This window comes from Sebaldella termitidis ATCC 33386 (assembly GCF_000024405.1).
GTDB classification, from domain to species: Bacteria; Fusobacteriota; Fusobacteriia; order Fusobacteriales; family Leptotrichiaceae; genus Sebaldella; species Sebaldella termitidis.
Window position 1 is genome coordinate 4,094,672 of record NC_013517.1, and the last position, 230,686, is coordinate 4,325,357.

Annotated in this window: 207 protein-coding genes, 5 tRNA genes and 1 pseudogene (2 of these 213 cut by a window edge); 26 read left to right on the top strand and 187 right to left on the bottom strand. The window is 33.9% G+C overall.

All coding sequences use genetic code 11. From position 1 onward, the window contains the following. From STERM_RS19110 to STERM_RS19165, 11 genes are all read right to left on the bottom strand, one after another. On the bottom strand, window positions 1-613 hold the 5' portion of the coding sequence (locus tag STERM_RS19110; RefSeq protein WP_012863267.1) for an ABC transporter ATP-binding protein. It extends 320 nt beyond the left edge of the window; 613 of the gene's 933 nt are visible here — the first part of the coding sequence; the start codon lies at window positions 611-613; its stop codon lies beyond the left edge, outside the window. After that, window positions 613-1,653, bottom strand: coding sequence for an ABC transporter ATP-binding protein (locus tag STERM_RS19115; RefSeq protein WP_012863268.1), 1,041 nt, complete (start codon window positions 1,651-1,653; stop codon window positions 613-615). The genes STERM_RS19110 and STERM_RS19115 overlap by 1 nt, the downstream gene beginning before the upstream one ends. A gap of 11 nt (window positions 1,654-1,664) precedes the next feature. Continuing rightward, on the bottom strand, window positions 1,665-2,594 hold the full coding sequence (locus tag STERM_RS19120; protein WP_012863269.1) for an ABC transporter permease: 930 nt from the start codon (window positions 2,592-2,594) through the stop codon (window positions 1,665-1,667). Then, window positions 2,594-3,571, bottom strand: a complete 978-nt coding sequence (locus tag STERM_RS19125; RefSeq protein WP_012863270.1) for an ABC transporter permease — start codon at window positions 3,569-3,571, stop codon at window positions 2,594-2,596. The genes STERM_RS19120 and STERM_RS19125 overlap by 1 nt, the downstream gene beginning before the upstream one ends. A 235-nt stretch (window positions 3,572-3,806) precedes the next feature. Next, a tRNA-Leu gene (locus STERM_RS19130) sits at window positions 3,807-3,890 on the bottom strand. Window positions 3,891-3,898: 8 nt separating this feature from the next. Beyond that, window positions 3,899-3,974 (bottom strand) — tRNA-Lys (locus STERM_RS19135). A gap of 27 nt (window positions 3,975-4,001) precedes the next feature. Continuing rightward, window positions 4,002-4,077, bottom strand: a tRNA-His gene (locus STERM_RS19140). A 10-nt stretch (window positions 4,078-4,087) separates the two neighbouring features. Beyond that, window positions 4,088-4,163: transfer RNA gene (locus STERM_RS19145), tRNA-Gly, on the bottom strand. 6 nt (window positions 4,164-4,169) lie between these two features. Next, window positions 4,170-4,246: transfer RNA gene (locus tag STERM_RS19150), tRNA-Pro, on the bottom strand. Window positions 4,247-4,467: 221 nt separating this feature from the next. Next, window positions 4,468-10,884, bottom strand: coding sequence for an autotransporter domain-containing protein (locus STERM_RS19155; protein WP_012863271.1), 6,417 nt, complete (start codon window positions 10,882-10,884; stop codon window positions 4,468-4,470). A gap of 594 nt (window positions 10,885-11,478) precedes the next feature. Next, window positions 11,479-11,865 (bottom strand): hypothetical protein, encoded by a 387-nt coding sequence (locus STERM_RS19165; RefSeq protein ID WP_012863273.1) that lies wholly within the window; start codon window positions 11,863-11,865, stop codon window positions 11,479-11,481. A 219-nt stretch (window positions 11,866-12,084) separates the two neighbouring features. On the opposite strand from STERM_RS19165, the gene STERM_RS21850 reads away from it, so the two are divergent. After that, entirely contained in the window at window positions 12,085-12,708 is a 624-nt protein-coding gene (locus tag STERM_RS21850) for a hypothetical protein (RefSeq protein WP_012863274.1), read from the top strand. Between the two features lie 39 nt (window positions 12,709-12,747). Here STERM_RS21850 and STERM_RS19175 read toward each other — a convergent pair whose 3' ends face one another. From STERM_RS19175 to STERM_RS19200, 6 genes are all read right to left on the bottom strand, one after another. Continuing rightward, entirely contained in the window at window positions 12,748-13,578 is an 831-nt protein-coding gene (locus STERM_RS19175; RefSeq protein ID WP_012863275.1) for a PTS system mannose/fructose/sorbose family transporter subunit IID, read from the bottom strand. Between the two features lie 2 nt (window positions 13,579-13,580). After that, a complete protein-coding gene (locus tag STERM_RS19180; RefSeq protein ID WP_012863276.1) occupies window positions 13,581-14,336 on the bottom strand; it encodes a PTS mannose/fructose/sorbose/N-acetylgalactosamine transporter subunit IIC in 756 nt (251 codons plus the stop codon). A gap of 18 nt (window positions 14,337-14,354) precedes the next feature. Continuing rightward, a complete protein-coding gene (locus STERM_RS19185; protein ID WP_012863277.1) occupies window positions 14,355-14,840 on the bottom strand; it encodes a PTS sugar transporter subunit IIB in 486 nt (161 codons plus the stop codon). Window positions 14,841-14,858: 18 nt separating this feature from the next. After that, window positions 14,859-15,269: a PTS sugar transporter subunit IIA gene (locus tag STERM_RS19190; protein WP_012863278.1), complete on the bottom strand. Its 411-nt coding sequence runs from the start codon at window positions 15,267-15,269 to the stop codon at window positions 14,859-14,861. A 73-nt stretch (window positions 15,270-15,342) separates the two neighbouring features. Next, entirely contained in the window at window positions 15,343-16,095 is a 753-nt protein-coding gene (gene dagF, locus STERM_RS19195; protein ID WP_012863279.1) for a 2-dehydro-3-deoxy-phosphogluconate aldolase, read from the bottom strand. A gap of 136 nt (window positions 16,096-16,231) precedes the next feature. Further along, the gene (locus STERM_RS19200; RefSeq protein WP_012860144.1) at window positions 16,232-17,329 is read right to left on the bottom strand and encodes a DgaE family pyridoxal phosphate-dependent ammonia lyase; all 1,098 of its coding nucleotides are present in this window, start codon (window positions 17,327-17,329) and stop codon (window positions 16,232-16,234) included. A gap of 235 nt (window positions 17,330-17,564) precedes the next feature. On the opposite strand from STERM_RS19200, the gene STERM_RS19205 reads away from it, so the two are divergent. Then, window positions 17,565-18,812 carry a replication initiation protein gene (locus STERM_RS19205; protein WP_012863280.1) on the top strand — a complete coding sequence of 416 codons (1,248 nt, stop codon included), beginning with the start codon at window positions 17,565-17,567 and terminating at the stop codon, window positions 18,810-18,812. A gap of 20 nt (window positions 18,813-18,832) precedes the next feature. On the opposite strand, the gene STERM_RS19210 is transcribed toward STERM_RS19205, so the two are convergent. Together STERM_RS19210 and STERM_RS19215 are read right to left on the bottom strand one after the other, a co-directional pair. Further along, window positions 18,833-19,198, bottom strand: coding sequence for a DUF1634 domain-containing protein (locus tag STERM_RS19210; protein ID WP_012863281.1), 366 nt, complete (start codon window positions 19,196-19,198; stop codon window positions 18,833-18,835). A 1-nt stretch (window position 19,199) separates the two neighbouring features. Further along, the gene (locus STERM_RS19215) at window positions 19,200-20,033 is read right to left on the bottom strand and encodes a sulfite exporter TauE/SafE family protein (protein WP_012863282.1); all 834 of its coding nucleotides are present in this window, start codon (window positions 20,031-20,033) and stop codon (window positions 19,200-19,202) included. A gap of 281 nt (window positions 20,034-20,314) precedes the next feature. Here STERM_RS19215 and STERM_RS19220 point away from each other — a divergent pair, with 281 nt between their 5' ends. From STERM_RS19220 to STERM_RS19230, 3 genes are all read left to right on the top strand, one after another. Beyond that, window positions 20,315-21,577: a PTS sugar transporter subunit IIC gene (locus STERM_RS19220; RefSeq protein WP_012863283.1), complete on the top strand. Its 1,263-nt coding sequence runs from the start codon at window positions 20,315-20,317 to the stop codon at window positions 21,575-21,577. A gap of 21 nt (window positions 21,578-21,598) precedes the next feature. Continuing rightward, window positions 21,599-22,909: a 6-phospho-beta-glucosidase gene (locus STERM_RS19225; RefSeq protein ID WP_012863284.1), complete on the top strand. Its 1,311-nt coding sequence runs from the start codon at window positions 21,599-21,601 to the stop codon at window positions 22,907-22,909. 85 nt (window positions 22,910-22,994) lie between these two features. After that, window positions 22,995-23,717, top strand: a complete 723-nt coding sequence (locus tag STERM_RS19230; RefSeq protein ID WP_012863285.1) for a glucosamine-6-phosphate deaminase — start codon at window positions 22,995-22,997, stop codon at window positions 23,715-23,717. Between the two features lie 78 nt (window positions 23,718-23,795). Here STERM_RS19230 and STERM_RS19235 read toward each other — a convergent pair whose 3' ends face one another. The 50 genes and pseudogenes from STERM_RS19235 to STERM_RS19465 form a co-directional block, all read right to left on the bottom strand. After that, complete coding sequence (locus STERM_RS19235) at window positions 23,796-24,530, bottom strand: GntR family transcriptional regulator (RefSeq protein WP_012863286.1); 735 nt, start codon at window positions 24,528-24,530, stop codon at window positions 23,796-23,798. A 164-nt stretch (window positions 24,531-24,694) separates the two neighbouring features. After that, complete coding sequence (locus STERM_RS19240) at window positions 24,695-25,246, bottom strand: DJ-1 family glyoxalase III (RefSeq protein ID WP_012863287.1); 552 nt, start codon at window positions 25,244-25,246, stop codon at window positions 24,695-24,697. A gap of 169 nt (window positions 25,247-25,415) precedes the next feature. Continuing rightward, window positions 25,416-27,122: a phosphoenolpyruvate--protein phosphotransferase gene (gene ptsP, locus STERM_RS19245; RefSeq protein WP_012863288.1), complete on the bottom strand. Its 1,707-nt coding sequence runs from the start codon at window positions 27,120-27,122 to the stop codon at window positions 25,416-25,418. Between the two features lie 23 nt (window positions 27,123-27,145). Next, complete coding sequence (locus STERM_RS19250) at window positions 27,146-28,354, bottom strand: FprA family A-type flavoprotein (RefSeq protein WP_012863289.1); 1,209 nt, start codon at window positions 28,352-28,354, stop codon at window positions 27,146-27,148. 140 nt (window positions 28,355-28,494) lie between these two features. Continuing rightward, entirely contained in the window at window positions 28,495-29,175 is a 681-nt protein-coding gene (locus tag STERM_RS19255) for an ankyrin repeat domain-containing protein (RefSeq protein ID WP_012863290.1), read from the bottom strand. Window positions 29,176-29,372: 197 nt separating this feature from the next. Beyond that, window positions 29,373-29,858, bottom strand: coding sequence for a nuclease (locus STERM_RS19260; protein WP_012863291.1), 486 nt, complete (start codon window positions 29,856-29,858; stop codon window positions 29,373-29,375). Between the two features lie 326 nt (window positions 29,859-30,184). Further along, a complete protein-coding gene (locus tag STERM_RS19265) occupies window positions 30,185-30,880 on the bottom strand; it encodes a hypothetical protein (RefSeq protein ID WP_012863292.1) in 696 nt (231 codons plus the stop codon). Between the two features lie 8 nt (window positions 30,881-30,888). Then, on the bottom strand, window positions 30,889-38,517 hold the full coding sequence (locus tag STERM_RS19270; protein ID WP_012863293.1) for a hemagglutinin repeat-containing protein: 7,629 nt from the start codon (window positions 38,515-38,517) through the stop codon (window positions 30,889-30,891). A 763-nt stretch (window positions 38,518-39,280) separates the two neighbouring features. Then, a complete protein-coding gene (locus tag STERM_RS19275) occupies window positions 39,281-39,463 on the bottom strand; it encodes a hypothetical protein (protein WP_012863294.1) in 183 nt (60 codons plus the stop codon). 17 nt (window positions 39,464-39,480) lie between these two features. Continuing rightward, window positions 39,481-39,786: a 7(1) septoil knot domain-containing protein gene (locus tag STERM_RS19280; RefSeq protein ID WP_012863295.1), complete on the bottom strand. Its 306-nt coding sequence runs from the start codon at window positions 39,784-39,786 to the stop codon at window positions 39,481-39,483. Window positions 39,787-39,861: 75 nt separating this feature from the next. Then, complete coding sequence (locus STERM_RS19285) at window positions 39,862-40,278, bottom strand: phage holin family protein (RefSeq protein WP_012863296.1); 417 nt, start codon at window positions 40,276-40,278, stop codon at window positions 39,862-39,864. A gap of 13 nt (window positions 40,279-40,291) precedes the next feature. Then, window positions 40,292-40,795 carry a hypothetical protein gene (locus tag STERM_RS19290; protein WP_012863297.1) on the bottom strand — a complete coding sequence of 168 codons (504 nt, stop codon included), beginning with the start codon at window positions 40,793-40,795 and terminating at the stop codon, window positions 40,292-40,294. A gap of 77 nt (window positions 40,796-40,872) precedes the next feature. Beyond that, window positions 40,873-41,619, bottom strand: coding sequence for an N-acetylmuramoyl-L-alanine amidase family protein (locus STERM_RS19295; RefSeq protein WP_012863298.1), 747 nt, complete (start codon window positions 41,617-41,619; stop codon window positions 40,873-40,875). A gap of 10 nt (window positions 41,620-41,629) precedes the next feature. Then, window positions 41,630-42,838, bottom strand: a complete 1,209-nt coding sequence (locus STERM_RS19300) for a hypothetical protein (protein ID WP_012863299.1) — start codon at window positions 42,836-42,838, stop codon at window positions 41,630-41,632. Between the two features lie 10 nt (window positions 42,839-42,848). Beyond that, on the bottom strand, window positions 42,849-43,286 hold the full coding sequence (locus STERM_RS21460) for a hypothetical protein (RefSeq protein ID WP_012863300.1): 438 nt from the start codon (window positions 43,284-43,286) through the stop codon (window positions 42,849-42,851). 14 nt (window positions 43,287-43,300) lie between these two features. Further along, a complete protein-coding gene (locus tag STERM_RS19310; protein ID WP_012863301.1) occupies window positions 43,301-43,762 on the bottom strand; it encodes a BppU family phage baseplate upper protein in 462 nt (153 codons plus the stop codon). Between the two features lie 12 nt (window positions 43,763-43,774). Next, complete coding sequence (locus tag STERM_RS19315; protein WP_012860737.1) at window positions 43,775-45,064, bottom strand: hypothetical protein; 1,290 nt, start codon at window positions 45,062-45,064, stop codon at window positions 43,775-43,777. Then, window positions 45,065-45,661, bottom strand: a complete 597-nt coding sequence (locus STERM_RS19320; protein WP_012860736.1) for a hypothetical protein — start codon at window positions 45,659-45,661, stop codon at window positions 45,065-45,067. 2 nt (window positions 45,662-45,663) lie between these two features. Beyond that, the gene (locus tag STERM_RS19325; protein ID WP_012860735.1) at window positions 45,664-46,275 is read right to left on the bottom strand and encodes a hypothetical protein; all 612 of its coding nucleotides are present in this window, start codon (window positions 46,273-46,275) and stop codon (window positions 45,664-45,666) included. A 10-nt stretch (window positions 46,276-46,285) separates the two neighbouring features. Continuing rightward, entirely contained in the window at window positions 46,286-46,579 is a 294-nt protein-coding gene (locus STERM_RS19330) for a hypothetical protein (RefSeq protein ID WP_012860734.1), read from the bottom strand. Beyond that, the gene (locus STERM_RS19335; RefSeq protein WP_012863302.1) at window positions 46,563-48,851 is read right to left on the bottom strand and encodes a hypothetical protein; all 2,289 of its coding nucleotides are present in this window, start codon (window positions 48,849-48,851) and stop codon (window positions 46,563-46,565) included. Before STERM_RS19335 ends, STERM_RS19330 begins: the two co-directional genes overlap by 17 nt. 2 nt (window positions 48,852-48,853) lie before the next feature. Beyond that, window positions 48,854-54,631: a rhoptry family protein gene (locus STERM_RS19340; protein WP_012863303.1), complete on the bottom strand. Its 5,778-nt coding sequence runs from the start codon at window positions 54,629-54,631 to the stop codon at window positions 48,854-48,856. 12 nt (window positions 54,632-54,643) lie between these two features. Next, window positions 54,644-54,880, bottom strand: coding sequence for a hypothetical protein (locus STERM_RS19345; RefSeq protein ID WP_012863304.1), 237 nt, complete (start codon window positions 54,878-54,880; stop codon window positions 54,644-54,646). Then, complete coding sequence (locus tag STERM_RS19350; RefSeq protein ID WP_012863305.1) at window positions 54,880-55,470, bottom strand: hypothetical protein; 591 nt, start codon at window positions 55,468-55,470, stop codon at window positions 54,880-54,882. The genes STERM_RS19345 and STERM_RS19350 overlap by 1 nt, the downstream gene beginning before the upstream one ends. Before the next feature lie 12 nt (window positions 55,471-55,482). Continuing rightward, window positions 55,483-56,421: a phage tail tube protein gene (locus tag STERM_RS19355; protein WP_012863306.1), complete on the bottom strand. Its 939-nt coding sequence runs from the start codon at window positions 56,419-56,421 to the stop codon at window positions 55,483-55,485. 3 nt (window positions 56,422-56,424) lie between these two features. Next, complete coding sequence (locus STERM_RS19360) at window positions 56,425-56,820, bottom strand: hypothetical protein (protein ID WP_012863307.1); 396 nt, start codon at window positions 56,818-56,820, stop codon at window positions 56,425-56,427. Next, window positions 56,821-57,156, bottom strand: a complete 336-nt coding sequence (locus tag STERM_RS19365) for a hypothetical protein (protein WP_012863308.1) — start codon at window positions 57,154-57,156, stop codon at window positions 56,821-56,823. A gap of 11 nt (window positions 57,157-57,167) precedes the next feature. Then, window positions 57,168-58,166 (bottom strand): major capsid protein, encoded by a 999-nt coding sequence (locus tag STERM_RS19370; RefSeq protein ID WP_012863309.1) that lies wholly within the window; start codon window positions 58,164-58,166, stop codon window positions 57,168-57,170. A 12-nt stretch (window positions 58,167-58,178) separates the two neighbouring features. Beyond that, window positions 58,179-58,556, bottom strand: coding sequence for a hypothetical protein (locus STERM_RS19375; protein ID WP_012863310.1), 378 nt, complete (start codon window positions 58,554-58,556; stop codon window positions 58,179-58,181). A 1-nt stretch (window position 58,557) separates the two neighbouring features. After that, on the bottom strand, window positions 58,558-59,430 hold the full coding sequence (locus tag STERM_RS19380) for a hypothetical protein (RefSeq protein WP_012863311.1): 873 nt from the start codon (window positions 59,428-59,430) through the stop codon (window positions 58,558-58,560). A gap of 16 nt (window positions 59,431-59,446) precedes the next feature. Continuing rightward, the gene (locus STERM_RS19385) at window positions 59,447-60,016 is read right to left on the bottom strand and encodes a phage virion morphogenesis protein (RefSeq protein ID WP_012863312.1); all 570 of its coding nucleotides are present in this window, start codon (window positions 60,014-60,016) and stop codon (window positions 59,447-59,449) included. After that, window positions 60,006-62,192, bottom strand: coding sequence for a phage portal protein family protein (locus STERM_RS19390; protein ID WP_012863313.1), 2,187 nt, complete (start codon window positions 62,190-62,192; stop codon window positions 60,006-60,008). Before STERM_RS19390 ends, STERM_RS19385 begins: the two co-directional genes overlap by 11 nt. 2 nt (window positions 62,193-62,194) lie before the next feature. Continuing rightward, window positions 62,195-63,043 (bottom strand): annotated as a pseudogene (locus STERM_RS19395) (PBSX family phage terminase large subunit); the annotation flags it as partial. A gap of 292 nt (window positions 63,044-63,335) precedes the next feature. After that, on the bottom strand, window positions 63,336-63,791 hold the full coding sequence (locus STERM_RS19400; RefSeq protein ID WP_041310142.1) for a phage terminase large subunit: 456 nt from the start codon (window positions 63,789-63,791) through the stop codon (window positions 63,336-63,338). A gap of 2 nt (window positions 63,792-63,793) precedes the next feature. Then, complete coding sequence (locus STERM_RS19405) at window positions 63,794-64,723, bottom strand: terminase small subunit (RefSeq protein WP_012863314.1); 930 nt, start codon at window positions 64,721-64,723, stop codon at window positions 63,794-63,796. Window positions 64,724-64,898: 175 nt separating this feature from the next. Further along, a complete protein-coding gene (locus tag STERM_RS22335) occupies window positions 64,899-65,048 on the bottom strand; it encodes a hypothetical protein (protein WP_012863315.1) in 150 nt (49 codons plus the stop codon). Between the two features lie 78 nt (window positions 65,049-65,126). Then, window positions 65,127-65,315: a hypothetical protein gene (locus tag STERM_RS19410; RefSeq protein WP_012863316.1), complete on the bottom strand. Its 189-nt coding sequence runs from the start codon at window positions 65,313-65,315 to the stop codon at window positions 65,127-65,129. Between the two features lie 17 nt (window positions 65,316-65,332). Next, a complete protein-coding gene (locus STERM_RS19415) occupies window positions 65,333-66,139 on the bottom strand; it encodes a hypothetical protein (protein WP_012863317.1) in 807 nt (268 codons plus the stop codon). Between the two features lie 12 nt (window positions 66,140-66,151). Further along, window positions 66,152-66,421 (bottom strand): hypothetical protein, encoded by a 270-nt coding sequence (locus STERM_RS19420; RefSeq protein ID WP_012863318.1) that lies wholly within the window; start codon window positions 66,419-66,421, stop codon window positions 66,152-66,154. A gap of 4 nt (window positions 66,422-66,425) precedes the next feature. Continuing rightward, a complete protein-coding gene (locus STERM_RS19425; protein ID WP_169305423.1) occupies window positions 66,426-68,270 on the bottom strand; it encodes a toprim domain-containing protein in 1,845 nt (614 codons plus the stop codon). Continuing rightward, on the bottom strand, window positions 68,267-69,187 hold the full coding sequence (locus STERM_RS19430) for a replication initiator protein A (RefSeq protein ID WP_012863320.1): 921 nt from the start codon (window positions 69,185-69,187) through the stop codon (window positions 68,267-68,269). Before STERM_RS19430 ends, STERM_RS19425 begins: the two co-directional genes overlap by 4 nt. A 291-nt stretch (window positions 69,188-69,478) precedes the next feature. Beyond that, window positions 69,479-70,039 (bottom strand): hypothetical protein, encoded by a 561-nt coding sequence (locus STERM_RS19435; RefSeq protein WP_012863321.1) that lies wholly within the window; start codon window positions 70,037-70,039, stop codon window positions 69,479-69,481. Between the two features lie 143 nt (window positions 70,040-70,182). Beyond that, a complete protein-coding gene (locus STERM_RS22750; RefSeq protein WP_012863323.1) occupies window positions 70,183-70,314 on the bottom strand; it encodes a hypothetical protein in 132 nt (43 codons plus the stop codon). Between the two features lie 3 nt (window positions 70,315-70,317). Continuing rightward, window positions 70,318-70,839, bottom strand: a complete 522-nt coding sequence (locus STERM_RS19440; protein WP_012863324.1) for a hypothetical protein — start codon at window positions 70,837-70,839, stop codon at window positions 70,318-70,320. Window positions 70,840-70,856: 17 nt separating this feature from the next. Continuing rightward, window positions 70,857-71,594, bottom strand: coding sequence for a BRO-N domain-containing protein (locus STERM_RS19445; RefSeq protein WP_012863325.1), 738 nt, complete (start codon window positions 71,592-71,594; stop codon window positions 70,857-70,859). Beyond that, window positions 71,587-71,811, bottom strand: a complete 225-nt coding sequence (locus tag STERM_RS19450) for a hypothetical protein (RefSeq protein WP_012863326.1) — start codon at window positions 71,809-71,811, stop codon at window positions 71,587-71,589. Before STERM_RS19450 ends, STERM_RS19445 begins: the two co-directional genes overlap by 8 nt. Further along, on the bottom strand, window positions 71,780-72,187 hold the full coding sequence (locus STERM_RS19455) for a hypothetical protein (RefSeq protein ID WP_012863327.1): 408 nt from the start codon (window positions 72,185-72,187) through the stop codon (window positions 71,780-71,782). The genes STERM_RS19450 and STERM_RS19455 overlap by 32 nt, the downstream gene beginning before the upstream one ends. 8 nt (window positions 72,188-72,195) lie before the next feature. Further along, window positions 72,196-72,390: a hypothetical protein gene (locus STERM_RS19460; protein ID WP_012863328.1), complete on the bottom strand. Its 195-nt coding sequence runs from the start codon at window positions 72,388-72,390 to the stop codon at window positions 72,196-72,198. A 13-nt stretch (window positions 72,391-72,403) separates the two neighbouring features. After that, on the bottom strand, window positions 72,404-72,562 hold the full coding sequence (locus STERM_RS22340) for a hypothetical protein (RefSeq protein WP_012863329.1): 159 nt from the start codon (window positions 72,560-72,562) through the stop codon (window positions 72,404-72,406). 19 nt (window positions 72,563-72,581) lie between these two features. After that, a complete protein-coding gene (locus STERM_RS19465) occupies window positions 72,582-72,776 on the bottom strand; it encodes a hypothetical protein (protein WP_012863330.1) in 195 nt (64 codons plus the stop codon). Window positions 72,777-72,974: 198 nt separating this feature from the next. On the opposite strand from STERM_RS19465, the gene STERM_RS19470 reads away from it, so the two are divergent. Further along, the gene (locus tag STERM_RS19470; RefSeq protein WP_012863331.1) at window positions 72,975-73,190 is read left to right on the top strand and encodes a hypothetical protein; all 216 of its coding nucleotides are present in this window, start codon (window positions 72,975-72,977) and stop codon (window positions 73,188-73,190) included. An 86-nt stretch (window positions 73,191-73,276) separates the two neighbouring features. Continuing rightward, the gene (locus tag STERM_RS19475) at window positions 73,277-73,765 is read left to right on the top strand and encodes a hypothetical protein (RefSeq protein WP_012863332.1); all 489 of its coding nucleotides are present in this window, start codon (window positions 73,277-73,279) and stop codon (window positions 73,763-73,765) included. Window positions 73,766-74,017: 252 nt separating this feature from the next. On the opposite strand, the gene STERM_RS19480 is transcribed toward STERM_RS19475, so the two are convergent. Next, a complete protein-coding gene (locus tag STERM_RS19480; protein WP_012863333.1) occupies window positions 74,018-74,227 on the bottom strand; it encodes a hypothetical protein in 210 nt (69 codons plus the stop codon). Window positions 74,228-74,384: 157 nt separating this feature from the next. Here STERM_RS19480 and STERM_RS19485 point away from each other — a divergent pair, with 157 nt between their 5' ends. Together STERM_RS19485 and STERM_RS19490 are read left to right on the top strand one after the other, a co-directional pair. Then, window positions 74,385-74,768 carry a helix-turn-helix domain-containing protein gene (locus STERM_RS19485; protein ID WP_012863334.1) on the top strand — a complete coding sequence of 128 codons (384 nt, stop codon included), beginning with the start codon at window positions 74,385-74,387 and terminating at the stop codon, window positions 74,766-74,768. A gap of 21 nt (window positions 74,769-74,789) precedes the next feature. Further along, entirely contained in the window at window positions 74,790-75,200 is a 411-nt protein-coding gene (locus tag STERM_RS19490) for an ImmA/IrrE family metallo-endopeptidase (protein WP_012863335.1), read from the top strand. Between the two features lie 67 nt (window positions 75,201-75,267). On the opposite strand, the gene STERM_RS22345 is transcribed toward STERM_RS19490, so the two are convergent. The 5 genes from STERM_RS22345 to STERM_RS19510 all read right to left on the bottom strand — a co-directional run bounded on the left by STERM_RS22345 (window position 75,268) and on the right by STERM_RS19510 (window position 78,009). Further along, on the bottom strand, window positions 75,268-75,438 hold the full coding sequence (locus STERM_RS22345; RefSeq protein WP_012863336.1) for a hypothetical protein: 171 nt from the start codon (window positions 75,436-75,438) through the stop codon (window positions 75,268-75,270). A 92-nt stretch (window positions 75,439-75,530) separates the two neighbouring features. Then, window positions 75,531-76,085, bottom strand: a complete 555-nt coding sequence (locus STERM_RS19495; RefSeq protein ID WP_012863337.1) for a hypothetical protein — start codon at window positions 76,083-76,085, stop codon at window positions 75,531-75,533. A 1-nt stretch (window position 76,086) separates the two neighbouring features. Beyond that, complete coding sequence (locus STERM_RS19500; protein WP_012863338.1) at window positions 76,087-76,995, bottom strand: hypothetical protein; 909 nt, start codon at window positions 76,993-76,995, stop codon at window positions 76,087-76,089. Window positions 76,996-77,024: 29 nt separating this feature from the next. Continuing rightward, the gene (locus tag STERM_RS19505; protein ID WP_012863339.1) at window positions 77,025-77,258 is read right to left on the bottom strand and encodes an excalibur calcium-binding domain-containing protein; all 234 of its coding nucleotides are present in this window, start codon (window positions 77,256-77,258) and stop codon (window positions 77,025-77,027) included. 52 nt (window positions 77,259-77,310) lie between these two features. Then, window positions 77,311-78,009 carry a S24 family peptidase gene (locus STERM_RS19510; RefSeq protein ID WP_012863340.1) on the bottom strand — a complete coding sequence of 233 codons (699 nt, stop codon included), beginning with the start codon at window positions 78,007-78,009 and terminating at the stop codon, window positions 77,311-77,313. Between the two features lie 340 nt (window positions 78,010-78,349). Between STERM_RS19510 and STERM_RS19515 the strand changes: the two genes are divergently transcribed. Next, window positions 78,350-79,384 (top strand): tyrosine-type recombinase/integrase, encoded by a 1,035-nt coding sequence (locus STERM_RS19515; protein WP_012863341.1) that lies wholly within the window; start codon window positions 78,350-78,352, stop codon window positions 79,382-79,384. Between the two features lie 421 nt (window positions 79,385-79,805). Here the strand turns inward: STERM_RS19515 and STERM_RS19520 are convergent, their stop codons facing one another. The 13 genes from STERM_RS19520 to STERM_RS19580 form a co-directional block, all read right to left on the bottom strand. After that, a complete protein-coding gene (locus STERM_RS19520) occupies window positions 79,806-80,882 on the bottom strand; it encodes an OmpA family protein (protein WP_012863342.1) in 1,077 nt (358 codons plus the stop codon). 97 nt (window positions 80,883-80,979) lie between these two features. Then, on the bottom strand, window positions 80,980-83,022 hold the full coding sequence (gene glyS / locus STERM_RS19525; protein WP_012863343.1) for a glycine--tRNA ligase subunit beta: 2,043 nt from the start codon (window positions 83,020-83,022) through the stop codon (window positions 80,980-80,982). A gap of 74 nt (window positions 83,023-83,096) precedes the next feature. Next, the gene (gene glyQ / locus STERM_RS19530) at window positions 83,097-83,966 is read right to left on the bottom strand and encodes a glycine--tRNA ligase subunit alpha (RefSeq protein WP_012863344.1); all 870 of its coding nucleotides are present in this window, start codon (window positions 83,964-83,966) and stop codon (window positions 83,097-83,099) included. Further along, window positions 83,967-84,467, bottom strand: coding sequence for a signal peptidase II (lspA, locus tag STERM_RS19535; RefSeq protein WP_012863345.1), 501 nt, complete (start codon window positions 84,465-84,467; stop codon window positions 83,967-83,969). It lies immediately after the preceding gene. Beyond that, window positions 84,443-87,223 (bottom strand): isoleucine--tRNA ligase, encoded by a 2,781-nt coding sequence (gene ileS / locus STERM_RS19540; RefSeq protein ID WP_012863346.1) that lies wholly within the window; start codon window positions 87,221-87,223, stop codon window positions 84,443-84,445. The genes lspA and ileS overlap by 25 nt, the downstream gene beginning before the upstream one ends. Before the next feature lie 23 nt (window positions 87,224-87,246). After that, window positions 87,247-88,794, bottom strand: a complete 1,548-nt coding sequence (locus STERM_RS19545) for an L-lactate permease (protein WP_012863347.1) — start codon at window positions 88,792-88,794, stop codon at window positions 87,247-87,249. Between the two features lie 32 nt (window positions 88,795-88,826). After that, on the bottom strand, window positions 88,827-90,992 hold the full coding sequence (locus STERM_RS19550; RefSeq protein WP_012863348.1) for a Tex family protein: 2,166 nt from the start codon (window positions 90,990-90,992) through the stop codon (window positions 88,827-88,829). A 397-nt stretch (window positions 90,993-91,389) separates the two neighbouring features. Further along, window positions 91,390-92,220 (bottom strand): HAD family hydrolase, encoded by an 831-nt coding sequence (locus STERM_RS19555; RefSeq protein WP_012863349.1) that lies wholly within the window; start codon window positions 92,218-92,220, stop codon window positions 91,390-91,392. A gap of 23 nt (window positions 92,221-92,243) precedes the next feature. Next, the gene (locus STERM_RS19560; protein WP_012863350.1) at window positions 92,244-93,080 is read right to left on the bottom strand and encodes an HAD-IIB family hydrolase; all 837 of its coding nucleotides are present in this window, start codon (window positions 93,078-93,080) and stop codon (window positions 92,244-92,246) included. Window positions 93,081-93,261: 181 nt separating this feature from the next. Continuing rightward, complete coding sequence (locus STERM_RS19565; RefSeq protein WP_012863351.1) at window positions 93,262-93,966, bottom strand: hypothetical protein; 705 nt, start codon at window positions 93,964-93,966, stop codon at window positions 93,262-93,264. Window positions 93,967-94,093: 127 nt separating this feature from the next. Beyond that, window positions 94,094-94,738, bottom strand: a complete 645-nt coding sequence (locus tag STERM_RS19570) for a hypothetical protein (RefSeq protein ID WP_012863352.1) — start codon at window positions 94,736-94,738, stop codon at window positions 94,094-94,096. 10 nt (window positions 94,739-94,748) lie between these two features. Continuing rightward, window positions 94,749-95,420, bottom strand: a complete 672-nt coding sequence (locus STERM_RS19575) for a hypothetical protein (RefSeq protein ID WP_012863353.1) — start codon at window positions 95,418-95,420, stop codon at window positions 94,749-94,751. Window positions 95,421-95,436: 16 nt separating this feature from the next. Further along, the gene (locus STERM_RS19580; RefSeq protein ID WP_012863354.1) at window positions 95,437-96,102 is read right to left on the bottom strand and encodes a hypothetical protein; all 666 of its coding nucleotides are present in this window, start codon (window positions 96,100-96,102) and stop codon (window positions 95,437-95,439) included. A 215-nt stretch (window positions 96,103-96,317) separates the two neighbouring features. Here STERM_RS19580 and STERM_RS19585 point away from each other — a divergent pair, with 215 nt between their 5' ends. Further along, the gene (locus tag STERM_RS19585) at window positions 96,318-97,058 is read left to right on the top strand and encodes an MBL fold metallo-hydrolase (RefSeq protein WP_012863355.1); all 741 of its coding nucleotides are present in this window, start codon (window positions 96,318-96,320) and stop codon (window positions 97,056-97,058) included. A 118-nt stretch (window positions 97,059-97,176) separates the two neighbouring features. On the opposite strand, the gene hcp is transcribed toward STERM_RS19585, so the two are convergent. Together hcp and STERM_RS19595 are read right to left on the bottom strand one after the other, a co-directional pair. Beyond that, window positions 97,177-98,832, bottom strand: coding sequence for a hydroxylamine reductase (gene hcp / locus STERM_RS19590; RefSeq protein ID WP_012863356.1), 1,656 nt, complete (start codon window positions 98,830-98,832; stop codon window positions 97,177-97,179). A gap of 70 nt (window positions 98,833-98,902) precedes the next feature. Further along, window positions 98,903-99,358, bottom strand: coding sequence for a hypothetical protein (locus tag STERM_RS19595; protein WP_012863357.1), 456 nt, complete (start codon window positions 99,356-99,358; stop codon window positions 98,903-98,905). Between the two features lie 268 nt (window positions 99,359-99,626). On the opposite strand from STERM_RS19595, the gene STERM_RS19600 reads away from it, so the two are divergent. Next, on the top strand, window positions 99,627-100,289 hold the full coding sequence (locus STERM_RS19600) for a Crp/Fnr family transcriptional regulator (RefSeq protein ID WP_012863358.1): 663 nt from the start codon (window positions 99,627-99,629) through the stop codon (window positions 100,287-100,289). A gap of 23 nt (window positions 100,290-100,312) precedes the next feature. Further along, window positions 100,313-100,738 (top strand): peptide-methionine (R)-S-oxide reductase MsrB, encoded by a 426-nt coding sequence (gene msrB, locus STERM_RS19605; protein WP_012863359.1) that lies wholly within the window; start codon window positions 100,313-100,315, stop codon window positions 100,736-100,738. 64 nt (window positions 100,739-100,802) lie between these two features. Here the strand turns inward: msrB and STERM_RS22445 are convergent, their stop codons facing one another. The 9 genes from STERM_RS22445 to STERM_RS19650 all read right to left on the bottom strand — a co-directional run bounded on the left by STERM_RS22445 (window position 100,803) and on the right by STERM_RS19650 (window position 115,767). Then, window positions 100,803-101,171: a YHYH domain-containing protein gene (locus STERM_RS22445; RefSeq protein ID WP_012863360.1), complete on the bottom strand. Its 369-nt coding sequence runs from the start codon at window positions 101,169-101,171 to the stop codon at window positions 100,803-100,805. Between the two features lie 118 nt (window positions 101,172-101,289). After that, complete coding sequence (locus STERM_RS19615) at window positions 101,290-105,336, bottom strand: autotransporter outer membrane beta-barrel domain-containing protein (protein WP_012863361.1); 4,047 nt, start codon at window positions 105,334-105,336, stop codon at window positions 101,290-101,292. 240 nt (window positions 105,337-105,576) lie between these two features. Beyond that, entirely contained in the window at window positions 105,577-108,267 is a 2,691-nt protein-coding gene (locus STERM_RS19620) for a glycoside hydrolase family 38 N-terminal domain-containing protein (protein ID WP_012863362.1), read from the bottom strand. A gap of 139 nt (window positions 108,268-108,406) precedes the next feature. Further along, a complete protein-coding gene (locus STERM_RS19625) occupies window positions 108,407-109,585 on the bottom strand; it encodes a PTS fructose transporter subunit IIC (protein ID WP_012863363.1) in 1,179 nt (392 codons plus the stop codon). 98 nt (window positions 109,586-109,683) lie between these two features. After that, a complete protein-coding gene (locus STERM_RS19630; protein ID WP_012863364.1) occupies window positions 109,684-109,983 on the bottom strand; it encodes a PTS fructose transporter subunit IIB in 300 nt (99 codons plus the stop codon). A gap of 47 nt (window positions 109,984-110,030) precedes the next feature. Further along, window positions 110,031-110,468: a PTS sugar transporter subunit IIA gene (locus STERM_RS19635; RefSeq protein WP_012863365.1), complete on the bottom strand. Its 438-nt coding sequence runs from the start codon at window positions 110,466-110,468 to the stop codon at window positions 110,031-110,033. Next, window positions 110,465-112,555: a BglG family transcription antiterminator gene (locus STERM_RS19640; RefSeq protein ID WP_012863366.1), complete on the bottom strand. Its 2,091-nt coding sequence runs from the start codon at window positions 112,553-112,555 to the stop codon at window positions 110,465-110,467. The genes STERM_RS19635 and STERM_RS19640 overlap by 4 nt, the downstream gene beginning before the upstream one ends. A 554-nt stretch (window positions 112,556-113,109) precedes the next feature. Continuing rightward, complete coding sequence (locus tag STERM_RS19645; protein WP_012863367.1) at window positions 113,110-114,120, bottom strand: tagatose-bisphosphate aldolase; 1,011 nt, start codon at window positions 114,118-114,120, stop codon at window positions 113,110-113,112. A 147-nt stretch (window positions 114,121-114,267) separates the two neighbouring features. Next, the gene (locus STERM_RS19650) at window positions 114,268-115,767 is read right to left on the bottom strand and encodes a deoxyguanosinetriphosphate triphosphohydrolase (protein WP_012863368.1); all 1,500 of its coding nucleotides are present in this window, start codon (window positions 115,765-115,767) and stop codon (window positions 114,268-114,270) included. Between the two features lie 184 nt (window positions 115,768-115,951). Here STERM_RS19650 and STERM_RS19655 point away from each other — a divergent pair, with 184 nt between their 5' ends. The 4 genes from STERM_RS19655 to STERM_RS19670 all read left to right on the top strand — a co-directional run bounded on the left by STERM_RS19655 (window position 115,952) and on the right by STERM_RS19670 (window position 117,618). Continuing rightward, window positions 115,952-116,314 (top strand): hypothetical protein, encoded by a 363-nt coding sequence (locus tag STERM_RS19655; protein WP_012863369.1) that lies wholly within the window; start codon window positions 115,952-115,954, stop codon window positions 116,312-116,314. Between the two features lie 83 nt (window positions 116,315-116,397). Beyond that, window positions 116,398-116,772, top strand: a complete 375-nt coding sequence (locus STERM_RS19660) for a hypothetical protein (RefSeq protein ID WP_012863370.1) — start codon at window positions 116,398-116,400, stop codon at window positions 116,770-116,772. Between the two features lie 32 nt (window positions 116,773-116,804). Then, a complete protein-coding gene (locus STERM_RS19665; protein ID WP_012863371.1) occupies window positions 116,805-117,188 on the top strand; it encodes a hypothetical protein in 384 nt (127 codons plus the stop codon). A gap of 25 nt (window positions 117,189-117,213) precedes the next feature. Further along, complete coding sequence (locus tag STERM_RS19670) at window positions 117,214-117,618, top strand: hypothetical protein (protein WP_012863372.1); 405 nt, start codon at window positions 117,214-117,216, stop codon at window positions 117,616-117,618. A gap of 265 nt (window positions 117,619-117,883) precedes the next feature. On the opposite strand, the gene rplQ is transcribed toward STERM_RS19670, so the two are convergent. The 39 genes from rplQ to STERM_RS19865 form a co-directional block, all read right to left on the bottom strand. After that, complete coding sequence (rplQ, locus tag STERM_RS19675) at window positions 117,884-118,234, bottom strand: 50S ribosomal protein L17 (RefSeq protein ID WP_012863373.1); 351 nt, start codon at window positions 118,232-118,234, stop codon at window positions 117,884-117,886. A 17-nt stretch (window positions 118,235-118,251) separates the two neighbouring features. Beyond that, complete coding sequence (locus STERM_RS19680) at window positions 118,252-119,217, bottom strand: DNA-directed RNA polymerase subunit alpha (protein ID WP_012863374.1); 966 nt, start codon at window positions 119,215-119,217, stop codon at window positions 118,252-118,254. Between the two features lie 29 nt (window positions 119,218-119,246). After that, window positions 119,247-119,834: a 30S ribosomal protein S4 gene (gene rpsD / locus STERM_RS19685; RefSeq protein WP_012863375.1), complete on the bottom strand. Its 588-nt coding sequence runs from the start codon at window positions 119,832-119,834 to the stop codon at window positions 119,247-119,249. Between the two features lie 28 nt (window positions 119,835-119,862). Beyond that, on the bottom strand, window positions 119,863-120,255 hold the full coding sequence (rpsK, locus tag STERM_RS19690; RefSeq protein WP_012863376.1) for a 30S ribosomal protein S11: 393 nt from the start codon (window positions 120,253-120,255) through the stop codon (window positions 119,863-119,865). Between the two features lie 19 nt (window positions 120,256-120,274). After that, window positions 120,275-120,640 (bottom strand): 30S ribosomal protein S13, encoded by a 366-nt coding sequence (gene rpsM / locus STERM_RS19695; RefSeq protein WP_012863377.1) that lies wholly within the window; start codon window positions 120,638-120,640, stop codon window positions 120,275-120,277. 140 nt (window positions 120,641-120,780) lie between these two features. Then, complete coding sequence (rpmJ, locus tag STERM_RS19700; protein WP_012863378.1) at window positions 120,781-120,894, bottom strand: 50S ribosomal protein L36; 114 nt, start codon at window positions 120,892-120,894, stop codon at window positions 120,781-120,783. Window positions 120,895-120,914: 20 nt separating this feature from the next. Next, window positions 120,915-121,133 carry a translation initiation factor IF-1 gene (gene infA, locus STERM_RS19705; RefSeq protein WP_012863379.1) on the bottom strand — a complete coding sequence of 73 codons (219 nt, stop codon included), beginning with the start codon at window positions 121,131-121,133 and terminating at the stop codon, window positions 120,915-120,917. Window positions 121,134-121,196: 63 nt separating this feature from the next. Then, window positions 121,197-121,970, bottom strand: a complete 774-nt coding sequence (gene map / locus STERM_RS19710; RefSeq protein WP_012863380.1) for a type I methionyl aminopeptidase — start codon at window positions 121,968-121,970, stop codon at window positions 121,197-121,199. Window positions 121,971-121,980: 10 nt separating this feature from the next. Next, entirely contained in the window at window positions 121,981-122,613 is a 633-nt protein-coding gene (locus STERM_RS19715; protein WP_012863381.1) for an adenylate kinase, read from the bottom strand. Window positions 122,614-122,795: 182 nt separating this feature from the next. Continuing rightward, window positions 122,796-124,085 carry a preprotein translocase subunit SecY gene (gene secY / locus STERM_RS19720; protein WP_012863382.1) on the bottom strand — a complete coding sequence of 430 codons (1,290 nt, stop codon included), beginning with the start codon at window positions 124,083-124,085 and terminating at the stop codon, window positions 122,796-122,798. 36 nt (window positions 124,086-124,121) lie between these two features. Beyond that, complete coding sequence (rplO, locus tag STERM_RS19725; RefSeq protein ID WP_012863383.1) at window positions 124,122-124,730, bottom strand: 50S ribosomal protein L15; 609 nt, start codon at window positions 124,728-124,730, stop codon at window positions 124,122-124,124. Window position 124,731: 1 nt separating this feature from the next. Further along, window positions 124,732-124,911 (bottom strand): 50S ribosomal protein L30, encoded by a 180-nt coding sequence (rpmD, locus tag STERM_RS19730; RefSeq protein ID WP_012863384.1) that lies wholly within the window; start codon window positions 124,909-124,911, stop codon window positions 124,732-124,734. 18 nt (window positions 124,912-124,929) lie between these two features. Next, window positions 124,930-125,436 (bottom strand): 30S ribosomal protein S5, encoded by a 507-nt coding sequence (rpsE, locus tag STERM_RS19735; RefSeq protein WP_012863385.1) that lies wholly within the window; start codon window positions 125,434-125,436, stop codon window positions 124,930-124,932. Window positions 125,437-125,454: 18 nt separating this feature from the next. Continuing rightward, on the bottom strand, window positions 125,455-125,823 hold the full coding sequence (gene rplR, locus STERM_RS19740) for a 50S ribosomal protein L18 (protein ID WP_012863386.1): 369 nt from the start codon (window positions 125,821-125,823) through the stop codon (window positions 125,455-125,457). 13 nt (window positions 125,824-125,836) lie between these two features. Next, a complete protein-coding gene (gene rplF / locus STERM_RS19745) occupies window positions 125,837-126,370 on the bottom strand; it encodes a 50S ribosomal protein L6 (RefSeq protein ID WP_012863387.1) in 534 nt (177 codons plus the stop codon). A gap of 33 nt (window positions 126,371-126,403) precedes the next feature. Further along, on the bottom strand, window positions 126,404-126,799 hold the full coding sequence (gene rpsH, locus STERM_RS19750; protein ID WP_012863388.1) for a 30S ribosomal protein S8: 396 nt from the start codon (window positions 126,797-126,799) through the stop codon (window positions 126,404-126,406). 22 nt (window positions 126,800-126,821) lie between these two features. After that, window positions 126,822-127,109 carry a 30S ribosomal protein S14 gene (rpsN, locus tag STERM_RS19755; protein WP_012863389.1) on the bottom strand — a complete coding sequence of 96 codons (288 nt, stop codon included), beginning with the start codon at window positions 127,107-127,109 and terminating at the stop codon, window positions 126,822-126,824. Between the two features lie 17 nt (window positions 127,110-127,126). After that, window positions 127,127-127,681: a 50S ribosomal protein L5 gene (gene rplE, locus STERM_RS19760; RefSeq protein WP_012863390.1), complete on the bottom strand. Its 555-nt coding sequence runs from the start codon at window positions 127,679-127,681 to the stop codon at window positions 127,127-127,129. A gap of 18 nt (window positions 127,682-127,699) precedes the next feature. Further along, window positions 127,700-128,068, bottom strand: a complete 369-nt coding sequence (gene rplX, locus STERM_RS19765; protein WP_012863391.1) for a 50S ribosomal protein L24 — start codon at window positions 128,066-128,068, stop codon at window positions 127,700-127,702. 15 nt (window positions 128,069-128,083) lie between these two features. Continuing rightward, on the bottom strand, window positions 128,084-128,452 hold the full coding sequence (rplN, locus tag STERM_RS19770) for a 50S ribosomal protein L14 (protein ID WP_012863392.1): 369 nt from the start codon (window positions 128,450-128,452) through the stop codon (window positions 128,084-128,086). 14 nt (window positions 128,453-128,466) lie between these two features. Continuing rightward, complete coding sequence (gene rpsQ / locus STERM_RS19775) at window positions 128,467-128,727, bottom strand: 30S ribosomal protein S17 (protein ID WP_012863393.1); 261 nt, start codon at window positions 128,725-128,727, stop codon at window positions 128,467-128,469. A 16-nt stretch (window positions 128,728-128,743) separates the two neighbouring features. Further along, window positions 128,744-128,935 carry a 50S ribosomal protein L29 gene (gene rpmC, locus STERM_RS19780; protein WP_012863394.1) on the bottom strand — a complete coding sequence of 64 codons (192 nt, stop codon included), beginning with the start codon at window positions 128,933-128,935 and terminating at the stop codon, window positions 128,744-128,746. Then, a complete protein-coding gene (gene rplP / locus STERM_RS19785; RefSeq protein ID WP_012863395.1) occupies window positions 128,935-129,360 on the bottom strand; it encodes a 50S ribosomal protein L16 in 426 nt (141 codons plus the stop codon). Before rplP ends, rpmC begins: the two co-directional genes overlap by 1 nt. Beyond that, window positions 129,360-130,016, bottom strand: a complete 657-nt coding sequence (gene rpsC / locus STERM_RS19790; protein ID WP_012863396.1) for a 30S ribosomal protein S3 — start codon at window positions 130,014-130,016, stop codon at window positions 129,360-129,362. Before rpsC ends, rplP begins: the two co-directional genes overlap by 1 nt. A gap of 16 nt (window positions 130,017-130,032) precedes the next feature. Beyond that, entirely contained in the window at window positions 130,033-130,368 is a 336-nt protein-coding gene (gene rplV / locus STERM_RS19795) for a 50S ribosomal protein L22 (protein WP_012863397.1), read from the bottom strand. 24 nt (window positions 130,369-130,392) lie between these two features. After that, a complete protein-coding gene (rpsS, locus tag STERM_RS19800; RefSeq protein WP_012863398.1) occupies window positions 130,393-130,668 on the bottom strand; it encodes a 30S ribosomal protein S19 in 276 nt (91 codons plus the stop codon). Between the two features lie 25 nt (window positions 130,669-130,693). Continuing rightward, window positions 130,694-131,521 carry a 50S ribosomal protein L2 gene (gene rplB, locus STERM_RS19805; RefSeq protein ID WP_012863399.1) on the bottom strand — a complete coding sequence of 276 codons (828 nt, stop codon included), beginning with the start codon at window positions 131,519-131,521 and terminating at the stop codon, window positions 130,694-130,696. A gap of 35 nt (window positions 131,522-131,556) precedes the next feature. Further along, window positions 131,557-131,841 carry a 50S ribosomal protein L23 gene (gene rplW, locus STERM_RS19810; RefSeq protein ID WP_012863400.1) on the bottom strand — a complete coding sequence of 95 codons (285 nt, stop codon included), beginning with the start codon at window positions 131,839-131,841 and terminating at the stop codon, window positions 131,557-131,559. A gap of 1 nt (window position 131,842) precedes the next feature. Beyond that, window positions 131,843-132,481 carry a 50S ribosomal protein L4 gene (rplD, locus tag STERM_RS19815; RefSeq protein WP_012863401.1) on the bottom strand — a complete coding sequence of 213 codons (639 nt, stop codon included), beginning with the start codon at window positions 132,479-132,481 and terminating at the stop codon, window positions 131,843-131,845. 25 nt (window positions 132,482-132,506) lie between these two features. After that, window positions 132,507-133,133 carry a 50S ribosomal protein L3 gene (gene rplC / locus STERM_RS19820; protein ID WP_012863402.1) on the bottom strand — a complete coding sequence of 209 codons (627 nt, stop codon included), beginning with the start codon at window positions 133,131-133,133 and terminating at the stop codon, window positions 132,507-132,509. A 61-nt stretch (window positions 133,134-133,194) separates the two neighbouring features. Further along, a complete protein-coding gene (rpsJ, locus tag STERM_RS19825) occupies window positions 133,195-133,500 on the bottom strand; it encodes a 30S ribosomal protein S10 (protein ID WP_012863403.1) in 306 nt (101 codons plus the stop codon). A 24-nt stretch (window positions 133,501-133,524) separates the two neighbouring features. After that, the gene (tuf, locus tag STERM_RS19830; RefSeq protein ID WP_012863404.1) at window positions 133,525-134,709 is read right to left on the bottom strand and encodes an elongation factor Tu; all 1,185 of its coding nucleotides are present in this window, start codon (window positions 134,707-134,709) and stop codon (window positions 133,525-133,527) included. Between the two features lie 42 nt (window positions 134,710-134,751). Then, on the bottom strand, window positions 134,752-136,827 hold the full coding sequence (gene fusA / locus STERM_RS19835) for an elongation factor G (protein WP_012863405.1): 2,076 nt from the start codon (window positions 136,825-136,827) through the stop codon (window positions 134,752-134,754). Window positions 136,828-136,854: 27 nt separating this feature from the next. Then, entirely contained in the window at window positions 136,855-137,325 is a 471-nt protein-coding gene (gene rpsG, locus STERM_RS19840; protein WP_012863406.1) for a 30S ribosomal protein S7, read from the bottom strand. Window positions 137,326-137,346: 21 nt separating this feature from the next. Beyond that, on the bottom strand, window positions 137,347-137,721 hold the full coding sequence (gene rpsL, locus STERM_RS19845) for a 30S ribosomal protein S12 (protein WP_012863407.1): 375 nt from the start codon (window positions 137,719-137,721) through the stop codon (window positions 137,347-137,349). Between the two features lie 398 nt (window positions 137,722-138,119). Then, window positions 138,120-140,999, bottom strand: a complete 2,880-nt coding sequence (locus tag STERM_RS19850; protein ID WP_012863408.1) for a VIT domain-containing protein — start codon at window positions 140,997-140,999, stop codon at window positions 138,120-138,122. Window positions 141,000-141,167: 168 nt separating this feature from the next. Beyond that, window positions 141,168-141,713, bottom strand: coding sequence for a hypothetical protein (locus tag STERM_RS19855; protein ID WP_012863409.1), 546 nt, complete (start codon window positions 141,711-141,713; stop codon window positions 141,168-141,170). Between the two features lie 18 nt (window positions 141,714-141,731). Beyond that, complete coding sequence (locus STERM_RS19860; RefSeq protein WP_012863410.1) at window positions 141,732-142,427, bottom strand: aspartate/glutamate racemase family protein; 696 nt, start codon at window positions 142,425-142,427, stop codon at window positions 141,732-141,734. A gap of 295 nt (window positions 142,428-142,722) precedes the next feature. Further along, entirely contained in the window at window positions 142,723-143,076 is a 354-nt protein-coding gene (locus STERM_RS19865; RefSeq protein WP_012863411.1) for a hypothetical protein, read from the bottom strand. Window positions 143,077-143,527: 451 nt separating this feature from the next. On the opposite strand from STERM_RS19865, the gene STERM_RS19870 reads away from it, so the two are divergent. Next, on the top strand, window positions 143,528-144,814 hold the full coding sequence (locus tag STERM_RS19870; RefSeq protein ID WP_012863412.1) for a transcriptional regulator: 1,287 nt from the start codon (window positions 143,528-143,530) through the stop codon (window positions 144,812-144,814). Between the two features lie 114 nt (window positions 144,815-144,928). Here STERM_RS19870 and STERM_RS19875 read toward each other — a convergent pair whose 3' ends face one another. The 14 genes from STERM_RS19875 to STERM_RS19940 all read right to left on the bottom strand — a co-directional run bounded on the left by STERM_RS19875 (window position 144,929) and on the right by STERM_RS19940 (window position 163,965). Then, window positions 144,929-145,696, bottom strand: coding sequence for a hypothetical protein (locus STERM_RS19875; protein WP_147289500.1), 768 nt, complete (start codon window positions 145,694-145,696; stop codon window positions 144,929-144,931). Window positions 145,697-145,797: 101 nt separating this feature from the next. Continuing rightward, the gene (locus STERM_RS19880) at window positions 145,798-147,723 is read right to left on the bottom strand and encodes an ABC-F family ATP-binding cassette domain-containing protein (protein WP_012863414.1); all 1,926 of its coding nucleotides are present in this window, start codon (window positions 147,721-147,723) and stop codon (window positions 145,798-145,800) included. A gap of 552 nt (window positions 147,724-148,275) precedes the next feature. After that, a complete protein-coding gene (gene iolG, locus STERM_RS19885) occupies window positions 148,276-149,289 on the bottom strand; it encodes an inositol 2-dehydrogenase (protein WP_012863415.1) in 1,014 nt (337 codons plus the stop codon). A gap of 10 nt (window positions 149,290-149,299) precedes the next feature. Beyond that, a complete protein-coding gene (locus tag STERM_RS19890; protein WP_012863416.1) occupies window positions 149,300-150,310 on the bottom strand; it encodes an ABC transporter permease in 1,011 nt (336 codons plus the stop codon). An 11-nt stretch (window positions 150,311-150,321) separates the two neighbouring features. Beyond that, window positions 150,322-151,800: a sugar ABC transporter ATP-binding protein gene (locus tag STERM_RS19895; protein ID WP_041311100.1), complete on the bottom strand. Its 1,479-nt coding sequence runs from the start codon at window positions 151,798-151,800 to the stop codon at window positions 150,322-150,324. 105 nt (window positions 151,801-151,905) lie between these two features. Further along, window positions 151,906-152,865, bottom strand: coding sequence for a sugar ABC transporter substrate-binding protein (locus STERM_RS19900; protein WP_012863418.1), 960 nt, complete (start codon window positions 152,863-152,865; stop codon window positions 151,906-151,908). Between the two features lie 352 nt (window positions 152,866-153,217). Continuing rightward, a complete protein-coding gene (locus STERM_RS19905) occupies window positions 153,218-155,275 on the bottom strand; it encodes a metallophosphoesterase family protein (protein ID WP_012863419.1) in 2,058 nt (685 codons plus the stop codon). 57 nt (window positions 155,276-155,332) lie between these two features. Next, window positions 155,333-156,226: a myo-inosose-2 dehydratase gene (gene iolE, locus STERM_RS19910; RefSeq protein ID WP_012863420.1), complete on the bottom strand. Its 894-nt coding sequence runs from the start codon at window positions 156,224-156,226 to the stop codon at window positions 155,333-155,335. A gap of 128 nt (window positions 156,227-156,354) precedes the next feature. Further along, the gene (iolG, locus tag STERM_RS19915) at window positions 156,355-157,368 is read right to left on the bottom strand and encodes an inositol 2-dehydrogenase (RefSeq protein WP_012863421.1); all 1,014 of its coding nucleotides are present in this window, start codon (window positions 157,366-157,368) and stop codon (window positions 156,355-156,357) included. Between the two features lie 19 nt (window positions 157,369-157,387). Then, window positions 157,388-159,304: a 3D-(3,5/4)-trihydroxycyclohexane-1,2-dione acylhydrolase (decyclizing) gene (gene iolD / locus STERM_RS19920; protein WP_012863422.1), complete on the bottom strand. Its 1,917-nt coding sequence runs from the start codon at window positions 159,302-159,304 to the stop codon at window positions 157,388-157,390. A 92-nt stretch (window positions 159,305-159,396) separates the two neighbouring features. After that, window positions 159,397-160,902, bottom strand: coding sequence for a CoA-acylating methylmalonate-semialdehyde dehydrogenase (locus tag STERM_RS19925; RefSeq protein WP_012863423.1), 1,506 nt, complete (start codon window positions 160,900-160,902; stop codon window positions 159,397-159,399). A 91-nt stretch (window positions 160,903-160,993) separates the two neighbouring features. Continuing rightward, window positions 160,994-161,782, bottom strand: coding sequence for a 5-deoxy-glucuronate isomerase (locus tag STERM_RS19930; RefSeq protein ID WP_012863424.1), 789 nt, complete (start codon window positions 161,780-161,782; stop codon window positions 160,994-160,996). A 76-nt stretch (window positions 161,783-161,858) separates the two neighbouring features. Continuing rightward, complete coding sequence (iolC, locus tag STERM_RS19935) at window positions 161,859-162,875, bottom strand: 5-dehydro-2-deoxygluconokinase (protein WP_012863425.1); 1,017 nt, start codon at window positions 162,873-162,875, stop codon at window positions 161,859-161,861. 238 nt (window positions 162,876-163,113) lie between these two features. Then, on the bottom strand, window positions 163,114-163,965 hold the full coding sequence (locus STERM_RS19940) for a class II fructose-bisphosphate aldolase (protein ID WP_012863426.1): 852 nt from the start codon (window positions 163,963-163,965) through the stop codon (window positions 163,114-163,116). Between the two features lie 378 nt (window positions 163,966-164,343). Between STERM_RS19940 and STERM_RS19945 the strand changes: the two genes are divergently transcribed. Then, the gene (locus tag STERM_RS19945) at window positions 164,344-165,111 is read left to right on the top strand and encodes a DeoR/GlpR family DNA-binding transcription regulator (RefSeq protein ID WP_012863427.1); all 768 of its coding nucleotides are present in this window, start codon (window positions 164,344-164,346) and stop codon (window positions 165,109-165,111) included. Window positions 165,112-165,294: 183 nt separating this feature from the next. Further along, window positions 165,295-165,879: a YbhB/YbcL family Raf kinase inhibitor-like protein gene (locus STERM_RS19950; protein ID WP_211205116.1), complete on the top strand. Its 585-nt coding sequence runs from the start codon at window positions 165,295-165,297 to the stop codon at window positions 165,877-165,879. A gap of 418 nt (window positions 165,880-166,297) precedes the next feature. On the opposite strand, the gene STERM_RS19955 is transcribed toward STERM_RS19950, so the two are convergent. The 19 genes from STERM_RS19955 to STERM_RS20045 form a co-directional block, all read right to left on the bottom strand. After that, the gene (locus tag STERM_RS19955; RefSeq protein ID WP_012863429.1) at window positions 166,298-166,498 is read right to left on the bottom strand and encodes a hypothetical protein; all 201 of its coding nucleotides are present in this window, start codon (window positions 166,496-166,498) and stop codon (window positions 166,298-166,300) included. A 416-nt stretch (window positions 166,499-166,914) separates the two neighbouring features. After that, window positions 166,915-167,547, bottom strand: coding sequence for an SdpI family protein (locus STERM_RS19960; protein WP_012863430.1), 633 nt, complete (start codon window positions 167,545-167,547; stop codon window positions 166,915-166,917). Next, on the bottom strand, window positions 167,531-167,812 hold the full coding sequence (locus tag STERM_RS19965) for an autorepressor SdpR family transcription factor (RefSeq protein ID WP_012863431.1): 282 nt from the start codon (window positions 167,810-167,812) through the stop codon (window positions 167,531-167,533). The genes STERM_RS19960 and STERM_RS19965 overlap by 17 nt, the downstream gene beginning before the upstream one ends. A 721-nt stretch (window positions 167,813-168,533) precedes the next feature. Further along, window positions 168,534-169,694 carry an ADP-ribosylglycohydrolase family protein gene (locus tag STERM_RS19970; protein ID WP_012863432.1) on the bottom strand — a complete coding sequence of 387 codons (1,161 nt, stop codon included), beginning with the start codon at window positions 169,692-169,694 and terminating at the stop codon, window positions 168,534-168,536. Window positions 169,695-169,857: 163 nt separating this feature from the next. Beyond that, a complete protein-coding gene (locus tag STERM_RS21815) occupies window positions 169,858-170,115 on the bottom strand; it encodes a transposase (RefSeq protein ID WP_012863433.1) in 258 nt (85 codons plus the stop codon). 297 nt (window positions 170,116-170,412) lie between these two features. After that, a complete protein-coding gene (gene cdiI, locus STERM_RS19980; RefSeq protein ID WP_147289501.1) occupies window positions 170,413-170,871 on the bottom strand; it encodes a ribonuclease toxin immunity protein CdiI in 459 nt (152 codons plus the stop codon). 36 nt (window positions 170,872-170,907) lie between these two features. Continuing rightward, a complete protein-coding gene (locus tag STERM_RS19985; RefSeq protein WP_012863435.1) occupies window positions 170,908-179,802 on the bottom strand; it encodes a hemagglutinin repeat-containing protein in 8,895 nt (2,964 codons plus the stop codon). Between the two features lie 18 nt (window positions 179,803-179,820). Then, on the bottom strand, window positions 179,821-181,596 hold the full coding sequence (locus STERM_RS19990; RefSeq protein WP_012863436.1) for a ShlB/FhaC/HecB family hemolysin secretion/activation protein: 1,776 nt from the start codon (window positions 181,594-181,596) through the stop codon (window positions 179,821-179,823). Window positions 181,597-181,967: 371 nt separating this feature from the next. Then, window positions 181,968-183,560: a bifunctional metallophosphatase/5'-nucleotidase gene (locus STERM_RS19995; protein ID WP_012863437.1), complete on the bottom strand. Its 1,593-nt coding sequence runs from the start codon at window positions 183,558-183,560 to the stop codon at window positions 181,968-181,970. Window positions 183,561-183,927: 367 nt separating this feature from the next. After that, window positions 183,928-184,185: a hypothetical protein gene (locus STERM_RS20000; protein WP_012863438.1), complete on the bottom strand. Its 258-nt coding sequence runs from the start codon at window positions 184,183-184,185 to the stop codon at window positions 183,928-183,930. Window positions 184,186-184,237: 52 nt separating this feature from the next. Then, on the bottom strand, window positions 184,238-184,483 hold the full coding sequence (locus STERM_RS20005) for a hypothetical protein (protein WP_012863439.1): 246 nt from the start codon (window positions 184,481-184,483) through the stop codon (window positions 184,238-184,240). Between the two features lie 245 nt (window positions 184,484-184,728). Then, window positions 184,729-185,094: an adhesion protein FadA gene (locus STERM_RS20010; RefSeq protein WP_012863440.1), complete on the bottom strand. Its 366-nt coding sequence runs from the start codon at window positions 185,092-185,094 to the stop codon at window positions 184,729-184,731. 69 nt (window positions 185,095-185,163) lie between these two features. Next, the gene (locus STERM_RS20015; protein ID WP_012863441.1) at window positions 185,164-196,416 is read right to left on the bottom strand and encodes an autotransporter-associated N-terminal domain-containing protein; all 11,253 of its coding nucleotides are present in this window, start codon (window positions 196,414-196,416) and stop codon (window positions 185,164-185,166) included. A gap of 843 nt (window positions 196,417-197,259) precedes the next feature. Continuing rightward, window positions 197,260-198,087, bottom strand: coding sequence for a carbohydrate ABC transporter permease (locus STERM_RS20020; protein WP_012863442.1), 828 nt, complete (start codon window positions 198,085-198,087; stop codon window positions 197,260-197,262). Further along, window positions 198,087-198,962 carry a carbohydrate ABC transporter permease gene (locus STERM_RS20025; RefSeq protein WP_012863443.1) on the bottom strand — a complete coding sequence of 292 codons (876 nt, stop codon included), beginning with the start codon at window positions 198,960-198,962 and terminating at the stop codon, window positions 198,087-198,089. Before STERM_RS20025 ends, STERM_RS20020 begins: the two co-directional genes overlap by 1 nt. A 49-nt stretch (window positions 198,963-199,011) precedes the next feature. Next, complete coding sequence (locus STERM_RS20030; protein ID WP_012863444.1) at window positions 199,012-201,432, bottom strand: hypothetical protein; 2,421 nt, start codon at window positions 201,430-201,432, stop codon at window positions 199,012-199,014. A gap of 90 nt (window positions 201,433-201,522) precedes the next feature. After that, the gene (locus STERM_RS20035; RefSeq protein ID WP_012863445.1) at window positions 201,523-202,740 is read right to left on the bottom strand and encodes an ABC transporter substrate-binding protein; all 1,218 of its coding nucleotides are present in this window, start codon (window positions 202,738-202,740) and stop codon (window positions 201,523-201,525) included. Between the two features lie 129 nt (window positions 202,741-202,869). After that, window positions 202,870-203,910, bottom strand: a complete 1,041-nt coding sequence (locus STERM_RS20040) for a glycoside hydrolase family 88/105 protein (RefSeq protein ID WP_012863446.1) — start codon at window positions 203,908-203,910, stop codon at window positions 202,870-202,872. A 29-nt stretch (window positions 203,911-203,939) separates the two neighbouring features. After that, window positions 203,940-205,244, bottom strand: coding sequence for an ABC transporter substrate-binding protein (locus tag STERM_RS20045; protein WP_012863447.1), 1,305 nt, complete (start codon window positions 205,242-205,244; stop codon window positions 203,940-203,942). A 198-nt stretch (window positions 205,245-205,442) separates the two neighbouring features. Here STERM_RS20045 and STERM_RS20050 point away from each other — a divergent pair, with 198 nt between their 5' ends. Further along, window positions 205,443-206,615 carry an ROK family transcriptional regulator gene (locus STERM_RS20050; protein WP_012863448.1) on the top strand — a complete coding sequence of 391 codons (1,173 nt, stop codon included), beginning with the start codon at window positions 205,443-205,445 and terminating at the stop codon, window positions 206,613-206,615. Window positions 206,616-206,648: 33 nt separating this feature from the next. Next, the gene (locus STERM_RS20055; protein WP_012863449.1) at window positions 206,649-206,993 is read left to right on the top strand and encodes a hypothetical protein; all 345 of its coding nucleotides are present in this window, start codon (window positions 206,649-206,651) and stop codon (window positions 206,991-206,993) included. Between the two features lie 155 nt (window positions 206,994-207,148). Here the strand turns inward: STERM_RS20055 and STERM_RS20060 are convergent, their stop codons facing one another. The 13 genes from STERM_RS20060 to STERM_RS20120 all read right to left on the bottom strand — a co-directional run bounded on the left by STERM_RS20060 (window position 207,149) and on the right by STERM_RS20120 (window position 222,555). Continuing rightward, window positions 207,149-208,912 carry a DKNYY domain-containing protein gene (locus STERM_RS20060; RefSeq protein ID WP_341872151.1) on the bottom strand — a complete coding sequence of 588 codons (1,764 nt, stop codon included), beginning with the start codon at window positions 208,910-208,912 and terminating at the stop codon, window positions 207,149-207,151. Continuing rightward, window positions 208,909-210,219: a DKNYY domain-containing protein gene (locus tag STERM_RS20065; protein ID WP_012863451.1), complete on the bottom strand. Its 1,311-nt coding sequence runs from the start codon at window positions 210,217-210,219 to the stop codon at window positions 208,909-208,911. The genes STERM_RS20060 and STERM_RS20065 overlap by 4 nt, the downstream gene beginning before the upstream one ends. A 254-nt stretch (window positions 210,220-210,473) precedes the next feature. Beyond that, window positions 210,474-211,310, bottom strand: coding sequence for a sugar phosphate isomerase/epimerase family protein (locus tag STERM_RS20070; RefSeq protein WP_012863452.1), 837 nt, complete (start codon window positions 211,308-211,310; stop codon window positions 210,474-210,476). 103 nt (window positions 211,311-211,413) lie between these two features. Beyond that, window positions 211,414-212,265, bottom strand: coding sequence for an SDR family oxidoreductase (locus STERM_RS20075; RefSeq protein ID WP_012863453.1), 852 nt, complete (start codon window positions 212,263-212,265; stop codon window positions 211,414-211,416). Between the two features lie 267 nt (window positions 212,266-212,532). Then, window positions 212,533-213,570: a mannonate dehydratase gene (gene uxuA / locus STERM_RS20080; RefSeq protein ID WP_012863454.1), complete on the bottom strand. Its 1,038-nt coding sequence runs from the start codon at window positions 213,568-213,570 to the stop codon at window positions 212,533-212,535. Window positions 213,571-213,590: 20 nt separating this feature from the next. Then, window positions 213,591-214,454, bottom strand: a complete 864-nt coding sequence (locus tag STERM_RS20085) for a carbohydrate ABC transporter permease (protein ID WP_012863455.1) — start codon at window positions 214,452-214,454, stop codon at window positions 213,591-213,593. Continuing rightward, window positions 214,454-215,332: a carbohydrate ABC transporter permease gene (locus STERM_RS20090; protein ID WP_012863456.1), complete on the bottom strand. Its 879-nt coding sequence runs from the start codon at window positions 215,330-215,332 to the stop codon at window positions 214,454-214,456. The genes STERM_RS20085 and STERM_RS20090 overlap by 1 nt, the downstream gene beginning before the upstream one ends. Window positions 215,333-215,386: 54 nt before the next feature. Further along, window positions 215,387-216,688, bottom strand: coding sequence for an ABC transporter substrate-binding protein (locus STERM_RS20095; protein WP_012863457.1), 1,302 nt, complete (start codon window positions 216,686-216,688; stop codon window positions 215,387-215,389). A 139-nt stretch (window positions 216,689-216,827) separates the two neighbouring features. After that, complete coding sequence (locus STERM_RS20100) at window positions 216,828-218,132, bottom strand: ABC transporter substrate-binding protein (RefSeq protein WP_012863458.1); 1,305 nt, start codon at window positions 218,130-218,132, stop codon at window positions 216,828-216,830. Between the two features lie 57 nt (window positions 218,133-218,189). Next, window positions 218,190-219,341 carry a Gfo/Idh/MocA family protein gene (locus tag STERM_RS20105; RefSeq protein ID WP_012863459.1) on the bottom strand — a complete coding sequence of 384 codons (1,152 nt, stop codon included), beginning with the start codon at window positions 219,339-219,341 and terminating at the stop codon, window positions 218,190-218,192. After that, a complete protein-coding gene (locus tag STERM_RS20110; RefSeq protein WP_012863460.1) occupies window positions 219,335-220,339 on the bottom strand; it encodes a Gfo/Idh/MocA family protein in 1,005 nt (334 codons plus the stop codon). The genes STERM_RS20105 and STERM_RS20110 overlap by 7 nt, the downstream gene beginning before the upstream one ends. 17 nt (window positions 220,340-220,356) lie before the next feature. Then, window positions 220,357-221,430, bottom strand: a complete 1,074-nt coding sequence (locus tag STERM_RS20115; protein ID WP_012863461.1) for a Gfo/Idh/MocA family protein — start codon at window positions 221,428-221,430, stop codon at window positions 220,357-220,359. Between the two features lie 30 nt (window positions 221,431-221,460). Next, a complete protein-coding gene (locus tag STERM_RS20120; protein WP_012863462.1) occupies window positions 221,461-222,555 on the bottom strand; it encodes an ABC transporter ATP-binding protein in 1,095 nt (364 codons plus the stop codon). Window positions 222,556-222,862: 307 nt separating this feature from the next. On the opposite strand from STERM_RS20120, the gene STERM_RS20125 reads away from it, so the two are divergent. After that, a complete protein-coding gene (locus tag STERM_RS20125; protein WP_012863463.1) occupies window positions 222,863-223,558 on the top strand; it encodes a GntR family transcriptional regulator in 696 nt (231 codons plus the stop codon). Window positions 223,559-223,603: 45 nt separating this feature from the next. Here the strand turns inward: STERM_RS20125 and STERM_RS20130 are convergent, their stop codons facing one another. The 3 genes from STERM_RS20130 to STERM_RS20140 all read right to left on the bottom strand — a co-directional run bounded on the left by STERM_RS20130 (window position 223,604) and on the right by STERM_RS20140 (window position 226,095). After that, entirely contained in the window at window positions 223,604-224,287 is a 684-nt protein-coding gene (locus STERM_RS20130; protein WP_012863464.1) for a GntR family transcriptional regulator, read from the bottom strand. Between the two features lie 144 nt (window positions 224,288-224,431). Beyond that, window positions 224,432-225,448 (bottom strand): sugar kinase, encoded by a 1,017-nt coding sequence (locus STERM_RS20135; protein WP_012863465.1) that lies wholly within the window; start codon window positions 225,446-225,448, stop codon window positions 224,432-224,434. A gap of 2 nt (window positions 225,449-225,450) precedes the next feature. Continuing rightward, window positions 225,451-226,095, bottom strand: a complete 645-nt coding sequence (locus STERM_RS20140) for a bifunctional 2-keto-4-hydroxyglutarate aldolase/2-keto-3-deoxy-6-phosphogluconate aldolase (protein ID WP_012863466.1) — start codon at window positions 226,093-226,095, stop codon at window positions 225,451-225,453. An 883-nt stretch (window positions 226,096-226,978) separates the two neighbouring features. Here STERM_RS20140 and STERM_RS20145 point away from each other — a divergent pair. The 3 genes in view from STERM_RS20145 to STERM_RS20155 are tightly spaced (at most 27 nt apart) and all read left to right on the top strand, a layout consistent with a single transcriptional unit that may run on beyond the window. Further along, a complete protein-coding gene (locus STERM_RS20145) occupies window positions 226,979-228,457 on the top strand; it encodes a TolC family protein (RefSeq protein WP_012863467.1) in 1,479 nt (492 codons plus the stop codon). 27 nt (window positions 228,458-228,484) lie between these two features. Next, window positions 228,485-229,549, top strand: coding sequence for an HlyD family secretion protein (locus STERM_RS20150; protein WP_012863468.1), 1,065 nt, complete (start codon window positions 228,485-228,487; stop codon window positions 229,547-229,549). Next, window positions 229,546-230,686, top strand: the 5' portion of a protein-coding gene (locus STERM_RS20155; RefSeq protein ID WP_012863469.1) for an ATP-binding cassette domain-containing protein. 611 nt of this gene lie beyond the right edge of the window; 1,141 of the gene's 1,752 nt are visible here — the first part of the coding sequence; its start codon is at window positions 229,546-229,548; its stop codon lies beyond the right edge, outside the window. The genes STERM_RS20150 and STERM_RS20155 overlap by 4 nt, the downstream gene beginning before the upstream one ends.

A 230,686-nucleotide genomic window follows, 5' to 3' on the forward strand; every position in this document is an offset into this window, starting at 1 on the left:
GAGCTATAAATAAAAGTGTCAGCCCTTTTTCCTGCTGCAGGTCTTTTAAAAGATTTACCACCTGTGCCTGAATGGAAACATCAAGTGCAGATATAGGCTCATCACACACTATCATTTCTGGATCTACTGCAAGTGCTCTTGCTATACCGATTCTCTGTCTCTGCCCTCCGGAAAACTCATGCGGAAATCTGTTTGCATGCTCCTTATTAAGTCCTACTGTCTCAAGAAGATCATAAATCTTAGCTGTTCTTTCTTCTTTAGTAGCACAAAGCTTATGTATGTCCAGTCCCTCTGCAATTATATCTCCGATTGTCATTCTCGGATTTAATGAAGCTTGAGGATCCTGAAATATCATCTGTACTTTTTTTGAAAATTCCATAATAGAATACTCTTCTATAAATTTACCTTTATACTTTACTTCTCCGGCAGTCTTGTTATACAGTCTTGATACCGTACGTCCCATTGTTGTTTTTCCGCTTCCTGATTCACCTACAAGACTTAAGACCTCGCCTTTATATATATCTATCGTTATATTATCTACAGCTTTTAGTACTTTTTTACTTTTCATGGCAAAATATTTTTTCAGATTATTTATTTCCATTATCTTTTCCATTATAAATCCTCCCCGTCTGTCTTATCTTTCCTCTTTAATCTGAAAGGAGGATCTATTTTTGGGGCTCCTTCCACATAGAGCCATGATTTCACAAAGTGATTATTCCCGAGATCCACCAAAGGCGGTTCTTCTTCATAATCTATTACCATTGCATAATCAGATCTCGCTGCAAAGGGGTCTCCCTTAGGAGGATTCAGCAGATCCGGAGGAGTTCCCGGTATTGCTTTCAGTCTTTCATTGCTGTCCATATCCAGTCTTGGCAGTGACTCCAAAAGTCCCCATGTATACGGATGCTTCGGATCATAGAAAAGATCAACTACATTGGCTTCCTCGAGCTTTTCTCCTGCATACATAACTATAACTCTGTCGGCTGTTTCTGCTACGACTCCCAAGTCATGCGTAATCAAAATTACTCCTATATTCATTTCATTTTTCAGCTGGTTGATAAGTTCCAGTATCTGAGCCTGAATCGTAACATCCAGTGCTGTCGTAGGCTCGTCGCAGATTAGAAGATCCGGCTCTGCTGCAAGCGCTATTGCTATTACCACTCTTTGTCTCATTCCGCCTGAAAATTCATGCGGATACTGCTTAAATCTGTCTTTTGGCTTTGGAATTCCCACTTTATCCAGCATTTCAATTGCCAGCTTTTTTGCTTCGGCATTTGAAACTTTTTTATGTAATTTTATAACTTCCATTATTTGTTTTCCGATTTTTATTGTAGGGTTCAGCGAAGTCATCGGATCCTGAAATATCATTCCTATCTTTCCGCCTCTGAGCTGTCTCATGACCTTATCAGAAACCTTCACCAGATCCTGTCCTTCAAACCATATTTCCCCGCTCTTGATTCTTCCCGGAGGCATGGGTATTAATTTCATTATAGTCTGTACGGTAACAGATTTTCCTGATCCTGATTCTCCGACTATTGCCAGTGTTTCCCCTCTTCTTACTTCAAAGCTTAAATCTCTTATTGCCTTTACTTCTCCGGCATAAGTATCAAATGAAACATGTAAATTTTTTACTTCCAGTATTTTGTCGTCCATAATCTCCCCGCCTAACTATTTCTCAGTTTTGGATTTAATGCATCATTCAGAGCATCCCCAACTATGTTAAATGAAAGTGTTATCAGTGATATAACCACTGCAGGGATAAAAAACAAATACGGATAAGAATCTGCATAGCTGAATCCCTCTTTTACCAGATTTCCCAGAGAAGCCTGAGGAATTGGTACCCCAAGACCTATAAAGCTTAGAAAAGCTTCTGTAAAAATAATCTGCGGTATGTCAGTAGTCAGTGATACTATAATAACCCCTAAGGCATTTGGTATCAAATGTTTTTTTATGATCCACCAGAAGTTCGCTCCCAGTGACTGAGAAGCCATTACATATTCACTCTGTTTCAGCTTCAGTACTTCTCCTCTTACCAGCAGGGCATAATTCAGCCATCTTGTAAGAGACATTGCTATTATAATTGTCCAGAGACTGTTACCCATTACCACCATCAATAAGATAATATATATTAATGACGGAATTGCCATAACTATTTCTATTATTCTTGTCATGATAAAATCTACTTTTCCGCCGAAATATGCAGATATAGAACCGTAGATTGTTCCAAAAACGATACAAATCGATACCACAATTAAAGATAACATCAATGATACTCTGATTCCCTGTGATATTCTTGTCAGCTGGTCACGTCCGAAATTATCTGTCCCCAGATAAAATCTGTCTTTTATTCCCTGACCCGGTGAAAGAAAACTCTTGTCCAGATGCTGTTCCATATATTTATATCCGCTTATGTGGGTTCCCACAATTGCTACTATCATAAAAAATATTATTAAAAATAGAAAAAACATTGCTATTTTATTTTGTTTAAATCTTCTCCATGCGTCCTGCCAGAAAGTAAGACTTGGCTTATAAATTTTTTCGCTCTCTTTTGTGTCTCTTCCTATAATCTTGAATTTATCCTGTAAATACTCCATCAATCATTCGTTCCTTTCCCTAACTTTATTCTAGGATCAATTAATACATATAATAAATCTACTACAATTATCATAAAGATCAGAAAAGCGGCATAAAATACCGTAATTCCCAATACCATTGTATAGTCTCTCTGATATATACTGTCTATGTAGTATTTTCCAAGGCCGGGAATAGAAAACATATTCTCTATTACAAATGATCCTGTAAGTATTGCTGCTATTGTCGGTCCCATTATAGTTACTACAGGCAGAATAGCATTTCTGAATGCATGTTTGAATATAAGAGTTTTAGATGACACTCCTTTTGCTATGGCAAGCTTTATATAATCCTGTCCCATTACTTCTATCATTTTATTTCTCATTAATCTCGCTATTACTGCTACAGTATACAAGCCAAGTGCAATTACGGGAAGTATTCTGTATTCAGGACCGTCCCAACCAGCCATCTTTATCTTCATAAGAGGCAGATGCCACTTATCTATCCAGACCTGATTGTATACTCCTATAAAAAACCTCTGCAGAAGACCTGCAAGGACAAAACTCGGTACTGATATTCCCACGACAGCAATCATCATGACTCCGCTGTCGGATGCTTTCCCTCTTTTTAATGCTGCTATTATACCGATAGGTATTCCTACTACAAGAGAAAATATTATTGCTCTTGCTCCAAGATCTGCCGATACCGGGAAGCTTTCCTCTATAACTGTATTTACTCTTCTTCCTCTGTTTTTCATAGATTCACCCAGATCACCTCTGGCAATAGCCTTTAAGTAGTAAAAATACTGAATATGAAGTGGTTTATCCAAATGATATTGTTTCATCATATTTGCTTTTATATGAGGCGGTATTGCCTTTTCACTTTCAAAAGGATCTCCCGGCAGCATATGCAGAAGAAAAAAAGTTATTGTTATAACAAGCCATAATGTAATGACCCCGCTGCATATTCTTGTTGTTAAAAAACGAAGTAAATTTTTCATTACTAACTCCTTTATTAGAAATATTTATTTTAATCATTTTTTGGCATGATACTATATTATATTACAATTTTAAAGCTTATTCAAGTATTTTAAAATCAACATAATTCATATATAATATATATAATTAAAATTAGACACCTTGAATTAACGGCATTTGCTATCATATGTTCTTTTTTTAAAATAAAAAAAAGAGATAGTATCTCTTTTTATTTATCTAAGTATTTTAATTTTTTAATGGTGCGAGAGGTGGGACTCGAACCCACACACCAAAGGCGCTAGATCCTAAGTCTAGTGCGTCTACCAATTTCACCACTCTCGCATAAAAGATGGTGAGCCATACTGGAATCGAACCAGTGACACCATGATTAAAAGTCATGTGCTCTACCGACTGAGCTAATGGCTCATACTATTTTGTTGTCATTGAAATAACTGGGGTGACCGACGGGGCTCGAACCCGCGACAACCAGTACCACAAACTGGCGCTCTACCAACTGAACTACGGTCACCATAAATTAGTGGAGCGGGAGACGAGGGTCGAACTCGCGACATTCAGCTTGGAAGGCTGACGCTCTACCAACTGAGCTACTCCCGCATATTCTGGTCGGTGCAGCAGGATTTGAACCTGCGACCCCCTGCTCCCAAGGCAGGTACGCTACCGAGCTGCGCTATGCACCGTTTTTTACTTGACAAAAACTATATTATCACTTTTTCATTTTTTTGTCAATACTTTTATTGATTAAATTGAAAAAAAATATAAATAATTCTCCCAGAAAATACCGCCGCACTAATCTAACCCTTAAAAACAAAGCATTCTGACTATTTTGACTAATTCTCTTTTTTATTAGAAATTTCTTACACAAAATACATTATTCCGGTAAAAAAGACTTTTTATATTTTCAAAATGCTGCCTTAAAATTTATTCCTATTCTGTAATTTTCATTATTACCTGCCCCTGCCTCATATGAACCTGTAAGAAAAATACCGAATTTGTCCCCTGTTTCTGCTCCGACAGTTATTTTTGATTTAAAAACTCCTTTTTCCTTGTCAGGCTTTACAAGATCATGATAATTATCTTCTATAACTGTGAGTTTAGCTCTTTCCCGGTCATTCAGTTCAGCCAGTTCATACTCATATGCTATATCAAGCAGCCCTTTTAGTACCCAGCCGTTTTTGCCGGGTTTAGTTCCGCCCTTTAGCTCTATTCCTGCTCCGGGCTTTACGCTCCATGCATCATTACCTTCTATCTGCAGTCTTTCTGTCCCTGTTTCTCCGAATCCCGGTCTTGTAACATACATTACCCTAAAGCCTGCATACGGCATTACTGCCTTGTTTATTTTATAACCTGCCCTGTTTATACTGCTGAAACTATATGACTGATATTCTCCGTTCATCACTGATTTTCTGTCTTCCCATTCTATATTTCTTTTGACATTATGAAAACTTATTCTTCCTGTAAAATCATTTTCAAATGTCCATTGCGAGACATTATATCTGCTATGTACCCCTGCCTGCAGTGTATCAGTATCTTCCGTACTGTTATCAGAATCGGCATAATCAGTGGCTGTATGAAGATATCCCGCTGAATATCCCACAGTATTATAATATGTTCTTTCTATTTCCCTCAGTATAATTCCGCCGAAAGCTGTACTGTCATATCCCGTGATTCCTTTCTGTCTCTCTGTATTTTCAGTTTTTCCAGCTATTATGTTTATTTTTATACTTTCTTTTGTGTTATTTTCAGACCCCTGAAGTAATTCCAGCGAATCCTGAAATATATCAGCCGTATTTTTTTCTCTTTTATTCATATTTGCATATATGTTTCCTGACAGATTTCCCATAATTTTTTGAAATTTATCTTCGGTTTTTATAATATCCAGACTGTCAAAAATTTTTAGCGATTCCCCTGTTGAAAATTCATATTTTTTATCCAGCACTCCACCCAGCGGGGCATACCATTCCTTTGCGGTAAATTGTGCATAGGCAATTTTTTCCATCCATATATCAAGATTTCCGGAATTATTTATCACCGGAACCGCCCTCCAAGTCAATGACTCACTTGCTATAGGAACTATACCGTAATTAGGCCCTCCGTCTTTTGTAGACGGGTTAAATACATCTTTCAGCTTATATACCAATGCATTTGTTCCCACGGCAAAATCCGGCGTTATCAATACCGGATTATTTTTGTCGCCGTCAAAGTAAGGTGCTTTGAATTTTACTGAATCTGAGACAAATTTTGCGCCGTTATCCTCAGGCAGCACCGCATCTCTTATTGTCTCCGGATTTACTTTTATTACTATTCTCATTCCTTCATTCAGAAAATTTTCATTCACGTTTATTACTCCCGAGTTTACAATACTTGGTACTGCCAAAGGTATATCACTTTCTTTTGAAATTATATTTTTTTCATCTTCTTCAAGACCTGTGTTATTTATGTTTATTGTTCCGTTATTTTCAAAAGAGGAATTTCCGTAATAAAGTCCCCCTATTCCGTTTTTTCCGTTCAAATTTATTATCCCGTTATTTACTGCCCTTGAAGCTGTGCTTGCTGTCATTGCTGCGGAATTACTGCCATTTATATTGATTATCCCGTTATTTATTATGACGGCATTTATATTGGCATACATTCCGGATGCATTATTTCCGTTCATTGTAATTACACCATTATTCAATACTGTACTGTTTTCTGCAAATATTCCTATCGCTCCGTTTCCACCCGAAATTATATTTCCGGTATTCTCTGCCGGAATAGCTCCTTTATATCTTTTTACATATATCCCGACTCCGTTTTCCCCTGTTTCTATCTTTCCTGTATTTATAAAAGAAATATTATTTTCACCATATATCCCTATACTGTAGCTGCTGCCGTTATAGTCCGTCTGACCGTCAGCATTGTATTTCAGAGCAGAATCTCCTGTTTTTATATTGCCGTTATTTTCTATACTCCCGCCGTTATTATATATCCCCACATTTGATGTACCAAAAACACCTGTAATATCGGCATTATTTGTAATTTTACCGCCGTTCACCATATAAAAAGCTGTATTCTCCTGCCCGTCCATAAATATATCCGCACCGGTATTATTAATTATTTCTGCTGCACTGTCCGAATATGCAAAGACACTTCTGTCACTCAGTGTCATATTACTGCTGTTATACAGCTTCGTACCGGATTCCAAAACATATCCAAAGCTGTCTGTCCCGATATTCAGACTTCCGTTGGCTGTGATTGCCGTATTATTCTTCCCGTACACTCCGACTGCATTATTTCCGATTTTTATATCAGAGGATATATTTAATGAAACAGTTTCATTGTCAGCATATATTCCTATTCCTCCAGCCCCAGAAGAAATAATACCGCTGTGAACCAAATTACCGTTAAATGCATATATTCCGACTGATCCGTCATATACATTTATATTTCCTGTATTGGATATACTTCCGTCTGAATATATTCCTATTCCGGGTGTTTTACTGTTTCCGCTGCTCACAAGGAAAATCATATTGTCATTTTGCGTATTTGTACTGGAAATATTGTATATTCCCACATTCCCGTCTCCTGTAAGTCTTATTTCTCCGCTTGATGAATTTAGCACTCCTGCGGAATTTACCGAATATATCCCTGTTTCTTTATTTCCGTTTCCGCTTATCAATTTGTTATTTTCTGTAAAACCGCTGTTTTCGGTATAAATTCCCGAAGAATTATCCTTTATATATATTTCTCCCGAATTCTCAATATTCCCTGCAAAATTGCCGTATATTGCTGCAGAACCTGTTCCAGTACTTATTACTCCGTTTGAATCATTTAATGCCCTTGCTCCCCCTTCCAGATAGATTCCTGCCGAATTATTCCCCTCCAGATTTATACTCCCGGTATTCAAAGCTTCATAAGGTGCCGTTGCATATACTCCGTCCAAATAAATCCCGATCACATTGTCATACTGCGATTCCAAATGTCCGTTCACTCCCAGTGTCACCGAGGAATCTGTCCCGTAGACGAATATCCCGCCTTCTCCCAAATCCGCTGTTCCATTATATAAATAAGACATGTCTTTTATTACACCCAGCATATATGTGGAACCGGGGGTTGAGTTTACAATGAAATCCTGATTGAATAAACCGTTGAAATCACTTGTAAAATAATAAAGTATATTATTTGTTCCGTTTATATTTATTGTATTAAGTCCGCCTGCTGCATTAAATACTGTATTTCCCCGCAAATAAAAACCCAGTGCATTATTTCCGGAAAGATTCATTGTAAAACTGTTAAGATTAATAACGGAATTATGCCCGTACAACCCTATTCCCTCATTACCGACCTCTACTATTCCGCTTCCGTTCAATGTACTGTTTTCCAAAAATATTCCCACAGAATTTTCTGAATTTTTCAGCAAAATGCGGGAACTTCCTGTTAAAGTGACTCTTGCATCAGTGACAGGTACCTTTTCATTTATAGAATATATCCCGTAAATATTATCCTGATCGCTTACACTTTGTATTACACCGCTGTTATGTATTTCTATTTTTTCATTTCCATACACCGCCGATACTCCGACAAAATTATTTGATCCGTATATTCCCGCTGAATCTGCACCGCCGATATTTATAACACCATCATTAAAAACAGCTGTCCCGTTTAATGACACCAGCGCTTTTGAATTACTTCCGAGAATATTTACCGCTCCGCCGGCATTATTATATATTTCCCCGAAATCTGCCAGAATACCTGCCGAATTATTTCCGGAAAGTGTTATATTCCCGTTATTATTTATTATTACTGCATTTCTTCCCGGACTTCCGTCATAGTTAGCCTGTATTATAAAAATCTGCCCGCTTTTGCTTCCTGTTATGTCAATTCCTGTATTTACATCTATATCAGATGACGAATATATATTTTTCAGATAAGTATCATCAGGATTATCCAGATTTATATTTTTATCTACTATAAGACCCACTTTATTAAAGCCGTAGTTATAATAACCAGAACCGTTTATTTTTAAAGCATTTCCTATATTTGATAAATTAATATCCAAATTACTCAGATACTGCGGACTTACTGTTGTTTCATCAAGAAATATCAGCACTGCTTCCTTTTCCATGTTTAAATTTAATATACCAGTACCTGACACTGTATTTCTCAAAAAATTCTCCGCGTCTGTGCCTGTATTTTTATCATAATAAAAGCCAAATCCGCCGTTTTTTATATTTGCCGCGGAAATACCGTCAGTATTTAACACAGATGAGTACGATCCGGAAGAATCCTTGCTGTACAGCATAAAGCTTTCATTATTTACATTAATTGTGAATCCGTTTTTCAGATTTACGGCTGTTCCTTTATTCAGATACAGTGAAACTCCCTGCCCGAGTGTATTAATAAGTCCTGCATTCAAATTTATAACCGAACTGTCTGTTCCGAATATTGCCATATTATTACCGTTGTTTTCTATAAGCCCTCCGTTTACATTAATTGTAGAATTATCAGCTATTATTCCGGCAGAATCATTACTGCTTACAAAAATACCACCTTTATTTTCCCCTGTTCCGTTATAGGCAAGAATCCCTGAAGAATTACCCGCTCCCACTTTTATTATACCATTCTCAAGATTTACTGCATTTCCTTCATTTACAAAGATTCCTATGTTTTCACTTCCGCCGTTCAATATTTCTATAAGTCCGCTGTTTTTCGGAATGGTAGTCTGATCGGTTCCCGCCATTCCTATAGAATTCACTGCTCCGGAAAGCAGCCTTACTGTTCCGGTATTCTCTACACCGCTGTAATCAACCCGTATTCCTATCCCGTCCAGTGAGTTCAGACTGATTGTCCCGTTATTATAATAGTTTGTTTCTTCTCCGTGGAAAACATTGGAGTTATCATATATTCCATCTGCATATATTCCCACAGAATTTTTGTTATTTATGTTTATTACTCCGGCAGCCTCATTTAATACTGCATTATTTAATATCTTTACATTATAAAGGCTGTCAGTATCTTTTAAAACCACTCCCACTCCGTTTTCTCCGTTAATGTTTATAGTCCCGTTTTGAACCAGAAGATTTTCGTACATTACATCAGATGTAATATTTGCCGGTCTGGCAGGGCAGCCGGTATCCTTGTTGCAGTTTCCCCTGAGATCCTTCCCTCCTATAAATATACCGTAGCTGTTATCTCCATTTATTTCTATCAGACCTGTATTTTTTATCCCTATATCCAAATCAGTCCCGGTAGCATTAGGAGTTCTCACAGAATTTATCCCTATACTGTCATCGCCGTTCATTCTTATTATTCCTCTGTTCTCGGCTATTATCGGTCCTTCTTCGGATCCTAATGTTTCCCCCTGAAAATCAATCCCTATGACCTTGCCGTATGCTGCTCCTGACTCTATCAGCCCCTTATTTATGTAGAGGGCATCATTCCTAGCGTCTGAATAACCTCTTTCCAGTTCTACCCCTATTGAATTTCCGGAATTAATATATAAATTTCCAGTTGTTGTTAAAAATAATGCTTCATTAAGATCACCGGTTGCAGAAGTAGCACCTGTAGTTCCTGAATAGCCTCTATGAGACTCCATTGTAATAATTCTTCCGCCTGTTCTCTGACTTTCCATATCAGCAGCTATTACATATGTAACACTTCCTGTTCCGCCTAAAGGATCTGTAACATTTGTCCCTTCTACCCCTATTATCTGAATAATTCCGGTCTGTGAGCTTCCGTTTGCCAAAAAAGTATTTGCCGGTGTCTGGGTATTTGTGTTCAAATTCTGGTTATTCGCTGAATTAGTATATCCGTTTGTATTGGTACTTACATTCACAGTTATAGGCTCTATAGTTCCAAAAGATACAGGATATTGTATATTTGGTATTTCTACGTCAAAATTGGGTATCTCCATGGTTTTCACCGTAAGCAGTTCAAGAGATCCGATCTTTATTGATTCGGGATCTGCAAAAGCAAAATTATAATTATTTGGTATAATTTCCTGAATTTCAGGTTTTATCTCTTTCATGGGTATAAGTATGCCAAAATTAACCGGTATAGGTACTGCCGGATTTTCAAAATCTTTCCCATAAGAGGATTTCCCACTTTTGCTGTTTTCATAGAATGCAGAAAAAAACACCTGATATGAAAGATACTCAGGCTTTACTATAAAATCCCCCTGTTTGTAGAGATCTTCAAGTTCCTTCTGTTTTTCCTTCAGCAGCTGTTCCACTAATTTATATTTATTTTCGTAATTTTTTTTATCTGCATCAGCTATACTCTGACTGCATGTAAACTGAATAAGAATAATATATAATATAATACCTGCATATTTTTTCATAATATCTCTCCCTGAAAAAGTTTGTTTATACAAATTTTCAAACTAAAAAAAATATTTATATTACCTTATATAATTAATATATCACATTGCTGTTTATATTACAATTTCTTTTATTTTAACCAAATATATTAAAATTTTCATTCCTGTTAAAATAATATCTTAAATTAAAATGTATATATTGTAAATAATAAAAAAATACTTATTATTATATTCAACAAAATAATTACTGTTGAAATACTATTTTTTCTTTTTATAAAAAATTTCAAAATCTCCAGCAGTGGATAAACTGAGTACAAAATAATAATTTTATATACACTGTTGAAAGGCAAGAACAGCATTGACACACATAAAAATAAAATTATCTGTTCAACTTCTATCTTTTTAAAAGTCTGAAATATTTCTTTTTTGAAAAATAACAATAAGAGACAAAAAATTAACAGCGATCCCAATATTTGTATAAATAAAAACCCCCAGAATAATGTGGCTATAAAATATGATTTAAATATCAACCAATTAAAATTTTCTGAAAAAATTGACATTAGAATCAGGTAAATTCCTATAATAAAAAACATTGAAGTTATTTTTTCCAGCTTCTTAATATCCATATTCATCACCTGTTATCTTTTGCGTTGTTTTCTTTAATATCTGTGGTATTCCGCCAAGTGTTCTGCTATCAAATAATTCGGCAATTGATATTTTAATATAGTAATTATTATTTATTTTTTTATAATATGTGTATTCTTCCAGCATGCTCTTCACAAAAATATTAGGCTCAATTGTTTTATATCTTCTGCATGCATAGATTTTTCCGAGTGATTTTGTATCTGACATTTCATTTACTAAAATATCATAGCGTAAATATAAACTCCCTTTATGAATTTTCAGTGAGTATGTTTCACAGGCAGTCAGTATCAGATATCTCTCAAATACCGTATATAAAACAGTTATTAATACCAAAAATAAAATCAGATATTTTCTCATTCTTTTTTCTATCCCCGATCTGTCAGTAATTCATGCAAATATTTCTGCATAATATTTTATAAAAATCTAATTCTCTGTAAAAAAGTCTATTATACCATATTTTTATTATACTTATATAAAATAATATATCCATTTATATTTTTAAAAATTTTAAAATATCCAGACTTTATGTGATATAATTTATAAAATAAATTAATATTAAAAATACAGGTGATATATATGGGATTCAGCAAAAAAGGAAAAAGAAAAATTATTTATAATGAGGAAATCTTTTATTGGTTTGTAAAAAGAGATGAGGATTACAGCACAGATTATCTGAATATAATAAAGGAAGACCGTTCACTTGTTATTTTTTACCGTGTTAACCAGATCAGTGATGAATTCATACATTCTAAAGTTTTTATCGAAAAAAGCAGCAGGCTGAAAACCGGACTTTATTCCTTTTTCCCGCCTCTTTCCGATGAAATTATAACACCAAAAACTGTTAGCAAAATCTTAAAATGGCATGATCAATGCGATGCTTCCGCTAACCCTGTCAAATACCAGCCAGCTGGCTTTTTACTGACAGACATTGATTATAAGACAGGAAAAATCAGCCACATTGCCTGTGATTTCAGACATCTTTCCGAGGATATGCTTCAGATCGAATACCCCGGCGGCTATATACTTGATTTAGGATGGTATGGTTCTTCCAATGGTTACATAATCCACATTATAAAGAACAAGAACTGGGAGACACCTGTAAAAAAAATTTATGCCGGTTACTACTCCCTGAAAGAAATTCTTGAAAATGCAGTTAATTTTATAACATCTCTGCCTATTGAAAATAAAATTAAAAATTGACATAATACAGAAATGTAAAAAAGGGCCGAAGCCCTTTTTTTATAACAATCCCAAAACCGAACAAACAATACTGAATATTATTATAGCTATCATTATTATATTGTATCTAGGTCCTTTTGTTTTCAAGAACCAGTAAATTCCAAAAACTGCTGCTAGTTCCAGCAATCCCGGTGCTATTGAATTCAATATTTCCTGTATCATTATCGGCTGTGAGTTTGCTATTGCTATTTTAAAAGGAGTTTCTATCTTTATATAACTTGCTGAAAGTGATCCCATCATGAAAAGACCCAGCACGCTTGCACCATCTATAAGGTCTTTTACCTTCCCGTCCTGTAATAACTGCAGAATAGAGTTTTTACCTATTACATAACCTTTTATACACAGATAATAACCTATAAGTACAGTTACTCCTGTATAGAGAATTATAGGCATTATAGCGCCAAGTGCATTACCGTTTATTGCAAACGGAAGGAATAAAGCTATTATTATCGGCATAACTGCTGCCCATATTATCGAATCTCCTATTCCCGCAATAGGTCCCATCAATCCAGTTTTTATCCCTGTTATTGCTGCATCTGTACTTCCCTGTTCATTATTCGCTTTTTGTTCCTCCATGGCTATAGTTATACCATTTACTATACTTCCTGCTATTCCCTCTGTATTATAAAAGTTCAGGTGTCTTTTCAAAGCTTCTGACAGCTCTGCTTTATCCTTATATAATTTTTTTAATACCGGCGTCATTGAAGCACAGAATATCAAGCTTTGCAGTCTCTCATAAGAGTTTGATACTTCTGCTCCCAGATACCATATCCACCATGACTTTCTTATGTCCTTTTTGTCTACTTTGATTTCATAGTTTTTTTCTTCCATTTTTATCCCTCCTGTGCCTTTCTCTGAGCGTTAAGATATGTAAATAACAATGCGAAACATGCTCCGAATATGGCTGCAGCCATTACATCTATATTCAGATATTTTACCCCGAAATATCCAAGTATGAAAAATGGTATTAGATGTTTTTTCCCTATAACCATTATTGTTATCGCAAATCCAAGTGCAGGAAGTATTCCTCCTACTATTTCAAACGAGTGAAGCAGCCATCCCGGCATTATGCTTAAGAATCTCTGAACTACAGATTCCCCATAGTAAGTAGCTACGAAAACCAGCGGAAATCTTAATAAAAATCCCATTAATGCAGGATATAAAAATGCACATCTCATTATTCCCTGTGTATTAGCATCTTCAGCATATTTATCAGCCATATGAACCCAAAATGAGTTAGTTGTTCTTCTTATTTGATCCAAAAAGATTCCAAGTACTCCGAACGGTACTGCTAATGCTACTGCAAGCTTAGGATCCATACCTGTCTGAAGTGCTATAGGTATTGCCACACATGAGGCAAGCGCCGGATCCGAAGGTACATTTCCTCCGGGAGTAGATGTTACCCCAAGATAAACTAACTGTACCGCAGCCCCTATCATCATTCCCTTAGACACATCACCATAAAGCAGTCCTACTGCAAGACCTACACTCACAGGCTGAAACAAAATAGACGAAAAAGTATATCCGAGTCTTAATCTTGTGAACCAATAAATCAACCCCATACAAATCGCAATTACTAAATTATTCATTTTCCTTCACCAACCTAATCAATATTTTTTTAAAATTTCTTCAAATTTTTGCGGCTTATCCTCCGGAATAGTCTGGAATATAATATCTACTCCTTTTCCGGCAAGTTCTTTCAGTATCTCCACATCTTTGTCGTCAAGAGTAATATTCTGGAATACTACTTTTCTGCTTGGTCCTCCTCCGAGACCTCCTACCTGCAATTTTCCTACTTCAAGTCCGGCATCCAGCGTTTGTCTCAATACTGCCAGACTCGGGAAGAGCAAAAGCACTTTTCCTGTTCCGAACTGATCTTCCTTCCAGAGCTTACCTGCCTCTTCAGTACCGTATACATCTACTTTTACACTCGGCGGTGCAGCCATCAGATAGATATTCTTCATAAATTCGTCGTTTACCAGTTCATCGCTTACTACTATTATTCTGTTTGCTCCTGACTGCCCGACCCATTTTGTAACTACCTGTCCGTGTATAAGTCTGCTGTCTATTCTTGTTAAAACTAATTCTGCCATTGTCTTTCCTCCCTGATATTATTTTGTCATTTTTCTTAATTCTTTTAGTATGTTTTTACAGCTGTCTCTTCCTTCTTCTACTATACTGTCCAATACACTGTCCTCATTAATAGAATCTATATTTAAGAGAGCCTCGAATAAAAGCGGTGCGTTTAATCCCGAAATTATGTTTATTTTGTAACTCAGGCTCAGCTTTGCAGCCACATTTGTAGTTGTTCCTCCGAATATATCTGTTATTATCAAAGATCCCTCTTTCATTTCAGAAACTTTATTCTCTACTTTTTCATAAAATTCTTCAAAAGTATCTGCGGGGTTCAACGATATCTGTGATACACGATCTACATTTCCTACTATCATTTTTCCTGCATCAATAATGTATTTTCCCCAGTCTCCGTGTGTCAGCAGCAAAATTTCCAGTTCTTTTCCCATTTTCTCCTCCTTACATTTTTTCCTTTATTTATGATAATTTTTTATGTACCAAAATTTCCATTACTGTATCAGATTATTTTACAAGCTTTTTTATGATCTCATAAAGTTTTTTTATGTCTTCCACTCTTGTGAGTCCTGTTTCCTTATCTATTATTGATCCGTATATATGCGGCATTATTCTTGGTATACTGCTTTCCACACACACCTTTAGTATCTCCTCAAAATTTTCCAGATCTATTCCCCCTGTAGGCTCTATCAGCTCCAGATTTCCTCTTTCACTTGCCTTTGCCACTTCCTTCAGCTCCTCCAGTGATTTCAGACCTCCCATAGGGAAGAATTTCACCGAATGTGCTCTCATATCCTTAAGCATTGCCACTGCTGTATCTACATCGACTATTGCCGCTTTCTCCTTTTCACTCAGTTCACCTGTGCTTATCTTTACTTTCCCGGGCTCTCCTGTAGGACTCATTAATACATTTATATATGTTCTGCCATGTCCCTTTGCTCTTAATGCCCCTGCTGCATATCCTGCTCCTGTAAATACCTGATTTACATGACCCGGATCTGTTTCACATGATATCAGTGCAGCCTTCTCAAACTGACTCGGATCTCCCGCTCCAAGACCTACAGATACCACTCCCAGTTCTTTCAGATACTCCTTTACTTCTGCAACTCCGTCTTCTATCTTATCATAATTTTTCGATAAAAGTCCCACTACTACATGACCTTCCGCTGCTTCATATATTTCCTTTGCATTCGCCAGATCTTTCGCAAGCACGTTTAATGCTACTCTCCCTTTATAAAACTTTATTTTTGTATCAAGCATTTCATATTCCTCCTGTTTATTTATCCGTTGTCTTTAAAAAACAGATATTCTATATTGCTGTTTTTATAATAATTTTTTATTCATTAATCATATTGGTAGTTGAATAAATTCATAAATTGCTGGTATTTTCAGTTACTTAACCTAATATTTCTTCTATTCTCTTAAATATATTTCCTATTTCCTTTTCATCTACTGATCTCATATCAAAGTGTATTTTCCCCTGATTCTTATAATAGTTTCTTGTATAGATAGCAGGATTCCCGCCTTCCAGTTCCTTTATCAGTTCTTCTGCATTCAGCTTAGTATCCAGAAGCTTCATCTCTGTTCTGTATATCTCTCTTCCTGCTTCATCCTTTACCACTGATATTGCAGTCCCCTTTATCCCCTTTAATTCCTCTGCTAGAAGCTCTGCTTTCTTCTTATTTTCCTGCTCTATCCTTGCCTCATCCTTTTGACTGTACTGTTCCAAAGCGCTCAAAAGACTCATTATTACTCCTTTGTCCACCTTCATTGCTCTTCCTATTCCCTTATACTGCAGCTTACAATTCTTGATTAGCTCCTTCTTTCCTGTTATAAATCCCGATGCTGGTCCTTCTATTGCCTTAGAACCGCTGTATATCACCATATCTGTTCCCATTAACACATATTTTTCCAGATCCTCTTCTGCTGCTGCATCCACTACTACTGGAATATTATATTTCTTTCCTATCTCTATTGTCTTTTCCAGACTCAGCATACCCTTCTGTACACTATGATGTGATTTTACGTAAAATATTCCCACAGTATTTTCATTTATATTTCCTGTTATGTTTTCTTCGCTTGTAAGATTTGACTGCCCTACTTCCACCAGCTTACCTCCGCCAAGTTCTATCATAGTCTTTATAGGTGCACCATAGTTTACTACATGACCTTTTTGTATAATTATTTCTCTTTTATCAGTATTCAGTATATGAAGATTCTCAGCCATTGTCTGATTATCCTTTGTAATAAGAGAAGCTGCAGCTATTGCTATTCCTGCTGATGCCGAAGATGTAACACAGCTTGCCTCAGCCTTTGTATAAGCTGAAACTATTTCTCCTGCTTTATTCATAAGATCTTCCATTACCACGAAATTCTGACTTCCTTCCTTGAAGCCGTCTGTACTCTTATCTGATAATACCGATACTCCTAGTATTGTCATTCTCCCGCTCGCGTTTATTACTTTCTGAAGACCTATTTTTTCATATATATTCACTTTTTCACCTCCAATAAATTTTTCTTCGTTTTTCTTTCACTACTAACATACCATATTATCTACGAAAGTCAAATTTTCCATTTTCGTCGTCGGACATTAAAATATTCTTTGACTTTTTCTTATTATTATGCTAGATATATAAATATAACAAGATAATATAACGATAATTCTATAAAATAATTATCGTTGGTCTCTGATTTAAAAATTGACTTTTTCTATGGAATGGAGAAAAAAAATGGAAAAAAATATGAAAAAAAATGAGTTTTTCTTTCAGGAACATGATATTTTTATCGACTTTCAAAAAAAACTTAATAAAAAAGATAAGATTTTTTTGGAATATCTGATAAAAAAAATAACTTCCGATAATGATCCAAAAATAGTGCTGGGACAGAAAGTCCTTCTGAATCTTTTGAATCTGACTACTAAACAGGAGCTTGATAATTTTCTGGATAAGTTTTTTGAAAAAAGAATAAGCTATCAATGCAGCAAGCTGAATATTTCTGATATAGAAGGAATTATAAATCCGCTTTCCTCATATAAATTTTCAGGAATCAATTATGCATTTTCAATATCATCAGATTTCTTTAATATCTTTCAAAAAAATAAAAAAGATTTCAGAGCATATAATTTTGATATACTTTTGCAATTCAGCAATCCGATTACTAAAAAATTATTTTTATTTCTGACTAATAATACCGGAATAAATGACTTTCTTGAAGTATCACTTGATACCCTGAAAAATTATCTGGATTTAAATAATACTTCATATTCCAGATTTTATGACTTTGAAAAAAATATACTGACTGTGTGCATTCAGGAAATAGAAAAATACACTACACTAAAAATTCAATACAGAAAGATAAAGCTTCACAATACTTCCAGCGGAAAAATAATAGGTCTAAAATTTTATCTTGCCGATGAAAATAAAAATGCTCTTGAGAAAAATACTGATACACTTATTGAAGGTATCAGACCGCTTATTAAAAATGCCGGGAAAATACGTAATTTCATTACTCTTTCACTTGCCAACAGAGGATATAATTATATGAAAAAGAATATCGACTATGCAAAGCTCCACTATAAAGGAAACTTTGAAATTTTTCTTATTGAGGCAGTAAAATATGATTATTTCAAAAACAGATTTTTAAAAATAATTCTTCCTTTTAAAGAAAAATACAAGCTGATTTTTTCTCTTGAAAAAAGATTTGATTCTTTTCCTGAATTATATGAAAATCTTTTTGAAATAATGAGCGGGACTAATTTATTTCATCTTACACAAATGGCTCCTATATTCAGAGAAGCATATAATCTTATGGAATCCGGCTACATAAATCAAAAGGAGCAACCTAAGATTGCCCCGTTTTATAAGGAACTTCTAAACTTAAAATCATTTAATGAATTTAAATACGAAGATGAAAAATTTATAATATTTATAGAATATAATAAAAACTATGACAGCTTTATTTACATTTTTGAAAAATAGCGGGATTAAGTCCCGTTTTTTTATCCTGCTTTTCCCATCAAGAGGCTCAGCATCAGTATTACAAATACAAGCAACGTTATTTTCACATACAGATAGTCTTTTTCCACAAGAAATATTACTATTGATATTCCTACACGGAAAATCGGCGTAGCTATAAGTATAATAAGTCCTGTCATAATAACCCCATACGGCTTTAGAGCCAGAAGCCCTTTTATGATTTCCGTAAAAGTGGCAGGATATGATGCTCCGGGATATCCGCTGTCTCCAGTGCTAAAATACATCACAAGACCGGCAAATGTGACTGCCCCGCTTATTATTACTCCTATTCTGAGAGCCTTACTTATGGCAAGTTCTACTTCATGCAGTTCTTTTTCGTCTTCTCTCATTTTATCCACCTATTCCTTTCATGAACATCTGTATTGCTACATAGAGCAAGACCGGAATAAATATCATTCTTATTGTTTTACTTTTCAGATGCTGCATAATTTTCGCACCTAGCGTGGCACCTACAAGTACACCCAAAGCCACAGGTCCTGCTATTTCCGGTCTTATATCTCCCCGTTCAAGATAGACGCCTGCACTTGCTGCTGCAGTAACCCCTATCATAAAATTACTCGTACTGCTGGAAACCTTCATTGGAAGTTTCATAAATACATCCATTGCCATAACCTTAAATGAACCGCTTCCTATCCCAAGAAGTCCTGACATTATACCTGCCACATACATTACGCCAAAGCCGCTCTTTACACCGCTGACATTATATTTAACATTTTCCTTCAAAGCTTTGTCGTAGTATTCTCCGTGAAGATTCAGCTTATCTGCCAGAGGATCCTGAATTACATTTTGAGGAAGCTCGGCTCCTGCTTTTTTTATCATCATAAATGTGGAGTAAAACATCAGAATACTGAATATCATAAACAGATATTTTGGATTCAGAAAACCGCCTATAAAGGCTCCTGTAATAGCTCCCACAGTTGTCGCAATCTCAAGAAACATTCCTATTCTTATATTTGTTACCTTATCTTTTATATATGCCACTGCTGCTCCGCTTGAAGTTGCTATGACGGCTATTATACTGGCTCCTATTGCATGCTTTATATCCACCTGAAACATAAGCGTCAGTGCGGGAATTATAATTATTCCCCCGCCCAGACCAAGTATAGAACCCAGTACTCCTGCTATGACGGATACTAAAAATATTTGCAGACTGTATATTTCCAATCTTCTCCTCGCCTTCTATTTTTCTGTAACACCCTATATAAAAGTATAACATAATTATCTTAAAACCACATAGAAGATTTTTCTCTTTCCTTCACTATATATAATTTGGAATATTATATCAAACCGCTGAAATTTCAAGTACTTCATAATAAAGTTTTTTTTGCTTATTGACTTTAAAAAAAAATATGGTATACTTACATTAACTGGTATATACCAGTTAGGTTTGTACAATAAGTAGCTACGATTTTAAACCTTTACCTTATTTATTATGGAGGAAAAATATGATCAAATTTATTGAAAACAAACTAGTTCCAATTCTGATCAAAATTGGAGAGAACAAAATTTTAGTTGCTGTAAGAAACGGAATAACACTTACACTTCCATTTACTATTTCAGGAAGTCTGTTTCTTATTCTGGCCAATCTGCCTATTCCGGGATGGTCAGACTTTTTAGGACCGTTTGCTGATAAACTCAGCGCCCCTGTAGCAGTTACTTTTGGTGCTATTGGTATAATATCGGCTATAGGTATCAGTTATAATCTGGCAAAACAGTATAAGCTCGATGCCATAACATGTTCTGCCATTACTATGGTAGTCTTTCTTCTTGCACAGTTAGATCAGGAATATACTCTGAATGTAGATAATCTGGGAGCTGCAGGTCTGTTTTCGGCTATCATATTATCTATAATTACTGTACATATAATAAAATTCTTTATTTCAAGAAATATTGTGATAAAACTGCCTGAGGGAGTTCCGCCTGCAGTGGCTCAGTCATTTGCCGGCCTTGTTCCTGCAGCGGTTGCTATTGTATTAATATGGTTTATCAGAGTTCTTCTGAATTTTGATATAAATGCATTTTTCACATGGCTTTTAAGTCCTCTGGTAATGGGACTTGGTACACTGCCTGGTATGCTTATACTTATATTTCTTATTTCTATACTCTGGTGCTGCGGAATCCACGGGGATAATGTGCTTTCCGGTATTACAAGTCCGATTTTCCTGAAATATATTGCAGAAAATACACAGGCATATCTGAATCACCAGCCTATACCGCATATAACTGCTGACGGATTTTACATTGTCTTTATGTGTCTCGGTGGAACCGGAGCAACACTCGGTCTTGTTATTTCCATGCTGCGTTCCAAAAGCAAGCTGTACAAATCCGTGGGAGAGCTGTCATTGCCATCTGCCATTTTCTGTATAAACGAGCCTGTTATCTTTGGCTTTCCTATAGTATTTAACCCTATCATGATGATACCGTTTACTATTACGCCTATGATACTGTGTACCCTTACGTATGCCCTGATGTACTTTAATATAATAGGACGTCCCGTACTTCAGATACCGTGGACAATGCCGCCCATATTTGCAGCATACTTTGTAACCGGCGGGAATATACCTGCAGTCATATGGTCTGTATGTACTATTGTAATTTCTGTTTTTGTTTTTCTGCCTTTTTTCAAAATGGCGGAGAAAAAGCAGCTTGAAAAAGAAGAAGCAGAAAGCCGGGAAAATTTAGAACCTGTTTTAAACAGCGAAATATAATACTTTATGAGGTGATAAAAAATGAAAGGACTAAAAATTACTACTATCGGCGGAGGTTCCAGTTATACTCCTGAATTAATAGAAGGATTTATCAGAAGATATGACGAACTGCCGGTTACTGATTACTATCTGCTTGATATCGAGGAAGGGAAAGAAAAGCTTGAGATTGTTGGCGAATTTGCCAGAAGAATGGTCAAAAAAGCCGGAGTTCCCATAAATATTCATCTTACTCTGGACAGAGAAGAAGCCCTGAAAGATGCGGATTTTGTGACAACTCAGTTAAGAGTGGGACTTCTTGATGCCAGAATCAATGATGAAAAAATCCCTTTAAAATATAATGTGCTTGGTCAGGAAACTACAGGACCCGGCGGATTTATGAAAGCCCAGAGAACTATTCCTGTTCTTTTAGATATATGCGAAGATATGAAGAGACTTTGTCCCGATGCATGGCTTATTAATTTTACCAATCCTGCAGGTATAGTAACAGAAGCAATAAAAAAATACAGCAGTATAAAAACTATAGGTATTTGCAGCGGTGCAAACAGCATGCTTATGGATATTGCAAAAGCTTATGATGTACAAAAAGACGACATCTACACCAGAATAATCGGGCTGAATCATCTGATTTTTGCAGATAAAATATTTCTAAAAGGCGAAGATATTACTGATGATTTTATAAAAAAATTATCTGCCGGAAAAGCGGATAACAGTTTGAAAAATATTCCGGATATAGGCTTTTCCGCTAAATTCACAGAAGCACTGCATATGTATCCTATTTCATATCTGAAATATTTTTTCCTGAACAGAGAAATGGTTGAAATTGCAAAAAAAGACGAAGCTGAAAAAGGTACAAGAGGTGAACAGACAAAGGCAATAGAACATAATCTATTTGAGCTTTATAAAGATAAAAATCTGGACACCAAACCTAAAGAATTGGAAAAACGCGGAGGAGCATATTACTCTGAAACAGCATGCTCTATAATAAGCTCTATTTATAATAATAAAAAAGAAATACATGTGGTAAACACTCTTAATAACGGTACCACTTCTGATCTTCCCGATAATGTGGTAATTGAAACAAATGCGGTAATAGATAAGGATGGTGCACATCCTGTCACATATGGAAAACTGCCTGTAAAAATAAGGGGACTTATCCAGAGTGTGAAAGCATACGAAGAGCTTACAGTGGAAGCTGCTGTAACAGGCAGCTATGATACGGCTCTCCTTGCCCTGAGCATTAATCCTCTTGTTCCGTCTGCAAATGTAGCAGAAAGTATACTAAATGAGCTTCTTGAGGTTAATAAAAAATACCTGCCTCAATATTTTAAATAAACTGTAAGCGGAGATAAAATAAATGCTAAAGGGTCATAGGTTTCCCATAATAACCTAAATATTTATTATACAAGGAGATAAAAATATGGAACTTATAACAAAAAAGGACTATGATGAGCTGTCTAAAGCCGTGGGAGATTTTGTAATTGATTATGTAGGTAAAAAGCCTGACAGTCTGATCTGTTTCGCCGGCGGGGATACCCCTCTCGGGCTTTTGAAATATCTGGTGGAAGCTGTAAATGAAAACAAAGTTGACCTTAGTAAATGCAGATTTGTAGGTCTTGATGAATGGGTAGGATTGGGAAGAGATGTAAAGGGAAGCTGTCAGGAAATGCTGTATAATAATTTCTATGATCTTATTCCTGTTCCAAAAGAACAGGTATGCTTTTTTGACGGACTGGCAAAAGATCTGAATGAGGAATGCAGAAGAGTAGATTCTTTTATATCTGATAATGGTAACCTTGATCTCATTGTTCTTGGTATCGGTATGAACGGGCATATCGGCTTTAATGAACCTAATGTCCCTGCAGATACTTACTGTCACATTGTAGATCTGGATCCTATTACAAAAGAGGTTTCCGTAAAATATTTTGATACTGCACTTGATGTAAAGCAGGGATTATCTTTGGGAATGAAAACAATACTTGAAGCTGATACTATTATTTTAATGGCTGATTCTGAAAGAAAGGCTGATATTGTTTATAAAACAGTTCATTCGGAAAAAACTCCGGAAATTCCTTCTACTATGGTAAAAGATGCACAAAAAGTTTATTTCTTTATTGATGAAGCAGCAGGAAAATTACTGTAGCTTTTTCAAATATACATTTCAATATATATGCTTAAACCCTTCTAAATTAAAAAGGCACTTTAAAAATTCGGTGCCTTTTTATTTTTCTATTTTCATATTCTTTACTTTAAATACATCACCCCTGTTATAGCTGTATGAGTAGTTAAACACTGTTTTATCTTCAAGCCTTGTAACCTCAGTCATTTTCAGCATAGGAAGCCCCGCCTTTATTTTCAAAAGCTTTGCCAGTTCGTCAGTAAACAATGATGCCTCAATTATAGTATCAGAATCCTTTATTTTTTTCCCTGTGATTTTTTCTATATATTCATAAAGAGAGCCCTTTATTAATACCTCTTTGGGAATTTCATTAATAATGCCTACGGGAATATTGGTATCCTCCACTGTAACCGGCATATTATTTATGAGTCTTACCCTTCTTATAAAATAAACCTTATCACACACATTTATTTCAAGAAGCTTTGCCAGTTCTTTTCCGGCCTTTATTATTTCAAATTCTATAAGCTCACTGCTGATTTTCACTTTATTTTTAAACTCTCTCGAAAAACCGAGAACACTGTCACTTTTTTCATTATTAAAAATATATATGTTTCCCTCAGTATTTTTCAGTACAAACATACCTTTACCGTGAACTCTCTCTATAAAGCCTTCCTGCTCAAGACTGTTCATAGCTTTTTGGACAGTCACTCTTGTCACACTGTAAAAAGAGGCAAGTTCCCTCTCAGAGGGTATTTTTTCACCCACTTCATATTTTTTATTTAATATATCATTTTTTATTTCTTCTTTTATTTCCAGATATTTGTGTTTTTTCTCCATAAATTATCCATTCTGTTTTTTTATTTTCAAAAGATAGTTTTATGCTATTCAGCTTGTTTTTCCTGTAGTTAAGATAATTATACTATATAACACATGATTTTTAAAGATTAATTTTCAGGAAAAAATAAACAGACATACCTAATTATAGTATGTCTGTTCTTTTTTTATTTATAAACTATTTGTTCCGCAATTCTTTCTGCTTCCTCTTTTCCTTTCAGTACTTCTATCAGCCTCAAAGAGAAATCCACAGCTGTTCCCGCTCCTCTTGAGGTAGTTATATTTCCGTCTGTTATTACATTTTCCCTTAACAAAACTGCTCCGTTTTTTTCAAGGTCTGATTCTACACTTGGAAAAGAAACTGCTTTTTTATTTTTAAGCATACCAAGGCGTGCCAGAACTCCCGGAGCAGCACAAATAGCAGCTATATATTTTTTTTCATTTTTACCGAAATTTTGTAATCCTTCCATTAAAAAATCCGACTTTTCATAATTTCCTGTTCCCGGTCCTCCTGGAAGTATCAGCATCTCATAATCATCAAAATTAATATCTTTCATATTTTTATCAGTTTCAATTACTACACCGTGGCTGCTTTTCACTTTTTTCTCATCAAACACAGAGACGGTATCCACTGTTATTCCCGCACGTCTCAGGAGATCCACCGGTGTCACAGCTTCTATCTGTTCAAATCCCTCTACTATAAATTCTGCAACTTTCATATTCTTCACCTCATCTTTTTATTTTATAAATAATATTTATATATAAATTCTCTGTTTTTAATATAACACTAAAATAAAAAAATAACAACAGACAGTGTTTTTTCTCTATTTTAAAATCTATTTATAATGAAAAAACTGTCTGAATACAGACAGTTTTTCCTTTATATAATTATCTTAAATTTTCCAAAACTTCTTCCGGTGTGTTCAGAGCCAAAATTTCATCTCTGTACTTTTGTGCTTTTTCATAACTGCTGTTTCTGATTTTTTTCTTAACCTGCAATACTGATGATGCACTCATACTGAAAGCGTCAAGTCCCATTCCAAGCAATAATTCTGTTGCTCTTCTGTCTCCTGCGAATTCTCCGCACATACTAACAGATATATTTCTGTCATGTCCTGCATCTATTACCTTTTGTATTGCTTCTAATACAGCAGGGTTAAATGAATCATATAATGAAGCAACCAGTTCGTTTCCTCTGTCTACTGCAAGGAAATACTGTGTCAAATCATTAGTTCCTATTGAGAAGAAATCTACTTCTTTTGCAAATTTATAAGAAATAATAGCAACTGAAGGAGTTTCCACCATGATTCCTACTTTGATATCTTTATCATACTTTTTACCTATTTCATCAAGTTCTCTTTTACATTCATCAAGTATTTCATTTGCTTTTCTTACTTCATTTATTGAAGTTACCATTGGATACATGATTTTTACCTGACCATAAGCACTTGCTCTTAATATTGCTCTTAGCTGAGTTTTGAATATATCTTGTTTTACAAGGGAAATTCTTATTGCTCTCCATCCAAGAAACGGATTTAATTCTTTTGGAAGATCCATATACGGAAGCTCTTTATCTCCTCCTATATCCATTGTTCTTATAGTTACAGGTTTCCCCTGAAGCTTTTCAGCAACTACTCTGTATGCTTTATACTGTTCTTCTTCTGTAGGCAGATGATCTGAATTCATAAATAAGAATTCTGTTCTGTATAATCCTACTCCTGTTGCTCCTGCTTCAAGAACTGCGTCTATATCTTCCGGACTTCCTATATTCCCCCATAATTCTACTTTGTGTCCGTCTGCTGTCACAGCCTCTTCATCTATTAATTTTTTTAGTTCTTCTTTTTCTTTCAGGTAGGCTTCTCTTTTTTCTGTATAATCTTTTAAAATTTCTGCATCAGGTTCTATAATTATTTCTCCTACTTCACCGTTCATTACTATCGAAGCTCCGTCAGCCATTTCTTTTAGCGCATCTTTTACACCTACTACTGCCGGTAATTCCAAAGATCTTGCCATAATAGCAGAGTGTGATGTTTTCCCTCCTATTTCAGTGATGAATCCTACTGCATTTTTAAGGTCAAGCTGTGCTGTGTCAGATGGTGTAAGATCATAAGCTACTACTACTGTTTCAGGATCAAGATTACTAAGATCCTTCATTCTTATACCAAGTATATTTTTAAGCCATCTTTTTCCGACATCTTTCAAATCTGCTTCTCTCTCTCTCAAATAAGGGTCGTCAAGCTGTGAAATCATTTCGCAGTATTCATTGACACCTTCGTCAAGAGCTCTTGAAGCAGCCATTTTTTCAGCTTTTATTTTATCCTTAACCTCATCCATAAGATCATCATCTTCAAGAAGCATAATATGCCCGTCAAAAATAGCAGCCTTATCTTCTCCCATTTTTTCCTTAACTTTGTCTCTGATAGAAATCAACTGTAACTTAGATTTTTTCTGTGCATCTAACAACTTTTCAATTTCTGTTCCTACCTGTACCTCTGATATTTTTTCCTGAGGTATGTTCATTTCTTCTTCGATGAATAACATAACCTTCCCGATAGAAATCCCTTCTGAAGCTCCAATTCCTTTAAATTCTTTCATACTTCTCTCCTTTGATAAAAATTTTAATTATTTAATGAATTATAAATTGCATCCACAAATTGATTTAGTTTTTCTTCTTCCTGTTCTTTCATTGATGAATTTACCTCCAAAGGATCCCCTATTATTTCTGTATCTTTCATTTTAGATACATGTTCGGTAATTACCTTTATTGCACTTGAAGCCCATGTGTAATTTCCTATTATACCGACTTTTCTCTTCTGTATATTCAAAGCTGTCAATTCATGCAGCAAAGCATCCATTACATGATACAGTCCGCTGTTATAAGATGGTGATGCCACTACCATGTGGCTGTATTTCCATACTTCGGCAATAATATATGAAGGATGTGTCTTTGAAACATCAAAAACCCTCATATCTTCAACACCCTTTTCAGCAAGCTTGTTAGCCACTGCATTTACTACATTTTCAGTGTTTCCGTACATCGATGCATAAAATAATACTACTCCGTTTTTCTCTGGAGTATAAGAACTCCACTTGTCATACTTATCAAGAAAGTAGTCAAGGTTAGTTCTCCATGACGGTCCGTGAAGCGGACATATCATTTTTATCTCATTTTTTGTAAGCTTTTTTATGGCGTTTTGTACCTGCATACCGTATTTCCCTACTATATTTGCATAGTATCTTCTGGCTTCAGATAAATAATAACCTTCAAAATCTGTCTGATCACTGAACAGATTACCGTTTATTGCCCCGAATGTACCAAAAGCATCTGCGGAAAATAATATTTTCTGACTTGATTCATATGTTGCCATTACTTCCGGCCAGTGTACCATCGGCATCATATAAAAATTAAGCGTATGTTCCCCCAGAGAAAGGCTTTCTCCTTCTGCTATTTTATGATAATTTTCAGGTTTTCTTGTATCATAAAACTGTTCAAAAAACTGAAAAGTTTTTGCATTTCCTACTATTTTCATATCAGGATAAATTTTTAACAGTTCTTCTATGTTGCCGCAATGATCGGGCTCCATATGATTTATTATCAGATAGTCAAGATTTCTCCCGTCCAGAACATATCTGATATTATCTAAAAACTGATCTCTTATAGCTGAATCAACAGTATCTATCAAAGCCGTCTTTTCATCAAGAATCAGGTATGAATTATATGATACTCCTTTTGGTACTGGGAACATATTCTCAAAACGTTCTAATCTTCTGTCGTTACCCCCGACCCAGTATATTTTTTCACTAACTTTTTGTACGCAGTGTAACATTTTTGTTTTCCTCCTTAAACTATAGCGCATTATTTGAACTTTTAATCACAAGATTTTTTAGATACCGGCATTTTGAAAAAAAATAGTATCAAATCCGGTATTTTTATTTAAAATAACTAATGACTGTGAACGACAAAATACTAATTCCAATGCAGTTTTTTATCCTGATCTCTCAATAATTTTACTATTTCACCTTTTCCGAATTTTGTTGCCATATCTATAGGAGTTTCATCCTTAAAATTAGGAACTCTGGGATCCGCTCCATATTCAAGCAATATTTTTACTATCTGGATATGACCCTTCAGAACTGCATCATCAAGAGGTGTCCAGCCGTCATTGTCACTTTGATAATTTACAATATTTTTATTATGCTCAAGCAGTATTTTCACTGCCTCTGTATTTCCGTAATAACATGCTGTATGTAATGCCAGACGCCCAAAAACGGGATGCTTTTCATATACGCTTGCCCCTCTTTTCAAAAGCTCTGATAACATTTCGTTATTCCCGGATTCTATAGCAACTATTATAGGTGTATACCCTTGTCTGTTACGGGAATTAACTGTAAGCTGAACTCTCATCTGTCTTCGTTCTATTACCGGCCCGTAAGCTCCCTCTACAGCATTCTGCTGTCTTTGCTGCCTGTTTTTCTCTACATCCAGAATATTTATAACTAACAAATTATTTTTTTTACGAATGGTGTCCAAAAAAAAATTAACTGCATTTTCTTCGTATTTACTGTCATCCATCTGTTTTAACAGGTCTATTTCTTCTGAAAATACAATAATATTGAATAATAACAACCATATTAAGATTTTTTTCATTAAAACACACTCCAGACTATGCTTCTTAAATTATATCATCAATTGTTTATATTTTCAAACATAATATCTACAATCAAGTGAAATAAATCTTTAACACGATTTTTGTATACCACATGTATATCTTACCAATTGAGTGATATAATTCCATATTTTTATAGTAAAAAGTCAAGAGTTTATTAAATCTCCTGACTTTTTTATTAATATTTTATATCATCAGTATAATAAAATGTATTTGAATTATTAAATAGTTCACGTAGCTGACTATTTATCAGCATTTGGACTTCCCCATCAGGATCTACAACTAATTTATTCAACATGAAAACTGTATCATCTATATCTAAATAATGTCGAAACTCAACTCCATTAAAATTATTAGCACGATTTGACACTATTATTTTTTGTTTGAAAACATCATATATTATTGCTGAGTCTTCTTGAAGTCTTTTTATTACATCTCCATAATTTTCTTTTTTCTGTAACTTATCTACTAATCCTATTTGAAGATACTTACTATCTTTATAATAATAAATCATATACTTATCGTTTCTGTCACAATACAATTTATCTTCTAACTGGGTTTCCCTAGTTGTTTCAAATGCTTTTCTCATATAAAAATCAGGATCATTCAATAATGAGCAAGAAAAATATGAGCTAAAAAGAAGAAAAAAGAAAATACTTTTCATAAAACCTCCTCCATTTTTTTTACATTATACCATAAATTAAACTGCATTTCACTCTTCGCGTTATCACTACAAAAGTTTGCAGAATATTTCCTTTAATTTTCACACTGTATCGGATCTTTTTTTATGTACCTCCTATTCAGAAACCTATTTTGGATATGATCTAAGTAAATTTATGCCTAGGACTACCATTGAAATTATGGAAAAATTTGAAGATGATGTTGAAAATAAGATATTTTTAGAGCTTGAAAATTTTTATTCTTTATTTATTAAAAAATGCTGATATTAAATCAGCATTTCTAATATTTATTACATATTAATCCAATCTCTTATATGGAAAATTCTATAAATGGAATTATTTTTTTCAAAAATTCTATTTCCTGATAATTTTCAATATTATAATTTGAGCTTTTTATTTTTAATATATTTTCATATTCTTTAATCGTTAATTTCCCATATACCTTATCTGGCAAATTAAGTGAATACCATTGATTTAATTTACCGTTTAGAGTTTTAGATATTTCTAGTTCATAATAATAGTCACTTGATATTTTGAGAACCCATAATTTCTTTGATTTTCCATGATAAATTATTTCTTTTTCGTTATCTTTCAATGTTATTTTTTTTAGTTTTGTTAAATGCTCAAGTGTAATTTTAGAAAATAATTCTAAACATTCATATTTATTTTTTCTGTCATATTCTTTAATTTCACAAAAAATATTATTTTCTATTATTTTCTTTTTATTTTTTAATTTTTTAGAAGAAATCATAATATTTTCAATTGCCTCATTTTCATATAATAAGTTATTTAATGTGCTTACTTTCTCGTATCCTCCTCTATTTGATATATCAAATAGAGTTGGTTCGTATTTTAAATAAATTATATAATTATATTCCAAAAAAATTTCTTTAATTTCTTCAACTTTTCTTCTTTCATCCCTATATTTTAAGTTTAATTTTAAACATATTATTGTTTGAGTTAAAAATATTGTTAATAACACAAACAAAAGCAAAAACTTTTTCAAAATGCCTCCTATCTTTTTTCTCTAGTATAATTTGTAGTTGTAACCGGAATTCCATTTTTCATTTCAAAAATCGCAGTAAATTCAACGCTATAATACCCCCTCATCTTAAATTCTTTTGCCCCATAATTTTTTTCCTCGTACCCTTTCATAAATTTATCTTCAATTTTTATGCCATATTCCTGTATTGATTTCCCATCATGCCAGTCATAGTTATCTCTTATTGTATAGTCTACTTGAGATTTTAATTCATACTTATTTTCTCCTATTTTTCTTATATTAACACTTCTACTGTAATCAATATTATGAGGACCCATAGAATAAAAGAGATCTCCGTCTATTTTTGGATCTGGATAAATTTCTGCTGCTTTTTCACCCCCTGCATAATCAAAAATTGTTGTATTTTGACCTATTTTTAAAGATGAAAGATCATTATAATCAATTATATCAAAAATTCCCCATTTTATATCAGTAATTGCTTGTTTTCCGACTTTAGAATTTAAATACCAATCCATCGGAACCTCTTTTGTTCCACCTTGACCTGATAAATAATATAAAATATTGTCAGTAGCATTTTTATATCCATTTTTTGCAGCATTGGCTCTGAGACCCAGAACAATCAAATCTGATATTGGTTTAGAAGAATCTCCATCTATAACTAACCAAACTCCGGGCTCTGTCTTTCTCTGAGTACCTGCTATAATTACCCCACTTAAATCTATATCATCTGAACTTAAATTATTTTTTGATTTTGAATCACCAAGTCCCTCTGATATTTTTTCTCCAAAGATTTCTCCTATTTGTTGTCCTTTGTTATTCCAATTTTCAAGTCCATTATTTTGAGCATATATTTCTCCTACTTCTTCTCCTACTACTCTATTTAAATCTTTTAAAGAACCATTTGCTGTACTTTCTGTTATATAAACAATTCCATCTCTTGAAAATGCCCCATTTACTGAATGCATTTCCCCATCTTCTCCCATCAATAATTCTCCATCTTTTATTATAACAACATCTGTTACTCCATAATCTGCATATTTATCTTTTATCGTTTCTTTTAACTTTTCCTTATTTTCTCTATCTGCTTCTGATAACACTAGATTATCTTTGTTTTTCACTACTTCCTCTACCGCTTTTGTTATATTTGCTAAAGACTGTTTTTCTAAATCTCCCATTCCAGCATTAGGATCTCCATTTTTATTATTATTCAATTTCGTTCCTATTGAATCTACTATTATTTCTGAATTTTCTCCAATAGTATTTAAATCATTCAGTAAATCTTTTTGTTTTTCTTTATTCAATAAATCTGTATGAAGAACTGTATCTATCTGCTCAACCACATCATCTTTTGTTATTACCTGTGCCTTATTTATGTCTGTATTTATTCCTCTTTCTTCAAGATTTATCTCCCGTCCATTTTCTACTATCACTGTATTAACAAAAGTTGCATTTGTATCCTGTTCCTTATCATGACTTCCATATTGTAACTCTGTCTGTGGTACGGTATTTTTTCTGTCTACTCCACTTAGACCTACATTGTAATTTTCTCCATTATCATGATCTTTTAAATTCTCTACTATTACTTCTTTTGCTTCTATTCTCATACTTTCATTTATACTTCCTATAATAGCTCCTACATTAGTTAAAGTTTCTCCAACCTTTATATTTCCTCCGTTTTCTGCTATTATACTCGTCTGATTATTTACCCACTTACTATCTCCACTACTTTCTCCATAACTTGCACTTCCTGATACTGAATTATAACCTTTACCATCGCTTTGTTCTGTATGACCATAATTCAAGCCTCCACTTTTATTACTTCCATCTAATTTGTATTCATCCTGTAATGAAATTACATTTAGATTTCCACCTATTTCAAAGTCTATTTTGTCTGCAGTTACATTGGCTCCTTTAAATGTTGCATCTTCTTTTGTTGTTAACTGAAATGTTCCTCCTGCATTTATTATTGTATTATCATAATAAACTGATGATGAATTACTGTTTCCTTTACTTCCGTTTATTCCTCCTGTTACCGTCCCTCCTGTAAAGTCATATCCAGCGGACATTCCCTGTGAACTTGAATCTGTTGTATTATTATAAGTGTTTTTTCCAGCTGATGCTTCAAAGCTTTTGGCATCTACTATAATATTTTCTCCAACATTTACTTTTTGATTTACAAGTTTTACATCTCCTTCTGATGATATTACTAGATTTCCTCCTACATTTATATTTCCTGCTACTGAATTTGTTCCACTCGTGTTTGATTCATATTTACTTTTATTTGCACTTACTGTTACATTTGCTGTTACTCCATATCCGCCTAATGAACCATAACTTCCTTTCATTCCGTCTACTACTAACTGAGATAAGTCCGCTCCTGCCTTTACTCCTTCTCTATATAAATCCAGTCCGTCACCATATGTATTTATAAGCTCTGATCTATTCCCAAATCCATATTTCCCATTATTTTGTGACTTTTCATCTGCTGAACTTATAAAGCTTGTTATTGTTGAACCTAAACTCGCTGTGATTCCTACACTTTTACTTTCCTGTTTTACTTTTTCATTATATACTTCCTGTGCATCAAGTAATTCTACTCCGTTTACTCCTCTGATAATCATATCTTCCCCAACATTAGCCTGCATTGCTTCTGTTCTCACTTTATTTCCTGCTGATAGTAATGTACTTCCTTCAGAAACTATACTTGAAGTAGCCACTGTTGTAGTATTTCTTGTATTTTCAAGACTGTTGCTGCTATAACTCACTCCTGCTGATACTCCGCCACCACTCATTGAAAAACTTGAACTAAACCCACTACTCTTCTCTTTCAGATAATATTCATTATTCATATCATCTGTTGTTATGTTTATGTCATTTCCTGCTGTTACTATTATATTACCGCCACTACTCTGAATATTATCATTCTTTACTGCTATTACATTTGATGCTTTTATATTTACATCGTTTCCTGAATCCAGTATTATATTATTTCCTATTATTGTACTTGCTACTGCTTCTTCCTGATAGTTTGTTTCCAGTTTGTAATAACTTGAAAATGTCCCGTTCTTTTCTCTCTTTGATTCTGTATACATAGTATTTTTATCATTCTCTATATTTATGTTATTTTCTGCTGTTAACTGAACTGTACCGTCTGATGCTACTGTACTTCCCTTTATGTTTATATCATTTGAAGCATTTATTATTACATTATTTAATCCTGTTACTTCTGAGCCTAACTTCTCTGTTGTTCTGTATAAATCATATCCATGATTTTCTTCTGTTCTCTCATAATCTTTCAAAGCTATTGTATTTATATTAACATCATTAGCCTCTATATATGTTGTTCCTCCTGATTCTGTCACTGCTCCTCTTGAAACGTAATTATCTGCTTCAATATATGTAATATTTCCAGAACTTATTACTCCTACATTCTGAATATCATCATATATTCTGGTTCTTTCTTTTCCTTCAAGCCTGTCATGTTCTGTTGTTTCTACACCAGTCGTTATATTACTTATAGTTCCCCCTGCTGTTAACATCAGGTCTTCTTTGGCTGATATTACTGCTCCTATATTCAGTATATCATTTTTTGCATCTATTTGTATATTCATTCCTGTTATCTCTGCTGTTAATGCTCCTACACTTTTATTTATCAGATTATCTGTATTTACATATACTGTATTACCACTTAATCTTCCCTGATTCACAAGTGTACTACTGTTTATTGCCAATGTCTCCTGTGCTGATATTGTTGTCGTTGGACTCTTTATATTCTCCAATGTTGCCTGACTTAAATATACCTGTGGTACCAGTACCTTTTCCCCGTTTACTTCCTGTTCCACATACCAGATTATATCACTCTTCAATGCTGCTATCTGGGCTCCTGTTAAAGCCACTCCTATTGTTAATTGTAAATCTCCGCTTGTTGCCACTGCATTATCAAGCATCTCTTTCATTAACTCTGTATCTGCTTTTCCGTTTATAAATCTTGTTCCCAGTGTTTCTAAAAGAAGATTATTCATATATTTCGTTTCATAATAGGCATCCCCTAATCTTCTCGCCATATTCCAGTCTTTTGATTCATTATACCCTATTTTACTTAAAAAATAATCACTCCCAAAAAATCTTGATAAATCTATATACTGACTTCTTGTTTCCATTAAATACTTTGATGTTGGGTCTTTACTTTCTGCAAATAACTTACTTTGTGAACTTGTAAATACTCCTGGGTTAAACGGTATTGTTCCTGTTGTTATTATATCTATTACTGCTGTTCTGTCTACATGTACTGTTACAGGATCGTAATATAAATCTACATCAACATCTTTTGATGTTATTGTACTTGGATCTATTACAATTCCTGTTCCTATTTTACTGTAATCATATCCGTTGTTTATTGTTGGTGTTCCTTCTATTATTACATTATTTCCTTCTATTACTGATACACTGTCTGCTATATTGTAATCTCTTGATGTACTTTCAAGGTCTCTTCTTACTCCTATTGCATCACCATATATTGTATTTCCACTCCCATTTGTCCACATTGTCTGCCATAATGACAGTCTTTCAGTTCCGTCATATACTTTTATTGTGGCTACATCTGTTACATTCTCTATTTTTTCTACTTTATTTGTTATTCTTAATGTTCCACCTGAACTTATTTTTGAATTTCTATTTTCTATTTCTTTTACATCAAGTGTCAGATTTCCTCCTGATAATATTCTTCCGCCTTCTGTCACAAGTCTGCTTGTATCTACATAACCTTTTAATACCTGTGTTTCATATGTTGCATTTGAAGCTGTAAGGTTTCCTGACATATATCCATAATATAAATCATAATCTGTTGAATCTTTTATTTTTGTAAATTCTTTTTCCCTGTTTATTCCACCATTTATATTAGACTTTGCTATCCCTATTTTCCAATCATCCAGTCCTGTTATTAAACTGCTGTTTCCCGTTTGGGCATATGCATCATCAAGTTCTCTCCATACATCATCATAAATATACTGTCCATCCCAAGTTATCCAGTATAATCTATATTGTCCTGATACTTCCCCACCGTTTAAAAGTTTATTTCCGCTTAACAGTATATTTCCTCTGCTGTCTATTATCCCCTTTGTATTATCCAGTAAATTAAAGCCTGTTATATTAAGGGTACTCTGCCCTACTATTTCTCCGCCTGTATTATCTACATCTCCTGTTTTTATATTCATCTCATTATCACTGTATACTGATGCATCTTTATTTACAAGCTTTGTTCCTTCTATATCAAGCTTATCAAGAAATATTACCAAATCCTTATTTGTTATATTATTTCCTGATAACTTTCCTCTTTCTCCTTCTATCATGGAATTATTCAGTATATTTCCTGTTGCCAGTAATTCCACAGTACTTGCTGATATTGTTAAGTTATTCGTTATATTATTCCCTGATAATCTTAACAACCCTGAGCTTATTATATTTCCATTGTTTGTTATATCAAATCCTGATATTAACAAATTATTTATTCCCTGTATTCTACCTTCAAGAAGTAAATTCCCTAAAGATGTTAATGTTATGTTATTTCCTCTTATTATTCCTGTATTATTATCATAAGAAAATATATTTTGTAAATTTATTGTTGCTGATTCTATTGAACTTCTATTTACTATTGATGTATTATTTAAGTTTATACTGCCATTTGATGCCAGCTTTCCTGTATTTGTTAAACTTGTATTATTAGCTGTTATCACTTCTTCTGCTAATATCTGACCGCTGTTTGTTAATACCGGTGTTGTTATCTCTATATTTTTTGAAGCTATTGTTCCTTGATTATTTATATTGCTGCTTCCTTTTAATTTTGTTGTCTCTACTACTGTTATTTTATTTGTATTTATAATATTTGTACTATCCACATCTAAATTTACTGTTACTATTTCTCCAGTATTACTAAAACTAAAGCCTTTTGACACTATTTTATCTGATACTTTTAATACTCCTGTATTTGTTAAGTCTTTTGTATTTACTAATCCTCCTACATTAATTACATTATAGTTTTCAAGATTAGAAGATATCACAAAACTACCATTTGTATTTATTTGTCCATGGTTCACTGCATTTCCAACTGTACTTATTCCGTCTACTGCTGATACCTTCCCTGTACTTTTATTTGTTAGATTTTTTGTAGTCAATTTTTTATTGGTTACAATTTCCCCATTATTATCTAAATCCTCTACATTAACATTACCTTCTGCAGTTAACTTTCCTGTATTGACAGTATCTTTAGCTGTTAAATCTCCTGTTGTTTGAACACTTCCTGTATTTGTTAGATTTTTATCTATTGTAACTCTATCTTTTCCATAAAGTGTTCCCGCATTATTTGCATTTCCTTTTATAGTTAAATCCTTATCAGATATAACTTTTCCGGTATTTATTACATTACCCTCTACAGCAATCCCGTTCTCGCTTTGTAAATCCGATTTATTAGTTAAGTCTTTCCCTACTTTTACAGAATTCTTTCCATACACTAATGAATCTGATTCCAGATTACCTTTTACTTCTAAATTTCCTTCTGATATTAGCTGACCCTTATTTTGTGTGTCTCCACCTATTGTTACATTGCCCTTTGAATAAAGATTACTTTCATTATTTAAATTACCTGATACCTCTATTTCCTGTGCCTGTGTTCCACTTCCTTTTAATGTTGTATTATCTGCTTCTACTGTTAATTTTCCTTCTGTGTAAGTTGAACCTTCCTGTGTAAAATTCTTTGCCTTTATATCTACACTTTCAGTTCCTTGGATTTTTGATAAGACCAAGCTTCCATCAGCATTGATTTTCAAAACTTTTTGGCTTACCATATCGCCCTTAACACCTATATCTGAACCAACTGCCTTTAAATAGATGTTTCGACCATAGATACTACCTACTACTGATGAGGATATTAATACTTCTCCCGGATTATCTCCCTGCTTTACTACTTCTTTTGTTCCTGTATTATAGTCATATTGTCCGCCTATTAATGTTAAGTCATTTCCATTCAACTGTCCATTTATCTGAATACTTTTGGCAAGTAAACTTAAATTTTCTGCCGCATTACCATTAAAGCCTGATCCTATTTCTATTCTTCCATCACGAACCATTATTGTCATCAAATCATCACTTACATGACCTGTTGTAAATGTTACATTCCCAAATCTTCCTACTAAACCACCATTTAAGTATATTCCATTAGGATTACTGAAAAACATATCTACTTTTCCCGTACTTGCTGCTTCTATAAAACCGTTTATTACTGACGGATCTTTATGGACTCTTAACAGAATTGCTCTCGCAGGATTTCCTGTGTAATTTTCATTTGGAGCTATTATTCCTCCAAGTTCACTTCTATATCCAATTCCTTCTTTGGATGATATATTATTTAATATCAGGTTTTTCTCATCTACACTTAGTCTGTCAAAATCATTTACTGACACGCCTGAATTTCCCGGATTCGCCAGTTCAATCATTGGTGTCCCGTTAGGTGCTGTTATTACTCTTGTTGAGCCGTTCCTTGTTTTTATTAATTCATTTGCAAATGTTAAGTTATTTAAAAACATTCCCAACAATATTCCTACTGATAGATTCCTTCTTACGACCTTCTTCCAGTTCCTTTCTTTCATCTTCTCCTCCTTAAGTATAAAAAAAACAATATTCAAAAATACTAATTTAATTACAGTTTTACCTATATTTCTACTACTATTTCAATATTGATTTTCCTTTTATTTTTCTTTGAATCATTATATAATTTCCTTTGTTTTATGTCAATAGTTTATTACATCAATGTGAAATTTATGTGAATATCAATATATAAAAAAGACATATTTCTGTGCCTCTTTTAATTTATTATAATTTTATAATACAGATTTCTCATCACTTCCAAAACTCCAGAAATTTATAATCTATACTTTTTACCATTTATTATTTTCAAATTTTCATATGAAATATTTATAATTATTATAGCATAACTTTAATTTATTACAAATAAAAAAAGAGCCTTTACAGCTCTTTAAATTGTACAATTATTCACTCTAGTAATAATAGTATACTTAACGATACTTAGAATCCTGTTATTATATTGTTTGAATACTCTTATTCTTGATAACTAAGTACCTATTGACTTTTTTAATTTATGAGGTAAAATCATAGTGCAGATAGGTAACAAATAAAAAAAATGAGTAAAACCCTTGAGGACGACCTTTATTTTCCCACATAAGGTCGTTTTATTATATCCAAGTTATCAAAACACAACATCTTGTTTTTTATAATTAAATTTTTTCAGATCAGTCGCAGCTCTTTCTTCAACCTCCCTATAAAATATTTTATAAATTATTATAGCATAGGTTTAATTTATTATAAATAAAAAAAGAGCCTTTACAGCTCTTTTCAGTTATGATAAACAATGACTACAGAATTTCCAACAACAACAATATGATCAATTACATACTTGTATTCTAGTAATCGAGCAAGTTGCTTCCCTGCTTCTGCAGCAGTAACTGTTGCTGAATAATAACCTGAATAGTTTATTATATTGAAAATTAAAAATAATGAAAAAATGATTTTTTTCATAATACCTCCTAATATTTTTATTGAACGCCAGGAAACATATTAACAAATTCAATTTTAAAGTCAGAATTTACATTTACAAATTCAACTGTAAAATCTGATAACATATCTACAAACTCCCATTTACCGCAAGAATCAGAAAACATTTTTACTTGTTCAACCTTAAGATCCGCACCACTACTAACTACCTCTACTTTAAAATCTGCCATAGATGATACAACTCTTACTTTTCCATATAATCTTTTTCCATTTAGTGTGCAATCACTACCAATGTTTCCTGAAAAAATTACTGCTCCAAATAATAAGAATATGAAAACTCTTTTCATAATACCTCCTAACATTTTTTTACATTTTATACTATAATTGTGACATTTATGTGAAGATAAAAAAGAAACCTGAAATTAATCAGGTTCCTCATCTTTTTCATTATCCAATCTCTCAAATACTTTTCTCAAAAATCCGGGTATCGGTACTCCCATTTCTGATATATTTTCCAGTATTGATATTCCTTCATTTGCTACTATAAACACCAACACCAGTGTTCTAAAGCTCATTCCTGTATTATCCGGTATCAAACTTGCTTTATCCAGCCAATGACCTATTAATATCATTGATAAAAACATTGTCTTCTTTACCAGACCTTTCCTGCTCTTCGTACTGCTCACTTCACCATTATGCCATGCTTTTATCAGTCCAGTTGTAAAATCCAATACAATAAACATAAAAGCTCCCTGTATTAATATATCAAATGTTCCAAACAGATATGTGAATATTGCTAATGTTCCTGTTGTTATTATTGTTAAATCCAATTTATTCATCTCCTGCTCCTTCCTACCACTTCACTCCTGCTTTTATTCCTACTCTGGCTTCTTCCAGTTTATTTATTTGCCCTTCCAAATATGCTTCAAGATATCCCCGATCCTTTTCGGTAATTTTCAGGTTTGTACTTGTACTGAAGGTATTGTCTGTATATTTTGTATTATTCAGTATATTATCAACTGTTTTTGATACTATTATATCTGGTATACTATTTATTACACTGTCCTTATTATTCGTAATCATTACTTCTTTTGATACTTCAATAATATCTATTTCCGGCCATAATAATTCCAGAATAAATTTCCAGACTTTATTTTTTGTATTTCCTATTGCCCAGGCTCTTAATGTATTTAGTAATACTGCCAGTTTTATCTTATTAAGCAGATTCTTACCATAAATGTCCAAGGCTTTTACTAAATATTCTGTGATATCTTTTAACTTCTTTTTCTTATACAGAAAATAAATTCCCACTCCTGCTATTATCAGTACTATTGATGATATTATATATATTTTCATTTTTTATACCTCTTTCTCTTAGTTTTAAAGGACGGCCTTAATCGTCATTTTAAGGACACCCTTTATTATCAATATTTCTAGCCCTTTATATATTCTTTTATTGCTGATACCACAGCTTTTGCTAACTCTGCCTTTTTTTCATTTCCTCTTTTGAGATCCTCGTCATTTGTAATAAAGAAACTTTCTAACATTACAAACGGAACTTTGGTATCTTTAAACATTGTCCACCCTCTTTGATTCAATGAATCAGCATTATCTAAAGGTTTTCTTCTTATTTTGATTCCCCTGTCTGGTAACCCTAAAACTCCTACCAATCCTTTTTGAATTAGTCCTGCAAGCTTTTTGCCTTTTTCACTTGTATGCCAGTACAATGTCTCTGTTCCAGAAGCTTTTATATCACTGTTTAGGTGAAAAGATAGGATAATATCATCTTTTCCAGCTTCTTTATTTAGATCAGTAACAAGTTTTGTTATATTTGTGCTTCTTAAAACTACTTTATTTGCTATTCCAGATGCATTTAATTCTGGAATTAAATACCTCATAACAAAGTCATGATTCCATGTAAATTCATCTACCTTTGACTTCTCATTTACAGCCCCGTAATCTCTGTATTTTTTGCCACTTGATGTAGTTTTGGTTCCACCGTGACCTACATCAATAAGTACTTTTCCATTCCAATTAATTATTTCCTCTTTTACTTTTTCTGTAAACAGTGTCATGAATTCCTCTGTTATTTCTCCTATTCCGGTTATTTTATAAGTGTTCCCTAATTCCTCAAATTCTACCCCTATTAATTCTTTCGGGTCTTTATATCTATGTTCCATGTTTTCCTCCTTAATAAAAATAACCTACTGGTTTTATTGATAATGTTACATTTCCTGTTACAAGATTTCCTGTATTTGTTATTCTGTACAAAATGAAATTATACGGTGTAAAAAAGCCTGATAACATTATTTCTACCCTGCCATTTTTCAAATAATTTATATATTCATACATATCATAAGTCTCTGGTCTTTTTATTATGAACTGTCTGTGTGTAGTTTCTGTAGTTCCTGATACTCCGTTTGTGGCTTTTATCATTATATTCAATACTATTTCTTTAAATACTGAAGGTATTATATCTGAATCAAAATCTGATGTTTTCAGGTACTTATTTATCATTGAGCCTGATACACTCTCGGTTACCTGTTTCTCGTTAAATCTTACATATCCTCCTGTTATTTTCCACTGTTGATAATTTAAAAAAGGTATTTTTTCTACTTCGTAGTATTCTTCTGTATCTTCATTCCAATTTAAGAGGTTTACATATCTTACTGCTCCTGTTGGCATTGTAGGACTTAATTCATCACGTGTATACTCTACTTTTACTGTTTGAAGTTCATCTTCGAAGTGCTCAAACTTTAAAAAGCCATTTCCCATATCTATATTTGGTGTTGTTGGGAATATAAAGTTATATACTTTTACCTTCTTTTTTGATTTTATTGCTTCCATAAACTTTGTATTTATTTCTTCTGTTGACAGCTCCTCACAATCTATTACCCAGTTGAGATAATCATTATCTTCTGAATTGCTTGAGTCAGCAGCTTTTTCACTACCCATTAAATAAAATTGGTAGTTATAATATACAAGGTCATATATTTTTCCCGGCTTTATTTCTCCGTCTTCAAATTTCCTATCATAAAGTCCTGCTAAAATGGGGTAGTTCATAGTCATTCCCATATCATCGGTAGCATCTATCACTATATTTCCGCCCCGATTTGTTTCATTAAATACTATCTTCAAATTGGCTTCTGTATTTTGAAAATGCCATGCATTTATACCTAAAGCTTCATAAGCATGAGTGGAACCATCCGATGATCTACTTTCTACTGAAATCACTATAGGAGTTTTATTATATTCTAAATTTACTATTCTTTGTCTCAGCATGATTATGTCTGTATCTACATTTCCTGTTCCTGTTACTACATTTTTTGCAAGTGTATGTGGATATAGCTGTTCATATCCGCCATCACCCTTCTTCTTTTTTAATTTCACATTTGCCATATCAACCACCCTACACAGTTTCTTCTATCCAGATGTCTCCTTCTTTTTGCCCCACAGGCTCTGTTGCCGATACTTTGATGTCAACAATATTAGGTTTATTCTGAATATCTGTCCAATCAATTATCATGTCCATACTCTCAAATTCAGATATCTTTATCCAGTTACTTCCGTCATAAATGTAAGAAGCTCCGCCTGATTTTACCGTGCTATCTCCTGTAGCATCTACTACATAAGCAATTAAACCTTCTGTTGGTGTTAATGCATCCCTTGCTGTAATATCTGCTACTACTTTTGCCCCTGCTCCACCACCTGACGGCAGACTGTCAAGAAAAGCCTGTACTGTTGTTCCATCTGTCATTTTTACCTGTTCCGCTGTTGTCTTTAAATTTATCTCATCATAAGTTCCTGCACCGTTTTTTCTTTTTAAAGTTCCTTTTTTTACTGCCATTATAATCATCCTCTCTAATCTTCTAATTCTATTTTATAGTCTTTCCAATCCCCTATATTCTCTACACTATCAATTAAATCTGTGAGAACATTAAATTCATCTGTTGCCTTTATAGATTCGTTTAAATCCTTTGTTGATTTTACATGGAATACAAATTCCTGAAAGGTAAGCCTCTTATTTCCCTCATAAACTTGTACTAATACACTTACTTTCCCTCCCTCAGTTATCTCATTTCCCTTAAAATTATATACTAATACACCGTCTATATCTTTTATCTCACATTCTCCCACCACCACAGCCCCTGACATCTTTGTTACTGTCAATGTTGCTGTTTTCCCTGTCAAATCGAACGGCATACCATGCTTTCGCAAATTAATTGTTAATGGATATACTTCACTATCTCCCTGAACATACAAAATATTTGTATGCTTTATATTGTCAAATAATTCTAAATCAACTGAATATTCTTTTCTCATTTCCTCTCCTTCCTACTGCAAAGTATTTATTACTGAACCTTTGTAGACATAACTATTATTTTTCTTCAATGTTATTGTTTCGCCTTTAGGCACTATTATTGTTAATTCCGAGTATGTCAGTTCTGCTTTTACTGTTTCCGAACCGGATATCAAAATTATTTCTTTTTTCCCTTCAATATTTCTGAAATTCAAATTTTTTAATACTTTTATTCTTTTATCTGAGTAACTGTCTGCAGTTATAGTAATATCTTCAAGTACCATAAACTGAATATTTACCTCATTCACCTGATTACCCACCGAGTTTTTAAAACTCAATAATCGTATCTTGTCAACTTCAATATCTGATAGATAGTAATCAAGATTTACAGGTATATATGATAATACTGAATTATGGAATATGATTGTGACATTAAAATCTGTAATTGGTATCAAATATCTAAATGAATATGTCTGCGAACCTATAAGCTCTGCTTCAACATTCGCTCTAAGAACATAATTCGAACTATAGTCGGCATTACAAACTACTGATATCTCACAATCTCCAGTTTCATTGAAATTATATCTGACCATCATGGGACAAGCTGAGGTATTATACATAGGTGTTCTGTTTCCATCTATTCTGCTCCACTTCCCCATAGCCTCACGTTCTGATATTATCAATTCTTTATTTTCTCCTATAAATACTGTAAGTTTTGGTAAGAACAATTTGTAGTACTCCATTGTCTCTGTTATATAGCTGCTTTTAAAATCCGTTTTGTAATATTCTATATTTAAATTTGTAGATAATTCTATACATTCTGAAAACAGCATGCATATATACATTAAATTTTTAGCACCATATCCTGTTGGTTTTCCTGTAATATATGCTTTTACTTTTTCTAATGTCACAGGTAGTTCAAAACCTAGTTCTTCAAGTGAAGAATCTACGTTAAATTTCTCATAACCTGATAAAGCATTATATTTATCCAGTGTTAACAGACATTTTTCATCAATTTCAGATTTTGGTATTACTTTCTTATATAATACATAATATCCCATCTCTTTAGGTGGATAATAAGTATACATTCCGCCCCCTGTATTTCCGCCACTACTGTTATCTATTTTTTCTTCCAGTTCCTCTATTTTTATATCTCTTTTAGCAAGCTCTATATCTACCTGCCCTGCTAATTCCAGAAGCTTACTTCTCTCAAGCTTATCAAGCTCATAGTATTCTTTTACTTTTATTTTAGCTTCGCTGTCATAGTTAGCTGTTGTTACATCTCCTACTGTAAAGCCTTTATTTATGTCATCCTTTATACTCATTTAAAAATCTCCTTCCATTGCCACAAAGTTAACTAACAAATCTTTTATTTCTGCAGGAGTTGTAAAAATTGTTATATTTGAAAGTGTTCCTCCGTAACTTCTCCCAAACTGCTGAATAACTACTGCCCCGTTTTGTTGTGTCGGGTTAAAATAACTTGCTGTGTACCCTGCAATCTTTTCCACTCTACTTCCAGCATGCTCTACAAACAAATTACCGTTTGCATAAGCTCTATGTCCTTCTACACCTAAAGTTCCTGCATTATTATAAGTATAATTAACCCCGTAAAACTGACCTGAATAGATTGTTATCCATTCCGCATTAGGATCCACATTCATATCTGGAAGCCTTATTGCATTACTGTAATCATATCCTACAAGCCGGCAGATAATCTGATATTTATTATCGCCAAGAGGAATTGCTTCAGCATAATATCGCGTTTTGGTGAAGTCAGGTAAGTAAGAGTACATATCTAAAAATATCTGTTCATTTTCCCATGGAACTCCTCCCGTAAGACTTCTTAAATCTAAGACTGTTCCACTTTGTATAGTTCCTTCCACAAACTTTTTCATTTGTCTAAATGCAATCCAATCACCCATAGTTACACCTCATAAGCTAAAACATTCGTTGTTCCGGCTATTTCATTTCTGGTTTTTACAAATTTACTAAAAGATATATCTGCTCTTGTTGTGGTATATATTTGTCCTGTTTGTGGTATTAACTGTACCTTTACATTTCCTGTGACATAATCTGTTGCAGGAACCTTTAGAGTATTTGATATACTAAAACTTGTATTATTGAATACCTGATTTAGAAGCCAGTATTCATCATTCACCAATACTAATACCTGTAGCGGTGGAATACAGTCATGCACAGCTATGTAGATCGATATTCCTCCAAAATTTACTTCATTTACAATAGTGTGAATTGCTCCGAATCCTGTATAAGGAATAGAGTAATTTCGTACTATTCCCTCACTTATTACTCCCTGTCTCCATATTCTCGTATAATAGGTATCATGACCGGTTCTCACTACTTCGCATTCAGTAGAAAAAGTATCATATCCATGTTCCATATTAGTTATGCCTGCCCTCACAACATGATCTCCCCAAGCTAATCCATCAGTCAAATCTGAAAGTTTAAATTGTATTCCGGTTGATATTGGAAACATTTTTCTTTTAATTAGTACTGTTTTCTTTTCCCAGTTTCCCATGTTTCTCTCCTTAATTATATTCAAATACCTGATAATTGAATTTTGCATTACAGTTAAGTGGTTTTAGGTCAAATACTACTTTACCGTTTTCAATTCTCTTTGTTGTACTTATTGCTCCCTCTGTCAGTCTTGTTGATTCGAGCATTATGGGATTTACTATTATATTTGTATTTGAAGCATTTGTTGAATTAGTATAGACGGTTAAAGTTTCAAGATTTTTTAAATATACAGGACTTGTATTTCTTATTGATATTGTTGTTATTGCTACTCTGTACCAACTACCCGTGCTAGGGAGACCTCTCATAGAATATAATCATCCCGCCTTGTATCACAGTCTTTTTAGTAGAGTTTGCATCTGTAGTATTGTTATATACTGTAAGCCCTGCCTTACTGTACACCTGTAGCATTCCGGATATATCAAGACTATTTCCATTAATTAATTTTACTTCTATTCCCCCGGAAGCATTTTTCTGAATTGCATCTCCTGCTCCAAAAAGTATTTTATCTGTTGTTATTGTATTTGCCTTAACATGCTTCGCTTCTATTTGATTCGCTGCTATATGTCTTGCAAGGATATTATCAGCTGATATATTTTTAGCGTAAACTGTTCCCAATATTAATTTTTTACTTCCTGTATCAACAACTATTGTATCTCCGTCCACTCCTATCTGTTCCCCAGTTATTTCAAGTGACTTAGCTATTACAGCAGTTGACTGGTCACTTTCCATCCCTGCCATTGTTACGCAGGATACTTTTATTTCATAAAATCCCGGGTCCGTATTTGCTAAAAAGTGAGTACTGTTTCCACGGCTAAATTTTAAATTCAGTCCTGTATAATCCCCATTTTCAGTTAAGCCTTTCATATACACTATATATTCCTGAATGTCATCCCTGTTTACTTTATCCCATTTTGCTCCCACTCCTAAATGTAGATTCTCTGGAACTAAATTAATAGGTGTTGGTGGTTTATCTGCAGGATATTTTATATTTCCCCATTCAACATAACCATTATTTAGATATGATTCATCGAAAAGGTTGGACTTCTGATTCTCAAAATACTCTGTATTAGGTTTGTATTCCTCATATTCTACAGCTTCTATCTCAAGTTCATTTTGCTTCTGTGTTATCTTTGTTAACTGTATATCTGCGGTTAATTCTTCAAAATCAAGTTTCACAACATCCTGTAATTCCAGAAATGGAATACTGTTAGTCCTCATTTTATGTGTTGTTTTTTCTCTACAATTTTTAAAATATAAATATCTTGCAACACTTTGGGCAAGTCGTATATCCTGAATATATTTATTGTCATATGTGTAAAGCTCTATTTCATGATCTGCTAAATTCTTCTCTGTATAAGTAACAGTATTTCCCTCGTATACTTTGATCGGCTCTCCATACAGTTTAAACTTCTCTATGAAGATATCCGAAGTAGTATGATTAAAAAACTTTACTTTTCCTCCGTCATTATCAAGAACCAATTCATAGTCTGTGTATGTTATATATGTCTTTGTTCCGTCTGAATTTGGAATATATGCAACTACCTCAGGAGTTTTTTCAAGATTATTTACATAATCAGTCAGATACTTTATCTGCCAATATTCGTTATTGGTTAGTGTATTTGCAGGTACTTTTACTTTTGCATCGTCAGCTTCATAATTTGCATTCTGTCCTGCAAGAATAAATACAGCCTGTCTTGCTTCTGTCTTATTTTCTGTAAATGACACTTCTACTTTATTACTTTCCGGTTTTGTTACTGCTGATTCCAGATAATTTAGTATATTTCCATATTTCAATTTGTAATCTACAATATTAGTATCTTTTTGATTCAAAAGACTTGTAATTTTGAGTTTTCCCTCACGGGTTACCCAGATATCCCCCACTACTGACCGGACTAATTCCGCAAGTTCTTCCATAATACTTTTGTCTTTTTCAAACTTTGCAACAGGTATTATTATGTAATCTCCTAAAGTATGCTTCATTTCCTCTATTTCTATATCATTATCTTCAAATCCTAACTCTTTGGCCAGTTTGTACATCAGAGATAAATTCTTTGCCCCTGAATGATAAACATAGTGACCCTGATATACATAATCCTTGTCAAATCTTTTCTTAAATCCTATAGATGTTTTATCTTCCAGTTTCAGCTTTATATATGTTCTCAGATGTTCCCGTCTAACTACAGGCTCTGCTACTATTCCAACAAACAAAAGTAATTCTTCTCCATCAAACAGATCTATTACATGGATTTCATCATTTAAATTTATGATATTATTCTCGTGACTATCTTTAAAATCTGTAAATAGCATGTCATATACATCAAAAGTCTTGTCGCTATCTGTAAAATATATTACTTCTTTTTCAGCGGATTTATCTGCATCCGGTTTTAAAAAAGTAAGGTCTAAAGTATTAGCTGCTATACTCTGTGTTTCATTTTCAAGAAATTTTGATATTTCCAAAGTATCATTATCCAGATATTCCGATATATCTACATTTTTAGTTTTATTGAATATTTTTATCCGGTGTTTTAAATTATTTTCTTCTAGGTATGTTTTATCTATATAGCTTTGTGTGAACATATTTAGACCTCCTTCTTACTTGATTTGTGTAATTCTTCTTTTACTGTCTTTACCATTTTCTTTAAAAAGTCTTCTGCTTCTAAAAATCCATAATTATTAAGTGTGTAGTTTATATTTATATCATTAGCCAGAAGTCCTGTGGCTGTTTTATAACTATTTGATAACCCACCATAATATTCTCCTGTTGATGAGTTTGTCCCTCTGAAATCTAATCCTTCTGCCTGCAATTGAACTTCTGCTTTATCGAGCTGTGCTTTAATAATATCGTATGCATCCTTAAAGCTTCCTGCTCCTTCCAGTGCTTTTGTATATTCATCATTTAGGAAATACTTTTCTGCCAGACCTTTGAATGTTTCTGATTCATAAAAGGCTTCTATTAGTCCATCTTTTACTGAACTGTATATGCTGTCTCCGAGTGACATGCTGAACTGACTGAATGAATTAGTATCTAATGCATCTCTCATTGCTTTTTCTAAAGCACTTCTTATATCCTCTGCCTTATCATCAATTGCTGAATCAGGAAACATTGCATTAATTACATCATCACTCAACCCTGCACCTTTAGCCTGTGATTTCAAGATATTCAGAACTTCATTCATATCATTTTTTATATTCTCAGTACTTTTCAGCATTGTAAATTCATTCCAAAAATTAAGATTTTCATTTACAAAAGCATTTAAGTCTGTATTTCCAGATAGTCTAAAGTCTGCAAGTTTATCTGAGATATTTGCAAATTTATTATTAAAGCTTTCCTCTAAGCCTTGAAAATTAATATCATAAAATACTTTTGATATATTTGTTCTCAGCTTTGTAAAATAGCTTTCCATTCCTGTGGCTAATGACATAATTGTTTCGTCACCTTCTATTATCTTTCCATAAAAAGCCGACTTTACATCATTGAAAGCACTTATTATTGTTTCGCCTTCCTGTATAAGAGCATTTACCTGATTTAAAATTTCTTCTCTATAATTCTCAGGATCTTTTCCCATTCCTTTGTAAATACTCTCAAGCTGTTTCTGATACTCATCTCTAAGTTCAAAGACATCAACTACTTCCACACCCTCAAAACTTTCCAGTATTCCGTTCTTTGGAAGATTTGCAGAGTGTCGTTCCATTGTCTTTATATCATCAATGAACCTTAGGAACTGTCCTTTTACTTCCTCAATATTGTGATTATCAAGGCTTTTTTTCCCTAATTTATTTTTTAAAGAATTAAGGTCAAAATTCTCTAAGTAAGAATCATAAAATTGTTCCAGACTTTTTGAATCTCTCGCAGTATATTTCCATGCATCACCAAAATATTCTTCAAAACTTTGATTTAAAGTAGCATATGAATCTGTTGTTTTAGACCCGAATAGTCTTCTTTTTTTACTCGTACTATGACCTGTAGCTGTAATATTCTCATCAAATAAATTTCCAGTAGTTTTTATCAGGTTATCATAATAATTTTTCTGTTTTGCAATATTCTTATCTGATGTATCAGAAGCTATATTCTGTATAAGTTTTGTATTTAAATCTACTATAGAACCTGTAAGATCATTTATACTTTTTATCAGGTCTGTATTTTCTTTGAATTGTTTTTCATACCACTCTGCTGCTTTTTTTCTTTCCTCTTCATTTTTAGCCTTTTGCTTTTTACTACTTCCAAATCCTAGAAGATCTCCTGCACTTCGGAATAATCCTACCCCTGTACTCACAAGTCCTGTTACCATTCCTATTCCTGATGTTACATTGGAAAGGAAACCTCCTACTCCGCTTAATACACTCCCAATTTTACTGTTTCCTGTAAGTGATGTGTTTTTAAGACTTTCTGCTAAGGCCGATAAACTCTCCACTGTTGTGGCAAGATTCTTTAAAAAATCATCTTTTAGTACTTCTCCTGCTGTTGATAAATGCCCTGCCAGTTCATCTAACTGGTTTTTTACTGTATCAAATAAGGTAAGATTTGCTATGCTTCTGACTGCCATATCTGAACTTGTAGCCAGTTTTTGCATAGTTTCTATCAGTATTTTTTCTTGTTCTATCTGATCCTTCCGATAATCTCCGCTTGCTGTGTAGCCTTCCATTGCTTCTCTGAAAGCATTTCCAAATACTTCACTATACTTTTTATTATATATTCCAGAAATATCTGTTCCCTGTACTGCTTTATCAAACAGGTCTTTTACTCCGGATATAAGACTTTCCTGTATTCCTTGTGGATTTATATTTAAAAACAGATCTTCTATTCCTTTTTCAAAATCATATACTTGTGAACTTTGTCTTGCTATTTCCCTTTGTTCTCTTTCATTTTTCAGAGCTTGGACAAGTTTTTCAGTTTCTTCTGCTTTTAATCTTTCTAATTCTCCTATATTCGTTGTTTTTACTGTCTTTTGTGTACCTTTATTTACTATTTCCCTGCCCGTATTCGTTTTAAGTATTTCTGATAATGATTGCAGTAAAACTGTATATGTTTCTTTTTTGCTCTTATTTACTGCATTATCTTTTTTCCCTGATAATTCCGATAACTGTTTTTGTGTTTCATCATACATGGCTTTTATGTCATCAATAGTACTAAATTCGCTAAAATCTATATTTATTCCATGAGTTATATATTTGAGCTGCTCTCCAAGTTTTATATTAAAATCTTCCAGTATTTTCTTGTCTTCTGTTGTTAACAGCCCTGTTATTTCTCCATCTTTTTTCGTACTTGCTACTACTGCTGGTGTCCCAAGACTATATTCTAACTGTTCTTTTTTAGCATAGGCGTTATCCAAAAGCTTTTGCCATAAGTCTATATTCCTTTTAAACTCTTCTTCCTGTTTACTTCTTAAGTTTTCCGGCAATATAGATAGATGACTATTTAATTCACTTAAAACTTTTTGATTTTTTACTATTTCTGAATTTATAAAGATTAATTCTTTTTGTAATTCTTCTGTGCTTTTATCAGATTTTGCTATATTTTTTACCGGATTTTCCGTTTTTTCTTCTTTTACTTCTGTTGATTGTGGTGTATTTTTCTTTAATTGCTCTATCCTCTTAGTAAGTTCGTATATGGATTTTGCTATTGTTTCTGAACTATTTTTATATACATCTGCTATTTGTTTGTCTACCTCGCTCTGATCTGTTCCCAATAGCTCGCCCATTGCCCTTATTTCTTTTATTTGATCTATTACATTATTTTGGTTTTTTTCTCTTATTAAGGCTTCCTTTTCCATTACTGCTGCCAGTTTTTTATTGGTTAATCCCAATTTATCAAATGTATCTTCTATTCCCTCTAACAGCTTAATCTGTTTATCTAAGTAAATATCATAATCGTCCATTCCTTCTGTATATCTTTTTTCTAAGTCTATACTGGATGCTTCAAAGTATTCTGCCATATTTTTTATTAATTCATTGTAAACCTGCTTATTATCATCTTTTTTTATGTCATAATTTAGCTCTTCTGTCTTTTTCTTATAGTCCTTCGAAGTATTGGCAAAATACAGCTGTTCATTCAGTTTCTTTATTTCCTGTGTATATTGCTCTACTGCTCCTTTATCTCCCAGAGTTCTTGCTAAATCCCTTGATGTTTCTTTTATTTTTATGAAGGATTGTAATACTTCGGCATTTGACCAGTCTAGGGCATCTCTAAAATCTATTATTTTACTTATTTCCAGTTTATCAAGTTCATTTCTGGCATTTTTTATTTTTCCTGCCAATACTTCACTGTTAATACTAAAATCTTTTATCTGTTTATTTAGACTCTCAAGCATCTGCTCCCATTTATCTTTTTCTGGACTTTTTCCTTTTCCACCTTTATTTTTACTGCTTCCTCCGCTCGCTTTATTATAATCTCCAAGATTTGGCTTATTTATATTTTTACTTAATCCTCTTATTGCTTTTTCAAGGTTCTCGGCATTTTTATCAGTTTCATTTACAACTACTCCATTTTGTGCACTTCTCTGGACTATGTTATACATTCCGTTTAGTCCTTTGGATATTGTCGTATGAAGTTCACTTCCCATTATTGTGATATGATCATTAGTTTCCAAAAATCCTTGTAACATTTCCATTGACAGAGCTTTTTCACTTCCATCTATTCTTCCTACTACTTCTCCTTTGGAATCTCTTACCACTCCGGCTATATATTTATCTGATTCCAGCTGAGCTATTTTTGAATTTGATATTATGTTATTTGCATTATTCTTTATGTCTTGTTTGACCGAGAAAATTCCTTGTAATATCTGATTATCACCTGCTTCTATTGAACTGGCAAACTTATCAAATATTTCTATTGTATTATCTCTCTTTTGAGCTATTTTTGTCAGATTATCCTCAAGTTTTACATACCCCTGCTCTTGTTTTTGCATTACTTCTACTTGGTTAGCTGCATAATCTGTTAACATTCTGGCTATGTATATAGCATTTTTATCATTGACTCCCTGCTGGACCAGCATATCTTCAAACTCTGCTGTCATTTTTCCTGTAGCTGCCATTCGCTCTGCCATACCTTTATCCATTGACTTTTTCAGCTCTTCTATCATTTGAGGAGTTACAAATTTATCTGCATCTATGTTAAAATCTGTTGCTATTTTTACTTTTATATTATTTGCTGTTTCCATGGCTTTATTTATTTTATCTGTAAATTTCTTTACTTCTTTGGCCATTTCATCTGAAAAGCCTTCCATTATCTGAAGCTTTATTTTCTCCTTTAGCCTTTCTATTACATCATCAAGAGCTGTTATTACATCCCTGTATGCACTTTTCTCTCCGCTTATCCCTGATAGTATATCCGGATATTTTGTCTGTAATTCAGAAAATATCTGTACTCTCCTTGATTCCTCATCATTTGTAAGGCTTGCTTTTTTAGATAATGCTTCATATTCTGCTGCAAGATTCTGGATTTCTGATGCTTCTCCTAGAAATTCTCCTATATATCCTCCTGCTGTTGGTTTATTCAGCCAGCCATCTATAGTTCCCATTAAACTATTAATTACATGGAGAGTATCTTCGCCGGCAGGAATAAATTTTTGTCCAAGAGTTCTGCTTATACTGTCCCAGTATGCATTAAGTACTTTTACCTGATTGGCATAACTGTCTATTGTTCTTTCAGCATCTCCCTGTACAAACTTTGTTTTTTCCATTAGAAAGTTATATCTTACTATTTGTTTTTGGGCTTCTGACATTTCTCTCCACTTTGTTTTTATTCCTTGTGATAAAGCATATTCTGCTGCTGTTGTCTCATTTAAAATTATCCCGTAACGTTTTAATGGTTCAGTCTCTCCTGTTAATCCTGATTTTAAGGCTGTAAATACTTCACTCATATCATTATCGTAAAATGAACTGAAATCTGCTGCTAATTCTGATAAGGCTAGTGACATATCATGAAGATCTTCTGTCTTTATTCCTGCTCCTTTAAATACTGCTCCAAATATTGCTGCCTGTTGTTGTAATTCAAAACTTGCTCTTCCTACATTCGTACTTATACTGTCGGCCCATTTAACTACTTCATTACTTCCTCGTTCAAATACCTGCTCCAGTACATTATCAAGTTCTTTTATTTCTGAGGCTGCATCTATACAGCTCATTCCTAGTTTCCCTATTTCCTTTATTCCTACTGCTATTCCAAGACCGGCCAGAATTCCTTTTATCCCTCCTAAGGAGGCTGCCAGCTTCTGAACTCCTGATGTGGCTCCACCTGATGTATTTCCCATACTATTTATCTGACGGGTTACAGTATTTAGTTCATTTCTATATCTTTCTATTTCTCTTGTATAGTTATCTACCACACTTAAGACCGTCTCTATTCTGTCTTGTTCCACTTTTTAGCCTCCTTACTTCTTCTTGGTTTCTGACAATCCTTTATTTACCATATTTTTTATGTATTCCAATTTATTTATTAGCCAAAACGGATGTTCATCATATGATTTAGAATATGGCAAAAACTTTATCTCATACTGACCGCCTGCCATTCCTAAACTGACCATTCCAAGGTAATTCATATACCTTGAAATGTCAGATATTATTCTATTTAATCGCTCTTCCGGTGTTTTGTGGCCTTTTAGTATCATCAAAGCACATTTGTAATATTCAGACTCATAGTTTTGGCTCTCAACTTTCCCAGTTCTTTTATATTCTCCTCTATTAAACCCAGCATTGCTTCTAAAAAATCTGCCCCTTTTTTATCTGCAAATTTCAGTAAGTTTTCTTGTGTTTTTTCTACTTCTACTCCCTCTATTACTATCTTTATTAATTGAGATTGTAGTAATTCAAATTCCCGGCTTTCTCCCAATTCAAATTCTATTGGGACAATCTCTAAGTCTTTAGTATCTTCTTTTATTCTTCGGATATGCATTTTCTTATTTAAGTAGTTCCACATATTTCTAAATGTCCCTACCATTTCCACTACTATACAATAATCTGATGAACCAAAAGTCCTTATATCCGTTATTTTCTGTTCCGGTATTACTGGTGATTCATTCTTTTGCATTTCTTCCTTGATATGCTGACCTGTATTTCTTAAATCCTTATTATCGGGATTCTTATTATCCACTTTCAGTTTTTCATTATCATATTTCTTTTCAGTATTTACTTTTTTATCAGAGACAGAAGCAGGTTTATCCTTACTTCTGTCTATTACATTTATATTCTTTTTAGCCATATCATCACCTTATTACAGAATACTTGCGTAATCTAATATTTCTATTTTTACAGGTGTTTTTTCTGTTTCATCATAATAGGCTGATACCTCTTTTGTTAGTCCTCCTGCTCCTCCTATATCGGTTCTCTCTGATTTAGTTACTTTACAATTTGGGAAAGTCATTCTAAATATTTTGGCAGGATTTCCTCTTTCTGCAAATTCTGTTATTATTTCATAAGATGAATTTGATTTTATGTCACTTAAATCCTGTATATATGTTGGTTTGTCAAATTCATTGAATGTCATTGATATCCCTACGCTTCCACGTTCTCCCTGTCTTATTGCCTTGTAGTACTCTGAGTTTAATGACTGCTTTCCTTCAAGCTTATTATCTATATTGATATCTATACTTTCTACTTTTGAAGTTATATCTACCCCGTTTTGTTTTATTGTTGTTCCCAGACAAATCAGTGGTTCTCCTTTAGGTGCTATTTCTGTTCCTGTGTATCCTGTACTGTTTGTTGTAAAGTCCATTCCTATCATACTGGCTGTGGCTGTTACATAGGCTGCTATTGACGTACTTATGTTTATTGATGATATTAGACAGTCTTTTGAATACTCAAACATATCATTATCTATATCATCCATTCCTACTGTCAGCCAGTTTTTTGTCGCATTTGACGGGGTTATTATCCATAAATCAGGATCTACTGAATCGGCTACACCATCAAATCCTGCTCCATAAAAAAGCAGCTCTAACTGTTCTCTTGTCGCCTCTACCGGCAAATCTCCTTCTACTGCTATCTTCGATACAAAACCATCTCTTTCCCATCTTCCTGAGCCTAATGCTTCTGATGTAGTCTTGTCTACACTCGGAGCCATTCCAAAATCTGTACTTGCCAGTCTGTACATTGTTGATGTTTCGGCTGTTCCTCTGCCACTTTGGACTCCTACTAATACTCTTACTTCCATCTATTATCTCTCCTTTATATCTAAATATATCTGAAATACTACATATCCTGTTTTGTCATTTTCACCGTTTTTTTCAATCCCCACTATATATTGATGATCCATATTTATTATGTGGGTTAGAAGTTCCCTGTCCTTTTCAAGATTACTTAAAAATTCTTCTACCCACTCTACTTCTTCCAGTGAACCAGTCTTTAATTTATTAAATCTTCCATATATTAGTTTTACTCTTCTTGTTATCTCTTTTCGGTGATTCAGCCCTATTGTCCTGCTTTCCTGACTTTCCGGCTGTATTATTATATTATTTCCTGTTAACATCGCATATGGAAAGTCTGCTGCAAATCCGGATATACAGTTTTTTCCACTTACTTCCTCTATTCTTTTTTTTAATATCTCAAGCAATTAAATCACCATTATCCTTCTTGGTTTTTCTTTCTTTTCAAGCTGTAGTCTCAGTTTATTTTTCTTTATGCTGTTTATGAAATCTTTCAAAAATATCCTTTTATCTTCTACCATTGAATCCATTTCTACATCTGCAAACAGTTTATATTGGATGTAGTTATTCCTTATCAGGCATATTTCTGCTTCCGTCATTTCAAATCCCTCAAGCTCTGCTTTCACATATGTACGAGATTCCTCTGAATAATTTTCTATTCTCTTGTCTATTTCTTCTGATGTATACCCGAGCCTTTCCAAGGTGTCTTTCAGAGCCTGAGGGAGCTCGTAATCTGCTCCCATTCTCATCTCTCCTACTTAGTTACATCTATTCTTACTACCGATTTTGGATTTGATATTATTGGTGTAAAGCATGATTCACCAACAAATATAGCTGTTGCATTTAATACATCTGAATCATTTCTCATTATGTATTCTGAGGCTATTTTCTTTGGCATTCCCGATGAATCCAGTACATCTACTCCTGCAAATGCCGGATGCAGTCTTTTTGTCGCAAGCATCGTCATTCTGTTTCCTTTGGCTATACTTATGTCTGCTCCCTTCATATCTACTATCGGGTCTGATTCTATCAGTAAATGGTTGAATACCTTTGCAATAGCTACATACTTGTCATCTACCATTACATTCGCCAAACCTAACTTATCTATCTGATTCATGAAAAATTCATCATCTATTAAATCGTTGACTATTTCTTCACCTACTAGGATTCTGTCTGGTGTATCAAAGGATTTTCTTTTATATTCTGTTATTTTTTCTTTCATTATTCTCAGAAAGCTTTTAAAATCCGATACATCGTTTTTCTTTACTGTCTGCACACTTGGTATGTCGAACTTTATTTCTTCTCCTGTATCAGCAAAATATTTTCCTTCTGACAACAGTTCTGCTACTATTAAATCCATTCTTGATGTTATGGCATTTTTCAAATAGGTAGCCACATTTTCATACAATGAATCCTCTGCTTTTCTCTCTTTTCCATTGAAATATGCTATGTCTCCTGCTCTTATATATGCTGCATCATCTGCTGTTAACTGGTAATATTCTCTTATTTTTCCCGGTGTTACCCTGAATTTATTGTAACCTTCTCTTCCTGCATAATTCCCTTTTGTCTTATCATCATTCCCTATTAACTGAGCTCTTACATACTTTGACACATATGCATCATAAATTATTGTTGAGGCCGGTGTTGTTATTTTGCTTCCTTTTAACATATCAAGATAAAAGGTCTTTTCTGTTGGTTCTATCCTGCTTAGTATTCCTACAAAGTACAGTATCTGTTTTATTTTATTATCCATTATTATTTCCTCCTAAAATTCTTGTCTTTCTGATAGTTTTTCAACATACAGATTTTGATGTTCCAGTAATTCAAATACTTCATAATCCTCAAGACCTGATATATTTGAAGTATCAATTGTTTCTATGTTCAGCTTCCCTCTTTTTACTATTACTGAATTTTCTCCGGCAATGGCATTCTCTTTTATTACTCCGGCTATTATATCTCCGGCTGTTCCGTCATACTCTTTTATCTGAGCAATAGCAGGATCAGAGTTATCTATTGCTACTATTACTAACTTTCCATCAGGAACTGTTATATTGGCTACTGCCTTATATGTTCCCGTTCTTGTTGTTTCTATGATTCTATAATCAGGTTTTTTCTCTACTGATTCTATTCCCATTTTTGACATATTAATTTCCTCCTTCTATTACTTTTTGTCCTTGTGAAAACGGACTGTTTGATAATGTTCCCTGTTCTTCAAACTCTATGTTTTCTGAATAATTTTTAAATCCTGAGAATTCCGGCATCTTTTTCATAAATTCCTGTAATCCGTCATAAAGTGATGTATCTTTTTTATTGAATTCCCAGTTTACTTCACTTTTTAAGCTTTCTTCCACTATTTTTTCAAAGAATGGTTTGAAAGCAGGAACTATCTTTTTGTCATGTTCTTTCATGAACTCCTGTACTTTGGCTTTATCTCCTGCTTCTTTTGTTATTCTTGCTGTTATTTCTTGCTCCAGCTCCTCTGGTGTTTTTGGCTTTAATCTCTCCGCTACTGTTATATTTAATCTTTCTGCCTGTGCTTCTATTTCTGGTTTTGTTAATGTATCTAATACTTCTTTTCTATCCATTTTTTCATCTTCTCCTTTTTCTTTTTTGGGTGGATTATCTTCTTTTATTTCCTGAAATTCCATAAATATGGGTGATTCCTGAAACTCTGCCCCCTCTACTGCCGGATTTACTTTATTGGGTAGTATTGCTATTTTTGTTAACTCATCATTGGGAAGTTCCACTGATACCCCATTTAATACTTTTCCATGGTAAAATTTCTTTCCTGTTTCATTTAGTTCCAAATCTGCAAATACCTCTACTTCATTTCCTGATTCTTTAAATTCATAGTTACTAAACTTACCAAGATTCAAAGGTGTTTCATCTTTTGCCCATAGAGATGTATGCAGAAATATTGCTTCCGTATCTTTGGCTTTGGAGAATATGTTTTTGACTTTCTCCTTGTCATATTCGCCCTGTGGATATTTTCCACTTTTAAATACTTTTATTTTCACTATTTCACCTCGTTTCTTATCTTAACTGACCTTTCTTCCATTTTATTATCCAGTCTTTATACTTTATTCTCTGACCTCTGTTTAGTCCCATAAATCGTCTTTGCGGTATCTTTCTTTTGGGACTTCCAAAATTATGCACAGCTGCATATTTCATACTTGTCCCTACTATTGCTTCTGTCTTTGTATGCCTTGCTTTTATTGATCCTCTTAAATAGCCTTGATCCTGTAATATTTTTGGTCTCGTACTTTGTCTTTTCTTCCCAGCTCGAAACAAACTGGATGCTCCTCCTTTATCAAGTCCCATCTCTGCTTCTATCTCTTTATATGTTTTGCCTCGGCGTCTTCTTGTCTTTACTTTTCTCTGAGCTCTGGTTAAGCCCTGTCTTCTATTCAGTGTACTTACTGCTAATCCTTTCCATGGCCTGCCTTCAGGATCTACCTCATTTCTAAACCTTAGCCCTACTTCTTTTTCCATATCTTTTGATATTTTTGCTGTAAGGAAAGTTACATCATACATATTCTTTACTGCCTGTACTCTTTTCTCAAGATTCTTCAGTTTTTTCACCACTTTAAATTTAGGCTTCATATCCTGTCACCTTTTCATACAATTCATTCACTGCTTTTTCCTTCTGATTTACCTGCTTCTTTATACCTGATATGTAGTTTTCGCCTATGTTTCCTGTAAAGCCTTTTTGTGGTTCTCCCTCAGGTCTTCCTGTTGTTACTGAATAACCATATGTTTGTAAATCTTCTTCTGATAATGCTATTACTCTGCTTCTGCATTTGAAATGGTTTGGAGGATAGTAATTCATCCAAAACGGATCATCCAGTCTGTATATCTTCCCGTCCAGTTCTCGACATATCACTGTTTCTCTGCCGTCTATTATGGCATCATACAAACCGTAGATGAATCCATACTGCATTCCTTCCTGTAATTGTTCCCAGTGACCTACACTTTGGGCATTTATCATTGTCTGGTCAAATACCTGCCTTAGATAATATCCGTCTTCTCCAAAGCCTAAACTATCAATGTCTAAGTTATTTTTAAAATCATCGAACGTCTGGCCAAGTTCCAGATTCTTCAGTAATTCTGCATACAATATTTTTGTTACTTCTAGGTCCGTACTTCTTTTTATCCAGAAGTAATTAGTCCTGTATCTCTCCATTACTCTTTGAATCTGATCATACATTTGAGGTTCTCTTGATAACAGCCAGTTTGTTGCTTCATTAAAAGGCATTCTGAATATATCCTGAAAGTCTTCTGGAGTATATGAAGCAAATTCTTTTTTCTGTACTTTATCCCTGTCTTTGATTGTTAAATACTGTCCCCATAATTCTGATAAGATTAAGCTGTTTTCATGCTCCTTTATTCCTGTATCTATATTCTGGATATCTTCTATAGAAGTAATATTTTTTATTTGATTCACTATCTTTTTACTAATATCTGGTACTATTCTTTTCCTGAGTCTTTCCAGATATTCAAGTGTCTTTTTATTACTATCTTCAGTATTTTTCTTGGAAAATTCTGTAAATGGATTTGTAATCTGCTGTTCTTTCTTTTTAAGTGTCTTATACCCGAATATTTCTTGTAGCTCTGTATCCTCTATCTCATACCCTGCCTGTGATAGCTTTACTATCAGGTCTGCTTTTTTATTTACTTCGTCCTGCTCCAGATTCTTTATTTCAAGTTCTTTTTTCCGATCCTGCTGCCTGTTTATTTCTATGTAATACTGATTAGGATCATATCCGTGGATTAAGCCGTCTATATCTATAATTTTATCTAATTCTTCCCTTACAAAAAGAGCAATCCCGTCTTCTACTTTTTCTTTCTCTTCCTGATGGATTGTTCCAAGTGCCTGTGTTCCTTTTCCACTTGCACTGCCATCATTTAAGGTTAAGGTACTTCCCAAGATATTCTGAAAGATCTTTTTTTCCAGTTTTTCCATTAGTAGTGTATGGATTTCTACATTAAGATCAGCAAGCCTCAGTAATACAAGATTATCTTTTAAATTCCCATCACTTGGCATCCCAACAGAATTTCCATCCATCATTTTTTTTAGTTCCAACGCTGTTTTCATAACTTCGTCGTCTTCTAATGCTGTATTGTAGCCAAACAAAACTATAGTTCCACCGTACTTTTCTATTATCCCATTCATCTTACCTTTGATATATTTTATTTCTTCATAGGTCTTTAGTATCGGCTTTAGCAGAGTTTCCCCGTATGGTTTAGTTACATCCTCATTGTAAATTGATACATGCCACTTCATCGGATTATTTAAATATATCTTCTCTGATAATTTACTCTGTATGTAGAATAGCTTTTTTTCCTTGTCATACCGGATTAATTCTCTTGGGATAAAATCCAGTCTTTCTATTTCAAACTTATCATTGTAGATTACTTCATGGACTGTTATTTTGAGGAATGGTGTTTTGGCCAGTTCTCTGATAAAGTTTATTTTCCCCTTTATGTTGTTTATCCGTTTTTGACCTTCTTCAATCAGTATATTTTCTTCCGGATTATTTATTTTTCCATTTTCACTGGTAAATATTAGTTCCCTTGATGTTATTCCTCGCACTAGTGTGGATACCGCTGTATTTATATCAATATATTCGTATATTTCCTGTAATTCTCGTGCTTCATAGACATTTCTGTATTCAATATCATAGCTGTTTATATCTATCACATTTCTGGCTATATTTTGGAGCACTCTTTTATCAGTTACGTATGAAGGTTCTCTTGGTTTTTTATTTTTCCAAAACATTTCTACACTCCTATTATCTTTCTAGTTAAATCTATTCCTTTTTTAGGCTGTTTATATATTGCGTATCTCATTGCATCTATTATATGGTTAAAAGCATCTACAGGTTTATTTAACACTCTGCTATCCTTTGTATCCCATATATAACTTGAAAATTCTGTTATAGTATTTACACACTTTGGATGAATGTATATTTTGTATTGCTGTAAAAGCTGTATTCCATGGAGTATACTGTCTTTTCCCTTTACTGAGGGCTTTATTCTTCTTATTCCGTACCTTTTTATTTCCTCTATACTCTTCTGTTCGGCTGAATCTCCTATTATTTCCTCTTTTTCATAACCCATATATTTAATCTGATTTGCTATTTCATCATTCAGCATACCCTTCTTGTAGAATTCATCAAATACATATATTTCTTTATTTTTCTCATCTTCAAGATAACCTATGAATGCTGATGGATCATTCGTATATCCGAAGTCAAGTCCGAATCTTGAAACTACTCCTTTTCTTTTAGATACTTCTCTGTAATCAAATTCTTTTTCTTCCCAGTTTTCAAATATGAGACCTTCTGCTATTCCCCATTCTGCTTCACCTTCTACTCTGTATCTTTTAGGATTATCCCGTTTCATCTTTTCAAAAATTCTTTTATCATCTTCACCCAAGAACTCATTCACTTTGTAAGTTGTAGTTAATGCAAGTATATCCTCGTCTTCTGTATCAAAGAATCTTGCTTTCAGCCAGTGTCTTTCATTCCATGGATTAAAAGTAAATGTTATTTGTTTCCAGAGATGATCAGGTAATTTTCCCCTTATGGATAAATCCAGTTTATTAAAGGCATCCTCATCCATTATTTGATATGCTTCTTCGCTTTATGTTACGAATAAACCGTTTCCGTTTATCCTCTGCATGTTTCCATACAGTTCAGACTATATCTTCACTCATTTGAGTGCTCCCCGTTTCGAATTCACTTGAATCCTACTCTACTCATCAGAACATTTTCTACTTTCGATAGTCGTTGAACGTTCATAATATTTCTACATGTAATATCTACTTTCTTTAAAATACTAGTCTTCAATGTATTTTTGTATATCACATGTATACTTTCCTTGTTTTTTAATCTTATTATGCTTCGCTGCTGATTGCCCTCTAAATCAATTTAGTTAGGGTGTTCCAGCAATTAGAGGAGTTTATTTTTATGTGCTGAACCGATTTCTTAATCCAGCACCAACACAAATATCCTTCCGATACTGTTATTGATGTTAATTTTAGTGGATCATCAAGCCCTCTGAACAGGATTTTCTGTCCTGTTGGTTTAAATATTAGTTCTAAAGGACTCTTTGATGATTTCCATAAATGTCTTACTCCAAGTCTGTTTATTGCCCATTCCAGATCTGAATAACAGCTTTGCCTTAAATTATCAAATACTTTTCTTACAACTAAAGCATTCGCCTCTCTGTATTTCATTATGTGATAGATTAACCATAACGCTGTCGTCCTGCTCTTTTTACTTCCACGGCTTCCCTTCACTGCTCTGTATCTTTGCCTTGAATTCCAGAATGTGTTGTATCCTTTGCCTATTACTTCACTTAGTCTTATTTCCATACTTATACATCCTCTACATATTCTATTTTTTCTTCTAACTCTATTTCTTTATCTTTTACCTTCTCGTGTTCAAATTTCTCTCTGGCCAGTTTGGAGTTATCTGTATATCCGAATAATTCTGCAAGTAGTTTCGCTGTCATATTCGCTGCTTTTAAATCTGTATCCCGGATTAAATGTTCTTCGGGAACCTGATAGGAATTCTCATTTATCTTATTTTTCACTACATCTTTAAAGCTTCCTTCTTTAAGTTCCCCGTATATTTCAGTACCTTCTACTACCGTTCCGTCCTCAAGTTTTCCCTGGAAGGTTCTTACAGTAATCGGAGTAGTATCTTTATCAAATTTATCTACCATAAATGTTTTTACCTGTGGTATTTCTCCTGTTGCCTTTTTCAAATTAATAAACAGCTCTTCTATAAGGTCTTCTTTTGTGAAGTCTAATCCAGCTTTTTCTATTAGTATTTGCTTTATTCTTCTTATTATTTTTTGTATTTTCGGTTTCCTTAATATCCGGTTTCCTTCTCTTTCATTACTGTATCCTGCTGCTAAACTTGCCGCTTTTATATTGAACTTATACAGGAAGTAGTATGTAATGAACATCTTTTCTTTGCCTGTAAATATTGTATGCCTTTTCGTAGCCTCCACGTCTTCCAGTACTGGCTCTATTATTTCTTCAGCAAAACTTATTTTTTCCGTTTTTTCTATTTCCCCGACCATGCTGTCTTTTTCGGTCGGATTCTTTGGTCGGTTTTCTTCCTGGTCGGTCGGCAATTGGTCGGATTTTTCTTTTTTCGCCCATCTATAATCTTGTGACCACTTTATTATAGTTGCCTTACCTATCCCTTCTTTTTTAGCAAGTTTGTTAAGACTAATATCTGTATTCTCGTATATCTTCTGTATTTTTATTATGTCCTTTTTTTCATATTTAGCCATATCTCACACATTTCACCTCATTCCAAAAACAAAAAGCGACCATATAACTTAATCTGATTATTTCTAATCAAATCTTTTGTTATATGGTCGCTCCTGCGTACATCATATATTTATTCTTTTGTATTTTAATTTTTTATTTTAAAACCTTCCTGTTACATGGTCGCTCCTGCGTACATCATGTTCTATCTCTGCTGTTTTTTATTAACTCTTTCAGATTTACATCCAAAGTCAAATCCCCATTAGGCTTTATTTCTATAACAAATGTTCCGGTCTGTTTTTTATCTAAAAACTCTGATAATCTCTTTAACAAATAGTCTTTTTTCATGCTATACCTCTATTATATCGTTATTTTTAATTTTTTTCAACTATTTTATTTCTTCTCACATTTTTCTTTTACATAAGACTATTTCTTAAACATCCCTCTTTTAATCAACTCTTCCCTTACGCTCTTCTTCCTCAAAGTAATTATCTTTATATCCTCCATCATACTTTTTCTCTCTTTTCGTAATGTTTTTATTAAAGATAAATCATGTTCCCTCAATCTTTTTAACTCCTCATCTGTATAATTTGAAAATCCTTCGTTCTTCACCATCACCTTTCACTTCCTTTTTAATTAATCGTTGGTTCCTCTGTTGTTACTTTTATAAAATCGCCTTCTTTTTCAATTTCCGGTTTCACTCCTATATCCGACTCTATTATGTCACTCAAGCAATTTATGGTCATATTATCAAATTTTTCGTTTTGTTCCGGCGTCATATACTCTCTCATCATTTTCATTCTTCTTGAAAGACACTCTGTATAAAAGACTGTATCTTCATTACTTATTAATATCTCTGCTTCTATTTGAAAACGATCATCTCCATTTAAAACTTCTACCTCAAAACTTTCATGATCTGCTGTCACATAAAAGAACTCATTGAAGGCTATATCACGTAAAATTTCGCCGTCTAACAATATTCTTATCCCATATTCGACTCTATCTTCGTTTTCTGAAAACAATAACTCTATTGCCCCATTTTTTAAGATATTTCCTTTTAAATCTTTTATAGTACATTTCTTACCATTCAAATTTCCATGTAATTCCCATAAAACCATTTTTTCTAATTCAAACAATTTGTGCATTTCTTCATTTTCATGCCCAAAATCACCAAGTAATGTAATATGCTTATATTCAGGTATTTTGGCTTTACCACGTTCACTATCACATGCCACAACCCAAGATTTCCTTATACTTTTATCAGGACAGCCTAATATAGTTTTTACATCTTCTGCCATTTTCATTATTTGTGATTCTCCTTTTTTTGTGAATACACCTTCTGCCATTAGCTTATTTAGCATGTTTAATGTATGTTCCAATCTCTCATCTATTGTTAGTTTCTTCTTTTTTTTATCACTTATACTTAATATTTTTGACATCTTCTCATCTCCTTATTCTTCTCCAAATTCTTGTAATATTTTATTAAGTCCATTAATGGATTCCATTTTATTTTCTTTCACAAATTCTTCAAATACATTATTTATTTTTATCCAGCCTGTAAAGAATTTTAAATCTAACTGCTTATTTTTATATGCCTGAATATACCAACCTTTAAAATTCTTGCCTTCTACAATTAAATTTTCTTGCACTTTTCCTGTTTCATATTCCTTTATTTTTCTTATTGCTCTTTTCAATACCTTTAATGCTTCGTCTAATTCCATAAAATCACACTCCAAGTAGTTTTTCTATTTCTTCCAGATCTTCATCATTTAGTTTTCTCAGATTTTCTACCCATCTATATTTTTTTCGTATTTCTATCTTAGTCTCAGGATTAAAAAATCTTCTTGCCGTATATTGAAATCCAAAGAATGATGTTGTTCCCATTTCACCATATTCCCTATCTTTTAATAAAATTGCTGCCGTTGTATAGTTATGACCCATTTTATTGTACATTTCTTCTTTTTCTTTTTCATTCAACCTTTTCATAAATAAAATATTATCAGCAAGGTTAGGAATATTTGAACTCCCTGCTATATCATAAAATGATAAATCCTGGATCTTTTTATTTTCCGTCTTTTTAGGATGAGCTACCAAAAAAACATGAACATTGTATTCTATTGCAAAATCATGTAACTCTGTTAAGAAATTCTTTTGATTTTCATATTTATCATCATTTACTTCATCAAGACCTATTGTCATTAAGTTATCCAAAAAGAATAATCTTATCCCGTGTTTTTTATATCCGTATTTCATGATGGTAAATAATTCATTCTGCTTTGCTTCTGTCCCTTTATCATAAATGAAGATTTTATTCTTTGCCCAGTTATCTATCTGTCTTTCTATTCCGGGTTTCAAAACATATTTATTTCGTCTTTTATGTTTATCGTATTCTTCAGTCAGACTATCAGCTCCGGCGAAAACTGTATATAACCACCTCTTAGCCTTTGCTTTTGGAAACTCTCCGGAATAATAAAAAACTTTTTCATCCTGATTTACAAAATCACATATGATCTGATTTAAGATAGTTGACTTTCCTGCTCCGGGTTGTCCTGATACTATTGTCAATTCTCCAAATCTACAGCCTCCAAACTGTTTATCAAGGCTTTCCATTTCAAAAAATATCGCCTCTGTACTTCCGGTGTCCATTTTCTCATTTGTTATATCCTGTAATCCTTCTATTTCAAATTCCAGCGGATTATTCAGGATATTCAATAGCTCTACTTTTCCTAGATTTATGAGAATATCGTTTAAATCCTTCTCCCCTTTCATGTCCAAGTATCTGCATTTTGTTATATCCAGTCTTTTCAGCACTTCTTTTATAGCTTTTTCTCCTGCTGTATCATTATCAAAGGCAAGGATTATTTCTTTTTTGCTCTCTAAAAAATCCCAGTTATATTCTATCCACCCTAAATTATTTGTACCATTCGGAACTGATACTGCTTTATCTTTCATTCCCACTTCTGCACAGGCCAGCACATCCATTTCTCCTTCACAAATTATTACGCTTTCTCCCGTAACTCTGTGAATGTTGAATAAAGGATTTATATCCTCAGATTTTGTAAGTCTAAAATCTTTTTTATTTATATCCCTGTACTTTACTGCCAGAACTCTTTTTTTATTCCGGTATATGAAAGTCAACCAACCATCTGATCTTCTTACCCATACATCCATTTCCGCCGCTGTCTCCCATGATATTCCTCGGTTTTCAAGAAACTCTGCCTGTTTTTTGGATATGATTTTATTTTCTTTCAGTACCCCTATACTTGAATAGTTTTCACGATTTAATTCTATTTTTTCAGTGTTTCTTATTTCTGATTTCTCAACAGGTTTCTTTTTTACTTTCTGGTTTATCCCCAGATGTTTCATCAGAGTTTCGATAGTTCCTTTTTCTCCACAGCTTCCTGAAAAACAATTATACAACCCCGTTTCTATGTTCATATAAAATTTATTTTTATCTCTGCCACAAAACGGACAGATTCTTATTACTGCCTCTTTCCCTTTTATCCTGTATTCGCCTAAATGTTCTTTTATGAAGTCTTCTATATTCATAGTTTCCTTTCCTAAAATCAATTAATTATTTTTATTCCGTCCAAAAATGAGCCTGTCTTTTCATCTCCTGTTTTCCCTTGTTTTTCTTCATAAACTATTGAATTATGTCTGCTTGCAATTGCATGTTCCAAAGCTTTTATCCTTATTTCATCACTGCTATATTTATTGATAAGCTGGTTTACTACACTTCTGACTTCTTGAATATATATTTTTTCTCCTTTGGAACGCATTTCTAAAAAATCCAATATCCACAATACTAACTCTTCCAATATTTTCTTTTCCAGGAATATCCTCAGAATCTGATCACCTTCCACTTGATTTTTATTGATTTGCCTTATTCTGTTAACTACGGATATGTTGTAAATAACTTCATCAATATGTGATGCATCCTCATCTTCTGTACTAGAATTTTTATTTTCTAAATTTTGGAATTTTTCCTTATTGTTATTCTTATTATATTTATTATTATTAGAGTTATTCTTATTAGCGTCTAAGTTTTCTTGACTACTGCAGTCAAGTTTTGTAGACTCACGGCAGTCTAAGTTTTCTTCACTAGTAAAGTCTTCTTGACTAGTAAACTTTTCTTGACTATTGTCATTTTCTTTCGAATATATTTTTAAATAAAACGTAGAACTTGAACTGAAATTCTTTTTTTTATCTATTAAATCTAATTTTTCTAAATCCTGTAGATTATTTGATACAGCTTGTCTTGAACAGTTTAAATCTTCTGTCATTTCATCATAACTATATTTGATATATACATCTCCATTTTTATCTATCCATTTATTCCCAGCAGATAATTTCAATCTATCATACATAAGGATATATGTTTTAAATGCTCCCTGTGATATTTTTTTATCTATAAACAGATCCATTAACCATTTGGGAACCTGATAATAAATCATATTTGATAAGTCATTAGATTTTATATTTCTCAATTCAATCACTCCTATTTTTTATTTTCACTATATATTTTTATTAATTTTTATGTTATAATTCATTTAGTATCTAACATAAAGTATCCCTCCCTATATTTAGGGAGATTTTTTTCTTTATTCCACTTATTTTCATGCTATAATTTTTAAGATGTTTGCTGGCAAAACGAACATCTCCTTATGTCCCTCTGTTTTAGAGGGCTTTTATTTTACTTTCATTTATGTTATAATTTAAGAAATAATAACTAGCTTCTTATCCTACGCCAATAGAAGCAAGAAGCTAGTTTTAGGTAATTAGACCTCTGTTTCTTCGGGGGTCTTTTTTTCTATCATAAAATCTATTTTTTTTATTTTATCGATATTATATAAAAACTCACTTATTTTCAGCATTACTTCGAATTTCAGTTCTAAAATGAAAGCTTCTCTCTCTGTTTGTAAATCTTCATATTCTTTAAATACTGCACGTTTTTTTTCATTTAATTCAGGACGGAATTTTTCTTTTAATTCTATAAATTCTTTTAGGTTTGATTCATAAGTAGGGGCATTGTCTATAAAATCATTTACAATTTTTTCAGAATGATTTTTTAAAGCCGTTATCATTTCAGCCTTATTGTCTTCGTCAAGTCCATATATTTCTTTGAATATATTTATGTTTCCCATAAAAAAGCTTTGTAATTTATCTGTAACAAGTCCTTGCAGATTTAAATCAAAGATACTTATTTTAGTTATTTCTTTACTTTTTAAAATTTCTATTTTTTCTACTATTTTACGTCTTAACATTATAGCCTCTTCTGAATTTGCATATACTATTTCATAAGTTTCATCAAATAAACTTTCTAAAAATTCTCTATTCATATCTAGATCACAACCTTTTCTGAAATATCCTCAATCACATTTATTATTTTGATATTATCCCCGCTTTTCTCAAATAATATTTCAAAATCTCCTGTTTTTTCCGTAAAAACTTTATTTTTCATGTTTTAAACCTCCATATTTTATTAAAACTCTACACTAACCTTTATCCACTCTAGTGCAACACCTGTTAATTCTCCTTCAATCACTTCTAAATAAGCTGTACGTCCGTTAGTCAGTTTCACTTCAATATATTCAGCTTCTTCTTTAAATCCCATTATTTAAACCTCCGTAATTTCTTCTATTTTGTTTAAATATGCTCCCGTTTGAAGCATTGCCTCATAAAACAAAAGATTTTCTTCACTCTGTATATCAACTAATAATTCTAAATAAATTTCAAATACTGTATTTTCTTCACCTGAAAATTTTTCTTTCATTTCTTTTTCCAGCTTTTTTGATTCTGTAGAGGATTCGTTATATTTTAAATTTCCTCTGATACTTTCAGTTTCATCATCACAGTTTCCTGAGATTTTTTTCAAAGCATATTCTTTTATTTCTAAGCTTAGATTATTTACTCCTATAAAATCATTAATATGGTTCAAAAAGTAATCCTTTTTTGTTTCCTGCAACGCTGAAACCATTGATCCACTCAAACCTCTCAAAATGAAAAAATTCTCATCATTTCCGCTTAAAGTTTCTTCTAACTCGCTTAGTTTCTTTTCACTCTTTTCTATATTTTTATTTTGATCCAAAAGTATTTCATATGTTATGTTCAATAAACTCTCTATTTTTTTATTATCCATGAGTTTCCTCCTGTTTTTTATATTTCCTTTAAAATTTCTTCTAACACCGGAATTATATTCTCATAATATCTGAATGTTTCTACTTGTTTTGGTGAGTAAGGCGATTTATCCCATACAAATTTCCCAAATTCATCAGTTTTCAGGTCGTGAGTATTTGTTAAAGCCCCTACTTTATTTGCACTTATTCCGAGTTTCTCCCCAATCTCTGTCGCTGTAAATGTTCTTTTTTCTGAACTCGGCAATGGCAATATATCTGTTCCCGAAAGTTCATTCGCTGCATAAGTTAACATTACTTGTCTATATTCATTTGGTAACGCCGTATTATTTGCTATTTTCAAATATGCATTTGCCATTCTTGATCTGCTGTTCTTTAATTTTATTTCCTGATCCAGTATTTTATTTTTAGGAGCTTTAATTTCATATTTCCCTGTTTTCATAATTTGTGGAATCGCTTCATCAAATATCCAACTTTCAAATTCTTCTGCTCCTGGTATATGAGATTTTGTTATTAATCTAAAAACATTTCCTTCATCAATATATTTTTTCTTTTGCTTACTATCTCCAAAACCAGTATTTGCAATGACCTCACGAAACGTTACCCCATGTTCTTTACAATGATCCAGTATAGCTTTATGTGGATTTTTATAACCTAACATCTCAGCTACTTCTGTTGCCGGAAACCAAACCTTACCTTTTTCATCTACATAAATTTCTAATTGTCCAAATTTTTCATTTTTAACTATTAAATTATTCATATCTATTCCTCCTAGTTATAACTCTTCGATTTTTTCCGCTTTTGAAAGCTATTACTCTGCTTTCTGGTGCTTCTAAATACCGTCTCAATTCATCTTCCAAGGCTTTTATATATTTTTCCTGTAATTTTATTTCTTCTAACAATTTCTTCCGATTATTAAACCATCTAACCATATCAGCCCATCCTTCAATTATATGTATTTTTATCCACCACCACATAATTTTCCCCAACCTTATCTATTAATTCCAGTCCATTTTCTTCCAATATCTCTTTTCCATACATTTCGGCTTTTAACTTAATCAGATGCCATAATGCTTTATTTTTCACTTTTATTTTGTCAAATTCCTTATCATTATCCTTAAATGTTGGAAAATCTATTCCGTAAGTCATACAGTGAATAAATTCGACCATTACAATTGAAACTTCCAAGTAATCCCTTTCAATATATTTTTTTGACATTGAAACCGGTGGTTCTTCTCCTGCAAAAGTAACAAATATAGGTATTATTTTATTATATATATCTTTGGCATTTATCCCTTTTATTCTTTCGTATAAGATTTCAAAACACTCAGCTTCTGTTCTTTCTTCTGACATTTTACCTCCTAATTTTCAGTTATTTTTCTTGTTACCCTTGCATGACCTGATTCAATTTCGCTCTTCAATTCTTTATTATGAACTATCATTTTTCTGATAGTTTCTTTTTCCTCGTCTGATAAAAACCCGTTTACCAATACTTTTTCCAACATTTCTAAAGTTTCTTCGATTTCCTTTACTGTTTCTTTCTCAATTTTATTCATACTTTCCACATCCTTAATACAATACTTTGATATTATATTTCTCGCTGAATTCACTATCTGCTTTTAATTTCTGATCCTTTAAGATCCGTTTTCTCTTATTCTTTTTATATTCTCCAAATTTTGCCACTCCTGCAAAACCTATAAATACACTCCCTGCTATTATTGCAAACATTAAAAATCACCTCTCATTTTTAATCTATTTCTCCTATATATTCCTCAAATTGTTTCCGACTTATATGGTATGACCATCTGTCAGGATTAGTTTGTGTTAATACTGCATATCCGAAAGGAAGTGTCCCTCTTTGAAGTCCTTTCCGTACAAACATCACATCTTTTTCCATTATTTTTGCCGCTTCTTCAGGTTTCATATTTTTCGATTTTTTCAAATTTATTCACCTACCTTAATATTGTTAAATTCATATATAATTTATTTAAATTTTAATTTTTCATCTTTTATACTTATAATTTTTTATGGTTAGAAAGCTTTCTTATTTTACTTTTCCTTTTAATTTTGTCTTAAATATGTTATTCTATTTATAGTTATTCAGAACATTCACTAATTTTATTTTAAAAGGAGGAATTTCATGGCTAGATATATTGTTAATAAAAATCCGGATGATAACGGTACTTATGTAATTCATAAAAAACATGAATGTAACCATCTGCCTAGTCCTGAGAATCAAATTAAGCTTGGGGACTATTCTAGTCCAGCTAATGCTCTTTTTGATGCCAGAAGAACTTATGATGATAAAGTTTTTGATAGTTGTAAATATTGCTGTCCTGAATGTCATACGGAATAATACTATGAGAGCTTCGGCTCTCTTTTTAAATACTTAAATTTATGTTATAATCTTCTTATCCTATTTTCGAAAGGGGAATATTTTTTATGGATAAACATCTTGAAGAATTTCTCATTAATCTCAAAGATGATAAAACTAAAGAAAAAATTAGACAGTATATGGAGTCAAACCCCGAGGAACGTCTGCTCATAGAATCGGAGTTGGGATTTTATGATTCCCCAATACATACTTTTCCAGAAACTTCTAAATTCGAATTGCCTATTGCAAACGACGAATCTTTAAAGAATATTTATGAAGATCATCAAAGACATTTGAAATCATATGATGATATTAATGAGCAACTTCAAATTTCAAAAGAAAGCCGCGAAATTCTAAAAGAACAACTAGCTAAAATGGAAAAACAAATTTTTGAACTCACAGACACTAATGCAAAATTAAAAGTACAAATTTTTGAAGTTCGAAAGTCTTCCAATGAAGCTAAAAAGGAATCAAATTTTTCAAAAATTCTAGCTATTCTATCTATAATAATTTCAATATTAATAGCAGTAATACCAAGGATACTGAATACACGATAAAATTTACTTTTAGTTTCTTAATGGAGATTTCTAACCTATGCACAGATTTCTCCATATTTTTTAATTTCAAATTACTATTATCGTTAATTTCTAATTGTAAGGAATTAGCTTTGATCAGCGCTAATATATTTGAGACTACAAGTTTATCCCTTTCTTCTTTCTCTCTTACGTTTTCCAACTTAGAACCATCATCCTTTCTTTAATGAAGTTTTTTATATTAATCCCTTCACTTTTTGTAGATTATAAATCAACTCAATCTTTAAAAAAAATTGATTCTTTTTCTTTTAAATTCTCGATTCCTAATAATTTGCATAATTTCTTTATTTCTTCACTCTTGAATTGGCTTTCATTCTCAATTTTTAGTTTCAAGCCATAATATGATAAACCTAAAATAGATGCTAAACCTTTTAATTTATATCCTTTTTTATCAATTTTTTCTTTTAGCGCTTCGGTATCCGTCATTTAATCACCTCCCATAAGTTGATTTTTTATCTACAAATCATTTATAACACTTCGTAGATTAATTGTCAACTTATTTTTTGTAAAACATTGAAAAAAGTTGATTTTTTATCATCTATATAGTATAATACATTAGATTTAAAATGAGGAGGCTTTATAAATGAGTATAGGTAAAAGAATCAAAAAACGCAGAGAAGAACTGGGTTATACTCAAGAACAACTAGCAGAAAAAATGGGCTACAAAAGTAAGTCCACTATAAATAAAATAGAAGCTGGGATAAACGATATAACTCAATCCAAAATAACAGCTTTTGCCAAAATATTAAAAACAACGCCTTCTTATCTTATGGGATGGGAAGATGAGGAATCTGAAATATATAAAGTTGATACTTCTATACTCACAGATGAAGAATTAGCTGAATTTAACAAAGTAACAGGAGTTAATAAACAGTTATTTTTTGAAGATATAGATGAAGAACATGATATGGCTTTATTTAAGCAAGCTGTTATTGATATTTTGATCAAACAAAGAAAAAAGAAATAGTTTTTTAAGGAGTATTTCTATATGAAAGAGGATATTTTTAGAAGAATAGCAAATAATTTAATTGTTACTTATGGTACAAATGACCCTTTTAAGCTAGCTAAGTATCTAAACATACAAGTACTGTATTTAGATTTTAAATCTTGGTTAGGTATGTTTTCCAATATTAACGGAGTTAGAACTATTTTCATTAATAATAATTTATCTAAAGTGTCGCAAATTGTAGTATGCGACCATGAACTTGGGCACTCTTTTCAGCCTTTTAAAGAAAGTGTATTTATGAAGGAAAAATTTTTATTTGAAAACAATAGAATAGAAGCAGAAGCCAATATTTTCGCAGCAACTCTTATATTTAGTCGTGATATTGACGAAGCTGAATTGACTGAAACTGATAAAATGTTGCTACGAAACTTAGAAAAATATAAACTGTACTAAAAAAGTCTCCTTATTAAAAAAAGAGACTTTTTTCTATTATTTAATCTCGAAATTACCTTATATATTTCTAAACACCTTCCAATATACTCTCTACCTCATCTATCGCTTTCTTTTGATTATTTTTTATTGCTCCTCTTAAACCCCATGAAGATTTATAGTTTTTACTTTTTCCAATGATAAAATTCCATGTTATATCCTTATCTATCATCATTTTTCTGATTTCTTTATATTTATTCATTCTTCTCACCTCAGATTTTTAATATAACATTTTTTTCTGTGGGAATGCAAGGAAGTTTTAAAATTTTTGGAAATTTAAACTTAAGATAGCCCTTATGGTTTTTCTAACGAAAAAATCAAGTTAAACACTAATAATATTGAAAAAACAAAGTGTATTAAGAAAAAAAATATTATATTTTCTAGTATTAAATTATATTTGTAAAACCCTATTGTTATTAATGTTAATAAAACAAAAGATACCAACAGTGAGTAATTAATATTATAATAAACATCTTTCGCATATGTTTTTTCTGGTCTTTGCTGAACTGAAAGGATTGCGTTAAACAAAAAACCTGAAAATATCGAAACAATTGTACCTATATTTCCAAGGCTTTCGCTTATTTCATTATTTTTTAAAACAATACCACCACAGAAGAAATTCAACAGCACAATTATAAGAGGTAACAAATAAAAAAGAAAGATTTCCGTGATATTATACTTTTCTTCAATAGTTTCAACCTCATGGGTTTCTTCTCGCCTATTAACTTTGACCTTCTTTTTCATAGTTTGAAACTGTTTAATTATTATGTCATGTAGCTGTATTCTCGAAAACTTTATATAAGATACTATAATTATTATCACGGTTATCAATATCAAAGTTATTTTCATTTTAATCACCTATTATTTCAGAAAAAATCTTCTCAAAAACTCCATAGATTTTCTCAAAATCTCTATTTGCCCTTTCAACTCTCTCTGTTATATTAGCTCTTGCTTGTACTGTCGCTAAACATTCTTCTTTACTCCAAGATAATTTTTGCCGTTTTCCCTGTTGAATTTCAATTTCATAATCTATTTTTTTTACATTTTCAAAATCTAGCTCATTAAAAACTTCAAAGATACTTTTAAAAGGAGATTTGAAACCACTTATAACAGTTTTGTATTTTAAATCTTTCTTTTTAAGTTTTTGTTCTATTTTTGATTTTGTAGAAAAATTAGCATTTGCATCATAATATAATTCTACATCAGATACATTTCTATTAGAAAACTTTTCTACAACATTGTCAAAATTATAAATTTTTATATTATAAGAAAAATTATTTTCCGAAGATTGATTTAGTTTTCTAACAAAACTATCTAATTTAGGCTTATATACACTATTAATTATAGCAGTTTTCAAACCTGATTGTAAAATTAAAAAAATACTTTTTCCAAATTTAAAATGTGCATGCTCTTTTAATAAAAAATAATATACATCTTGGTCATAATCACCTGGACTTAAATTTATTTCTCTTTCATTTTTTATAGCAATCTTTTCATTTTCTAATATATTCCCATAAAACATTTGACCAAATAAAGCCCTGCCGTCGTCGTATTCTTGCAAATTTTCATATCTGTACTTTACTGTTCCCATTACCTCATGCTGCTCTTTGCCTTTGATTGTCCATTCTTGCAAAAACATTTTTTGGATATTTTGATATAAAGTCAGACTACCTGTTATATTAGAAATTTCATAATCTGAATTTATAAGTTTTCCATTTTTTAAAAATTCTATTCTGTAAAAAACTACATTAAACCCCATAGTATTCCTTCCTTGAAACCCAATTTTATTTATCTTTCACAAGCTATCCCGTCATTGTCTCTATCTAAATTTTTAGAGTATCCTGGCTCTCCTCTTTTCATATTACTGTATCCTGCTGCTCTTGCAGCCTTACAACTTCTGAAACTAACTTTAGACTTCGTTGTCTTAGTTCCAGTCTGTTTTTTAGTCTTCGTCGACTTTGCCCCAAATGATAAACTCCCTATCAAAAATATTGCTAGTGATAATAATAAAATTCTTTTCATTTTCCCTCCTGCTTATTTTCTATGACCCGATCCCAACCCTCCAGATTTTAAATTAAAATTCAATATTACTAAGATCTCTTGTATTAAATTGCTTAACTACTCTACCTATGTATTTAACTTTAGAATCTATTTCAAATTTACCGTACACATCTTTATTAAAAGCTTCTAAATATCCTTTGCCATCTATAAATAAAACTTTACGTAAATAAAACTTATTATCTAACTTATATAAAATTATTTTCCTATTCAAATCTCCCCAAACAGTCAATTCTTCTTTTTTTATGAGTATTTTGTCTCCTTCGAAGAAAAACGGCTGCATTAAATTTCCTGAAATATTGACGGAAATATTATTTTTAAATTCTTTTACTTCATTGGTATCAACTACTTGAGACACCTCTATGTAATCATTAAAATTTAACAAACCATCTCTACTTGAATCGAAATTATATATCTTTAATATAATTTCTTTTCTATTATTTATTATAATTCCTTCATTTTCAGATAATATATTTTTATTATCTAATCCTGCTAAACTGAAGGCTTCTTTTTTATCGATATCTAATATGTCGCATAGGGCATTCAAAATTTCAATTCTTATATTTTTTATCTTTCCATTTTCAAATCTAGTCAATGAAGATTCGGCGTATTCTATACCTTCTATTTTAAGTAATTCCGATACTTTCTCACGTGCTAAATTTTTACTTCTCCTTTTCTTTGAGATCAGTTCTCTCAATTGCTCCATATTTTCCATTTTTATTCCTCCATATTCTCATATTATAAAGCATTTTCTGCATAAAAGCTAAACTTTTATAAAAATAATCTTTCATAAATGCAGAATTCGTGTTATACTTATTTTGACTTATGTACTAGAAGACAAAATAATTTGTTCACAACATTCGATTGCATAAACGCAGAAAAAATAATAAGATATATGACTTCATCATCAAACCATTTCTACCGATACATTTGAAATGTAACACTAAAAAAAGCCTCTTTCCCTGCTATGAAAGAGACTTAAAACGTGATATAATCACCAATAGATACTGGAATTATATCACACTTTTAACTAATTTAAAAGGAGTGATTTTTTTATGAGAAATCCTAACGGATACGGATCCGTTTTTAAATTATCCGGAAATCGTAGAAAACCTTTTGCTGTCAGAATCACAAAAGGATGGACTGATGAAGGAAAACGGATTTATAAATATTTAAGTTATCATATTACAAGAAAGGAGGCTATGCAAGCACTAGCTTCATATAATGCTAATCCATACAATGTAGATGAAAGTAACATTACTTTTGGCGAATTATATGAAAAATGGAGCACTAGACATTATAAGAACCTCAGTAAAAATACTATAAAAGGTTATGAGACATGTTCAAAATATTGTAAACCAATTTTTGATATGAAAATAAAAGATATCAAAATTGTTCATTTACAGAATCTTATTGATGGACTTAATAAAAATCATGGGACATTAAAGATGATGAAGAATATTTTGAAACAAATATTTGGATATGCTATGGAATTAGATATTATTCAAAAGGACTATAGTAGATTTCTAAAAATAGGTAAACATGTTACTATTAAGCAAAAATCCATATTCAATGACAAAGAAATTGCCGTTTTATGGAAAAATTTAGATAAATATCAGTACATAGACACTATTTTAATTATGATTTATACTGGTATGAGAGTTGGAGAGATGCTTAATTTAAGGAAAGAAGATATTAATTTGATTGAACAAACCATTATTGTTAGAACTAGCAAAACAGAAGCAGGAACAAACAGAATTATTCCTATACATCCTAGAATAAAAGAATTAATCCAAAATAGGTACAAGAATTCTAATTCTGATCACCTCATAACTGGCCTACAAAATAGAAATTCTATATCCTATGTTTATTATGATATAAGATTATTCAATCCTATTATGGATGAACTTAATATAAAACATACTCCCCATGATTGTAGACATACCTTTGCAACAAGATTAAATGACGCCGGAGGAAATGCCACTGCAATAAAAAAAATGATAGGACACGAATCTTTTGCTCTGACTGAGAAAGTATATACTCATAAAAAAGTATCTGAATTGAGAAAAGCCATCGAACTTGTAAATTGACAAGCGGTTAAAACCGCTACTTTTTATAACATAATTTTGTATATCGTTTGTATACCACATACTATTTTTTATACAATTTCAATAAATTTTATAGCACTTCAAAGTACTATAAACATTGATTTTATTGATTTAGAAAATTCAAAAAATATTTTCAAACAAAATATTATCTTTCATCCCCGAGAAAATCTATATTAAACAGAAATTTTAGCATGTAAATACAAATTATTTTTCATATTCCTTTTATAGGATATTTATTTTTAAAAATTCAGACCGTATAATCGGTCTGATTTGTCATAGAATTTATTTATAAATATACCAAGCACATTTATTCCAGCTTTAAAATATTTATTGCCTTCAATAATAATCCCAAAAAAATTTTTACTAAAAAACAGACGGAAAATCCGTCTGTTTCACTATATAATTAGTTTATAAATTTAACATTTGCTTTAGAGAAATCTACTCTGTCGAAGAATAATTCAACTCTTCTGTTTTGGTATCTTCCTTCTACAGTGTTGTTAGTTGCCATTGGTTGAGTTAACCCTTTACCTGTAATAGTTCCAAATTTAACAGTATTTTTCAATCCGTATTCTCTAAGTAATCTAGCTACGTTTTGAGCTCTTTCTACTGATAACTTTTGGTTATAAGCTGCTGATCCTGTAGAATCTGTATGTCCTACTACATTGATAGTTCCACCGTCAACTACTGCTGCATTTAAGATATTAGCAATAGTTCTAAGATCTCTTTGTTCAGCTTCGTTAGGTACTTTTCCATCAACTTTAAATCCGTTGATTATACACATTTTTTGAGCTGCTCTACAGTTAAGATCTATAACTGTTGTATTTACCGGAACTTGTTTTTCAACATATTTGATTACTTCTACTGGCTTTTCAACAACTACTTGCTGAACTACCACTTTAGGTGATCTGTCATTTACAGTATTTCCGATTCTATAACCGATTCTAGCACCGATCATTTCAGTATAGTCGTTATCTCTTGTCCCTGCATAGTCATAAGGAGTTTGTGTTCTTTCATAAAGAGCTTCAATTGCGAAAGGTCCTATTTCAGTTCCCACTCCTCCTGCTAAATATAATCCATCTTTAAATCTGATTCCTGCATCTTTGTAGTCTCCTGCAGCGTCATTTAATGAATATCCTACTCTACCTATTAAGTATAATCTGTCTTTTCCAGAATCAGATGTGAATAAGTTTACTTTCCCTGTTGCGTAAATAGGTACTTGAGTCATGATTTGGTGTTTGTCACCATCCTCAATTTTTCCTTTTGATTGACCGAATTTATATTCAGCACCAAGACCCCATTCAAATTCACCTTGATTATCAAATAAATATTCTAGACCTGCTGTCCAACCACCTTTTAAATCATAGCTTCCATAATCACTTATGTAATTTCTTTTGAAATCATATCCACCTTTGATTTGTAATTCTGCAGCTGTTGCTGATATAGATGCTACTACAGCTAATAAAGCTACTAATTTTTTCATTAGCTTCTACCTCCTTATTTTTATCAATATATATCTAGTTAACATTGATATTATAATCTAAAAAATGATAAATTGCAAGTTTTTTTAACTTTTTTTATTATATAAATATAGTTCTGTCTACTAATTTTTGAAGTTTTTGAAGCAACTCAAGCCTGTTATTTTTAATCTCGTTTTTTTCTGCAATTACCATTACATTATCAAAAAAATCATTGATTATATGTGCATTTTCGAGAAGTATATTTACTATTTCGTAAAATCTCTCTTCATTCACTGTTTTTTCCAGCCTTTTTATATAATCAAAAAGCTTTGTTTCCTCTGCTTTTTCAAACAAATCTTCTTGTACAGGATTTCCCTGCGCTTTATTTTCCCTTAGTATATTTCTTACTCTTTTCAGAAGATTTACAAGTATTTCAAATTTGTCTGTCTTTGAAAGCTCTTCCAGTATTTTTACCCTGTCCTTTAGAGTTCCTATTTTTGTTTCCAGATTTATTACATAAGTTATCAAATCTTTATCCAGTTCTTCTGATAAAATATAAAGCAGTCTCTGTTTAAAAAATTCTTTTATCTGTGCGGCAACTTCCTCTTTTTTACCTTTAATTTCCTTATTTTCACTAAATATTTCCAGTGTAGTGTCTATCAGTCTGTCATAATCTATATCCAGATTCTGGAAAAGGCATACTGAAACTATTCCCTGTGCTGCTCTTCTAAGTGCATAAGGATCTTTTGAACTCGTAGGAATCAGTCCTACAGCAAAACATCCTGTAATTGTATCTATTTTATCTGCTATCCCCGCTACTGCGCCTTCTATGGTTTTCGGCAGAATATCCCCAAAATATCTCGGAAGATAATGTTCGAATATTCCTTTTGCTACCGATTCCTTCTCACCTTCATGTCTGGCGTATACTTCTCCCATGAATCCCTGCAGCTTTGTAAACTCTTTCTCTCCTATTACGTTACTTACAAGATCCGCTTTGGCAAGGTACACTGTACGCTTAATATCTTCTTTTTTATCGTCCAGTTTTAATTCACTTATTATATAATCTGCTATTTTTTCAGATCTCTGTATTTTTTCATAAATAGTTCCCATATCTTTCTGGAAAACCACATTTTTTAATTTTTCCACATTTTGATCCAATTTTACTTTGAGATCTTCATCGTAGAAAAACTTGGCATCTGCCAGTCTCGGCTCGATTACCTTTTCATTACCTTTTTTTACAGCTTCTGAATAAACAGGAGCATTTCTTATAAGAACAAATTTATTTGCCAGCTTCCCGTCTTTATCCTTTACCGGGAAATATCTCTGATGTGTCTCCATTGTAATGGTAATAATGTCTTCCGGAAGTTCAAGATAATTTTTATTGAATTCTCCTTTTATTGCATAAGGATACTCGACAAGATTCAATACTTCCTCCAGAAGATAATCATTAATAATTACTTGATCCCCGTCATTTTCACAATTCTCTCTGATACTTTCCAGTATTTTTTCTTTTCTTTTATTATGATCTGCTATTACATAATTTTTTTCAAGAATACTTTCATATTCAGTAATATTGTTTATTACTACATCCTGAGAAGCAAAATTTCTCATACCTCTTGTTTTACCAGAGGCTTTTATACCCTCAAAGGTAAAGTCAAGCACCTTGTTATCCAGAAGCGCCAAAATCCATTTTATCGGTCTTGCGAATCTGAACTGCTTATCGGACCATTTCATTGACTTATCAAATGTCAGTCCTTTTAATGCTTTATTTAATAAGTCAGGCAAAATTTCCGCAGTATCTTTGCCTGCATAAAATTTTTCCACTGAAATATATTTTCCTTTTTCATTTTCTATTATTTTAATATCTGCCTCGTCAGCATTCTGCCCTTTCAAAAAACCCTCTCCGGCTTTTGTAAGCTTTCCGTCTTTATAAGCAGCTTCCACTGAAGGCCCTGTACTCTTTTTATGAAGCTCTTCCTGCTTTTCAGCCATTCCTTCTATTAGCAAGGCCAGTCTTCTGGGAGTGCTGAAAGACTTTACCGAACCAAAGCTTATTCTTTCCTCCTTAAGACTTTCAGTCATAAGTTTCTTAAGCTCTGCTTCAGAACTGTCCACATATCTCGCAGGTAATTCTTCTACACCTATTTCAAAAAGAAAATCCAAGTTCTCTGCTCCTTTCTTTTCTCTAAATTAATAATCATTACTGGCAAAACTCCTATGCTCTTTCCTGAAAAATTTTACTTTTTCAGCAGCGGGAAACCAAGTTTTTTTCTTACTTCTACAAACTGCTCCGCACATATCTTTGCCAGATCTCTTACCCTTAATATATACGACATTCTTTCAGTAGTACTTATAGATCCTCTTGCATCTAAATTATTAAATACATGTGAACATTTCAATACATAATCATATCCCGGCAGAACCAGATTATGATCAAGACAGTTTTTAGCCTCTTTTTCATACATATCAAATAATTTGAAATTCATATCCGAATCTGATACTTCAAAACTGTACTTTGACATCTCATACTCATACTGATATCTTCTTTCACCGTATCTTACACCTTCGGTCCATTCCAGATCATATACATTATCCTTATTCTGAAGATATAAAGCCAGTCTTTCAAGCCCGTATGTCAGTTCAACAGGGGTGATATCCAGTTCTATTCCGCCTACCTGCTGAAAATAAGTAAACTGAGTTACTTCCATACCGTCGAGCCATACTTCCCATCCAAGTCCCCATGCTCCGAGAGTAGGGCTTTCCCAGTTATCCTCTACGAATCTTATATCATGCTCTTTAGGATCTATCCCAAGAGCAGAAAGGCTCTCCAGATACAGCTCCTGAATATTTTCAGGGGACGGCTTCATTATTACCTGAAACTGATGATGCTGATACAGTCTGTTTGGATTTTCACCGTAACGTCCGTCTTTTGGTCTTCTTGACGGTTCCACATAAGCTATGTTCCATGGTTCAGGTCCCAGTGACATGAGAAAAGTGTCAGGATTAAATGTACCTGCACCTGTCTCCACATCATAGGGATTTCCAATTACACAGCCTTTATCTCCCCAAAATTTCTGTAATGTAAGTATTATATTTTGAAAAGTCATTTATTCCCTCCTGCTTTTCATTTTTTTTACCAGATAGTCCAAAATAATTATTCCTACTCCTACATTAATAAATACATCTGCAAAGTTAAAGACAAAATGCCATATCCCTCTGAAATCCAGCATATCTATTACATAACCCCTCATAATCCTGTCTGTCATATTTCCTATTGCTCCTGAGGTTATAAATGCTATTCCTATTTTAGTCCATTTAGTATAATTTTTTATATTTTTTCTTTCGGAATATATCAGGTACGCTATAACTACAATGCTAAGTATGGTAAACACACTTATTTTCCCCTGAAATATACCAAAGATTCCACCATGATTTTCTACATATGTAAGATGGAAAAAATCCCCTATAACAGGGATGGAAAAAGCTTCCACCCCGCCTGCTGCCGATCTCATGTATATTTTCGTAATCTGATCTATCGCAGTCAAGATTACTATTATTATTATATAAAGCAAAAAATCACTTCCTAACTGTGCAGAACTTTTGCACATCTCGGACAAACATCCGGATATTCAGGATCAGTTCCCAGTTCATCGTACTTCCAGCATCTTTCACATTTTTCACCGTCAGCTTTTGTTACCTTTACTTTTATTCCGCTGATTTCAGTATCAGCCATTCCGTCAGTTTCCCCGAAATGTATCTGTGATACTATAAAGTAATCCTGCAGATCATTTATATTTATATCTTTTATAAATTCAAAATCCTTATTATCTATAAATAATTCTACTTTAGCATCCAAAGATAATCCTACTGTTTTTTCCTGTCTTACTTTTTCTACTTCCCTGTAAACTTCTTTTCTTAAATCCATTATTTTGCTCCATTTTTCATCCAAAGCATTATCAAGATATTCCGGCTTTGCAGCGACCCATTGTGCCAAATGAACAGATTCTTCTTCCCTCAAAGTTTCAGGCATTTTTTCCCAGATTTCCTCTGCAGTAAATGACAGAACCGGAGCTATAGCTCTTACCAGGAATTCTAATATTTCCACCATTACAGTCTGCGCGCTTCTTCTCAGCTTAGAGTCGGTTTTTTCCACATACAGTCTGTCCTTTATTATGTCAAGATAGAATGCTGACATTTCTATTCCGCAGAAATACTGGATTTCATTAAACAAATTATAGAATTCATATTTTTCATAATATTCTTCTACTTTATTTTTTAATCTCTCAAGCTTGTTCAAGGCCCATTTATCCACCTCATACATATCTTCAAAGCTTACCTTATCATTTTTATAATCAAAATCACTTATATTACCAAGAATGAATCTTGCAGTATTTCTTATTCTTCTGTATGAATCGGAAACCTGTTTCAGTATATTATCCGAAATTCTTACATCTTCCCTGTAATCCACAGATGCTACCCATAATCTCAGTATATCCGCACCGTACTGATTTATGATTTCGCTTGGGAACATTTGATTTCCAAGGGATTTTGACATTTTTCTTCCCTGTGCGTCATTGGCAAAACCGTGTGTAAGTATACTCTTATAAGGTGCATCCCCTGTACTTGCCACAGATGTCAGAAGTGATGACTGGAACCATCCTCTGTGCTGGTCGCTTCCTTCAAGATAGAGATCTGCCGGTCTCTGAAGATTTTTTCTTGTAGATAAAACTGCTCTGTGTGAAGTTCCTGAATCAATCCAAACGTCCATGATACTTCTTTCTTTTCTCAGCTTTGCACCTTTCAGATTATGTTTTTCAAGAAGCTCATCACCTATAAGCTCTTCTGCTGACATCTTGAACCATACATCTGTCCCGTCTTTTTCCACTAATTCCACTATTCTGTCCATGATATCATTTTGGAAAATTATTTCTCCGTCTTTATCATCATTATAGAAAATCGGAATAGGTACTCCCCAGATTCTCTGTCTTGATATTGTCCAGTCCGGTCTTCCTTCTATCATTGAAGTAATTCTGTTTCTTCCTATTGCAGGAATAAAGTTTACATCTTTTAGTACAGTCAGTGCTTTTTCTCTCAGATCTCCCTCTTCCACTCTTATGAACCACTGCTCTGTAGCTCTGTAGATAACCGGCTTTTTACTTCTCCAGTCATGAGGATATGAGTGCTTCAGCTCTTTTTCCATTAATAAATGCCCTGAAGCCTTGATATCTTCAGAAATGAATTTATTTGCTTTTTTATAGAACATTCCTTCATATTTTCCTCCCGCTTTCGTAAAATGACCTTTGTCATCAATAGGAGAAAGTATTCCGATATTATATTTCTGACCCACAAGATAGTCATCAACCCCGTGTCCCGGTGCAGTATGAACTGCTCCTGTTCCTGCTTCAAGGGTTACATGGTCACCAAGCATCACAAGTCCTGTTCTGTCTATGAAAGGATGCTTATAATGTGTATTATCAAGCTCGGCACCTTTTACTTCCTTTATAAGCTCGTAATTTTCTATTTCCATTTCTTTGAAAGCTGTCTCTGCCAGCTCTTTTGCCAGTAAAAGATTTCCTTTTTCAGTCTTATATACTCCGTAGTCAAATTCAGCATGCAGACTTATTCCCAGATTGGCAGGAAGAGTCCATGGAGTTGTTGTCCATATTACAATTGCTGCTTCATCAAGCCCCAGTTTATCTTTAAGATCCTGTTCCCCGTCCATTTTTACATAAATAGAAGGCGATACCACATCCTGATATTCTATTTCCGCTTCAGCCAGTGCTGTTTCAGTGGAAGGCGACCAGTAAACAGGTTTCAGTCCTTTATAAATATATCCGTTATTGTATATTTCCTTAAATACTCTCAGCTCCTCGGCTTCATATTCAGGTATCAGAGTAATGTAAGGATTTTCCCATTCACCCATAATACCCAGTCTTATAAATTCCGCTTTCTGTTTTTCCACCCATTTTAAAGCGTATTTACGGCATTCTTTTCTGATCTCTATCGGAGACATAGTTTTTACTTTATCTCCAAGAGCCTCGGTTACTTTCAGCTCAATAGGAAGACCATGTGTATCCCATCCCGGTACATACGGTGCATCATAGCCTCTGAGTCTTTTATATCTCATTATGATATCTTTTAAGATTTTATTTTCAGCATGCCCTACGTGTAAATCCCCGTTTGCATAAGGAGGCCCGTCGTGTAATATAAACTTCTTGCCGAATCTTCCCAGTGTTTTTTCATAGATTTTCTTTTTTTGCCAGTCTCTTAAAAGTAAAGGCTCTTTATTAGGCAGGCTGGCCTTCATTTTGAAACTTGTTTTCAAAAGATTCAGGGTAGCTGCGTAATCTTTCTTTTCTTCCATTTTTTTCCTCCAAACATTTATTTTTAGCTTTTTATAATTAAACTTATAATATATACATATACTGCCAATACCGCAAGTAAGGACAGCGAGTATTTTACTGCTTTTTTCAAAACTATATTTTCTTTTCCTTTTAATCCCACTGTTGCCGCAACAATAGAAAGACTCTGAAGTGATATCATTGTCCCGAGTGTTGCTCCTACTGTATTAGAGGCCACCAGCCAGTACTTATTTATGCCGAGATTATCAGCTGCTACGCTCTGCAAAGATCCGAAAAGCAGATTTGCCGAGGTATTGCTTCCTGTCATAAATGTACCTATCGCCCCTATAAACGGCGCTATCAAAGGATAGAATCTTCCTGTAATCATCGTAAATCCGTCTGCTACACTTATTATAATGCCGCTGTGCTTCATAAAGGAAGCCAGAGAAACTATTCCCATTATGGTAAGAAGGGTTCTTATATTATTTTTTATTACCCAGACAAATGTTCTGCCTATAATCTTTACCCTTGTTCCCTGAAGAAGTCCTCCTGCAAGAGTGGCAAGAAGTATAGGAATCACCGGAGAGAGAAATATCCTAAAATATGTAATTTCCCCGTTTCCTACTTTATAATTATCTCCTGCTGAAAAATTTACACTGATTGTTGTATATTTATCCAAAAATTCATAAAGTACTTTGTTTGCCGGATTTACCATAAGTATGAATATTACCATAAAAATATAAGGCAAAAAGGCTTTCAAAGCAGTTTTGAATCTTATTTTTTCTTTATTTTCCTCATTTTTATATAAGAGCTTTGACATAATTATTACAGCAGCCATAATCAGAACCCCGCCTATTATAGCAGGCATTTCCGGTCCGATAAATACAGCCGTAAGTATTGCCGGTATATAAGCAACAGTACATGCAATAAGGACACAGATTATTTTTTTATCAAAGGCATCTCTTATTCTTTTGGAATCCCTTCTTCCAGCAAGTATTACAAGTATTACAGGTATTATTACTATAAAGGGAAGGAGCTGTACTGCCACATTTACGCCCATTATCCTGTAATCCAGCTTTACCTGGTTAGCAAGCATAATAACCGGAATTCCTACAGAGCCGAATGAATTGGATCCGCCTATGGATATAAGGCATATAAGTGCCGAATAAAGAGGACCAAAGCCTAAAACCAGAAGTATCCCCGCAGGGATTGCTACTGATGTCCCGTATCCCGCCACACCTTCCATAAAGCTGCCAAAGCCCCATGCAATAAGCAGAACCTGCATTCTTCTGTCTCCTGATATTCCCTCAAGAGTTTTCTTTATTATATTTATCTGTCCTGTCTCAAGTGACAGACTGTAACAGAACAATGCTGCTATGACTATGCAGCCTATAGGCCACAATGCCACTAAAAATCCTTCTATTACTGACAAAACAGTTCCCACTGGAGACATCTGCCAGCCCGGATTTATAAAATTCAGTATTATTGCTGCCAAAAGGCTCATAAATGAAGATATAAGTGTACTTTTCTTAAATATTACTATCAATGAAAAAAATAATATTATCGGGAGTAATCCTAATATAAAATCTATCAATTTAAATACTCCTATCTTTAATTAAATACTGACTATAATCCTTTTCTTGTTAATGCTACTCTTCCCCTGTTTTTATCTATGGAAAGAATTTTTACCTTTATTATTTCACCTACAGAAAGTACTTTTGTAGGATCTGAAATAAATTTATTCGATAATTCCGATACGTGTATCAAAGCATCGTTTTTTAGTCCTATATCTACAAATACACCGAATTTCGCCACATTTCTGACAGTTCCTTCAAGAATCATCCCGTCGGCAAGATCATTCATATTCAGTATATCAGATCTTAATAACGGCTTTTCAAACTCTTCACGCGGATCTCTTCTGCCTTTTAGAAGAGCATTGTATATATCTTTTGCTGTTTCCTCACCGAATTCATTTTCCTTTATTATTTTTTCGATATTTAACTTTTCCAGTTTTTCCTGTGTTCCTTTTATATCTGCCTTCAGGTCTTTCAGGCTGCATCCTGCTTCACCGAGTATTTTTTCAGCTATTTTATATGACTCAGGGTGAATTATCGTATTGTCCAAAGGATTCGCACTGTCAGGAATCACTATAAATCCTGCCATCTGTTCAAAGGCTTTGGCTCCGAGACCTTTTACTTTCTTTAGTTCTGCTCTTTTTTTAAAGTCCCCGTTTTCATGTCTGTAATCTACCAGATTTTTAGCCACATTTTTTTTGATTCCCGAAACATAGCTTAACAGTGCCCATGAAGCTGTATTTATATTTACTCCTACATTGTTAACTACATGTTCTATTGTCTGCTCCAGCGATTCATTCAGTGTCTTCTGGTTTACATCATGCTGGTACATTCCTACGCCTATTGACTTCGGATCTATTTTTACCAGCTCCGCCATAGGATCCTGAATTCTTCTTGCTATCGAAACAGCTCCTCTTGCTGTTACATCTAAATCGGGAAATTCCTCTTTTGCAAGCTTTGAAGCAGAATATACAGAAGCTCCCGCTTCATTTACAATAAGATAAAATACCTTCTTTTTAGATTCCTTTATCACTTTGGCAACAAAGCTTTCCGTTTCTCTTGAAGCAGTTCCGTTTCCTATTGCTATTATATCCACGTCATAATCTTCTATATACTGTAATATTTTCTTTTTAGCTTCGCTTACCTGTCTTGGAGAATGCATCTCCTCCACAAGAAACACTACATCATCTTTTTCATAGAAGCCGTCTTTATTAATGACTACAAGCTTACACCCTGTTCTGTAGCCGGGATCCAGTCCCATTATAGCTTTCTTATACAGTGGAGGCTGTAATAATAATTTTTCCAGATTATCCTTAAATATATCTATTGCTTCTACTTCTGATTTTTCTGTATATATATTTCTTACTTCATTTTTTATAGACGGGTAAACCAGTCTGCTGAGTGAATCTTCTATAACCTCTGTAAAAAATTCCGTAAGATTTTTATTTTGAAATCCTCTTAAAATATTATCTACTATATATTTATGTGTAGTTTCATCTATTTCTATATCTACTTTTAATATTTTCTCGTTTTCACCTCTGTTTAAGGCAAGAATCCTGTGTGAAGCTGCCCGTGTCAAAGGTTCGGAATATTTATAGTAATCCTGATAGACACCTTTTACATCATTTACTTTGTTTTTTTCTATCACCTTTGAAGTCAGCACTCCGTATTTGCTGATTCTGTCACGTATAGATTCTCTGTATTTGGCATTTTCGGAAATATTCTGCGCTATAATCAGCTTTGCTCCCTCAATAGCTTCATCAATTCCCGGAACCTGTTCATTTATATATTTTTCCGCCTCTTTTTTCAATGCTTCCATATTTACATTTTTATCCATCAAAAATAAAGACAGGGGCTCCAGTCCATTTTCTGCAGCTACGTCTGCTTTTGTTTTTTTCTTTTTTTTGTATGGGAGATAGAGATCTTCTACTTCCTGTAACTTCACTGCATTTATTATGCTTGTTTTCAGTTCCTCGGTTAGTTTTCCCTGTTCCTCGATTAATCTCAGTACTTCTTCTTTTCTTTTCTCAAGGTTTCTGTAGTATGATACTTTTTCTATGAGTTCTCTGATTTTCTCCTCATCAAGATTCCCGGTAACTTCTTTTCTGTAACGTGCAATAAAAGGTACAGTAGCTCCTTCGTCATAAAGATTCATTGTGCTTTCTACCTGTACTACTTTCAGGCCCATTTCATTTGCAGCAGCTTTCAAAATATCCAAAGTAAATTCCTCCAAATTTCTAAAAAATATCTTTTATTTTAACATAATAACGTTAAAATATCTAGTCTTTTGGCAAATATGACTTTTTTCGGGACATTTTATTGTTAATTACAATTATTTTTAATTTCAGCTGTAAATACAGAATATTTTTTAAGTAAGTTCTCCTCAATCCCGAAATAAAAAAACTGTAATAAAGCAGAATTTCTTAAATACTGCCGGTCAGAATTTTTCTTCTCCGTCGCAGATTAAATATCCTGTTTTATCACAGTTCTCCTGATTTTAATCTATTATCTTAATCAAAAATTCCTGATATCTTTTCAGGTTATCTTTGAAAGCTTACTGTTTTTCAGATAAAATAACCGCTTCCGCAATATTTTTTTATGCTTTGTTTCCGGCTTCATTCACTTTTTCTGTTAATCTCCATTACTTTATCTGTTGCTTCAGCCACGCTTTTTACCACAAAAGCTGCCTGTTCCTTTATACTTTCTTCTGCATGTGCCATAGCAAAGCTGTATTTACACACTTTAAAGCCGGGCAGATCATTATATGAATCACCTATGTATGCTGCTTCATCAGGGCTTATATCCAGATATTCAAGAAGCTTTATTACCGCACTTCCCTTGGAATTATTTTCAGGCCCTACCTCCACGCTTCTGCTGCCTGTTATAAATATCTCGCTTTCAAAAAATTCCTTCTGCATCTCTTCCAGCAGGCTGTATTTTTTCTCTTTCCCTGTTCCAATATTTATTTTCAGTACTTTTTCACTATCTGATAATAAAAGTCTCAAATGTCCTCTGGTCAGATATTTTGTATTAAACCTTTTTTTATACAGGAAATTCACAAATCTGCTCACAAAGGCCGCAGGTCTGAAATAATTATTGGACTTGTCAGTTACCAGTACATAAAAATAAATATCCTTCATATATTTCTTTTCCAGTTTTTTTATTATTTCCCGTACTGCACTCTTTTTCAAAAAGCTCTCATGTATTAATTTATTATTTATATCTGATACAACAGCACCATTTACACTTATTTTATATAAAGGAATTTTTAGATTTCGTTCTACTTCGTATATGGATTTTTCCAGACGTCCTGTTGCTACTGCAAGTTTGATATTATTATTTTTCAGTTCATTCAGGGCTTTTTCATTTGCCTGATTCGGCCGCACATGATTTCTTGCCTTATATATTAATGTTCCATCCAGATCAGAGATAAATATTTTTATCATTAAAAATCTCCCGTAGTTTTATTTTAAAGTCCGTTTTCTCTGTTTATTTTTATTACTGTATCCACTGCATCTGCTACAGTGTCTACTACAAATGCCGCCCTGCTTTTTATAAAATCGTCTGCGTGAGACATGGCAAAGCTGTATTTGCATGCTTCAAAGCCGGAAATATCATTATAAGAATCTCCTATAAAGGCTACTTCGTTTTCTTTCAGTTTTTTTTTCTCCATTACCACTCTCATGGCATTCCCTTTTGTATTGCCTTTGGGTACTATTTCAATACTTACAGGACCTGAAATAGTAATCTCGGCCTCAGAATGTCTTTCTCTTAGTTTTTCCTGGAGGATATATTTATTTTCAGAATCAGTAGCTATAAGGACTTTCATTATTTTTTCATTTCTTCCGGCAAGCTCTTTTATCAGATCTCCGGAATAGCTGATTGCATTAAATCGGCGCTGATATCCGTAAAAATTCACTGCTTTTTTCCAAAAATTCGGATATTTAATATATCTTTTCGCTTCCACAGTCTGTAAGACCAGATAATTCAGTTCTTTCATATAATTTTTTTCAATATCGTTTTTTAATTTCTCGGCTTCCTCATACGTAAAAGCATTTTCCCTTATAAGAGTATTGTCTTTTGCGTATATTGTCCCCCCGTTCAAACCTATTCTGTAGTTTTGTGATTCTATATACCCTTCTATTTCCAGAATATGATAGTCAAACCTTCCTGTTGCTACTGCAAATTCAATATCGTTCTCATGTAGGAGTCTTATCGCATTTACATTTCTTTCATTAGGTTCAATGCCGGTTTTCGGCTCATGGATTAGTGTTCCGTCCAAATCTGATACAAATAATTTTATCATTTTTCTTTCCCCTTTATTTTTTATTTTATTATACCATATAGCAGAAGAAAATTACATTCATGAAAACTTTCGGCATATAATATACTGACAAATAAAGATAGAAAACAAAAAAACCTGACTTGTTTTTTTTCGAACAGATCAGGTTTTTCATATAAATTTTTTCAAATATTTTATTAATAAATTAAATTACAAGGCTCATATCCATTTTTTCTCCATTTATCATTGTCGGAAATATAAGTTTTTCAAGTAATTCAGGTACAAGGGAAGTTTTTGGCTCATCCTTCTGAATCAGTTTATCCCCCTGATAAATTTCCGTTATAATTTTATTTTTATCATTTAAATACAGCTTCATTGTCATTCCGTTTACCTCGGCAGCTCCGTCTTTAAATATAATTGTACTACCGTAAGCTGTCATTTCTCCGTTTATTTTACCGTCTACATCTATTGTAAAATCCTGCTTTATTGCAGTTGTAAGTGTTTTCATCTCTATTTTCGTGGATTCAGGGCGTCCGTCTTTAAAAAATATCGTTACATTCCCTGTTTTATTCATTTTAGCTGCGTATTCCCCGTCGAATTTAGAATTTATGACATTGAATTTTGTATACTCCCCTTTTGTATTCTTAACTTCTGTCATTCCGTCCAAATGCCCGTCTTTCAGATTAATAAATCCGCTCCAGCCGGAGGTAAGCTTTTCTTTCGCACTTGTTGCTATTTTTCCTGTATACGGCTGCCCTTTATAAGTAACCACTCCTTTATATACCTTACCCTTATGTGTAATCTCTCCCTTTTCATATTTCAGATTTTTATTGGGAAGAGCTACTTCTTTGGGCATGCATGATATTACAAGACCTAAAATAAGAGTCAGCATTAATAAATATCTCTTCATAAAACTTCCTTTCTCAAGTTGTATATTTTAAAAAAAGATAATAACACAAAATAAACGGAAAATCAATTAATAATACAGCCGAAAGAAAAAAATACCGGAAATATAATCCCGGTATTAATCTATCTTTTTATTGCAGCCCTGTTACAGGTAATAATTCCTCCGTAAAATCCTTTACTGTAAACAAAAGTATATTTTCTTCCCTTGCCATTAATTTATCTCCCTCATATACTTCTGTAACAAGCTTTTGCTTTGTTTCGGTATCCAAAAACATTTTTACTTTCAGAGTATCCTTTACAGCCACTCCGCCTTGAAAATCAAGCTGCTTACCGCCTTGTTCTATAAGACCGTTCACATTGCCGTCTTTATCAAATATCAGATCCTGATTTATATCATTGGGAAATTTTCCTTTCAGTTCTTTTAGTTCTCCGTTTTCAAAGTTCATAACAAAATCCCCTATTAACGGATGCTTCAATATATATTCCCCGTTAAATTTTCCGCTTTTTACATCAAATTTGAAATGTGTTTTTGCAGCATCGTTTTTAAAATCCGTAATTCCCTCCAGCTTCCCGTCCTTCACACTTATGTATCCTTCTTCAAACTGTTCCTTCTCAGCAATTTTCTTTAGTTTTACTTTTCCTGTGTAAGGCTTTTCATTATACAGAACTATATTGTCTTTATAATTAAGATGCTTATCCGGTACTGTTACTTCCTTCGGCACCCCGCAAGACAGAATTCCCAATGTACATATAATAATTAATAGTAATCTTTTCATTTGTCCTCCTCTACTTTTGAGTTTTATAATCCTCTATGGAGCTAAATACTATGTCTTCTATTGTTTCCAAATTTATTCCCAAAAATTTTTCTGTTTTGGAATAAGATTTTCCGTCAACAAAGCTTTCCATTGTTATCATCCAGGTATTCTGATTTATTGAAAATTTTGCTTCCACATCTATGTTGCCGTCATTTTCTATTTTCGCCATGCCGTCTGTAAATACAATTTCAGCTGTGTTTTTTTTATTCTCATGACGAAATACCCCGTTTGCAAGTCCGTCTGTAAATGTAAAGTTATACTCTGTCTTTTCTTTATCATTACTCATCTGCATAGAAAGTATTACTCCTTTGTCAACATTAAGAGTAAGCTGTCCGTCACCGCTTTTGTATAAAAGCTCTCCCTGAAATTTACCAGCGTTTATGTTATATTTTAACAGGAATCCGTCTTTTTCATTTTTTATCTCTGCATTTCCTTCCAGGTGACCGTCTTTTACATACATATATCCTTCATTGCCTCTGGGACTTTTCGGAAGAACCAGTTTGCCAGTGTATGGTTCTTTTTTGTATACTATTGTTCTGTCAGCCACATTTAAATTTTTATCCGGCAGGACTATTTCTTCCGGTGCTTTACATGCTGTAATTACCAGTAAAACCGGTAAAATAAATAAAAAAAATCTTTTCATTCCTATCTCCTATGCTTTATTTGTCCTTTCCTTTACTGTTTTCTTCCAGAATACTGGATATTGCTATTATTCTAAAATATTCCATTCCAAAAACTTTGTTTGGTTTCTCGTCTCTTCCTGCAGATTTCCCGTTAATAAAGAATTCCATTCCCATATCCCCGGTTTCCTGATTTACATAATATTTCACTTCTGTAGTAATACCATCCTCTTCAAGAGTAAGTACCCCGTCAGAGAAAACAAATTTTTCACCTTCAGATTCAAACCAGCCGTTAGCCAGTCCGTCTACAAATGTAATGTCATACTTTACTGTTTTTGAATAATCTCCCAAAAGCTTTACTATTTTTCCGTTATTATAATTTACAGTCATGTTTATTCCCTGATCTGCATTTTTTACTACTGTTTCACCTTCAAATTGGTTATTAACTATATTAAATTTTGTGTACATTTGTTTTTTGTCATTTTTCAGTTCAGTGGGACCGTCAAGATGACCGTCCTTAAATGTTATAAATCCGGATACACTATTTTTATCCTTTAGATTTATCTTTCCTGTATATTTTTCATTTTTAAAAAATACAGTTTCATTTTCTATTTTTATATCTTTATCCGGAAGTGTTACTTTCTTTGAAGTTCCACAAGACAAGACCATTAAAACCAATAATATTATTAAGATTCCTTTCTTCATGCAACCTCCTTAAAGCTTACCAAATATACATAAAATTATACCATAAAAATAAAATTAAATAAAGACTGCTGCAGTCCAAATATTTTTTCTGTTCTTTCAAGCAGGATTGCATTAGCTGCTGCTTAAGCAATACAGGAATTATTTTTATATAAAATTGATTTTTTTTCTTAAATGTCTTATAATTTATTATACAAAAATTAAATGAGGTGAAAAATATGCCTGTTATAAAGGAAATTAAGCTTGATTTTACATTTTCCGGAGAAAAAAATTTTATTTATCCTACTTTGATCAGATATAAAAATGAGCTCATTTTGGTAGATGCAGGATATCAGAATATGCTTTCAAATTTAGAAAAAGCTTTCCGCGAAAACGGAGAGTCATTTTCCGATCTCACACGTATCTGGATTACCCACCATGATCATGACCATATAGGCTCTCTCCATGCCATAAGAGAAAAATATCCCCATATAAAAGTCTATGCAGGGGCAGGTGAGGTTCCCTTTATAGAAGGTAGGGAAACTCCTCTGAGATTGAAGCAGGCTGTAGAATTACAGGCCCGTCTTTCAGAAGAAAAGCAGAACGAGGGAATTATATTTCAAAAGTATTTAAAATCTGTTGAAGCTGATAAAGTAGATTTTCTTCTGTATGATGATATGCTGCTTTTGGACGGCAATGCAAAGGTTATCTCTACTCCGGGCCATACGAAAGGACATGTTTCTTTTTATTTTCCAAAAGAACAGACTTTGATCGCGGGAGATGCACTGGTAATAGAAAATAGCAAACTTGAAATTCCATTCCCGCAATTTTCGGAAAATCCTGAAAAAGCAGAGGAATCAGTGAGAAAACTGGCACAATATTCTATCGGAAGAATTCTCTGCTACCACAGCGGAACCAAAGAAGGAAATCCATCTGATATAAAAAGAGAAATATTAGATGCAGTCTCACAAAATAAATAATATTCACCCATGGACAGTTCATGTCCTTTTTTATTCTGATAAAAATTTCCTCAAATACTAAAGAAGCTGTATTAAAACGTAAATTGTTTTAATACAGCATTCTTTTATATATAAATATTCAAGCAAAAAACTCTCTTAAATCTGTTTCTACATCTGTTATTCCTGTAAGACCTAGCTGCTCGTTCAGAAGCTTTGCCACGCTCGGTGATATAAATGCAGGCAGTGTCGGACCTACATGTATATTTTTTATTCCAAGATACAATAATGCAAGCAATACTATTACTGCTTTTTGCTCATACCATGCAACATTAAACTCTATAGGAAGGTCATTTATATCATTTGCATTAAATATCTCTTTCAGCTTTAATGCTACTACTGCCCATGAGTATGAATCATTGCACTGTCCTGCATCAAGTACTCTCGGTATTCCTCCGATATCTCCGAGATTCAGCTTGTTATATCTGTATTTTGCACAGCCTGATGTAAGAATTACTGTATCTTTAGGAAGAGCCTCAGCAAACTTTGTATAATACTCCCTGTCATTCATTCTTGCATCGCATCCGCTCATTACTATAAATTTCTTTATTGCACCGGATTTTACTGCATCTACTATTTTATCCGCAAGTGCAAATACCTGTGCATGTGCAAATCCTCCTACGATTGTTCCTGTTTCTATCTCTTTCGGAGGATCACATTTTTTAGCCAGTTCTATTACTTCTGTAAAGTCAAATTTTCCGTTTTCATCTGCTTCTAATTTTTTCCATTCAGGATAACCAGTGGCATTTAGTGTAAATATTCTGTCATTATATGTAGAATTAGGTCTCGGCGGTACAAGACAGTTTGTAGTGAAAATTACTGGTCCGTTAAAAGTTTCGAATTCTTTTACCTGATGATACCATGCATTCCCGTAGTTCCCTGCCAGATGCTTATACTTTTTGAACTCAGGATAATAATGTGCCGGCAGCATTTCCGAATGTGTATATACATCCACTCCTGTTCCCTCTGTCTGTTCCAGCAGCTCTTTCATGTCCTTCAGATCATGTCCCGAAATCAAAATTGCAGGATTTTTTCTTACACCTATATTTACTTCTGTTATCTCAGGATTTCCAAATGTACTTGTATTAGCTTCATCTAATAAAGCCATTACGTCTACACCATGCTTCCCAGTCTCAAATACAAGATTCGTAAGCTCTTCCCCGCTAAGACTTTCATCTTCAGTAGCAAGAAGTGCTTTTTCATAAAAAGCATAAAGCTCTTCACTTATTTTTCCAAGATTGTAAGCATGGAAGCCATAGGCTGATATCCCTTTTAATCCGTATAAAATTATTTCTCTCAGTGATCTTACATCCTCGTTTTCCGTTCTTAATACTCCTACCTTCGGAGCCAGCATTTCTGCTTCCTCTTTTGTAGTAAACTCCCATGTTGTAAGTGGTTTTCCCTCAAATTTAGGATCGAGCGTCACACCTTCTTTTTCCAGTTCCGCCTTAATGCTCTTTCTGTACTCTATGGCTTTTTTTATGTCTTCCACCATATCTTTCGCATCAAAGTTTGCATTTGTTATTGTAGTAAAAAGAGCCTTAAACAAAAATCCGTCAATTTCGCTTGAAACCTTCTTTACCTTTCTTAACTGTGACGAATAATTTGCCATACCTTTTAAAGCAAATATTAATGCATCCTGCAGATTAGCAACATCGTCAGTTTTACCGCATACTCCTCTGACTGTACATCCGTGATTCTTAAATGTCTCCTGACATTGAAAACAAAACATACTCATTCTCTTTACCTCCAAAAAATTTTTTCTTAACTTTTACTATATAAAAACTTTAAAAAAATTCTCTAAGTTATTATAACATAATTTCATCTTTTATATTACCTTTTAATCCGACAATTTTTATTTTTACCGGCGGCTTTAATTCGCTCTGACTGAGCGCCTCCCTTACCGTCTGCACCAGTCCCATACAGCACGGTACTTCCATTACCAATACTGTAATAGATTTCACTTTCGCGTGGTCGATAAGCTGTCTTACTTTTTTTACATATACATCCTGATCTGAGTCCAGCTTTGGACAGGCTATAGCCACTGATTTTCCTTTCAGGTAATTAGTATGAAAATCACCCATTGCGAAGGCTGTACAGTCAGCAGCAAGCAGCAGATCACTCTCCTCATAATACGGAGCTGCCGGTGAAATCAGATGAAGCTGTATAGGCCACTGCTTTAATTGTGAATTCAAATCTCCTGATTTATTTTCACTGATATTTTCATTTAAGCTCATTGCTTTTGAGCCTGGACATCCTGTCATTTTTCCTCCTAAAGTTTCATTATTTACATGCTTATTGTATAATAAATATTTCTTTTATTTCGTAACTTATGTTACACTTTATAAAAAATTATAAATAACTTTTTTGGTAAATATATAACATATACACTTCAGAAGATTTAAAGAGATTTATATGATAAAAATTCTGTTCAGGGAGGTTTCCTGTAAAACAAGATGCACATCCTTATTTACATTCTTCTCACATTATTATATAATAAATTAATATAACTAACGTAAGGAGGAGACCTTTTTGGAACTTCTAAATACCCTGAAAAATATTTCTATATTTAAGGATATGAATACTGAGGAAATAAAGCAGATTATTCTGAAACTAAATTACAAAATAAAAAAATATAAAAAGGATGAAACCATCTACTTTAGAGGTGATAAAATAAATTATGCCCTTATTAATCTGTCAGGAGAGCTTTATTCGGAAATGCAGAAATATAACGGGGATGTAATAGAAGTCGGTATCATTAAGACACATGAGCTTTTTGCCTCTGCATTTATCTTCGGAGATTCCAACACCACTCCCGTAGATGTGGTAGCAAGAACAGACTGTGAAATCCTTTCCCTCGAAAAAGAAAAGCTTTTGGAATGTATGCAGGAAAATAAAAAATTTCTTAATAATTTTCTTGATGAAATATCTAATAAAAGCCAGTTTCTTTCAAAAAGGCTCTGGTTTAATTTTGTAAACAAAAGTATAGAGGATAAAATCATAGATTATATTGAACAAAACAGCAAGGATAATATTATTCACTTTAGACCGAGTATTTCGGAAATCTCAAGAAGATTCGGAGTTACACGTCCTTCCCTGTCTCGTGAAATTTCTAATTTATGCAGCAGAGGAGTATTACAGAGAATAGGGAAAAATAAGTATAATATTAATCGCAGAGAATTTGAAAAAATCTAATTTTCCAGACTGGAAGTGATATTATGGATAAAAAAGAACTAAAAGCAAAGCTTACTCAGCTTCAGTACAGCGTTACTCAGGAAGGCGGAACAGAACCTCCGTTTGATAATGAATATTGGGATAATAAAGAACCCGGATTATACGTGGATATTGTTTCAGGAGAACCTTTATTTTCCTCGGCAGATAAATTCGATTCGGGAACAGGCTGGCCAAGCTTCAGCAAGCCGCTGGACGAAAAGCTTCTTTTATTTTCAGATGATTATAAACTAAGGCTTCCGCGTACAGAAGTCAGAAGCAAAAATTCCGAGACACATCTCGGCCATGTTTTTCCTGACGGTCCCGCACCTGCCGGATTAAGATACTGTTTGAATTCAGCTTCACTAAGGTTTATTCCTTTGAAAGACCTTGAAAAAGAAGGCTATAGTGAGTATTTATCATTATTCAGATAAAATTTATTTAAATGTAATGAAGAACCGGAGTTCATAAAAATGCAAACGGTTCTTCTTTTTATTTTTACATTAATCCGTTTGCTTTTAATAAATAATTCAGTCTGTCATTATTATAATTTTTATCATTCAAATAACGCTTCGCTGCATTTTGTGTTCCCGAACCCATTATACCGTCTATACTTCCTTTATAATATCCGGAATCTTTCAAAAGCATCTGCATTTCCTTTATTTTATTTTCGGTTGTCGACTTCGATTTTACTTTTACTTTCTTTCCGCCGCTGCTTATTCCGCTGTTATGATAGTGATACCCTGTGCAAAGACCTTTTGCTCTTGATTTTGCAGAACAGTTATGTCCGCCGCTGCTGTCTGTTCTTCCTGAATGTGGGTAACAGGCTATACTTACCGCGAATAATAAAAATAATATTTTTTTCATGAAGCCTCCTTTTTATTTTAACTCAATTTAATTTTACCATGATTAAGATCATTGTCAAATTTAGTATATAAAAACAGAACCCTGCTGCCACAGAGTCCTGTTTTTTTAATATTTTTTATTATTTATCCAATATATATGAAATTCCTGCTTTAAAATTATGATTCTCATAATTTTCATTATTTTCATATTCATAACCTGATTTGATAATAATTTTATCAGTCAATCCGTAATTCAGATCTATATTGGCGCTCCAATTGTCTTGACCGTAATCCAATTTTGCCATTTTGTAATTATTTACCATATTTCTTTCTTTATGATAAGTATCGGTAAAGCTTCTCTCATATCCTATGCCTGCATTCCATCTTAATTTTCCTGTCGTATTCATAAGATTCAAGCCTATTTTTCCTGATAATCCGTCTCCTTTAACAGAGCTTATATCAGACATATTTTCTGTTTTTATAGTTCCCTCGTAAACCGATGTATATTCTACCCCAAAATCAGGACGCAAAATTATACTGTCATTATACAGCTTTTGGTTATAACCAAAAGAAATTCCGGTTTTTACTACATTTGAATCATATCTGCCTTCCTGTATTCCCGCACCAAGCCAGTCTATTTTTTGCTTATGCCCGTTATGTCCATAGCCTGCGTGTGCATCAAAACTAAAATTTCCGGCCTGATATTTTCCAAATATATTGATATTGGCAGAATTAATTTCTTCAGTATCATTATTTGAATATCTTACGTCATTATCAATATAACCAATGGTAATTCCCGCAGATATATTATCATTTAATTTATGTACGATACTTCCGCTGATCCCGTCAGCATCTGTATCATAATTATAATTATGCATACTGTTCTGGTTAAAATCCGTATTTCCTTTAGTTCCTATATATTCAAGCGATGTTATTGTTTCTCTCGGCTTCATAAAATCCACTTCTGTATCAAGAATTTTTTCTGATATTGAAGTTATTTTATTCATATTATCCAAATCTGCTCTGTTTCTAGGAACATAATTAATTTTTACAGCTGCAGCCGGTTTTTTTGAATCATCAGAATTTGTATTTTTTTCTGCCGGATATATCGGATCTACGACAATTTCAGAGTCTCCCGATGTATTTTCATTATCCGAAGGAATTGCCTTTCCGTTATCTTCTGCAGGTTCTGCCGGACTTCCGCCTCCGCTGCTGTCTGTATCCGTATTTTCATCAATCGGATTCAAATCCGGTTCCACTGGCGGAACAGGTACTTTTACATTAGTATATAATTCATCCAGTACAGTTACACCATTTTCTATTCTTGAAACTGTTTCGCTTATCCAGTCTTCTCCTGCTTTCATATCTTCTGAAGTGCTAAACTGAAATTCCGGATCTACTGCCTGCTGTTTGCTTGATATAACTATACTTTTTACCCTTATCTGATCTCCGGTATTTGTAAGTCCCGATTCCTCTGTTATACTTTTAGCTGTTTTACCTCCGTTGCTTAATACTAAATCTCCATTTTGTACATTTATACTGTCTGCTATTATTTTACCTGTTTTTGAAGTTTCATCAGTTATTCCGTCATAGTCCACACCTACATTTATTGTTCCGGTTAATACAAGGTTTCCCAAAGAAGCCTCATTGGAAATATCCGTAAGATCTTTTGAGCTGCTGAATGCTGCTGTATAATAGTTCTCATTATTTGTCGGTTTTAAATATATATTTCCATTTAATGCCGTATCTCCCATTACCACGAGTTTGCTAAAATCAGTTAATTCATCCAGCTCCACATTTCCACTTACAATTACTGTGTTATCTCCTTCAGATCCCTGTATTTTACCGCTGATCTTACTTCCGTTATTTAATTCCAGCACATTATCACCGTTATTGAATTTTATTGCATAGTCCAAACCATTTATTTCACCCGTATTCAAAAAATGTCCGCTGTATTCATTACTTCCTGCTGTTATTTCGACACCGGCTGCCGAATTTATCACGCCGGTATTTATTGTTCCGGTGTTATTATCAGCATATATTCCTTTATTCCCAGATATTACAGTGCCTTCATTAAGGACATAAGAATTTGAAGATTCTATTCCGGTTCCATTTACACTATTTATAAGCTCTTTATTTATAACACTTGAAAAATTAGAAATGATCCCGCTGCTGTCCATACTTTTTATAATCCCGTAATTCTCAACAGAGCTGTCAAAAGCAGATATTCCTGAATTATATTCTGAACTTATTATCCCGCCTTTTGAATTAAGAATAAAAGATCCTGTCGAAATTACACCTGTCCCGGTTCCGAATGCTTCTATCACTCCGTCATTTAATAATATACTGTTATCCTTCATATCTATTCCGGTTCCGTCTCCTGCTATTCTTCCGGTATTATCTATTCTTGAACTGTAAGAAGAAATTCCCTTGCTTTCCGGTCCCTTATTATTAATAGTTCCTGCATTTATCGTATAAGAGCCTGTACTTTCTATTCCAGTTCCATTATATATTGTTATATCTCCCAGATTCTGGAGATTTCCTTCTTCTGATCTTATCCCTGTATTATCAGGTCCTCCGGATGAAACTACAGAACCAAAATTCACGAATGCGGTACCTGCTCTGTATATATGCACACCCGTTCCGCCTGCACCGTTTAAGTTTATACTATTTTTATTTTCACCGATATTTCCGGAAGTTATATATATCCCAGTTCCGTTACCTTCCAGATTTATCGTTCCGTTATTTACTATATTTGAATTTACTGAATCTGCTGAAATTCCTGTTCCGAAACCTCTTACTGTGATTGTTCCGATATTGTCGCCTTCATTTAAAGATGAATTTTGCAGCATAATTCCTGTCCCGTTATTTACTGTTATATTACCTCTGTTATGTACATTTGCTGCATTCTGTGAATAGATTGCAACAGAGTCTTCTCCTTCGGCAGTAAGATTTGCATTATTATATAAATCGGCATTTCCTTCTCCTGTCACTCCACTCCCTACAGCTTTTAACAAAATTACATTTTGTTTATTCTGATCTGCAGTAATATCGGCATTATTTATGAGAGTTGCATTTGCTTCATCAAGATAGCCTCTTATTCGAATTCCTGTAGTGTTATTTCCGTTAATTTCTATAATTCCGTTATTTTCCACTGTTGATGCAACACCATATATACCAGTACCATTTTCCTGTACTTGTATTATTCCATTATTTAAAACGATAGATGCAGGAACCTCTCCACTATATTTTGTTGACCTGATTCCCACAGTTCCGGAACTTATTATACCGTTATTTACTACATCAGCTCCGATAACAAAAATCCCGTCCCCGTTTTCAGTCAGTATATAACCATCATTTATTACCTTACTTTTATTAGAGTTATATGCATTTGAAACTTCTATTCCAACAGCATTATTCATACCTCTCAATATTCCATCGGCAGAATTGATAATTTGTCCCTGATTAACCGCTGAAATCAGTGTAGTTTTTTCTGTTCCGATTGTTGTTCCGGAAATTTCACCATTATTTATAAATGTATTATATTCTCCGACATAAACACCAATACTGTCTCCGCCGCCGTTCAACTCTATTTTACCGTTATTTTCTGCTGTTCCGCCGTCTCTATCTATAGCCCCGCTGATTCTTATTCCTGTTCCGGCACCGTCTATCGTTATAGTACCGTCATTCCGTATACTTCCGATAAAATTATTATACGGCCACCCTGCAGAGGCTATTCCTATTCCGGAATTTGAAACATTTATGATACCAGTCTGTCTGTTTACCAAAGTTCCTGTACCGTCTCCCGTGAAAAGACCTATTCCGCCTTTTCCGTAAATATTAATAATTCCTGAATTTCCCGCTGAGCCGTTATTTTTGACCATAATACCGCTGTTATACTCACCGTTAAGATCTATAACATGATTATTTTCAAATATAAGCACATCGTCATCAATACTAACAAACCCGTCTCCATCAACACTATACCCGTTTAAGAATTTCGTATAGTCCATATCCTTTGGATCCCCACCGTTTTTATATGCACCGTCTCCATTTACAGTCATATCATCTATAGAATTTATACGTTTACTTATATTTCTAGTATCTTGTGAACTATTAACAGTTATTTCTGCATTTGATATAACCGAAATTAAAGCCATTAAAAACATTATTTTTTTCATTTTCATCACAACTTTTCATTTTTTCGGAACTATACTCTGCTCCGTTATATTAATAATACATCCTTTTAATTTATGAATGCTTATTCTATTCTTTTTTATTGATTAGAATGTTATAATATAATTCTAAGAAAAATTATTCATGATAAAAATTAAATTTTCTCTCTAAAAAAATACACCTCTATTTGTTAGCTTTATCTAACTTTTGAGGTATATTTTATACTAAATATACATGTTATGTTTATTTTTTTAATTCTTGATTTTTATACTTAGAGCATGACATTTTGCTATATTATCAAGCTTTATATCAGAATTATTCCCTAGTTCTTTTACAAGCGTTTTTTCGTTAAACTTAACTTCTTCCGCATTTTTTATCTTTTCATTATAACAGATATTTTCCGAAGTCCCGCTTTCAAAATCAGGATTAAATAATCTGATTATCAATCCTTCTTCCTTTTCACATTTCTTTACAGTGCTTAATACCGTGTTATTCTGCCCAAAGCTGAATAATGAATATTCTTCGGGTAAATCCTTAGCTCCCGGCTGATTCAGCAGAAAGAACATATCCACATTTTTAAAGTGCGCAGACTGATAGCTTGTAAACGGTGTTAGATATTCTTTCGCTTTTACTGCTATCTTATTTATGCTTTCATCTGTTGTGTAAATTTTTACAGCAAAATTAAATTTAAGTTTTTTCAAAAGCTGTGCGTCAGGTGTAGGCCAAGGCATTCCTGATGCTCTTCCCGGTCTGTCTTTCAGATCGGCTTTCCCCATTTCAGGCACTGATCTGAATAGTGTAAGAGCTATAGTATTGTATCCTTCACCTGTTATCTGATATTCTCTTACACAATCTGTAAAAACAGCTACACCATAATCAGTATTTTTTAATGTTACAAATGACTGCATAGGTTCTATTGTTCTTGGTTTTTCATTCCAGCCGTTTTCTTGCCAGTTCTCTACTTCTTTCAGATATGTAGGTCTCTTTATAGTCCCGAACTGCTGATCTGCAATAGAAAATTCCGAATCTATCCCTGTCTTAAACAAAACTCTTACTCTGTGTTCAATAGCAGTATTTTCAAGCTCTACATCAGCTTTCAAAAGATCAGAACCTTTTTCCAGAGTTATTTTTACATTTACATCCATCTTTTTTGATACTATGTGCTGTTCTCTTTCTTTAAGATCCGCCGGTACTTCCAAAATTGCAGTATAGCTTAGAATACTGATTATATCACTTTTTTGTACTCTGATATTTTTTATTTCGTGTTTATCCGAATGTAAAATCCAGTCTTTTCTCGGCTCGGAATAATCATATGTATCTCCGTCATCACCGCTGTCTTCAAATACCAAAGAACCTTTTATCTCTTTTTGATTTACCTTGTTAAATATACTTACTTCACCATTCTGTGAAATTTCCACCTTCAAAATATCATTTTCTATCCCACTGTTTCCAGCAGTATCAGAAAGTTTTTCAGGTGTAAAGCTTTCTTCTTCATTCTTTACATACAGTGTTTTATATCCCATCGCTTCTATATCAGTCATATAAAGTAATATTTTTGAAGAGAAAATTCTCACATCTTCCTGAACCCATCTTGGTTTTTCATTCCCGTCAAATCCTACCTCAGAAAGCATTTTATTTCTCACTCTTTCAGGAATTTCTTCCGAGTGAAGGAGGGTTACATCAAGTCTCTTTCCTGAAGCATCTGTAATGGTAAACTTATCAGACGGTGTAAATATTTCCAGTTCCACAATCCCGTTTCTTGTGTATGGTGAAAAATTATACACCTGAAACTGAAAAATATCCTTTTCAGGAATCTTCATTCCTATCAGTCTCATATTTATTTCGTTAAGGCTTTCCATTATTTCCTGTGAACGCTTAAATCTATACCATATATCCGAGTTTGTGTTATCGGAATTACACATTCCGCTGCTGTCGTGTGCAGCATTTTCACACATCAGCTTCCATACCTTTTCAAATACTTTTGTTTCATATTTCAAGCCCAGCTTGTAAGCAATCGAGCTTAGTGGCTCTGATACATTTGTAATAAGGTTTTCAGTCTTATTGTTCATTATTTTCAAATCAGCCCTGTTTGAAAAAATAGACTTGTGAATTCTGCTGTATTCTCCTGATGTCATTTCTCCTTTTACTGTATCATATTCTATATCTTCATTTTCCATCTGCTCCATTACTTTTTCTACTGTAGAAATACTAAATTCACAATCCGGAAAAAGCAGCTTCATTTTCTCCATAATCTCAGGAAGATTCTTTCTTATAGGTCTCTGATCCTCCCCGTTATATAAAGTAAGAGTACTTATTCTTGATCTTTCGTCAGTTTCTTTTTTCAGTCTTTCAATTAATGCTCTCAGTGACTCTTCCTCGCTTGTAAAGTATGTAAAGTTCCCGTATCTATCCAGATAACAGTTAAATACTCTGCTTCCGTCCTCAGATTCCCAATAGTATTCATTCTTAGGATACTGCTCTGCTTTTATCCCTCTTTTAAAGGTATTTTTATAAATATCAAAACCATTTAAGATCTGGGGCATCTGTGCTGTCTGTCCGAATGAATCAGGCATATATCCTACCATCATACTTTTCCCCAGTTCTTCAGCCCTTGTAATTCCATAATAAAGATTTCTCAGTATTGACTCCCCGCCTATTACCAGCTGGTCTGTCTGTGTATACCATGGTCCCACCGCAAGCCTGTCTTCCTTTATAAGCTTCTTTATTCTCTCCTCGTCTTCAGGATGAAATTCCAGATAATCATCTACTATTGATGTCTGTGCATCAAGCAGAAAATGCGGAAAATTTTCATTTTCTTCCAGAACCTCCATTACTTCAGAAAAATCTACAAGAGAGTATATAATTGATTTTGAAGTGGTAAAATACCATTCTCGATCCCAATGTGTATGCGGAATAATTGGAAATTTATATTTTTTAGACATATTTTCTCCTTTATTTGATTATGTATTTCTTTGAAAAATAAAGAGGCAGACCTGTACCATAAAATTCAGTTTTACATTCTGCCCCTTTTTCCGGTTGTTAATTACCCCTCTCATAATTCAAAGAGGGGTAAGCTTAATATTAATCTTCGTCTATTACTAATTTTCCTTTTTTGATAAGATTATTTCTGTAGTATACATTTACTACTGCTATTATTACTGCACCTATTAGTATTCCAAGTATATACACTCCCAGATTCTTTACAAGAGGCCATGCCCATATTGCCGATTCAGGGAACCATTGTTCCGCACCCAGTATAACACCTGACATAGCTCCTATTATAGAACCTACTACGTATAATGGAATAGTAAAGCTTGGTCTTTCAAGGGCAAATGGTATAGCTCCTTCAGAAATCCCCATAAATGCAAGGAACATAGATGTTTTTCCTAATTCATAAAATTCGTCCTCATATACTTTTCTTCCTACCAGTCTTCTGTCAATTAATGTTGATAATCCAAGACCAATTGACGGTGTTACTATTGCTATTGTTCTTGCTGTAATAGGAAGTATTTTTTCTGTAGTGAATCCCAGAGCTACGAATCCTGCTGCTTTATTTACAGGTCCTCCAAGGTCAAAAGCTGTTGTTCCTGCAAGTACAAGTGAATAAACAAGCTGCCCGGCATTTCCTGCTGCTTCAAGTATTGCTCTTATCTGAAGATTCAGCCATCCCCCTACAGGAGTCAAAACAAAGACCATCAGAACCATACAGAAAAAAGAAGATAATAAAGGTATCAGGAATGTACTCTTAAATGCAAGCCATTTATGAGGCATCTGTATTTTCTTATTCAAAAACTTTACACAATATCCTACTGCAAAAGCTATTAATATAGCTCCTAAAAATCCTGACGGTACAGGTGTTACGCCTTCCCAGTTTCCGTCAATTAATTTTAGCACTGATACAGGCTTGTTAGCTATATATCCGCCGATAAATCCACCGGCCAGCGCTGTTTTTCCGCCTATTGAGTTAGCAGTAAACGCTGCAAACATTGGTATTGCGAAGCTGAACAATGTAAATCCGAAATTAGACATTATATCTGCAAGTCTCATTAACATAAGTGAAAATCCTGTAAACTGACCTGAAGCCACTGCATCTGCAATAGATACCGCAGGATCTACTTTATAAATTACATAAGGTATTATCTGAGAAAATGCTCCAATTAGTCCCCCCATTATCAATACGGGTATCATATATGAAATTCCCGTCATTACGTGTTTATAAAGCTCTTTAATCACTTTATTATTTTTCTTCTTTTTTTCCATAGTTCCCTCCACTATTATAATTTCAGTTTTTATTTACTGATCATGTCAAAAATTTCTATATCCGCCAATTTAATCAAAAAAACTTTTTTAGTAAAGAATCAGCATTCTTCTAATATTTCTTTGGCATTTCTAATTGCCTCTTTCAAAGATACTTCATGTACATCATATCCGTCGAATCTTTCCACTTCCTGCGGCGTTACTGCAATAGCGTGTATTATTGCATCTGCTTCTCTTATATCCTTTTTTGTAAGTTCATTCTGAATTCCGTCAGCTCCCTGAGTTTCTATTTTTATTTCATAACCCAATTCATCTGCTGCCTTTTTTAAAGAATCCGCTGCCATAAATGTGTGTGCCAGACCCATAGGACAAGCACAAACTGCTACTATTTTTTTACTCATATTTCTTTCCTCCTGCTAAATTTGTTTTTTATAAATTATTATATTTATTAACCGTTTATCATTTCCAAAACTTCCTCAAGACTTGCTGTATCTAGTTTTTCCCTGAACTTTTCATCAAGAATTTTCTGTGAAAGACCGGCAAGCACTTCTATGTGCTTTGATGCTTCTCCGGCCGGAACCGCTATTAGAAAAACATATTTTACATACTCATCTTCATCTCCCCAGTTTATTTCCTTTGTTAGTCTTGCGAAAGCCAGTCTTGCATCTTTTATCCATTCAGATTTTCCATGAGGTATAGCCACGCCAAAGCCCACTGCAGTATTGTCCATTTCTTCACGGGCATATATATCCTTTAAGAAACCGTCAAAATTAGTTACTATTCCCTCCTTTTGAAGTTTCCCGGCTAAGCTGACTATTACTTCATCTTTTTTTTCTGTATCCATATCTAAAATTATATTCTCTTTTTTTAATAGTCCTGTACTCATCTATTCCTCCTATTTATCAAAAAATTTTCTAATTCCTTTCTTGTATTAATTTTCAAAAGTTCTTTTTCAAATTCAGGATCTCTGAAATAATTATTTAATTCAAGTATTGCATTTATATGTTCATGTTTAGCCACAGATGCCAGGCATATGGCTATTTTTATCTTCGAACCGAAAAATGAAATGGGATTTTTTAATGAAACAAAGCTGAAACCTGTCTTTTTTACACTTTCATTTAGTTTCCCATGCGGAAGAATAGTATTGCTGCCCATTACCACATAATCCCCGAAATTTCTTATCTGTTCCTTCATCTCCTCTATATATTCAGAAACAATATACCCCGAATCCAAAAGAAGCTTTCCCGAATACTCAATCACTTCCTCCCAGTTTTTCAGATCTATATTCAATGCTGTATTTCTTTCATCCAACAGCTCCAGAAAATTAGAGGTTTTTTCTGTTTCAACATCATTTTTCACATATTCTTTCAGCTGTTTTTTGATATTTTCTATAATAAACGCTTCATTTTCTATATGCTTATTTTCTTTTATTACTTTCAAAATTTTTGATATAGGAATTTTTGATGATTTTCTGGTTAATGCATATTCCTCCAGCTTCTCAATATCTTCTTTTTGGAGTATAGGATTTACCTTTACTACCTCCATCCCTTCCATCTCTATATCTATAGTGGATATTACCAGATCCACCGACTTTATATATTCAAAATTTTCCAGCTGATTAAACGGAATTATATCTACAATATTTACTTCAAATCTTTCATTTATATTCTCAGCAAGAAACTGTGAACTGCTGTACCCCAAACCACAGACCAGAAGAATATTTCTCTTTTCTTCGCCCATAAGCTTTTCCTGATTTCTGTTTATTGCCCTTTTAAACATTATTGTAATAAAGGCAATTTCATCCTCATCTATATTTTCATCCAGGAATTCATTTATTACTCCCAGACTCACTCTTGTTTTTTCATAAAGATCAGCATATTCGGATTTTACATCCTCAAGTATGGAAACTTTCAGACTCATTTTGTTTTTTATTCTGTAAATCGCGGGCTTCATATGATTAATCAGCTCTTTTATCAGTATCTGGTCATTTTTGAAATTAATGTCAAATACTTTTGCTGCATCTTCAAGTATTCTTCCCACAAGTGTTTCTATTTTCATCCAGTTTAGATAAAAAGAAAACTTTGTATTGTATGAATAAGACCCCATATAAAAATCCGTAAATATTATCAGGTCTTTTTCTCTGTAATCTATGTCCTCATTCTGAAAAATTTCTTTTATTATCTTATATTCCTCAGTACCTTTTATGAAATTTGAATTGCTTATATCGTCTGTTATAAAATGGCTGTTTCTGTTTCGTATGCTTGTAATAATCATATTTAGCAAAAGGGCGTCATAAGCCTCGTCTGTTATTATTTTTTTTGTTTTCTGCTGTATTTTCAAAAGAATACTTTTATAAAGGTTTATACGCTCATTTTGAAAATATTTTTTCTTTTTTTCAAAGATTAAAAGCTTTACTATTTGCAGATTATTTATGTCTTCTTTTTCTATCTCCTCGATAAAACCGCCGTATTTATGAAGTATATTTATCATCAGCTGTCTTATGCTGCTTTCTTCCCCTGTAAGCATATATCCCTGATTATTGTTAATGTCTATTTTTACATTGAATTCTTTTATTTTTTCATTCATGTCCTTTATATCTTTTCTGAGTGTTGCCTTACTTATCAGCAGTTCGTCAGACAGAGCCTGAAGTGTGAATTTTTCCCTGAAAAGCAGTATTTCCAAAAGAAGTATCTCTATTCTCTCCTCACTTGTAAAAATATATTTCTGCGGAAGTATATTTTTTATAAGAGAAGTCAGCTCCTCTTTATTTATGTTAGAAACCAGTTTTCCCTCTTCCATTTCTATGATATTAGTATTTTTATTGTTTATGAATTCCTCATTTATCTCTTTTATGTCATATCTTATACTTCTTTCAGAAACCTGAAAATATTCAGAGATATATTTTATATCCATAATTTTGTCATTTTGGAAAACAAGATTTAGTATTTCTATATGTCTTTGTTTTAAACTCATTTTAGACACCTCCATATACTCCATTTAATTTATACCTTTATTTTATGTATTTACCAAGATTTAAAGTTTTTCATGAATTAGTGAAAAGAAATTAAGGGGTAAAAAAAATTCTTTCTATATTCTATCAAGCAATGCTTATTGTAAAGAATTTTTTTACACTAACACATGATATCCCTTTTTGTAGACAATGTTTTTATTAATGTAAACTCATTGATTCTTTACTATATATCTGAAATTTTTAAAATTATTATTTCCGGCATTAAGTCTGACAACTTATTCTGATGATACATTCCATAAAAAAATATAATTATTATAAAAGCTTCTTTTATGGCTGTACAAGCAGTTGTAATAATAACTGCGGTATGTTGCTCTTAAGATAATATTTTATTATATTTCAGGGGGTTTTGAAAATGTGCACAAGCTTCACAATACGCAGTAAAAATATCTTAACTGCTATGAATTTTGATAATGCAATGCCTTTTCATATTAAGAAAAATTCAAAAATAATTTCTTATACAAAAATAGGACTGCCAAAAAATGACAGTCCTTATTTATTATTTTACCTCTATTTTTTCCAGTCCTCCATAAGTACTCCACCAAGGTACCGCACTTTTCTCCAGAACATCATTAAGCTCAAGAACATTTTGTTTACCTTCTGTTCTCAGCCATTCCGTCAATCCTTGTAAACCTTTTTCTGCATATACTTTCACACCATTCTGCCATGTTGCTCTTCCGCAGAGTACACCGCTAAAAGGAGTTTTCGCTTCGGCAGCGAGCTTTATCGTCTCACGAAACTGCTCTGCTGTTACACCGGCACTCAGGTAAATAAAAGGCAGTGTAGCAAGATCTGCTGCTTCCTGAAAATGTTTTATGGCTTCTTTTTTAGTATAAGCAGTTTCTCCGTCTGTATATCCCTCTGTAAAGTGTAAATTTATCGGTACTTCCAGTTTCAGTACATCTATACCATACTGCGGTTTTGTAAGCTCCTTGATTGTATTCTTTACTTTATGAGGTTTTATTCTTGCATATTCTATGCTTTTTGCATCTTCTATTTTACTGTCATATGTAACAGGCTCCAGAAAGAAGGGTATGTCTATCCCTTTACATTCTGCTCCCACTCTTTCTATGAAAGCATGCTTTATTTCATTTATTTCTGCCGGTTCGTCAGGATCGTAATAGATCAAAAGCTTTACGGCATTTGCTCCATATTCCTTAATTCTGAGGGCTGATAAATCATCTATCAAATCAGGAAGCCGCCCAGCTTCTGTAGCGTCATATCCTGTTTTTTCATAGGCTATCAATAGTCCTGTATCAGGATTTTTGGCTGTTATTGCTGTAGTTCCGTACTCCAGATCCAGCAATATTGCCGAAGTATATGGTGTAAGCTCTTTTGATACTGCTTCCTTGAATTCTTCTATATCTTCTAATTTTACAGAACTTCCCTTAGCTTTGGAAAGCATTTTTTCTATAGAACCACGCTGGTCAATAGCCAGAGCTTCTATTATTCCATTTTTATTTGACAATCTTTTTAATCCTTCAAACTTTCCTTTTGTAATTTTTACCATTTGAATTCCTCCTAAATTATCAATATATTATTTATTAAAATTAATAATAAACTCTTTGATGTAAAACAATCTGCCAGACAAGAAACTTCCCGGAATTTATCAGCTTAAATTTCAAGTGTAAATTGTAAAAATTTACATTCACAATACTTAAATTATTCCTGTCAGCTCCTGATACAAAGTCTTCGCATAGGTATCTGTCATTCCGCATATATAATCAGTCACCAGAAGAAGTCTCAGATATAGTTTATAGGCAAATAATTTTTCTTCTGATTCGCCTTCGTTATTCTTTATGTATTTTTCAGTATAGTATCTGTAAATATGCATATAATTATCAGAAATAATATTCAAAAACCTTTTGTCTACTCCCTTTAAATATTTTTCATTAAACGGAGTATCATAATACAGCACTGAATTCATAAAGTGTTCAAGAAAAAAGCTGATAATATTATGTGCTGTTATTTCCATCTTTATTATTGCAAATGATCTGTATATCTTTTTTGCCGCAAGCCCTTTCAGTCTTTTTACCAGCTCCTTTGAATTAGTTTCTTCAAAAAGGTCGTATTTATATTCTCCGTGCATGATACTCTCATAATTATTTATAAATGAGCTGACTGCCGAGTTTATCATATAACCCTGTGCAAAAATAATCCATCTCTGTACAGCATACATCTCCGGCTTTTCATAATTCTTCTCTATAGCTCTCTCTTTATAATAAACCAGTTTCTGATAACAGCATAATGAAGGATTCTCTTCATTTTTAAGCGGTTCTACTATTTTTGCAAGATCTTCATATGTAATATAATCCTTTTTGAATCCGTCTTCTATATCAGCTGTAGAATATGCTATATCATCTGCTGCTTCCAGCAAAAATGTAAGCGGATGTCTGCTTATTTTCCCGGTTTTCTTATTTAAAGTACCAGTTTCTTCTATTATTGAGTCAAACAAATCCTTTTCTGCAAAATAATATCCCATTTTTTTATCTTTTATATCACCGCTCTTTTTATTTATTTCAAGTGAGCTTCCCGGATACTTAATCAGGGTATTCAGTAATGCATATGTAAGATTCATACCATTTTCATCAATAAGAAAGTGAAGCTTTGATACCAGTCTTATCGCCTGGGCATTTCCTTCAAAATTCTTGAAATCCTCACACATCTGCGGTGTTAGTATTTCTGACAGCTTTTGCATATTGTTTGTAACGGGATTTTCTATTGTGATTTCATCAAGCTTTTCATTAAACCAGCTTCTTATAGTATCTTCCCCGAAATGTCCGAAAGGAGGATTTCCTATATCATGAAGAAGACCGGCACTTGCAAGGATGTCAGATATAAATCCGGCATCTTCCTGCGTGAATTCCTCATCTATTTTATCATTAATCAGTCTGTTTGATATAGACTGTGCAATTGACTTCGCAAAAGACGACACTTCTATTGAGTGTGTGAGCCTCGTTCTTACAAAATCGTTTTTATCCAGAGGGAAAACCTGAGTTTTATCCTGTAATCTTCTGAAAGAAGCACTTATCAATATACGATGATAGTCCTTTTCAAATTCTGTTCTCAGATCATTATTATTTATGCTTTTATTCCGCCCTCTTCTGCTTTTGCTTTCCTGTGAAAGCAAGTTTTTCCAACTCATTCTATTTGTCATTTTTTATCCTTATATTTCTATATTTTATAACTTGATTATACCACATTTTCATGATTAAGTGACAAATAAATGATTATTAATTTCATATTTCTCTTATTACTCTGCTGTTTCTTACTAATATTCTTCAATTATTGCTTCTAAATATGTTATAATAATATAACTTATAATTTGGAGGGACAATTTTATGAATAACTATGACAGCAGTATAAAATCAATGTATCTTACAATATTTATTCTGGGACTTGTTGAATTACTGTTAGCCTTTGTCGGAATTGCTACATTTATAATAGCTCTTATTTTACAGTCCAAACTCACTGAAGCAGGTAAACCGACTTCTCCTGGAATTAAATTAATGCTCATAGGCAGCGGAATGCACATTAGCATATTCGTTCTCTCATTGGCTTCTATGGTTTCAGGTCTATTTTTTATGGCTCCATTTTTTGGTATCTTTTCTGCAATATTAACTGTTCTTCTTTATATTGCATCATTTGTTATATTAATCATAGGAGCTGTTATGATTTATAAAGAATATGATGCAATCAATTAGACTTAATTTTTATAATTTTATATTCAAAACAAAGTATTTTTAGTTTTGAATATAATATTCTAAATATTGAAAGGAGATTTTTTATGGAAAACAAAGAAAGCATAAAATCAACGTATTTTATAGTATTTATTCTTGGTATTATTGAAACTGTACTGGCATTTTTCGGTGGTCCTCTTGTCGGGATTGCAGTTCTTATAATAGCTCTCAGCCTGCGTTCAAAACTTATAAATGCGGGGGAGCCGGTTACAAATGGGGTTAAGTTAATACTGATTGCCAGCGGGATTCATATCGCCTCTCTTTTACTTTGGATTTTTAACTTTATTATGGGATTTTTGGCTATCGCTGGAATTTTTGTATTTTTTACTTCTTTATTGTACCTGCTTATTGTATTTGGAGTTTTTATTACTCTGATTGTTGCCTGCATCTTTATTTATCAGGAATACAGTGCTATTAAATAAATCTTTTATTTTTATATCGAAAGGGGTATTTTGTGGAAAATAAAGAAAATGTGAAGTCTGCATATCTTACCCTGCTTATTTTGGGTATTATTGAAGCTGTATTAACCCGTTTTGCAGGTAATCTTATCGCTATAGCAGTCTTCATTACTGCTTTGATAATTCGTTCCAAACTTTCTAAAAATGATCCTCCTGTTCCTACACCAGCAGGAATCAAATTTATGCTGGCAGGAAGTGCGGTTCATTTTAGTACTATTATCATTACTTTAATTGGTGTTATGTTTTTTCTTTCAAGCAGGGAATATCAAATGATATTTTCTATGCAAAAATTAATTAATTTTCTTATGGGTACGGCTTTTGTTCTTATTGTTATCGGCTGCATTATGGTCTATAAGGAATACAAGGATATTAGAGCATAAACCATTAAATTGCAAAGGAGATTTTATGGAAAATAATAATGTAAAATCATTATATCTTACATTATTCATTCTTAGTATTATAGAAACAGTATTTTTAATACTTCCTATATTATGTTTACTTGCAATTTTCTTTGATATTGCGATTTTCATAATAATAATGATTTTAAAAACAAGATTTCCTAAAGGTACACTTATGCCTTCCGGATTAAAATTTTTATTAATCTCATGTATCATCCACTTTATTTCTGCTGTTTTATCCGGAATCTCAACAGTACTTGGTTTTATTATAGCTTATGAGGCGGGGTATGCCTTCAGCAATCTTGTTCTTCTGCCTCTAAATATTGTTTATATTTTAGGGCTGATTGCTTCACTGGTTCTGATGATAATCAGCTGTATAAAAATTTATAAAGAATATACCGCTATTAATTAAAAAAAGTGTGTGTGATCTAAATTCTTTACAGCAGCATTAATTCTCTTATATTGGCTGCTACTTATTTTTAACTGTAATATTGTTATTATGTAAAAGTTACTGAATTATTTAATAAAAGCATATAATTGAGACTATCTGACTTTCCAAAAGCCACATGATAGTTTTTTTATTATCCGCTATTTTCCCATATAATAAATAGAAAATACAAACCAAATAAAAAAACCACCCTTAGTTTTCACTAAAAATGGAATTCTTATTATATAAATTATACTAATTCAATTATTGCCATTTCAGAAGAATCTCCTCTTCTTACGTCAGTCTTGATGATTCTAGTGTAACCACCATTTCTTTCAGCATATTTAGGAGCTAATTCCTTAAATATTTTGGCTACTGTTTCTTCATGTCTTAAGAAAGCGAAAGCTGTTCTTCTGTTATGAATACTTCCTTTTTTTCCTAAAGTAATCATTTTTTCAGCAAACTTTCTTAGTTCTTTTGCTCTTGTTACAGTAGTTTCTATTCTTTCATTCTGGATCAGCGATATAGTCATGCTTTTCATCATAGCTTTTCTTTGTGCTGGTCTTCTTCCTAGTTTTCTATATGATTTATTATGATTCATTTTACTTTCTTCCCTCCTTAGATAGAGTTATCGTTTAGGTCAAAGCCTAATTCTTTCATTTTATCTATTATTTCATTTAATGACTTTCTTCCAAGATTCTTGATCTTTAGAAGCTCTGCATAAGTCATTTTTCCTAAATCACCTATTGTATTTACCCCTGCCTTTTTCAGACAGTTATATGATCTGACAGTGAAATCAAGCTCTTCTATCTTCATGTCATCCATATTATTTTCACTTATTACTTCAATACTTGATTCTACTTCATCTTCTGATCTGAATTTTTCCATGCTGTTTCCTATGTTAGTAAACGGATTCAGATGAAAGCTTATCAGCTCTACTGCATATGATAAAGCATCTCTTATTTCTATACTTCCGTCTGTTGTAATATCAAGAGTTAATTTATCATAATCTGTTGCTCTTCCAACCATTGTATCTTCCACTGAGTAGCTGATCTTCTTTATAGGAGTATATATTGCATCTACTGCGATATATCCTATAGGCCAGTTTTCAGTTTCGATTTCTTCAGATACAACAAATCCTTCTCCTGAATCAACCAAAAATTCCATATTTATTTCTCTTTTAGTCGTAATAGTAGCTATCACCTGATCAGGGTTGATTATCTTTAAACCAGGTTCAAGTATTATATCTCTAGCTGTAATTTCTCTTGGTCCTTTTACAGATAAAGACATTTTTTTCTCTCCGGGTTCATCTGATTCTACTACTATTTCTTTTATATTCAGGATAATATCTGTAACAGCTTCTTTTACACCTTCTATAGTAGAAAACTCATTAAGAACACCGTCTATTTTTACTCCTTTTATTGCACTCCCAGGAATTGAAGATAATAGAACTCTTCTTAATGCATTTCCAATAGTAGCTCCATAGCCTCTATATAAAGGTTCTAATGTATAAATAGCATGAAAATCATCAGTTTTATCTTCTTTCAATTTTATACTTTTTGCTATTTTTTCAATTTTTAACAAATTTAATCAACTCCTCGAATTGAAAATTATTATCTTGAATAGAATTCTATTATCATTGCTTCGTTAATGTCAAAATCCACAGCTTCTCTTGTAGGGTTTTCCAATACCTTTGCTGATAAAGCATTCTCATCCAGTGTTAACCATCCTGGTACGCTTTTTTGGTTAAGAGATTCTTTTATTATAGCTAAATCTCTTGATTTTTCTCTTACAGTAATTACATCTCCCTGTTTTACTCTGTAAGAAGCAATGTTAACTCTTTTTCCGTTTATTTCAAGGTGTCCGTGACTTACTAACTGTCTTGCTTGTCTTCTTGTAGTTGTTAGTCCTAATCTATATACTACATTGTCGAATCTTCTTTCAAGATACTGAAGTAATAACTCACCCGTTACTCCTTCTTTTCTTGTTGCTTCTTCGTATAATTTATAAAATTGTTTTTCCATTATTCCATAAACAAATCTAGCTTTTTGTTTTTCTCTTAATTGAATTCCGTAATCTGTTAATTTTTTATTTGCATTTGGTCTTAAGCCTCTTTTTGATTTTTTATTTACGCCTAAAATACTTGGATCAAGACCAAGAGTTCTACATTTCTTAAGAACAGGCTGTCTATCTCTTGCCATCTATCTATTTCCTCCTTATTTTCTTATTTTATGGTCTTCTCTTTTTTGGCGGTCTTGCGCCATTATGAGGTACTGGTGTTATATCAACTATTTTAGTTACTTCTAAACCAGCAGCTTGAATAGATCTTATAGAAGCTTCTCTTCCTGATCCAGGTCCTTTTATTTTTACCTCAACTTGTTTCATTCCGTTTTCCATAGCAGTTACAGCTGCTTGCTCAGCTGCTATCTGTGCAGCAAACGGTGTTCCTTTTTTAGTTCCTTTGAATCCAGACGTTCCGCCTGATTTCCATATAACTACTTTTCCTTCAGTGTCAGTTATAGTTACTACAGTATTATTAAATGTAGAATGTATATATGCTATTCCGTTAGGAATATTTTTTAATTTTTTCTTTTTAGAAGTTACTGATGTCTTCTTAGCCACTTAAAAATTCCTCCTTATATTATTTTTTCTTAGCTACGGCAGCTTTTACCGGTCCTTTTCTTGTTCTTGCATTTGTCTTTGTCTTTTGTCCTCTTACCGGAAGTCCGTTTCTGTGTCTTAAGCCTCTGTAGCTTTTTATATCCATAAGTCTTTTAATGTTAAGTCTTATTTCTTTTCTAAGTTCACCTTCGATTTTGAACTCATCAACGATTGTTCTGATTTGTCCAACCTGCTCTTCTGACAAGTCCTTAACCTTGATATTTTTATCAACATTCGCTTTTTCTAAAATTTTGTTAGCAGTACTTCTTCCTATTCCAAAAATGTATGTCAGTGAAATCTCTACTCTTTTATTTCTAGGAATATCTACTCCTGCGATTCTAGCCAAATCTTTTCCTCCTTAATAATTTTTTCTTAATTTTATTAACCTTCATCAATATGCCTTATGTGATAAAACATAAGAATAAGCTCTACAGCCCAACATACCTTTACAATTTTCATATATATATAAAGACAGTTAAACTCATATTATCCTTGAACCTGTTTATGTTTCGGATTTTCACAGATCACTCTTACTTTTCCGTGACGTTTTATCAATTTACATTTGTCGCATATTGGTTTCACTGATGCTTTTACTTTCATAGAAACTCTCCTTCCACATATTATTTCTTTCTGTAAATTATTCTACCTCTGGAAAGGTCATACGGAGAAATCTCCACTGTTACCTTATCGCCGGGAAGAATTTTTATGTAGTGCATTCTCATTTTTCCTGAGATATGTCCTAGAATCTCGTGTCCGTTCTCCAGCTTTATCTTAAACATCGCATTTGGCAATGCTTCGAGAATTTCGCCCTCTAATTCTATTACGTCTTGTTTTGCCATAAAAAATCACCTCAGATCCTTGTTATTATATCAAATTTATTGAAATTTGTCTATTATTTTTTCTTATGATTTCAAACTTAAAATCAGCGGTTTTCCGTCCACAATAGCAATACTGTGTTCGAAATGCGCAGATCTCTTATAATCTTTTGTTACTGCTGTCCATTGGTCATTAAGTATTCTTACACGATAAGTCCCTACATTTACCATAGGCTCTATAGCAATTACCATTCCTTCTTCTATTTTTGGCCCCAGACCTTTTATTCCATAATTAGGCACCATAGGATCTTCGTGCATCTCTTTTCCCACACCATGTCCGGCAAAATCTCTTACCACTGAAAAACCGTTTTTTTCCACGTATTCCTGTATCGCTGCTGATATATCCCCTATTCTGTTACCTGCCACAGCCTGCTCTATCCCGATTGTTCTTGCATGTTCAGTGACCTCAAGAAGCTTTTTAGATTCTTCATCTATTTCTCCTACGGGAAAAGTCACTGCTGCGTCTCCTACGTAGCCGTCAAGCACTGTTACAGTATCCAGACTTATAATATCTCCCTCTTTCAGCAGCTCGTCAGCTCTTGGTATACCATGAACCACCTTATTATTAATGGAAGTACACAAACTTGCAGGGTAAGGTCTGTTTGTATGACCGCTGCCATAGCCTTTTGTTCCGGGAATTGCACCCTGACTTCTTATATAGTCTTCTGCTATTTTATCCAGTTCTAATGTAGATATCCCCGGTTTTATATACTTCGGAATTATATCTTCATAAAATCTGGCTATTATTTCATTAGCCTTTTTTATTTTCTTTATTTCATCTAAAGTCTTTATAATTGTCATTATGTTCTCCTTATAATGAGTCTAATACTCTTAGAATGTCCTCTGTAATTTTGGCTACTTCCTGTTTTCCGTTGATTATTACTGTTTTCCCAAGGTTTTTATAGTAGTCAAATAAAGGGGACGTTTGCTCTTTGTATGCTTTCAGCCTTGTTTTCACTGCTGTTTCGTTGTCATCTTCCCTTTGGTAGATATCTTCTTCATTTTCATCCACAGGAGGATTATATTTTACATGATATATTTTTCCGGTCTTTCTTGACATTCTTCTCCCGGTAATTCTTTCAAGTATCTCATTGTCATCTACATCAAGAACTACTACCTTATCTATTGTTTTTCCCAGCTTATCCAATATTTTCTGCAATTCTTCAGCCTGATGCAGAGTTCTCGGAAACCCGTCAAGTATAAATCCTTTTCCGCAATCTTCCTTTGCAAGTCTTTCTTCTACTATTCCAATTGTTACATCATCAGGAACAAGCTGTCCGTCATCCATATATGTCTTCGCTTTTTTTCCTAGCTCCGTACCATTGGCTATAGCCGCTCTAAACATATCTCCAGTTGATATCTGCGGTATTCCGTATTTTTCAACAAGTAACTTTGCCTGTGTTCCTTTTCCTGCCCCCGGCGCTCCAAATAAAATAATATTCATACTCTACCTATCCTTCCTGTTTTTTGTCCCTTTATCATACTCTTCAAAAATTATATTTTAGCAACCCTGCTGAAAATTCAGTATTTTGAAGAAATCTATTTTATTTCTTAAAAGTCACTTACAAAATATAGAATATTTATAAATTTATTTAAAAAATAAAATAAAAAGCTGGGGCTTATATCTTATTTTGATATAAACCCTTTGTAACTTTTTACTGCTAAATGTGAATCTATTTGTTGTAGTAAATCTACTGCTACCCCTACCAGGATCAGTAAGCTTGTTCCACTCATCAGTACCGGCATTTTCAGGAAATAACCAAAGAAAATATTTGGCAGTACACCTAAAACTGCTAAGAATACAGCACTTCCAAAAGTAATTCTCGTAGCTACCCCTTCAAGATAATCTACAGTTTCACTTCCGGGTCTTTTTCCAGGCACTGTTGCTCCTCCCTGCTTTAAGTTATCTGCTACTTTTTCTGGATCAAAAACTATTGATGTATAGAAAAATGCAAATAATACCACAAGGACTGCATAAAGCACAAGATATCCGACTCCTGTCTGAGAAAACAGATTTTTTAGTTTGGCATTCAGACTTGGATCTTTTACCAGACTAATTAATACAGACGGCACTGCCATCAATACTGAAGCAAAGATTATAGGCATTACCCCTGACATATTTATTTTTAACGGCAGAAAAGTTTTCTGTCCTACGCTGCTTCTTCCTGTTCTGCCTTTTCCCACGTACTGAATAGGTATTCTTCTTTCAGCAAGCTGTATGAGTACTATTACTGCTATTAAGATCACAAACAATACTATTGTTATCAGCATTAAAACAAGACCCATTCCCCCGCTTGTTGACAGATTTTTCCCTATCTGATACATTTCAGCAGGCAATCTTGATACTATACTCAGGAATATAAGCATAGAAGTTCCGTTTCCGATACCTTTTAATGATATTCTCTCTGCTACCCACATCAGGAATGCAGTACCGCCGGTCATCAATGTTACAGTTACCAATGTAAACATCGGTCCCGGTTCGTATACAAGCTGCTGCTGCTGCAAAAGAATAGTCAAACCAAAAGACTGTGCAATTGCTACACCTATTGTAAGATATCTTGTCCACTGTGTAACTTTTTCTTTTTCCTTACCGCCCTCTTTTTGCATCTCCTCTAATTTTGGCACAACTACCCCGAGTAGCTGGAAAATTATTGACGAGTTAATATAAGGTATTATCCCTAAGGCGAACATAGAGGCATTTTGAAATCCCCCGCCCGAAAAAGTATTAATAAATCCTGCAAGCGAGTTTCCCTGCATTGCGCTGGAAAGTCTGCTTACATCTATTCCCGGTACCTGAATATGAACTCCTACTCTGGCAACCAAAAACATAATTAGTGTAAATACTACTCTTTTTCTAAGCTCAGGAATTTCAATTATAGATTTTACTTTATGAACCACTTCTTCTACTAAAGTCAAGTTATCACCTCATTCTCAAGAAAAAGTAAGATATTCTTACTTTTCCTCTTTTTTATTGTTCCCGGCAACAGTAGAATAAGATTTTATTTCTAAAATTTCTACTTTTCCCCCAGCTTTTTCCACTAATTCCTTAGTTTTTTCAGAAATTCTGTGAACTTTGAAATTTAATTTTTTAGTAACTTCTGCTTCTCCGATGATTTTCAGAATACTTTTGAAATCTTTTTCTTTTACATAAGAATCGATATTTTCTTCAAGATATTCCTTTACTAATTTTCTACCTTTAAGGTTTCTTAGTTTTTCATCGCTGTATTTTTTTATGAATCTGGCATTTTTTATGATTCCGTTATCTGCTAATGTAGCAATACTAACTTCTTCTCCATCTTCAAATCTGTTTACTATATCTTTAATATTTAATACTATTAAATCTTTTTTAAATGGTGAATTACTGAACCCTCTTTTTGGAATTCTTCTGATCAAAGGCATTTGTCCGCCTTCAAAAGCTGGAGATACATAACTTCCTGATCTCTGCTTCTGACCGTTGTGACCTTTTCCGGCTGTTTTTCCCCAACCAGATCCGTGTCCTCTTCCTACTCTTCTTCTTCCTTTTTTCGAACCCTCTGAAGGTCTTAACTCATTTATGTTCATCCTAAACCTCCTCTACTTGAAGTAAATAAGAAACTAATTTTATTTTTCCTTCTATATCCGCTGTTTTTTCATGTAATGCACTGTGCCCTATTTTTCTCAGGCCAAGTGATTTAACAGTTTCGACATGGTTAGGTTTTCTTCCATTAATTCCTTTTACTAGCGTTACTCTAATTTTAGACATTAATTTTACCTCCTAGCCTTATCCTAAAATCTCATCTACTGATTTTCCTCTTAATCTTGCTACTTCTTCTACGCTTCTTAACTGCTTTAATCCTTCGATTGTAGCTCTTGCCACATTATCTTTATTTTTTGATCCTCTTATTTTAGTAAGTACATCATGTACACCAACAAGCTCCAGAATTTCTCTTGCTGCTGATCCGGCGATAACTCCTGTTCCTTTCGATGCAGGTTTTAATAATACACTTGTTGAATTATATTTACCTATTTGATCATGTGGAAGTGTTCCACCTTTTAAAGATACAGTTACAAGATTTTTTTTCGCATTAGCTACCGCTTTCTTGATAGCATCAGGTACACCATTAGCTTTTCCTAGTCCTATACCTACTTTTCCTTTTTCATTTCCTACAGCCGCTAAAACAGAAAAAGATATTCTTCTTCCTCCTTTTACCGTCTTAGAAACTCTGTTTATTCTTAAAAGACTTTCTTTATATTCACTTTGTTTAGTCTCTCTAGGTTCTCTAGCCAAAACAAGTCCTCCTTTTTTCTAGAATTTTAATCCTGCTTCTCTTGCAGCATCTGCTAGGGCTTTCACTCTACCAGTATAAACATATCCTGATCTGTCGAATACCACTTCAGTGATTCCTTTGTCTATTGCTCTTTTTGCTATTGCTTCGCCTATTTTTTTAGCAGCATCCATATTTCCGCCTTTAGCTATATCGGCTTTTAGTTCTTTGTCAATACTTGACGCAGATGCAATAGTTTTTCCAGTTGAATCATCTATTACTTGAACAAAAATATTAGTTAAGCTTCTGAAAACAGATAATCTAGGTCTTTCAGCAGTTCCAACTATTTTGTTTCTGATTCTACCGTGCTTTTTTTGTCTAGCTTTATTTCTATTTAATTTTTTTACCACTATGAACTACCTCCTATCCTTTCTTACCTTCTTTTCTTCTTATTTGCTCATCAGCATATTTTACACCTTTTCCTTTGTATGGTTCAGGCGGTCTTTTTGCTCTGATATTAGCGGCAATCTGCCCTACTAATTCTTTATTTATACCTTCTACTGATATTTTTGTATTTCCTTCTACTTTAAAAGTGATTCCTTCTACAGGTTCTATTTCTACCGGATGAGAAAATCCTAATGATAATGTTAACCCTTTTCCTGCTGCCTGTACTCTGTATCCTACTCCCACAAGCTCTAATTTTTTCTCAAATCCTTGGTTTACACCAACAATCATATTATTCAAAACTGCTCTTGTTGTTCCGTGTAGTGCTCTGATATCTGGCAGATCATTTGGTCTTGTTACATTTATTTCACCATTCTCTACTTTTACAGTTATCTCCGGGCTGAATTCTCTTTCTAACTGTCCTTTAGGTCCTTTTACGGTTATCTTATTACCTTCCTGCTTCAATTCAACTCCGCTAGGTATAGTTATAACTTTTCTACCTACTCTTGACATTTATTTTTCCTCCTAATATATAAAATGCGTAAATTACCACACGTAGCAAAGAACTTCTCCGCCTACGCTATGCTTTCTGCATTCCTTGTCTGTAATAACACCTTTTGGTGTTGAGACAATTGCAATTCCCAATCCACCTAATACCTTAGGTAAATCTTCCACACCTGAATAAACTCTTCTTCCAGGTTTTGATATTCTTTTTAGTCCTTTTATTACATTTTCACCGTCAACATATTTCAGTGAAACGACTACATCTTTTTTAGAACCATCTTCTTTTATTTCAAAATCTTTTATATATCCTTCATTTTTCAATATGTTAGCTATTCCAAGTTTCATATTTGAATAAGGAATTTTAACATTTTCATGCTTAGCACTATTAGCATTTCTAATTCTTGTAAGCATATCTGCAATAGGATCTGTTAAGTTCATTAAATGTGCCTCCTTTCAATTTTTACCAGCTTGATTTTTTTATCCCAGGAATTAATCCTTCTCCTGCTAATTTTCTGAATACAACTCTTGAAACACCAAATTCTCTCATGTATCCTCTTGGTCTTCCATTTACCATACATCTGTTTCTAAGTCTAGTCGGTGATGCATTTCTAGGTAATTTAGCAAGCTCTTTTATTGCTTCTCTGTCGCCTTTTCTGATTCTTTCTTTCAGCTCGGCTCTTTTTGCTGCATATTTTTCTACAGTTTTTGCTATTTTAAGGTTTTTTTCCATCATTGCTACTTTAGCCATCTTGTTTCAACACCTCCTTATTTTTGGAATGGCATACCGAATGCTGCCAGTAATGCTTGTCCTTCTTCATCTGTTTTTGCTGTAGAAACAATAGTTATTCCCAATCCAAACATTTTATCTACTTTATCGATTTCTATTTCAGGGAAAACTATCTGTTCTCTTATTCCTAAAGTATAGTTACCTCTTCCGTCAAATCCTTTTTTAGAAACTCCCTCGAAATCTCTAACTCTTGGAAGGGCTACTGTTACTAATCTATCTAAAAATTCATACATTTTTTCTTTTCTAAGAGTTACCATTGTACCGATCTTCTGACCTTCTCTTAATTTAAATCCTGCCTCAGATTTCTTTGCTTTTTTGGCAACAGGTTGCTGTCCTGTAATTATTTTAAGATCGTTCATTGCTGCATCTAGTAATTTTGCATTTCCAGCTGCTTCACCAACTCCGATATTTACGATTATTTTATCCAATTTCGGTACTTCCATTACATTTTTCAGGTTTAATTCCTTAAATAATGCAGGTACAATCTCTTCTCTATACATAGCATAGAATCTTGGTATATATTTTTCAGCCACTGTGTATTATCCTCCTTCCTATATTTCTTTTCCAGAAACTACTGAAATTCTTACTTTTTTATCATTTTTGATTTCTTTTCTTACTCTAGTACCTTTTTTTGCTTTTTCATCCCAAAGCATTACTTTTGATGCAAAAATAGGCATTTCTTTCTCTACAACTTCACCTTGTGGGTTCATTTGATTAGGTTTAATATATTTCTTTCTTACATTTACACCCTCAACAACTACTTTTCCTGTGCTTCTCATTACTCTTAGCACTTTTCCCACTTTATCCTTGTCTCCTGGCTTTTCAGCAGCATCCTTTGATCTTCCGCTTACTACTACTACCATATCTCCTGTTTTCACATGTAATTTTTTAGGTACTGATTTTACTTTTGATTTTATCACAGCAAATCCTCCTTCCTATAATACTTCTGGTGCAAGAGATACTATTCTCATAAAGTTTTTCGCTCTCAATTCTCTTGCCACTGGGCCAAATATTCTTGTTCCTCTTATTTCAAGGTTAGCGTTTAATACAACTGCTGCGTTGTCATCAAACTTTATATATGAACCGTCTGCTCTTTTTAATTCTTTTCTTGTTCTTACTACAACTGCCTTAACGACATCTCCCTTTTTTACGTTTCCATTAGGAATAGCTTCTTTAACAGAGGCTACTACGATATCTCCGATTCTTCCGAATCTTCTTCTTGATCCGCCAAGAACTCTGATTACCATAATTTTTTTGGCACCCGTATTATCAGCAACATTAAGTACTGTTTGTTGTTGAACCATCCTAATCCTCCTCTCTACTTAGCTCTTTCTAAAATAGTTACTACTCTCCATCTTTTGTCTTTGCTTAATGGTCTAGTTTCCATTATTCTCACTTTATCTCCGACTTTACAATCGTTATTTTCATCATGTGCTTTATGTTTTTTTGAAACTTTTAGTCTTTTTTTGTATAATTTATGGAATTTCATTGTTTCTTCAAGAACAACTACAGTTTTTTCCATTTTATCAGAAACAACTATACCTTCTCTAACTTTTCTATAGTTACGTTTGATTTCCACAGTCTACCTCCTTCAATTATCCATTTTTCTTTTCAGTAAGTATTGTTTTTATTCTTGCTATTGTTCTCTTCATATCTCTGATTTTAGCTGTATTTTCTAATTGTCCCAAAGAGTGCTGAAATTTCAAATTAAACAATTCCTCTTTTAAATCTTTTTCCTGTGATATTAATTCATCGATAGACAAATCTCTAATTTCTTTAGATAACATTAATTATCACCACCCATTTCTTCTTTTTTTACAAATCTACATTTTATAGGCAGTTTGTGAGCAGCTTTTCTTAATGCTTCTTTTGCTCTTTCTTCAGGTACTCCGCCAACTTCAAACATAATTTTGTCTCTTTTTACTACTGCTACCCAACCTTCAGTGTTTCCTTTACCTTTACCCATTCTTGTTCCTTCTGGTCTTTTTGTATAAGGCTTATCAGGAAAAATTCTGATCCAAATTTTTCCTTCCCTTTTGAAGGTTCTATTTATAGTTACCCTGCACGCTTCGATTTGTCTTGATGTTATCCATCCAAATTCCTTTGCAGCAAGTCCGTATTCACCAAAATCTACATTGTTTCCTTTTGTAGCAACTCCGCCGATTTTTCCTCTGAATTGCTTTCTGTATTTCGTTCTTTTAGGTATTAACATTATGCATTTCCTCCTTCCTTCTTGCTAGGAAGTACTTCTCCATTAAATATCCATACTTTAATCCCTAATGCACCGTATGTAGTAAATGCAGTAGCTGTAGCATAGTCAACATCAGCTCTTAAAGTGTGTAATGGTACTCTTCCTGATAATGTCCATTCGCTTCTTGCGATTTCTGCTCCGTTTAATCTTCCAGAAACAGCTATTTTGATCCCTTTTACTCCTGATTTTTCTGCTCTTTGTATTGCCTGGCTTACAGCTCTTTTATAAGCAACCCTTTTTTCTATTGCTGTGGCTATACTTTCAGCAACTAACTGTGAATTTTTATTAGGATTTTTTACTTCCTGTACTTTTACCTGCACTTTTTTCCCAGTCAGATTTTCTATTTTTCCTTTTAATGCTTCGATTTCTGCACCTTTTCTACCTATTAATATCCCGGCTTTCCCTGTATCTATTATTATAGTAAGTTCAGTCGGTGATGTTCTTTCTATCTGAATGCACGAAACTCCGGCATGATAATAATTCTTTTTAATAAATTCTCTTATTTTCAGGTCTTCGTGAAAATTATTTAAATATTCCTTACCTTCAGCAAACCATTTAGAATCCCATGTTCTAGTAATTCCTAATCTAATTCCCCTAGGATCAACCTTTTGTCCCACAGAAATACCTCCTTAATTAATTTCTTTCGCTCACTTCCACTGTAATATGAGCTGTTGGCTTTCTTATTATATCCGCTCTTCCCATAGCTCTTGGATTTACTCTTTTTAGTACCGGTCCTTTGTCTATAAGTATTCTTGATACATATAGCTTATCAGGATCCATTCCAAAGTTATGTTCTGCATTTGCTATAGCAGATTTCAATGTTTTCTCTATATAAACTGCTGCCTTTTTATTTGTAAATTTAAGCATTGCTAACGCCGGTAAAGCGTCTTTTCCTCTTACTATGTCAGCTACTAACCTAGCTTTCTGAGGACTTAATCTTTGATAACGAAGTTTTGCTACCACTGCCACGATAGGCCTCCTTTCCAACCCTTACTATTTTCTCTTGTCTTTTTTTGCATCTTTTCCGTGTCCGTAAAACGTTCTAGTAGGTGCGAATTCTCCTAATTTATGTCCCACCATCTCTTCAGTTACATAAACTGGTATATGTTTTTTTCCGTTATATACTGCAAAAGTTTGTCCAATAAATTGTGGAAAAATTGTTGATCTTCTTGACCATGTCTTAATTACTTGCTTTTTCTCACCCATTGCTTCTACTTTTTTTAGTAAGTATCCATCAACAAATGGTCCTTTTTTTAATGAACGAGCCATTTAGTTCCTCCTTGCTAATTTAGATTTATTTTTTTCTTTTTCTTACTATAAATTTATCGCTTAATTTCTTACCTCTAGTTTTCTTACCTAATGTTGGTTTACCCCAAGGTGTAACAGGAGATTTTCTTCCTATCGGCGATCTTCCTTCTCCCCCTCCGTGCGGGTGATCTACCGGATTCATCGCTGATCCTCTAACATGAGGTTTTCTTCCTAAGTGTCTGTTTCTTCCTGCTTTACCTAATGATACAAGCGAATGTTCTGAATTTCCTACAGAACCTATAGTGGCTGTACATTCTCTGTGTATTAGTCTTAATTCTCCAGATGGAAGTTCCACGTGTGAGTAAACTCCGTCTTTTGCTACCAGTCTTGCAGATGTTCCTGCTGATCTTGCCAGCTGTCCGCCTTTTCCGGGTATTAGTTCCACATTATGAATAACTGTACCTATCGGTAAGTCTTTTAATTTTAATGCATTTCCAGGTTTGATTTCCGCACCTTCTCCAGATAACACAGTATCTCCCTTTTTCAGACCGTTTGGAGCAAGAATATATCTTTTTTCTCCGTCAGCATAGTGTAAAAGAGCAATATTTGCAGTTCTGTTAGGATCATATTCTATTGTTGCTACCTTTGCAGGCACTCCGTTTTTATCTCTTTTCCAGTCAATTACTCTGTAAAGTCTTTTATGTCCTTTGTGTCTGTTTCTTCCAGTTCTGTGACCGTAGTTATCAATCCCGTAAGATGAATTTAACGGTTCTACTAATGATTTTTCCGGTCTTACTTTATCCAGATCATTATTGACTAATATAGACATATGCCTTGTACCATTAGTCATTGCTTTTAATTTTTTAATTGGCATATTAATACTTCCCTCCGTGTTATTTATTTATTTTATTAAAATTCAAATCCTGCGATTTCGTCTCCGTCTTTAAGCTTAACCATAGCTTTTTTTACTATAGGTGTTTTATACATAGAAAATCTGAATCTTTTATTTTTAGATTTTACTGTAAGTGTATTTACGCTTACTACTTTTACATCAAATAATTTTTCCACTGCCTGTCTGATTTCGATTTTATTTGCTCTTCTGTCTACTTCGAAAACATATTCATTATTTTCTCTTCTGATCATTTCACCTTTTTCAGATTTAACAGGTCTTTTGATTACATCAAATATATTCATATTATGCTAGCACCTCCTCGATCTGTGCAAGTGCTTCTCTTGTCATGATTATTTTGTCCTGTTTCAATAACCAGTAAACACTTAACTCATTTGGCATTAGTACATATGATTTTTCTATATTTCTTATAGACAGATATGCGTTATATTCATTCTCTATATATAAGTCATTTAGTATGTAAAGCTGTTTTGCCCCTGCCATATCTAATTTTTTAGAAAAATCAATAATTGTTTTTGTTTTTGGTTTTTCCAGTTCAAAAGCATCTATTATAATGATTTCTCCCTTATTAACCTTAGCTGATAAAGCTGATCTTATAGCTAATTTTCTTACTTTTTTATTTACTTTTTTTACATAGTCTCTTGGTTTCGGTCCGTGTGAAACACCGCCGCCAACCATGTGAGGAGCTCTTGTCGAACCTTGTCTTGCTCTTCCAGTACCTTTTTGTCTGAAAGGCTTTCTTCCTCCACCTCTTACTTCAGCTCTAGTTTTTGTAGAAGCTGACCCTTGTCTTACTTCTGCTAGTTCTGCAGTTAATACTTCGTGCATTACTGCTTTGTTAGGCTTTATACCAAATATTTCTTCCTTTACATCGACAGTTCCTGCTTTTGTACCGTCAATAGTATATATATCTAAAACTGGCATTTTGTCCTCCTCTCTTTCTTCTCAATTAGTATTTTTTCACTGATTTTTTTATTACTAAATATCCGTTTTTAGGACCCGGTATTGCACCTTTTACTAATAAAAGATTATTTTCCACATCAAATTTTACTACTCTCAGGTTTTGAACAGTAACATTTTCATTTCCTAATCTTCCTGCCATTTTCTTACCTTTTGGTACATTACTGTTTGATGCGGCACCGCCGGCATTCGATCCTCCAAGTCTGTGGTTTCTAGAAACCCCGTGAGTTGCTCTGTTTCCTCCGAAGTTATGTCTTTTCATAACCCCTGCTGTTCCTTTACCTTTTGAAGTTCCCGAAACATCTACAAACTCTATTCCTTCGAATGAATCTACTTTGATTTCCTGTCCTAATTCATAGCTATCTAAATTATCAGTTCTGAATTCTTTTAAGAATTTTTTTGGAGTTACTCCTGCTTTTTTAAATACTCCCATTTCTGGCTTTATAGTATTTTTTTCTTTCTTTTCGTCGTAACCTAAAGTTAATGCGTTATATCCGTCTTTTTCGACGTTCTTTTTCTGGATAACAAAGTTCGGTCCTGCTTCTATAACAGTAACAGGTATTAATTTTTCACCTTCAAATATTTGTGTCATCCCTATTTTTTTTCCTAGTAACATTATTTTTCCTCCTTAATATATTGGTTGACTGCTCTTTTTTATAAGCCAACTTGTATTAAGCCTATAATTGCTTTATCTCGATTCCTACACCCGACGGCAGACTTAATGAAGTTAATGCTGAAATTATTTGTTGACTAGAGTTTTTGATTTCCACAACTCTTCTGTGAACTCTCATTTCAAACTGCTCTCTTGAATCTTTATTTACATGCACTGATCTTAATACTGTGTATTTCTTTGTCTTAGTTGGTAAAGGAAGGGGCCCAGTTACCTCTGAGCCATTCTTCTTAACAACTTCAGCTATTTTCTTTGCTGATTGATCCAGCAATTTATGATCATACGATTTAAGATATATTCTTAATTTATCCAAAGTTTTTCCCTCCTACTTAATAAACTATTTCGTAATAGTAGCAACTACACCAGAAGCAACTGTTCTTCCGCCTTCTCTGATGGCGAATCTTAATCCTTCTTCCATTGCTATTGGGTGGATTAATTCTACTGTCATTTCTATGTTATCTCCAGGCATTACCATTTCAATACCTTCTGGCAGATTTACCATTCCTGTTATATCTGTCGTTCTGAAATAGAACTGCGGTCTGTATCCTGTAAAGAATGGTGTATGTCTTCCGCCTTCTTCTTTTGTCAATACATATACTTCTGATTTAAAGTTAGTATGTGGTGTTATTGATCCCGGCTTAGCTAGTACCTGTCCTCTTTCCACATCCTCTTTCTTTGTTCCTCTTAATAATGCTCCGATATTATCTCCTGCTTCTCCTGAATCTAATAACTTTCTGAACATTTCTACTCCTGTTACTGTTGTCTTTGTTGTAGGTCTTATTCCTATGATCTCTACTTCTTCTCCAACATTAACTTTTCCTCTTTCTACTCTTCCTGTTACTACTGTTCCTCTTCCTGTTATAGTAAATACATCCTCTATTGGTAATAGGAACGGCTGATCTACCGGTCTTTCAGGTGTTGGTATATATGAATCCACTGCATTCATTAATTCCATTATTGCATCTATCCATTTTTCTTCTCCGTTTAACGCTCCTAATGATGATCCTTGTATTACCGGTATATCGTCTCCAGGGAATCCATACTCTGTTAGTAATTCTCTTACTTCCATTTCTACTAATTCCAATAATTCTTCGTCATCTACCATATCTACTTTGTTTAAGTATACTACGATATAAGGAACTCCAACCTGTCTTGCAAGCAGGATATGTTCTCTTGTCTGAGGCATTGGACCGTCAGCTGCTGATACTACTAAGATTGCTCCATCCATTTGTGCTGCTCCTGTTATCATGTTCTTTACATAATCCGCATGGCCTGGACAGTCTACGTGTGCGTAGTGTCTTGCTTCTGTTTCATACTCTATGTGAGCTGTATTTATTGTTATTCCTCTTTCTCTTTCTTCAGGTGCCTGGTCAATATTTTCAAAATCTACTTTTTGAGCCAGTCCTTTATCCGATAATACTTTTGATATTGCTGCTGTTGTTGTTGTTTTTCCGTGATCTACGTGACCGATTGTTCCCACGTTTACGTGTGGTTTACTTCTTTCGAATTTAGCTTTTGCCATTCTACTCTTCCTCCTAAAAATTTAAAATTTTATTTTAAAGGCTTATCCTTTTCTTTCAGTTATTATTTGATTAGCTATGTTTGTAGGCACTTGCTCATATTTTTCAAATTCCATTGAATATGATGCTCTACCTTGTGTTTTTGATCTTAAGTCAGTTGCATATCCGAACATTTCTGATAACGGTACAAATGCGTTTATTATCTTTGCTCCGTTTCTGTCTGTCATCCCTGAAACCTGACCTCTTCTTGAGTTAAGATCTCCTATTACGTCTCCCATGTACTCTTCCGGAGTAGTTACTTCTACTTTGAAGATAGGTTCAAGTAATATTGGAGTTGCTTTTCTCATACCGTCTTTTACCGCCATCGATCCTGCGATTTTAAATGCCATTTCGCTCGAATCCACTTCATGGTAAGTTCCGTCATATAATGTTACTTTTACATCCTGCACAGGATATCCTGCAACTACTCCTGCTTCCATAGCTTCCTGTATCCCTTTGTCTACTGCAGGAATATATTCTCTCGGGATTGCTCCCCCTGTAATTTTGTTAATGAACTCATAACCTTTTCCGTTATTTGGTTCTACTATTATCTTAACGTGTCCGTATTGTCCTCTACCACCTGATTGTTTTGCATACTTAGTTTCTACATTAGCTTCGCCAATGATAGTTTCTCTGTAAGCAACCTGCGGTTTACCGACATTTGCTTCTACCTTAAATTCTCTTTTCATTCTGTCTACCAGAATTTCCAAGTGTAACTCACCCATACCGGCTATTAGTGTCTGCCCTGTTTCCTGATTAGTTGTTACCTTGAAAGTAGGATCTTCTTCTGCAAGTTTAGATAGTGCTGTTCCCATTTTTTCTTGGTCAGCTTTTGTTTTAGGCTCTACAGCAACCTGGATAACCGGATCTGCGAATTCCATTTTTTCAAGTATAATCGGAGCTGATTCATCACAAAGTGTATCTCCTGTAGTAGTATCTTTCAATCCTACTGCTGCTGCTATATCCCCAGCGTGAACTTCATCTTTTTCTTCTCTCTTGTTAGCATGCATCTGAAGGAGTCTTCCCATTCTTTCTTTCTTACCTTTAGTAGAGTTTAGTACATAAGAACCTTTTTCAAGTATTCCTGAATACACTCTGAAGAAAGCAAGCTTTCCTACGAAAGGATCTGTCATGATCTTAAATGCTAAGGCTGCGAATTTTTCATCATCAGATGGTTTTCTTGTGATTTCTTCATCTGTTTTAGGGTTAGTTCCTTTTACTTCCCCTACATCTTCAGGTGAAGGCATTATTTCTACTACTTTATCAAGTAAAGGCTGTATCCCTTTGTTTTTAAATGCTGTTCCGCATACACAAGGTACTACTATTCCTTCAATTGTAGCTTTTCTTAATGCTTTTATCAGTTCTTCCTCTGTAATTTCTTCTCCGCTGAAAAATTTCTCCATTAACTCATCATCAGTTTCAACGATAGATTCTATCATGTATTCTCTTGCTTCTTTAGCTTTATCTGCTAATTCCGCTCTTATTTCTTTCACATCATAGTTTGCACCCATTGTTTCATCTATGAAAAGTAATTCCTGCATTTTTATTAAGTCAATTACACCTTCAAAAGCTTCTTCAGCTCCTATTGGAAGCTGTATTGGAAGTGCGTTTCCTCCAAGCTTTTCTTTAATGTCATTTACACACATGTCAAAGTCGGCACCGACTCTGTCCATTTTATTAAAGAATGCCATTCTTGGAACTTTGTATTTATCAGCCTGTCTCCACACTGTTTCAGACTGCGGCTGAACTCCGTCAACTGCAGAAAAAACCGCAACAGCACCATCTAATACTCTTAGAGATCTTTCTACCTCTACTGTAAAGTCCACGTGACCTGGTGTGTCTATTATGTTAATTCTGTGATTTTTCCAGAAACAAGTAGTCGCAGCAGATGTTATTGTGATTCCTCTTTCCTGCTCCTGTTCCATCCAGTCCATTGTAGCGGCACCTTCGTGTACTTCTCCTATTTTATGTGTAACTCCTGTATAAAATAAAATTCTCTCTGTTGTTGTTGTTTTCCCGGCATCTATATGTGCCATGATTCCGATATTTCTTGTGTCTTTCAAAGCAACTTCTCTTGCCATTTTTAAAATATCCTCCTTGTCTTAAAGTTACCATCTATAATGTGCGAAAGCTCTGTTTGCTTCTGCCATTTTATAAGTGTCATCTTTCTTTTTCATAGCTCCGCCTTCATTGTTAGCAGCTGCTATTATTTCTTTTCTTAATTTTTCTATCATACCGTATTCTTTTCTTTCTCTTGAGTATCTGATAAGCCATCTGATAGCCAGAGCTTGCTGTCTCTCTACTCTTACTTCAACCGGTACTTGGTATGTAGCTCCACCGATTCTTCTTGATCTTACCTCTAGCTGCGGTTTCAAATTTTCCATTGCTTTTCTAAATACTTCTATACCTTCTTCATTAGTTTCAGCTGTAATTTGATCTAATGCAGTATAGAAAATACTTTCTGATATAGATTTCTTACCATCATACATAAGGCTGTTAATAAATTTAGTTACTAATTTATCTCCATATCTTGAATCTGGTAATACATCTCTTCTTTCGGCTCTTCTTCTTCTTGACATGCCTAAAGTTACCTCCTAATCTTATTTTTTATCTTTCTTAGTTCCGTATCTTGATCTTGCCTGTTTTCTGTTTACTACTCCTGCAGTATCCAGCGCACCTCTGATTATCTTATATCTTACCCCCGGTAAATCTTTTGTTCTTCCTCCTCTGATTAACACAATCGAGTGTTCCTGTAAGTTATGCCCAATTCCAGGTATGTAAGCAGTTACTTCAATACCATTTACTAATTTAACCCTTGCTACTTTTCTTAATGCCGAGTTTGGTTTCTTAGGTGTAGTAGTATATACTCTTACACAAACTCCTCTTTTTTGTGGGTTACCTTTTAGAGCTGGTGATTTTTTCTTTTTTTCCGAAGTTGATCTCCCGTGTCTAACTAATTGATTAATAGTAGGCATTTTTCCTCCTCCCAAATTTTTAATTTTAGATTTTATATATGAAAAATATCATTAACAAAATTACACAAAAATTGCCATGATTTTTAGTCATAACTTAGTTAGTTTACACCATTTCAGTTCCAATGTCAAGAATATTTCAGCTATTATTTTCAAATTTATCTTATATGTTATATATTTTTTATATCATTATGATATATCAATTATATAGTTTTTTATTTTCAGTATTTCTATTATGTTTCAACACATTTTTTTATTTTATAAAATAAAATTTTTTTAGTATATTTTCAAAACAATGCAGCAGTCTGTTTATTTTTTATTTGAGCATTATTCTATTAAAAAAGGGAAATGCACCAAAGTTTTCTCCAGATACATTTCCCTGTTATTTTTACATCTTATTTTTACTTTCCGTCATACATAAATTTTCCTATATCAATAAACTCTCTTACATTTTCTACTCTTCTTGTTATTATCTGTCTTTTTTCATTTTTTGACCCGTAGTTTGTAATGATTTCCAGTCTGATTATTACAGGCTCTCTCAAAGTCTGCGACTGATCTGCATAATACTCCACCTTTATTTCATACTCACCTTTTTTGGCTTTCTTTATAAGAAGCTCTTCAGGCCCGTATCTGAATGTAGTATGGTTATAAATAACTGCATTATTATCAGGCGTCTGTGAATTACTGTAATAAACTCTCACTCCGTCAGGCTGTGTCAGCCACAAATCTATTTCCTGGTTATCCTTTGACCAGTCCAGCACCACCCTGTAATCTACAGGCATCGGATAAATCAGTCTTTTATCTATCATGTTTGTATTCAGCTTGTTTTTATTTTTTTCTATAAGGTTATTCATTTCATTTATTACTATCCCTTTTAATTCCAGTTCATTCGGAGTTCTTTTCTCCAGTATGCTGTTCATCAGCTCAAGCGCTTTCTGCTTTTCTCCGTTTATTTCATAGGCTATGGCCAGATCCCGTATCGACTGGAGATCCTCTCCCTTTAGATCCAGAACTTTTTCAAATATTTTTACCGCAAGTCCGTTATCTCCTGTTTCCAAAAGCTTATATCCGAGAATTCTGTAATACTCATGGTTTTCCAAAGACAGCTCCGGTATATTTGTCAATACTTTCAGAGCCGTATTTCTCTGATTGTTCTTAATCAGATAATCAGCTGTATCTATGTAGAAGAAAGGATTTTTTCCATATTTTGTTTTCATTTCCAGATATTTTTCATAAATATTTTCCGGTTTTACTTTTTTATATTCATTAATATATTCACTGTTTCTGTCCTTATCCTCATAAACAATTACTCTCAGATTTTTTCCGCCTGTGTCTTTACTGCCGACAGCTGTTTCATCCTGTTTCATATCAGAATAAGCAGCCTTTCCGCTTGAAGTCACAGCCGATTTATTTAAAGCCGGTTCACTCTGCATTTCGGCAGCAGGTATTGAAGGCTGCGGTATATAATCATTTACAGCTGTATTTTTTTCGACTTTCGTAACATTTTCTCTTGCTCTTTCAGACTTTAGCACAGGTTTGACATACCATTCTTTTCTTCTTTCAAGCACTTCCACACTTTCCTTCAAACCATTTTTCTTTTCATCCTGTTCATTTTTCCTTCTGTATGCCATCTGTCTGTTATATTCATCCAGCAGCTCTGCAGGCGGGATTATTTCATAGCTGACATAATCCTCTACTCTGTCCAGTACTATAAGGGAAGTTTCGTTTGTAACAAGAGTATATTTCTTGGCAGTTTTCAATATTTCCTTTTTATTTTTTTCATAATTTCCGCTTAAATTCTCTATTTTTTTCTCTGCCCATATCTTACTTATATTATGCGAATTAGTATCTGCTGAAATAAGAATTTTTCTTGTTTCTGTAATAATATTCCCAAAGCCGAGATTTACAGTTATTTCTGCCCTGCTGCCCTTAAGTATACCTGAAAAATCAAAGCTTCCTCTGATATCAGATTCTGATTTCGGATATACCTCATCTATCTCAGATTTATTATATTCATATGATATCAGATTCAAGTAGTTATATTTCATTTTATCAAATTCCGTATCAATATCTTCTCTGTTCAGATCTATTACTTTTCCATTACTGGTATCAGCCATATATTTTATAAACCCGCTGTCTGATTCTTTAGATGAATTTATAACTATAAACGGTATATTTGCCAGCTTAAATTCACTGGAATCTATGGTATTCACACCGTCTGTAACAAAAATGACCTCATCGGCATTATCTTTAAAGCTTATCTTATTAAACCGCGTCCCTCCGTCGTATACAAAATTATTTATTGTATTTTTCAGCTGATCCCAGCTGCCGTTCTTTATCTGAAAGCTTCCTCTGCTCAAAAAATCATTATCAATTGAATACAAGCTGATATTTACATTTCCCAGATAGGAAAAATATTTTCCCAGCAGTGTAAGCTCTTTTTCAGTATCTCTTTTTTCACCTGAATTTGAAGTATCCCAGATAAGCACAATATTTTTCGCCTTTGGTTTTTCTGTATAATAATTATTTTCCAGATTCAGCTTAGCTGTAAAATAAGCAGTGTCATCAGCTTTCTCAGTATAAACCTTATCCTTTTTATCAAGCGGCAGACTGATCCTTACATTTTTATCAGGCGTGTAGTTTTTCAGTGAAGTTTTCGCATAATAACCGCTTTCCATTTTATCAAATTCCAGTCTGTCTATTTTTTCTATCCAGTTTGGTCTGCTTTCCTGCTTAAGCATTTTTATCTCAAGAGAAAAATTATTTACTTTCTGACTGTAATTTAGCGGAAGAAAATAATCAAGGCTTCCGTTTTTGTTTTTCAATACCTCCGTATAGGCTATTACCACTCTTTTATAGCCGTTTGACGGTATTGGATATATTCTGGTTTTGTAATTATTTCCAGCTGTTTTTTCTATTATTCCGGGATCTATCTTCTGTCTTATTGTATTTTCATATGCTGTTCTTGCTTTTTCCTTTTCCGCAGCCACACCTTCTCTGAGCTTTCCGTTCACATCAAGAGCATACCTTGTTACCTTCTGTCCCTCCTGAAGAGGAAAAGAGAATTCTCCCTCCAGAATTCTGGTGTTTGGATTATAAAACGTCATGTCATATGTGGTAACACTTATATCGCCGTTTATTTCCACATTAACAGACATTGTATCCAAAACAACAGCTTTTTCACCGGGATTTTTTATTTCAAGCCTGATACTGCTTATTTCATTTCCCCGGATAATTACTCCTAAAATCATAAAAAATGCTAACAATAACTTTTTACTCATTACATCACTCCTTATTATTTTTTTAAACAATAATACTTACTATATTTTAACCTATATTTTTAAAAAGCAAAATTATTTTTTTACATATAATAAAAGCCTGTGTACAATCAGCAGTTTTACATATCCTATACAGATATCTCCTGTTTTAACACAGCCTTATTTTATTACTTATTTTATATCTTTCATATTTGCCATTGCCTTAAACCACTCTGTCTCATTTTTATCTAAGCTTTCAAGCCACTTTTTATAAGCCGGCGTTCCGGGCTTGTCATATATTCTGTATGAAAACTGATAAGTCACCACATGTCCGTCTTTTATTAATACTCTGTAAATATTATACTCCGATACATTCCCCGCTGTAATAATAAGACTTGCCATTGTTTCCGTATTATCATCATTCTCAAGAATTTCTCTTGGCGTGATTTTGTAAGAGGTATTGGAGTTTCTAATCAGATTCCCTGTAAATATCTTTACATCCTTAGCGTTGGGATATTCCCATATAGAAAACATCTTCTCAAATTTTTCCAGCGTTTCCCCGCTTTTCAAATATTCCGTTACCTTGTCCGAAGTTTTCCCGTTCCCAGCCTGATAAACCTGTTTATAGACTTCTTTATTAAATTTTATTTCTGACGGTACCTTTACTTCTGCCAATACTATTGTATATAAAAATAATAAGCTAAATAAAAAAACTAATGTTTTTATACTTTTTTCCATTTTTCCTCCTTATATTGCCTATCCGTTTAACATCTCTTTTACTATTGCATCGGCATGCAGCTTCATAGAATCAAATACTCTTATATCCAGATCCTTCTGCTCTATAAGCATTGGTATTTCTGTACAGCCAAGAATGACTCCTTCCGCACCCTTATCCTTCAGATTATTTATTATAGTTATAAATTCAGCTTTTGACTGGCTTTTTACTATCCCGCAGCAAAGCTCGTCATAAATAACCCTGTGCACTCTTTCTCTTTCCATTTTTTCAGGAATCATTACTTCTATATTATACTTATCATTCAGACGTTTTTTGTAAAAATCCTCAGACATAGTAAAATCCGTTCCTAGCAGCCCTACTATATTTTTATTTTTTTGTATTATAGCTTCTGCAGTGACATCTGCTATATGAAGAACTTTCAGTCCGGTTTTTTCTGCTACTTCATCAGCTACCTTATGCATTGTATTTGTGCATATTGCCAAAAAATCTGCTCCGGCTTTTTTTAATCTTGTTCCTGCATCTACAAGCATTTCAGTAAGCTCATCCCATTGATTTTTATGCTGAAGAGCTTCAATCTCATCAAAATCAAAAGAGTACATCAGTATTTTACCGGAATGAAATCCGCCGAGCTGTTCTTTTATTCCTTCATTTATTTTTTTATAATATTCCGAAGTTGATTCCCAACTCATTCCGCCTATTAATCCTACAGTTTTCATAACGTTCTCTCCTTTACTTTTTTTGTATGTTTATTCTATTTTTTATAACATAAAAACAGATAAAAAGCCACCAAAAATTATGGTGGCTTATAATTCCGGAATATATTTATGCTTTAATCCCAAAAAACTCTTTTAAAATATTAATATCATCTGTTCTAAAAGCCTGCGGTCTATCCTCAGGATGTTCCTGTCCGAAATAAAACTATCATCATCAGACAGCTGAAGATACACCGGATCTTTTACTCTTCCACATTAACACATCTCCAAATACATTATTTTTAAACTTTTTTCAAATTTACTTTATCATCTTTGACTGTATCTCTTTGCCTATTTCTGTCATATAGTTTGCAAATTTTTCTGCTTCTTTAGGATCAGACGATAACTTTTGCGTTATTTCACTGCTTTTTGATGACAATTCCTGAAATTTCTGCGATAACTCCCCTGCTTTCTCAGGTGTCATATTATCATACTCCTTTGAAAGTTCTGTATATGCTTCTGCTAGCTTCTGCACATCAGGATCCTTGAACTTTGGTGTGCTGCTTTCGCTTTCTGCATTCACAGTTCCGCTGTTTTCCATACTGCTTTCTTCTTTTTTCCCGCAGGAAAACATAACTCCCAGTAACAGCAGACTTAATAATACTTTTTTCATATTTCCCTGTTCCTCCGTTGTCTGATTCTTCATATATGAATTTAAATTTTCGGGTACCCTGCTAACTTTTTTTCCTTGGCTTAAGCTTAATTAATAATATCATATAAAGTCCACAAATTCAATGTTTTCAGCTAATACAATACATTCTGTTTTTTCACTTTTTAAAACTGATGTTTCAAAAATTATTTTGTTGTGATTTTCCGGCTATATTTTTTAAAAAACATGATCAAATCCATATTTCACAATGCTTTTTATCTTTACAATATAATTTTTATTTTTATGAATTTAAAGTATTTTATTCAAATTTTATATTGGCATTTTTCATATTTTTTCAGGTCTTTCCATTTTTTTTATACTGTTAAATTTGACAAAATATAGTTTTCTTATATAATTAAACTATAATTTACATCCGGTGTATTGCTGTCATTACACTGATAAAGGAGTTTTTTACATGTTAAAAGAAAGAATCAATTACCTGTGCAGACAAAAAGACATAAACAGGAAAGAGCTGGTACACGGTCTTGTTGCCACCACACACTTTGCCAATATACTTGCCGGGCGTTACCCGCTCCCTGAGGATGTTGCCGAAAAAATTGCCGAAAGGCTGGGAGTAGAGAAAGACTATCTGCTAAAAGCCGGATATATTGATGATAGTATTCTCAGTCAGGCAGAAAGTATTACCAATAAAATTTTTTCTTATGATTTGAACGAGGAATTCATAAGCAGCTTTCCGAAAAGCAGTGATTTCCTCACATTAGAGCTTATTCAAAAACTGGCTGAAGCTTCTTTTTTACTTTTGATGTCCAGAAAAGAGGAAGCAGCGACTATATCAGAAGAATATTTAGACTTTTATCTGAAACAGTTTGAAAATTCTGAAACAGAAGTCTCACTTCCCCTGAAAAAAGCAATACTTTTTTACCAAATGCTGGCTTCGAGAACAGAGCAGTTTTCAGAGGATTCCCTGCGTTACTGTATGGAGCTTCAAAAATTTTCATATGATAATCCCAATGTTTTGGTTCGTTTACAGACATTTCAAATAGAATTTCTTATACAGATACGTAGATTTGAGGCAGTGGAAGGATTAATAGATAAAGCTCTTGCTTACTGTTATTATGAAGGTCTTCTTTTTCAGCTGACTCAGCTGCATATTATGTACAGTGGTTTTTATTATAAAATAGGCTTTATAAATAAGGCCCTGAAATATCTTGAAAAAGCTGAAAGCTCACTGCAGTACAATGCCTTGGAAGATCAGCTTGGTTATTCGGTAACCATTGCCAATAACCGCATTATTATGAAAATGAAGCTGAAGCTCTGGCATGAAATGGACAATGATATCAATGTCTATGAAAGAATAAGCAGAAATGTCAAAGATAACTCCCAGTTTTCCACACAGGTTCTTTGCTATAAATGTGAGCTTTATTATCAGACAGATAATCTGCCCGCACTTGAGACTGCCTTAAAAACTCTCGTGAAGCTGGACAGGAATTTTGATCAGGATATGTCCCTGAAATTTTACCTTGGTATCATTGAGGCTTCAAAGGAAAACGAGGAGAAATTTATGGAATATATGAAAATATGCGTACCATATTATGAAAAATACAGAGTTCATGACAGACTCACTGATATTTACAAGATACTCGCTTCACAGGCTGAAGATAAAAGACAATACAAAACATCTGCCGAATATTATGCTAAGCTTGTTGCTATACTGGAAGAATCCGGAGTCGGATATATTTAACCGAATAATATAAAAAGGTTTGCAGAAATTCTCTTTCTTACAAACCTTTTTCTTCTTATGAAAATATGCTTCTCCTGACAGGTAGTATTCAGATATACTTTCAGATTATTATATTCAATTCATTTTTCCTGTATCTATAACATCTTTATATCTATACGAAAAAGAAATAAAAGGGAATATATCCCATAATTCTCTCAGCCCTTCTTCATCATCTGTTGTTATTTTCTCAAAACTAAATTTTTCTATTTTTTTAAACTGATTTTCTGTTAAAATGCCGTATATTTTATCCGGCAGCTCAACTCGGTAAGTTTCCTGTATTCTCAATCTGTGAATTTCAGAAAATTTAAGTTCATAATATCTGTTTCTCCCTATTTTTATACTCCAAAAAGACTTATCAGTTCCGGAATAATTATAACTGATCTGTTTATGAATATTATTTAGCTCCATTTGCTTCAGATATTTTATTCTTTCATTAGTCATTCTGCTAAATACAAACAGACAGTCATTCATGGAATACCAGTAATTTTCCATGTCTATCCTGCAGGAAATATTTACTGTATTTTCAGTTTTTGACACAGTGATTTCCGATATTTTTCCCGCTTTTCCTGCTTCTTCTATTTCCTCTATATCCAGTTCTTTTTCATATATCAGATTGTCAATATTGTTGTCTATTTCAAATCCTCCCCTGTTATATATAGTAAACAGTGTAGGCTTATACTTTATAAAAGTTACCCCGTCATAATTATTTAAGAGCTCCTGTATTTCTTTTTTCGAGCTTTTTTCATTTTCATATTTAAAAAGCATTACTATATTTGATAATATCAAAAAAATTATTACTACAGGCATTGTTAAAATAAATATCCATTTCAAAAACTTCCTCAATTAAAACACCTCTTTTTTATATTTTCTCATGAAAAAAACCAAAAATTTTATATTTATTATTCTACTTAATATATAAAATTTTTGGTTATATAATTTCCAGACTAAAGCTGCTCCCCTTCGATTTCTTCCAGCTCAAGATTTATTTTTTCCCATTCATCCATTTTATCAGTTTCCTGCTGTTCCAGAATACCTATTTTTTCCTGTATCTCCATCAAAAGTCCAATATCATTTTTTCTGCCTGCTTTATCATATTCATCTGCAAGGTTTTCTTTTTCCAGCTCTATTTCCTCTATCTCTTTTTCCAGCTTCGTCAGGGCATTTTTAAGTCTTGAAACCTGCCGTCCTCTTTCCTTCTGCTCTTCATAGGTTAACTTTTTCTCCTGCTTATCCGCACTGTCTTTTACGGCTTTCCCCGCAATACCTTCCTTGTAATCTTCATAATTACCGTCAAATACCTCAAGACCATTTTCATCAAGATAGTATATTTTATTACATATACTGTCCAGGAAGTGTCTGTCATGGGAAACTATAAGCATTGTCCCCTCGTAATCCTCCAATGAATCCTCCAGTACCTCTATAGAATAAATATCCAGATGGTTCGTAGGCTCATCTAATATGAGAAAATTGGGCTTTTCCATAATAAGCTTCATAAAAGACACTCTTACTTTTTCGCCCCCGCTCAGATTTTCTATTTTCTTGGAAGTCTCCTCACCTGTGAATAAAAAACCTCCTGCCATGTTTCTCAGATACTCCTCTGTAAGATCAAGCCTTGTATTAAGCTCTGTAATTATATCATTTCTGTAATCCAGATTTTGATGATTTTGATCATAATAACCTGTTTTTACCCTGCTTCCAAATTCTACCGTTCCGTTATCCTGCTTCTCGTTTCCTGTTATTATTTTCAGAAGAGTGGATTTTCCTATTCCGTTTTTTCCTATTATCCCTACCCTGTCGCCTTTGTAAAGGTCAAAGCTTATATTATTCAAAACTTTCTTTCCGTTATAGCTTTTCTCTATATTTTTTACTTTTAATACATTATCCCCTGTAGCTGACAATATTTCAAATTTCAGCTTCATTCTCCCGGGATTAAAAACAGGATCATCCATTCTTTCAAGTCTGTCCAGTATTTTCTGCCTTCCTCTTGCCTGCTTGGACTTTATACCGGCTTTATATCTGGCTATGTATTCTTCTGTTTTCTTTATTTTCTCCTGTTCCTTATCGTATCTTTTCATTTCCCCTTTTAATATGAGCTCCTTTTGAATTATAAAATCAGAAAAATTTCCGTCATATTTATATAATTTTTTATTTTCCAGCTCAAACATCTTATTACATACATTATCCAAAAAATATCTGTCATGAGATACAAGCAGGAATGCCTTGTTATATTTCTTCAAAAAGTCTTCCAGCCATTCTATGGAATATAAATCAAGATGATTCGTAGGCTCATCGAGAATAAGAAGTTCAGGCTCCTGAAGCAGAAGCTTTGCAAGTGAAACCCTTGCTCTTTCTCCTCCGCTTAATTTTTCCAGCATTCTGTCGTAATACTCCGTTCCCAGTTCCAGACCTGTAAGAATCTGCTTTATTTTATATTCTAAAGTGTAGGCATCTTTTGCTTCATATTCCGAATTCAGTCTTTCCAGTTCCTCAAGCAATCCCTCAAGCTCTGCGGGCTCTGCCACGGAAAGCTTCATATTAGTCTTCTGTATTTTTCTCCATAATTCCATCTCATCATGAAATACAGAAAGCATTTCCTCATACACGGTATTTTTTTCATCGGAAAAATTATATTCCTGCGATAAGTATCCTATACGCAGATCGGGACTCTTTGTTATTTCTCCGAATTCATTATATTCATTCTGATCATGTGTCTCAAGACCCAGAAGTATTCTTATAAGAGTGGATTTTCCGGCTCCGTTTAGTCCCACAAGACCTATCTTATCTCTGTTTTCTATACTGAATGATATTTTATTCAGTATATACTCCCCGGAAAATTGTTTATATACATTTTTTAATTGAATTATAGCCATTATACTCTTCTCCATTTTTTTATTATAAATATTATAGTATAATTTTCTTTTATTTAGTAGTCTTTTAAGTAATATTTTTTTACAAAACAAAAAAAGGCCTTACTCAAGCCTTCTTTTGAATATATTGTAGAAGCCAAATCTTAGTTTATTTTAGCATATCTGATTTTAAAAGTAAAGCCTTAATTCTTTAGAAGTACAGTTTTTTCAGTATTTTTCAATTTTTTTTATATTTACAAAATTTTCAGCACTTTTTAAAATGCCTTTTTTTCTTAATCCAAAGCAATTCCGACTTTTAGTATTTTTTACTTTATAATATATAATTTTTCATAATTCAAATATAGCATCAATATCTAAAAAATCCTTTAATTTTTAAATTTAAATTATATTCTGTTATTTAAAGTACTACGGACACATAAATTCAAAAAAACAGAAAGACACTTTAAAAGGTATCTTTCTGTCCGCTGTTTTTTCATTTACAGCTGTCAAAGGATGAGAATGTTACAAATATAGAAAATCATGCAAAACCTCTGATAAATAAGGAGTACATTCATGCTATATCTTTGTTAATTTACCACTTTCAAAAGCCTCTTTACACTTATATGCTATTTCTGTGGTTTTAGTACCGTCATAAACTGTAACACCGGGTTTTCTTTTTTCAATAATACAGTTTATAAACTCGTTCACTTCATTTAGATAAGATTCTTCAAATCTTTCGAGAAAATCCTGCGAGCATTCTTTTCTTACCCCGCTGTTGTCCAGTATTTCCACCATATTCTTCTGAGGAACGCTTCCTATTCTGAGAATTCCTTTCGTACCTATAATTTCTGTTTCTACATTATAACCATGGGGTGCTGTTCTCCCGGCAAATAAAAACGCCATTGCCCCGTTTTTGAATTTCATAAGGGCAGATACGTTATCCCCGTCTTTATACTGTGCAAATTCAGGATGAGCATAGCACCCTCCTATAGCATAAACTTCCTCAGGCTCTGCTCCCAGATACCACCTTGCCAGATCAATATCATGTACCGACATATCTATAAACTGTCCTCCGCTGTGTCCTGCATAAGCAATGGCTCCCTCTATGAACCTTTCGGGATCCTGGCTGTATGCCCGAAACAAAATCGGTACGCCTATTTCTCCGCTGTCTATTTTTTCTTTTGCATATTTATATGAGGCATCATATCTTCTCATAAAGCCGAGCATAAATACTTTATCATTATATTTTTCCACAGCCTTTTCAGCTTCTCTGCATTCCTCTACTGTTGTCCCGAGTGGTTTTTCAGAGAATACGTGCAGCCCTGCTGCAAGAGCTTTTGATATCTGATCTGTATGAAGCCCCGAAGGTGATGCTATAAGAACTGCATCCAGTTCTGAATTCTTTATCATATCTTCAAAATTTTTATATGTATACGGTACTCCCCAGTCTTTCTTTACCTGTTCCAGTCTGTCTTCCTCCATGGCACACACTGCTGTGAGCTCTGCATTCGGAATCTTGAAAGCCAGATTTTCAGCATGCTTATAACCGAGTCTTCCCAGACCTATTACCCCAATTTTTACTTTTTCCATATCTGCCCCCTTAAGCTTTCTTAGCATGTTTTCTCATGTCGATAACAACTGCTCCTACTATTATCGCCCCTTTGATTATCTGCTGCCAGTATGCCGAAACTCCCAGAAGATCAAGACCGTTATTCAGAACCCCGAGTATCAGTGCTCCTGCAAAGGCTCCGCCTATTGTCCCTATTCCTCCTGAATGGCTTGTTCCACCTATTGTAGTAGCCGCTATTGCATCAAGCTCGTATGAAACTCCCATCCCGGGCTGACCTGTATTTACTCTCGCGGTAAGTACCAGACCTGCAAGACCTGCAAGCAGTCCTGCATACAGATATATCATTATTATATTCTTCTTTACTTTTACTCCCGATACTTCGGCAGCATTTATATTACCGCCTATTGCATATACATTTTTTCCGAATCTGGTATAATTAAGCATTACCCATGTAATCCCTATCATAACAAGATATATAAGAACAGGTACCGGAATTCCCAATACATATCCCTGACCTATAAACTGATATGAAGGTGTTAGTGAGCTTACCGGTCTTCCGTCTGTATACAAAAGAGCCGCTCCTCTCGCCGCCACCATCATCCCAAGCGTGGCTATAAAAGGCGGAATTCCCGTGGTTGCTATAAGACTTCCGTTTATTAACCCGCAGATACTCCCTACTGCTAAAGCTGCAATAATCGGAACTATTACAGGCAGAACCCCCATATTAGGATACATTTTCTGTGTCCAGCCTGCTGTCTGTGCAAAGCTCGCAGCTATAACCCCTGCCAATGCAAGTACAGATCCTGATGACAGATCTATTCCTTTAGCTATTATTGCCAGAGTAACTCCAAGTGAAATCAGTCCTATCACAGAAACCTGCCTTACTACATTCAGCAGATTCTTCTGGCTCAAAAATACCGGTCTCATCATGCTTATTACTACTATCATAAATAACAGAATTAAGTATATCCCGTACCTTGACATTATTTTTTTTAAATCTATATTAGTTCCCTTTTTTTCATATTTAATCATATCTTCCATAATTTCCTCCTTTATGCCGGAACATTTCCAGTCGCATACTTCATAATAAGTTCCTGGGTAGCTTCTCCCCTGTTCAAAATACCTGTTATCTTACCTTCGTGCATAACCACTATTCTGTCACTCATCCCGAGAATTTCGGGAAGTTCAGACGATATTAAGATAATTGACTTACCCTGACCTGCCAGAGCTGATATGAGCGAATGAATCTCTGATTTTGCTCCCACATCTATCCCTCTTGTAGGTTCATCCAGTATCAGTATTTCCGGCTCTGTAAGAAGCCATCTTGCTATAAGCACTTTCTGCTGGTTTCCCCCGCTCAGGTTTTTTATCTGTTCTGTTATGCTCGGAGTTTTTATTCTTATTTCATTTTTATATTTTTCACAGTCTTTTTGTATTTTTTTATTATTCAGCAATATTCCGCGTAAGTATAAATCCATGTTGGAAATAACAATATTATCCTTTACCGAAAGCATGGGGAAAATCCCTGTATCTCTCCGGTCCTCGGTAAGCATTGCTATTTTGTTCTTTATTCCGTCATTTGGAGTATTTATTTCTACTTCTTTATCATTTATAGTTATTTTTCCGCCGCTTTTTCTTCTCACTCCAAAAAGAGTCTCCATTACTTCTGTTCTTCCTGATCCTACAAGCCCTGCAAAACCAAGTATTTCTCCTTTTTTTACTTCAAAATTTATATTTTCAAAAACATTTCCTGCCGAAAGATTCTCTACTTTTATCTTAACATCTCCAATGGTACATTCTGTTTTTGGAAACATATCTTTTATTTCTCTTCCCACCATAAGATTTATGAGCTGTTCCCTGCTCACATCCTTTGTCTCATATGTACCAATATATTTTCCGTCTCTGAAAATAGTTATATCATCGGCTATTTTGTATATTTCATCCATTTTATGTGAAATATATACTATTGCTTTATTTTGTTCCTTTAATTTTTCTATTATTCTGAAAAGATGGTCCACTTCCTTTGAAGTAAGTGATGAAGTAGGCTCATCCATTATTACTATTTCCGAATTATAAGAAACCGCTTTTACTATTTCCACCATCTGCATTTGTGCTACTGTGAGATTTCTCATTTTTTCTTTCGGATCCAAATCCAGCTCCAGCTCCTTCAAAAGTCTTACTGTGTCGCTGTACATCTTTTTATGATCTACAAGTCCCACTTTTCCTCTCAATGGTTCGCGTCCGAGCCATATATTTTCCATTATGCTTCTTTCTATCACGGGATTCAGCTCCTGATGTATCATGGAAATTCCCATATTCAAAGCTTCATGAGGATTTTTTATTGCTACTTCATTACCTCTGAAAGTTATTTTTCCGCTATTGGGAGTATAAATACCAAGAAGCACCTTCATCAAGGTAGACTTTCCCGCACCGTTTTCTCCCATCAAAGCACATACTCTTCCTCTGTGCAACGTTAATTCCACATTATCCAAAGCCTTTACGCCCGGAAATTCCTTGCTTATACCGCGCATTTCCAGTATTCTTCTCTCTTCCAAATCAAAATCCCTCCTAATAATAAAATGTTTTTCACGACTGCCCTCTTTTTACAGAAAGACAGCCGGAAATTTTAAAAAAGTTTATTTTTTAAATTCATTTATATTTTCAGGAGTTACTAATTTGAACGGAACCCAAGTTTCTTTTACTACTGTTTCTCCGTTAGCTGCTTTTTTGGCTACTTCTACTGCTCCTCCGCCCTGTCCGTCAGCATCCTGGAATACAGTCGCACTGATATCACCTGCTGCCAGTGCAGCAAGTCCATCCGGTGTCGCATCCACACCTATTACAAATATACCTGTTTTACCTGAATCTTTTAATGCCTGAACTGCTCCGAGAGCCATATCATCATTATTAGATACTATTGCATTAATCTCATTTCCATATTTGTTAAGCCAGTTTTCAGTTTTAGCCATTCCGTCTGTTCTCTGCCATAAACCTGTCTGTTTATCCAGAATTTTTATATCAGGATATTTTTTTGCTATTTCTTCTACACCCTCAGTTCTCTTTATAGTACCCTCGTTATCCAGTTTTCCCATAAGAATAACAATATTTCCTTTTCCTCCCATTTTTTCGGCAAGATATTCCATTTGCATTATTCCTGCTTTTTTCTCCTCTGATCCTACATAATAAGCACCGTCTGGAAGATTTCCCGGATTTCTGTTTACATATACTATTTTTGTACCATTAGTTACAGCTGCATTAGTCATAGGATCTGCCGCACTTGTATCTACCGGTACTACTATTATTACATCTTTTCCCTGAGTTACGAAGTTTTCCACCTGATTCATCTGTTTTGCGATATCCTCCTTGGCATCAACAAATTCAAGCTCTATATCACCTTCCTTTTCAGCAGCTTTTTTCATTCCGTCCATCATATATGTGAGGAAAGTATCGTCAAAATTAGCTATTGATACTCCCACCTTTATTTTTTTTCCACCTTGTCCACCATCAGCCGTGTCCCCTTTTTGCGAACAACTTATTAAAAAAATAGATAGCATTGACACTAATCCCATTATTACATAATTTCTAAACTTTTTCATACCTTGTTACCTCCCAAAAATATTAAAACTCCGGGCAAAATTAACTATACCTGATTATGTATATCTGTGTTTTGTCTGAGATATATTGAGTCCTCAATGTCAAAACATCTGTACTCATCCCTGATTCATATTATTGGAAATATGATCAGAGATGAGTGTCGATTATGTCCGGAGTATTTTTAATTATTATTTTAAATAAATAGCGTGTAAACTGGTACTGTAACTGTAAAAGCCTTTAGAGCTTCCACAGTACGTATTATTAAGTTTTATTATGCATATAATTATCTATTTTTGATTGTTCAATTTTTAGATCATTAAAATAATTATATCTTCCACCCTGTTGCCTTCCCTCTTATTTCATTCTGTTTGTATTTTTACTTAAGTCCGTAATCTCTTTTTTATTAAAATCCACTATAAATTTATCACTTGGTGTATCATTTGTAAAATTATACATAGTTCTGAACAGTCTGCTAAAATAATAGTTATATGTATCATTTGATACATCAGTACTGTTTTTCCCCTTAAAATTATGATAAATAAGCGAATATTCCTTCACTCTTTCCCTGCTTACCTTTTTTAAAGCCAGCTCATCTGCATTCATAAATCTGTAAAAGTCTACTGCAAGATCAAAGCCTTTCCATTTTTCAAAATTTTTGATATTCAGTCCGTTTTTCTTGGCAGTGCTTTGTGCCTTCTTTTCTGCATCTTTCCATAATTTCAGAACACTTTTATCAAGATCTGCCGTATTTCCGGATTTTATTTTGTTCATATCTTCCATGGAAATAACTCCGCCGAGCTCTGAATAGACCAGTATGTCTTTACCGTTCACAGTATCCAGTATTTTTCTCAAATCCTCAGGCCACTGCTGCGGAAGAAATCTCTTTCTTGTAAGCTCTACCAGATGCCAGTCAGCGAATTCCCCGTAATTTTTAGAATCAAGTACTCTTATATCCCAGTTTTTTTCCGGTTTATTTTCAGAAAGATATTTATGCTCTTCCCTGTAATGCTCAAATAACTCGTCAAATCCCGGTACATCTTTTATTTCTACAGTTTCTACTTCAAGAATATTCTGTCCTTTCATGGTAAGAACCTTATATCCCGGCACATAGGCTGCAAGTGACGGAACCTGTATATTTACCAGAAAATCACCGTTTTCATATTTTCTTACGCCTGTATCATTGAAATGAAGATGTCCCGCTACATTGAATCTTACTCCTGTCTGTGCCATTTTCTCTGCTGTTTCTTCTGTAGGCAGTCTTCTCAGATCCAGCTTATTTTTCCCGAAAATTTCTTCCAGATCTTTTGCATTTCTGTCATAAAAATCTATCATAGGAAAATGACTGAATGTAATTAGTGTTTTTCCTTCTTTTTCAGCATTTTTTACTACTTCTGCGATCCATTCCACAGTTGCTGCTTTATGCGTAATCATTTTATTGTATCCTGCATTTCCCGAGCCTTCAAAATTTGCCGGATTTGACGGATTCTTTGTATCTGCATCCTTTACAGGAAGATATACATTTGCATCTATTGCAAGAAGCCATATTCCTTTAACAGGCTCTACCACATAAGTAGGATCTTCTACCATAAAACAGTTTGTGTACGATCCTTTCTTATATTTTCCGCCTGTACCTTCAAGACATTCCTCATATTTTCTCTTAGCCATCGGAGATTCCGACAATGCTTTATCATATGTATAATCCTTATATTCATAAGTACTGTAAGGAGTTGCCCAGTATATGTAGTCCTTTTGCGGCATAAAACCATATTTGCCCATTTCTCCCGCTATTTTTTCGTAGCCCAGTTCAAGGATTTCCTGTGTACATACTGTGGGATTGCCGCTTCCTGTGTCTATCAAAGCCTTATCTCCGCTGTAATTAACACATTCCTTGGCTCCCTTGCTGAAAATTCTCTGCTCCATTCCGCCTTTTCCCAGAAAATCACTTTTTCCGTTTGGATTGTCTACCGGCTTCACGGGATCATGGTTTCCCATAACCGCAAAAAACTGCATATCATATTTTTCAGTATATGAGTCCAGTATCTTTTTCAGTCCTCTTATATGAACTATCTGCCCGTCATCGCTGAAATCTCCTGCAAGTCCCACATACTTTATTCTCTGTTCCGCTACCTTATCCAAAGCAGCTGTCAAAGCATAATAATTTTCGTTAAAAAGTCTTGTGGAAGTTAATTCCGCTTCCATTGTTCTTATTTTGGCATTTTTACCAGTTTTGCTGTTTTTCAGTCCTTCAAATGATCCATCTTCAAAATCAGCATATACATCATGAAAATGAGCGTCTGATATAAATGCTATCTTGAATTCCTCCGTCATTTTTTCATCTCCAAATACATTAATATGAATTATTAAAAGAAGTATGATGAAAAGTGCCAATTTTATTTTTCTTTTCACAACCATAAATATTTTCCACCTGTCCCGTTATTTTCTTATCAATTATACTTCCTTATTTTACACTTATATCCCGGCTTTTTCCTTTATATACTTTCTGGCTTTTATTGCATATTCCAAAGGATTTGCCTTGGCTGGATCCTGCTCGGCTTCCACTACGAACCATCCTTCATAGTTATTTTCATCAAGTATTTTGAAAATTGGTTCAAAATCAATACATCCGTCTCCCGGAACTGTAAATGCTCCTTCTCTTACAGCTTTCAGAAAGCTCCATTTTTCATTTTTTACTTTTTCCACTACTTCAGGTCTTGTATCTTTTAAATGAACATGCTTTATTCTGTTTATATATTTTTTTAACACGGAAATTGTATCTTCTCCGGAAAATTTCAGATGTCCTGAATCATATAACAGATATACCAGATTTTCATCAGTCATGCTCATAAGCTTATCTACCTCTTCTTCTGTCTGCACTCCTGTTCCCATATGGTGATGGTATACTATTTTCATATCTTTTTCCTTAGCGATTTCTCCCAGCTTATTCAGTCCGTCAGCAAGATTTTTCCATTCTTCATCTGTAAATACAGGCTTCTTATCAAAAACCGGAGTATCTATCTGACCCTGAACACTGTGCCCCTGTTCAGAAACTACTATTACCTTTGCTCCCATTGCATGAAGAAAATCTCTGTGCTTAATAAACTCCGTTTTAGTTTCTTCGAATGGTTTAGTTGTAAGAAATGCGCTAAACCATGCACTGGCTACATTAAGTCCTCTTAATTCCAATGCTTTTTTTAATACTGCTGTATCTTTAGGATACTTATTCCCCACTTCTGTCCCTGTAAATCCAGCTAATGCCATTTCGCTTACACATTGTTCAAATGTATTTTCACTTCCCAGATCAGGCATATCATCATTTGTCCACGCTATAGGTGCAATAGCTAATTTTACTTTCTCACTTAACATATTTTCCTCCTGAATTTTTAAGATTATTCCCGGGTACTGTTATTTTTAAGAGGTATTAAGTCAGTACACCGGGATTATTGATTTTTATATTAATTTTGACATATAAAACTTATTCACAGCTCAGATGCTTAAAAGCTTATTTCAGATATTTTTACCGGTCTGTTTTCTTCTATTGATTTTTTTGCTGCAAGACCGATAAGTACAGGCTTTAATCCGTCTATTGCTCCTACAGGAACATCTTTATCTTCTGTAATTGCTTCTATGAATTCTCTCATTTCCTGTGCATATGCCTGCATATATCTTTCAAGGAAGAAAAACAGAGGTTTTTCCTTAGTTACACCGTCAGCATTTGATAATTCTGCTGTAGATGTAGTATCATTATAAGCTGCTACCTGACCCTTTGATCCGAAAACCTCAGCTCTCTGGTCATAACCATAAGCAGCCTGTCTCGAGTTATCAATTACTGCAAGTGCTCCGTTTTCCATTTTCATTGTTATGATTGCAGTATCTATATCTCCTTCTTCGCCTATTCTTTTATCCACAAGAACCGCTCCCTGTGCGTATACTTCTTCCACTTCACTGTCAAGAAGGTATCTTACCATATCGAAATCATGTATTGTCATATCAAGGAACATTCCTCCCGATACTTTTATATATTCCACTGCCGGCGGCATAGGATCTCTTGAAGTTATTTTCAAAATATGAGGCTGCCCTATTTTTCCTGCTGCCACTGCTTCTTTTACAGCTCTGAAGTTATGGTCGAATCTTCTGTTAAAACCTACCTGATACTTCACCTTTGAATTTTCCAGTGCTTTTATTACATTTTTTATTCTATCTACATCATGATCTATAGGTTTTTCACAAAACACATGCTTTCCTGCATTTATAGCTTCTATAGATATAGGAGAGTGTGTATCTGTGGAAGAACAGATTAATACCGCATCAATCTCTTTATCTTCCAATATCTTTTTATAATCATTATATACTTCTGCGATTCCCATATTTGCTGCCCATTCTTTTACCTGATCATTCAGGTACACATCAGCTATTGACTTTACTTCTGCTTCTTTTACATACTTTGTAATACTCTCTGCATGAACCTGACCGATTCTTCCAGCACCTATAATACCTATTTTTAACATAAGATCTCTCCTTTATTTTTTAATATTTTCTCGCCTTTTTCAGCCCGTCTTCTTTTTCTTCAAAAGCTGTTTTTATGGAATCTTTTTCAGATACACCGGCTACTCCTACATGCCACCATGACTCATATCCGTTTGTCATCGTCTTCGGAAGTACCTTTATATCTATAAGAGTAGAAATCTCCTGTTTTTTTGCATCTTCCAAAGCTGCTCTCAGTTCATCCAGAGTTTTTACAGAGTAAGTTTTTACTCCGTATCCCGAAGCTGCTTTTGCATAATCTACAGGAATAAGCTTTTTGCTTCCTCTGTTTCTGAATTCAGTCTCAAAGCTTCCCATTCCATTTCCCATCTGCAGGTTATTAATGCATCCAAAACCGCAGTTATCAAATAAAAGAACATTTATCTTTTTATTTTCCTGAATAGAAGTTACCAGCTCCGAATGAAGCATTAAATAACTTCCGTCTCCTACCATTGCATAAACCTCCTTAGAGGGCTCAGCCATTTTTACACCAAGGGCTCCGTTTATTTCATACCCCATACATGAATACCCGTATTCCATATGATAGCTGTACTTTTCATTTGTTTCCCACATTCTCTGCAGATCACCCGGAAGACTTCCCGATGATCCTACTACTACATAATCTTTTTTTAGAAAATCATTTATTACACCCAGTACTTCTGTCTGTGTAAGAGCTCCTCCGTACAGATCATAAATTTCATTAAGAGCTTCTTCTATCTGATCAGGCACCTCTGCCTTGAATCCTGTTTTAGTGAATTTTATTCCGTGAAGTCTTGAAAGCTCGCTTGCCCAGTCTGCTTTTGCTCTTTCAGGTTCACTGCCGTAAGCACTTTTATAGCCTTCTTCCCGCAGCTGTTTATTTAATTCCTCAAGACACACCTTTGCATCTCCCACTATCTTTACCGCATCCATCTTTTCAGCATGAAAATCCGAAGCATTAATAGTAAGAAATTCTACATTTTCATTTTGGAATAAAGCCTTTGACCCTGAAGTAAAGTCCGTAAATCTTGTTCCTATCCCTATTACCAGATCAGCCTCTGCTGCAAGCATATTTGCTGCAAGATTTCCTGTTACTCCTATTCCGCCCATATTCAGTTCAAAATCATTTTCTATACTGCTTTTTCCTGCCTGAGTTTCGCCTATTGGTATATTAAATTCCGCAGCAAACTTTTTCATTTCTTCTCCGGCTTCAGAGTATCTTACTCCGCCGCCGCATATTATAATCGGTTTTTTCTTTCTTTTTATTAATTCCACTGCATTCTTAAATTCTGTAGGTGTTCCTATTCTTCTGTCTATCACATGCACTCTTTTGGCAAGAAAGCTTTCAGGAAATTCGTAAACTTCCCCCTGTACATCCTGAGGCATGGCTACACACACAGCTCCTGTATTTCCTATATCAGTCAGAACCCTCATTGCATTTATCATCGCTGACATAAGCTGTTCAGGTCTTGTCACTCTGTCCCAGTATTTTGTTACTGCTTTAAAAGCATCATTTGTAGTCACAGACAGATTATTTGTATGTTCTACCTGCTGTAATACAGGATCAGGCTGTCTTGTAGCAAATGTATCTCCCGGAAGCAGAAGCACCGGAATATTATTTGCGGTTGCCGTTCCTGCAGCGGTAAGCATATTAGCAGCTCCCGGTCCTACAGATGTAGTGCAGGCATATATTTTTTTTCTGTTTTTCTGTTTTGCAAAGGCTGTGGCAGCAAGTGCCATCCCCTGTTCATTTCTTCCCTGATGTACCTTCAGGTCACCGGGATTTTCTTCCAGAGCCTGTCCTATTCCCAGTACATTTCCATGACCGAATATGGTAAAGACTCCCTCTATGAATTTTTCCTCGTGTCCGTCAAAACTCACATACTGATTATCCAAAAATCTTACTAATGCCTGTGCGGTAGTTAATTTTATATATTTCATTTCTCCTCCAATGCTAAGAATTTTAACGATTATCGAAAGTTTTCCTTAATGATATCAAAGGTATCAAAAGAAATTTTTTAAACTCTGATTTCCTATTTTACTACTGAACCGTCCCATGTGTCTACCTTAGCTTTATTATCTTCTTCTGTAAACCATGTACTTGTTACTACTTTGGCATCAGTAAAGAATTTTACCCCGTCTTTTCCAAGTGTATGAAGGTCTCCAAAGAAAGAACGCTTGTGTCCGTTAAACGGAAACAATCCTACCGGCACCGGCACTCCTACGTTTATTCCTACCATTCCTCCGTCAGTACGTCTTGCAAATTCACGGCTGTAATATCCGCTGCTAGTGTAAATAACAGAGCCGTTTGCAAATTCATTTGCATTCATTATTGTTATTCCTTCTTCGAAGTCTTTTACTCTTTTTATACATAACACCGGACCGAATATCTCTTTTTGTCCTACTTCCATCTCTTCTGTTACATAATCAAAAATTGTAGGCCCCATATAGAATCCGTTTTCATATCCGGGTACGCTTACTCCTCTTCCGTCAAGAACAAGCTTTGCTCCTTCGTCTATACCTTTTTGTATCCATCCTTCCACATATTTTCTGTGATCTGCTGTAACTACAGGTCCGAGATCAGTTGTTTTATCATATGCAGGTCCTATTTTCAGTTCTTTTGCCACTTCTGTTAATTTTGCCACAAACTTATCAGCTATGCTTTCCTGAACACATATTGTAGGAAGAGCCATACATCTTTCCCCTGCACATCCGAATGCCGAGTTTATAATTCCTCTTACAGATCTTTCAAGTACACAGTCTTCCAGTACCAATGCATGGTTTTTTGCCTCGCATAATGCCTGTACTCTTTTTCCGTGTGCAGCTCCTGTAGAATATACATGAAGTCCCACAGATGTCGATCCTACGAATGAGATTCCTTTTACATCAGGGTGCGATAACAGAATTTCTGCTTCGTTTCTTGAACTTGTCACTATATTTAATACTCCTTTTGGCAGTCCTGCTTCCACAAAAAGCTCTGCAAGCTTGTAGCTTGTCATAGGAGTAGTACTTGATGCTTTCAGCACCATTGTATTTCCTGTAGCGATACATAACGGAACCATCCATCCCATTGGTATCATCCCCGGGAAATTAAACGGAGCTATTCCTGCAAATACCCCCAGCGGTTCTCTGTAAAGTACAGTATCATAACCTGTAGAAGTATTCATCAGAGATTCTCCCATCATTAATAACGGAGCACTGCATGCAAGCTCTACGGGCTCTTTTACCTTTAATAAATCTCCCTGTCCTTCCGCCCAGTTTTTACCATGTTCTTTACACAGTATTTCTGTAAGCTCGTCCATTCTTTGATCCAGCAGATCTCTAAATTTATATAAAATCTGAACTCTTTTCATTACAGGAATTGCCGCCCATGATTCAAATGCGTCCTTGGCTGCCTGTACGGCTTCCTCTACTTCTTCCTTTGTACAGCACGGAGTTTGTGCTATTACTTCACCAGTACTCGGATTGTATATATCATAATACTTATCAGTTTTTGATTCTCTCCACTCACCGTTTATAAAAAATTTCAATTTTTGCATTTTTTTCCTCCTATAATTTTTTTATTTATGATAATCTGTCTGAATATGAACCCTTTCCTCTTTAGAAATAATCAAATCGGAAACAGGCATATTATTTTTCAGGCCAGATTTTTACATCCTTTTCCAAAAGCCATTTGTGATCTTCCTCATCTATTCTTTCAGTCCACGGATTTCCGTCGAAATGTCTTATCATCCAGCAATAAAACATTGCATAACCGGGAGCTGTTGTCTGCGGATGTACCTGACCGCCGTCTATTGTAAGAAAACTGTTATTTTTTATCTTATAAGCTTCCTCTCCTACAAGACACAGTCCGAATCCCTGAGGCTTATTAAATTTATAAAAATAAACTTCAGGCTGCGGATGATGATGCGGCGGATAGCTTGACCATTTTCCCGGATAATTTATTACTTCTCCTAAAACCATGTTGGAATACGGTGCATTATTATAATCAAACACAGTTCTTACCACTCTTCTTGCAGTACCGTCCCATACTCCGTCACCAAAAATTTCACTTTTTGTGTCCTCTTTACTGTACAATTTCGAATCAAAAGTCCCGTTATTCTCAGTTTTCTGCACAAGAACCTCACTGTCTTCCAGGACCTTTATGTCCACCGCTATGTCCTTCGGCACATGAAGACACACAGGATTCTCGTCAAACATACACCCTCTCTCCAGAACAGAATTTCTCCCTTCCCATGAAAGCTCTATCTTTCCTGTAAGAAGAAGAACTGCTGTTTCCTGAGTTTCACTTGATAATTTTTTTTCCTCACCTTTTGACATATTGAAAACGCTTATATCCATAAGCATATCATCATGTTTTTCCCCGACTTTCGTAAGTACATTTTCCCCTTTTTTTAATTCATTCAAATAATTTATCATTTTTTCCTCCTAAAATTGCAGTATCACTATATCAAACAAAGAAGCTTCTTTATTTACAGCATGATGCAGCGCGTTCCTAACCTCTTGCCACCATTTCCCCGTACTCTTCCTTCGCTTTTCTGATAAATTCTTTTATGCTGTCAGCTGTAGGCATATCTTCCGAACAGCTGTGGCTTGCGACCAGCATTGCTGCCGATGCACTTCCGAACTCAAGGGCATCCATTATATCCCATCCTTCAAGAAGTCCATACATAAATGCTGATGCATAAGCGTCTCCTCCGCCGAATGATTTCAGCAGTTTTACAGGAAACGGCTTTATTTTATAATTTTTCCCGTCGGCAGTATACGCCACTGATCCTTCCTTACCATGCTTTATAACAACTATTTTATTGCCGCAGCCCAGCCATCTTTTGGCAGTTTCCTCATCGCTGCTGTTTGGTGCTATAAGTTTTTCGGTAAGATTGAATTCTTCTCTTGAGCCTATTACCATATCGCTGTTTTTAGCTACCATAGAATAATAAATTGCTATTTCATCGTCATTTTTCCATGTATAGCTTCTGTAGTCTATATCAAAAACCACAATTGTCTCATGCTTTTTGGCAAATTCCACTGCCTTAAGCACAGCTTCCCTTGACGGGCTTTTTGCCAGGGCAGTTCCTGAAACCACTATCATTTTTGCATTCTTTATGTACTCCTCGCTTATCTCTTCTGATTCCAGAACCAGATCAGCTATTTCATTTCTGTACATAAGTATGCTGCTTTCTGTAGGGCTGAGAATTTCAGTAAAAGTCAGTCCCAAAGACTCACCATTCTTTGCCCTGAACACATTTGATACATCTATGCCTTCATTTTTGAAATAATCAGTCACAAAGTCACCAAATCTGTCCTCAGATACTTTTCCGATAAAACCTACCTTTTTGCCGAGTCTTGCGAGTCCCACAGCTATGTTAGCCGGTGATCCTCCAAGGTATTTCTTAAATGTCTGGCTCTGCGCCAATGTCATATTTATATCCACAGGATTAAAATCTATTGCTATTCTCCCTATGGGAATAACATCAATTTTTCTGTCCTCGTGAAAATTTAAATATTTCATACTTATTCCTCCTAGTATTTTGTCTAAAATTATATTAAAAAAGCTTATATCCCAACAATGACAAAATACTTGTACCTGTTCCTACTATACCCATATTTTAAGAATGTACCTACATAAGGTGCTAGTATTTTGTCTAATATTATTTTAAAAAACTTATATCTTACCAATGTCTAAATACTTGTATCTGTTCCTATGGCACCCATAAAGTACCAGTATTTTGCCCAACTTCACTTTATACTCAAGCCTTATTTTTACTGTTGAATATCTCTATATGCATTTTTACATTCTCATAAGCACCTTCTATTTCCGCAGCATGAAGCTTGAAATAATCTATTTTCCCGTTATTATTTTCCGAATACATTTTTCTTACCATAGCTTCTACTGAATTAAATGTAGATGTGGCCACATTTATTTTATGTATCCCGAGTTCTATGCACTTTCTGAAATCTTTTTCGCTTATTCCGGAACCGCCGTGCAAAACAAGAGGAATATCCACTTCCTTGTTTATTTTATCCAAAATTTCAAAATTCAGTTCAGGATCACCTTTATACTCTCCGTGTGCATTTCCTATCGCCACTGCCAGCGCATCAATGTTCGTGTCAGTATAAAATTTCAGTGCTTCCCTTACATCAGTGTAAATCATTCCATGATCTTCTTTTCCATCTTCACTTCCGCCGACTTTCCCTATTTCAGCTTCCACAGTTACATTATATTTTTTTGCTTTTTCCATTACTGCCTTTGTTAACTCTATATTTTTTTCAAGAGGATGTGCCGACCCGTCAATCATAACAGAAGTAAAGCCCAGCTCCAGTGCCTCTTCTATTTTTCCCATACTTATCCCGTGATCCAGATGCACGGCTATCGGTACCTTCGAACTTTTGGCGGCTGCTATCATCATAGGCCCGATAAGATTCAGCGGCGAATAGTTTAGTCTTACTTCTGCTATCTGGAGTATAATCGGTGAGTTCAGCTCTTCAGCTGCTTTTACTGCCCCCATTATCATTTCCATATTAGCTATGCTAAAAGCTCCCACTCCGTATTTTTCCTGCTGTGCCTTGACAAGCAGACTTTTCATGTCTAATAATGGCATTTCCATACTTCCTTTCCCAAAGCTTTCCTTCGCAGTATATATGATTATATTTTTGTCACTTCTTGGTCATTTTATTTTTCATCATAATTACTTATTTTTACCCTATTTTTTTTATTTTGTCAATTTTATTTTTTATTTTTTTAAAAAACTTTATCAAACTTAACCAAAATATTACCATAAAAAATAATATTATACCAAAAATATATTCTTTTTTTTATAATATATATTTACTTTTTACAAGTTTCATACTATAATGATAGTAAAGATATTAAAAAAACTATGTTCCTTTTAGTCTCAGAACTTAACCATTTTTTTATTGCAAACTCCGAAAAGATTCCATTTTTTTATATCTTTGACAATTTTTGAAAGGATGGCGTTATGAAAACACACAGAATTAAGAATGTAGAAGAATACATACTAAAAAACGAATCTGTTTCACTGGATAAATTATGTGATGTATTTAAAGTTTCCAAAAACACTATTCGAAGAGATATTAAGGAGCTTTTAGAAAAAGGGAAAATAAAGAAAATATACGGCGGAGTTACGATAAACCAGAAGAAACTGGTTCCCTTCGAGGAGAGAAACATAAAGAACCATGCAGAAAAAAAAGCTGCTGCAGAAATAGCGGCCGCATATATAAATGACGGAGATATTATTTTTATTGATTCCGGAACTACCACTATGTGGCTCATTGATTTCCTTAAGAATAAAAGCATCACTATACTTACGAATAATCTGAGTGCAATAGTTTCGGCGCTTCCATATCCGAATTTGAATATTATTTCACTTGGCGGAACATTGAAAAGAAAAACAAATTCATTTGTAGGAAATTCTACTTCTCTGGTATTGAAAGATTACAATATCAGCAAAGCTTTTATGGCAGCTACAGGAATTTCCATTGCCAGAGGAGCTACGAATTCATCTGTTGAAGAATATGAACTGAAAAAACTAATAGTAGAAAAGAGTGATGAGATTTTTCTAATCGTAGATTCATCAAAATTTGACAGTATTTCACTCATGACTTACTCACCGCTTGAAAATCTGGATTATATCATCACAGATAAAACCCCGCCGAAAAAATACACTGATTTCTTCAGAAAAAACAAAATAAATCTGCTGACAGCAGAAAATCAAAATAAAAAATAACCAGTTACTAACGGGCTGTTTTACACAGCTCTTTTTTTATTTCAATAATTAATGCGGGAAAATAGAATATAAAATAGTATTTAAAAGGCTAAAAATAATGTATACTAAAATTAATCCGGAAAAATATAAAATGGCTTCTAATGTTCACACGATGTGATTTTCCGAATTGTGTTTATGAAATAATTGTTAACGACATGGATACTTATAAATAAAAAGTTTGCTAAAATGGCTGCTTTTGATAAAAATAATCAGGATTTTCCTGATACGAATTTAAGTGAAAAAGGAGAATATGATATGAGTAATATTCTGACTGTAACAAGTCCGGCTTTTGAAAATGAGGCTGTAATTCCAATACAATATACCGGGCGCGGAGAAGATATTTCACCGGAGCTGTATCTGTCTGCGATAGATGGGAGAGCAAAATCTTTAGCTGTCATCATGGATGATATGAATCATCCCATTCCGGCTTATAATCATTGGATTATCTGGAATATTCCCGTGATGGAGATAATTCCTGAAAATATTGCTTACGGAGCGGATGTTGCCGAATTAGGCGGTGCTGTCCAGGGACGCGGATATGGAAAAAACCGTTATCGCGGACCAAAACCTCCTTTCAACTGGCTGCATCTTTATCAATTTAATGTTTATGTGCTGGATTGTTTATTAGATTTATCATTCAAAGCCAGAAAAGGTAATTTAATTGCTGCTATGCAGGGGCATATATTACAAAAGGGAGCTCTGACCGGTTACTTTCAGAGCCACAGATAAACTTTATAGTTAGCTCTGCGGATTTATTCCGTTATTATGCAGGGTGTAAACGATAAATAAGTAAATATAAAATAATCTCACTAAATGGGAAGGAAAATATTTGAAATTGTTATATTTTTACATGTAGGTTCTAAAAATAAAGGAATAAATTTTGAATTGATCTGTTAACTTTATATTTTTTTCTAAAATTATTTTAAATCATATAAATTTTTTGAAAAAGACTGTCTGCCTCCTTTACATTGGAATTTTAGCGGTTTAAAATGACTCTAAAAAAATAAGAGGACAACATCAAAGTAATGATGTTATCCTCTCTATTGAACTTTAATTTCCTGTAAATCTCACTATTGAAGGAAACGGCAGAGATTCAAATTTAAATATTATACTATCTCTATCAAACAATTCCAGACTATGTTTAGTTTTAGAAACTAAAAACATTAAATTCAATGAATATGTGTTTAATATATTGTGGAATATATTCTTCATCTTTCTTACTAATAAGTATTCTTTCTTCATAGTTGCTTTTTAAAAGTTTATTTCTCCAATATGATGTTTGACTGATATCAAGAGCTACATCTTCAATATTTTCTGAATAAATTTTATACAAAGATTTTTCAATCATTTTATCAAATCTCCTTTTATTTCTAGCCAATATAATTATTAATAAAATTTTAAAAATTTATTTTTTCTAAGTTAGCATAGACTATTTAATAATGTAATTATTATTTTAAATTTTTTCACAAAAAATCTATTAATATACTTCCTACACCTTTATCCTTATCCGCTTTTAATAAAAGATTATCTTTCTTTTCTATAATATTAATTTCTAAACTATTTAGCGATTCTTCTCCAATCTGTCTATTGAATATAGTATTGTAATTGCTATCTGCATCTTTAAATACTGATTCTAAATTTTTAAAAATTCATCAGTACAAGGCAACTCCGTTTTCCCCAAAAAAGTCAATAAAGTTAAAGTTTTCTCAATAAAAAAGTATACCTACTTCTGATATAAAAACAGACTGCTTATCAAAGTTTTATTTAATTTTTATGACCTGTAACATATATAATATATGAATAAACTGTAGGAATGACTACTAGAAAAAGAACAACAATCCAAATTGCCCACATAGTAATAAGTTGTAAAAAACTCAAAATTATTATCACAAATCCACTTGTTACCCATAAAAATCCTGCCATACGATGAGTTTTATTCCAGTTATCAGCATCATTAAGTGTCCACGGAACCCTTATTCCTACAACCTTATTTTGTCTGTTTTTCGGCAGATAGTTTCCGAATAAAAGAATTAATATACCTGCCAATACTGGTGCTATAAGCTGAACAGGCTTATTTTGTCCGAGAGCAATAAACAAAGATACTGGTATACATATTACTGACAATATTGGTATAATCCACATATTAATTGTCTTCATCATTGCTGGTAAATCTGCTTTTTTGGGTACAAAATATACAAATAAATTTATCCCTGCAAAAATAAAAGGTAAAACAAAGCAAACAACAGCTTTTGGCAAATAATTGTCAGCCTGACCTGCTATATTAAAATGAACAGGAATTTCACCCGGCAATTCCGGATATAATACAGTTGATAAAACTATCGGCAGTAAGCAAACACTTGTTGTTAATATTAATAACATATCAATTTTCTTTTTCATTATTATTACCTCCAAATTGTGAGATCCAAAGCATGATTTCTTCAAATACACTGGCATTTAACTGATAAAATATAAAATTTTTTTTCTTTTCTTCAAAAATTAAACCCGCTTTTTTTAACTGCGACAAATGATATGAAATTGTTGCATTTGTCATATCAAAGTGTTCACAAATCTCTCCTGCAGACATTTTTCGTTTTTTGAGCAGTATCAGTATATCTCGTCTTACAGGATCAGCTAATGCCTTAAACATCTCATGAAATCCCATAATTTCCCCTTTCTTGCCAATTCTATTTAGATGTTTTTCTAAATAGATTGTAGCATCTATAAGATGAAAAATCAAGAACTATTTCGATAATTTTCTAAATAGAGATAGTTCACTCATTGGTGGACTGGTCACCAAATTTAGGACCACTTTTTTTACTTAACTAGCTCTATTTATTTTTAATTTATTTTTTTAATTGTTCTCCATATTCTACTGGACTCAAATAACCCAATTTCTCCTGTATTCTCTATCTTTTGCTTCCAATAATTTCTTTAATTTCACAATTTCTAAATAACTTGTTTCATCTTTATACTTCTCTTTTATTTCTTTCTTCTCTCGTTTTAACCATTCTCTTATTGTATTTGAACTTACTCCTGGGATAGATACTTCTTCGTCTTCCCTTGAATATACAGTTCTACTATCATTTTCTTAAATTCTTCTGTATATCTCTTCCCTAAGTTTTTTTCCATTCCTATCATTCCCAATTTTTAGTTTATCACAACTTCACTTTTCTTCACACTCATTGTCCTAAAATTTGGGTCCGATCCACTTGAGTCCTATTCTCGAACTCCTTCTGAGGTCGTCCTGAGCCCATAGAACGTTTTTTATGGAAAAGACTACCTGCCTTCCTTGTCTCTGAATTTTGATGGGCTTAAAACGGCTCTGAGGAAAAAGAAAAAGGATAACATCGAAATGACATTATCCTCATCTTCTATTAATACCTCTATTTTTTATTAAAACTCAACAATAATTCATATATATCTCTTTTCCGAGCTAAACATTGTATCCAGTTATTATTTATTGAATCAAATCCGTAATAAATTCCTGCTAATCCTCCTGCAAGTGCTCCTATTGTATCTGTATCATCTCCTAAATTTATTGCTGTAAATATAGATTCTTCATAATTATGTGATAATAAAAAACTCCATATAGCAGCTTCTAACGTATCTACCACATATCCAGAAGATGAAATTTCATTTTTAGATAATAAATATATTTCACCATTCAGCAATCTGCGAAAATATAATAGTTCATCCTGATATTTGTCAAAACAATATTTTTCCACAAATTTTATAGATTCTTCATATGATTCCATTTTACTTTTTGATTTAATAAGGTTTATTGCCATTTCCGTGTAGATTATACATGCTAGATTTGATCTCTTATGTGCATGAGTTAATGATGATACTTCTTCAATAATTCTGACTTTTTCAAAACTTCCTGTATCTTTCAAATAATATGCTAATGGTAGTATTCTCATTAAAGAACCATTTCCGTTTGAATTCTCACTGTTGCCACCACAAAATTCCAAAGGTTCTCCCATGGATATCTGCTGAATTGCTAAAACTGTTGTATTACCAATATCAAATACTTTGCCATGAGGGGTCCAAAGGGCATTAAAATAAAATTCTAAAAATTTATCTGCAATATCTCTTAAATCATATCCATTTTTTAGACTATCAATCAAACATAAAGTTAAAGATGTATCATCAGACCAAGTTCCAAAATATTGATGATGTGTGCCATAGGCTCTCATCTCATGTACTTCATCTTTTTCTCTTTCTTCCCTCGATTCAAATTCTACAGGGACACCTAATGCATCACCAACGCAAAAACCAAAGATTCCTGATAATAAGTCTCCCAGTTCTTTATTATTTTTCTTTATTAATAATGGGTCTTTTGATTTAAATTTAGGACATTCTTTTTTGCATCTCCGAACATCATTTGGCTTTATCTCCTTATAAGCTAAGCACTTTACAGCATCATTTTTAATCACATTGGCGCAAATTTCACATTGTGGTGAAGACACTAAAAATGTTGCCCCCGATTTTCTATCTATTTCCCAACGTTCTTTCATAGATAGTTGTCTATTTTTATTCTTCATTTTATTCCTCTTTGTTTAATTTAAATATGGTTTCTTATTCATAACTTGAACATTTCTTCCTTTATTTTTTGTCCTAGTCCCCAAATTTAGGACTACTTTTTTACTTAACTAACTCTATTTATTTTAATTTCTTTTTTTAATTGTTCTTCGTATTCTACTGGACTCAAATAACCCAATTTCTCCTATATTCTCTATCTTTTTCTTCCAATAATTTCTTTAATTTCACAATTTCTAAATAACTTGTTTTATCTTTATTCTTCTCTTTTATTTCTTTCTTCTCTCGTTTTAACCATTCTCTTATTGTATTTGAGCTTACTCTATACTCCTGAGATAGATACTTTTTCGTCTTCCCTTGAGTATACAGTTCTACTATCATTTTCTTAAATTCTTCTGTATACCTTTTCCCTAAGTTTTTTTCCATTCCTATCACTCCCAATTTTTAGTTTATCGTAACTTCACTTTTCTTTACACTCGTTGTCCTAAAATTTAGGTCCAATCCATTTTTATGCCGACTTACCCTAGACATATCCCATCAAATTTATTTTCTGGATTCCATAACTAGACTCCTTCTAAGTTCGTCCTGAGCCCGTAGAGCATTTTTTATGGAAAAGACTACATTTGTTTCCCTGTCTCTGAAATTCGAAGAGCTTAAAATGGACTTGAAATAAAAGGAAAGGATAACATCAAATTAATGAGGCTATCCATCCTAACTTTAAGCTTACCAATACCAAACTAAATACTCCCTCATATTTCCTAATATATCATAATAGTTAAACTTAGAATCTTTTTCTGGTATGTTATGTCTTTCTCTAAATATTTTACATGCATCTTCTATTTCTTCCTTATCTTCTGGATGTTGTTCAATTAATGCCTCACATCCTAATCTTAAATATCTATATGCCACTTCATAACTCATTGTAAAGCTATACACTTTTTCTTTTCCATCATATACTTTTTCACTCTCTGGAGAAAAAAACGCTAACTGAACACCATCTTCAAAATATCCAGCAAGATCCTTGGTATAAACTTCATTTTTAGGAAAAAAAATACTTTCATATTCTGAACCGCCCCAGCCTATGTCTTCATATAGTGTTTTTACCAAATACTCTTTCCTATCACTTACTGTTCGTAATATCATTAAAAATGTAGACTCTAATCCATTTGATCTATACTCCATGAGTCGTTTTAATGTCATCATATCATAACCAACTTTCTATTTTTGAGGAATTCCCAAAGTAGGATAAAAATTAAAAGGATCTCCTAATTTTTCAGGAGTCCAAAATTCAAATATAACTCCATTATCAGAAATTCCATAACCTTTATTATCTTTTATATAATATATATTATTAACTGCTTCATTTGCCCAAATATTTAATTTGCCACTTGACATCAATTCATCACTAACTACTGTTTTAGGTGTATATGCTGATTTAAAATTTAACTGATCCTGTGGTATTATTTTTCCTTTTGCATCTATTGTTGAAGCAGTAGAATATTTTACCTCCATTATTTCCGAAGTCACTGGATGTGGGATCACACTATCTATTCTCAATACTTTATTTTTTGAAGCATAATTATTTAAGTCAGTAAAAACACTTTCTACATGACTTCCACTAATTTCACCTCTAGCATTAAATTTAAATTCAGTAAAATGATCATTATTTAAACCTGCTTCATTTATCTTATTACTTAATAATTTAAATTCAAATTTTTCATATTCTGATTTTGAATTTATTAATTTCGTCTCAAAACTAACATCCGGCTCTTGACGTACATATTTATCATAAACCTTACTATCTTCATAATATTTTGCACCATCTTTTGATTCAGTGAACTTAATTTCTACTTTTTCTGTTTCTTTAGTTTTAGAGCTCCCGGTTGTTCCTATAATCTTACTTATTATTGGCTGTGTTATTGCCTTTCCACCAGCATCAAAGAATATTCCTATATGTTCTGCACCTATTTCAGCAGCATATTTTTCCGCAGATACTACTAAAGTTTTCCCATTATACGATACTGCTGAATTTGCTAAGTAATTACCTGTTGTGTATTTTCCCGCTAATGATTGTCTATTATCAACATTTTGCATCTTTTCGTGTACCAAGGAATAATAATATTCATACTGAGCTTCATACATTGCTTTTTCTTCCTTAGTTGTCGCTGTTTTAGATTTTTCTAATGCTGCATTACCTAATGTCACATTTTTTTCATGTTCTAATTTTTCCTGTGCTGTTCCCCAATGTACAAATTCATCAAATGAATTGAATTTTATTGTTTCTCCTTCTTCTGTTTTAAAGACAATTTCTACATTATCTGGAACCCCATAGTATGAATTAAATTCTTTAAATTGATCTAAGCTTTTTATTTTATCAAAAGTTTCAGGTGTTATGTATTCAGGGTCATTAGATATTTTATTTGAATTTTTATTATTATTTTTAGCTTCAATTTCTTTGATGGTTATTATTATTTCTTTTCCCTTGTTTACTTCTTCTTTTACTGTTTTTCCTACAACACTACCTATTTTTTCTCCTGGTTTATCTAAAATTTTCTTATCTAAGTTGTAAACTGCTCTGGCAGGAGTTCCTAATCCTATATAATCTACACCTTTAACTGCTGTATTTTTTGCTTTTCGACAAAATCCCATTATTCCTAATCCATTACATGTTCCTTTTACTATTCCATGAACAAGATAATCCAAATCCTCATCACTATATTCACCATAAAGGCTATTTCCATAGTTTAAAACCAAGCTTCCATCTAAAATATCCCCATAAAAAGAATTTCCTTCACCATCAAGTGGCTTTCTTCCTATTAATGTAAACATCTCTTCTAATTCATGTAATTTTCCATTCTTGCCTATTTCACTTTCTTTTTTATCATAAACATATGGATTACTCGGATTGTAATGATTTAATTCTGAAGCCAATGCATTGTATACCTGTTCCATGTCTGATACATCTACATCTTTTACATTTATATAGATTTCTATTTTTCCGTCTTTTTTTACAAAAGCTCCCATTTCATCATCTTTTGCTTGATCTGTAAAATTAATAACAATTTTAGTATCATTATCAATTCCATTGACTCCTCGCAATGCATTAGCCATTTCATTAACTAATTTCAAAGATTCTTTTGCTCTTTCATCTTCTGGTAAGTTTTTTAGTTCTTGATATTTTTTATTCATTTCCTGGTATTTAATTAAATTAGCATCTGTATGTCTAAGGGTACCTACTAAATTATCTAAGAAATTACTTCCTTCTACATTAGATGTAATTGCTATTGCTTTGATTATATCAGCTGGTAATTGTACTAATCCATTCAAATCTTTAATTACCTGATTTCTCGTCACCTCATTTAGCAAATCTGTATGAAGTACAGTGTCTATCTGCTCTACGACCTCATCTTTTGTCACTATCTGAGCTTTATTAATATCTGTATTTATTCCCAGTTCCTCAAGATTCAGCTTCTTCCCTGCTTCTGTTATTTCTGTATTAACAAATGTTGCATTACTGTCCTGCTGCTTGTCATGGCTTCCATACTGGATTCCTGTTTGCCCTATAGGTGTTTTATTCCCCTGTTCTTTACTTCCCAGTCCTATACCACTTACACTTATTCCGTAATTACTTCCTTCATTATGGTCTTTTAGATTCTCTACTACTACTTTGTTAGCTTCTATACTTAGTTTATTTTCTTCACTCAGACTTCCTATTAAGGCTCCAATATTAGTTAAAGTCTCTCCTACCCTAACATTTCCACCATTCTCTGCTATTATTGTAGTCTGATTATTTACCCATTTACTATCCTGATGGTTTTCTCCATAATTCCCGCCTATTGACGGTCTTGCTGATCCTGTCTCAAATTGAGTTCCTTCCAGCTTCCCTGATACATTTAAGCCTGCTCCCCAGTTCTTTCCATCTGACTTGTATTCATCCTGTAAGGATATTATACTCAAATCTCTTCCAATATCAAAGTTTATTTTATCTGCTGTTACATTCACTCCTGCAAATAATGCATCCTCTTTAGTCGTTAACTGGAAAGTTCCAGCTACATTTATTACAGAATTATCAAAGTACTTAGAACTTGTATTGCTGTTTCCTCCTGATATATTTAATCCACCTATTACATTCTGATTTACTATATCATATCCTACACTTCCACCTGTTGAACTTGATTTTGTATCATTCTTATATGTATTCTCTCCTGCTCTTATAATAAAATTATTGGCATCTACTACAAAGTTCTCTCCTACATTTATCTTCTGATTTACAAGTGTTACATCTCCGTCTGACTGTAGTATAAAATTCTTTCCTACATTTATATTTCCTGCCACTGAATTTGTCCCGCTTGTATTTGATTCATAACTGCTCTGACTGTAACTAGCTGATACTGATGCACTTACCAGTCCTTTAGCTGCGTTTCTTAAGTTATCGGGTGATAGATCTCCATGTTCAAATATATTTTTTGTTGAAATATATCCTATTCCCTCATACCATGATCTTAAATTACTGCTTAATCCTCCAAGATCTCTTAAATCCTGAAAACCGTTTCCTAATGTATTTATTGTTTGAGAAGTTCCTCCAAATCCATAATCTTTTACATTATCTGTCACATTACTCACTGTATTAGCAAACTGTGCTGGAGTAAATCCTACATTTACACTTACACCTACACTCGTACTTTTCTGCTTTACCGTTTCATTGTATACTTCCTGTGCATCAAGAAGTTCTACCCCGTTTACTCCCCTTATTACAAGGTTTTCTCCAACATTAGCCTGCATTGCTTCTGTTCTTACTCTGTTTCCTGCATCTATTACTGTATTTCCCTCTGATATTATTGTTGATACTGCTACTGTTGTTCCGTTTCTCTGCTGTTCGAGACTATTTTGACTATAGCTCACTCCTGCTGTAAAGCTTCCTCCACCGCTTGCAAAGCTCGTGCTAAACCCGCTTTTCTGGTCTTTTCTTGAATAACTGTTATCCAAAGTATCTGCCAGTATATTCACATTATTCCCGGCTGTCATTGATATATTTCCGCCAGTATTCTCCAGCCCCTCTTTTACTGCTATTATATTGGAAGCTCTCACATTTATGTCATTATTTGCATCCAGTATTACATTATTTCCTATTATTGTACTTGCTGCTGCGTATTCCTGATAGCTTTTTTCCTCCATGCTGCTGTTTGAAAATGTATTACCGCTCTTATTCTTTGTTTCTTTATATTCACTTTCTTTCTCATTCAGTATATTTATATTCTCTCCAGTAAGCTGTACAAGACCGTCTGAACCTATTACACTTCCCTTTACAGATATATCTTTTCCTGCTTCCAGTATTACAGCTTCTGTTCCTGATATCTCAGATCCTATTTTTCTTGTTGACTGATAAACCTGATAGTTATCACTATCAGCTCCATATTCATCATCACCCTGAAGTGTCATACTTCCTATTGTTATATTTTCTTTTGCATTTATTACTGTCGTTTTCCCTGACACCATTCCGGCTTCTGAGATATAATTTTTTCCCTCTATATATGTTGTACCATCTGATTCTATACTTCCCACACTTAATATCTCGTCATGTCTTGTTCTGTTCAAATCTCCGTTATCATAATTTACAGTTCTTATACTTGAGCTGTTTATTATATCTCCATTTTCTGCTGATAACGTCACAGAATCTATTCCTTTTATTCTTCCGCCTATATTCTCTATATTTCCTGCTGTAGCTATTACTGTTACTTCATTTCCCTTTATTTCTGCAAGCTCATTTGTGCTTGTTACATTATAGACTCTTCCTGCATTTACATAGGTTACTCCGCCGTTTCCTATTACCTGTCCGTTATTTCTTAATTCATCTGCATTTATTGCAGTTAGTTCAAGTCCCCCTACTTTGTTTCTTCCGTCTGTATCTATTGTAGCAAGTGTAGCCTGACTTAAATATACTTTTGGTACAAGAACTTTTTCCCCGTTTACTACTTCATATTCATACCAGATTACATCACTTTTCAAAGCTTTTACCTGATCAGGTGTTAATGCTACTCCTACTGATAACTGTAAATCTTTTTGTAATTCTACTGAATTATCAAGCATTGCCTTCATAAGCTCACTGTCACTAAGACCATTGATAAATCTTGTCCCAAGCTTATCCGATATAGTTCTTGTTACCAGAAGATATTCATAATATGCATCTCCCAGTCTTCTTGCCCTGTTCCAGTCACCGTTTTCATCATATCCTATTCTTGATAAGTAATAGTCACTTCCATAAAACTCTCCAAGATTTATATACTTACTTCTTGTTTCTATCAGATATTTTGATGTTGAATCTCCCTGAGTTATGTTATTACCATCTGGAGCTTTCGTCATTGTAAATAAACTGCTTACTGCGCCCAAAGGATCTATTGGCAGCACTCCCGATATTATTATATCCGTTACAGGTGTTATGTTCTTTACTATATTTACCATTCCTGTCCCGTTACTGCTTCCTGTATTAATAGTTTTTCCGGCTACAGAGCTTCCTGATGTTATACTTCCGTTTATTAATTGATCTGTTGTCGGAAGCTCTGATGTCAATATCAAACTTCCTGTATTTATTAAAAGGTTTCTTGCTTCTATTACACTTGCCTGTCCTGTTACATATGCAATATCTCCGTTTACCATATCTCTGTAGTATTTTATCGGATAACTTGTACTTCCTGTCGAGCTTTTTTTCTTCGACCATGTAAAATATTCTCTTCCATCTTTTAACTGTATTTGATTGCCAAGAGTTATTTCATTTTTTATTATAATTGCTGTTAATTCTGCTGTATTTCCTGCTGATATTTTTCCGTCTTTATTATTAAGCTCATTTGCATTTATTGATATATTATTTCCTGCTGATATATTGGCATATGTTGTTACTGCATTACTTCTCAGCTTTCCTTTCAAAGGTATTCCTTGATACTGCGTTGTATTCGAATATGCACTTCCCGAATCATTATTGTTTATATCAGAAAATATTGTACTTTGGTAATAGTGAATCAACAATGAATTATATCTAGAATCTGCTGTTAAACCGGGTATTTTATCTCTTCTGTTACCTTTAGTTCCCGCAGAGTCATCTCTGTATAGGTTCCAAGTTGCCAAAACTTCTGCCTGTGTAAGTATCTGCCCGTCCCATGTTTCATAATATATCTCATAATCATTAAGCCCTTCTACTCTTCCTATATTATCTATCTTTGTTACATTTAATGATATATCTCCCGAGCTCTGGATCATTCCTGTCTGATTCAGAAGATAGTTTCCTCTTAAATTTATCACTCCTGTTGATAACAGCTCTCCGCTTAAGTTTTCAAATGTATTAAACTGGGCATCTAAAAGATTTCCTCCATAGATTGCTTTTCCTGCGTTATTCGTTATCTTGTCTGCTGCTGTTAATCCTAACTGATCTGAAAAAGCTATCAGATCATTATTCACAATATTATATCCGGATATTCTCCCGTTTTCTCCTTCTATTATATTGTTATTTATTACATTCCCTGTTCCCTCCACTACTATTGTATCTGAAGAAAGCCAGGTATTATTAGTAATATCTCTTCCTTTTATCTCTATATATCCTGTTCCTGTTGTTGCTCCTGCATTTAATATGTCATAACCATGAACCTGAAGCCAGTTTTCTCCGTGAAGTGTTCCTGTTAAAGTTAGGTTTCCTATTGTTGTTAAGGATACATTTCCGCCTCTTATCAGATTTATGTTACTGTATCCTGACATATTATACAGCTCTATTTCTGATGATTCCACTGTACCGCTGTTTGTAAAGTTTGATCCTGATAAGTTTACTTTACTGTTGGAACCTATATATCCTGTATTATTTATTGTAGTATTATTAGCTTTTATCAGTTCATCCGCTGCAAGAGTCCCAGTATTAGTCAAGCCTGCTGTTATTATCTCTATATTTGTCCCGCTTATATATCCGTTATTTGTTATATTATTACCGTTAAGCCTTGCATTATCTATTACAGTTATTTTATTGGTATTCAATATCCCCGTGTTATTTATATCAAGCAGTGTTGTCAGTATCTCTCCCGAGTTATTAAATGATACTCCTGATGTATATATCTTATCTACTGCTTTTAAGCTTCCTGTATTTAATAAATTATTTGTACTTAATAACCCGCCTATATTCATTACACTATAGTTCTCAAGATTTCCCGATATTACAAAATTATCATTGGTATTTATTTCTCCAAGGTTTTTTGTTCCGTTATTCTGTATTCCTTCTCCTGTACTTATCTTGGCTCCTGATCTGTTTTCCAGTGTTGTAGTTGTTAATTTTTTATTTGATGTTATTTCTCCGCTGTTATCAAGACTGTTTAATGATATGTTTCCCTCTGATATCATTGTTCCTGTGTTTATTGTATCTTTAGCTGATAAGTCCCCTGATGTTTGAACATTATTTGTATTTGTCAAATTTTTATCTATTGATATTTTATCTTTACCATAAAGAGTTCCGCTGTTATTTACATTTCCCTTTATTTTCACTTCTTTATCTGATAAAAGTCTTCCCTGATTTGTTGCATCTTTTCCTATAGTTACATTTCCTTCTGCCTGAATATCCTTTTTATTTACAAGATTTCCTGCTACATCCAGATTTTCTTTAGCATATACTGTTTCTTCTGTTTCTAGATTCCCTGATATTTCTATATTTTTATCAGAGATTATTCTTCCAGTATTTTTTGTATTCCCTGCTGTTATGTTTCCTTCACTCTGGATATCTCCGCTGTTATCAAGGTTGCCTTTTATCTCTGCCTTATTTTTCCCGTATACAGTTCCTGATGAAGTCAGTTTTCCGTTAATTTCAAGCTCTTTTTCCGATAGTATCTTTCCTGTATTTGTTGTATTACCACCTGTTTTTATACTTCCATTACTCTGTATATTTCCTGTATTATCTAATTCTTTTCCTATTGTTATATTATTTTTGGCATAAAGCAAGTCTTTGTTATCAGCCTTATTGTTTACTGATATGTTTCTCTCGGCTACTATTTGTCCTGATTTATTTACCAGCCCTTTTCCAATATTAATATCATTTCCTGAATAGATATTTACTTCATTTTCAAGATCACCTGTTATTAATATATTCCCAGCCTGTGTCCCGTTTCCTTTCAAAGTTACCTTATCTGCATCTATTGTAAGGTTTCCTTCTGTATATGTAGAAGTATTCTGGGTAAATTCTTTAGCTTTTACTTCCATGGCTTCTTTAGCCTGTGTTTTATTAGTTACTATTGTTCCGTCAGCATTGATTTTTAATACACGTTCAGAAATGACATCGCCTGCAACTCCAATATTTCCATTTACTCCTACTATCTTTATCTGATTTCCATAGATTGAACCGAATGCTGATGAAGATATCAAAAGCTCATTATTACTTACCCCCTGTTTTGTATAATCTCTAGTATGAGGATTATAGTCAAAGTCTCCTGCTATCAGGTCTATATCTGCATCCTTTGCATATATCTGACCGTCTATATACATCTGTCTTGATAACAGTGCTAAATATCTTACTCCTTCTGCATTTATTCCTTCACGACCAATTTCTATCTTTCCTCCTCTTATATTGAAAGGAAGAAGATCTCCGTTTTCGTCTAAATCTACTCTTGATGTTGTAAATATTGCTTTATCAAAATTTATGAAGCCTGTATTATTTAAATAAAAACCATTCTGTGACGAAAAAATTATATCAGTTTTGTTTTCCGACATCACTTCAAGCCAGTTTTCTATTTCTACTCTGTTATTACCGCCTACCCTGTTTAATATTAATCTTGCTGCCTGCTCCTTTGTAAGGTTAGGATTAGCTGCCATCATTCCTGCAAGATAACTTCTTCCCACTCCTTGACCAAAGTTATTAAATACTGTAGGGTCTTTTGTCCTGAACTCACTAAAATCATTAACACTAATGCCCTTATTATTAGGAGTATTAATATTAATGATGTTAGCACCGTTTTGTGCTCTGTCTACACTTGTTTTCTGTGGTACATTTTTATCTACCTTTATATCTGCAAACAACATACTGTTCAACATTCCAAGCAGTAGCCCTACTGCTACATTTCTTTTTACAATGTTATACCTTTTTCCTCTCTTCATAAGCTCCTCACCTTTTTATTAAAATTTTATTCCAAATGTCACATATACCTCATCCTCTGGCTTACTTACATAACCTGATGCCTTATCAGGTTTCGTATATGCTATATCAAAATTAAATATTTCTCCGTAATACTTTACTCCTACTGCAAATCCTCTCATATATCCATATCTGTACACATCATGTACCTCATTATTCCAGCTCTCTCCAAAATCATAGCCTATATATGGCGATATACTCCCTATCTTGGATATATTTAAGTTATATGACAGCTCATTTTTTACATAATATCCTTTATCTCCTGATATGGAATCTCCTTTATATCCTCTTATTGTATATTCATCTCCCATACTTATCTTTTCACTTCCATAAAGCACATCCTGTGTATACTGACCCACTCCTACCAGTCTATAGGTAAATCTTTGCTTTCCTATTGTCATCGGTTTATACCAGTTTATATTAACTCCATACTTGTCAAATCTTCCCTTTGAATCATATATCTCCTTCTCATGATCATCCGCTGATCTGAACCATGGAAGTCCTCTGTCATATGAAACATCAAATCCCAGTATTCCTCCAAAGAAACCTCTGCTGTAATTTATTCCAAGACTTCCTATTGTCAGTCTCCTGTCCACAAGCTGGACATCTTCAAAGTAATTCTGGTTTGTCTTTAGCTTTAGTCCTCCGTTTATACTTATCTTACTCATTTTATTCCTATATACCACTTTGTCTGCATTCAGATTAAACTGGGTTGATCTCCCGCTTGTATCATACAGTCCGTTATATCCTTCACTGCTGCTTATATAGTACGAATGACTGTAGCCTGTACTGAATGTCCAGTATCTGAACGGAAATGAATAATTCAATGACCAGTCCTCATTGAACTTTTCCGGTTCCGCTTCTGTATCTGCAGGAAGAAGATCATCCTTATCCTTGATTATCGTTCCCGGCGGTATTGATGACGAGCCTGTATAATCATTTCTCAGAGGTCTTTTATTCCTCCCTCTCTGATATGAGGCATAAAAACTGTCATTTATTCCCAAAAGATTATCCTTCGTAATATCTATCTTTGCTCTGTCTCTTCCTGTTGATTCATCTCCATAGTTATTATATGAGATATTTGCATTAAATGTCCTGGTCTGCTGGTTTTCTATTTGTAGTATAGAGCCTCCTGCTTCCTGTCCAGGTGCTATTTTTATCTCTACATTATTACTTGATACCCTGTTAAACTGATCTGTAGCTTGTTCTGTATCCTGTAATCTTAATATTCTCTTCTTATTCTTTGGAACTGACATAAATACCTTCATCCTGTCAGAGAAGGTATTTTCATTAAGACTTGCTCCTTCCACTGTTCCGGGTATTGTTATCAGTCTTATTGTTCCCTCACTTAGGTTTTGTGTTTCGTCAAGCCTTACCCTTGTTGTTATATATCCCTTTTCTATATATTTATTATTAAGATCTGTCATAAGCTTATTTATATCCTTGGAGCTCAGCTTTCTGTTAATATATTTTCTTGTTACGACTTTTATTTCTACTTTACTTAGAAGATTATATTCGTCCTGTACTTCTATCTTTCTGATAAAGAACCTTACACTTGTATCAATCTCATCAGTACCGTCTATTATCTGAGGCTCTTTCCCGAAGTTCTCTCTTTCCAGTTCCTTTTGCCTTCTCTCCAGCTCCTGCTGTCTTCTTTCATTTTCTATTGCAGCATTGTTTCTTTCTATTATATCTCCCACTCCTGCTGAAAATACAATATTCCCCAATAAAAAAACTGCTATTATTTTCCTCTTCATTTTTTTCTCCTTTAAAAAAAATAACAAATAAACGAGATACTTAGTAATTGTTATTAGTGTTACCCTAATATGTTACTATTAATATTTCTTCTATTTGCTATTTTAAAATTAATTTATATTCTTTGATTTTCCTTAGTTAATTGTTATTATACAACAATATATTTATTATTGTCAATTATTTTTTACTATTTTGACAATAAGTACCTAATCTTTTTGTAATAAAAAAGGACAGTATTCTTTTAAATACTGTCTGAATCCATTAATTAATCATTATCTGATATCTTAAAAATTAAACTGATAACCATATAATCATGACTAATCCTTTATTATTATATGTTTTATTTTTCCAAAACCTGTTTTTTACTAATCCCCTATTTAGCAACTACTCTTCCTTCCAGCTTTGGTGATACGACCTTTTTATATTTCAAATAATCCATAATGGCATTGTACATCATATATCCGTTAACATCATTTCTTTCTGTTCCTGACAAAAACTGTGAAAATCCGTCTCCTCCATTAGCCAGAAAATCATTCGTAGCTACTCTGTATTTTTTATTCGGATCAATTTTTTTACCGTTTAACTCCAGCTTTGTTATTCTGCTCCCTGCTTCTTTTGCCGGGTCATATTCCATTACAAGCCCGTGTGATACCTGCAGAACTCCGTTAGTCAGTCCCGCTGCATGCTCAAACATGCTGATAATATCTTTTCCGCTGAGATTTAGAACAGTCAGTGCATTTGGGAAAGGAAATGCTCCTATTATATCTTTTTGAGTAATATTTCCTTTTTCTATATCAGTTCTTATTCCCCCGCTGTTCGTAACTGCAAAATCCGGCTTTTCACCTTTAGATTCCGCACTGTAAACTATAGCATCAGCTATCAGATTCCCCAGAAGCGATTCCGTACCATATGATCTAGTCAGTGTTACTTCTGTTTTCCCCACTACTTCTTTTGTTTTTTCATCAATTATTTTGTTCCATTTATCAATTACCTTCTGTGTTTCGGGATCTGCTGTTATATCCTTATCATAAATAATATTAAGCTTATTAGTATAAGATAATACTTTTTTTGTTTTTGAATCAAGTACCAATGCAAGCTCTCCTACCTCTGTTCCCTGAGCATCAGTAGAAACTATAAGGGTATTTCCTACTACAAGAGCTTCCGGTGTTCCCTGATGAGCGTGTCCTGTGATAAGTATATCTATCCCCTGTACATTCCCGGCCAGTTCTATATCCTTTTTCAAAGCTCTTGCTACATCCTCTGCCCCTTTTGAAGACTGTCTTGCAGGAGTTCCTTCATGAGCCAGAACTACTACTAAATCTACTTTATCCTTTATTTCGGCAATGTATTTTCTCAGATATTCTTCTTCATCTCTGGCTTCAAGCCCTTTTATGGCATTAGCTGTTATAGTATCATAAAACGCAAATTTCCCGTGAATCCCTATTACTCCCAGCTTTATCCCGTTTTTCTCTATTATTGTATATGGCTTATCCCAAAACGGCTGTCCGTTTTCTTCTATATATATATTAGATAAAACTACTGGTGTTTTATATTTTTTTAATTTCTCAAGACCATTTTTCCACCCATGGTCGAATTCATGGTTTCCTACAGAAACAGCATCATACCCCATGGTATCCACTATATCAACTATAGCTTCTCCCTCTGTAAGTGTACTAATTGCCGGTCCTGTAAAATAATCCCCTGCGTCAAAAAAGAATACCGTATCCTTTTTCTTTCTTACATCCTTTACAAAAGCTGTAATATTGGCAAAGCCACCTACCTTTTCTTTCTCATCTATTGCACGAAATAAAAAAGGATCTACATGGGCGTGTAAATCATTTGTGTAAAGTATTGTCATTTCTATGTTCTTTTTTGCATTGGTATTTTTTTTATTCTGCGCTCCATAAACTGTAAAAAATAGAGACAAAATAAAAAAAACAGTCAAAAACCTAAATAATTTTCTCATAAATACATCACATCCTTAATTTTAAAATATAAAAATCAATTACACACTGCATAGCGGTAATTAATCTTCCGTTATTTTAATATAACGCATTTATTTTGTTTTTAATAGGACACATGTCCTAGTATGTTATCTGATCATTTTGATTAAACAGGGTCGGATATTTTGGCATTTGATTAGGAATGACAAGAGACACAGCAGTAATGAAACACTGGGGCCGCTAAATTATACAGCACATTATGAACAGACTTTCCTGAAAAATTTATGCTTTTATTTCTGTATTATTATAAAACTTTAAAAAAAACAGGAATTATTATAAACATAACAACATTTTCAGACAGTCATGTTATAAATTTCTTCCTGTTAACTATTATTTCTTCCTAATATTTCGTATTCTTTGCTTTTTCAGTTCTTTTAATTCTTCTTCTTCTCTTTCGACACTTCTTACCACTCTTTTATAAAAATCAACCTTTTCCTGCATATGTGCAAGTTCTGCTTCTGCTTTTTCGAGCTTTGTTAATGATGCTGGACTTATATCCTCCGGCTCAAATACAAAATCCGGTTCATTTTGTGCATAAAGCCCCGCTGACAAAAGCATTAAAACTGCTGTTATTATTATTTTCCTCATACTTTCCTCCTGCATTAAAAGAGATTATCAGTATTTGATGATCTTACCCTGGCTAATCCAGTCTTAAATCTTTCACTGTTCCACTATATTTTTCTTCAAGCTCATCAAGCTTAACCTCATTTACTTTATAATCCTCTATATTTTTATTTATCTCATTTACACGTTTTTCTATTCTGTCTATTTCTTCCTGCATTTTTTGACTTTCTGTTTTTTTGCCTCTTTTTATTTTCGGTGCAGCTATTGACAGCTGTGTACCAAATAATACTAATAACAAAAACACTGATGCTCTTTTTTTCATATTTTCTCCTTCCAGTCTCCATAAATGGAGATTTTTCCCAAAATTCCCATACTGTTAGCTATAAAACAGAGAGGTATCAGTAAACTTCTTATTTTAGTCCTAACACTATTAAGGCTAAAATAACAGTCTGGTCTTCAACCCCTGACCTCCAAAATGATCCTGAACTGATGGACATTAGTTTCCCGATATGTCTTTATTCTCTGTGCCATACTTAATTTTTGGCTGCAATAAATTTTTTTTCGTTCTTATTCAGTCATCAGATTAAGTCCGCTGTTTATAACAGCCAGTTCCTTTTCTCTTTTCTCTATCTCTTTTTCAAGCTCTGTCTGCACAGTGTCATATTTTTTCAATATCTCCTTATACTCATCCCTGTACCATCTTACTTCTGAATCCATTCTGAGTTTTTCTGTCATTTCTGTTCTGCTGTTATAGTTTTTATATAAATCAGCTAATTCTTTTTCAAGTTTTGCTTTTCTTTTCATCACTCTTTCTGTTCGCACTGATTCTGCCTTGTTAATTTTTTCCACTTCATCTGTTATTGTTGACATTCTTGTATAAGCATAACCTGTTATCCCTATACTTAACAGTAGTAGTGCAGATAATTTTCTCATTTCTCCTCCTGATATTTCTTTTATATAAGAGAAATGGGGTAAAACCTCACTTCTCTTATATTTTTTATTTTAGAATTTCCATGAAAAGTCTAACTGATATTTTGTACCCTTTACACTTCCTTCTTCTCTCTCTACTCTTACTCCTGTTTTAAACCCTCCTGATGTTTCATAGCCTACTCCGACATTTGCCTTAAATATATTATCTATTTTTTCAGGTTCTTCCAGTCTGTAGTACCCTGCATCTGTATTGGCTATTTTTACCTCATTTCCGTCTCCATAGATATCCTGTGTCTCATATTCATAAGCTGCTCCTGCCGTAAGCATAAACTTACTTCCTTTTACTGTTGTATATGACCATTCCCCCTCTACTCCTGCTCCTGGTCTTAATGAGAAGTAATCCTCTGATTTTACATCAAGATACATTCCGTCTCCGTCTTCCTTGAAGCCTTGGAATTTCCCGTATCCTGTATTCAGACTTCCAAATATATCCATCTTAAAATTCTTTGATATTATTGGAAGTTCATAGTTCAGTCTGTTTTTCCATTCTGCTGTTCCAGAGAAGTAATCTCCATTATTCTTATATGTTCCATTGCTTAAGTAAATCTTTCTTTCCATATCATGGTAGTTTACCCCAAGCTCTCCTCTTGTCATATATTTGAATCTGCTGCCCTGCTTCAGATACTGTTCATATCCTATTCCTGCTTTCAGACTTGTTATGTCTTCTTTTGATCCCTGATCAAAGTCAAACTTACTTTGCAGTATTCCAAGTGAATAATTAAAGTTTGTACCATATTTCAATGTTTCTTTTTCCTTCAGATACATGATTCCCAGTGACTGATAATCATATTCCTCCACTCCCGGATTCTTATCTGTAATATTTCCTCCCGAATAAATCGCTGATACCTTAGTAATATCCTTAGTTGTATTTTCTTCGCTTTTCAGCTGCTTGTATGCTGTATCAAGAACTCCGCTTACATCCATCATTCTCTGCTGGATATTCGCATATACATTACCTCTCAGCTGCATATCAAATGTTTCAGCCAGTTCATCCTTATCAGATACTGATTTCAATGCATCAAACATATCCATTTCTGTATCTCCCGGTCCTTTTGAATGAAGCTCGTCCAGTCCTTTTCCGAATTCTACCGCCTCTGTATTTTTAAGCATCTGTGCATACGGTATTCTTGTAAGTGTCAGTACATAGCTGTTCAGATCCTTGTCAAAATATTTCTCCGCTATAAATGATACTGACTGTGATGTTACTCTTATTGTCTCTGTTTCCGGATTGCTCAGTCCTCCGAGAAGCTGTACATGATGCATATCATAGTTATTACCTAATGTTGCATCAGGGCTTAGTATAATATGACCGGTTCCTGAAAGCCCGCCTACATTTATCGTTCCTGCTTTTCCAGGCGTTGTTTCCAGAAGAATATTTCCGGTAAAGTCCAGTGAACCTGTTATTTCTATTTTTCCTGTATTATTTATTGTAATCCCGTTTACAGTAGCAGTTGGTCCGTCTATGACTATATCTCCTATATTAGCTAGTGTTCCTCCACCGTCAAATACTGTTGTTCCTCCAGAGCTTATTGTTATTCCCGCAGTATTTACAAAAGAACTTCCCATTCCTATGAATACTCCGATCTTTCCGTCTCCGTTTACATTTATCTGACCAGTATTTGTTAATGTAGCTCCTCTTTCAATATAGATTCCCTGAGACCCTGCTCCATTTACATTTACTATCCCGTCATTTATGATATTAGCATCATTTGTTCCTATTATTCCTTTTGCTCCTGTTCCGTCTACATTTATTATTCCTGTAGCTGCATTGTATACTGTTGCTCCATTTGTACCGAGCATTCCGTATGCTTTCAGTCCTGTTACATCTATAGTCCCGTAGTTTTCTGCCGTTCCTGACGGTCCGTAAGTTGTTGTTCCGTCAGGGTGTTTTACTTCTACACCGCTGGCAAACATCCCTACCCCGGCCTCTTTTCCTACTATGATCTGTGCTCCTGCCGAGTTTACTATCTTTCCTGATTCTGTTGCCATTCCCACAGAAAATTCCTTAGCTGCTACATCTGACTTACCTACAGTTATAATATTGTTATTTGTCATAACTCCAGACTGTCCATACATACCCACACTCTTATCAGTTAGTGTCAATGCGGCATTTGTTTCCCCGTTACCGTTTTTACTGTAGATATATGTACTTCCTTCGCCTGTTGATGTGAGTATACTGTTGTTTATTATATTCCCGTTCTCTGATGCAAGAGCTACTGAATTTGCTCCTACTGTTACTGTTCCGGAATTATGATTTACTGCTGCTGTTCCCGCACCGAATAATCCTGATGATTTTTCATTTCCTGCTGTTACATTTCCGTAGTTATCTATCTGGCCGTTTTCAGCATATATTCCGTTTGATGTATCTCCCAGTAATATATCTCCCCTGTTTTCCACAAGAGAATTTTTTGCAAATATTCCTGTTCCGTTAGTTTGTCCGTTATTTGTTATCATTGCCCCTGTACGGTTTTCTATTCCGGAAGATATATTTTCACCATAGATCCCTGCTGCACCTTTTCCGAATTCCAGAGTCCCCTCATTTAATAATGCTGATGAATTTAATCCGAATAAAGCTACTCCTGCTTTTCCAGTTGCCGTATTGCTTTCTCCTACTTTTATTGTCTTTCCTGCATTATTTTTTATCGTATCTATTCCTTCTCCATACATTCCTACACTTGCTTTTCCTGACAAATCTATATTTCCGGCATTCTCAATAGTAGAAAGTGCTGAATTTTTAGAGGCTATTCCTTTGGCTCCGTCTGATACTGACAGTATATTTCCGTCAAGCTGTATATTTCCTCCGTTATCTCCATATATTCCTGTCGCATTTTCAGATAGATTTATTGTTCTTGAGGCAGGTGAAATAATGTTTGTAGCATCTGCAAGATATATTCCGACTCCTGCTTTTCCTACATTTATATTATGAAGTGTATTATTCAGCTGTCCGCCATTTTGAAGCATTACTGCTACTGACTTCTCCCCTACTGTTATATCATTTCCGCCAAAATCTATCACACTTGCTGCTCCGTCTATCAAGGCTCCGTATCTTTCATCCCCGAGATTTATTGCTCCGCTCTGGTAGTTTATCTTTCCTCCGTTTTCCACTGCAAGAAGTGTTGAATGCTTGCCTATATTACTTGTTCCTGTTATTGTCAGTTCTCCGCCTGCCTGATTTGCATAATATGCTACTGATTTTTCATTGATGTTTACTTCTCCTGATGATACTCCTTTGGCATTTCTTACATAAATACCTATTGCACCGTCTCCTGTAAGACTGATCTTACCTTTGTTGTCTATATATGCACCATCCAGTCCTGTCATAGCTACCGCACTTAGTGTTGATGAATTTATTACTCCGCCTGTGTCATTCAGTATTGTCGAAGGTACCAGTAACGAACTCACTCCTGTTGCCTGTAATCCTGTTTTTCCTGTTGCTATAGTTGTCTGGTTTACAAGACTTCCTCCTGAAGCTACTATTACATTCGCATAATTTATATTTGAACTTCCTGAAGTAAACGTCATACTTCCGCCTTCAAGATAAGCAAATATTCCGTCCTCTGTATTAGTTACCGTTCCTCCTGATATATTCAGTGTTCCTCCGGCTTCTACATAGAATCCTATGTTATTTGTTCCGCCTACCTTTACTTCTCCCAGACTTCCAAGAGTAAATGTACTTCCGTTTTTAGTATATACTCCGATTCCCTGATCAATCAGTGTGCTTGTTCCAAGAAGGTCAATTTTTCCGTTATACGTTACATTCGTTCCTGTTTCCTGATATACTCCTATTCCGCCTGCTCCTGTCATGTCTATATTTGCTGCAAGAGTTCCTGTTCCAAATGACGGTGCTGCAAGAATTCCTATTGTTCTGTATTTTGTACCATTATCATATATTCCGCCTTTAAGATCCATTGTTCCTGTATAGCTTACTGCATTATTCAGATACATTCCTATTCCGCCGTCTATATCAAAATCATATGCAGAAGTTCCGGAAATATCTCCGCCTTTTACATAAACTCCGATTTTATCATGCTCACCGTTTACTCCTGTTATCTTTCCTGCTGCAATTACGCTTGATCCTGTTTCTGTTACTATTCCTACTGAATCTGATCCTGTCAATGATAATTCTTTTTTATTTTCCAGTGTTGATGCAATACCAGGTCCTTTTATGAAAATTCCTATTCCGTTCTGTGATACTTCCTGATCTGCATTATTTACAAGAGCTATATCCTGTGCATAAATATTTATCAGATTATTATTTCCTGCATGCTGTTTTACTGTTACCTGATTGTTTTGTGTCCCTCCGTCATAGAATATTCCCACTCCTTTGTTTGTTCCGTGTGAATATACTGTTTCCAGAGTTCCTGCTCCTATTGTTGTATTTCTGTCAGCATATACTCCTGTTCCTTTTTCTCCTATTGTAATTAATCCTGTATATCCGCTGTCTATTGTTATATTTCCGTTTTTGGAATATATCGCAGTTCCCTCTTTACCTACAGTTATATTTCCGGCTTTCAGTGTTAAAGAAGATTTATCTGTATTACTGATACTGTTACCTAGTATTACTGCATTTGAATAATCACCTGTTAATGAGATATTTGTTCCGTCTAGTGTCGCTTCTGCTTTATCATAAGCCATAACACCTGCAAGGCTTGCTGTTGTTCCTGTTATTGTTCCGCCTGATTTCAGATTTGTCTTTGTTCCCGTATCCTTTGTATATATCCCTATTCCTGAGTTTACATTCAGGCTGCCTTCATGGGTAATCAGTGTATTTGATGAACTTAGACTGCTGTCCTTCTCACCATATATTCCAAGGTATTCCGACGTTATATTTCCTTTATTCTCTACTATTCCGTTTTTAGTATATATCCCCACACTTCCGGGATTTGCCCCAGATAAAGCTGCTGTTGAAGTCAGGTTTCCTGTATTGTCATTGATGAATTTTCCCTGATTCGTTACATATGCACCTATAGAACCGCTTTGTGATGCTGTTCCTCCTGAGTTTGATGATATTGTTCCTGTATTTGTAAGTTCTGCTTTATCATCCAGTATTATTCCTACTGAATCTTTATTATTAGCAGCTATTATTCCTGCGTTTGATGATACTGAAGCTGTTATTCCGTCTGCTTTCATGTACAATCCGAATGCTCCGTCAGCATTTACAGTCACATTTCCTGTATTAACCAGATTCGTTTCCTTGAAGTATCCTCCTATACCTTTTGCATTGGCATTTATTATGATATTTCCTGTATTATTCATATCTGCCACTTTTGCAGCGTATATTCCGATTGTTTCCTGATTTAATGTAACTCCGTCATTTGCCAGTGTTATATTTACACCATTATTAAGTGTTCCTGTATTGGCCGCATAGAATAATCCTATCGGTCTTATCGGATTTCCCGAACTGTCTGAGGCTGTTCCTGTACTTACTACTTTTATATTTCCTGACAGTGCCTGTGCTCCGTCTTTAAAGTAAGCTCCTATTGCCGGTTTAGAATTAGCTGCTGACTTTAATGTGAAGTCTCCGTTAAATACTCCTCCTGCTTTTCCAAGAGTAGAATTTCCTTCAAGATACACTCCTATTCCGTTTTCACTTATCTTTGTTACTGAGGATGTGGAAGCTACATTTATATTTTCACCTTTTACGTATACTCCTAATGGTACATTAGCCGCTGTCAGCGGATCAGAAGCTGTTACATTTATCTTTCCCGAAGATAAGTTGATCGTTCCCTGATTTCCTGATACTCCGCTGTCTGTTTTCCCGTATATCCCTATATTTTTTAATCCGTTTACTTCTATTGTACCTGTATTCTCAAGTGTAAAGCTGTCTGCTACTCCGCTTTTATCTTTTGCAAATGCATATATTCCTATATTTTGGGCAGCTGCCCCGTTTTCTACAGAAATTTTTCCGCTGTTTTTCAGATTGGAATTATTTAAATACACTCCTATATTATCTTTTCCTACTGTTAGTAATCCTGCTGCTCCTATTTCATTGGCTCGTTTTGTATTTTCCAGGTATATTCCTGTTTTTCTTCTCATGTCTCCTGACGGAAGAACAGTATTAGAATCTCCCAGCAATATCTGACCAAGAATATTTATTCTTGCTCCGTCCTTGGCAAATACTCCTATTCCCTCTTCACCGGTAATATTCATATTCGCAGTTCCGTGATTTAATGTAAGTACTCTTTCATATGTAGTATTGTTGTTTCCATTCAGATAAAGTCCTACACTATTTTCACCGGTTACTTTTATCAGATCGTCCTTTGTAGTAATATTAGCATCCTCTGCATAGATTCCTGCTCCGTTTTTCTTTACTTCTATCTGACCGTTGTTTGTTATATCCACAGTTTTACCATATATTCCATAGTCATTTTCTGTCAGCGTTATTTTCCCTGTATTTATCAGTTTTGTCAGATTAGCTGCTGTTGTCTGTGCTCCTTTAGCATAGATTCCAAGAATAGCATTTTCTGATGCTGTTATTCCTGATACATTTCCCACAGTAATATTCAAATCATTAGTAAGAGTTTTTCCTACTGCTCCTTCATAATACAACCCTGTTCCGAATTTTCTTGTTGTTGCAGATGACGGGTCAGCATGATTGTAAAGTACTGTCAATTCTGATGCCGGTCCGGTATTCAAAGTAGACATATCATCTTTCAGATTTAAAGCTACTCCGTTTTCTCCTACTTTTATCGAATAGTTACCGTCCAGAATTACTTTTGAATTTTCCACAAGTACTCCGAAGCTTTCTTTTCCTACTGTTATATCTGCTCCTGAAGCTGGTGCAGTTGTTTTAAGAGTTAATTCTCCCCCTTGTGTTGTCCCTTTTATGTATACTCCCACACTTTTATCACCAAGAACTATTTCACCGTTATTCAATACGGTTACTCTGTTTCTGGCTGCTCCTGTATTATTATCTGCATAGATTCCTATAGCATTCGATGAAGGTGTTGTTCCTCCGTCATATATTTTGATTGTTCCTTTATTCTCAATTTCTATTACTTTTTGTGTTGTCGGCGTACTTCCCAGATCTGTCCCGAATGTATCTGCTGTAGGTACTCCCAAAGAATTTATTTTTCTTGATAATCCTACTATTCCTACTCCGCCTTCTGTTGCACTTGTTTTTCCTGATATCTGGATTAGTCCTTCGTTTACCAGCTTACTTCCGTTTACTCCGTATACTCCTACACCTTTGTTTACTATGATTTCTCCTGTTGCCTTATTATTTATCTGTCCGTAGCTTACATAGGCTCCTGTATTTGCTCCTGCTCCTCCGGAAATACTTATTTTTCCATTTACTGTATACCCTGCTTCTGTATTATTTACAGCTTTAGAATTCGACCCGATAGCAAGTCCGTTTCCTGCTGCTGAACTTATTGTCTTGGAAGCTCCTATATTTACCATTACTCTTTCCATTATCAAGTCGTTAAATCCATCTCCTGCTGTAGATCCTGACGATATGCTGTCTCTGTTTACATTCGTTGTTACATTTAGAACTGCTCCGTCAAGTGATGTTTTATACCAGTAACTTCCTGTGTTTATTGCTGCTACTTTAGGGAAGTTTCTAAGACCTGTTACAGGATTATTCAAGAAGTCATCTGTTCCGTCCCATGTCAGAGTTCCAGGATTTACGAATACTCCGAGGTTTACTCCGTGATTTTTAAGATTTACCGTTACCTGACTCATTCCTGTATATCTTCCGCTTTCTCCTGCAAGCTTTGCTCCTGAGGAATAATCAATTTTTGAACCGTAGAATACTACACCGTCATAGACATTCATTGTTGTAGCACCTTTGAAATTTATATTTGAGCCTGCTGTTTCATCTGCATAAAATACCAGCTTTCCTTCATGAGAATCTGTATATGTATCTTTATGCTCTATTGTTCCACCACCGAAATTTACCTTTCCTTTTTCCAGTGCTATGAGGGCTCCGTTCTGTCCCGTGTTAATTATACTTCCGCCGCCCTGAATATCTACAAGAGCTCCTGTACCTTTAGCAAAAGCTCCTACTCCGTTTACGTTAATCTTCCCAGAAATTTTTATTTCAGCACCATTCACTCCGTTTTTAACCACTGCTGCCGCTGCTGTATTATCATTAACCATATCTGTACCGGGTGCTATATTTCCAAGAGCATCTCTTTTAGGTCCCTGCTTTGTTGCTGTTATATCTCCTGTTACTGTTATTTCCGTCTTTGGAAGAACTGAGCTGTGTGATATTACATTTCCTGCTGCATCTGTAATTGTCGGTCCGTAATATGCATCCTCGGAACTCCATTTTATCCCTCCGGCATTTGTATTTCCAGTACCTGTATGATCTGAGTTTCCGTCATATATCGTATTTCCTTCTTTGTCCTTTATCACTTCTGTACTGCTTAATGTTGCCGCCTTATGATTTTCTGCGTATGCCATTGCACCTGTAGAACCATATCCGTTCAAAGTCAGTGATTTTGTAGTTATATATCCTCCGTCTTTAGCATAAAAAGGAACTGATTTTATTGAATTTACAGTTGCATTATTTGTGATATTAATTGTACTTCTGAATTCGGGCACATAATACTTTCCGCCCTGCTGTGATAATATCCCGTATGCTATTCCTCTCCATACATAAGAGGAGTTTTGAAGTCCTCTTTGTCTCGGGTTAAACCAGACTCCCTCAGCATAAGCAAGTGTAGACCCTATTGCCGTAGAGCTTTCATCAGTCCCTGACACCATCGGTGCATTATCAGTTACATTTGAACTCCAGTCTACCACACTTCCGTTTCTTGATACCACTGCAATATTATCTTTTGAATATTTCCCGAATGTTACCTTAAAATCATTCAGGTTTACTGATTTTATTCTGGCTTCTGATCTGACATTTCCTGCACCGTCAAATATATATGCCTGACCTGCAGTTGTTGCCACAGTAAAAGCACCCACACCATCTCCTGTGTAAGTAGTCCCGAGTAAAGGAGTTTGTTGACTGTTGAAATTTCTATATTCCGTGTATCTTTCAGTAGCAGGATAAAGCATTTTTACGTTCAATTCCGAACGCTGTCCGCTGTCTACTATCATTCCCACAGAACTTTCAGCTCTTTTGGTATCTCCGCCGCTCAGATTTCCGTCACTGTTTTGTTCCTGTACTGCTCCTGATGACAGTTTATTTCCAAAACCGAAATTAAGTTTTAGTGTTCCGTTAAATATACCATTGGAAGCAGGAAGTAAATTATTTCTTCCAAAATATATTCCTACATTCTGGTCTCCGCCGAATTCTATGCTCGACTCTATATTATTTACCGGATTATATGCAGGAGCGGCGTCATTCTTATTTCCCAAAACTGCTGCATTTATTCTGATGGCAGCGTTTTTTGCTCCATACATATTCACTGTTCCTGTATTTTTATAGTCAATTGCCCCAAGGTACGGAAGATATACATATTGTTTGAACCATTTTCTTCCCATTTCAGCCGGATTTGACATTGCAGCATCATTTCCGGGATCATTATGTGAATTATCCACTTTTAAAATTACAGTTTCCGATTTTGATATATCAATATTATTGTCCATTACAAAACTAAACTGCCCTGACTGATTTATATCAGCATGACTGTTTGCTCCCGTACTGCTGTTTAATGAAAAGAATGTATTTTTACTTCCGTATACATTAACATTTGTTCCTGTAAAATCAATTTTGGCTGCACTCTGTCCAAGAAGTCCCGCAGTTATCGCAGCACTTCCGTACATATTCAGGTTTGAATGCTTCATAGAAATAGTACCTGTTGTATATGTAGTGTTCATTAAAGTCGCTCCTGCGCCAAAATGAGCTTCTATCCCGTCAAACACAGGATTATGATATCCATATGTCGTAAATATAGTCGTATGTGCCTGCTCCACAGCCCTGTTATTATCTATAGTAAATGTCTTCCCATTTGCAGCCAGCTCATTGGCATCAGGACTGTAACCGGGCATATAATCTGCTGCTGTGATAGGATCTGTATATCCTGTATAATTTCCTCCGCTTTTATTAAGAAGCTTTCCTGCTACTCCGTTCCATCCCGAAAGTACTTTATTCCCGGCCGTTGATCTTACTGTACCGTCTTTATCTGTTAATGTTACTGTCTGTCCTGTAGTGGCTATGCTTCCATTTATTGCTACGAATTTTCCGCCTTTTGCTCCTACCTCATTAAACAGCGGTGATGTTCTTTCGCTGTGTACCTGAGTTGTCGCTGCTCCTACTGCTCCTGTCCCGTAGTTTCTTCTTGGAGTACTGTCAAAATTATTGTGCAGAGACATAGATATTTTATCTACAGATAAATAGTTTCTGTAGTAACTTCCTCTTCCCAGCCAGTTTTGCCCCGGTGCACTGTAAGGATCCCACTGAGGTGCATACACTGCAGGTGCCTGAGGTACATCAGGATTTGCTCCCTGTATGCTCGGCGGTGTTACTGGTGCCACATTAAGACTCGGAGGCGTAAGATTCAGAACCGGAGGCTGTACATCTGTAAATATAGGCGTTTTTACGTCATTTACATTTACATTTACATCCACCAATATTGTTCCTATATCTATATTCCCCGGTGAATTAAGTGCTACTGCCGGTACGCTGCTCACTGTTCCCGGTGCCGTTACATTTACTGTTATTGGATTTACTGTCACTGGTGCCAGTGTTACATTTGGTGCCGGCGGCACAAATGGTGCATTTATCGACGGCAGTTCCACCTGAGGTGTCAGCGGTGTTTCTACCTGCGGAACCTTTATTGTCGGTATTATTGTAAATGTTGCCGTATTATCATAGATATCTGTATTTGTTGTCCATGCGTGTCCGTCTTCCCCGCTTGTATTTGTTTCTGTTATCCAGCCGGTCGTCCCCTGACGCACACTTGATAATCCCAAAAAGCTTCTTAAAAGAGCTCTTTCCATATCTTGTGAAGTATTTTCCCTGCTTCCGTATTTCCAGTCCTTAGACTGGCTGTCCATATCCTTATATCCGAAAAGTGTCGAAAAAATGTAGCTTTCCCATGGTGACTTAATCACCTGATCTCCTTCATTTTCCAGACGTTCGAGTTCTAATCTGCTGTATTTCAGCTTCTTTTTATTTTCCTGTCGCAATTTTTGTATCTTTTTTTCAAGATTTTTTGCTGTAACTGTGAGATCAAGATTCTCACTTGCATTGATAAAACTTCCTGTCATCAAAAAAGTTAAAGCAAGCCCTTTTGAAAACTTGAAATTCTTATTATGCTTCAAACCGGATTTCAATTCCTTCTCCACACGTTCCAAAATATTCTTCATGTCATCCCTTCCTTACATTTTTTTACTATTTCTTTTTATTTTAAATTAACTCTTTAATCGAATGATCGATCTATTAACGGTTAAAAAATTCGGCAAAAATTACTTCACCCTTGTGTTTTATTGCATAAAAAAGCATATTTATATCTGATTTCCAAATTATTTTTTATTTTCAGAAAATCACCTCTCTAACACTATATTTCATTTATTGAAAAGGTTATCAGACTTTTGAGATTTCTACTAATTTATATTTTTTGTATTTTACTTTTATAAAAAATCAGAAAAACATAAATATTGCTGTTTATTATCTTAAAATTTTATTTTTTAATGATTGCTTTTTTACCTCATAACACTCCACTTTCTATTTTTTTGAATAGTAATAAATTCTACCATATTTTATACAAAAAAGAAACTCTGCAAAGTTCATTATGAAAATTCAATTGTACTCATTACATAACAATTGTGGCTCTCGATTGATATTAAAAATATAATAATTTTTTTTAATTTTTAAAATAACGAAATAATACAAATTTTTTTAATATTTCTTCCTATTTTCCAAATGTTTATTTTTTTACACAAAATATTTTCTATATTATATGTCAAAACTTTTTACGATAATAAAACTATTCCAATAAACCTTATATCTTCTTTTCCCTGTAAAAACAGATTTCGCTCAGAGCGAAATGTTCCCCTGATAACTTCTGCTTCTGTTTCTCTATATTTTTCTTATATTTTTTATTCACTAAAAACAAAACAGTCCCTACAATAAAGTAGGAACTGCTTCTAAAGTTTCCTGCAAGTTTATCTATTATTATTCTTCATAACCGTCAATATTTTTCATTAAAATTATTCTTTCATTCCGGAAGTCATCATTCCGTTTATTATATGTTTTTGAAATATCAAAAATATAATCAGCACAGGTATCATTGATACTACTGAAATTGCAAGAAGACTGCTCCAGTCTATATTATTTTCACCGGCAAAATTTGATATTGCCAGCTGTAATGTATATTTTTTCGGAGTACTTATTACCAGTAACGGCCAGATAAAATCATTCCATCTCCACATAAATGAAAAAATTGTGAGTATTGCTATTACCGGTCTGGCAAGCGGCAGTATTATCCTGAAAAATATCGACCACTCGGAAGCTCCGTCTATTCTCGCTGATTCTATAAGTGAGTCAGGCATTGATAAAAAATACTGTCTCATCAAAAATATTCCTGTAGGCGTAGCTGCCGGAGGTATAATTATTCCCCAAAGACTGTCATAAAGCCCCATTTTATTTATTACAGTAAAGGTTGGATTCATTATGAGCGTAGTTGGTATCATTGTCGTACACAAAAATGCTACAAATATTATGTCTCTTCCCTTAAATTTATACTTTGCAAATGAATATCCCGCCATTGTATTTATTATTACAGTTATTATCGTAGAAGTAACAGTAACAAAAACTGTATTCATAAAATATATACCAAAATTTCCTGCTTTAAAAGCCTTCGCATAATTTTCAAATGTAAAGTTTTTTGGAAATATTGTAGGAGGATATGAAAACAGCTCTGAAGGTCCTTTAAAAGAGCTTGATGCTATCCAGAAAACAGGAAACAGCATCAGTATAAACATCATAAAAACTACAGTAATGCAGACTATTTTCATATTTTTGTCCGTTTTTCCCATTATTCTACTGCACCTCCTTTAGCTGCCTTAAACTGAATGCTTGTAAATATAAATAATATTATAAACATAAATATTGATGCAGCACTTGCATAACCTACATTCAGTTTTTCAAATCCCTGCTGATATATATACTGTATCATAAGGGTAGTACTTGTCCCCGGCCCTCCGCCTGTAAGAGATAATATCAAAGGATATTCCTTAAAAGCATCTATTGCTCCGAGCATAAGTACCAGAAATATTGTAGGCTTTAAAAGCGGAAGTGTAATATTAAAAAATATCTTTATTCTGCCAGCACCGTCTATCTTTGCTGCTTCATAATATACCTCCGGAATACTTTCAAGACCACCCATAAAAATCACCATAAAAAATCCTGCCCGCGACCATATTGTGGCCATTACTATTGCTATTTTAGACGGAAGACTGCTTGTCAGCCATGCTACCGGCTGCATATGAAGCCTTTCAAGAAAGTAATTTAATACTCCGAAATTATTTCCCAATATCCATTTCCACATTAACCCTACTATTATTCCTGATATCATTACCGGCCAGTAGTAACCCGCCCTAAAAAGTCCTTTAAACGGCAGAAATTTTTGTATAAGCAGTACAGCCATCATAAGTGAAACCACAAAAAGCAGCGGTACAGTACAAATCACATAAAAAAATGTATTTTTTATTACTGTCCAGAATAACGGATCTTTTAATAATTTTATAAAGTTGTCAAATCCCACAAAATTCATGGTTACTAAACCGTCATAATCAGTAAATGCATACTGAAATGCAATTATTACAGGAATTATAAAAAATAACAAATAAATAATAAAATTCGGCAATAAAAATAAATAAGGTGTTATACGCATTCCAAAAGATTTTTTCATTTACGTTCCTCCTGAATATTCCTGATATCATAATAATGCTGTGTTCAGCTCAGACTCTTAAAAATACCTTTTCCTCTTTCTCCACTCTAAAACCATTTTCCCAGTCCATGCTCATTTTTCCATGTTCAAAATCAATTATTTCCATATACAGCTCTCCGGCAGTAATTTTCATATTACAAAATCTGTCTGTAAATTCCTGAAAACTTCCGGCTTCTTCCTTTGTCATTACCTTTACAAACCATATATTAGCCAGCCCTTCTGATACTATTTCATTATTTTTCAATGGCCCGCTGTCAGTTATTTTATACGGATTTTTTATATAAATACCTGTATAAACAGTGTCTTTTCTAAGAAAAATCATATTTCCCCGGAAAATATATTCGTCGAAATCTTCAAACGGACAATAGGCATGTGTAAAATCTACCATTTGATCCTCTGATATTCTAAACATAAGAAAAACATTATTTTCGTATTGTTCCACCATTGGTACTGTCCCGTTTCCGGCCCAGTAACTCGGTCTTCCTGCTCCATTCAGTTCTTTTTCTCCCGGATGATTTATCCAAAACTGTATATCATGATCCTTTGTTATATTCAGCTGAAAAATATGTTCCTGATGCCCGTTTTTTCCTTTTCTGTAATCCAAAGCCGAAGAAATAGAATAATCCTTTGTTTTACACATATAAAGATTTACCTTTTCTTTACCCTGTACATTACTTATAATAAGCCTCCTGTTTTGTTCCCATTTTTCATATTCCAAAAGTTTTTCAGGAGGCTCATAAGATGAAATGCAAAAAAATACTGTGGACATTATACTCTGGTTTAAGTAGCCTTCCCCCCATGCAATCCAGTTTAATGCTGTAGATTCTGTAGTTCTTCTGCCTTTCAGCTCTTTCTCATATATCCTTCCATGGCTTGAAGTCATGACTCCTTTAAAGCTGTTAAATGCCATTATTTCAAAGGAATGATCCAGAACACGGCCTGCTTTTTCTTTTATCTCCTTATCCTCTGTTAATTCATAAAGAGCAAAGCACCCGATTAAATCAATTGGTATATAGACCGCTGAGTTCCATTCGCCATATCCATACAGAAAAAAATTCGAAAACCATTCGTTTAATAATTTTTTAGCTTTTTCTATGTGCTGAAAACCGGTTAATCCGCTGTTAGGAAATATATCCTGTTTAAACTGCTCTCCGGCAAGAAGCTCTGATACGTGAAATGACAATGCATGATTTTCGCTAAACCACCACATCACATCATTTCCCGGTTCATCAAGCCAGTATCTGTAATTCAGTATACTCTCTTTTATTATCTTCAGATCATCTTCTTTAAAATGATTCCTGTATTTTTTATAAATCCATATTAAAGCCGGCATTCTAAAGTCACTGCAGTCGAACCTCCGGTTTATAGCATCTGTTTCTAAATCCAAAATCTCCTTTATTCTGCTGTATTCTCCGTTATCTTCTATAATAGCAATAACTTTCTGAAGATTTCCGTCGCCGTATTCCGACATGAATTTCAGTGCTTCTTTTTTTCGTTCTTTTATATTTTCTATATTTTCCGGAAAATTTTCCATAATATAAATCTCTGTTCCCAATATTCTTTCAATTATAATATCCTTGCTTAATCTTATCTGTAAAATCACGGAAATATACCCTATATTCAGTTCTTTTGGGATACTGAGCACCAACTTTGTTTCCCCTGATTTCAATGTTGCTTTTCCTGCAGGTATCTTAGTATCCAGATGTGTATTATTAACATAGAATACTGTATCAATCTCCAGATTTTCATTATGAGATGCAGTAAATAATACCTTTATTTCTCTGTCTCTGTAGCTGTTTTTATCCAGATAACAGCTTTTCAGTATCTTTTCTGCCACAGCTGCCTTGCTGATATCACCTGTTACAGAAATAAACGTATTTAATTCCCCTTCATCTTTATATTTCATCTGGAAATAAACATTCGCATCTCTTTCAGCAAGATCGTTACACCAAACTGTAATTTCATTAATACCTTCTTTAAATTCCAGACTTATCTCGGTACTTTTTCCGAGATTTCTTTCATATGGTGAAAAATCAGCCTGTTCTTCACCATTTACCCATATTTTTGCCCTTCCGCAGGTTTTTATTTCAAAATTTTTCCTTTTATTTTTACCGGTAATTATAAACATTTGTGCGAAAAAATTAAGTTCATAACATTCTTTCCAGAAACCGGAGTAATCTATTCTTGCTTTTTCAAATGGAAAATAAACTTTATTAATATCTTTCATTTCAATATCTTCATAATTTTTATCAGGTATATTTTCAAGATATCTTTTTCTTACAGGATAAATTATCTGAACATAACCTGCCCCTTCATTAAGGGCTGTATCAAAAGCCTCAGGCTCTGTGATAAATCTTTTTTCCTCCAGCTTTGACACAGTCCATCTGTCAATAAAATCATTTTTTTTATAACTAAAATCCCATTTTCCCACGCGGCTTTCTCCTTTTCTGTCTATCCGGAATCATAAATAATCAGGAATAAGTATAAGTCAAGCAAAATTCTAAAATTTATATTATCAATTTTATTTTTTCAGCTCAGACCATTTTTCCTTTAGTTCAGTCATTGCCTGTACTGGTGTTCTTTCTCCCTGAATAGCATATACGATATAATCTCTCATCATATTTCCTGCTGCTTTATATTTTTTTATCATTTTTTTGTCATTAGGACTTAATTCAGGTGTATTCACAATTTCATTATCAAGAATATCAAAAAATTCCTGACCGTAGTCATAAGACGGGTGTACGCTTAATTTCCCGGATATATAGGCTCCGTCTTCACAATACTGCTTATAATTCTCGTCCTGATAAAACCACTTAATGAATTTTTTTGCCTCTTCAAGATCAGGTGACTTAGTAAATGCTACAAGAAAATTTCCGCCTGCTATTGAAGATCTGTTTTTTTCTTTCGGCATATATGCTATTCCCCACTCAAAATCTTTTATATCATTTTTATATTCATTTATTTTCCAGCTTCCCGAGTAATATGCAGGAATAGTTCCTGTTTTGAAAAGATTGCTTGCATCTTCCCCGCCAAGCCATACATCATCAGGCATTACCTTATCTTTATGAAGCTTTATAAAATAATCAAGAGTTCTTATACTGTCAGGCTGATCTACCACTATATCCCCGTTCTCATCAAATATTCTTCCTCCAAACTGATAAAGCATTGTCTGATATCTGTTCTGAGAAAAGTCCATTACCATTCCGTATTTTAAACTGTTCTTTTCTTTCACGGTATTTAATGCCTGCACAAATTCATCCCATGTCCAGATATTATCCTGTGAATCAGGTACCTTTACTCCTGCCTTATCAAATAATGTTTTATTATAAATAAGCCCGTTTACTGTTAAATTCAAAGGTACTCCCAAAAATTTCCCGTCCATAAGATTTTCTTCCATTTTATCTGTAAAATCAGCAGGATTCACTGTATCTGAGAGATCTGCCAAAACTGTTTCAAATTCATCTATATTTGATGTTCTCATAAGAGCCGGCGCCTTTCCTCCTGCTACCATTGTCTTTACTTTTGCTCTTACACTGTCATAAGGAAGTTCTATAAGATTTATTTTTATTTCGTCCTGTGAATTATTATATCTTTCCACTGCCTTTGCCATGGCTCCCCCTTCAAGGGAATCATCAGATATTATAAAATCTATTGTTTTTACCTTGGAGTCTCCCCCTCCGCATGACACTAAAATGAATATTGAAAATACCATAAGTATGAGTACTTTTAAATTTTTCATATTATTTCACTCCTCAATATAATATAAGCACCTTTTGAGTGCGGGCTTTTACTGGAAATTCGGCTGAAACTCTAAGGATCTGTCCGGTAAAAGCTCTTATGCCTTTTTTAAACATTTGAATATAAATAATTAGTTATAAAATTTTTCCGTATCTTCCAAAGCTAAAACTGCCAGAATCATCAGACCCTGTCCGTAAGGAGTTTGACAGAATCCGATATTCTTATAATGTTCGCTGTCATATCCCATTGCCGTTCCGGCGGAAACCTGCTTCAAAGAACCATCCTCCCCAAGGTAGTTGCTTACTATATAACGTACTGCCATATATGAATTCAGATAATGACTTTTATCAATCGCCCCGTACTTCACTCCTGTAAGTATCCCATAGGCAAACCCTGCTGTAGCAGAAGTTTCAAAGTAAGAATCCTCGTCATTTATAATTGTACGCCACATACCTGATATGTCCTGATACTTTATCAACGCTCCGACCTGTCTTTTATACGCTTCTTCCAGCAGCCTCCTATCAGTCATACTTATTTCTTCCACTATTGTTAATATTTCCGGTATTGCTATAGTTATCCAGCAATTACCTCTTCCCCAGAAAATACCTCCGAAATGTCTCTCTGTAAGTGACCAGCCATGATACCACAGTCCGCTTTCACAGTCAGAAAGATATTTTATATGGATTATAGTCTGATATACAGCCTCATCCTGCATTTTTTGATTGTTCAAAACCATTCCCGCTCTTGCGAGGAATAGTATTGTCATAAACAAAGTATCTGCCCACAGTTGGTCATTATTTATAGTATGCGTAGTCAGATGCTGCATTCCGCCTTCCACTGTTCTGGGCATTTTGTTCATAAGCCATTCGGCATTTTCCTTTATCACTTCCAGATAATCAGTATTCTTTTCTGCCTCGTATAAATAAGTCAGTGCCAGTAAAGGAGACATTGTATTTATATTTTTATCAAAGCCCTTTCCAAGCATTTTCTCGTACCATCCGTTTAAAAATTCCAGACATCTTTTATCACCTGTTGCTTCATATAGTTTATATATTGAAAATAAGCCTACCCCCTGCTCCCATTCCCATCTATATACAGGTGTTATCCCCTCATCCTCTTCCAAAGCTGTAAGTCTCTCATAGAGCTTGTTCAAGACCTCTGTTTTATCCATATTTCTATCCTCCTAAGTTGTGTCAGTTATTATTTGCTTATCTGGGCAATGACTTTTTCAAGCTCTGCATACATTTGTTCCCCTGCCTGTTCAGGAGTTAATTCATTGTAATCTACTTTTTGTGTATACATCATTCCTATTTTTCTTATTCTTTCATCTTCTATAAAAGGACTTGATTTTGGTGCTGCAAAAGCAAGAGCTTTTTCCAGACCTTCCGGTACTATCCCTTTTAATAATCCTTCCTGATCCAGAGTTTCTATTGCTTTTTTATTCGATGGTATTCCTCTGCTGAGTCCCAGAATTTTTACAGCCTCAGGATCAGATAGTAAAAAGTTCAGGAATTTTGCAGCCTCTTTAGGATGCTTTGTGTTTTTATTTATTGCAAGAGCCATGTTTACCTTTACAAATGCTGATTTATTAGGTCCTATTCCTGTTAACATATCACCAATTATAAGTTCGTTTCCTTCGCTTAATGTGTCCTGATACTTGCTTATCGCTGAATTCCATTCATAAACTCCTCCGACCTTTCCGCTTATCCACAATGGATTCTGTTCTCCCGGCACATTTCCCGCACCTGCGTTATCTTTACTTGATAGTACTACACCTTCATCCACGAGCTTTTTATAAAACTGTATTGCTTCTGTTAATTCCTCTTTTGTAATTCCCATTTTATTATCACTGTCTATCAGGGATTTTCCGAATTTCTGCTCTACATAATATTTCAAAAAGAACAATACTCCGCTGTCAGTTGTTGAAATATCCAGAGCATATGTATCATTGCCGAATTTTTCTTTTAAGATTTTTGTAGAAGAAATCAATTCATCTGCTGTTGCAGGTACCGACAGCCCGGCTTTTTCATATAGTGCTTTATTGTAATAAAATACCCTTCCGTTCATTCCTACAGGAATAGCAGGTACTTTTCCGTTAATTGTAGTGTAGCTCAAAACATTTTCATCATAATTTGAAAGATCAAAGTCTTCTTTCAAATCATTGAAATTATAAAAACCATCACCGTTTTTTGAAAAAATATAAAGCCAGTTCCAGTCTATCTGCATAATATCAGGTGCAGTATTTCCCGTAACCTGTGTTGATACTTTCTCAAAATGCCCGTCCCATCCCGAATACTCAGCTTTTATCTTTATTCCGGGATTTTTTTCCTCGAATAATTTTATTGCATCAAGTGTTGCTTTATGTCTCGAATCTCCGCCCCACCATGAAAATCTCAGTACAACTTCTTTTTCTCCGCCGCCGTCTCCTGCTGTATCTTTCTTTTCACCACAGCTGATTATCAGTCCTAACATTAATACCATGAATAAAAATAATTTCTTTTTCATAGACCACTCTCCTAATATTATTTTATAAGTTTATTTTTTGTTTTGCAGTATTATTATGTTCTATTTCAGTTTGTTAGTTTGGTAAACTAACATTACAATTATATCGTTATTTTTGATTTTGTCAATATCTGATATAAAAAAATCCGCAATTGATTTTTTTTTCTTATAATGTTATTATTAAATAGATTCGGAGGTACTATGGAAATTGCAGATTCTAAATTTATAAAAAATATAAACCGGGCTATTATACTGGAAGAAATAATAAAAAATGAACCGGTTTCCAGATCAGATCTGGCTAAGATTACCGGTCTAAATAAAGTTACCATTTCATCACAGATATCTGATCTTCTTGATGAAAAATTACTTATAGAAAAAAAATCGGAAAATTCTCCCGGAACTTCAGGCGGTAAAAAGCCTATTTTATTATTTCTGAATAAAAAATGCGCGTATTCTCTGGGACTTGAACTGAAAAAAGACTCCATCTCTTCTGTTCTCACTAATTTAAACGGAGAAATAACACAGAAAGAAGCTTTTTCTGTGAAAAAAACTTCCCCTGAATTTATTGCAGATAAAATAGAAGAAATTTTTAAATATTATACTAAAAGTATAAAAAATTCCAAATTTGGAATTATCGGTCTTTCTGTGGGAGTCCACGGAAAAATAGATAAAAATAATATTATTATTGAATGCAACAATTTAAAATGGAAAAATATTAATTTAAAAAAAATGCTGCAAAAAAAGTTTCCCGATCTGAATATTAATATAAAAAATAATAATTATTTTTCAGTGCTTGCTGAAAAATCTTTTTATGATATTCCTAATGATCCGTTTATTTTTCTGAATATGTCTGCAGGAATAGGCATGGGAATAGTTATTGATAATAATATTCTTCTGGGTGTAAACGGTCTCAGCGGTGAAGCCGGTCATGTTTCAATAGAACTGAACGGAAGAAAATGCTATTGCGGCAGAAGAGGCTGCTGGGAAACATATGCATGTGAAAATGCATTTTTTAAAGATTTAAAAGAATTGAAAAAAAAGAATATTTCTTATGATAAATTTTCAAAAATGCTTGATAATAATGAAATAGATGAAGAAATTACTGCGCTTCTTGCCGATTATGAGAATTATATTTATTCCGGACTTCTCAGTATCATTAATATTTTTGACCCGAAGCTGATTTTGATATATAACAGGATTCTTAATATTTATCCTGCTCTTGTAAAAAATCTTAAAAAGAAGATTTATAAATATAATAAAATAGAAGCTTCTATTGAATTATCTGAATTAAAGGAAGATTCATGCTGTCTTGGAGCATGTATTTCAAATATACTCGGTTTTTTGAACATTAATTTTTTAAAGCTGAAAAAATAAACTTTGTTAATTATATAAATTGTGGAGGTTATTGTGATAAAAAAATTATTTACTTTATTTGTATTTTTAAGTTTTTGCGGGAGCACAGGATTTGGTGCTGATCAATGCTATAAAAATAAATATTCTTACAAAGATTCTTTGGTTCAGCAATATGTCGATGATTACAGAGCTTTGCTGCCTCTTTACACTGAAGCTATAAATGAAAAAAACACTGAAAAAATATATAATTTTACCGATTCTGCCCAAAAACTCGGTGAAAGAGGACTGATTATCAGCGAGATACTTGTAGATTCTGACGAAGCTCGGAAATTTAGCGAAGAAATGTCAGAAATTGCAGAATGCTTTTTTAATACCGCTATTGATATTTCTAATAGATAAAAATTATGGCAGTGTGAAGACTTCTTCTGCCTTTTCAATTTTTCTTTAAATTTAATAACAGGCATAAATAAAAAGGCGAAAATAAACCTCGCCTTTTTTCTCTTAATAATTTTATATTTTCTTAAAATCTTACTTTAAAAATTATATTTATTTTTTTATTTCAAAATTTTCTCTCCATTTTCTCCATACCAATTTTTATTATCCCTAGAAAAATTATAACTTAACACTCTAAAAGTTTTCACATCTGCCTGCATTATTTTTCCTTTTAAATAAACATTTTTACTATCTTTAGCGTATTCTTTTTCTAACTCCTGAAAACTATCATAATCAGCTCCGTCTATTTTTTCTCCGTCATAGTATATCTCTTTTTTTCCTTTCGCATAATCATATGATAATACCAAAAATTCTCCTTCATTAAATGATTCCAGCCACTTCCCATCATAAAATACATTTATACCATCTGTTACATATGATCCGCCTAAATATTGTATATTTTCTATATTTATATTTTTATCCATTTTTTCTCCATTATAATAAGCAATTTTTCCATCAGATAAATATCCGTGATCCACTTTAAAAGAATTCGGAATAATTCCGGGTATCTTCTCACCATTATAATAAACATGATTTTTATCTTGTGAAATGAGATACCCTTCAAAGCTTATTTTGAAAGTCTTTGGATCAGCTCCTATAATTTTCTTCCCGTATAAATACACATTTTTAGTACTTTTTATATAACTAAAGGAACGTTCAGGATTTATATATTGAAAATCATTTATATTTATTCCATCTAATTTTATAGCTTCATAATATATATCATTTCCTCTTATGTAATAGCCTTTATCCCATTTATCAAAAAAAATAATCTCATTCTCTTTTACATTTTTCAATATTGTATTCTTCAAATAAATATTATTTTTATCTGAGTATACATTATAAGATATGCATTTAAATGTTTCCGGATCTGCTCCTTCCACTAATTTTCCCCTATAATAAACATAATTCTTGTCTCTTATATGATCAGACCATCCATAGTTCAAAGTACACTCTTCTTTAAGTGATTCTTGAATTGTTTCAGCACTCCCAGCATCACTGTTAATTATTTTTTCTCCTGTATAATAAATACTATCTCTATCTTTACTGTATCCTCCTCCTAGATTTTCCCATTCTTGCTGATTTATACCTTTTAATTCTTTGTTGTCATAATAGGTTTTTTTTCCGTCTGTGATAATACCGGCTTCTGTTTTTATATGGTTTATATCTAGATCTAAAGGATAATCAATATAATAAACCCCGTTTTTATCCTTTCCATATGAATAATCAATCACTTCAAACGTTTTAGGATCTAATGTTTCCAATTTTTTATCTTCATAATATACATTTTTTTTATCCTTTGAATAATAAAAATTCAAGATCTTAAAAGTTTTTATATCTACATCCATTGTCTGTACTCCATATACACCATAATAAGCTCTGTTTTTATCTTTATAAAAACTAGCTCCTTCTATTTCCTGAAATGTCTCAGGGTCTGCTCCCTCTATTATTTTTTCGTTATAATATACATTTTTCTTATCTTTCCTAATAATTGAATTCACATGTTGAAAGCTTTCTGGATCCACTCCTTCTAATTCTCTGCCTAAATAATACACTCTGTTTTTATCTTTAGCATATTCTCCATGTAAATTTTCCGGAAGTATAAGTACAAAACTTTCTATATCTGCATTTTTTATTATTTTTTTCTCATAATAAATATGATTTTTATCTTTTGAATATGAATTTCCTATTGTTTTAAAGCTTTCTTTATCTATGTCCGGAATTTCTGTTTCATTAAAATAAACTCTACTTTTATCCCATGAATAATTTCCGTCTATTACTTCAAAAGTTTTTATATCTGCATTATTTATCTTATTCCATCCTATGTAAACATTTTTTTATCTTTATAATATCTTCCAGTTATTACTTCAAAACTTACCGGATCTGCCCCTTCTAACATTCTCCCGGCTATGTATACTCTGTTTTTATCCTTCAAAATTTCATTATAACTATCTTCTACTGCTTCTAAAGTTTCTATATCAGCTTTGTATAAAAAGATTTTCCTGCTAAATTTATCATTATAATAAATCAAGTTTTTATACATATAATAATCAAAACCCATTTCTGTAATTCCCTTATCACTTAAATCTTCTAGTCTTTTTTTCTCTCTCTTTTCATATTCATCAATTAAAATTGCCATATTATATTCAGATTCTTTTTCTTGGATAACAAATTTATCAGTATCTATATTTCTGTCTTTTAGATCTTCAGGTTTAAAATTTAGTACTTTTGATGTGAGATAATAGACATAATTTTTGTCTTTACTTACATATTTATTCAATAATACAAAACTTTGAGGATCTGCATCTTCTATTCTTTTATTTGAATAATAGACATAATTTTTATCTATCCCGTATTTATATTCCAAATGTTTGAAAGTTTTGGAGTCTGCATTCTCCACTATATCATCTCTGTAAAATACAAAATTTTTATCCTTTCCATACCAATCTCCTATACTTTTGAAGCTTTTAGCATCAGCTTTATCCATAGGATATGATATCGAGTATACTTTATTTTTATCTTTTGAGTATATATTTCCTAATATTTCAAAAGTTTCGGAATCTGCACCGTATAAAATCTCTCCATACTTATACACATTATTTTTATCTTTTGCTGTTTCATTATCTAAAATTACAAAAGTACTCGGGTCGGAATTCATCAACTTCGTGTCTATAAAATATACATCTGTACCGTCTGTTATATATCTGGTATCCCCCTCATAAATCTTCAATTTTTCTGATGCAAACCCCGGTATCTTTCTGCCCAGCACATAAACATTATTTTTATCCTTAGCAATAAAATAATTTTCTATAACAAAACTATTCTTATCCACAAGTATTTTTTTATTTTTATAATAATAATTATTTTTATCTTTTGCATATGAATATTCTAACTCAGCGAAAGTTTTTACATCAATTTCTTTAACTAATACAGGGGTATCCCAGTATTCTTTATAGTAAATTTTTCCATCAATCATTTCATAATATTTTTTATCTTCATTTTCATTTTGTTTGATTACAGCCTCTTCAACTACTATTTTATTATTTTCTTTTTCATTTTTAGAGTTTATTATTTCTTCACTTATTCCTATGTTAGTTAATATAAATAACCAAATTAGAACTCTTTTCTTCATAATTTTCTCCATCTTTTTCGAAATTTTGTATTTTTTAGCTCCACTCTTCCTTATAATATTCTTCTGATTATAAAAAATATATTACAAAAGATTAATTTATTTTCATAAATATCGTATCATAAGTATTTAAAAAAAACCATATAATTTATATTCCTTACTATTAAAAAATGACAGATAATAAATCCGTCATTTTCTATCTGTAAAATCCAAATCTTTTTCCAGATTTCTCACAGTGCGAAATCTAGAATGATAAATTAGACTTTTTCATATATACCTCTCATATAGTTTATACTTTTATCCATTTCGTTTACTTCTATATTTTCCAGTATTATTTCTATGAATGGTTTCTTTTTTTTCAATAATTTAAATAATAATTCAAAATTCAGAATACCTTTTCCCGGTGGAACAATTACTCTTTCACCGTTTTCTACTATAAAATCTTTTACATGCACTGCTGCTATCCTGTCTCCAAGTATATCGAGAGACCTTGTTATTATTTCATCCTGATTCATTATCTCATCTGCTCGTATAAAGCCTATAGGATCATAAAGCACCTGAACATTATTCGATCCTATTTCATCCAAAAGCCTTTTCATTCGTTCCGGAGTATGAATAGTAAGAGTTACTGAATTTTCCACTCCTATTATTATACCGAATTTTTCTGCCTCATCTGCCAGCTCTCTTATAGTTCTCTTCACTGTCTGAAAAGCTTTCTCACTATGATTATCTTCATGATAAGAAAAATCCCTGTTATAAGAGCCTGTTTCACTTCCTACTATCTTAGCTCCAAATGTAGAAGCATATCTTATATACTCTTTAAATTTATCTATACAATGTCTTCTAAACTCCTCATCAGGATCCACCATATTAAAATAACAGCTTAAAACTGCCACATGAATATTCTTCTCAGAAAGTGCATTTCGTATATAATTTCCAAATCCCGGACTCAAATTTCCAAGATCAGAATTAATTGTTTCAAAGCTTTTCGGCAAAGCCAGCTGTACATTTTTAAAACCTTTTGCTGATATTTTTTCAGCCAGCTCCTCTGCACTAACTGCTGTAAAATCATGTGCTCTGATTCCTAAATTCATTATCTCTCCTGACTATGCAAAAACTTTAATTCATATTATATCATCATAAAAAGTCCCTGCATCCCATATTATCAATTTATAATAAATACTTTTCCCAAATATGTTAAACTCCTGAATATGCTAAAAATCCTCCGTCTATCGGTATTATTACTCCTGTAACAAAGCCCGAAGCCTTTGGTTCTATCAGCCAAAGTAATGTTCCTGTTAATTCTTCCGGTTCCCCGAATCTTCCCATTGGTGTCTGTGAAATTATTTTTTCTGCTCTTTCTGAATATGATCCGTCAGTATTTCTGAGCAGTGCTTTATTCTGATTAGTTTCAAAAAATCCCGGAGCCATAGCATTTACTCTTATCCCTGATTTTGAAAAATGTACTGCCAGCCACTGTGTAAAATTAGATATAGCAGCTTTTGCACCTGAGTATGCCGGTATTTTTGTAAGCGGTGTGAATGCATTCATAGATGATACATTTATTATGCTGCTCTCTTTATTTCCAGTCATATCCTTTGCGAAAACCTGAGTAGTCAGCAATGTCCCTATAAAATTCAGGTCAAATACGAATTTTATACCCTCCGGATCCAGATCGAAGAAAGTCATTATATCCTCTTTATCCAGATCACCGTCTTCAAAGTATTCCTTGCTTGTATTTCCCTTAGGGTGGTTTCCGCCTGCTCCGTTTATCAGAATATCACATTTTCCCATTTTTTCATTTACTGTCTTTTTTGCTTCTTTCAGGCTGTTTATATCCAGGACATTAGCCTGTACGCCTAAAGCCCTTCCGCCGCTTTTATTTATTTCATCTGCAACAGCATCTGCCGCTTCTTTTTTCAAATCCAAAACTGCTACTTTAGCACCGCATGCAGCCAGAGCTTTCGCAAATACCGCACACAGTATTCCGCCTCCTCCTGTAACCACTGCTACTTTATTTTCCAGATTTATTTTAAAAGGAACCTGCATTTTGATCTCCTTTCCTATATTTGTATTTAAAATTTTATGTTTCAAAATATTTTACTGCCGAAGCCGCCGTATTTGCTTGACTGGTTAATTATAAAAATCTTCCTGTCGGGATAGGCACTCCGGCAAATCAAGTTTAATATACTTCAATTAATTTTAGTACCCTGTATCATTTAAATTCTGAGAAACAAAAATAAAACTGATGTTCAGGCACCCTTATACTATCTGATTTTATAATAAGAATACCTCTCTCTTTATATTCCTCCTATCCTAGCATCCTTTTTCCAGAGTTTCCCATATTCCCAGAATGTACACTGCTCCAAGAGCTCTGTCATATAATCCGTAACCCGGTCTTCCTGTTTCTCCCCAGATCATTCTTCCGTGATCCGGTCTGGCATAACCGGTAAAGCCTGTTTCTTTGTATGCTTTTAATATCTCCACAAAATCCAGCGAACCATATTTTGACATATGGGCGCTTTCCTGAAAACTTCTGTCATCTATTATTTTTATATTTCTTAAATGTGCAAAATGAATCTTTTTACCAAATCTTCTTATCATTCCCGGCATATCATTGTCTCTTGCCACTCCAAGTGAGCCTGTACATAGTGTAAGTCCGTTATATTCACTGTCATAAAGCTTAAGAAATCTGTCTATATTCTCCTCATTTGTTATAATTCTGGGAAGTCCGAAGATAGGCCACGGCGGATCATCAGGATGTATTGCCATCTTTACTTTTACTTCCTCAGCTACCGGAATTATTTGTTCAAGAAAATATTTCAGATTATTCCATAAATCTTCTTCAGATATCTCCTTATATTTATCCAGTATCGCATTCAGTTCTTCTTTTTGGTAACTTGCATCCCATCCGGGAAGAGAAAGTTCACCCTTTCTCGGATCCATCTTTTCTATTTCATCTCTGTAATAAACAAGGGCAGTAGAACCATCAGGAAGTTTATAATCCAGATTTGATCTTGTCCAGTCAAAAACCGGCATAAAATTATAGCAGATGACCTCTACTCCTGCTTTAGCAAGATTTCTTATATTTTCTTTATAATTTTCTATATATTTCTCTCTTGAAGGAAGTCCCATCTTAATATCTTCATGTACGGGAACACTTTCTATTACCTTCATTTCCAGATTTTTTACATTTACCTCTTCTTTTAGTTCTGTTATTTTATCAAGAGGCCACACCTCACCTACAGGAATATCATAAATCGCAGTTACCACTCCTGTCATCCCCGGTATCTGACTTATATATTCCAAAGAAACAGGATCAGTCTTTCCGTACCATCTAAACGTCATCTTCATATTATTATTTCCTCCTGTTATTATTTCAATCCGCTTGTCGATACACCTTCCACGAAATATTTTTGTGCCGAGAAGAATATTACTATAGAAGGTACCAGAGCTATTACAGCCATTGCCATTACCTGATTCCACTGTACTACCGCACTGTTGTCCATTGACATTTTTAATGCTATGGACACAGGATATTTTTCTACACTTGATATATAGATTAAAGGCCCCATAAAATCATTCATTGACCATATAAACTGAAATAAAGCCACAGAAATTAAAGCTGGTTTTAGTATAGGAACCAATATATAAATCAATGTTTGAAAACTGTTGCATCCATCTATTTTCGCAGCCTCTTCCAATTCTATAGGAAGTCCTCTCAAAAATTGTACCAGCATAAATACAAAGAATGTATCAGTAGCAAGTAATGAAGGAATTATTAACGGAAGATATGTATCCAGCCATCCTATCTGTCTGTACATTATATACTGAGGTATATTAAGAACTATAGTCGGCAGTAATAATGTCCCGATCAGTATTGAAAACAGAAATTTTTTCCCGGGTATTTTAAATCTTGCGAACCCATATGCTGCCAGTGTACACGAAATAAGTGTAAGTATCACCTTAGGTACTACTATGGCAAATGTATTCATGAAGTATTTCGTAAAAGTATACTCTGTTGATGTCTTCCATCCGTTTATATACCCTGTAACATCGAATTTTTTAGGTATAATTCCCACCGAAGAAAATATTTCGTTATTTTCTTTGAATGATGCCCCTATAAGCCATAACAGGGGATATATCATAAGCAGTCCTACCACGATCAGTATAATATACTTAATTGCTGCATCTGCTGTTTTTTTCGTTTTACTTTTGCTTCTTCCTACGCTCTCCATTAATTATTACCTCCATCCTCATAGTATACCCAGTATTTTTGTGATTTAAAGACTATTGCAGTACAAACCATTATGATTATAAAGAAAAACCATGCCAGTGCACTTGCATACCCCATATTAAAGTATCTGAATGAGTTGTCATAAATCAGTAATGAGTACAGGTATGTCGAATTTAAAGGTCCTCCCTTTGTTATTATGTAAGGTGCGTTAAATTCCTGAAATGCATTCAGCATCTGCATTATGAAGTTAAAGAATATTACCGGTGTCAGCAAAGGGAATGTAATACTGAAAAACATTCTTACCTTTGATGCTCCGTCTATTCTTGCAGCTTCATAAAGCGTATTCGGTATATTTTTTAACGCTGCAAGAAATATTACCATTGATGAACCAAACTGCCACACACTCAAAAGTCCTATAGTAAATAAAGCATACTTCTGATCTCCCATCCAGCTTGCCGTAGGCAGATGAAGCATCTTAAGCATAATATTTACCAATCCGTTATCTGCAAACAAGAATCGCCATAATACAGATATCGCTACACTTCCCCCCAGTATTGACGGAAGATAATATGCTGTTCTGAAAATCCCCACTCCTTTTATCTTAAAATTAAGTATACTTGCTATAAACAATGCAAAAGCCAGTTTCAGAGGAACTGTTACTATTACGTATTTTATAGTATTCAAAAGGGATTTTATAAATAATTCGTCCTTAAACATCTCCACATAATTTTCTATTCCAATAAACTGCGGGCTTGATATTAGATCATATCTTGTAAAGCTTAAAAACAGCGATAACCCGAAAGGAAATATTTTTAACAGTAATATTCCCAATATCCACGGTAGTATGTATAATAATCCCACATTAATTTTATTTTTCATATCCGCCTCTTTTCATAATTATTCAATGTAATGCTATATTTACAATTAACAGCACTACCTTGTCATTTGTTCCAATAATTTTGTCAATTCTGTATACATCTGTTCTCCTGCCTGTTCAGGTGTTATTTCGTTGTAATCCAGTTTTTGTGTAATTACCAGACCAAGCTGTCTTGTTCTTTCATCTTCTATATAAGGGCTTTTTTTAGGTCCGGCAAAATTAAGGGCTTTTGTAAGTCCCTCTGCAACAGGTCCTGTAGTAAGACCTTCTTTTTCCAATTCAGCATAAGCACTCTTATTCAAAGGAATTCCCCTTACAGTCCCTAATATTTTGGCTGCCTCAGGATCAGACAGAAGGAAATTCAAAAATTTTGCTGCTTCTTTGGGATGCTTTGTATTTTTATTTATCGCCAAAGTCATATTTACTTTCAAATAAGCAGATTTATGATCTCCTATTCCTATCAGGAAATCTCCTGCTACCATTGTATCTCCTTTTTTAAGCATATCACCGTATGCCCCGATCATAGTATTCCAGTTTAGAACACCGCCTAACTCACCATTTATCCATAAAGGATTCTGATCGTCAGGATAGTTTCCTGCTCCTGCCCTGTCTTTTGCCGATATTACTGCACCGCTGTCTGCAAGCATTTTATAAAACCTAAATGCATCTGCAAGTTCTTCTTTTGTAACTCCTACTTTATTATCAGTATTTATCAGCGTTTTTCCATATTTTTGCTCCACATAATATTCCACAAAGAACATAGCACCGCTGTCAGAAGTCACTATATCCAGTGATTTAGTATCCGGACCTATTTTTTGCTTTAATATTTTATCGGCAGCAAGCAGTTCGTCAAATGTTTTAGGTATTTCTATTCCTGCCCTTTCATACAGAGACTTATTAAAGAAAAATGCTCTTCCATTCATTCCCACAGGTATTGCATTAAGTTTTCCGTTTATTGTAGTATAGCTCAGATCTTCTTTTGTATAGTTAGCAAGGTTAAATTCATCTTTTAACAGATTAATATCATAAAAGCCGTCCCCGTTTTTTGAAAAATTAAACAGCCATATATAATCTACCTGCATTATATCAGGTGCTGTATTTCCTGTTAGCTGTGTCGAAAGCTTCTGGAAATAGCCATCTGTACCGCCGTATTCTGCTTTTATTTTTATTCCCGGATTTTTCTCTTCAAAAAGCTTTATAGCATCAAGAGTTGCTTTATGACGTGATTCACTTCCCCACCATAAGAATCTCAGTACTATTTCCTTGCTGCCATCTTTACCGGAAGTATTATTTTTCTCTCCGCAGCTTACGGTTAAAATCAAAATAAGCATTATTAACCAAAATATTTTATTTTTCATATTTTTTCTCCTTATTATATTTATTTCGTTCTCCAAATAAGCAATGAATTCCTGTCTGCATGACCGTATTTTTCATCTGCCTTATACGAAAATAATTTTCATAAGAATATTTAATAACCTATATCGATTCTTTTTCCGTCTATCTTGTCATTTGTTTTAATAATTTTTCCAATTCAGTATATAATCTTTCTCCTGCCTGTTCCGGTGTTAATTCGTTATAATCCACTTTTTGCGTAATTTCCAGTCCCAGCTTTCTTGTTCTTTCGTCTTCTATATAGGGACTTGTTTTTGGTCCGGCGAAAGCCAGTGCTTTTGTAAGTCCTTCCGCAAGAGGCCCTTTTGTCTGTCCTTCCTTTTCCAGTTCGGCAAAAGCACTTTTATTCAAAGGAATTCCTCTTACAGTTCCCAGTATTTTTGCTGCTTCAGGATCTGACAGCATAAAATTCAGAAATTTTGCAGCTTCTTTCGGATATTTTGTATTTTTATTTATTGCAAAAGCCATATTTACTTTTATGAATGTAGATTTATGTTCTCCGATTCCTGTCAGAAAATCTCCCGAGACTAATGTATCGCCCTCTTTAAGCATATTCTCATATTGCCCCACCATTGTATTCCATGTTAAAACAGCTCCCAGCTCGCCGTTTATCCACAAAGGATTCTGATCATCGGGAAAATTTCCCGCTCCCGCTCTGTCTTTTGCCGAAACAACAGCTCCGCTGTCAACCAGCATTTTATAAAACTTAAATGCATCCGCAAGCTCTTCTTTTGTGACCCCTATTGTATTTTCAGCAGTTAATATCGGTTTCCCGTATTTTTGCTCTACATAATATTCTATAAAAAACAATGCTCCGCTGTCAGTAGAAGTAATATCCAGTGATTTGGCATCCTTACTCACTTTTTCTTTAATTACCTTATCCGTGGCAAGTAATTCGTCGAATGTTTTTGGAATTTCCACTCCTGCCTTATCATATAAAGATTTATTAAAGAAAAATGCCCTTCCGTTCATTCCCACAGGTATTGCATTAAGTTTTCCGTTTATAATAGTATAGCTCAAAGCCTGTTCATCATAGTTATCAAGATTAAAATCATCTTTTAATGTATTAATATCGTAAAAACCATCTCCGTTTTTTGAAAAGTTATATAACCAGTTGTAGTCTATCTGCATTATATCCGGTGCTGTATTTCCTGTTATCTGTGTAGAGATTTTCTCAAAATGTCCGTCCCATCCGCTGTATTCTGCTTTTATTTTTACTCCGGGATTTTTTTCCTCATATAGCTTTATTACATCTAAAGTAGCTTTATGACGTGCATCTCCGCCCCACCATGAAAATCTCAGCGTAATTTCTTTTTCTGCTCCCGCACCTTTTGAAGATTCTTTTTTCTCACCACAACTTATTGTTAAAACCAAAATAAGCATCATTAACCAAAATATTCTTTTTCCCATATTTTTTCTCCTTTTATTTTATTTTGACTTTCCAAAAAACATTAACTGCAGATGATTTTATTCGTAATCTTTTTCTACTTTATACTTTGACTTTCTCACTCTTTCATTTAACTTTTCTAAAAATAAATCCTCGTCTATCGGAAACTCCACCCAGTTATCAATAAATGTAGACAGATATACCGCATTTGATATCATTAATTCATTTATTGCATCTGTCCCCGGAGCCAGAAGAGGTGTTCCGTTTATTATTGTATCTATCCAGTCTTTTATTACAAGAACATGCTGTGATTCATCTGATTTTTCCACAGGAACTTCGCATTTCCAATACTCAGGCATTATAAAATTTCCTGTCTTATCGAATCCCTGTACTTTCAGATTTTTATTATATTCTATTTCAGATTCCCGTAATCTGTAGAATTCTATCTGACTGTTTTCTATTATTACTTTTCCTTTATCCCCTGTTATTTCCAGTCTGTTTGAGCCCGGTACTTCGGACACTGAAGATATAAACACGCCAGTAGCCCCGTTTTCATATTCAAAGTAAGCTGTTACTTCGTCTTCTACCTCTATATTTCTGTTTTTCCCAAAATATGCAAAGCCTCTCACTCTTTTCGGCATTCCAAATATCCACTGAAACAGATCCAGCTGATGCGGACATTGATTTATCAATACTCCTCCGCCTTCTCCGCCCCATGTTGCTCTCCATGTCCCGGAATTATAGTAAGCCTGTGTTCTGTACCAGTCTGTTATAATCCAGTTTATTCTCTTTAAAGTTCCCAGTTCGCCGCTGGAAACCAGATCCTTTACTTTTTGATAAAGCGGATTCGTTCTCTGATTAAATACCACTCCAAAAATTTTATCAGATTCAGCAGCCTTTTTATAAAGTCTTCTTACGGCCTTTGTATAAACCCCTATCGGTTTTTCTACCAAAACATGGTATCCGTTATCCAGTGCCTTTTCTGCAAGAACCGGATGCGCATAATGCGGAGTAGCCACTAACACAGCATCAAATTCATGACTTCCAAAAAAGTCCTCTTCTTTTGTAAAGTATTTTAATTTATTCCCATACAGATTTTCTGCTTTTTTTATTTTTTCAGAATCTATATCAAAAACTGCAGTAAGCTGAACATTTGAAAACACACCGCTTTCAAAATTTCTGACATGCATTGATCCTATGTTTCCATAGCCAATGACACCTATTTTTACCAAGTTTTTTCCTCCTTATCATAAATTTTTTCTATTATTTTCAAAGCTTTTATTCCTTCTTTTATGTTTATATAATTATCTGTTTTGTTCAAAATAGATTCATAAAAGTTTTTTATCAGTATTTCATGGGAATTCCCGTAACATTTTTTATTAAATTCATTTTTTGTAAAACTTTCCTCCTCAAGAAGTACCTCGTCATCCTCCAGAAATAATCTTAATTTATTGTTTTTTATATTTAATATCCCTTTTTCACAATGAACTTCGAGTTCTGCCCCCGAGTCATACGAATAATTATTTGTAGCATAAAAAACACCTTTTGCCCCGTTTTCAAATATCATATATGCTTCCACAGTGTCTTCGACTTCTATTTCATTTGTTGTACGGTGCTTGTGTACACTTCCGTTGAGTATTTTTATATCCCCGGCAAACCAGAGCATAAGATCAAGAGTATGGATAGCCTGATTTATCAGCACCCCTCCGCCTTCTTTTTCTATAGTACCTTTCCAGTCACTGTAAAGATAATATTCCGGTCCTCTGCACCAGGCGAGAAGCCCTTTTACTCCAAGAATTTTCCCGTATTTATTTTCATCCAGCAGCTTTTTCATATATACAGATGTTCTGTTTAATCTGTTTTGATAGACTATAGCTGAAAGCACCCCGTTTTTTTCCGACTCTTCCACTAAGTTTTCAGCTTCTTTTACACTTAATGCAAGGGGTTTTTCTATGAGAAGATTTTTTCCGTGTTTTATAAAATCCATCGCAATTTCATAGTGATTATAATGCGGTGTGGTTATATGAACTGTGTCTATATCTTTCCTGTCCAGTATTTCTTTGTAGTCGCATATCACAGGTATACTATCTCCCCGGGAAAGCTCCTCGGCCTTTTCGGAATTATTTTCCACGATACATACTATTTCTGCCAGTCCGCTGTTTTTTATTGCTTCTGCATGGACTTTACTTATAGATCCTCCTCCTACTATAGCTACTCTTAACTTTTGCATACCGTACTCCTTTGAAATTATTTTATCTTAACTGCTTTTTCCTGTGCAATAAGACATAATTCTGCTGCTTTAAATGCATGTTCCTGTGTCATAGAATTTTCTGTTCTGTTTATACAGTCCAGTATAAATTCCCCAAAAAAAGGAAATCCTATTTCCCCTGTTACGGAATAACGTTTTTCACCGTCTTTATTTACCAGATATACGTTATCTCCTTTATTATCCCTTGCTATATCTATATATTTTCTAATTTCTATATATCCCTCTGTTCCGAGGATCATTGTTCTTCCATCTCCCCATGTTCCTAAACCGTCAGGCGTAAACCAGTCTATCCTGAAGTAATTCGTTGTTCCGTTATCCCCAAGCAGATTGGCATGACCAAAATCCTCAAGTTCCGGAGTATCGGGATTTCCATAATTAGCAACCTCACTGGAAACTACCGTGGCATCTTTAGCTCCTGAAAAATATAAATACTGTTCTATCTGATGGCTTCCTATATCACATAATATTCCGCCGTATTTATCCTTTTGAAAAAACCATTCCGGTCTGTCTTTTTTATTCAATCTGTGTGGTCCCAGACCTATTACCTGGAGGACTTTCCCAATTGCACCCTGATTTATCAGTTCTCCCGCAAAAACTGCTCCCTCTACATGCAGTCTCTCGCTATAATACACATAATATTTTAATCCTGTTTCAGCTGCTTTTTTCTTTGCTGCCTCCAGCTGTTCCATTGTAGTAAACGGTGATTTATCTGTAAAATAATCTTTTCCATGATCCATTGCTCTCAGGCCCAGAGCACATCTTTCCGACGGTACTGCTGCTCCTGCTATTAATTTTACTTCAGGATCATTAAAAATTTCTTCTTCTGAAGCTGCTGCCTTTGCATTAGGATACACCTTCAAAAAATTTTCCACTTTTGCGGGATCCGGATCATATACATATTTCAATGTCGCCCCAGCTTCTGTTAAGCCGTTACACATTCCGTAAATATGTCCGTGATCCAGTGCTATTGCTGCAAAAACAAATTCCCCCTCTTTACATACCGGCTTCGGTTTTCCCTTTGGTGCATAATTCATTCCGTCTGTTTTTTGCATGATTCCTCCTTAATTTTTTGAATAACTTATTCAGATAGCTTCTTCAGTATCTGTATCAAATAAATGACATTTTTCCATATCTATCTTAAATATTCCGGTCTCCTTCAGGCTCAGACTTTCCTCCTGATTCAGCGTCAGTCTTGCTGTTATCTGGTTTCCTTCACTCTCAAAATACACTATCTCTTCATTACCCATCTGTTCTTTTACCAGTATATTCCCTTTCAGTGCATTCTGCTCACCCTCTTTTCCCAGTGAGATATGTTCCGGTCTTATTCCAAATGACACCTCTTTTCCTGTATGTCCTTTTATCTTCTCTCTCATGCTCTCTGGAAATTCCAGCTCTGTCCCCTTTACCTTCATTAACAGCTTCCCGTCTTTTTCTTCTATTACTCCGTTCAAAAAATTCATTGTCGGTGATCCTATAAAGCCTGCTACGAATTTATTCGCTGGATGGTTATACAGATTTAACGGCGTATCCACCTGCATGATCTTTCCTTCTCTTAAGACACATATTCTATCTCCCATTGTCATTGCTTCAACCTGATCATGTGTTACATAAATCATTGTAGACCCCAGCTCTTTGTGCAGCTGGCTTATTCTTACCCTCATGGATACTCTCAGCTTTGCATCAAGATTACTTAAAGGCTCGTCAAAAAGGAATACTTCCGGCTCTCTTACTATTGCTCTTCCAAGTGCCACCCTTTGTCTTTGCCCTCCTGACATATCCTTTGGTTTTCTGTCCAGCAGGTCTGTTATTTCAAGCTTTTCGGCTGCATCCCTTACTCTTTTGTCTATTTCCGACTTTGGTGTCTTCTTTAGCTTCAGCCCGAAAGCCATGTTATCATAAACGCTCATATGCGGATAAAGGGCATAGTTCTGAAAAACCATTGCTATTCCTCTGTCTTTTGGTGCCACATCATTAACGAGCTTATCACCGATATATATTTCCCCTCCCGTGATCTCTTCAAGACCTGCTACCATTCTAAGCGTAGTTGATTTAGCACATCCCGAGGGACCGACAAAGACCATAAACTCCCCGTCTTTAATATCAAGATTTATCCCGTGTACTGCTTTAAATCCGTTTGGATATTGTTTCTCTACTCCTTTTAATGTTACCTTTGCCATAACTAACCTCCATAAAATTAATAATATAATCTTATGTTATATACTAATATATAACATATTTTTTTTAAAAGTCAACACTGCCTGATATACAGAAAAAAAAATTTGTTTTTTTCCGTCAAACTAATTTTTTTATTTATATTTACACATTCTCCATGTATTATTTTTATTCTAAAATTCTAAATTAATTTTTCTTTTTGTTGTTTTTTTTCTAAAAATGTGTCTATAATTTAAAAAGTAAAATAAGTATAATTTTATAGTTATATACTAATATATAAGTTTTGATTGTTAAAAATTATAAGGAGGATCAATGTCGGTAAATATAAATAACCTAAATAAAAATATTGGTGAAAATAACAGTCAGTATGCCTACAGAGTCCTGAAAGACAATATTATGAACCTTACTTTGTCTCCGGGACAGGTTATAAATGAAAATGAATTAGTTGATATCTTAAAAATCAGCCGTACTCCCATAAGAGAAGCCATCTTCAAGCTAAAAGACGAAGCTCTTATAGATGTATATCCCCAAAAGGCCTCTTTTGTATCATTAATTGATCTGAACAGAGTTGAGGAAGCTTTCTTTTTAAGAAAAATAGTCGAAACCGAAGTATTAAAACTTTGCTGCGAATCCTGTGAAACCGAATATCTGAAAAAACTTGAAAAAAATATCTACCTTCAGGAAATTGTTGTTAATATTGAAGAAGATAAAAGTGCTTTTTTTTCACTTGATAATGAATTTCATACTATTATCTACGATTCTGTAAGTAAGTCCAGAGTCTGGACTACTATTAAGACTTTCAGCACTCATTATGACAGACTGAGATATCTGGATATTATTGAAAAAATAAATCTCATAAATCTCCTGAACCAGCATAAGGAAATAGTAAAAATCATTAAAGAAAAAGATATTTCCCGGGTAGAATCCATCCTGCTCAGTCATTTGACTAATTTTAGAGGAGAGCTTCCGTCTTTTATGGAAAAATATGGAAATTTTTTTGAAAAATAATACATTATATAGATAAAAAGGGGAGGATTTTCCTTCCTTTTTATCTTAAAAATATTCGGCATACTGTTCTTTAATAGTTTTGATATGTGTTTTTCCTCTTTCAAGATGTCTTATTAATATTTCTGACAATCCCTCCTTTTCATGATTTTTTATTTTATTGAATATTTCCTTATGTTCTGTGTAAACAAGATTCCATATTTCTTCGGAATCCAGCGTTAATCCCATTATTCTTACTCTGTTCAGCTGACCGCTTATATTCTGTATACTTTCCCAGATTCTCATTTTGTTACTACCTTCATATATTATTCGGTGAAAATCATTATCATACTGAAAAAGTTTTTCATAATTCTTCTGCTTCAGATATAATTCCTGAGAATGCAGATTTTCTTCCAGTAAAAACAGATATGATTCAGGAAAGACCTCCGCTGCCAGCTTGGTTATCTCCACTTCAAGTATTTCCCTCATATATCTAGATTCTTCCACGGACTGTTCATTTATCTTGGAGATATATGTACCTTTTTGCGGAATTATCTCTACCAGCTCCTCCTGATGAAGATGTATCAAAGCCTCTCTTACTGGTGTTCTGCTTACTTCCAGCTTATCTGCCAGCTCCTGCTCCGAAACCTGGGCTCCGGGTATTAAGCGTGCATTTATAATACTGTCCTTTAAAATATTATAAACATAATTTTTTATTGTTTCATTTGTAGTTTTAGTCTTTTTTCCTAACATTTTTCCCTCACTTATCGTGTACTTTATTTGATATCCCGCATCGCCTGTATTGAAAAATTAAACATCCGGCATCATGCACTGGTATTTAAGATCACTAATTTTTCCAAACACCAGTATAGCAGAGCGGTTAACATAATTATAAAACTATCTTTTTATATCCATACCTTCTTTTAAATATTTTTCCACTTCATTATGAGTAAATGTTCCTGCATCCCCTCTTATTGTATGCTTTAATATAGAACATGACAGTGCGAATTCTATTATCTGTTCAGGATCTTCAAAATGGTTTACCGCATAAATCAATCCCGCTGCAAAACTGTCTCCTCCGCCTACCCTGTCCAGAATATCGAATTCCTCCCAGTCTGTTTCTATTGTCTTCCCGTTTATATATAAAAACCCTTTTAATGCATTTCTGTTTGATGATATACTTTTTCTTGCTGTCCTTGCTATTATTTTTATGCCGAATTTTTTTTCCATTTCATGAAAAACTCTGTCCATCTCTTCAAGGGACGGATTATTTCTGGAAAGTCCGTTTTTAATATCTGTCCCGTCTGCTCCCGGAAGATTCAAAGGCTCTATTCCTATACACATATCTGCATATTCTGCCAGCTCTGACAATATATCTCTTGCTTTTTGAAAATCCCATAATTTTTCTCTATAATTCAGATCCAGACTTATCTTTAATCCGGATTTCTTTGCTGCTTCCATTGCTTTTTTAGTGAGCCTTAGGGCATTATCCGAAACTGCAGGAGTTATACCGCTTATATGAAACCAGGTATAGTCCTTGAAAATTTCTTCAAAATTAAAAATTTCCGGATCGGCTTTTGCTATGGCAGAATCTTTTCTGTCATATATTACTGTGGAATTTCTCTGTGAAAAACCGGTTTCCACAAAATAAAGCCCGAGCCTTCCTTCTGTTTTCACTATATGATCTGTCACTACATTATTGCACTTTAAATATCTTATTACGGAATTTCCTAGATCATTATCAGGAAGAGCAGATATAAAAGCTGATTTCTCCACGCCAAGATTCGCCATTGTGACGGAAACATTAGCTTCCGCACCTCCGAAATTCATATCAAATCTCTTTGAATGAAGAATTTTTTCATAATCTATTGTTGATAATCTGCCCATTATTTCTCCTAAAGAAATAAATTTCAATTTTATCTCCCCTCTCTTGCTTCCTTTACCCTGTCTACAAAAGCCTTTGCATTTTCTACTACTGCGGATATTCCGTTTTCTTTATATCCTTTTGTCAGATCCGAGCCAATTCCTACTGCTACAGCTCCCTTATTTATCCAGTCCTTTACATTATCAAGGCTTACTCCGCCTGTAGGCATTATATTTACCTGGGGAAGAGGCCCTTTTACTGCTTTTATAAAATCTGCTCCAAATGCGCTTCCCGGGAATAATTTTACGATATCCACCCCTGCCTCCATAGCTGTTATCATCTCTGTTATTGTAAGGCAGCCGGCCATATAAGGTATACAGTATCTGTTACAAAGCTTTGCAGTATTTTCGTCAAATCCGGGACTTACTATATATGTCGCTCCTGATAATATGGCGTTTCTGGCAGTTTCGCTATCCAAAACAGTACCTGCTCCTATCTCCAGCGTATCTCCAAACTCAGCTTTCAGAGTTTCTATTACTTTACTGGTACCGGGAACAGTGTAAGTTACTTCTATGGATCTGATTCCGCCTTCTATACAGGCTCTGGATACTTTTACTGCTTCTTCTCCGTTTTCAGCTCTTATTACTGCTACTACACCGGAATCCAGTATATTTTTTATTGTTTCATACTTTTTCATATTTTCCTCCTTACACATTTTATACTAATATACTACCATACTAATTCAAAAATGCAATAGTCATCACAAAAAAATATTTTGCTTTTATATATAAAATTTCGCTTTTTCCTGTATATTAAAGCTTTTTAAAACATTAAAAAATATAGAAAAAAATAATATATTTTTTTATCTTGCATTATTTTGACAAAAATATTGCTTTTTTTGCATAAAATTTGTTACTTCTATTAATTATTATCTCCCTTTCGGAAAAATAAAAAATTTTACCGTTTATTTTATTTGCATTTATACAATGAATACTGATATTTCTCTGCATATGTTAATTTAATTTCTAAATAAAAATTTGAAATTCAAATTAGAATTTGATATAATCTGATCAGTTAAGATTAATTGGAATAACAGTAAAATTTAGGCAATTTTTGGTTCTGTAAATCATATGGAAGTAAATGTAATGTATTGAATGTATTTTAATTGTTAAACCAGTGATATAATCTGCTAACTCTTCTTTCAGCAGATTCATTATCATATATATTTTTTATTCAAATTTGTTTTTCGGCAAAAATCTCAGCAGTTTGATTATATATATGATTATTGAATTCACTTTTCAAGCTTCAAGAAATCTTTTTTCTTTTTCAAATTAAATTTTACCGGTAAAGCTCTTACTTCTTTTGTTCTTCGTAATCCGGCCGACGATTAAATACATTTATAAAAAAATAACTCAATTTATATTTACATTCCATTCTGACATATATAAGATACCTAAAAAGTCTCTCATTTTTTAAATGTCTGTTTTTTTGCTGTCTTTATCTTTTCAGGTTTATTAATTTATCATAGTCCGTTTATAATGCATCAAAAATATAAATTTAAATATCAGGAAGGTGAATTTATGAAAAAATTATGTGAACGGTTATCTTGTCTTGTACTTATGGTTTTATTTATCATTTCCTGCAGCAATACCCAGATCGGTACGACAGAAAAACAATATCTGGAATCAAAGCAGAATAAATGGACTGAGCTCTCTACAGAATATGACAGTCCTTATTTCAACACTAAAACACAGAATAATCTTTCTCCCGATGCTTTGGCCGACTGGTGGAATATTCTGGATGACGATACCCTTACACAGCTCATAACACTATCGCTAAACAATAACAAAAATCTCATGGAAGCCAGAGCCAGAGTTAATGAAGCAAGAGCTGCTCTCGGGATTAGTCAGGCTGAGCTCCTCCCATGGCTTGACAGTAATAATTTCTGGGGAAGAGCAAAAATTTCCGATAACATTACCCCTGAAATCGGTATAACCGATATTTACAGACTCGGGATTGATGCTTCATGGGAGATTGATATCTTTGGAGGAAACCGATATAAAGTAAAAGCCGCAGAATCGGATTTACTTGCACAGAATGCTCTTCTTCATTCTACATGGGTCAGCATTTCTTCTGAAGTAGCCGTTAACTATCTTTCTCTGAGAACATTACAGGAACGTCTTGCAATAGCCGAGAGCAACTTAGCTCTACAGGAAACTTCAATCAAACTGCTGCAGTCGAAAAATAAAGCCGGATTAACAGACGAACTAAACCTGAATCAGGCAAAATACACCGCGAATCAGACTAAAGCCGCTATTCCTGCCATTAAGATAAGTATAGAGGAAATACTGAATAATCTGGCAATACTTACCGGACAGGTTCCGGGAAGTCTCGAAAAAACATTGACGGAAAGAAAAGAACTTCCTGATGTAAATGAAATGATATATGTAGGAATCCCGGCAGAAGCGCTAAGACAAAGACCAGATATACAGGCTGCGGAATATAAGCTGGAATCCCAAATTGCCCGTACCAAATCTGCAAGAACAGATCTACTGCCGAAACTGTCATTATTTGGTTCCATAGGACTGGAAAGTCTGACCAGCGGTTCGCTGCTGTCAGGAGCAAGTAAGGGATTTTCGCTTCTTCCACAGATTAGCTTTCCTATTTTTCATGCGGGAGCGATTAGAAAAAATATAAATGTCCAGTCTGCGAGGGAAGAGCAGTATCTTGCCGCTTATGAGAATACAGTTTTAAATGCCGCTGCCGAGGTAAGAAACGCATTAACAGCAGTAGCTCAGGAATCAGAAAAAAATACTTCGTTAAAAGACGGAGTTTCGAATGCATCAGCAGCCCTGAAAATAGCACAAAATAAATATAACAACGGACTTACGGACTACCAGAGTGTCCTTGATGCCCAAAGATCATTGCTGTCTTTACAGGATCAGTATGCAATAAGCAAAGGACAGAAGGTTTCTAATTTAGTCGGTTTATTTAAAGCACTGGGCGGCGGCTGGAAACCTCTTACTCAGGAAGAGCCGGCAGCAGCAGACAAAAAATAATTTCTAGGAATTTTTTAGGAGGAGAAAATGGACAAAAAAGAAATATTCTCAAAAATAAAAAATAAGAAAAAAATAATTCTTCTGTTAATTGTCTTAATAATAGCTTTCATCGGACTGTATATATATACCAGAGAGGGCGAAAGCAAGGAAGTCGTACTGTATGGAAACGTGGATATCAGACAGGTTTCGCTGTCTTTTAATGCCAGTGAAAGAATAGATATAATGTATGTAGAAGAAGGCGATACAGTAAAAAAAGGACAGCTGCTGGCAAGTCTGGATACAGAAAATTTACTGCTTCAAATAGAAAAAAGCAAGGCTAAAATTGAAGCACAGAAATATGTGGTATTACGTCTGAAAAACGGAACAAGACCTAAAGAAATTTCCCAACAGCTGTCAAAACTGAATGCCGCTAAGGCTGAAGCAGAAAATGCAAGAATACTGCTGCAAAGAGTTCAGAGTGCTCATGCAGCTTCTGACGGTCTGTCAGTGAGCAAACAGGAAATAGATGATGCGAGATCAAGAGTCAAAGTAACTTCAGCCCAAGTAAAAGAGGCTAATGATGCTTATCAGCTGTCTGCAGCCGGACCCCGTAAAGAAGATATAGCTGAAGCAGAGGCCGAATTAAAAGCAGCAATGGCTGAATTAGCAATACAGGAATATCAGCTGAGCCAGGCTGAATTACGATCGCCTGTCGACGGAGTAGTTCGTTCCCGTTTGCAGGAACCCGGAGATATGGCATCGCCTCAGCGTGCGACTTACCTTCTCGCTCTGAATGAAAAAAAATGGATACGTGCATATATTCAGGAAACACAGCTGGAAATTGTTAAACCCGGAATGGAAGTCGACATCTATATTGACGGTTACTCAGACAGCCCTATAAAAGGTCAGGTCGGCTATATATCCTCAGTAGCTGAATTTACGCCTAAAACTGTTCAGACAGAAGAATTAAGAACTTCTCTGCTCTACGAAATCAGGGTTTATGTAGATGACAATAAAGATGTTCTGCGTATGGGAATGCCGGCTACAATAAAAATTCCGCGTCCGGTTGACCCTGTGACAGGAAGCCTGAATACTAAGGAGCAGTTTTTATGAATGAAGAAAATATAGTTATTGCAGAAAACTTACATAAAAGCTTTTTTTCTAAATCATCAAAAAAGACAACAGATGCTCTCACAGATATTAATATTGAAATTCCAAGGGGAAAGCTTACTGCCTTGATAGGTCCTGACGGTGCCGGTAAAACAACTTTCATCCGGCTGGTCTGCGGACTTATGTTTCCAAGTGACGGAAAGCTCACAGTACTTGGCATGGAAACTAAAGATAATCCTCAGGAAATCCAGAATAAAATAAGCTATATGCCTCAGCGTTTTGGTCTTTATGAAGATTTGAGCATACAGGAAAATTTGAATCTTTATGCTGATCTGCACGGAGTATCGCAGGAGGAGCGCAAAAAACGTTTCAGCGAGCTTTTAAAAATGACAGGTTTGGAGCCTTTTACCGAAAGACAGGCCGGAAAACTGTCAGGAGGAATGAAGCAAAAACTGGGATTAGCCTGTACTCTTGTCCGTTCTCCGGAGCTTTTACTGCTGGATGAACCCACAGTGGGTGTTGATCCTCTTTCAAGAAAAGAATTATGGGAAATTTTACAAAAACTTGTTAAAGATGAAAAAATCACCATTCTTGTAAGTACTGCTTATATGGATGAAGCAGAGCTGTGCCAGAAAGTAATAGTAATGCATAAAAGCCAGGTATTAGCTGTAGGAACACCAAAAGAATTATGTCTGAAAGCTGAAAACAGATGTTTTATAGTTCAGCCTCCTGCAGAAATGCCCTCGCGTATTTTACAGACAAAGCTTCTTGATTATAAGGAAAGCATTATTGATGCCGTTCCTGAGGGAGGAGAGGTAAGATTTATTGCCCGTTCGGAAGATGCTGTTAACAGCATTAAAAATATAACAAATGATCTGCATATTCAGAAGGTTAATGCCGGTCTGGAAGACGGATTCATGCTTTTACTCCATGAATACGAAGACAATCATAGAGAGTATACAGAAGAGATACTTCCTGTAAAATTTCCTGATACTTTCGAAATATCAGACCAGATTGACATAGAGGTTAATAACCTTGTCCGTAAATTCGGAGATTTTACAGCTGTGGCAAACACCTCCTTTCAGGTACATAAAGGAGAAATCTTCGGACTTCTGGGACCAAACGGTGCCGGTAAAACAA

Excerpts from the sequence above, each read along its gene's own strand:
- STERM_RS19115 (WP_012863268.1), bottom strand. The coding sequence starts at position 1,653 with ATGGACGACAAAATACTGGAAGTAAAAAATTTACATGTTTCATTTGAT.
- STERM_RS19120 (WP_012863269.1), bottom strand. The coding sequence starts at position 2,594 with ATGGAGTATTTACAGGATAAATTCAAGATTATAGGAAGAGACACAAAA.
- STERM_RS19125 (WP_012863270.1), bottom strand. The coding sequence starts at position 3,571 with ATGAAAAATTTACTTCGTTTTTTAACAACAAGAATATGCAGCGGGGTC.
- STERM_RS19155 (WP_012863271.1), bottom strand. The coding sequence starts at position 10,884 with ATGAAAAAATATGCAGGTATTATATTATATATTATTCTTATTCAGTTT.
- STERM_RS19165 (WP_012863273.1), bottom strand. The coding sequence starts at position 11,865 with ATGAGAAAATATCTGATTTTATTTTTGGTATTAATAACTGTTTTATAT.
- STERM_RS21850 (WP_012863274.1), top strand. The coding sequence starts at position 12,085 with ATGGGATTCAGCAAAAAAGGAAAAAGAAAAATTATTTATAATGAGGAA.
- STERM_RS19175 (WP_012863275.1), bottom strand. The coding sequence starts at position 13,578 with ATGGAAGAAAAAAACTATGAAATCAAAGTAGACAAAAAGGACATAAGA.
- STERM_RS19180 (WP_012863276.1), bottom strand. The coding sequence starts at position 14,336 with ATGAATAATTTAGTAATTGCGATTTGTATGGGGTTGATTTATTGGTTC.
- STERM_RS19185 (WP_012863277.1), bottom strand. The coding sequence starts at position 14,840 with ATGGCAGAATTAGTTTTAACAAGAATAGACAGCAGACTTATACACGGA.
- STERM_RS19190 (WP_012863278.1), bottom strand. The coding sequence starts at position 15,269 with ATGGGAAAAGAACTGGAAATTTTGCTGCTGACACACGGAGACTGGGGA.
- dagF (WP_012863279.1), bottom strand. The coding sequence starts at position 16,095 with ATGCTTGATACAAAAATAAAGTTTTATAAAGGGAGAGTAGCATTAAAC.
- STERM_RS19205 (WP_012863280.1), top strand. The coding sequence starts at position 17,565 with ATGGAAAAAAATATGAAAAAAAATGAGTTTTTCTTTCAGGAACATGAT.
- STERM_RS19210 (WP_012863281.1), bottom strand. The coding sequence starts at position 19,198 with ATGAGAGAAGACGAAAAAGAACTGCATGAAGTAGAACTTGCCATAAGT.
- STERM_RS19220 (WP_012863283.1), top strand. The coding sequence starts at position 20,315 with ATGATCAAATTTATTGAAAACAAACTAGTTCCAATTCTGATCAAAATT.
- STERM_RS19225 (WP_012863284.1), top strand. The coding sequence starts at position 21,599 with ATGAAAGGACTAAAAATTACTACTATCGGCGGAGGTTCCAGTTATACT.
- STERM_RS19230 (WP_012863285.1), top strand. The coding sequence starts at position 22,995 with ATGGAACTTATAACAAAAAAGGACTATGATGAGCTGTCTAAAGCCGTG.
- STERM_RS19235 (WP_012863286.1), bottom strand. The coding sequence starts at position 24,530 with ATGGAGAAAAAACACAAATATCTGGAAATAAAAGAAGAAATAAAAAAT.
- STERM_RS19240 (WP_012863287.1), bottom strand. The coding sequence starts at position 25,246 with ATGAAAGTTGCAGAATTTATAGTAGAGGGATTTGAACAGATAGAAGCT.
- ptsP (WP_012863288.1), bottom strand. The coding sequence starts at position 27,122 with ATGAAAGAATTTAAAGGAATTGGAGCTTCAGAAGGGATTTCTATCGGG.
- STERM_RS19250 (WP_012863289.1), bottom strand. The coding sequence starts at position 28,354 with ATGTTACACTGCGTACAAAAAGTTAGTGAAAAAATATACTGGGTCGGG.
- STERM_RS19255 (WP_012863290.1), bottom strand. The coding sequence starts at position 29,175 with ATGAAAAAAATCTTAATATGGTTGTTATTATTCAATATTATTGTATTT.
- STERM_RS19260 (WP_012863291.1), bottom strand. The coding sequence starts at position 29,858 with ATGAAAAGTATTTTCTTTTTTCTTCTTTTTAGCTCATATTTTTCTTGC.
- STERM_RS19270 (WP_012863293.1), bottom strand. The coding sequence starts at position 38,517 with ATGAAAGAAAGGAACTGGAAGAAGGTCGTAAGAAGGAATCTATCAGTA.
- STERM_RS19275 (WP_012863294.1), bottom strand. The coding sequence starts at position 39,463 with ATGAAAAAAATCATTTTTTCATTATTTTTAATTTTCAATATAATAAAC.
- STERM_RS19280 (WP_012863295.1), bottom strand. The coding sequence starts at position 39,786 with ATGAAAAGAGTTTTCATATTCTTATTATTTGGAGCAGTAATTTTTTCA.
- STERM_RS19285 (WP_012863296.1), bottom strand. The coding sequence starts at position 40,278 with ATGAATAAATTGGATTTAACAATAATAACAACAGGAACATTAGCAATA.
- STERM_RS19290 (WP_012863297.1), bottom strand. The coding sequence starts at position 40,795 with ATGAAAATATATATAATATCATCAATAGTACTGATAATAGCAGGAGTG.
- STERM_RS19295 (WP_012863298.1), bottom strand. The coding sequence starts at position 41,619 with ATGGAACATAGATATAAAGACCCGAAAGAATTAATAGGGGTAGAATTT.
- STERM_RS19300 (WP_012863299.1), bottom strand. The coding sequence starts at position 42,838 with ATGGCAAATGTGAAATTAAAAAAGAAGAAGGGTGATGGCGGATATGAA.
- STERM_RS21460 (WP_012863300.1), bottom strand. The coding sequence starts at position 43,286 with ATGGCAGTAAAAAAAGGAACTTTAAAAAGAAAAAACGGTGCAGGAACT.
- STERM_RS19310 (WP_012863301.1), bottom strand. The coding sequence starts at position 43,762 with ATGAGAAAAGAATATTCAGTTGATTTAGAATTATTTGACAATATAAAG.
- STERM_RS19315 (WP_012860737.1), bottom strand. The coding sequence starts at position 45,064 with ATGAGTATAAAGGATGACATAAATAAAGGCTTTACAGTAGGAGATGTA.
- STERM_RS19320 (WP_012860736.1), bottom strand. The coding sequence starts at position 45,661 with ATGGGTGATTGGATTGCATTTAGACAAATGAAAAAGTTTGTGGAAGGA.
- STERM_RS19325 (WP_012860735.1), bottom strand. The coding sequence starts at position 46,275 with ATGGGAAACTGGGAAAAGAAAACAGTACTAATTAAAAGAAAAATGTTT.
- STERM_RS19330 (WP_012860734.1), bottom strand. The coding sequence starts at position 46,579 with ATGAGAGGTCTCCCTAGCACGGGTAGTTGGTACAGAGTAGCAATAACA.
- STERM_RS19335 (WP_012863302.1), bottom strand. The coding sequence starts at position 48,851 with ATGTTCACACAAAGCTATATAGATAAAACATACCTAGAAGAAAATAAT.
- STERM_RS19345 (WP_012863304.1), bottom strand. The coding sequence starts at position 54,880 with ATGATACTAAAAGGCCACAAAACACCGGAAGAGCGATTAAATAGAATA.
- STERM_RS19350 (WP_012863305.1), bottom strand. The coding sequence starts at position 55,470 with ATGGCTAAAAAGAATATAAATGTAATAGACAGAAGTAAGGATAAACCT.
- STERM_RS19355 (WP_012863306.1), bottom strand. The coding sequence starts at position 56,421 with ATGGAAGTAAGAGTATTAGTAGGAGTCCAAAGTGGCAGAGGAACAGCC.
- STERM_RS19365 (WP_012863308.1), bottom strand. The coding sequence starts at position 57,156 with ATGGGAGCAGATTACGAGCTCCCTCAGGCTCTGAAAGACACCTTGGAA.
- STERM_RS19370 (WP_012863309.1), bottom strand. The coding sequence starts at position 58,166 with ATGGATAATAAAATAAAACAGATACTGTACTTTGTAGGAATACTAAGC.
- STERM_RS19375 (WP_012863310.1), bottom strand. The coding sequence starts at position 58,556 with ATGTCAAAAATGGGAATAGAATCAGTAGAGAAAAAACCTGATTATAGA.
- STERM_RS19385 (WP_012863312.1), bottom strand. The coding sequence starts at position 60,016 with ATGAAGCCTAAATTTAAAGTGGTGAAAAAACTGAAGAATCTTGAGAAA.
- STERM_RS19390 (WP_012863313.1), bottom strand. The coding sequence starts at position 62,192 with ATGTTTTGGAAAAATAAAAAACCAAGAGAACCTTCATACGTAACTGAT.
- STERM_RS19400 (WP_041310142.1), bottom strand. The coding sequence starts at position 63,791 with ATGGAAATAAGACTAAGTGAAGTAATAGGCAAAGGATACAACACATTC.
- STERM_RS19405 (WP_012863314.1), bottom strand. The coding sequence starts at position 64,723 with ATGGCTAAATATGAAAAAAAGGACATAATAAAAATACAGAAGATATAC.
- STERM_RS22335 (WP_012863315.1), bottom strand. The coding sequence starts at position 65,048 with ATGAAAAAAGACTATTTGTTAAAGAGATTATCAGAGTTTTTAGATAAA.
- STERM_RS19410 (WP_012863316.1), bottom strand. The coding sequence starts at position 65,315 with ATGGTGAAGAACGAAGGATTTTCAAATTATACAGATGAGGAGTTAAAA.
- STERM_RS19415 (WP_012863317.1), bottom strand. The coding sequence starts at position 66,139 with ATGTCAAAAATATTAAGTATAAGTGATAAAAAAAAGAAGAAACTAACA.
- STERM_RS19420 (WP_012863318.1), bottom strand. The coding sequence starts at position 66,421 with ATGGAATTAGACGAAGCATTAAAGGTATTGAAAAGAGCAATAAGAAAA.
- STERM_RS19435 (WP_012863321.1), bottom strand. The coding sequence starts at position 70,039 with ATGAATAGAGAATTTTTAGAAAGTTTATTTGATGAAACTTATGAAATA.
- STERM_RS22750 (WP_012863323.1), bottom strand. The coding sequence starts at position 70,314 with ATGGGATTTAAAGAAGAAGCTGAATATATTGAAGTGAAACTGACTAAC.
- STERM_RS19440 (WP_012863324.1), bottom strand. The coding sequence starts at position 70,839 with ATGGATAATAAAAAAATAGAGAGTTTATTGAACATAACATATGAAATA.
- STERM_RS19445 (WP_012863325.1), bottom strand. The coding sequence starts at position 71,594 with ATGAATAATTTAATAGTTAAAAATGAAAAATTTGGACAATTAGAAATT.
- STERM_RS19450 (WP_012863326.1), bottom strand. The coding sequence starts at position 71,811 with ATGTGGTGGTGGATAAAAATACATATAATTGAAGGATGGGCTGATATG.
- STERM_RS19455 (WP_012863327.1), bottom strand. The coding sequence starts at position 72,187 with ATGTCAGAAGAAAGAACAGAAGCTGAGTGTTTTGAAATCTTATACGAA.
- STERM_RS19460 (WP_012863328.1), bottom strand. The coding sequence starts at position 72,390 with ATGAATAAAATTGAGAAAGAAACAGTAAAGGAAATCGAAGAAACTTTA.
- STERM_RS22340 (WP_012863329.1), bottom strand. The coding sequence starts at position 72,562 with ATGTTTGCAATAATAGCAGGGAGTGTATTTATAGGTTTTGCAGGAGTG.
- STERM_RS19470 (WP_012863331.1), top strand. The coding sequence starts at position 72,975 with ATGGCTAGATATATTGTTAATAAAAATCCGGATGATAACGGTACTTAT.
- STERM_RS19475 (WP_012863332.1), top strand. The coding sequence starts at position 73,277 with ATGGATAAACATCTTGAAGAATTTCTCATTAATCTCAAAGATGATAAA.
- STERM_RS19480 (WP_012863333.1), bottom strand. The coding sequence starts at position 74,227 with ATGACGGATACCGAAGCGCTAAAAGAAAAAATTGATAAAAAAGGATAT.
- STERM_RS19485 (WP_012863334.1), top strand. The coding sequence starts at position 74,385 with ATGAGTATAGGTAAAAGAATCAAAAAACGCAGAGAAGAACTGGGTTAT.
- STERM_RS19490 (WP_012863335.1), top strand. The coding sequence starts at position 74,790 with ATGAAAGAGGATATTTTTAGAAGAATAGCAAATAATTTAATTGTTACT.
- STERM_RS22345 (WP_012863336.1), bottom strand. The coding sequence starts at position 75,438 with ATGAATAAATATAAAGAAATCAGAAAAATGATGATAGATAAGGATATA.
- STERM_RS19495 (WP_012863337.1), bottom strand. The coding sequence starts at position 76,085 with ATGAAAATAACTTTGATATTGATAACCGTGATAATAATTATAGTATCT.
- STERM_RS19500 (WP_012863338.1), bottom strand. The coding sequence starts at position 76,995 with ATGGGGTTTAATGTAGTTTTTTACAGAATAGAATTTTTAAAAAATGGA.
- STERM_RS19505 (WP_012863339.1), bottom strand. The coding sequence starts at position 77,258 with ATGAAAAGAATTTTATTATTATCACTAGCAATATTTTTGATAGGGAGT.
- STERM_RS19510 (WP_012863340.1), bottom strand. The coding sequence starts at position 78,009 with ATGGAAAATATGGAGCAATTGAGAGAACTGATCTCAAAGAAAAGGAGA.
- STERM_RS19515 (WP_012863341.1), top strand. The coding sequence starts at position 78,350 with ATGAGAAATCCTAACGGATACGGATCCGTTTTTAAATTATCCGGAAAT.
- STERM_RS19520 (WP_012863342.1), bottom strand. The coding sequence starts at position 80,882 with ATGAAAAAATTAGTAGCTTTATTAGCTGTAGTAGCATCTATATCAGCA.
- glyQ (WP_012863344.1), bottom strand. The coding sequence starts at position 83,966 with ATGACTTTTCAAAATATAATACTTACATTACAGAAATTTTGGGGAGAT.
- lspA (WP_012863345.1), bottom strand. The coding sequence starts at position 84,467 with ATGTGCAAAAGTTCTGCACAGTTAGGAAGTGATTTTTTGCTTTATATA.
- ileS (WP_012863346.1), bottom strand. The coding sequence starts at position 87,223 with ATGGAAGAAAAGAAAGATTACGCAGCTACCCTGAATCTTTTGAAAACA.
- STERM_RS19555 (WP_012863349.1), bottom strand. The coding sequence starts at position 92,220 with ATGATAAAAATATTTATCTCTGATCTGGATGGAACATTAATATATAAG.
- STERM_RS19560 (WP_012863350.1), bottom strand. The coding sequence starts at position 93,080 with ATGATAAAATTATTTGTATCAGATTTGGACGGAACACTAATCCATGAG.
- STERM_RS19565 (WP_012863351.1), bottom strand. The coding sequence starts at position 93,966 with ATGAAGAGATATTTATTAATGCTGACTCTTATTTTAGGTCTTGTAATA.
- STERM_RS19570 (WP_012863352.1), bottom strand. The coding sequence starts at position 94,738 with ATGAAAAGATTACTATTAATTATTATATGTACATTGGGAATTCTGTCT.
- STERM_RS19575 (WP_012863353.1), bottom strand. The coding sequence starts at position 95,420 with ATGAAAAGATTTTTTTTATTTATTTTACCGGTTTTACTGGTAATTACA.
- STERM_RS19580 (WP_012863354.1), bottom strand. The coding sequence starts at position 96,102 with ATGAAGAAAGGAATCTTAATAATATTATTGGTTTTAATGGTCTTGTCT.
- STERM_RS19585 (WP_012863355.1), top strand. The coding sequence starts at position 96,318 with ATGCCTGTTATAAAGGAAATTAAGCTTGATTTTACATTTTCCGGAGAA.
- hcp (WP_012863356.1), bottom strand. The coding sequence starts at position 98,832 with ATGAGTATGTTTTGTTTTCAATGTCAGGAGACATTTAAGAATCACGGA.
- STERM_RS19595 (WP_012863357.1), bottom strand. The coding sequence starts at position 99,358 with ATGACAGGATGTCCAGGCTCAAAAGCAATGAGCTTAAATGAAAATATC.
- msrB (WP_012863359.1), top strand. The coding sequence starts at position 100,313 with ATGGATAAAAAAGAACTAAAAGCAAAGCTTACTCAGCTTCAGTACAGC.
- STERM_RS22445 (WP_012863360.1), bottom strand. The coding sequence starts at position 101,171 with ATGAAAAAAATATTATTTTTATTATTCGCGGTAAGTATAGCCTGTTAC.
- STERM_RS19615 (WP_012863361.1), bottom strand. The coding sequence starts at position 105,336 with ATGAAAATGAAAAAAATAATGTTTTTAATGGCTTTAATTTCGGTTATA.
- STERM_RS19620 (WP_012863362.1), bottom strand. The coding sequence starts at position 108,267 with ATGTCTAAAAAATATAAATTTCCAATTATTCCGCATACACATTGGGAT.
- STERM_RS19625 (WP_012863363.1), bottom strand. The coding sequence starts at position 109,585 with ATGGAAAAAAAGAAGAAAAATAATAAAGTGATTAAAGAGCTTTATAAA.
- STERM_RS19630 (WP_012863364.1), bottom strand. The coding sequence starts at position 109,983 with ATGAGTAAAAAAATAGTAGCAGTTTGTGCTTGTCCTATGGGTCTGGCA.
- STERM_RS19635 (WP_012863365.1), bottom strand. The coding sequence starts at position 110,468 with ATGAGTACAGGACTATTAAAAAAAGAGAATATAATTTTAGATATGGAT.
- STERM_RS19640 (WP_012863366.1), bottom strand. The coding sequence starts at position 112,555 with ATGAGTTTAAAACAAAGACATATAGAAATACTAAATCTTGTTTTCCAA.
- STERM_RS19645 (WP_012863367.1), bottom strand. The coding sequence starts at position 114,120 with ATGGTAAAAATTACAAAAGGAAAGTTTGAAGGATTAAAAAGATTGTCA.
- STERM_RS19650 (WP_012863368.1), bottom strand. The coding sequence starts at position 115,767 with ATGACAAATAGAATGAGTTGGAAAAACTTGCTTTCACAGGAAAGCAAA.
- STERM_RS19655 (WP_012863369.1), top strand. The coding sequence starts at position 115,952 with ATGAATAACTATGACAGCAGTATAAAATCAATGTATCTTACAATATTT.
- STERM_RS19660 (WP_012863370.1), top strand. The coding sequence starts at position 116,398 with ATGGAAAACAAAGAAAGCATAAAATCAACGTATTTTATAGTATTTATT.
- STERM_RS19670 (WP_012863372.1), top strand. The coding sequence starts at position 117,214 with ATGGAAAATAATAATGTAAAATCATTATATCTTACATTATTCATTCTT.
- rplQ (WP_012863373.1), bottom strand. The coding sequence starts at position 118,234 with ATGAATCATAATAAATCATATAGAAAACTAGGAAGAAGACCAGCACAA.
- rpsD (WP_012863375.1), bottom strand. The coding sequence starts at position 119,834 with ATGGCAAGAGATAGACAGCCTGTTCTTAAGAAATGTAGAACTCTTGGT.
- rpmJ (WP_012863378.1), bottom strand. The coding sequence starts at position 120,894 with ATGAAAGTAAAAGCATCAGTGAAACCAATATGCGACAAATGTAAATTG.
- infA (WP_012863379.1), bottom strand. The coding sequence starts at position 121,133 with ATGGCAAAACAAGACGTAATAGAATTAGAGGGCGAAATTCTCGAAGCA.
- map (WP_012863380.1), bottom strand. The coding sequence starts at position 121,970 with ATGACAATTATAAAGACTTTAGATGAAATAAAGAAAATAAAAAAGGCT.
- STERM_RS19715 (WP_012863381.1), bottom strand. The coding sequence starts at position 122,613 with ATGAATATTATTTTATTTGGAGCGCCGGGGGCAGGAAAAGGAACACAG.
- rplO (WP_012863383.1), bottom strand. The coding sequence starts at position 124,730 with ATGAACATAAATGAGTTAAGACCTTCAGAGGGTTCGAAAAAAGGAAGA.
- rpmD (WP_012863384.1), bottom strand. The coding sequence starts at position 124,911 with ATGTCTAAAATTAGAGTAACGCTAGTAAAAGGAATTAATGGAAGAAAA.
- rplF (WP_012863387.1), bottom strand. The coding sequence starts at position 126,370 with ATGTCAAGAGTAGGTAGAAAAGTTATAACTATACCTAGCGGAGTTGAA.
- rpsH (WP_012863388.1), bottom strand. The coding sequence starts at position 126,799 with ATGAACTTAACAGATCCTATTGCAGATATGCTTACAAGAATTAGAAAT.
- rpsN (WP_012863389.1), bottom strand. The coding sequence starts at position 127,109 with ATGGCTAAAGTAGCAATGATGGAAAAAAACCTTAAAATAGCAAAAACT.
- rplN (WP_012863392.1), bottom strand. The coding sequence starts at position 128,452 with ATGGTTCAACAACAAACAGTACTTAATGTTGCTGATAATACGGGTGCC.
- rpmC (WP_012863394.1), bottom strand. The coding sequence starts at position 128,935 with ATGTTATCTAAAGAAATTAGAGATTTGTCTATCGATGAATTAATATCA.
- rplP (WP_012863395.1), bottom strand. The coding sequence starts at position 129,360 with ATGTTAATACCTAAAAGAACGAAATACAGAAAGCAATTCAGAGGAAAA.
- rpsS (WP_012863398.1), bottom strand. The coding sequence starts at position 130,668 with ATGGCTCGTTCATTAAAAAAAGGACCATTTGTTGATGGATACTTACTA.
- rplB (WP_012863399.1), bottom strand. The coding sequence starts at position 131,521 with ATGCCAATTAAAAAATTAAAAGCAATGACTAATGGTACAAGGCATATG.
- rplW (WP_012863400.1), bottom strand. The coding sequence starts at position 131,841 with ATGAATATATTTGATGTAATCAAAAGACCTGTTAAATCTGAAAAAGGT.
- rplD (WP_012863401.1), bottom strand. The coding sequence starts at position 132,481 with ATGCCAGTTTTAGATATATATACTATTGACGGTACAAAAGCAGGAACT.
- rplC (WP_012863402.1), bottom strand. The coding sequence starts at position 133,133 with ATGTTACTAGGAAAAAAAATAGGGATGACACAAATATTTGAAGGTGAA.
- tuf (WP_012863404.1), bottom strand. The coding sequence starts at position 134,709 with ATGGCAAAAGCTAAATTCGAAAGAAGTAAACCACACGTAAACGTGGGA.
- fusA (WP_012863405.1), bottom strand. The coding sequence starts at position 136,827 with ATGGCAAGAGAAGTTGCTTTGAAAGACACAAGAAATATCGGAATCATG.
- rpsG (WP_012863406.1), bottom strand. The coding sequence starts at position 137,325 with ATGTCAAGAAGAAGAAGAGCCGAAAGAAGAGATGTATTACCAGATTCA.
- rpsL (WP_012863407.1), bottom strand. The coding sequence starts at position 137,721 with ATGCCTACTATTAATCAATTAGTTAGACACGGGAGATCAACTTCGGAA.
- STERM_RS19850 (WP_012863408.1), bottom strand. The coding sequence starts at position 140,999 with ATGAGTAAAAAGTTATTGTTAGCATTTTTTATGATTTTAGGAGTAATT.
- STERM_RS19855 (WP_012863409.1), bottom strand. The coding sequence starts at position 141,713 with ATGGAAAAAAGTATAAAAACATTAGTTTTTTTATTTAGCTTATTATTT.
- STERM_RS19860 (WP_012863410.1), bottom strand. The coding sequence starts at position 142,427 with ATGAAAACTGTAGGATTAATAGGCGGAATGAGTTGGGAATCAACTTCG.
- STERM_RS19865 (WP_012863411.1), bottom strand. The coding sequence starts at position 143,076 with ATGAAAAAAGTATTATTAAGTCTGCTGTTACTGGGAGTTATGTTTTCC.
- STERM_RS19870 (WP_012863412.1), top strand. The coding sequence starts at position 143,528 with ATGTTAAAAGAAAGAATCAATTACCTGTGCAGACAAAAAGACATAAAC.
- STERM_RS19880 (WP_012863414.1), bottom strand. The coding sequence starts at position 147,723 with ATGGCTATAATTCAATTAAAAAATGTATATAAACAATTTTCCGGGGAG.
- iolG (WP_012863415.1), bottom strand. The coding sequence starts at position 149,289 with ATGGAAAAAGTAAAAATTGGGGTAATAGGTCTGGGAAGACTCGGTTAT.
- STERM_RS19890 (WP_012863416.1), bottom strand. The coding sequence starts at position 150,310 with ATGGAAGATATGATTAAATATGAAAAAAAGGGAACTAATATAGATTTA.
- STERM_RS19895 (WP_041311100.1), bottom strand. The coding sequence starts at position 151,800 with ATGCGCGGTATAAGCAAGGAATTTCCGGGCGTAAAGGCTTTGGATAAT.
- STERM_RS19900 (WP_012863418.1), bottom strand. The coding sequence starts at position 152,865 with ATGAAAAAGTTTAGAAATTATGTAATAATGGGATTAGTGTCAATGCTA.
- STERM_RS19905 (WP_012863419.1), bottom strand. The coding sequence starts at position 155,275 with ATGGTTGTGAAAAGAAAAATAAAATTGGCACTTTTCATCATACTTCTT.
- iolE (WP_012863420.1), bottom strand. The coding sequence starts at position 156,226 with ATGTTAAGTGAGAAAGTAAAATTAGCTATTGCACCTATAGCGTGGACA.
- iolG (WP_012863421.1), bottom strand. The coding sequence starts at position 157,368 with ATGTTAAAAATAGGTATTATAGGTGCTGGAAGAATCGGTCAGGTTCAT.
- iolD (WP_012863422.1), bottom strand. The coding sequence starts at position 159,304 with ATGAAATATATAAAATTAACTACCGCACAGGCATTAGTAAGATTTTTG.
- STERM_RS19925 (WP_012863423.1), bottom strand. The coding sequence starts at position 160,902 with ATGCAAAAATTGAAATTTTTTATAAACGGTGAGTGGAGAGAATCAAAA.
- STERM_RS19930 (WP_012863424.1), bottom strand. The coding sequence starts at position 161,782 with ATGATAAATTATTTGAATGAATTAAAAAAAGGGGAAAATGTACTTACG.
- iolC (WP_012863425.1), bottom strand. The coding sequence starts at position 162,875 with ATGAAATATTTAAATTTTCACGAGGACAGAAAAATTGATGTTATTCCC.
- STERM_RS19940 (WP_012863426.1), bottom strand. The coding sequence starts at position 163,965 with ATGCCATTATTAGACATGAAAAGTCTGCTTGTCAAGGCACAGCAGGAA.
- STERM_RS19945 (WP_012863427.1), top strand. The coding sequence starts at position 164,344 with ATGAAAACACACAGAATTAAGAATGTAGAAGAATACATACTAAAAAAC.
- STERM_RS19955 (WP_012863429.1), bottom strand. The coding sequence starts at position 166,498 with ATGATTGAAAAATCTTTGTATAAAATTTATTCAGAAAATATTGAAGAT.
- STERM_RS19960 (WP_012863430.1), bottom strand. The coding sequence starts at position 167,547 with ATGAAAAAGAAAATTGATATGTTATTAATATTAACAACAAGTGTTTGC.
- STERM_RS19965 (WP_012863431.1), bottom strand. The coding sequence starts at position 167,812 with ATGGGATTTCATGAGATGTTTAAGGCATTAGCTGATCCTGTAAGACGA.
- STERM_RS19970 (WP_012863432.1), bottom strand. The coding sequence starts at position 169,694 with ATGAAGAATAAAAATAGACAACTATCTATGAAAGAACGTTGGGAAATA.
- STERM_RS21815 (WP_012863433.1), bottom strand. The coding sequence starts at position 170,115 with ATGGAAAAAAACTTAGGGAAAAGGTATACAGAAGAATTTAAGAAAATG.
- cdiI (WP_147289501.1), bottom strand. The coding sequence starts at position 170,871 with ATGGAGTATAGATCAAATGGATTAGAGTCTACATTTTTAATGATATTA.
- STERM_RS19985 (WP_012863435.1), bottom strand. The coding sequence starts at position 179,802 with ATGAAGAGAGGAAAAAGGTATAACATTGTAAAAAGAAATGTAGCAGTA.
- STERM_RS19990 (WP_012863436.1), bottom strand. The coding sequence starts at position 181,596 with ATGAAGAGGAAAATAATAGCAGTTTTTTTATTGGGGAATATTGTATTT.
- STERM_RS19995 (WP_012863437.1), bottom strand. The coding sequence starts at position 183,560 with ATGAGAAAATTATTTAGGTTTTTGACTGTTTTTTTTATTTTGTCTCTA.
- STERM_RS20000 (WP_012863438.1), bottom strand. The coding sequence starts at position 184,185 with ATGAGGAAAATAATAATAACAGCAGTTTTAATGCTTTTGTCAGCGGGG.
- STERM_RS20005 (WP_012863439.1), bottom strand. The coding sequence starts at position 184,483 with ATGAAAAAAAGAGCATCAGTGTTTTTGTTATTAGTATTATTTGGTACA.
- STERM_RS20010 (WP_012863440.1), bottom strand. The coding sequence starts at position 185,094 with ATGAGAAAATTATCTGCACTACTACTGTTAAGTATAGGGATAACAGGT.
- STERM_RS20015 (WP_012863441.1), bottom strand. The coding sequence starts at position 196,416 with ATGAAGAATATTTTGGAACGTGTGGAGAAGGAATTGAAATCCGGTTTG.
- STERM_RS20020 (WP_012863442.1), bottom strand. The coding sequence starts at position 198,087 with ATGGGAAAAACGGACAAAAATATGAAAATAGTCTGCATTACTGTAGTT.
- STERM_RS20025 (WP_012863443.1), bottom strand. The coding sequence starts at position 198,962 with ATGAAAAAATCTTTTGGAATGCGTATAACACCTTATTTATTTTTATTG.
- STERM_RS20035 (WP_012863445.1), bottom strand. The coding sequence starts at position 202,740 with ATGAAAAATTTAAAAGTACTCATACTTATGGTATTTTCAATATTCATT.
- STERM_RS20040 (WP_012863446.1), bottom strand. The coding sequence starts at position 203,910 with ATGGATAAAACAGAGGTCTTGAACAAGCTCTATGAGAGACTTACAGCT.
- STERM_RS20045 (WP_012863447.1), bottom strand. The coding sequence starts at position 205,244 with ATGAAAAAGAAATTATTTTTATTCATGGTATTAATGTTAGGACTGATA.
- STERM_RS20050 (WP_012863448.1), top strand. The coding sequence starts at position 205,443 with ATGGAAATTGCAGATTCTAAATTTATAAAAAATATAAACCGGGCTATT.
- STERM_RS20065 (WP_012863451.1), bottom strand. The coding sequence starts at position 210,219 with ATGAAGAAAAGAGTTCTAATTTGGTTATTTATATTAACTAACATAGGA.
- STERM_RS20070 (WP_012863452.1), bottom strand. The coding sequence starts at position 211,310 with ATGAATTTAGGAATCAGAGCACATGATTTTACAGCAGTTAGTGCAGAG.
- STERM_RS20075 (WP_012863453.1), bottom strand. The coding sequence starts at position 212,265 with ATGCAGGTTCCTTTTAAAATAAATCTGGAAAATAAAGTAGCAGTGGTT.
- uxuA (WP_012863454.1), bottom strand. The coding sequence starts at position 213,570 with ATGAAGATGACGTTTAGATGGTACGGAAAGACTGATCCTGTTTCTTTG.
- STERM_RS20085 (WP_012863455.1), bottom strand. The coding sequence starts at position 214,454 with ATGGAGAGCGTAGGAAGAAGCAAAAGTAAAACGAAAAAAACAGCAGAT.
- STERM_RS20090 (WP_012863456.1), bottom strand. The coding sequence starts at position 215,332 with ATGAAAAATAAAATTAATGTGGGATTATTATACATACTACCGTGGATA.
- STERM_RS20095 (WP_012863457.1), bottom strand. The coding sequence starts at position 216,688 with ATGAAAAATAAAATATTTTGGTTAATAATGCTTATTTTGATTTTAACC.
- STERM_RS20100 (WP_012863458.1), bottom strand. The coding sequence starts at position 218,132 with ATGGGAAAAAGAATATTTTGGTTAATGATGCTTATTTTGGTTTTAACA.
- STERM_RS20110 (WP_012863460.1), bottom strand. The coding sequence starts at position 220,339 with ATGCAAAAGTTAAGAGTAGCTATAGTAGGAGGAGGATCTATAAGTAAA.
- STERM_RS20115 (WP_012863461.1), bottom strand. The coding sequence starts at position 221,430 with ATGCAAAAAACAGACGGAATGAATTATGCACCAAAGGGAAAACCGAAG.
- STERM_RS20120 (WP_012863462.1), bottom strand. The coding sequence starts at position 222,555 with ATGGCAAAGGTAACATTAAAAGGAGTAGAGAAACAATATCCAAACGGA.
- STERM_RS20125 (WP_012863463.1), top strand. The coding sequence starts at position 222,863 with ATGTCGGTAAATATAAATAACCTAAATAAAAATATTGGTGAAAATAAC.
- STERM_RS20130 (WP_012863464.1), bottom strand. The coding sequence starts at position 224,287 with ATGTTAGGAAAAAAGACTAAAACTACAAATGAAACAATAAAAAATTAT.
- STERM_RS20140 (WP_012863466.1), bottom strand. The coding sequence starts at position 226,095 with ATGAAAAAGTATGAAACAATAAAAAATATACTGGATTCCGGTGTAGTA.
- STERM_RS20145 (WP_012863467.1), top strand. The coding sequence starts at position 226,979 with ATGAAAAAATTATGTGAACGGTTATCTTGTCTTGTACTTATGGTTTTA.
- STERM_RS20150 (WP_012863468.1), top strand. The coding sequence starts at position 228,485 with ATGGACAAAAAAGAAATATTCTCAAAAATAAAAAATAAGAAAAAAATA.